At 64.7% G+C, this 222,622-nt stretch carries 220 protein-coding genes, 2 tRNA genes, 2 rRNA genes and 5 pseudogenes (1 of these 229 cut by a window edge); 105 read left to right on the forward strand and 124 right to left on the reverse strand.

The genetic code is table 11. The features are described from left to right. The 4 genes from EJ073_RS26305 to EJ073_RS26320 form a co-directional block, all read left to right on the forward strand. Positions 1-2,439 (forward strand): 23S ribosomal RNA (locus tag EJ073_RS26305); it begins 360 nt to the left of the window's first position. Between the two features lie 187 nt (positions 2,440-2,626). Then, positions 2,627-2,741: ribosomal RNA gene (rrf, locus tag EJ073_RS26310) — 5S ribosomal RNA — on the forward strand. 151 nt (positions 2,742-2,892) lie between these two features. Then, positions 2,893-2,969, forward strand: a tRNA-Met gene (locus tag EJ073_RS26315). A 145-nt stretch (positions 2,970-3,114) separates the two neighbouring features. Beyond that, on the forward strand, positions 3,115-3,756 hold the full coding sequence (locus EJ073_RS26320) for a ThuA domain-containing protein (RefSeq protein ID WP_126058158.1): 642 nt from the start codon (positions 3,115-3,117) through the stop codon (positions 3,754-3,756). A gap of 206 nt (positions 3,757-3,962) precedes the next feature. Here the strand turns inward: EJ073_RS26320 and EJ073_RS26325 are convergent, their stop codons facing one another. From EJ073_RS26325 to EJ073_RS26350, 5 genes are all read right to left on the reverse strand, one after another. Next, positions 3,963-4,313 carry a hypothetical protein gene (locus EJ073_RS26325; protein ID WP_126058159.1) on the reverse strand — a complete coding sequence of 117 codons (351 nt, stop codon included), beginning with the start codon at positions 4,311-4,313 and terminating at the stop codon, positions 3,963-3,965. Positions 4,314-4,770: 457 nt separating this feature from the next. Next, on the reverse strand, positions 4,771-5,241 hold the full coding sequence (locus EJ073_RS26335; RefSeq protein ID WP_126058160.1) for a nucleoside deaminase: 471 nt from the start codon (positions 5,239-5,241) through the stop codon (positions 4,771-4,773). 148 nt (positions 5,242-5,389) lie between these two features. Then, the gene (locus EJ073_RS26340) at positions 5,390-6,745 is read right to left on the reverse strand and encodes a glutamine synthetase family protein (protein ID WP_126058161.1); all 1,356 of its coding nucleotides are present in this window, start codon (positions 6,743-6,745) and stop codon (positions 5,390-5,392) included. Between the two features lie 254 nt (positions 6,746-6,999). Next, complete coding sequence (locus EJ073_RS26345) at positions 7,000-7,698, reverse strand: GntR family transcriptional regulator (protein ID WP_126058162.1); 699 nt, start codon at positions 7,696-7,698, stop codon at positions 7,000-7,002. 159 nt (positions 7,699-7,857) lie between these two features. Then, positions 7,858-8,640: an SDR family oxidoreductase gene (locus EJ073_RS26350; RefSeq protein ID WP_126059350.1), complete on the reverse strand. Its 783-nt coding sequence runs from the start codon at positions 8,638-8,640 to the stop codon at positions 7,858-7,860. A gap of 175 nt (positions 8,641-8,815) precedes the next feature. Between EJ073_RS26350 and uxuA the strand changes: the two genes are divergently transcribed. Next, entirely contained in the window at positions 8,816-10,000 is a 1,185-nt protein-coding gene (gene uxuA / locus EJ073_RS26355) for a mannonate dehydratase (RefSeq protein ID WP_126058163.1), read from the forward strand. A gap of 48 nt (positions 10,001-10,048) precedes the next feature. On the opposite strand, the gene atzF is transcribed toward uxuA, so the two are convergent. Genes atzF through EJ073_RS26395 form a run of 8 tightly spaced genes read right to left on the reverse strand, consistent with a single transcriptional unit; the run spans position 10,049 to position 18,386 of the window. Beyond that, entirely contained in the window at positions 10,049-11,878 is a 1,830-nt protein-coding gene (atzF, locus tag EJ073_RS26360) for an allophanate hydrolase (RefSeq protein WP_126058164.1), read from the reverse strand. Further along, positions 11,875-12,225 (reverse strand): cupin domain-containing protein, encoded by a 351-nt coding sequence (locus tag EJ073_RS26365; RefSeq protein WP_126058165.1) that lies wholly within the window; start codon positions 12,223-12,225, stop codon positions 11,875-11,877. Before EJ073_RS26365 ends, atzF begins: the two co-directional genes overlap by 4 nt. Next, positions 12,218-12,886 carry an isochorismatase family cysteine hydrolase gene (locus tag EJ073_RS26370; RefSeq protein WP_126058166.1) on the reverse strand — a complete coding sequence of 223 codons (669 nt, stop codon included), beginning with the start codon at positions 12,884-12,886 and terminating at the stop codon, positions 12,218-12,220. Before EJ073_RS26370 ends, EJ073_RS26365 begins: the two co-directional genes overlap by 8 nt. Beyond that, positions 12,886-14,418: an ABC transporter ATP-binding protein gene (locus tag EJ073_RS26375; protein WP_126058167.1), complete on the reverse strand. Its 1,533-nt coding sequence runs from the start codon at positions 14,416-14,418 to the stop codon at positions 12,886-12,888. Before EJ073_RS26375 ends, EJ073_RS26370 begins: the two co-directional genes overlap by 1 nt. Positions 14,419-14,428: 10 nt before the next feature. Further along, on the reverse strand, positions 14,429-15,130 hold the full coding sequence (locus EJ073_RS26380; RefSeq protein WP_126058168.1) for an isochorismatase family cysteine hydrolase: 702 nt from the start codon (positions 15,128-15,130) through the stop codon (positions 14,429-14,431). Between the two features lie 37 nt (positions 15,131-15,167). After that, positions 15,168-16,094 (reverse strand): ABC transporter permease, encoded by a 927-nt coding sequence (locus tag EJ073_RS26385; RefSeq protein ID WP_126058169.1) that lies wholly within the window; start codon positions 16,092-16,094, stop codon positions 15,168-15,170. Then, on the reverse strand, positions 16,094-17,209 hold the full coding sequence (locus EJ073_RS26390) for an ABC transporter permease (protein ID WP_245455775.1): 1,116 nt from the start codon (positions 17,207-17,209) through the stop codon (positions 16,094-16,096). The genes EJ073_RS26385 and EJ073_RS26390 overlap by 1 nt, the downstream gene beginning before the upstream one ends. Before the next feature lie 49 nt (positions 17,210-17,258). Continuing rightward, the gene (locus tag EJ073_RS26395) at positions 17,259-18,386 is read right to left on the reverse strand and encodes a BMP family ABC transporter substrate-binding protein (protein ID WP_126058171.1); all 1,128 of its coding nucleotides are present in this window, start codon (positions 18,384-18,386) and stop codon (positions 17,259-17,261) included. A 338-nt stretch (positions 18,387-18,724) separates the two neighbouring features. On the opposite strand from EJ073_RS26395, the gene EJ073_RS26400 reads away from it, so the two are divergent. Beyond that, positions 18,725-19,378: a GntR family transcriptional regulator gene (locus EJ073_RS26400; RefSeq protein WP_245455777.1), complete on the forward strand. Its 654-nt coding sequence runs from the start codon at positions 18,725-18,727 to the stop codon at positions 19,376-19,378. On the opposite strand, the gene EJ073_RS26405 is transcribed toward EJ073_RS26400, so the two are convergent. Continuing rightward, on the reverse strand, positions 19,356-20,168 hold the full coding sequence (locus EJ073_RS26405) for a LuxR C-terminal-related transcriptional regulator (RefSeq protein ID WP_126058172.1): 813 nt from the start codon (positions 20,166-20,168) through the stop codon (positions 19,356-19,358). The genes EJ073_RS26400 and EJ073_RS26405 overlap by 23 nt on opposite strands. A 111-nt stretch (positions 20,169-20,279) precedes the next feature. Here EJ073_RS26405 and EJ073_RS26410 point away from each other — a divergent pair, with 111 nt between their 5' ends. From EJ073_RS26410 to EJ073_RS26430, 5 genes and pseudogenes are all read left to right on the forward strand, one after another. Further along, the gene (locus tag EJ073_RS26410; RefSeq protein ID WP_126058173.1) at positions 20,280-21,416 is read left to right on the forward strand and encodes an ABC transporter ATP-binding protein; all 1,137 of its coding nucleotides are present in this window, start codon (positions 20,280-20,282) and stop codon (positions 21,414-21,416) included. Continuing rightward, complete coding sequence (locus EJ073_RS26415) at positions 21,397-22,560, forward strand: spermidine/putrescine ABC transporter substrate-binding protein (protein WP_126058174.1); 1,164 nt, start codon at positions 21,397-21,399, stop codon at positions 22,558-22,560. The genes EJ073_RS26410 and EJ073_RS26415 overlap by 20 nt, the downstream gene beginning before the upstream one ends. A gap of 77 nt (positions 22,561-22,637) precedes the next feature. Next, positions 22,638-23,501, forward strand: a complete 864-nt coding sequence (locus EJ073_RS26420) for an ABC transporter permease (RefSeq protein ID WP_126058175.1) — start codon at positions 22,638-22,640, stop codon at positions 23,499-23,501. Continuing rightward, positions 23,501-24,307 (forward strand): ABC transporter permease, encoded by an 807-nt coding sequence (locus EJ073_RS26425; RefSeq protein ID WP_126058176.1) that lies wholly within the window; start codon positions 23,501-23,503, stop codon positions 24,305-24,307. Before EJ073_RS26420 ends, EJ073_RS26425 begins: the two co-directional genes overlap by 1 nt. Positions 24,308-24,317: 10 nt before the next feature. Then, positions 24,318-25,078: pseudogene (locus EJ073_RS26430) on the forward strand (glucose 1-dehydrogenase). A 23-nt stretch (positions 25,079-25,101) separates the two neighbouring features. Here the strand turns inward: EJ073_RS26430 and EJ073_RS26435 are convergent. The 9 genes from EJ073_RS26435 to EJ073_RS26475 all read right to left on the reverse strand — a co-directional run bounded on the left by EJ073_RS26435 (position 25,102) and on the right by EJ073_RS26475 (position 33,047). Next, positions 25,102-26,610, reverse strand: coding sequence for an aldehyde dehydrogenase family protein (locus EJ073_RS26435; protein WP_126058177.1), 1,509 nt, complete (start codon positions 26,608-26,610; stop codon positions 25,102-25,104). Between the two features lie 21 nt (positions 26,611-26,631). Then, the gene (locus tag EJ073_RS26440; protein WP_126058178.1) at positions 26,632-26,976 is read right to left on the reverse strand and encodes a cupin domain-containing protein; all 345 of its coding nucleotides are present in this window, start codon (positions 26,974-26,976) and stop codon (positions 26,632-26,634) included. 28 nt (positions 26,977-27,004) lie between these two features. Continuing rightward, positions 27,005-27,346, reverse strand: coding sequence for a cupin domain-containing protein (locus EJ073_RS26445; RefSeq protein ID WP_126058179.1), 342 nt, complete (start codon positions 27,344-27,346; stop codon positions 27,005-27,007). 14 nt (positions 27,347-27,360) lie between these two features. After that, entirely contained in the window at positions 27,361-27,666 is a 306-nt protein-coding gene (locus EJ073_RS33005; RefSeq protein ID WP_348627274.1) for a cupin domain-containing protein, read from the reverse strand. 42 nt (positions 27,667-27,708) lie between these two features. Then, a complete protein-coding gene (locus EJ073_RS26455) occupies positions 27,709-28,983 on the reverse strand; it encodes a glycosyltransferase (protein WP_126058180.1) in 1,275 nt (424 codons plus the stop codon). A gap of 14 nt (positions 28,984-28,997) precedes the next feature. Then, complete coding sequence (locus tag EJ073_RS26460) at positions 28,998-30,071, reverse strand: ABC transporter ATP-binding protein (RefSeq protein WP_126058181.1); 1,074 nt, start codon at positions 30,069-30,071, stop codon at positions 28,998-29,000. Further along, a complete protein-coding gene (locus EJ073_RS26465) occupies positions 30,068-30,859 on the reverse strand; it encodes an ABC transporter permease (protein ID WP_126058182.1) in 792 nt (263 codons plus the stop codon). Before EJ073_RS26465 ends, EJ073_RS26460 begins: the two co-directional genes overlap by 4 nt. Before the next feature lie 182 nt (positions 30,860-31,041). After that, a complete protein-coding gene (locus EJ073_RS26470) occupies positions 31,042-31,884 on the reverse strand; it encodes an ABC transporter permease (RefSeq protein WP_126059352.1) in 843 nt (280 codons plus the stop codon). Positions 31,885-31,985: 101 nt separating this feature from the next. Then, positions 31,986-33,047 carry a spermidine/putrescine ABC transporter substrate-binding protein gene (locus EJ073_RS26475; protein ID WP_126058183.1) on the reverse strand — a complete coding sequence of 354 codons (1,062 nt, stop codon included), beginning with the start codon at positions 33,045-33,047 and terminating at the stop codon, positions 31,986-31,988. A 232-nt stretch (positions 33,048-33,279) separates the two neighbouring features. Between EJ073_RS26475 and EJ073_RS26480 the strand changes: the two genes are divergently transcribed. Genes EJ073_RS26480 through EJ073_RS26495 form a run of 4 tightly spaced genes read left to right on the forward strand, consistent with a single transcriptional unit; the run spans position 33,280 to position 38,207 of the window. After that, a complete protein-coding gene (locus EJ073_RS26480) occupies positions 33,280-34,218 on the forward strand; it encodes a GntR family transcriptional regulator (RefSeq protein ID WP_126058184.1) in 939 nt (312 codons plus the stop codon). Positions 34,219-34,229: 11 nt separating this feature from the next. After that, on the forward strand, positions 34,230-35,513 hold the full coding sequence (locus tag EJ073_RS26485; protein ID WP_126058185.1) for a glycosyltransferase: 1,284 nt from the start codon (positions 34,230-34,232) through the stop codon (positions 35,511-35,513). A gap of 4 nt (positions 35,514-35,517) precedes the next feature. Then, positions 35,518-36,903, forward strand: a complete 1,386-nt coding sequence (locus EJ073_RS26490) for a glutamine synthetase family protein (protein WP_126058186.1) — start codon at positions 35,518-35,520, stop codon at positions 36,901-36,903. 2 nt (positions 36,904-36,905) lie between these two features. Then, a complete protein-coding gene (locus tag EJ073_RS26495) occupies positions 36,906-38,207 on the forward strand; it encodes an FAD-binding oxidoreductase (RefSeq protein WP_126058187.1) in 1,302 nt (433 codons plus the stop codon). 24 nt (positions 38,208-38,231) lie between these two features. On the opposite strand, the gene EJ073_RS26500 is transcribed toward EJ073_RS26495, so the two are convergent. The 6 genes from EJ073_RS26500 to EJ073_RS26530 all read right to left on the reverse strand — a co-directional run bounded on the left by EJ073_RS26500 (position 38,232) and on the right by EJ073_RS26530 (position 44,194). Next, on the reverse strand, positions 38,232-38,738 hold the full coding sequence (locus EJ073_RS26500; RefSeq protein WP_126058188.1) for an L-2-amino-thiazoline-4-carboxylic acid hydrolase: 507 nt from the start codon (positions 38,736-38,738) through the stop codon (positions 38,232-38,234). Beyond that, a complete protein-coding gene (locus EJ073_RS26505; protein ID WP_126058189.1) occupies positions 38,735-39,514 on the reverse strand; it encodes an ATP-binding cassette domain-containing protein in 780 nt (259 codons plus the stop codon). Before EJ073_RS26505 ends, EJ073_RS26500 begins: the two co-directional genes overlap by 4 nt. Then, positions 39,511-40,518 (reverse strand): ABC transporter ATP-binding protein, encoded by a 1,008-nt coding sequence (locus tag EJ073_RS26510; protein ID WP_245455376.1) that lies wholly within the window; start codon positions 40,516-40,518, stop codon positions 39,511-39,513. Before EJ073_RS26510 ends, EJ073_RS26505 begins: the two co-directional genes overlap by 4 nt. Beyond that, a complete protein-coding gene (locus tag EJ073_RS26515) occupies positions 40,515-41,345 on the reverse strand; it encodes an ABC transporter permease (RefSeq protein WP_126058190.1) in 831 nt (276 codons plus the stop codon). The genes EJ073_RS26510 and EJ073_RS26515 overlap by 4 nt, the downstream gene beginning before the upstream one ends. Continuing rightward, positions 41,342-42,328: an ABC transporter permease gene (locus EJ073_RS26520; RefSeq protein ID WP_126058191.1), complete on the reverse strand. Its 987-nt coding sequence runs from the start codon at positions 42,326-42,328 to the stop codon at positions 41,342-41,344. Before EJ073_RS26520 ends, EJ073_RS26515 begins: the two co-directional genes overlap by 4 nt. Before the next feature lie 255 nt (positions 42,329-42,583). Continuing rightward, on the reverse strand, positions 42,584-44,194 hold the full coding sequence (locus EJ073_RS26530; protein WP_126058193.1) for an ABC transporter substrate-binding protein: 1,611 nt from the start codon (positions 44,192-44,194) through the stop codon (positions 42,584-42,586). 384 nt (positions 44,195-44,578) lie between these two features. Here EJ073_RS26530 and EJ073_RS26535 point away from each other — a divergent pair, with 384 nt between their 5' ends. Next, positions 44,579-45,766 (forward strand): Xaa-Pro peptidase family protein, encoded by a 1,188-nt coding sequence (locus EJ073_RS26535; protein WP_126058194.1) that lies wholly within the window; start codon positions 44,579-44,581, stop codon positions 45,764-45,766. 173 nt (positions 45,767-45,939) lie between these two features. Here EJ073_RS26535 and EJ073_RS26540 read toward each other — a convergent pair whose 3' ends face one another. From EJ073_RS26540 to EJ073_RS26550, 3 genes are read right to left on the reverse strand one after another with little or no spacing between them, the layout of a single operon-like run. After that, positions 45,940-46,356 (reverse strand): cupin domain-containing protein, encoded by a 417-nt coding sequence (locus EJ073_RS26540; RefSeq protein WP_126058195.1) that lies wholly within the window; start codon positions 46,354-46,356, stop codon positions 45,940-45,942. Between the two features lie 4 nt (positions 46,357-46,360). Then, positions 46,361-47,227, reverse strand: coding sequence for a phosphoenolpyruvate hydrolase family protein (locus EJ073_RS26545; protein WP_126058196.1), 867 nt, complete (start codon positions 47,225-47,227; stop codon positions 46,361-46,363). Positions 47,228-47,238: 11 nt separating this feature from the next. Further along, positions 47,239-48,435, reverse strand: coding sequence for a Tm-1-like ATP-binding domain-containing protein (locus EJ073_RS26550; protein ID WP_126058197.1), 1,197 nt, complete (start codon positions 48,433-48,435; stop codon positions 47,239-47,241). Positions 48,436-48,538: 103 nt separating this feature from the next. Here EJ073_RS26550 and EJ073_RS26555 point away from each other — a divergent pair, with 103 nt between their 5' ends. The 7 genes and pseudogenes from EJ073_RS26555 to EJ073_RS26585 all read left to right on the forward strand — a co-directional run bounded on the left by EJ073_RS26555 (position 48,539) and on the right by EJ073_RS26585 (position 55,227). Then, complete coding sequence (locus tag EJ073_RS26555) at positions 48,539-49,219, forward strand: TetR/AcrR family transcriptional regulator (protein ID WP_126058198.1); 681 nt, start codon at positions 48,539-48,541, stop codon at positions 49,217-49,219. A 360-nt stretch (positions 49,220-49,579) separates the two neighbouring features. Then, positions 49,580-50,896, forward strand: coding sequence for an extracellular solute-binding protein (locus tag EJ073_RS26560; protein ID WP_126058199.1), 1,317 nt, complete (start codon positions 49,580-49,582; stop codon positions 50,894-50,896). Positions 50,897-50,961: 65 nt separating this feature from the next. Then, positions 50,962-51,867: a sugar ABC transporter permease gene (locus tag EJ073_RS26565; protein ID WP_126058200.1), complete on the forward strand. Its 906-nt coding sequence runs from the start codon at positions 50,962-50,964 to the stop codon at positions 51,865-51,867. A gap of 1 nt (position 51,868) precedes the next feature. Continuing rightward, positions 51,869-52,825 carry a carbohydrate ABC transporter permease gene (locus EJ073_RS26570; protein WP_126058201.1) on the forward strand — a complete coding sequence of 319 codons (957 nt, stop codon included), beginning with the start codon at positions 51,869-51,871 and terminating at the stop codon, positions 52,823-52,825. Beyond that, positions 52,822-53,043, forward strand: a complete 222-nt coding sequence (locus EJ073_RS26575) for a hypothetical protein (protein ID WP_126058202.1) — start codon at positions 52,822-52,824, stop codon at positions 53,041-53,043. The genes EJ073_RS26570 and EJ073_RS26575 overlap by 4 nt, the downstream gene beginning before the upstream one ends. Continuing rightward, positions 53,040-54,146 (forward strand): ABC transporter ATP-binding protein, encoded by a 1,107-nt coding sequence (locus EJ073_RS26580; RefSeq protein ID WP_126058203.1) that lies wholly within the window; start codon positions 53,040-53,042, stop codon positions 54,144-54,146. The genes EJ073_RS26575 and EJ073_RS26580 overlap by 4 nt, the downstream gene beginning before the upstream one ends. Next, a pseudogene (locus EJ073_RS26585) lies at positions 54,146-55,227 on the forward strand (ABC transporter ATP-binding protein). Before EJ073_RS26580 ends, EJ073_RS26585 begins: the two are co-directional and overlap by 1 nt. A gap of 53 nt (positions 55,228-55,280) precedes the next feature. Here EJ073_RS26585 and EJ073_RS26590 read toward each other — a convergent pair. Next, complete coding sequence (locus EJ073_RS26590) at positions 55,281-55,712, reverse strand: DUF4437 domain-containing protein (RefSeq protein WP_126058204.1); 432 nt, start codon at positions 55,710-55,712, stop codon at positions 55,281-55,283. 105 nt (positions 55,713-55,817) lie between these two features. Beyond that, complete coding sequence (locus EJ073_RS26595) at positions 55,818-56,795, reverse strand: AraC family transcriptional regulator (protein WP_126058205.1); 978 nt, start codon at positions 56,793-56,795, stop codon at positions 55,818-55,820. A gap of 172 nt (positions 56,796-56,967) precedes the next feature. Between EJ073_RS26595 and EJ073_RS26600 the strand changes: the two genes are divergently transcribed. Continuing rightward, positions 56,968-58,182, forward strand: a complete 1,215-nt coding sequence (locus EJ073_RS26600) for an MFS transporter (protein ID WP_126058206.1) — start codon at positions 56,968-56,970, stop codon at positions 58,180-58,182. Positions 58,183-58,202: 20 nt separating this feature from the next. Here EJ073_RS26600 and EJ073_RS26605 read toward each other — a convergent pair whose 3' ends face one another. Continuing rightward, entirely contained in the window at positions 58,203-58,793 is a 591-nt protein-coding gene (locus EJ073_RS26605; protein WP_189347911.1) for a helix-turn-helix domain-containing protein, read from the reverse strand. 93 nt (positions 58,794-58,886) lie between these two features. Between EJ073_RS26605 and EJ073_RS26610 the strand changes: the two genes are divergently transcribed. Further along, positions 58,887-59,795: an SDR family oxidoreductase gene (locus tag EJ073_RS26610; RefSeq protein WP_126058208.1), complete on the forward strand. Its 909-nt coding sequence runs from the start codon at positions 58,887-58,889 to the stop codon at positions 59,793-59,795. Positions 59,796-59,802: 7 nt separating this feature from the next. Here EJ073_RS26610 and EJ073_RS26615 read toward each other — a convergent pair whose 3' ends face one another. Then, the gene (locus EJ073_RS26615) at positions 59,803-60,150 is read right to left on the reverse strand and encodes a GFA family protein (RefSeq protein WP_126058209.1); all 348 of its coding nucleotides are present in this window, start codon (positions 60,148-60,150) and stop codon (positions 59,803-59,805) included. A gap of 142 nt (positions 60,151-60,292) precedes the next feature. Here EJ073_RS26615 and EJ073_RS26620 point away from each other — a divergent pair, with 142 nt between their 5' ends. Further along, positions 60,293-61,585: an amidase gene (locus EJ073_RS26620; RefSeq protein WP_126058210.1), complete on the forward strand. Its 1,293-nt coding sequence runs from the start codon at positions 60,293-60,295 to the stop codon at positions 61,583-61,585. A gap of 21 nt (positions 61,586-61,606) precedes the next feature. Here the strand turns inward: EJ073_RS26620 and EJ073_RS26625 are convergent, their stop codons facing one another. The 5 genes from EJ073_RS26625 to EJ073_RS26645 form a co-directional block, all read right to left on the reverse strand. Next, a complete protein-coding gene (locus EJ073_RS26625; protein WP_245455378.1) occupies positions 61,607-62,026 on the reverse strand; it encodes a hypothetical protein in 420 nt (139 codons plus the stop codon). A 1-nt stretch (position 62,027) separates the two neighbouring features. Beyond that, entirely contained in the window at positions 62,028-63,008 is a 981-nt protein-coding gene (locus EJ073_RS26630; protein ID WP_126058211.1) for a hydroxyacid dehydrogenase, read from the reverse strand. A 65-nt stretch (positions 63,009-63,073) separates the two neighbouring features. Further along, on the reverse strand, positions 63,074-63,790 hold the full coding sequence (locus EJ073_RS26635; protein ID WP_126058212.1) for a FadR/GntR family transcriptional regulator: 717 nt from the start codon (positions 63,788-63,790) through the stop codon (positions 63,074-63,076). A 2-nt stretch (positions 63,791-63,792) separates the two neighbouring features. Then, a complete protein-coding gene (locus EJ073_RS26640) occupies positions 63,793-64,962 on the reverse strand; it encodes a mandelate racemase/muconate lactonizing enzyme family protein (RefSeq protein ID WP_126058213.1) in 1,170 nt (389 codons plus the stop codon). A 54-nt stretch (positions 64,963-65,016) separates the two neighbouring features. Further along, entirely contained in the window at positions 65,017-65,904 is an 888-nt protein-coding gene (locus EJ073_RS26645; protein ID WP_126058214.1) for a sugar phosphate isomerase/epimerase, read from the reverse strand. 400 nt (positions 65,905-66,304) lie between these two features. Between EJ073_RS26645 and EJ073_RS26650 the strand changes: the two genes are divergently transcribed. The 3 genes from EJ073_RS26650 to EJ073_RS26660 all read left to right on the forward strand — a co-directional run bounded on the left by EJ073_RS26650 (position 66,305) and on the right by EJ073_RS26660 (position 69,613). Continuing rightward, positions 66,305-67,360, forward strand: coding sequence for a sugar phosphate isomerase/epimerase (locus tag EJ073_RS26650; RefSeq protein ID WP_126058215.1), 1,056 nt, complete (start codon positions 66,305-66,307; stop codon positions 67,358-67,360). 147 nt (positions 67,361-67,507) lie between these two features. Further along, positions 67,508-68,695: a Gfo/Idh/MocA family oxidoreductase gene (locus tag EJ073_RS26655; RefSeq protein WP_126058216.1), complete on the forward strand. Its 1,188-nt coding sequence runs from the start codon at positions 67,508-67,510 to the stop codon at positions 68,693-68,695. Positions 68,696-68,761: 66 nt separating this feature from the next. Continuing rightward, on the forward strand, positions 68,762-69,613 hold the full coding sequence (locus tag EJ073_RS26660; protein ID WP_126058217.1) for a sugar phosphate isomerase/epimerase: 852 nt from the start codon (positions 68,762-68,764) through the stop codon (positions 69,611-69,613). 230 nt (positions 69,614-69,843) lie between these two features. Here EJ073_RS26660 and phnE (EJ073_RS26670) read toward each other — a convergent pair whose 3' ends face one another. From phnE (EJ073_RS26670) to phnG, 14 genes and pseudogenes are all read right to left on the reverse strand, one after another. Continuing rightward, on the reverse strand, positions 69,844-71,211 hold the full coding sequence (gene phnE / locus EJ073_RS26670; RefSeq protein ID WP_126058218.1) for a phosphonate ABC transporter, permease protein PhnE: 1,368 nt from the start codon (positions 71,209-71,211) through the stop codon (positions 69,844-69,846). A 65-nt stretch (positions 71,212-71,276) separates the two neighbouring features. After that, positions 71,277-72,230, reverse strand: a complete 954-nt coding sequence (gene phnE, locus EJ073_RS26675) for a phosphonate ABC transporter, permease protein PhnE (RefSeq protein WP_126058219.1) — start codon at positions 72,228-72,230, stop codon at positions 71,277-71,279. Positions 72,231-72,287: 57 nt separating this feature from the next. After that, positions 72,288-73,196, reverse strand: coding sequence for a phosphonate ABC transporter substrate-binding protein (gene phnD / locus EJ073_RS26680; RefSeq protein WP_126058220.1), 909 nt, complete (start codon positions 73,194-73,196; stop codon positions 72,288-72,290). A gap of 163 nt (positions 73,197-73,359) precedes the next feature. Beyond that, entirely contained in the window at positions 73,360-74,217 is an 858-nt protein-coding gene (gene phnC / locus EJ073_RS26685) for a phosphonate ABC transporter ATP-binding protein (protein WP_126058221.1), read from the reverse strand. A gap of 182 nt (positions 74,218-74,399) precedes the next feature. Beyond that, positions 74,400-75,110, reverse strand: a complete 711-nt coding sequence (locus tag EJ073_RS26690; RefSeq protein WP_126058222.1) for a DUF1868 domain-containing protein — start codon at positions 75,108-75,110, stop codon at positions 74,400-74,402. Between the two features lie 104 nt (positions 75,111-75,214). After that, positions 75,215-75,829, reverse strand: coding sequence for a DapH/DapD/GlmU-related protein (locus tag EJ073_RS26695; RefSeq protein ID WP_126058223.1), 615 nt, complete (start codon positions 75,827-75,829; stop codon positions 75,215-75,217). After that, positions 75,826-76,533, reverse strand: coding sequence for a phosphonate C-P lyase system protein PhnL (gene phnL, locus EJ073_RS26700; RefSeq protein WP_126058224.1), 708 nt, complete (start codon positions 76,531-76,533; stop codon positions 75,826-75,828). Before phnL ends, EJ073_RS26695 begins: the two co-directional genes overlap by 4 nt. Positions 76,534-76,846: 313 nt before the next feature. Next, entirely contained in the window at positions 76,847-77,623 is a 777-nt protein-coding gene (gene phnK / locus EJ073_RS26705) for a phosphonate C-P lyase system protein PhnK (protein WP_126058225.1), read from the reverse strand. Next, on the reverse strand, positions 77,620-78,519 hold the full coding sequence (locus EJ073_RS26710) for an alpha-D-ribose 1-methylphosphonate 5-phosphate C-P-lyase PhnJ (protein WP_126058226.1): 900 nt from the start codon (positions 78,517-78,519) through the stop codon (positions 77,620-77,622). The genes phnK and EJ073_RS26710 overlap by 4 nt, the downstream gene beginning before the upstream one ends. A gap of 2 nt (positions 78,520-78,521) precedes the next feature. Beyond that, entirely contained in the window at positions 78,522-78,797 is a 276-nt protein-coding gene (locus tag EJ073_RS26715; protein ID WP_126058227.1) for a hypothetical protein, read from the reverse strand. Continuing rightward, positions 78,794-79,209: pseudogene (gene fosX / locus EJ073_RS26720) on the reverse strand (FosX/FosE/FosI family fosfomycin resistance hydrolase). Before fosX ends, EJ073_RS26715 begins: the two are co-directional and overlap by 4 nt. After that, positions 79,206-80,318 carry a carbon-phosphorus lyase complex subunit PhnI gene (locus EJ073_RS26725; RefSeq protein WP_126058228.1) on the reverse strand — a complete coding sequence of 371 codons (1,113 nt, stop codon included), beginning with the start codon at positions 80,316-80,318 and terminating at the stop codon, positions 79,206-79,208. Before EJ073_RS26725 ends, fosX begins: the two are co-directional and overlap by 4 nt. Before the next feature lies 1 nt (position 80,319). Continuing rightward, complete coding sequence (phnH, locus tag EJ073_RS26730) at positions 80,320-80,925, reverse strand: phosphonate C-P lyase system protein PhnH (protein ID WP_126058229.1); 606 nt, start codon at positions 80,923-80,925, stop codon at positions 80,320-80,322. Next, entirely contained in the window at positions 80,925-81,386 is a 462-nt protein-coding gene (gene phnG / locus EJ073_RS26735; protein WP_126058230.1) for a phosphonate C-P lyase system protein PhnG, read from the reverse strand. The genes phnH and phnG overlap by 1 nt, the downstream gene beginning before the upstream one ends. Before the next feature lie 139 nt (positions 81,387-81,525). Between phnG and phnF the strand changes: the two genes are divergently transcribed. Continuing rightward, positions 81,526-82,275 carry a phosphonate metabolism transcriptional regulator PhnF gene (phnF, locus tag EJ073_RS26740; protein WP_126058231.1) on the forward strand — a complete coding sequence of 250 codons (750 nt, stop codon included), beginning with the start codon at positions 81,526-81,528 and terminating at the stop codon, positions 82,273-82,275. On the opposite strand, the gene EJ073_RS26745 is transcribed toward phnF, so the two are convergent. The 7 genes from EJ073_RS26745 to EJ073_RS26775 form a co-directional block, all read right to left on the reverse strand. Then, entirely contained in the window at positions 82,272-83,102 is an 831-nt protein-coding gene (locus EJ073_RS26745) for an amidohydrolase family protein (RefSeq protein WP_189347263.1), read from the reverse strand. The two genes, phnF and EJ073_RS26745, sit on opposite strands and share 4 nt — an antisense overlap. Before the next feature lie 4 nt (positions 83,103-83,106). Further along, the gene (locus tag EJ073_RS26750) at positions 83,107-84,123 is read right to left on the reverse strand and encodes a zinc-binding alcohol dehydrogenase family protein (protein ID WP_126058232.1); all 1,017 of its coding nucleotides are present in this window, start codon (positions 84,121-84,123) and stop codon (positions 83,107-83,109) included. Between the two features lie 70 nt (positions 84,124-84,193). Beyond that, positions 84,194-85,159 (reverse strand): ABC transporter permease, encoded by a 966-nt coding sequence (locus tag EJ073_RS26755; protein WP_126058233.1) that lies wholly within the window; start codon positions 85,157-85,159, stop codon positions 84,194-84,196. Continuing rightward, entirely contained in the window at positions 85,156-86,709 is a 1,554-nt protein-coding gene (locus tag EJ073_RS26760) for a sugar ABC transporter ATP-binding protein (RefSeq protein WP_126058234.1), read from the reverse strand. The genes EJ073_RS26755 and EJ073_RS26760 overlap by 4 nt, the downstream gene beginning before the upstream one ends. Before the next feature lie 145 nt (positions 86,710-86,854). Further along, positions 86,855-87,850 carry an ABC transporter substrate-binding protein gene (locus EJ073_RS26765; RefSeq protein WP_126058235.1) on the reverse strand — a complete coding sequence of 332 codons (996 nt, stop codon included), beginning with the start codon at positions 87,848-87,850 and terminating at the stop codon, positions 86,855-86,857. Positions 87,851-88,164: 314 nt separating this feature from the next. Next, positions 88,165-89,163, reverse strand: a complete 999-nt coding sequence (locus EJ073_RS26770; RefSeq protein ID WP_126058236.1) for an aldo/keto reductase — start codon at positions 89,161-89,163, stop codon at positions 88,165-88,167. Between the two features lie 50 nt (positions 89,164-89,213). Next, on the reverse strand, positions 89,214-90,719 hold the full coding sequence (locus tag EJ073_RS26775) for an altronate dehydratase family protein (protein WP_126058237.1): 1,506 nt from the start codon (positions 90,717-90,719) through the stop codon (positions 89,214-89,216). A gap of 246 nt (positions 90,720-90,965) precedes the next feature. Here EJ073_RS26775 and EJ073_RS26780 point away from each other — a divergent pair, with 246 nt between their 5' ends. The 6 genes from EJ073_RS26780 (at position 90,966) to EJ073_RS26805 (ending at position 96,011) form a co-directional block, all read left to right on the forward strand. Continuing rightward, positions 90,966-91,868 (forward strand): GntR family transcriptional regulator, encoded by a 903-nt coding sequence (locus EJ073_RS26780; protein ID WP_126058238.1) that lies wholly within the window; start codon positions 90,966-90,968, stop codon positions 91,866-91,868. 149 nt (positions 91,869-92,017) lie between these two features. Next, complete coding sequence (locus tag EJ073_RS26785; protein ID WP_126059356.1) at positions 92,018-92,368, forward strand: DUF2946 family protein; 351 nt, start codon at positions 92,018-92,020, stop codon at positions 92,366-92,368. A gap of 199 nt (positions 92,369-92,567) precedes the next feature. Further along, on the forward strand, positions 92,568-93,011 hold the full coding sequence (locus EJ073_RS26790; RefSeq protein WP_245455781.1) for a copper chaperone PCu(A)C: 444 nt from the start codon (positions 92,568-92,570) through the stop codon (positions 93,009-93,011). Positions 93,012-93,043: 32 nt separating this feature from the next. Beyond that, entirely contained in the window at positions 93,044-93,565 is a 522-nt protein-coding gene (locus EJ073_RS26795) for a YcnI family protein (protein WP_126058240.1), read from the forward strand. 56 nt (positions 93,566-93,621) lie between these two features. Next, positions 93,622-95,253 carry a copper resistance CopC/CopD family protein gene (locus tag EJ073_RS26800; protein ID WP_126058241.1) on the forward strand — a complete coding sequence of 544 codons (1,632 nt, stop codon included), beginning with the start codon at positions 93,622-93,624 and terminating at the stop codon, positions 95,251-95,253. Positions 95,254-95,333: 80 nt separating this feature from the next. Further along, positions 95,334-96,011 (forward strand): hypothetical protein, encoded by a 678-nt coding sequence (locus EJ073_RS26805; protein ID WP_126058242.1) that lies wholly within the window; start codon positions 95,334-95,336, stop codon positions 96,009-96,011. 66 nt (positions 96,012-96,077) lie between these two features. On the opposite strand, the gene EJ073_RS26810 is transcribed toward EJ073_RS26805, so the two are convergent. After that, on the reverse strand, positions 96,078-96,515 hold the full coding sequence (locus tag EJ073_RS26810; RefSeq protein ID WP_126058243.1) for a VOC family protein: 438 nt from the start codon (positions 96,513-96,515) through the stop codon (positions 96,078-96,080). Positions 96,516-96,705: 190 nt separating this feature from the next. Between EJ073_RS26810 and gndA the strand changes: the two genes are divergently transcribed. After that, positions 96,706-98,130, forward strand: coding sequence for an NADP-dependent phosphogluconate dehydrogenase (gene gndA / locus EJ073_RS26815; protein WP_126058244.1), 1,425 nt, complete (start codon positions 96,706-96,708; stop codon positions 98,128-98,130). A gap of 362 nt (positions 98,131-98,492) precedes the next feature. Here the strand turns inward: gndA and EJ073_RS26820 are convergent, their stop codons facing one another. Continuing rightward, entirely contained in the window at positions 98,493-99,530 is a 1,038-nt protein-coding gene (locus tag EJ073_RS26820; protein WP_126058245.1) for a LacI family transcriptional regulator, read from the reverse strand. 407 nt (positions 99,531-99,937) lie between these two features. Here EJ073_RS26820 and EJ073_RS26825 point away from each other — a divergent pair, with 407 nt between their 5' ends. The 7 genes from EJ073_RS26825 to mgrA all read left to right on the forward strand — a co-directional run bounded on the left by EJ073_RS26825 (position 99,938) and on the right by mgrA (position 107,325). Further along, positions 99,938-101,176 (forward strand): ABC transporter substrate-binding protein, encoded by a 1,239-nt coding sequence (locus EJ073_RS26825; protein ID WP_126058246.1) that lies wholly within the window; start codon positions 99,938-99,940, stop codon positions 101,174-101,176. A gap of 101 nt (positions 101,177-101,277) precedes the next feature. After that, positions 101,278-102,171 (forward strand): sugar ABC transporter permease, encoded by an 894-nt coding sequence (locus EJ073_RS26830; protein ID WP_126058247.1) that lies wholly within the window; start codon positions 101,278-101,280, stop codon positions 102,169-102,171. Between the two features lie 7 nt (positions 102,172-102,178). Beyond that, positions 102,179-103,099 (forward strand): carbohydrate ABC transporter permease, encoded by a 921-nt coding sequence (locus tag EJ073_RS26835; RefSeq protein ID WP_245455782.1) that lies wholly within the window; start codon positions 102,179-102,181, stop codon positions 103,097-103,099. Beyond that, positions 103,099-104,196: an ABC transporter ATP-binding protein gene (locus tag EJ073_RS26840; protein WP_126059357.1), complete on the forward strand. Its 1,098-nt coding sequence runs from the start codon at positions 103,099-103,101 to the stop codon at positions 104,194-104,196. Before EJ073_RS26835 ends, EJ073_RS26840 begins: the two co-directional genes overlap by 1 nt. Before the next feature lie 47 nt (positions 104,197-104,243). Next, positions 104,244-104,990: a sugar phosphate isomerase/epimerase gene (locus EJ073_RS26845; RefSeq protein WP_126058249.1), complete on the forward strand. Its 747-nt coding sequence runs from the start codon at positions 104,244-104,246 to the stop codon at positions 104,988-104,990. 11 nt (positions 104,991-105,001) lie between these two features. Continuing rightward, entirely contained in the window at positions 105,002-106,144 is a 1,143-nt protein-coding gene (locus tag EJ073_RS26850; protein ID WP_126058250.1) for a Gfo/Idh/MocA family oxidoreductase, read from the forward strand. A gap of 134 nt (positions 106,145-106,278) precedes the next feature. Next, positions 106,279-107,325, forward strand: coding sequence for an L-glyceraldehyde 3-phosphate reductase (mgrA, locus tag EJ073_RS26855; protein WP_126058251.1), 1,047 nt, complete (start codon positions 106,279-106,281; stop codon positions 107,323-107,325). A gap of 72 nt (positions 107,326-107,397) precedes the next feature. Here mgrA and EJ073_RS26860 read toward each other — a convergent pair whose 3' ends face one another. Beyond that, positions 107,398-108,489: a trypsin-like serine protease gene (locus EJ073_RS26860; RefSeq protein ID WP_126058252.1), complete on the reverse strand. Its 1,092-nt coding sequence runs from the start codon at positions 108,487-108,489 to the stop codon at positions 107,398-107,400. Positions 108,490-108,875: 386 nt separating this feature from the next. Here EJ073_RS26860 and EJ073_RS26865 point away from each other — a divergent pair, with 386 nt between their 5' ends. Beyond that, on the forward strand, positions 108,876-109,982 hold the full coding sequence (locus EJ073_RS26865; RefSeq protein WP_126058253.1) for a serine protease: 1,107 nt from the start codon (positions 108,876-108,878) through the stop codon (positions 109,980-109,982). A gap of 88 nt (positions 109,983-110,070) precedes the next feature. Here EJ073_RS26865 and EJ073_RS26870 read toward each other — a convergent pair whose 3' ends face one another. From EJ073_RS26870 to EJ073_RS26880, 3 genes are all read right to left on the reverse strand, one after another. Next, complete coding sequence (locus tag EJ073_RS26870) at positions 110,071-110,778, reverse strand: hypothetical protein (RefSeq protein ID WP_126058254.1); 708 nt, start codon at positions 110,776-110,778, stop codon at positions 110,071-110,073. Next, on the reverse strand, positions 110,775-111,149 hold the full coding sequence (locus EJ073_RS26875) for a hypothetical protein (RefSeq protein ID WP_245455380.1): 375 nt from the start codon (positions 111,147-111,149) through the stop codon (positions 110,775-110,777). Before EJ073_RS26875 ends, EJ073_RS26870 begins: the two co-directional genes overlap by 4 nt. Before the next feature lie 103 nt (positions 111,150-111,252). Next, positions 111,253-113,469 (reverse strand): caspase family protein, encoded by a 2,217-nt coding sequence (locus EJ073_RS26880; RefSeq protein ID WP_126058256.1) that lies wholly within the window; start codon positions 113,467-113,469, stop codon positions 111,253-111,255. 231 nt (positions 113,470-113,700) lie between these two features. On the opposite strand from EJ073_RS26880, the gene EJ073_RS26885 reads away from it, so the two are divergent. After that, entirely contained in the window at positions 113,701-114,105 is a 405-nt protein-coding gene (locus EJ073_RS26885) for a Fur family transcriptional regulator (RefSeq protein WP_126058257.1), read from the forward strand. Between the two features lie 149 nt (positions 114,106-114,254). On the opposite strand, the gene EJ073_RS26890 is transcribed toward EJ073_RS26885, so the two are convergent. Beyond that, positions 114,255-114,884, reverse strand: a complete 630-nt coding sequence (locus EJ073_RS26890; protein WP_245455381.1) for a LysE family translocator — start codon at positions 114,882-114,884, stop codon at positions 114,255-114,257. Between the two features lies 1 nt (position 114,885). After that, entirely contained in the window at positions 114,886-117,849 is a 2,964-nt protein-coding gene (gene polA / locus EJ073_RS26895) for a DNA polymerase I (protein WP_189347486.1), read from the reverse strand. A gap of 443 nt (positions 117,850-118,292) precedes the next feature. On the opposite strand from polA, the gene EJ073_RS26900 reads away from it, so the two are divergent. The 12 genes from EJ073_RS26900 (at position 118,293) to EJ073_RS26955 (ending at position 129,077) form a co-directional block, all read left to right on the forward strand. Further along, entirely contained in the window at positions 118,293-119,678 is a 1,386-nt protein-coding gene (locus EJ073_RS26900) for a M20/M25/M40 family metallo-hydrolase (protein ID WP_126058259.1), read from the forward strand. 87 nt (positions 119,679-119,765) lie between these two features. Next, positions 119,766-120,386: a ribonuclease D gene (locus tag EJ073_RS26905; protein ID WP_126058260.1), complete on the forward strand. Its 621-nt coding sequence runs from the start codon at positions 119,766-119,768 to the stop codon at positions 120,384-120,386. Between the two features lie 17 nt (positions 120,387-120,403). Next, positions 120,404-120,604, forward strand: coding sequence for a hypothetical protein (locus tag EJ073_RS26910; protein WP_126058261.1), 201 nt, complete (start codon positions 120,404-120,406; stop codon positions 120,602-120,604). Positions 120,605-120,887: 283 nt separating this feature from the next. After that, positions 120,888-121,142 (forward strand): GlsB/YeaQ/YmgE family stress response membrane protein, encoded by a 255-nt coding sequence (locus EJ073_RS26915; RefSeq protein ID WP_126058262.1) that lies wholly within the window; start codon positions 120,888-120,890, stop codon positions 121,140-121,142. A gap of 132 nt (positions 121,143-121,274) precedes the next feature. Continuing rightward, positions 121,275-121,421, forward strand: a complete 147-nt coding sequence (locus EJ073_RS26920; protein WP_126058263.1) for a hypothetical protein — start codon at positions 121,275-121,277, stop codon at positions 121,419-121,421. A 205-nt stretch (positions 121,422-121,626) separates the two neighbouring features. Continuing rightward, complete coding sequence (locus tag EJ073_RS26925) at positions 121,627-121,947, forward strand: protamine-2 (modular protein) (protein ID WP_126058264.1); 321 nt, start codon at positions 121,627-121,629, stop codon at positions 121,945-121,947. Between the two features lie 304 nt (positions 121,948-122,251). Beyond that, positions 122,252-123,799: an APC family permease gene (locus EJ073_RS26930; protein WP_210211262.1), complete on the forward strand. Its 1,548-nt coding sequence runs from the start codon at positions 122,252-122,254 to the stop codon at positions 123,797-123,799. 2 nt (positions 123,800-123,801) lie between these two features. Beyond that, positions 123,802-124,179 (forward strand): hypothetical protein, encoded by a 378-nt coding sequence (locus tag EJ073_RS26935; RefSeq protein ID WP_126058265.1) that lies wholly within the window; start codon positions 123,802-123,804, stop codon positions 124,177-124,179. Between the two features lie 3 nt (positions 124,180-124,182). Beyond that, a complete protein-coding gene (locus EJ073_RS26940; RefSeq protein ID WP_126058266.1) occupies positions 124,183-125,127 on the forward strand; it encodes a carbon-nitrogen hydrolase family protein in 945 nt (314 codons plus the stop codon). Beyond that, the gene (locus tag EJ073_RS26945; RefSeq protein WP_126058267.1) at positions 125,090-125,779 is read left to right on the forward strand and encodes a TetR/AcrR family transcriptional regulator; all 690 of its coding nucleotides are present in this window, start codon (positions 125,090-125,092) and stop codon (positions 125,777-125,779) included. Before EJ073_RS26940 ends, EJ073_RS26945 begins: the two co-directional genes overlap by 38 nt. 234 nt (positions 125,780-126,013) lie before the next feature. Further along, on the forward strand, positions 126,014-128,263 hold the full coding sequence (locus tag EJ073_RS26950; protein WP_126058268.1) for a transglycosylase domain-containing protein: 2,250 nt from the start codon (positions 126,014-126,016) through the stop codon (positions 128,261-128,263). A 64-nt stretch (positions 128,264-128,327) separates the two neighbouring features. Then, positions 128,328-129,077, forward strand: a complete 750-nt coding sequence (locus tag EJ073_RS26955) for an SDR family oxidoreductase (RefSeq protein ID WP_126058269.1) — start codon at positions 128,328-128,330, stop codon at positions 129,075-129,077. A 24-nt stretch (positions 129,078-129,101) separates the two neighbouring features. Here the strand turns inward: EJ073_RS26955 and EJ073_RS26960 are convergent, their stop codons facing one another. After that, positions 129,102-130,022, reverse strand: a complete 921-nt coding sequence (locus EJ073_RS26960) for a zinc-binding dehydrogenase (RefSeq protein WP_126058270.1) — start codon at positions 130,020-130,022, stop codon at positions 129,102-129,104. Between the two features lie 138 nt (positions 130,023-130,160). Here EJ073_RS26960 and EJ073_RS26965 point away from each other — a divergent pair, with 138 nt between their 5' ends. Then, a complete protein-coding gene (locus EJ073_RS26965) occupies positions 130,161-130,967 on the forward strand; it encodes a helix-turn-helix transcriptional regulator (protein WP_126058271.1) in 807 nt (268 codons plus the stop codon). 28 nt (positions 130,968-130,995) lie between these two features. Here EJ073_RS26965 and EJ073_RS26970 read toward each other — a convergent pair whose 3' ends face one another. The 3 genes from EJ073_RS26970 to EJ073_RS26980 all read right to left on the reverse strand — a co-directional run bounded on the left by EJ073_RS26970 (position 130,996) and on the right by EJ073_RS26980 (position 133,839). Then, on the reverse strand, positions 130,996-132,804 hold the full coding sequence (locus EJ073_RS26970) for a cation:proton antiporter (protein ID WP_126058272.1): 1,809 nt from the start codon (positions 132,802-132,804) through the stop codon (positions 130,996-130,998). A gap of 177 nt (positions 132,805-132,981) precedes the next feature. After that, complete coding sequence (locus EJ073_RS26975) at positions 132,982-133,431, reverse strand: host attachment family protein (protein ID WP_126058273.1); 450 nt, start codon at positions 133,429-133,431, stop codon at positions 132,982-132,984. Positions 133,432-133,644: 213 nt separating this feature from the next. Further along, on the reverse strand, positions 133,645-133,839 hold the full coding sequence (locus tag EJ073_RS26980) for a hypothetical protein (protein ID WP_126058274.1): 195 nt from the start codon (positions 133,837-133,839) through the stop codon (positions 133,645-133,647). Here EJ073_RS26980 and cysG point away from each other — a divergent pair. The 7 genes from cysG to EJ073_RS27015 all read left to right on the forward strand — a co-directional run bounded on the left by cysG (position 133,838) and on the right by EJ073_RS27015 (position 141,226). Then, the gene (gene cysG / locus EJ073_RS26985; RefSeq protein ID WP_126058275.1) at positions 133,838-135,286 is read left to right on the forward strand and encodes a siroheme synthase CysG; all 1,449 of its coding nucleotides are present in this window, start codon (positions 133,838-133,840) and stop codon (positions 135,284-135,286) included. The two genes, EJ073_RS26980 and cysG, sit on opposite strands and share 2 nt — an antisense overlap. Then, positions 135,283-135,588, forward strand: a complete 306-nt coding sequence (locus tag EJ073_RS26990; RefSeq protein WP_126058276.1) for a DUF2849 domain-containing protein — start codon at positions 135,283-135,285, stop codon at positions 135,586-135,588. Before cysG ends, EJ073_RS26990 begins: the two co-directional genes overlap by 4 nt. 43 nt (positions 135,589-135,631) lie before the next feature. Continuing rightward, on the forward strand, positions 135,632-137,302 hold the full coding sequence (locus EJ073_RS26995) for a nitrite/sulfite reductase (protein ID WP_126058277.1): 1,671 nt from the start codon (positions 135,632-135,634) through the stop codon (positions 137,300-137,302). Next, positions 137,277-138,041: a phosphoadenylyl-sulfate reductase gene (locus EJ073_RS27000; RefSeq protein ID WP_126058278.1), complete on the forward strand. Its 765-nt coding sequence runs from the start codon at positions 137,277-137,279 to the stop codon at positions 138,039-138,041. Before EJ073_RS26995 ends, EJ073_RS27000 begins: the two co-directional genes overlap by 26 nt. Before the next feature lie 144 nt (positions 138,042-138,185). Next, complete coding sequence (locus EJ073_RS27005; RefSeq protein WP_126058279.1) at positions 138,186-138,719, forward strand: DUF934 domain-containing protein; 534 nt, start codon at positions 138,186-138,188, stop codon at positions 138,717-138,719. A gap of 88 nt (positions 138,720-138,807) precedes the next feature. Beyond that, positions 138,808-140,415 (forward strand): GMC family oxidoreductase N-terminal domain-containing protein, encoded by a 1,608-nt coding sequence (locus EJ073_RS27010; RefSeq protein ID WP_126058280.1) that lies wholly within the window; start codon positions 138,808-138,810, stop codon positions 140,413-140,415. A 190-nt stretch (positions 140,416-140,605) separates the two neighbouring features. Then, positions 140,606-141,226, forward strand: a complete 621-nt coding sequence (locus EJ073_RS27015; protein WP_126058281.1) for a DJ-1/PfpI family protein — start codon at positions 140,606-140,608, stop codon at positions 141,224-141,226. A 160-nt stretch (positions 141,227-141,386) separates the two neighbouring features. Here EJ073_RS27015 and EJ073_RS27020 read toward each other — a convergent pair whose 3' ends face one another. Then, positions 141,387-141,587, reverse strand: a complete 201-nt coding sequence (locus EJ073_RS27020) for a hypothetical protein (protein ID WP_126058282.1) — start codon at positions 141,585-141,587, stop codon at positions 141,387-141,389. A 228-nt stretch (positions 141,588-141,815) separates the two neighbouring features. On the opposite strand from EJ073_RS27020, the gene grpE reads away from it, so the two are divergent. Next, positions 141,816-142,451, forward strand: a complete 636-nt coding sequence (gene grpE, locus EJ073_RS27025; RefSeq protein ID WP_126058283.1) for a nucleotide exchange factor GrpE — start codon at positions 141,816-141,818, stop codon at positions 142,449-142,451. 104 nt (positions 142,452-142,555) lie between these two features. Continuing rightward, positions 142,556-143,188 carry a trimeric intracellular cation channel family protein gene (locus EJ073_RS27030; RefSeq protein WP_126058284.1) on the forward strand — a complete coding sequence of 211 codons (633 nt, stop codon included), beginning with the start codon at positions 142,556-142,558 and terminating at the stop codon, positions 143,186-143,188. Positions 143,189-143,267: 79 nt separating this feature from the next. Here the strand turns inward: EJ073_RS27030 and EJ073_RS27035 are convergent, their stop codons facing one another. The 6 genes from EJ073_RS27035 to EJ073_RS27060 form a co-directional block, all read right to left on the reverse strand. Then, entirely contained in the window at positions 143,268-144,155 is an 888-nt protein-coding gene (locus tag EJ073_RS27035) for a GNAT family N-acetyltransferase (protein ID WP_126058285.1), read from the reverse strand. A gap of 182 nt (positions 144,156-144,337) precedes the next feature. Next, positions 144,338-146,629, reverse strand: coding sequence for a PAS domain-containing hybrid sensor histidine kinase/response regulator (locus tag EJ073_RS27040; protein ID WP_126058286.1), 2,292 nt, complete (start codon positions 146,627-146,629; stop codon positions 144,338-144,340). A gap of 87 nt (positions 146,630-146,716) precedes the next feature. Further along, positions 146,717-147,706: an MDR family oxidoreductase gene (locus tag EJ073_RS27045; protein ID WP_126058287.1), complete on the reverse strand. Its 990-nt coding sequence runs from the start codon at positions 147,704-147,706 to the stop codon at positions 146,717-146,719. A gap of 54 nt (positions 147,707-147,760) precedes the next feature. Next, positions 147,761-148,243 (reverse strand): signal peptidase II, encoded by a 483-nt coding sequence (gene lspA, locus EJ073_RS27050; RefSeq protein WP_126058288.1) that lies wholly within the window; start codon positions 148,241-148,243, stop codon positions 147,761-147,763. A gap of 68 nt (positions 148,244-148,311) precedes the next feature. Further along, positions 148,312-149,160 carry an RNA methyltransferase gene (locus EJ073_RS27055; protein ID WP_126058289.1) on the reverse strand — a complete coding sequence of 283 codons (849 nt, stop codon included), beginning with the start codon at positions 149,158-149,160 and terminating at the stop codon, positions 148,312-148,314. Next, complete coding sequence (locus tag EJ073_RS27060) at positions 149,161-150,246, reverse strand: class I SAM-dependent rRNA methyltransferase (RefSeq protein ID WP_126058290.1); 1,086 nt, start codon at positions 150,244-150,246, stop codon at positions 149,161-149,163. It lies immediately after the preceding gene. A 282-nt stretch (positions 150,247-150,528) separates the two neighbouring features. Here EJ073_RS27060 and EJ073_RS27065 point away from each other — a divergent pair, with 282 nt between their 5' ends. From EJ073_RS27065 to EJ073_RS27085, 5 genes are all read left to right on the forward strand, one after another. Continuing rightward, on the forward strand, positions 150,529-151,752 hold the full coding sequence (locus EJ073_RS27065) for an RNA ligase RtcB family protein (protein WP_126058291.1): 1,224 nt from the start codon (positions 150,529-150,531) through the stop codon (positions 151,750-151,752). Continuing rightward, positions 151,739-152,356 (forward strand): peptide chain release factor H, encoded by a 618-nt coding sequence (prfH, locus tag EJ073_RS27070; protein ID WP_126058292.1) that lies wholly within the window; start codon positions 151,739-151,741, stop codon positions 152,354-152,356. The genes EJ073_RS27065 and prfH overlap by 14 nt, the downstream gene beginning before the upstream one ends. Positions 152,357-152,469: 113 nt before the next feature. Continuing rightward, a complete protein-coding gene (locus tag EJ073_RS27075; protein ID WP_126058293.1) occupies positions 152,470-153,168 on the forward strand; it encodes a YafY family protein in 699 nt (232 codons plus the stop codon). A gap of 92 nt (positions 153,169-153,260) precedes the next feature. After that, positions 153,261-153,641, forward strand: a complete 381-nt coding sequence (locus EJ073_RS27080; RefSeq protein ID WP_126058294.1) for a VOC family protein — start codon at positions 153,261-153,263, stop codon at positions 153,639-153,641. Further along, a complete protein-coding gene (locus EJ073_RS27085; protein ID WP_126058295.1) occupies positions 153,638-154,078 on the forward strand; it encodes an EVE domain-containing protein in 441 nt (146 codons plus the stop codon). The genes EJ073_RS27080 and EJ073_RS27085 overlap by 4 nt, the downstream gene beginning before the upstream one ends. Here EJ073_RS27085 and EJ073_RS27090 read toward each other — a convergent pair. From EJ073_RS27090 to sppA, 4 genes are all read right to left on the reverse strand, one after another. After that, a complete protein-coding gene (locus EJ073_RS27090) occupies positions 154,068-155,033 on the reverse strand; it encodes an ornithine cyclodeaminase family protein (protein ID WP_126058296.1) in 966 nt (321 codons plus the stop codon). The genes EJ073_RS27085 and EJ073_RS27090 overlap by 11 nt on opposite strands. Positions 155,034-155,102: 69 nt before the next feature. Next, positions 155,103-155,444, reverse strand: a complete 342-nt coding sequence (locus EJ073_RS27095; RefSeq protein WP_126058297.1) for a DUF1049 domain-containing protein — start codon at positions 155,442-155,444, stop codon at positions 155,103-155,105. A 53-nt stretch (positions 155,445-155,497) separates the two neighbouring features. Further along, on the reverse strand, positions 155,498-155,782 hold the full coding sequence (locus tag EJ073_RS27100) for an integration host factor subunit beta (RefSeq protein WP_006200394.1): 285 nt from the start codon (positions 155,780-155,782) through the stop codon (positions 155,498-155,500). Between the two features lie 80 nt (positions 155,783-155,862). Next, positions 155,863-156,819, reverse strand: a complete 957-nt coding sequence (gene sppA / locus EJ073_RS27105) for a signal peptide peptidase SppA (RefSeq protein WP_126058298.1) — start codon at positions 156,817-156,819, stop codon at positions 155,863-155,865. A 300-nt stretch (positions 156,820-157,119) separates the two neighbouring features. On the opposite strand from sppA, the gene lptC reads away from it, so the two are divergent. From lptC to ptsN, 6 genes are all read left to right on the forward strand, one after another. Continuing rightward, a complete protein-coding gene (gene lptC, locus EJ073_RS27110) occupies positions 157,120-157,833 on the forward strand; it encodes an LPS export ABC transporter periplasmic protein LptC (RefSeq protein WP_126058299.1) in 714 nt (237 codons plus the stop codon). Next, on the forward strand, positions 157,820-158,404 hold the full coding sequence (locus EJ073_RS27115) for an LptA/OstA family protein (protein WP_126058300.1): 585 nt from the start codon (positions 157,820-157,822) through the stop codon (positions 158,402-158,404). The genes lptC and EJ073_RS27115 overlap by 14 nt, the downstream gene beginning before the upstream one ends. Beyond that, on the forward strand, positions 158,404-159,222 hold the full coding sequence (lptB, locus tag EJ073_RS27120; protein WP_126058301.1) for an LPS export ABC transporter ATP-binding protein: 819 nt from the start codon (positions 158,404-158,406) through the stop codon (positions 159,220-159,222). Before EJ073_RS27115 ends, lptB begins: the two co-directional genes overlap by 1 nt. A gap of 197 nt (positions 159,223-159,419) precedes the next feature. Then, complete coding sequence (rpoN, locus tag EJ073_RS27125; protein ID WP_126058302.1) at positions 159,420-160,949, forward strand: RNA polymerase factor sigma-54; 1,530 nt, start codon at positions 159,420-159,422, stop codon at positions 160,947-160,949. A 290-nt stretch (positions 160,950-161,239) separates the two neighbouring features. Continuing rightward, positions 161,240-161,824 (forward strand): ribosome-associated translation inhibitor RaiA, encoded by a 585-nt coding sequence (gene raiA / locus EJ073_RS27130; RefSeq protein ID WP_126058303.1) that lies wholly within the window; start codon positions 161,240-161,242, stop codon positions 161,822-161,824. 61 nt (positions 161,825-161,885) lie between these two features. Next, the gene (gene ptsN / locus EJ073_RS27135) at positions 161,886-162,350 is read left to right on the forward strand and encodes a PTS IIA-like nitrogen regulatory protein PtsN (RefSeq protein ID WP_006200387.1); all 465 of its coding nucleotides are present in this window, start codon (positions 161,886-161,888) and stop codon (positions 162,348-162,350) included. A gap of 70 nt (positions 162,351-162,420) precedes the next feature. On the opposite strand, the gene EJ073_RS27140 is transcribed toward ptsN, so the two are convergent. Both EJ073_RS27140 and EJ073_RS27145 read right to left on the reverse strand, forming a co-directional pair. Next, complete coding sequence (locus EJ073_RS27140) at positions 162,421-162,678, reverse strand: DUF1150 family protein (protein WP_124995408.1); 258 nt, start codon at positions 162,676-162,678, stop codon at positions 162,421-162,423. Between the two features lie 64 nt (positions 162,679-162,742). Continuing rightward, on the reverse strand, positions 162,743-163,168 hold the full coding sequence (locus EJ073_RS27145) for an Hsp20 family protein (RefSeq protein ID WP_126058304.1): 426 nt from the start codon (positions 163,166-163,168) through the stop codon (positions 162,743-162,745). Positions 163,169-163,321: 153 nt separating this feature from the next. Between EJ073_RS27145 and EJ073_RS27150 the strand changes: the two genes are divergently transcribed. Next, entirely contained in the window at positions 163,322-164,263 is a 942-nt protein-coding gene (locus EJ073_RS27150; RefSeq protein ID WP_126058305.1) for a nucleoside hydrolase, read from the forward strand. Between the two features lie 154 nt (positions 164,264-164,417). On the opposite strand, the pseudogene EJ073_RS27155 reads toward EJ073_RS27150, so the two are convergent. From EJ073_RS27155 to EJ073_RS27195, 9 genes and pseudogenes are all read right to left on the reverse strand, one after another. Next, positions 164,418-165,033, reverse strand: a pseudogene (locus EJ073_RS27155) (LysE family translocator). 104 nt (positions 165,034-165,137) lie between these two features. Then, on the reverse strand, positions 165,138-166,589 hold the full coding sequence (locus tag EJ073_RS27160; protein ID WP_126058306.1) for an amidase: 1,452 nt from the start codon (positions 166,587-166,589) through the stop codon (positions 165,138-165,140). An 8-nt stretch (positions 166,590-166,597) separates the two neighbouring features. Continuing rightward, on the reverse strand, positions 166,598-167,497 hold the full coding sequence (locus tag EJ073_RS27165) for a ribokinase (RefSeq protein WP_126058307.1): 900 nt from the start codon (positions 167,495-167,497) through the stop codon (positions 166,598-166,600). Positions 167,498-167,587: 90 nt separating this feature from the next. Continuing rightward, positions 167,588-168,070 (reverse strand): hypothetical protein, encoded by a 483-nt coding sequence (locus EJ073_RS27170; protein ID WP_126058308.1) that lies wholly within the window; start codon positions 168,068-168,070, stop codon positions 167,588-167,590. Next, positions 168,045-168,584, reverse strand: a complete 540-nt coding sequence (locus EJ073_RS27175) for a hypothetical protein (protein WP_126058309.1) — start codon at positions 168,582-168,584, stop codon at positions 168,045-168,047. The genes EJ073_RS27170 and EJ073_RS27175 overlap by 26 nt, the downstream gene beginning before the upstream one ends. Further along, complete coding sequence (locus tag EJ073_RS27180; RefSeq protein ID WP_126058310.1) at positions 168,551-168,943, reverse strand: hypothetical protein; 393 nt, start codon at positions 168,941-168,943, stop codon at positions 168,551-168,553. The genes EJ073_RS27175 and EJ073_RS27180 overlap by 34 nt, the downstream gene beginning before the upstream one ends. 23 nt (positions 168,944-168,966) lie before the next feature. Then, on the reverse strand, positions 168,967-169,437 hold the full coding sequence (locus EJ073_RS27185; RefSeq protein WP_126058311.1) for a hypothetical protein: 471 nt from the start codon (positions 169,435-169,437) through the stop codon (positions 168,967-168,969). Positions 169,438-169,678: 241 nt separating this feature from the next. Further along, positions 169,679-170,584 carry a bifunctional helix-turn-helix domain-containing protein/methylated-DNA--[protein]-cysteine S-methyltransferase gene (locus EJ073_RS27190; RefSeq protein WP_245455382.1) on the reverse strand — a complete coding sequence of 302 codons (906 nt, stop codon included), beginning with the start codon at positions 170,582-170,584 and terminating at the stop codon, positions 169,679-169,681. 145 nt (positions 170,585-170,729) lie between these two features. Next, positions 170,730-171,224 (reverse strand): DUF2244 domain-containing protein, encoded by a 495-nt coding sequence (locus EJ073_RS27195; protein ID WP_126058312.1) that lies wholly within the window; start codon positions 171,222-171,224, stop codon positions 170,730-170,732. A gap of 22 nt (positions 171,225-171,246) precedes the next feature. On the opposite strand from EJ073_RS27195, the gene nth reads away from it, so the two are divergent. Further along, positions 171,247-172,053, forward strand: coding sequence for an endonuclease III (gene nth, locus EJ073_RS27200; RefSeq protein WP_126058313.1), 807 nt, complete (start codon positions 171,247-171,249; stop codon positions 172,051-172,053). A 51-nt stretch (positions 172,054-172,104) separates the two neighbouring features. Here nth and EJ073_RS27205 read toward each other — a convergent pair whose 3' ends face one another. Then, entirely contained in the window at positions 172,105-172,560 is a 456-nt protein-coding gene (locus EJ073_RS27205; RefSeq protein ID WP_126058314.1) for a DUF2214 family protein, read from the reverse strand. 210 nt (positions 172,561-172,770) lie between these two features. On the opposite strand from EJ073_RS27205, the gene EJ073_RS27210 reads away from it, so the two are divergent. Further along, positions 172,771-173,307: a GNAT family N-acetyltransferase gene (locus EJ073_RS27210; protein ID WP_126058315.1), complete on the forward strand. Its 537-nt coding sequence runs from the start codon at positions 172,771-172,773 to the stop codon at positions 173,305-173,307. 7 nt (positions 173,308-173,314) lie between these two features. Here the strand turns inward: EJ073_RS27210 and EJ073_RS27215 are convergent, their stop codons facing one another. Then, positions 173,315-175,792 (reverse strand): EAL domain-containing protein, encoded by a 2,478-nt coding sequence (locus EJ073_RS27215; RefSeq protein WP_126058316.1) that lies wholly within the window; start codon positions 175,790-175,792, stop codon positions 173,315-173,317. A 329-nt stretch (positions 175,793-176,121) separates the two neighbouring features. Then, the gene (locus EJ073_RS27220) at positions 176,122-176,874 is read right to left on the reverse strand and encodes an IclR family transcriptional regulator (RefSeq protein ID WP_126058317.1); all 753 of its coding nucleotides are present in this window, start codon (positions 176,872-176,874) and stop codon (positions 176,122-176,124) included. Positions 176,875-177,077: 203 nt separating this feature from the next. Here EJ073_RS27220 and EJ073_RS27225 point away from each other — a divergent pair, with 203 nt between their 5' ends. The 5 genes from EJ073_RS27225 to EJ073_RS27245 all read left to right on the forward strand — a co-directional run bounded on the left by EJ073_RS27225 (position 177,078) and on the right by EJ073_RS27245 (position 182,282). After that, complete coding sequence (locus EJ073_RS27225; protein ID WP_126058318.1) at positions 177,078-178,043, forward strand: tripartite tricarboxylate transporter substrate-binding protein; 966 nt, start codon at positions 177,078-177,080, stop codon at positions 178,041-178,043. Between the two features lie 132 nt (positions 178,044-178,175). Further along, positions 178,176-178,709: a tripartite tricarboxylate transporter TctB family protein gene (locus tag EJ073_RS27230; protein WP_126058319.1), complete on the forward strand. Its 534-nt coding sequence runs from the start codon at positions 178,176-178,178 to the stop codon at positions 178,707-178,709. A 4-nt stretch (positions 178,710-178,713) separates the two neighbouring features. Beyond that, on the forward strand, positions 178,714-180,237 hold the full coding sequence (locus tag EJ073_RS27235) for a tripartite tricarboxylate transporter permease (protein ID WP_126058320.1): 1,524 nt from the start codon (positions 178,714-178,716) through the stop codon (positions 180,235-180,237). A gap of 15 nt (positions 180,238-180,252) precedes the next feature. Next, a complete protein-coding gene (locus EJ073_RS27240) occupies positions 180,253-181,437 on the forward strand; it encodes a CoA transferase (RefSeq protein ID WP_126058321.1) in 1,185 nt (394 codons plus the stop codon). Further along, the gene (locus EJ073_RS27245; protein ID WP_126058322.1) at positions 181,434-182,282 is read left to right on the forward strand and encodes a citryl-CoA lyase; all 849 of its coding nucleotides are present in this window, start codon (positions 181,434-181,436) and stop codon (positions 182,280-182,282) included. The genes EJ073_RS27240 and EJ073_RS27245 overlap by 4 nt, the downstream gene beginning before the upstream one ends. 2 nt (positions 182,283-182,284) lie before the next feature. Here the strand turns inward: EJ073_RS27245 and EJ073_RS27250 are convergent, their stop codons facing one another. Next, positions 182,285-182,761 carry an NUDIX hydrolase gene (locus tag EJ073_RS27250; RefSeq protein WP_126058323.1) on the reverse strand — a complete coding sequence of 159 codons (477 nt, stop codon included), beginning with the start codon at positions 182,759-182,761 and terminating at the stop codon, positions 182,285-182,287. Between the two features lie 134 nt (positions 182,762-182,895). Beyond that, positions 182,896-183,195 carry a hypothetical protein gene (locus tag EJ073_RS27255; RefSeq protein WP_126058324.1) on the reverse strand — a complete coding sequence of 100 codons (300 nt, stop codon included), beginning with the start codon at positions 183,193-183,195 and terminating at the stop codon, positions 182,896-182,898. Between the two features lie 215 nt (positions 183,196-183,410). Between EJ073_RS27255 and EJ073_RS27260 the strand changes: the two genes are divergently transcribed. Together EJ073_RS27260 and EJ073_RS32600 are read left to right on the forward strand one after the other, a co-directional pair. Next, positions 183,411-183,833 (forward strand): invasion associated locus B family protein, encoded by a 423-nt coding sequence (locus EJ073_RS27260; protein WP_245455384.1) that lies wholly within the window; start codon positions 183,411-183,413, stop codon positions 183,831-183,833. Continuing rightward, on the forward strand, positions 183,817-183,981 hold the full coding sequence (locus tag EJ073_RS32600) for a hypothetical protein (RefSeq protein WP_245455386.1): 165 nt from the start codon (positions 183,817-183,819) through the stop codon (positions 183,979-183,981). Before EJ073_RS27260 ends, EJ073_RS32600 begins: the two co-directional genes overlap by 17 nt. A gap of 89 nt (positions 183,982-184,070) precedes the next feature. On the opposite strand, the gene EJ073_RS27265 is transcribed toward EJ073_RS32600, so the two are convergent. The 7 genes from EJ073_RS27265 to EJ073_RS27295 all read right to left on the reverse strand — a co-directional run bounded on the left by EJ073_RS27265 (position 184,071) and on the right by EJ073_RS27295 (position 192,300). Continuing rightward, the gene (locus EJ073_RS27265) at positions 184,071-184,763 is read right to left on the reverse strand and encodes a response regulator transcription factor (protein WP_126058325.1); all 693 of its coding nucleotides are present in this window, start codon (positions 184,761-184,763) and stop codon (positions 184,071-184,073) included. Next, on the reverse strand, positions 184,760-187,492 hold the full coding sequence (locus tag EJ073_RS27270) for a sensor histidine kinase KdpD (RefSeq protein WP_126058326.1): 2,733 nt from the start codon (positions 187,490-187,492) through the stop codon (positions 184,760-184,762). The genes EJ073_RS27265 and EJ073_RS27270 overlap by 4 nt, the downstream gene beginning before the upstream one ends. A gap of 71 nt (positions 187,493-187,563) precedes the next feature. Further along, a complete protein-coding gene (gene kdpC / locus EJ073_RS27275; protein WP_126058327.1) occupies positions 187,564-188,133 on the reverse strand; it encodes a potassium-transporting ATPase subunit KdpC in 570 nt (189 codons plus the stop codon). An 11-nt stretch (positions 188,134-188,144) separates the two neighbouring features. Continuing rightward, the gene (kdpB, locus tag EJ073_RS27280) at positions 188,145-190,238 is read right to left on the reverse strand and encodes a potassium-transporting ATPase subunit KdpB (protein WP_126058328.1); all 2,094 of its coding nucleotides are present in this window, start codon (positions 190,236-190,238) and stop codon (positions 188,145-188,147) included. Beyond that, positions 190,235-190,450, reverse strand: a complete 216-nt coding sequence (locus EJ073_RS27285) for a hypothetical protein (RefSeq protein ID WP_126058329.1) — start codon at positions 190,448-190,450, stop codon at positions 190,235-190,237. The genes kdpB and EJ073_RS27285 overlap by 4 nt, the downstream gene beginning before the upstream one ends. Before the next feature lie 22 nt (positions 190,451-190,472). After that, a complete protein-coding gene (kdpA, locus tag EJ073_RS27290; protein WP_126058330.1) occupies positions 190,473-192,176 on the reverse strand; it encodes a potassium-transporting ATPase subunit KdpA in 1,704 nt (567 codons plus the stop codon). Between the two features lie 34 nt (positions 192,177-192,210). Beyond that, the gene (locus EJ073_RS27295; protein WP_126058331.1) at positions 192,211-192,300 is read right to left on the reverse strand and encodes a K(+)-transporting ATPase subunit F; all 90 of its coding nucleotides are present in this window, start codon (positions 192,298-192,300) and stop codon (positions 192,211-192,213) included. Between the two features lie 424 nt (positions 192,301-192,724). Between EJ073_RS27295 and EJ073_RS27300 the strand changes: the two genes are divergently transcribed. Next, entirely contained in the window at positions 192,725-194,515 is a 1,791-nt protein-coding gene (locus EJ073_RS27300; RefSeq protein WP_126058332.1) for an NAD(P)/FAD-dependent oxidoreductase, read from the forward strand. Between the two features lie 154 nt (positions 194,516-194,669). On the opposite strand, the gene EJ073_RS27305 is transcribed toward EJ073_RS27300, so the two are convergent. Beyond that, entirely contained in the window at positions 194,670-195,896 is a 1,227-nt protein-coding gene (locus tag EJ073_RS27305) for an amidohydrolase/deacetylase family metallohydrolase (protein WP_126058333.1), read from the reverse strand. A gap of 31 nt (positions 195,897-195,927) precedes the next feature. Next, positions 195,928-196,293, reverse strand: coding sequence for a RidA family protein (locus tag EJ073_RS27310; RefSeq protein WP_126058334.1), 366 nt, complete (start codon positions 196,291-196,293; stop codon positions 195,928-195,930). A 188-nt stretch (positions 196,294-196,481) separates the two neighbouring features. Here EJ073_RS27310 and EJ073_RS27315 point away from each other — a divergent pair, with 188 nt between their 5' ends. Then, positions 196,482-196,967 (forward strand): hypothetical protein, encoded by a 486-nt coding sequence (locus EJ073_RS27315; RefSeq protein ID WP_126058335.1) that lies wholly within the window; start codon positions 196,482-196,484, stop codon positions 196,965-196,967. 22 nt (positions 196,968-196,989) lie between these two features. On the opposite strand, the gene EJ073_RS27320 is transcribed toward EJ073_RS27315, so the two are convergent. From EJ073_RS27320 to EJ073_RS27330, 3 genes are all read right to left on the reverse strand, one after another. Beyond that, positions 196,990-197,178, reverse strand: a complete 189-nt coding sequence (locus EJ073_RS27320; protein WP_126058336.1) for a DUF3606 domain-containing protein — start codon at positions 197,176-197,178, stop codon at positions 196,990-196,992. Positions 197,179-197,296: 118 nt separating this feature from the next. Then, positions 197,297-197,527: a hypothetical protein gene (locus tag EJ073_RS27325; RefSeq protein WP_126058337.1), complete on the reverse strand. Its 231-nt coding sequence runs from the start codon at positions 197,525-197,527 to the stop codon at positions 197,297-197,299. Between the two features lie 109 nt (positions 197,528-197,636). Continuing rightward, positions 197,637-197,852 carry a hypothetical protein gene (locus EJ073_RS27330; RefSeq protein ID WP_126058338.1) on the reverse strand — a complete coding sequence of 72 codons (216 nt, stop codon included), beginning with the start codon at positions 197,850-197,852 and terminating at the stop codon, positions 197,637-197,639. Positions 197,853-198,090: 238 nt separating this feature from the next. Here EJ073_RS27330 and EJ073_RS27335 point away from each other — a divergent pair, with 238 nt between their 5' ends. Next, positions 198,091-198,525, forward strand: coding sequence for a hypothetical protein (locus tag EJ073_RS27335; RefSeq protein ID WP_126058339.1), 435 nt, complete (start codon positions 198,091-198,093; stop codon positions 198,523-198,525). Positions 198,526-198,670: 145 nt separating this feature from the next. On the opposite strand, the gene EJ073_RS27340 is transcribed toward EJ073_RS27335, so the two are convergent. Then, complete coding sequence (locus tag EJ073_RS27340; RefSeq protein ID WP_245455388.1) at positions 198,671-199,051, reverse strand: hypothetical protein; 381 nt, start codon at positions 199,049-199,051, stop codon at positions 198,671-198,673. A 213-nt stretch (positions 199,052-199,264) separates the two neighbouring features. Here EJ073_RS27340 and EJ073_RS27345 point away from each other — a divergent pair, with 213 nt between their 5' ends. Beyond that, a complete protein-coding gene (locus tag EJ073_RS27345; RefSeq protein WP_126058341.1) occupies positions 199,265-199,702 on the forward strand; it encodes a CBS domain-containing protein in 438 nt (145 codons plus the stop codon). A gap of 31 nt (positions 199,703-199,733) precedes the next feature. Here EJ073_RS27345 and EJ073_RS27350 read toward each other — a convergent pair whose 3' ends face one another. Both EJ073_RS27350 and EJ073_RS27355 read right to left on the reverse strand, forming a co-directional pair. After that, entirely contained in the window at positions 199,734-200,753 is a 1,020-nt protein-coding gene (locus tag EJ073_RS27350) for an LLM class flavin-dependent oxidoreductase (RefSeq protein WP_126058342.1), read from the reverse strand. Between the two features lie 460 nt (positions 200,754-201,213). Then, positions 201,214-201,672 (reverse strand): cupin domain-containing protein, encoded by a 459-nt coding sequence (locus EJ073_RS27355; protein WP_126058343.1) that lies wholly within the window; start codon positions 201,670-201,672, stop codon positions 201,214-201,216. 116 nt (positions 201,673-201,788) lie between these two features. Between EJ073_RS27355 and EJ073_RS27360 the strand changes: the two genes are divergently transcribed. Further along, positions 201,789-202,718: a LysR family transcriptional regulator gene (locus EJ073_RS27360; protein ID WP_126058344.1), complete on the forward strand. Its 930-nt coding sequence runs from the start codon at positions 201,789-201,791 to the stop codon at positions 202,716-202,718. 303 nt (positions 202,719-203,021) lie between these two features. Here the strand turns inward: EJ073_RS27360 and EJ073_RS27365 are convergent. The 3 genes and pseudogenes from EJ073_RS27365 to EJ073_RS27375 all read right to left on the reverse strand — a co-directional run bounded on the left by EJ073_RS27365 (position 203,022) and on the right by EJ073_RS27375 (position 207,445). After that, positions 203,022-204,739: pseudogene (locus tag EJ073_RS27365) on the reverse strand (adenylate/guanylate cyclase domain-containing protein). A gap of 447 nt (positions 204,740-205,186) precedes the next feature. Beyond that, positions 205,187-206,935 (reverse strand): adenylate/guanylate cyclase domain-containing protein, encoded by a 1,749-nt coding sequence (locus EJ073_RS27370; RefSeq protein ID WP_126058345.1) that lies wholly within the window; start codon positions 206,933-206,935, stop codon positions 205,187-205,189. Positions 206,936-207,355: 420 nt separating this feature from the next. Next, positions 207,356-207,445: transfer RNA gene (locus EJ073_RS27375), tRNA-Ser, on the reverse strand. 370 nt (positions 207,446-207,815) lie between these two features. Between EJ073_RS27375 and EJ073_RS27380 the strand changes: the two genes are divergently transcribed. From EJ073_RS27380 to EJ073_RS27390, 3 genes are all read left to right on the forward strand, one after another. Next, positions 207,816-208,517 (forward strand): DUF2569 family protein, encoded by a 702-nt coding sequence (locus tag EJ073_RS27380; protein ID WP_126058346.1) that lies wholly within the window; start codon positions 207,816-207,818, stop codon positions 208,515-208,517. Between the two features lie 115 nt (positions 208,518-208,632). Further along, complete coding sequence (locus EJ073_RS27385) at positions 208,633-208,956, forward strand: hypothetical protein (RefSeq protein ID WP_126058347.1); 324 nt, start codon at positions 208,633-208,635, stop codon at positions 208,954-208,956. 239 nt (positions 208,957-209,195) lie between these two features. Then, positions 209,196-210,185 carry a BMP family ABC transporter substrate-binding protein gene (locus EJ073_RS27390; RefSeq protein WP_126058348.1) on the forward strand — a complete coding sequence of 330 codons (990 nt, stop codon included), beginning with the start codon at positions 209,196-209,198 and terminating at the stop codon, positions 210,183-210,185. Between the two features lie 72 nt (positions 210,186-210,257). On the opposite strand, the gene EJ073_RS27395 is transcribed toward EJ073_RS27390, so the two are convergent. After that, positions 210,258-210,695, reverse strand: a complete 438-nt coding sequence (locus EJ073_RS27395) for a hypothetical protein (RefSeq protein ID WP_126058349.1) — start codon at positions 210,693-210,695, stop codon at positions 210,258-210,260. 16 nt (positions 210,696-210,711) lie between these two features. Next, entirely contained in the window at positions 210,712-210,918 is a 207-nt protein-coding gene (locus tag EJ073_RS27400; RefSeq protein WP_187331332.1) for a SlyX family protein, read from the reverse strand. A gap of 209 nt (positions 210,919-211,127) precedes the next feature. Here EJ073_RS27400 and EJ073_RS27405 point away from each other — a divergent pair, with 209 nt between their 5' ends. The 6 genes from EJ073_RS27405 to deoA are packed head-to-tail and all read left to right on the forward strand — an operon-like array spanning position 211,128 to position 217,339. Beyond that, positions 211,128-212,660, forward strand: a complete 1,533-nt coding sequence (locus EJ073_RS27405; protein ID WP_126058351.1) for an ABC transporter ATP-binding protein — start codon at positions 211,128-211,130, stop codon at positions 212,658-212,660. Beyond that, positions 212,657-213,796, forward strand: coding sequence for an ABC transporter permease (locus tag EJ073_RS27410; RefSeq protein WP_126058352.1), 1,140 nt, complete (start codon positions 212,657-212,659; stop codon positions 213,794-213,796). Before EJ073_RS27405 ends, EJ073_RS27410 begins: the two co-directional genes overlap by 4 nt. A gap of 1 nt (position 213,797) precedes the next feature. After that, entirely contained in the window at positions 213,798-214,769 is a 972-nt protein-coding gene (locus EJ073_RS27415) for an ABC transporter permease (protein WP_126058353.1), read from the forward strand. 55 nt (positions 214,770-214,824) lie between these two features. Further along, positions 214,825-215,217 carry a cytidine deaminase gene (gene cdd, locus EJ073_RS27420; protein WP_126058354.1) on the forward strand — a complete coding sequence of 131 codons (393 nt, stop codon included), beginning with the start codon at positions 214,825-214,827 and terminating at the stop codon, positions 215,215-215,217. Then, on the forward strand, positions 215,214-216,023 hold the full coding sequence (locus EJ073_RS27425) for a purine-nucleoside phosphorylase (protein WP_126058355.1): 810 nt from the start codon (positions 215,214-215,216) through the stop codon (positions 216,021-216,023). The genes cdd and EJ073_RS27425 overlap by 4 nt, the downstream gene beginning before the upstream one ends. After that, positions 216,023-217,339: a thymidine phosphorylase gene (deoA, locus tag EJ073_RS27430; RefSeq protein WP_126058356.1), complete on the forward strand. Its 1,317-nt coding sequence runs from the start codon at positions 216,023-216,025 to the stop codon at positions 217,337-217,339. The genes EJ073_RS27425 and deoA overlap by 1 nt, the downstream gene beginning before the upstream one ends. 18 nt (positions 217,340-217,357) lie before the next feature. On the opposite strand, the gene EJ073_RS27435 is transcribed toward deoA, so the two are convergent. The 3 genes from EJ073_RS27435 to EJ073_RS27445 all read right to left on the reverse strand — a co-directional run bounded on the left by EJ073_RS27435 (position 217,358) and on the right by EJ073_RS27445 (position 219,767). Next, positions 217,358-217,921: a TIGR02281 family clan AA aspartic protease gene (locus tag EJ073_RS27435; RefSeq protein ID WP_126058357.1), complete on the reverse strand. Its 564-nt coding sequence runs from the start codon at positions 217,919-217,921 to the stop codon at positions 217,358-217,360. A gap of 104 nt (positions 217,922-218,025) precedes the next feature. Next, positions 218,026-218,655 (reverse strand): uracil phosphoribosyltransferase, encoded by a 630-nt coding sequence (upp, locus tag EJ073_RS27440; protein ID WP_126058358.1) that lies wholly within the window; start codon positions 218,653-218,655, stop codon positions 218,026-218,028. Positions 218,656-218,792: 137 nt separating this feature from the next. Then, positions 218,793-219,767, reverse strand: coding sequence for an adenosine deaminase (locus EJ073_RS27445; protein ID WP_126058359.1), 975 nt, complete (start codon positions 219,765-219,767; stop codon positions 218,793-218,795). A 134-nt stretch (positions 219,768-219,901) separates the two neighbouring features. Here EJ073_RS27445 and ubiE point away from each other — a divergent pair, with 134 nt between their 5' ends. Continuing rightward, complete coding sequence (ubiE, locus tag EJ073_RS27450) at positions 219,902-220,678, forward strand: bifunctional demethylmenaquinone methyltransferase/2-methoxy-6-polyprenyl-1,4-benzoquinol methylase UbiE (RefSeq protein ID WP_126058360.1); 777 nt, start codon at positions 219,902-219,904, stop codon at positions 220,676-220,678. Between the two features lie 28 nt (positions 220,679-220,706). Further along, entirely contained in the window at positions 220,707-222,281 is a 1,575-nt protein-coding gene (gene ubiB / locus EJ073_RS27455) for a 2-polyprenylphenol 6-hydroxylase (RefSeq protein WP_126058361.1), read from the forward strand. The last annotated feature ends 341 nt before the right edge of the window (positions 222,282-222,622 follow it).

The following is a 222,622-nucleotide window of genomic DNA, read 5'->3' on the forward strand; positions in this document are numbered from 1 at the left end:
TTGGGCCATAGCGGGTGACAGCCCCGTACGCGTAATGCGATCAATCGTCCTCGAGTAAGGCGGGACACGTGAAATCCTGTCTGAAATTGGGAGGACCACCTTCCAAGCCTAAGTACTCGTGCATGACCGATAGCGAACTAGTACCGTGAGGGAAAGGTGAAAAGCACCCCGACAAGGGGAGTGAAAGAGTACCTGAAACCGATTGCCTACAAACAGTGGGAGCCCGCAAGGGTGACCACGTACCTTTTGTATAATGGGTCAGCGACTTAGTGTGACGAGCAAGCTTAAACCGATAGGTGTAGGCGCAGCGAAAGCGAGTCTGAACAGGGCGTTCAGTTCGTCGCATTAGACCCGAAACCGAGTGATCTAGCCATGAGCAGGTTGAAGGTAAGGTAACACTTACTGGAGGACCGAACCCATAACTGTTGCAATAGTTCGGGATGACTTGTGGCTAGGGGTGAAAGGCCAATCAAACTCGGAAATAGCTGGTTCTCCGCGAAATCTATTTAGGTAGAGCGTCGACCGAATACCCCAGGGGGTAGAGCACTGGATGGGCTAGGGGTCCTCACCGGATTACCAAACCTAACCAAACTCCGAATACCTGGGAGTACTAGTCGGCAGACACACGGCGGGTGCTAACGTCCGTCGTGAAAAGGGAAACAACCCTGACCTACAGCTAAGGTCCCCAAGTTATGGCTAAGTGGGAAAGGATGTGAGGATCCCAAAACAACCAGGATGTTGGCTTAGAAGCAGCCATCATTTAAAGAAAGCGTAACAGCTCACTGGTCTAAATAAGGGTCTTTGCGCCGAAAATGTAACGGGGCTAAAGCCATACACCGAAGCTTAGGGTTCGTGAGCAATCACGAGCGGTAGCGGAGCGTTCTGTAAGCTGATGAAGCCGTACCCGTGAGGGCGGTGGAGGTATCAGAAGTGCGAATGCTGACATGAGTAACGTAAGGGGAGTGAGAGACTCCCCCGCCGAAAGACCAAGGGTTCCTGCTTAAAGTTAATCTGAGCAGGGTTAGCCGGCCCCTAAGACGAGGCGGAAACGCGTAGTCGATGGGAACCACGTTAATATTCGTGGGCCTGGAGGTAGTGACGGATTGCACAAGTTGTTCAACCTTATCGGATTGGTTGGGCAGCGGAGCGGTTCCAGGAAATAGCTCCTCCTTATAGACCGTACCCGAAACCGACACTGGTGGTCTGGTAGAGTATACCAAGGCGCTTGAGAGAACTATGCTGAAGGAACTCGGCAAATTGCACGCGTAACTTCGGAAGAAGCGTGACCCTTTTCTGCGCAAGCAGAGGAGGGTGGCACAGACCAGGGGGTAGCGACTGTTTATCAAAAACACAGGGCTCTGCGAAGCCGCAAGGCGACGTATAGGGTCTGACGCCTGCCCGGTGCTGGAAGGTTAAGAGGAGGGGTGCAAGCTCTGAATCGAAGCCCCAGTAAACGGCGGCCGTAACTATAACGGTCCTAAGGTAGCGAAATTCCTTGTCGGGTAAGTTCCGACCTGCACGAATGGCGTAACGACTTCCCCGCTGTCTCCAGCATAGACTCAGTGAAATTGAATTCCCCGTGAAGATGCGGGGTTCCTGCGGTTAGACGGAAAGACCCCGTGCACCTTTACTATAGCTTTACATTGGCATTCGTAGTGGCATGTGTAGGATAGGTGGTAGGCTTTGAAGCCAGGGCGCCAGCCTTGGTGGAGCCACCCTTGAAATACCACCCTTATCTCTATGGATGTCTAACCGCGGCCCGTTATCCGGGTCCGGGACAATGTATGGTGGGTAGTTTGACTGGGGCGGTCGCCTCCTAAAGAGTAACGGAGGCGCGCGATGGTGGGCTCAGAACGGTCGGAAATCGTTCGCTGAGTGCAATGGCATAAGCCTGCCTGACTGCGAGACTGACAAGTCGAGCAGAGACGAAAGTCGGTCATAGTGATCCGGTGGTCCCGCGTGGAAGGGCCATCGCTCAACGGATAAAAGGTACGCCGGGGATAACAGGCTGATGACCCCCAAGAGTCCATATCGACGGGGTTGTTTGGCACCTCGATGTCGACTCATCGCATCCTGGGGCTGGAGCAGGTCCCAAGGGTATGGCTGTTCGCCATTTAAAGCGGTACGTGAGTTGGGTTCAGAACGTCGTGAGACAGTTCGGTCCCTATCTGCCGTGGGTGTAGGAATATTGAAAGGATCTGTCCCTAGTACGAGAGGACCGGGATGGACGGATCTCTGGTGGACCTGTTGTGGCGCCAGCCGCATAGCAGGGTAGCTATATCCGGACGGGATAACCGCTGAAGGCATCTAAGCGGGAAACCCACCTTGAAACGAGTATTCCCTGAGAACCGTGGAAGACGACCACGTTGATAGGCCGGGTGTGGAAGAGCGGCAACGCTTGAAGCTTACCGGTACTAATAGTTCGATCGGCTTGATCGTTCTCATTCCTAATATCCATCTTTGTTCTCACTCACGCTTGTTCCGCCCTTCGGGCGGCGCTACGTGGGTGCGGCGCATCGGCGCCGACGGCCGGTCGGCCTTGCGAAGCTTCGCTTCGAAAGGTGCCAGGCCAAATGAACATCCAAGGCACAAAAAACAGCTTCTCGAACAACGTGCGTTTCGCCGACCTGGTGGTTATGGCGGAGCGGCTGCACCCGATCCCATTCCGAACTCGGCCGTGAAACGCTCCAGCGCTGATGGTACTTCGTCTCAAGACGCGGGAGAGTAGGTCGCTGCCAGGTCTGCCAAACGCACGTTCATCTTCTCATTACGATAGGCCCGCCAAACGGGATCCCGGGCCGCGCAAGCGGCCCTTTCATTTGGCAGGCCTCTTGATTCCGGTAAGCTCAAACTTACCTCTAAGGACGCAAGCTAACGCTTGCTCGTAGTTGACGCGGGGTGGAGCAGCCCGGTAGCTCGTCAGGCTCATAACCTGAAGGTCACAGGTTCAAATCCTGTCCCCGCAACCAAATACAAAACGGCCCGCCTCGCGCGGGCCGTTTTCGTTTGTCACCCTACGGTCTTTCAGCTCGACTCGGCAGAACTTTGCAGCGATGGTCGGCGGCGTCGCGATGCCGCAGGTCCGGCCGCGCGGCTAAGCATAAGGAGCGGAAGATGCGGCAGGCACTGATCGTATGGGGCGGCTGGGAGGGCCATGAGCCGGAACTCGGCGCGCGCGCCGTCAAGACTATGCTCGAGGAAGAGGGATTTGCCGTTCGCGTCGAGACCTCGACCGCGGCATTCGCCGATCCCGCAATCGCCGATCTCAGCCTGATCGTGCCGATCTACACCATGTCCAAGCTTACCAAGGCCGAGGAGTCCAACCTCACCACCGCAATCGCGGGCGGCGTCGGCCTTGGCGGCTATCATGGCGGCATGGGCGACGCCTTTCGCGAATCGACTGACTACCAGTTCATGTGCGGCGGCCAGTGGGTCGCCCATCCCGGCAACATCATCGACTACCGGGTCGACATCGCCCGCCGCGACGATCCGATCATGAGCGGCATCGACGATTTCCGCTACCGCTCCGAGCAGTACTACATGCATGTCGACCCCTCGAACGAGGTGCTGGCGACCACCACCTTCACCGGCGCGCACGCGCCGTGGATCGACGGCGTCGTCATGCCGGTGGTCTGGAAGCGCCGACACGGCGAGGGTCGGGTGTTCTACTCGTCGTTGGGGCATGTGGCCAAGGAGTTCGAGGTACCGCAGATGCGGACCATCCTGCGCCGCGGGCTGGCCTGGGCGGCACGCTGACGCCCGTGCCGAGCGCTGTGGCAATGCCGGCTTGAGATTCTATCACCGCCGGCCCGTTCGGATGATCGCGATCGAACGTGCCGCGTATCTTGCTTCATGACACGCAGACCAGCGGGACCGGTACGACCGGTCCCGCTTTCTGCCTCTTGCAGGTGCGTGCAGCCAAGGCGTCAGGTTTGGACGGCCTCAGGTGACGCGCAATGACCTCATCTCACTGCAACGCGGACGCCGTCGTCGTCGCGAAGGCGATCCACGCACAGGGCGCGAAGGACGAGCGCGGCATCGGCGTAGGTGATCGACCTTTCGCCGCCGGCGGGCAACATGCCGCCGACGGTGTCCAGGACATCGGCCTCGATGCGCCAAGGCAGGATGTCGGTGCAGGTCCGCATGCGACCGAAGACCGAGCTGATCGGGATCATACGGCCTTCGAACTCGACTTGCGGCTCGTCCGTGCCCGGAGTCCAGGCCTGGTAGGCTTCCAGAGCCTCGTCGAAGGCGCCATGCAACTGGATTGGGGCATGGCCCTCGTGCAGGGCGGGCAGCAGGCGTGTGGTCATCGGTTTCCTCCTCGATCGCGGCAGCAATCCATGCTGTCAACGCCCCCGCGCCCTTGGTGAATTGATTGGTCTATTGCACCGGCCTGATGGTGATGGGATCTGGAACGATCTCCAGAAATGTCTGCGTCATCGTCATCTCCTGATCATTCGAACACGAATGCGAAAAGGCCAGGCACTGGAAGGGCAGTATGACTTGCTCCGACTCAAATGTCTATCAAACTTGTAGACATTCGTTAGGCTAAGCTAAGATGACCTCAATCGCCTCGTCACTGACCTTGTCGAGAGGCCGGCAAGCGTCTGATCACGATGAACCGGTATTTGGCTCCAGACGATAGCTCGCTCCATCGAAAACAAAGGCGTTGCCGCGTAGCCTGCCGCCGAACGGTATCAGCGGAAAGCAAATGGGAATTCGGAGCGACGATCGTCCAGGGAGGACCGTCGCATGGCGTGGTGCTTGTTAGCGATTCCAGAAATCGCGATGTGGTGTGAGCAACTCGTCCGCGATTTCGGGGAAAGGGCCAAAGACCTCGATCTTTTTCTGGCCGGAGCCGAGTACGGTGCGCGAAGAAAGACTCATCGTCGGATTCTCCGGGTGATCCCCGGTGAGCGCCAGGAGGTCGGTCTCCTCGAAGCCGTAGACCAGCCGGCCGATATTCGCCCAGTAGAGCGTGCCTGTGCACATTGCGCAGGGCTCGCCCGTCGTGACCAACGTGCAGGTCCAGAGAAACTCTGGCCGGTAGGCGGTCGCTGCGCGCCGGGCGAGTTCGGTCTCGGCATGGCGCACCGTGTCGAGATTGCCCTGCCGCATCAGCACGCGGTCGTCCGGGCCGACCAGCACCGCACCGAACGGATGATGGCCATGCGCGGCCGTGTCGCGGGCAACGGCGTCAGCGGATCGGAGGTGAGCGAGCATCTGATCGCGGGTCATGGCAAAATCCCCTCACGCCGACACTCACTCCCATGCGCGGCTGTTGAGCTGAGATTGCTGCCAGGGGGCGCGATTGGCAAGAGCCAACCGTCGCTTGAGCGTCCACCTGCTGATGACAATCGCCGCCGAACCGTTTCCCGGAAATGCTCTAGACGCTCTCCAGGTAAGTCTCGATCTCGAAGTCGCTGACGTTGAGCGCGAAGGTGTTCAGTTCCTGGCGCTTGCAGGCGACGAAGGACTGGCGCAGCGTGGCCGGGAAGATCTCCGCCACCAGTGGCCCGCCTTCGAAGCTGGCGATGGCCGAGGCCCAGTCCGGCGGCAGCTTCGCCAGCGTGAGCCCTTGTCCCTCGCCGCCGGTCGGTTCGCCGGGCGACAGTTCTTTCTCGATGCCGATCAGCGCCGCGCCCAGGATTGCCGCCAGCACCAGGTAGGGATTGGCGTCGGCGCCGGAAACGCGATGCTCGATGCGGCGCGCCGCGGAGGGCCCGCCGGGAATGCGGATCGCCACCATGCGGTTCTCGTAGCCCCAGGCAACCGCGGTCGGCGCGTAGGAGCGCGGCCGCAGCCGGCGATAGGAATTGAAGTGCGGGGCGAACACCAGCGTGCTCTCCGCCATCGCCGCAAGCAGCCCGCCGACTGCATGACGCATGGTGTCGGAGCCCTGGTCGCTGCCGTCGTCGAAAATGTTGCGGCCGTCCTTATCGATGACGCTGAAATGGACATGGAAGCCGTTGCCGGCGCGCTCCCCATAAGGCTTGGCCATGAAACAGGCGGCAAAGCCGTGCTTGCGGGCGATGCCCTTGACGGTGCGCTTGAACAGAACGGCGTCGTCGGCGGCGCGCAAGGCGTCCGGCACATGGTTGAGGTTGATCTCGAACTGGCCGACGCCGTTCTCGGCGATCGCGGTGTCGACGGGAATGCCTTGCATGCGGCAGGCCTCGTAGACGTCATGGATGAAGGCCTCGAAATCGTCGATCTCGTCGATCGAGAGCGCGGCATCGGAATCGAGGCGCCGGCCAGTGATCGGTGAAACCGGACCGACGGGGCGCTGCGACGTGGGGTCGACGAGGTAGAATTCGAGCTCGGTCGCGGTGACCGGGGTCAGGCCGAGCGCGGCGTAGCGGTCGAGAATGCGGGCGAGCGCGCGGCGCGGGTCGCCGAGATAGGGCGCGCCGTTTTCATCGGCGAGCCACAGCGGCAGAAGCGCTGTCGGATGCGCCGTCCAGTTGACGGGCAGGATGCCGCGCCCGGTCCACTGGCAAAGCCCGTCGGCGTCGCCGGTCGAGAAGACCTGCGCATTGCCTTCGATATCCTCGCCCCAGATGTCGAGCCCGATCAGCGAGTAGGGCATGCGCAGCTTGCCTTCGAGCGCCTTACGCGCCTGCTCGACGGGAATGCGCTTGCCGCGCATGATCCCGTTCAGATCGCACACCGCGGCCCTCAGGCTCTGGATGTCCTCCCTGCTTTCAAGCCAGTTCAAAACGTCCGCAATTGCATCGCTCAATTTCCAGCCCCTTGGTTCTTTCTGTAGCCATCGCGGCTACGATATCCATTTTTCAGCTTGTGAGTTCATGAAAGGTCGCCATGGATGCTTCCAGGCAATTTTCCTTCATTTTTTCAATTTGCTAGCTGGGATATCGGGGGGCATTTCAGGTCCGTATTGTGCGATCTGCGATCGCAACATAGCTGGATGACGCGGGAAAGCCAAGCCGTGATTTGGCGCCTTCGGCTTGTGCTCGAATGGGCCCTGCAGTCTGCCTAGTGGCGCAGGTCCGGGAATTTCACCTGGCCGAGGATATGTGTCGCACCCTCGTCGATGTCGCGCACGATGGCCGCGCGGGCCCGTTCGCCGTCCTGCGCCTCGATCGCCGCGACGACTTCCTCGTGATAGTCGATGCCGAGAATGCCGGCGAGGCCGTCCTCGAAGCCGATCGCCAGGTTCCTCAGGAACGGACCGACCTGCATCCACACCGTCTCGATCAGGAAGATCATCTGCTCGTTGCCGCAGTGGCGGTAGATCGAGAATTTGAAGTCGTGGTTCTTGCGCAGATAGTCGTCGATGTTTCCGCCGCGCGCGGCCTGGGTGAGCTCGGTGCAATGGCGGCGGATGGCGCGCAGATTGTTGCCGTTGATGCGTTTCGTGGCGAGCTCGGTGGCCGTACCTTCCAGGATGGTGCGCACGGCGGTCAATTGCGAGAAGCGTTCGGCCGAGATCAGCGGCACCTCGACGCTGCCGTTCGGCATCGGGCTCAGTGCCCTCAAGGCCTGCAGCCGGGTGAAGGCGCTGCGCACCGGCATGTCGCTGGTGCCGAGCTCCTTCGCGAGCTTGCGCGAGGTCAGCTTCTGGCCGGGCTGCAACTGGCCCGACATCAGAGCCCGCACGAGCTCCAGATAGACTTTCTCATGCAACGGAACGGTATCGACAGCGGTCAGCCCGAATTGCGATTTGTCGGCCATTGGCGATGCGTTGCTTCACTCGTCCTGAAATCTGCCCGGTCGGCTCTGTCGGCGGCCCGGATGTGTTGCGAGCGGCTTTGGAACCACGATAGACGGTTACAGCGCGCCGCCGCAAGTGCGGGCTTTGGCGGCCATCCGGCCCGTTGCCAGCGATGCCCCCTAACCTACTCCAATGCCGGCCAGGAGGCCGCCATCGATCCTGTAGTCGGCGCCGGTGCAGAAGCTCGCCTTGGAGGAGCACAGGAAGGCGATGAGTTCAGCCACTTCCTCCGGCTCGCCGATGCGGCCGAGCGGATGCGCCTCGCCAAAGCGCTTGAAGGCTGCTTCTATATCGGCGTTCGGGTCGTCGCCGCGCGCGGCCCTTTCGAGGATCGGCGTGCGGATCGAACCCGGGCTGACCGAGTTCACGCGAATGCCCTGGCGGGCATAGTCGAGCGCCAGCGAGCGCGTCAGCGTGTGGATGGCGCCCTTGGTGGTGGCGTAGGCGGCGACATTCTGCTGGCAGGCAGTGCCCTGCACCGAGGCGACGTTGACGATGGCGCCGCCGCCGCGCCTGATCATCTCGGGGATGCCGTAGTGGGCGGTGAGGTAGATGGAACCGACATTGACGGACATCGCCCGGTTCCAGGTCTCGAAGTCGGTGCTGGTCGCGGTGCCATAGGGATGCACCGCGGCGGAATTGACGATGACGTCCAGACCGCCGAAGCGGCCGACACCGGCGGCGATCGCCTGGGCGACCTGGTCCGGCACGGATACATCGACAGTCGCCACCAGCGCGGCGGCGCCGTTGCGGTCGAATTCGTCCTGCATCGCCGCATTGGCGCTCTCGTCGATACCGAGCGCGACGATCGCCGCTCCGCCCGCCGCGAGGCGCCTGGCGCTCGCCAGGCCGATCCCGGTCGTCCCAGTCACCAGGGCGATCTTGCCGTCGAAATCCTTCATTGCCGAAACTCCGTGATTGTCGCCGGGATTTGCAGGCGCGGCGCCGTAGCCGATCCTCATAATGCGCAGGATGACAGGCGACAAGAACGCGTATCCCGTCGGGCGGCGGCTGCCCGATTTGACTCCCTGTCGCGGCCGACAATAAGGTCCCGCCGGAATCACAAAAGAGGGTGTCATGGAACAATGCTGGCGCTGGTACGGCCCTGACGATCCGGTCACGCTCGACCATATCAAGCAGGCCGGAGCGACCGGCATCGTAACGGCACTGCACAACATCTATGACGGCAGCGCCTGGCCCCTGGATACTATCCTCGAGCGCAAGCGCATCATCGAGGCGGCCGGGCTGACCTGGTCGGTGGTGGAAAGCATTCCCGTCCATAACTCGATCAAGATCGGCGCGGCGGAACGGCAGCGTTACGCCGGCTGGTACAAGGACACGATCCGGGCGCTGGCCAAGGCCGGCATTTCCACCATCTGCTACAATTTCATGCCGGTGGTCGACTGGACGCGCACCGATCTCATGTACCGGCTGCCGACCACCGGCTATGCCTTGCGCTTCGACGCGATCGACTTCGCCGCCTACGATGTCTTCGTGCTGAAGCGCAAGAATGCCGAGGCAAGCTACAGCCCGGCGCGTCTCAAGGAGGCGGAAGCGCGGCTGAAATCCCTGAGCGACGAGCAGATCGAAAAGGTCGAGCGCAACCTGATCGCCGGCCTGCCGGCCACCGAGCGCAAGTACAATCGCGACACGATGCGCGACGCGCTCGCCGACTACGACGCCATCGGCCCGGCGGAACTGCGCGCCAACCTTGCCTGGTTCCTGAGCGAGATCATCCCGGTCGCCGAGGAGGTCGGGGCGCGCATGTGCATCCACCCGGACGATCCGCCCTTCTCGCTGTTCGGGCTGCCGCGGGTCGTCTCCACCGCCGCCGACGCGCGCTTCATCCTGGAGACGGTCGACAGCCCGGCCAACGGCCTGACCTTCTGCACCGGCTCCTACGGCGTGCGCGCCGACAACGATCTGGTCGCGATGATCGGGGAATTCGCCTCAAGAATCCATTTCGCGCATCTGCGCAACGTGACGCGCGAGGCGGACGGCTCCTTCTACGAGGCCGAGCACCTGGAAGGCTCGACCGACATGGCGGCGGTCATACTGGCGCTGATGAAGGAAGAGGCGCGCCGGCGCATGGCAGGCCGGTCCGACTGGCGTATCCCGATGCGCCCCGACCATGGCCACCTGCTTGCCGACGACATCGGCAAGACCAGGATCAATCCCGGCTACTCGCTGATCGGGCGGCTGAAAGGCCTCGCCGAACTGCGCGGCATCATGCGCGCGGTGGAGCGGTTCGAATTGGCCTGAGGCGCAACCTCCAGAGGCCCTAAGCCGGGCGGGCGGCGGGGCCCTCGTTCATCTGGAGGGAACGCTTTCCGGTTGCCGGCGCGCCTCGTGGGCCCTGGCGACAAAATTGCGCCAGCCGCCATAGGCCGAGATATCCGTCGCCGCCAGCAGGCCGGCGGTTTCGGCAAGGAACCCTTTCGCCGATGTGCCGTCGTCGAGCTCGATGGTGCCGATTCCGAGCGGCGGCGGGATAGCGGCGACGAAACGGCCGAAGGCATCGGCGCAAAGCCGCCAGACCTCCACCTCGATAGCCGCGCCGCCGCTGCCGACCCGGACCAGCCCGGGCTTGGGTGGGATTTGGCCGGCAAGCTCATAGAGCTTGTAGGAAGGGCTCGTCCGCGTCGCCCGGCAGAAACGCGCTCCGGCATTCTTCAACTGGCCATTGAGCGGCATTCCCGAGAGGTGCGCGCCGACCACCACCAGTTCGATGCTGTCCTCGGCGGGCGCGGCGGCGGGCTGAGCACTTGGCTGCCGCCATCCGGTCGCGCCGAGGGTGAGATCGCTGGCTGAATGAAGGTCGCGCGCGACCGACGCGAGGAGGCCATCCTTTCCTGCCGCGGCCAACAGGGTCACGCTCATCGGCAGGCCGTCGGCGCGTGTGCCGGTCGGCACGGCGATTCCGCACATGTCGAGCAGATTGACGAAATTGGTGTAGGTGCCCAACCGGCTGTTGGTGGCGATCGGATCGGCAAGCACGGCATCGAGCGTGTAGTGGATTGGCGCCGTCGGCAGGCAGAACAGGTCGACGGAGGCGATGACCGGGGCGAGCCGCGCCTTATAAGCCTGCAGGGCATAGAACCCGCGGAAGGCGTCGGCGGCCGATAGGTTTCTGGCGCCGCCGATAATCTTGCGCGTCACGGGATGGAGGGCCGCTTCGTTCACCTCGAAGAAGTCGCGGATCGCGGCATAGCGTTCCGCCACCCAGGCGCCCTCGTAGAGAAGATCGGCGGTGGCGTAGAAGTCGCCGAACGGGATCTCGACCAGGCGGCAGCCGAGCCGCGACAGCAAGGCCAGCGACGCCTCGAAACCAGCCTGCATTGCCGCATCGCCGAAGAATTTCAGGTCGGCTTTTGCCGGGATACCGACGCTCAGCGCCGGCGGGCGCGCCGCGAGCGATTGGACGGCGATGTCACGCGAATAGGGATCGGCCGCGTCGCGCGCGGCGGCGACGGAGAATACCGCATAGGCGTCGTCGACGGTCAGCGCGAAGACCGAGACGCAGTCGAGCGTCCGGCAGGCTGGCACGACGCCAGCCGTCGACAGCGCGCCGACGCTCGGCTTCAGCCCGACGACGCTGTTGAGGCCGGCCGGAACGCGACCCGAGCCGGCGGTATCGGTGCCAAGCGCGAAGGAGACGATGCCGCGCGCCGTCGCCACGGCCGAGCCGGAGGAGGAGCCGCCGGGCACCAGTTTCGGATCGATCGCATTCCTCGGGATCGGCCACGGCGTGCGCACGCCGACCAGACCGGTGGCGAACTGGTCGAGATTGGTCTTGCCGACGACCAGGGCGCCCGCGGCCCTGAGCCTCGCCACCACGGCGGCGTCCCTTGCGGGCGTGTAGGCATATTCGGCGCAGGCGGCCGTGGTCGGCATGCCGGCGACGTCGATATTGTCCTTGACGGCGAAGGGGATGCCCCAGAGCGGCCTGGCCACGGGGTCGAACGGCCCGAGCGCGTCGGCCGCGGCCAGCATCTCGGCTCTCGTCGCAAGGTGGATGAAGATGCCGGGGTCGCCAGCGGCTTCGATGCGGGCCAGCACCGTATCGATCACATCGGCGATGCCGATGCCGCTTTGGTAGGCCGCGTGCAGGCTGCCGATGTCGAAATGGATGTCGCTCATCTCGTGTCCCCCAGAATGGTCACCGGCAAATCCCACTGGATCAGCACGACGCAGCCGTCCTTCGTCCACACCGAATGCTCGGTGCCGACCGGATTGAGGATCACGCTGCCTGCCGGATAGTCGCCGTTCTCGTCGCTCTGCGTGCCTTCCAGCACGACGATGGTTTCCAGCCCGACATGACGGTGGCGCGGCACGCCGGCGCCCGGCTGGTATTTGAGCACCGCGACCGACGGTTCGACCGGACCGCCCTTGAGCAGCCAGTGCACGCCGATGCCGTCGCGGAAAGGCTCGAACACCAGGTCGCGCCAGCCGCCGTCGAGCAGGCCGGCAAAGGCAAGGTTAGGCATTCGCAATTCCCTCGAGAACCTGATCGGTCGTCGCCGTCCAGCCGACGATCGCGCCCTGCGCCCGGATCATCGCCAGGGCGGCCGCCTTGAATTCGGGAAAGTAGCTTTCCGTCGCGTCCTCGGCGACGAGGCACTCGTAGCCGCGGTCGTTGGCCTCGCGCATCGTCGTCTGCACGCAGACCTCGGTCGTCACGCCGGCAAAGATGAGTTGCCGGGCGCCGATCCGCTTCAGGTCTTCGCCGAGGCCGGTCGCGTAGAAGGCGCCCTTGCCGGGCTTCTCGATGACGATCTCGCCGGGCAGGGGCGCGAGCTCGTCGAGGATCGCGGTGCCCGGTTCGCCGGCGATCAGCACGCGCCCCATCGGACCGACATCGCCGATGCGGATCGACGCGTTGCCGCGGTCCCGCTTGGCGGGCGGCAGGTCCGACAGGTCGGGCCGATGGCACTCCATGGTGTGGATCACCGGCAGGCCGGCGGCGCGAAAGCCTTCGATCAGCCGCTTCACCGTGGGAACGATCGCGGTGATCCGGCTGACGTCGTTGCCGAGGCTGGCGCCGAAGCCGCCCGGCTCGGCGAAGTCGCGCTGCATGTCGATGACAATGAGCGCCGTCGCCTCGGGCTTGAAGGCGAAGGCGAAGGGCTGTGCTGCGATTTCCGCCATCAGTGATGCCCCGCCATGTGCTCGCCGATCGTCTGCACGCTCGCCTGCGCGATCGGCGTCTCGTAGACGAGCGCGCCGTCGGACATCACGAGGATGCGGTCGGAGAGTTCCAGGAGTTCATCGAGGTCTTCCGACATCAGCAGCACCGCTGCCCCCGCATTGCGCGCCTTCATGATGCGGGCGCGGATTTCGGCGACGGCGGAGAAGTCGAGGCCGAAGCACGGGTTGGAGACGATCAGCAGGTCGACCTCGCCGGTGAGCTCGCGGGCGAGCACCGCGCGCTGCACGTTGCCGCCCGACAGCGAGGCGATGGGTGAGGAGAGCGAAGCCGTCTTGACCTTGAACTGCTCGACCAGCCGGGCGCTGAAGGATTTGATGGCGCCGGCGCTGATCCAGCTCACCGGCTTGCCGTTGCCGTCCACGTCGAAGGTGCGGAAGGCGATGTTCTCGGCGACTGTCATCCTCGGCGCGCAGGCATTCTTGAGCGGTTCCTCCGGGATCAGCCGCACGTTGAGGGCGCGCGCCTCTGCCCGCGTCGCCGCATAGGCGGAGCCGCGCACCATCACCTCGCCGCCATTGCGCGGGCGCTGCCCGGCCAGCACTTCGAGAAATTCCTTCTGGCCGTTGCCGGAGATGCCTGCGATGCCGACGATCTCCCCGGAGCGAACGCCGAGATCCGCGATGTCGATCGATTTGTGGCCGGTGCGGTCGGGCGCCCTCAGTGCCTTCACCTTGAGCACAATCTCGGCGTCCGGCTTAGGCTCGACGCGGCTGTCCAGGGCGGCGATCGGCTGGTCGCCGATCATCATCGCCGCCATCTCTCGGTGAGAAAGGTCGGCGACCTTGCTGGTCCCGGTGAGCCTGCCCTTGCGCAGCACCGTGATGTCGTCGGCGAATGCCGTGACCTCATGGAATTTGTGGGAGATCATCAGCACGGTGAGATCGCCGGCCATGGTCATGCCGCGCACCAGGCCAAGCACTTCCTGCGCCTCGCCCGGGGTAAGCACGGATGTCGGCTCGTCCAGGACCAGGAAATTGCGGCCGAGGTAGAGCTGCTTGATGATCTCAAGCTTCTGTTTCTCGCCGGCGGCGAGCTCGGCCACCTTGACGTCGAGCGGCAGCTTGAAGGGCATGCGCTCCATGAATTGGGCAAGCGCGCCGCGCTCCTTGCGCCAGTCGATGACACCGGGCACCTTCTCGCGCGAGATGACCAGGTTCTCGGCGCCGGTCAGCGACGGGACGAGCGTGAAATGCTGGTAGACCATGCCGAGACCGAGCGCCGAGGCATCCCTGGGGCTGGCGATCGTCACCTCGCGTCCGTCGACCAGCATGTCGCCCGACGTTGGGTGGTAGAAACCCATCATGCATTTGACCAGCGTCGACTTGCCGGCGCCGTTCTCGCCGAGCAGGGCGTGGAAGGAGCCGGCCAGCACCTTGATCGAGACGTCGTCGAGCGCCGTGAAGGCGCCGAAGCGCATGGTCATGCCGATGGTCTCGACGCCGATCGCCTTGCGATGGGGAGTTCCGCTCATCGCCGGTCCCTCACGGCAATTGGGCGACGAGCGCGGCGGAATTCGACACCGCGCCGAAGACGCCGCCCTGCATCTTGATCATCTTGATCGCCGCCAGATGGTTGCCGTAGTCGGTCGCCCCGCAGCAGTCCTCCAGCATCACGCATTCGAAGCCGCGATCGTTGGCCTCGCGCATGGTGGTGTGCACGCAGACATCGGTGGTGATGCCGGTGAGCACGATGTTTGCGATGCCGCGCTGGTTGAGGATCAGTTCGAGGTCGGTGGCGCAGAACGAACCCTTGCCGGGCTTGTCGATGATCGGCTCGCCCTCGGCCGGATAGAGGTCGGGGATGATGTCCCAGCCCGGCTCGCCGCGCACCAGGATGCGCCCGCAAGGGCCGGGGTCGCCGATGCCGGCATTGATGCGGCGCGAGCGCCAGCGCTTGTTGGCGGGAAGGTCGGCAAGGTCGGGGCGATGGCCCTCGCGCGTGTGGATGATGGTGTAACCCTTGGCCCGCATGGCGGAGAGCACCGACTTGATAGGCTCGATCGGCGCCCTGACCAGCGACAGGTCATAGCCCATATGGTCGACATAGCCCCCCGGTCCGCAGAAATCGGTCTGCATGTCGATGATGATCAGCGCCGTGTTGTCCGGCCCCAGATCGCCATTGTAGGGCCAGGGATAGGGATCGGCGTCGATGTAGCGCTGGGTGATCTCGGCTCTGGCGTTCATGGCAAAACTCCGGTCTCGCGAGCGGTTCCTGGGAGGGTCACTTGGTGATCGACAGTTCGCCCGGCGCGCCGGCGAGCGTGCGGCTCGGCGACGAGGTGGCGATCATGATGATGAGGGTGAGGATGTAGGGCGCGGCGTAGAACAGGTAGTAGCCTTGCGTCACGCCCACCGACTGCAGCGCAGGACCGAGGGCGCCGGCGCCGCCGAACAGCAGCGCGGCGGCGAAGCAGCCGAGCGGGTTCCAGCGCGCGAAGATGACCAGCGCCACCGCCATCAGCCCCTGGCCCGACGAGATGCGCTCCGTCCAGCTGCCGGGATAGTAGAGCGACAGGTAGGCGCCGCCGATGCCGGCCAGCGCGCCGCCGACGCCAGTGGCGAGCAGACGCACCGTGTTCGGGTTGAGGCCCATGGCGCGCGCGGCATCGGCGCTGTCGCCGACCACGCGCACGATCAGGCCGACACGGGTGTTGCGGAAGGCCCACCAGAGGAAGACGGCAAGCGCTGCTCCGATCAGGAACAGCACGTTGACGTTGAGCGCCGCCTGCACCTGCGGGATGTTCGACCAGGCACCGAACGGGATCGCTGGCAGGTCCGGCGCCGAGGGCTGGATGAACGGCTTGCCGAAGAAGAAGGCTAGCCCAGAGCCGAACAGCATCAGGGCGATGCCGATGGCGATGTCGTTGACCTTCGGGAATTTGCAGATCCAGCCATGGAAGAGACCGAAGCAGAGGCCGGCGATTGCCGCCGCAAAAAGGCCGAGCCATGGCGAGCCGGTCATCACGGCGACCGCGTAGGCGCTCATGGCGCCGAACACCAGCGTGCCCTCGAGGCCGAGATTGATGCGGCCGGAGCGCTCGGTGATGGCTTCGCCGAGCGACACGAAGATGAAGGGGGTGGAGACGCGGATGGCGCCGCCCAGTATGGCGAGCGGCACGCCCCAGAGGCCGATGTCGGTCGTTTCCATCAGGCGCTCCCCTTCAGGACATCAGGCCCCTGCCAGAGGTCCGGGTTGAAGGGCTTGAAGCGGCCGTAGAGGGTCTCGCTGAACAGGATGACGATGAAGAGCATGCCCTGCAGCACAAGCACGGTCGCATCGGGTAGGTCCATGCGGCGCTGGATCAGGCCGCCGGAGGCGTCGATGCCGCCGAGCAGGATGGCGACCGGGATGATGGCGAGCGGATTGTGGCGGGCAAGGAAAGCAACGAGGATGCCGGTATAGCCGTAGCCGGCGGCGAGCGAGCCGTTGGCGCTGCCTTGCACGGCGGCGACCTCCAGCATTCCGGCAAGCCCGGCGAAGCCGCCGGCAAGCGCGGTGAAGCCGACGATCAGCGGGCCGACGGCAAGGCCCTGCACCTGCGCCGCCCTGACATTGCCGCCGGCGATGCGAGCGGCGAAGCCCCAGCGGGTCTTCTCGATCAGCAGCCAGGAGAGCACGCAGGCGAGGATGCCGACGACGAGGCCCCAATGCACCTCCATGCCCAGGATGTTGCCGATGCGGTAGATGTCGGCGAGCGGCTGGGTCGAGGGCTTGTTGAGCGAGGCCGGATCGCGCAGCGGGCCTTCAACCAGGTAATTCATCAGCGCGATGGCGATGTAGGCCATCAGCAGGCTGGAGATGGTCTCGTTGACGGCGCGGTAATGGCGGAGCGCGCCGACGGCACCAATCCAGATGCCGCCGGCGGCCACGCCCCCCACGCCCATGAGGAGGATGACGAGAAAGGATGGCGCGCCATTCAGCACCACACCAATGGCGGCGGCGGCGACGCCGCCGAGCACGATCGCGCCCTCGCCGCCGATGACGACCAGCCCAAGGCGCGCGGGCAGCGCCACGCAGAGCGCCGCGAGCAGAAGCGGAGCGCCGCGCGACAGCGAGTTCTGGATCGAGAACCAGGACCCAAAGCCGCCCCGCCACATGGTCTCGTATAGCTGGACCGGCGACTTGCCGACCAGCGCCACGAACAGGCTGAACAGCACCATGCCGACGACCAGCGCCGCGAGCGGAATGACAAACGCCTCAGCTCGCCTGGCGGTCCATTCGAGCGCCGCCCGATATCCCTTGGCACCGAGAATGGCCGGCATGTCCGCGCTGCTCACCGTGTCCGTCATCGTCCCGACTCCCTTAGTCGGCTCAGGCGGTCGAGCCGACGACGCCCTCGACGAGATAGTCCATGCTTTCAAGCTCGATGGCGGTCTCGGCGAAGGCCTGGCCTCCAGTGGCGACGACGACGCCCTTGTTGCTCTTCAGCGGGCCCTTGATGACGGAGAAGCCGCCCTTCATCATGTCGGCTAGCGTGCCGTCGAACTGCTTGCGGGCCACTTCGTTCACGGCGGGCCCGAGCGGGCTCATCTTGACGAAGCCGTCGGCCAGGCCGCCGCGGGTGAAATTGGGCAGCGGCGTGCCGGCGATGAGGTCATCGACGAACATCTTGTAGACCTTGGCCCAGTTCCATTCCGCTCCGGTCAGGTATTTCTCCGGTGCCAGCGGGCTCTGGTTGGCGTGATAGCCGCAGACGAAGGCGCCGCGGCCGGCGGCCGTCTCGACCACCACCTTCGGGCTGTCGACATGGCAGGTGATGACGTCGGCGCCCTGGTCGACCAGCGCGTTGGTGGCCTCGGCCTCCTTGACCGCCAGCGACCATTCGCCGGTGAAGATCACCTGGCAGGTGATCGCCGGATCGACCGAACGGGCGCCGAGCAGGAAGGAATTGATGTTGAGCAGGACCTGCGGGATCGGCTTGGCGGCGACGAAGCCGAGCTTCTTCGATTTGGAGGCGTGACCGGCGACGACGCCGTTCAGATACTGGCCCATGCCGATATAGCCGAAATAGGAACCGGCGTTCATCGGGTGCTTGTCCTTGTTCCACATCCCGCCGCAATGGCGGAACTGCACGTCGGGGAACTTCGCGCACATGGCGAGCATATGCGGATCGAAATAGCCGAAGGAGGTCGGGAAGATCAGCGAGGCGCCGTCGAGGTTGATCATCGATTCCATCGTCTTCTGGACGTCGACCGTCTCGGGAACGTTCTCTTCCTCGACGACGGAAATGCCCTCGATGCTCTTCAGCGTCGCCGCGCCCTCTGCATGCGCCTGGTTGTAGCCGTAGTCGTCCTTCGGGCCGACATAGATGAAGCCGACGGTCGCCGACGCGGCGAACGCCCTGCGGATCGGAAAGGCTGCCGAGGCCAGACCGAGCGCCGCTCCGGCGGCGGAGGTCCTGAGCAGATCGCGGCGGCTAAGTTTGAATCTCGCGGTCATATCGAATGCTCCCCTTTTTGGACCCGATCTCCGGGCCGGTTGCTATCCACTGGAAAAGTGCATGCAATCACTGTGCCAGTTTCAAAGCTTGCTTTTTCGCAATAAAATCAATGTGTGGGTTTAGAGGCTCTGCATAAACGCAAGGCAAGTGCATGCACTTTTTGCCTGATAAATGACCAGTTTGACATTGAGGTTAAAATCTAGGCATACAGGTGCAGCCTTGAGTCGAAATTCAGCCCGGGAGCCGTCCACCTCGCGGGTCTGCCTGCAACAAACTGGACGGAGGAGACGTGTCGGCAAAGCGCAGCTTGGTCAGGTCGGGCACGACCGTGGATCAGATGGTGAGGGCGATCGCGGACCGCATCGTCACCGGCTATCTGCGCCCCGGCGAAAGGCTCGACGAGGTCTCGCTAGCCGCCCGCTTCGACGTTTCGCGCACGCCCGTCCGCGAGGCGCTCGGCCATCTGAGCGCCATGGGGCTGGTCGAGAGGCGGCCCAACCGCGGCGCCATCGTCGCCGTGGTGACGCAGGAGCATCTCGCCTCGATGTTCGAAAGCATGGCCGAGCTGGAAGCGATCTGCGCGCGCTTCTCGGCCGAGCGCATGACCGGTGGCGAGCGCCGAGCGCTCGAGATGGAACATCAGGCCTCGGCGCGCCTGGTGCAGCTCGGCGCCGAGGAGGACTACGAGTATTTCAACACCGAGTTCCACAGCCGGCTTTATCGTGGCGCCCACAACGCGCATATCCAGGACCTGACCGTGACGACGCGCAGCCGGCTGGCGCCGTTCCGGCGGGCGCAGTTCATGCTGCCCGGCCGGCTGGCCAAATCCTGGCAGGAACACGATTTGATCGTCACCGCGATCATGCGCGGCGACGGCGCGGCGGCGGGCAAGGCCGCCAGGGATCATGTCTCGATCGTCAGCGAGGCGAGCGCAGTGTTCGCGGCCGTCGAGCCGATGACCTCCGCGCTCAGCCGATCTGCGCGTCAATGATCTCGACGAAGCGCGCGAAGAGGCCGGCCTGCGACTTGATCTTGAGCTTGCGGTAGATGTTGCGGCGGTGGACCTTGACGGTTCCCGGCACGATCCTGAGCGCCCGCGCGATCGATTCCGTCGAGTGGCCCTGAAGCACCAGGTCGACGACCTGCTTTTCGCGCGAGGTGAGCGACAGGCTCTTCCAGATATGCGCGCGGTCGAATTCGCTAGGAACAGCCGCCGCCTCGCCGCGCGGTGTCGTCGCCGGCTCGTCGGCCGGCAGGTTCGGCCAGCGCAGCCTGACCAGGCCGATCACCGCCGGGGCCATGTCGCGCAGCAGCCTGGCGTCGGCGGTGCCGAACGAACCCGAGGCGCGCAGCCGCATCAGCGACAGCACCAGCGCGTCCTTGCCCGGCAGCGGGACGAAGAAGCCGACCTCCTCGGCGAGCTTGGTCTGGCTGTAGTAGGAGCGGTAATACTCGCTGGCATAGAAGCGGTCCGGCGCCAGTTCGCGCATGCGCCAGAAGCCTTCCTTGCGCTCGACCGCCGCATGGTGGAACGGGTCGAGCAGGTAGGGGCCGTCCTGATAGAGCGCGACGAAGACGTGGCTCTCGGCCGGCGAGAAGGTCTCGAACAGCAGCGGCGGGCGCGCGGCGCCCCTATAGCCGAAGATGACGCAATGATCGAAGCTGACATGGCCGCGCAGCCAGCCGACGATGGCGCGGCCGAAATGATCGCTGCCAGCTTCGCGCGTCGCGGCGATGACGGCGCCGAGCCCGTTGTAGTCATCGCTGCGGGAAACGGCCAATTCATACCCCTTTAAATGATAAAATAGGCTAAATATACCACCGGCGAGGTATATACTAGCCGGCATTGGCTCTGGTAGCGTTTCGAAATCAACTCGCCCTGGAGCCCGCCTTTGACTGCAGCGCCCGATATCGAGTTTCGCGCGGTCACCAAACGCTACGGCGCGGTCATCGCGGTCAGCGGCATTGACCTTGCGATCCCGCCCTCCGCCTTTGTCGCTTTGCTCGGGCCGTCCGGATGCGGCAAGACGACCTGCCTGCGCATGATCGGCGGCTTCGAGCAGCCGAGCGAAGGCCAGGTGCTGATCCGCGGCCGCGACATGGCAGGCACGCCGCCCTACCGGCGGCCGGTCAACATGGTGTTCCAGCAATACGCGCTGTTTCCGCATCTCGATGTCGAGGACAACATCGCCTACGGGCTGCGCCAGGCGAGGCCCAGGCTGTCGTCGCGCGAGATCTCCTTGAGGGCCGGCGAGGCGCTGGCCATGGTGCGGCTCGCCGGCTATGGCCGCCGCAAGATCCACGAGCTTTCCGGCGGCCAGCAGCAGCGTGTCGCGCTGGCCCGCGCGCTGGTCAACAAGCCAGCGGTGCTTCTGCTCGACGAGCCGCTGGCGGCGCTCGACAAGAAGCTGCGCACCGACATGCAGATCGAGCTGCAGAACCTGCAGCGCGAGATCGGCATCACCTTCGTGCTGGTCACGCACGACCAGGAGGAAGCGCTGTCGATGAGCGACCTCGTCTGTGTCATGAATGGCGGCCGCATCGTCCAGCTCGGACAGCCGAACGAGATCTACGACGAGCCGGCCGACCTCTTCGTCGCCGATTTCGTCGGCAAGACCAATCTGTTGAGCGGCACGGTGGCGGGCCTGTCGGGCGACCTCGTCGATGTCGCGCTGGCCGACGGCACGGTGATCGCGGCGCGCAAGCGGGCGCCGCTCAGCCGGGGCGAGCGGGTGTCGGTGTCGCTGCGGCCCGAAACGCTCAGCCTCGGCTTGGCCGGAAACGGCAGCCTGAAGGGCATCGTGCGCAACCGCATCTTCCTGGGCGCGACCGCAGAATACGCCATCGAGGTCCAGGGTATCGGATCACTGCTCGCCAAGGCCGATCACCAGATTGGCCGCGACAACCTCTTCAAGCCGGGCGAACCCGTCGCCATCGGCTTTGCCGCCGGGGCGCCGCTGGCGTTTCCGCAACCCAAGAACAACGGGACCAACCAGAGGGAAAACCACCATGTCGAAATCCTATCGTGACGGACTGCCGATAAGCCCCGAGAAATTCGTCGACCAACTGATGCGCCTGAAGCGCGGCTCGATCGGCCGGCGCGAATTCCTCGGCCTCACCGGCCTTGGCGTCGCCACCGCGGTGATGGCGCGCGAGCTCGGCATCATGCCGACGCCGGCCTACGCCGCCGAAAACCTCGGCGACCGCATGTCGATCGCCACCTGGCCGAACTATCACGACCCCGCGACGTTCGAGAGCTTCAAGGCCGAGACCGGCGTTGCCGTCGAGGTCAACGTCTTCGGCTCGAACGAGGAGATGCTGGCCAAGCTGCAGGCCGGCGGCTCGGGCTGGAGCCTGTTCGTGCCGACCAACTACACGATCTCGACCTACAAGAAGCTCGACATCATCGAAGCGCTCGACATGGCCAAGCTCGGCAATTTCGACGGTTCGCAGGAGGATCCGCGCTTTACCTCGGAAGGCACGATCGACGGGACGATCTACGCCGTGCCGAAGAACTGGGGCACCACCGGCATCGCGATCAACACCAAGAAGCTGACCAAGCCGATGACGAGCTGGAAGGAGTTCTGGGACACAGCCATGGCGGAAGGCGACGGCCGCACCATGGTGCATGACTATCAGCTCACCACGATCGGCAATGCGCTGAAATATTACGGCTATTCCTTCAACTCGCTGAAGCCGGACGAGCTCGCCAAGGCCGAGGAACTGCTGCTCAAGGTCAAGCCGCATCTGTTCGCGGTGTCGAGCGACTATCAGCCGTCGATGCGCGCCGGCGATGCCTGGATGACGATGTGCTGGACCAATGACGGGGCGCAACTCCATCGCGACATCCCGGAGATCGCCTATGTGCTCGGCAAGGAAGGCGGCGAGATCTGGACCGACTTCTACGCCATCCCGAAGGACGCGCCGAACAAGCCGGCCGGCTACGCGCTGCTCAACTACCTGATGAACCCGAAGGTCGCGGTGAAGGAGCACTTGGCCAATGGCGCGCCCTCGATCGATGCGCGCGTCAACGCGCTGCTGCCGAAGGAGGTGATGGACAATCCGATCCTCTACCCGGCGGCGGACCTGTTGAAGCCGCTGGAGTTCGGCGCCGCCGCGACGCTCACCGATCCGGGGCGCGCCGAGCTGATGGCGCGCTTCAAGTCGGCTTGAGCGGAACCGGCCACAAACCCGATCCAGGCAACGCGACCGGCGGGCAATTGCCCGCCGGCACCGAAGCGGCTTTTTCGATGCGCGGCACCCTCCTTCGCAAAAATCTTACGACCGCGCTGCTGCTCGCGCCGGCGACGCTGTGGCTGGTGGTATTCCTGGTCCTGCCGTTCGTCGCCATCGCCATCTTCAGCGTCGGCGAGCGGGCGCCCGAGGGAGGCTACCAGGCAGCTTTCACGCTTGCGCAATACGCCAACCTGCCGGCGCGGGCGACCGCGTTCTGGAACACGATGGTACTGGCGCCGGTCGGCGCCTTCGCCTGCCTGCTCGTCGCCTATCCGGTCGCCTACTATCTGGCGCTGCGCGCGCCGGAGCGCTGGCGGCTGATCCTGCTGGCGCTCGTCGTCATCCCGTTCTGGACCAGCCTTTTGATGCGCACCTATGCCTGGATGTATGTGCTGGGTGGCCGCGGCATTCCGGCCCTGCTCGCCGATGTCGGCATCGAGGACGTCAGGCTGATCAACACGCCGGGCGCGGTGCTGCTCGGCATCGTCTACGGCTATCTGCCGCTGATGATCCTGCCGATCTATGTCAGCCTGGAGCGGCTCGACCGCAGGCTGCTGGAAGCCTCTGCCGATCTCGGCGCGACGCCGCTGTCGACCTTCCTCGGTGTCACGCTCCGGCTTTCGCTGCCGGGCGTGATGACCGGCTTCTCGCTGGTGATGATCCTCCTGCTCGGCGAATATCTGATCCCGACGCTGCTCGGCGGCGGCAAGGTGTTCTTTATCGGCAACGCGCTGGTCGACCTGTTCCTGCAGTCGCGCAACTGGCCGTTCGGTTCGGCCATCGCCATCACGCTGGTGCTGGTCTCGGTGGTGGTGCTGATTGCCGCCAACCGCATCTCGGCCCGGCTGTCGGGCGCGCGCCGGGTGGACCTGATCTGATGCGCGCCTTCGTCGTTGCCGTCTTTGCCTTCCTCTACCTGCCGATCGCGCTGGTGGTGCTGTTCTCCTTCAACGCCGGCCACCATGCCAGCGAGTTCACCGGCTTCTCGACGCAATGGTACGGCAAGACGCTGTCCAACCCGTTCCTGGTCGAGGCGCTGAAGAACAGCTTGTTCATCGCCACCACCAGCGCGCTTTTGGCGGCGGTCGCCGGCACCGCCGCCGCGCTCGGCCTGCAGCGCGTCGGGGCGCGGACACGAGCGGTCTTCGATGGGCTGCTGGGCGCGGCAATCGTCGTTCCGGGCGTCGTCATCGGCATCTCGACGCTGGTCGCGCTCGTGCAGCTGTTCGGCGTCGTCAATCCGTTCGTCGCCGAATTGTGGCCGGGCGACCAGCCGCCGCGCCTGGCACTCGGCTACGGCTCGATCATCGCCGCGCATGGCCTGTTCTCGATGGCGCTGGTGGCGATGATCGTCGGCACGCGCCTTGGCAGTCTCGACCGCAACCTGGTCGAGGCGTCGAGCGATCTCTACGCCACGCCGCTGACGACGTTCCGCTCGATTGTGCTGCCGCAGATCATGCCGGCGGTGATCGCCGGCTTCCTGCTCGCATTCACCTTTTCGTTCGACGACTTCATCATCGCCTTCTTCGTCGCCGGCGCGCAGACGACGCTGCCGATCTATGTCTTCGCCTCGATCCGCCGCGGCGTGACGCCGGAAATCAACGCCGTCGCGACCATCGTGCTCGTCGCCTCGGTGCTGCTCGTGGTGCTTGCCCAGTGGCAGCTGCGCCGAAGAAAACAGTGAAAGACCGATCATGATCCTGAAAGACCGCATCGCCGTGGTGACCGGAGCCGGGTCCGGCATCGGGCGCGCCGGCGCCATGATCATGGGCAGGGAAGGGGCGACAGTGGTGATCGCCGACCGCGATCGGGCCGCCGGCGAGGCCGTTGCCTCCGACATCCGCGAAGCCGGCGGCCGCGCCGAAGCGGTCACGACCGACGTCGGCAACGACACCGCGGTCGAGGCGCTCATCGTCGGCACGCTCGGCAGGCATGGGCGGATCGACATATTGCACAACCATGCCGGCATCCAGGTCGGCGGCACGCTCACCGAAGTTGGCGTCGACGGCATGGATGCGTCGTGGCGGATCAATGTGCGGGCGCAGTTCGTTGGCGCCAAGATCGTGATGCCGGCGATGATCGCGCAGGGCGGCGGCGTCATCCTCAACACCGCCTCGAATTCGGGGTCTTCTACGACCGCGAGATGATCGCCTATGCGACGTCGAAACATGCCGTGGTGGCGATGACCAGGCAGATGTCGCTCGACTACGCCCGCTACAATGTCCGCATCAACGCGCTTTGCCCGGGCTGGGTCGACACGCCGTTCAACGAGCCGTTCATCGCCCAGATGGGCGGGCGCGACGCGATCGAAAACTATGTCCGGACCAAGATCCCGATGGGGCGCTGGGCAAGCGCCGACGAGATCGCCGAAGCGATCCTGTTCCTCGTCTCCGACCGCTCCTCCTTCATGACCGGACAGGCGCTGGTGGTCGACGGTGGCGAAAGCATCGGCTGAGCCAGGGCGTCCCCCGGCTCGCCTTACACGTGCTTGCGGCCACCGGTGTCGCGAAACCAGCTGTCCGGGTAAGGGTACCACCAGCCCTGGATCTCGGGCTTGTGGTCGATGATCACCATCTTCGAGCGGCGGAAGGCGTCGAGCCCCTGGCGGCCGAGCTCGCGGCCGAGGCCGGAAGCCTTCCAGCCGCCGAAAGGCAGCGCGTCGTTGTCGATCAGCGGATTGTTGACCCAGACCATGCCGGCCTCGAGCCGCTCGGCCGCCTCGTGCGCTTCGGCGAGGTCGGTGGTGAACACCGAGGCGCCGAGGCCGAAGGGACTATCGTTGGCGAGCCTGATCGCCTCGTCGAAATCCTTCACGCGACAGATGGCGGCGACCGGCCCGAAACACTCCTCGCGCACGATCGCCATGTCCGGGGTGACGCCGGTGAGGATCGTCGGCTCGTAGAACCAGCCGGTGTTGTGCGCCGGCGGAATGCACCCGCCGGTCACCGCCTTCGCGCCGTTGCGAACCGCGTCGTCGACCAGACGCATCACCTTGGCCCGTGCGGCTTCGCTGACCAGCGGGCCGATCTCGGTCCTGTCCAGGCCGTTACCGATCCTCAGTGCGCGGGTCTTTGCGGCGAAGAGATCGACGAAGCGGTCGTGCACGGCATCGACGACGAAGAAGCGCTCGGCCGAGGTGCAGACCTGGCCGGTGAGGTGGAAGGCGGCGGTGACGGAGCCGGCCGCCGCGACGTCGAGTGGGGCGTGTTGCGAGATGATCAGCGGATCGCTGCCGCCGGCCTCGATGACGCAAGGCTTCATGCGCTCGGCGCACGCCACCGCGACGGCCTTGCCGGCGGCAACCGAGCCGGTGAAGGCGACGGTATGGGTGCGGTCGGACCCGATCAGCGCCTGCGCCGTCGCAGCGCCGCCGGGCAGGCAGGAGACGAGGCCTTCGGGCAGTGAACGGAACACCGTCATGTAGTCGAGCGTCGACAATGTCGTCGCCTCGGCAGGCTTGATGACGCAGGCATTGCCGGCGGCGAGCGAGGCGGCCACCGTCCAGCACATCAGCAGGATCGGGAAGTTATAGGGCATGATGTGGACGGAGACGCCGTAGGGCTCGTAGCGCGCGTACTGGAAGGAACCCGCCTGCGTCATGCCGGCGACCTTGCCGGCCTCGTCGCGCGCCATCTCGGCATAGTAGCGGAAGATCGGTGCGCAATTGGCGATCTCGCCAATCGCTTCCGGATAGGGCTTGCCCATCTCGCGCACCATCAGCTCGGCGCAGCGGGTGAAGTCCGCCGCCTCGATGGCATTGGCCACCGCGTGCAAATGTTTGGCGCGGCTCTTGGCGTCGAGTTTTTTCCATGCCGCCTGCGCTGCGGTCGCGGTGGTCAACGCGGCGTCGATCTCACCATCGCTGGCGGCGGCGATGGTGCCCACCGTTTCGAGCGTCGCCGGATCGATCACCGGCTTTTGCGCACCGGTCGTCGGCCGGTAGTCCGGATTGACGAAGTATACCGGACGGTCGGGCGAGAACTGCATGGAATGATCCTCCCGGTCCGCTCAGCGGATCATGTAGACCTTCTTGATCGTCTCATGCACGGTGCAGACGCCCTTCCAGTCCTGCGGGAAGAACGCCGCCGTGTCGGGTTCGATCTCGATCACCTCGCCGGATTCATGCACATAGGTGCAGCGTCCCTCGAGGAAGTGGCAGAACTCGTCGCGGGTGACGTGGCAGTGCCATTTGCCCGGCGTGCAGATCCAGAGCCCGCATTCCGAGCGGCCTTCCGGCCCCTTGTAGAGGAGCTTGCCAGAGGTGTGGGACTGTCCCTCGATCATGGTCGGGATGACGCCCCAGTCGACGAGGTCGGTGATGGCGAGCGGCGATTGCATGGTCGGCGTGGTCATCGATTTTATCCTGGATTTCGTTGCGTGCTTACCGGCACATGAAGGCCTTGGTCAGCGTTTCTGTGATTTTAGAAGTGCCGGTCCAGCCGGCTGGGAAGAAGACCAGTGTCCCGGCCTCGACCGGGATCGTCTCGCCATTCTCGTGGATGTAGGTGCCGCGCCCCGACAGGAAATGGCAGAATTCGTCAACCGCGAAGGTGATGTGGCGCGTGCCGGGCGTGCACGACCAAAGCCCGCATTCGCTCGATCCGTCCGCGTGCTGGAACAGGACCTTGCCCGACGCACGCGGCGAGCCGGCGATAGGGTCGGCGCCGGCACCCCAGTCGTCCAGTTGCACGGTCGAGGCCTTTGGCCAGTGCGGTGTCGGCATGTCGAGTTCCTCGGTTACGCCAGCATGTAGATGTTGCGCATGGTCTTATGCACGGTGCATTCGCCGCTCCAGCCGGCCGGGAACAGCACCACCGTCCCGGCTGTCACCTCTATCACCTCGCTGTCGTCGGATTTGTAGGTGGCGCGACCTGAGACGAAGTGGCAGAGCTCGTCGCGCGGGATCTTGAGCCGCCAGCGTCCAGGCGTGCAGACCCAGATGCCAGATTCCGGCTGGTTGTTCGGACCCCTTGTGCACCAGCCTGCCGGTCGAGTGCGAAGCGCCCTCCAGCGCGTCAGGCTGCGCGCCCCAGTCGACGAGATCGGCGCGGGTCGAGGCCTGGTGGAGGTGCGGCGCGGAGGAGGTCACAGCAGCTGCTCCAGCAGCCCGGCAGCCTTCTCGGGGCCGTTCTGCGACTGCATCTGCGCCGATGCCCTGGCGAGCTTGGCCTTGATCGCCGGATCGGTGAGGCAGGCCTCGATCTTCGCGATCAGCTCGGCATCGCTCCAGTCATAGCGCGGCATGCCGAAGCCGCAGCCGATCTCGCCGACGCGGGTGGCATTGTCGTGACCGTCCCAGACATAGGGCATGATGATCGCCGGCTTGCCGAAATAGAGGCACTCGGTGAAGGAGTTGTTGCCGCCATGGTGGATCACCGCATCGACCTGCGGGATCACCGAAGGTTGCGGGAACCAGCTGTCGACAATGACGTTGCCGGGCACGTCGGTGTACTGGTCCTTGTAGCCGCCGACATTGACCAGCGCCCGGTAGCGCGTCTTGCCGAGCGCCGCGATGATGCGCTTCAGGAGGTCGACGTCGCCGGCCCCCAGGCTGCCGAAGGAGACGTAGAGCAGCGGCCCGTCATTGTTCTTCGCAAAGGTCGGTATTGCGTAGGGCTTCTCCTGCCGCACGCAGCCCTCGAGATACTGGAATTTCGCCGGGTCGAGCGGATGCCGGCGGTTGAACTTCGCCGCCTGCGGATAGAGCAGCAGGTTGAGGTAGGGCGAGGCCTCGAAGAACTGGCCGATCGGATAGGGCGCCTCGCCATTGGCGGCGAGGAAGGCGTTGAAGTCGTCATGGATCGGCTTGATCACCGCGTTGAAATGGTCGCGGTAGCGCTTGTGGCCGGCGTGGTCGTCCTCGGCGCAGCCGGAAAGATGCGGCGGGATGTCCTCGTCCTCGATCTCGTTTTCCGAGCAGGAGATGACCCGCACCCAGGGCTTGCCATACTGCTTGATAGCGGGAAACAGGATGACGTTGTCGACCGAGATGACGTCGGGCTTGATCTTCGCGAGCACCCCGGCCAGATCCTTCTGTGCCCATTTGGCGCTATCGACGATCGCCGTCCAGCAGTCCTTCACGTAGTTGTCGACCTGGTCGTAGGGCGACTTGCGGAAATTCGGGATGTGGCCGTTGATGAAGTCCTCCCAGAACTTGGCCATCTGCTCCGGCGGCATCGGCTCGGAGAGGTTCACCGGGTGCGCCTCGAAGCCGTAGCCCTTGTAGACGTCGACAAATCCGGGGTCGGACAGGAACACCGCCCTGTGGCCGCGCGCCTCGACCGCCTGGGCGATGCCGACGGAATTGAGCGCCGGCCCGAAGGCCGCTTCCGGGAAAAACGCGATGGTCTTCTGCGCCATGGTTTCAATCTCCATCAATCTGCGAAAATTCTGACATCGGCGGCGTCCCAGCCGAGCTCGATCCGGTCGCCGGCGGCAACCGGCCGGCGGTCGGCGGCATCGGCGGTGACGCGCACCAGGAACGGCTTTTGCGAAAGAGTGGTGCGGACATGCACCTGCAGGTCGAGACCCTGATAGGCGAGCGCCTCGACCGTGCCGGCAACGCGGTTGGCGGTGTCGGGCGACGGAAACAGCCGGATACGTTCGGGCCGCACAGCGGCGACAGCCGAGGCGCCCGACGAAAGTGTCGCCGAAACCTTACCGGTGATCTTCGTGCCATTCGTCGCCTGGACGCCGTTGCCGTCAGCACGACCGGGAACAAAATTCATCACGCCGATAAAGTCGGCGACGAAGCGGTCGGAAGGATGTTCGTAGATCGCGTGCGGCGTATCGCATTGCAACAGCCTGCCATCCTTCAGCACCGCCATGCGGTCGGCCATGACCAGCGATTCCTCCTGGTCGTGGGTGACGATGACGAAGGTGATGCCGACCTCGTGCTGCAGGCGCTTCAATTCGAGCTGCATGGCGCCGCGCAGCTTTTTGTCGAGCGCGCCGAGCGGCTCGTCGAGCAACAGCAGGCGCGGCCGCTTGACCAAGGCCCGGGCGAGCGCGACGCGCTGCTTCTGGCCGCCCGACAATTGCTCAGGCTTGCGATCGGCGAAGGGCACCAGCTCGGTGGTCGCCAGGATGGCGTCGACACGGCTGCGGATTTCGGCCGCCGGTAGGCGCTCCATTTCGAGCCCATAGGAGACATTGGCCCTGACGCTCATATGCGGAAACAGCGCGTAGGACTGGAACATCAGATTGACCGGCCGCTTGTTGGGCGGCGTGCGGGCGATATCGCGCCCGTCGAGCAGGATCTGGCCGTCGCTCGGCGTCTCGAAGCCGGCCAGCATGCGCAACAGCGTGGTCTTGCCGCAGCCGGAGGGGCCGAGCAGGGCGAAGAATTCGTTCTCGCGGATGTCGAGCGAAATGCCGTCGACGGCTCTCACGCGGCCGAAATTCTTCGACACGCGATCGATCCGAAGCAGCGTGCGCGGTTCGCTCATTGGCCGATAACCCCACGATTGAGCCGCTGCGAAAGGGTCAGCGCGGTGATCGAAACCGCCATGACGATGGTCGCCAGCGCGTTGATCTCCGGCGTGATGCCGAAGCGGATCATCGAATAGATCTGCATCGGCAGCGTGGTCGAGGCGCGGCCGGCGCCGGCGGTGAAGAAGGCGATGATGAACTCGTCCACCGAGAGCGTGAAGGCGAGCAGCGCGCCGGCGACGACCGCCGGCAGGATGACCGGCAGCGTCACCCGCCGGAAGGTGGTGAGCGCGGAGGCGCCGAGATCGGCGGAGGCCTCGACGATCGACCAGTCGAAGCTCTTCAGCCGCGCGCGCACTACCGAGCAGACGAAGGCAAGGTTGAAGACGACATGGGCGAGGACGATGGTGTGTAGGCCCATGGTGACATCGAGCAGCGAGAAGAACGACAGCAGCGCGATGGCGAGCACGATGTCTGGAATGATCATCGGCGCGAAGATCAGTGCTTCCAGACCCTTTCCGTATTGCCGGCGCATCTCGATGCCGATCGCCAGCAGCGTGCCGAGCAGCGTGGCGATGGCGGTCGAGACCAGCGCCACGATCAGCGTGTTGAGGGCAGCCTGCAGGATCGCCGCATTGCCGGCGAGCGAAGCGTACCATTTCAGCGAGAAGCCCGACCATGCCGTCGGCAGCCCGCCGGCGTTGAAGGAGAGCGCCACCAGGACGGCGATCGGGATGTAGAGGAAGGCGAAGACCAGGACGAGGATCGTCCGCAAGCCGAGGGTGCGGGCAGGCGACGAAGTCATGGCTGCCCTCCGATGGTCAGGAGGCGAGCGGTCGTACAGCCTCCTTCTCCCCATTCACGGGGAGAAGATGTTGGCAGGCAGATGAGGGGCAACGCTGAGCGTCGCAAAGGCTGGCGCCGCCCCTCATCCGCCCTTCGGGGCACCTTCTCCCCGTGAACGGGGAGAAGGAAGCAAGGGAGCGCTCAGCCATCGGCACCTCCCTCAGCTTCCTTGGCTCGGCCGGCGGCGCGGTCGGCAAGCAGGGCCTGCGCCATCAGGACCGCGAGCATGATGGCGATCAGCGCCATGGCGAGGGCGGCGCCAAACGGCCAGTCATTGGCGGTCAGGAACTGGTCGTAGACCAGGTTGCCGATCATCTGGAAGCGGCCGCCGCCGAGCAGAGCGGGGGTGACGAAATTGCCGATCGACAGCACGAAGACGAAGACCGCGCCGGCGGCGATGCCGGGCACCGTCAGGGGCAGGATGACGCGGCGAAAGGTGGTCAGCGCCGAGGCGCCGAGGTCGCGCGAAGCCTCGGCGAGTTCCGGATTGAGCCGCGACAGCGGCGCGTAACAGGCGAGGATGACGAAGGGCAGGTAGTTGTAGACCAGGCCGGCGATGACGGCGCCCTCGGTGTAGAGCATCGACGGCGGCTCGCCCGTGTAGCCCATCCAGCGCAGCAACTGGGTGACGAGGCCCTCGCGGTTGAGGAGCACGATCCAGGCATAGGTGCGGATCAGATAGTTCGACCAGAACGGCAGCACGGCGAAGAACAGAAATACCGGCTGCAGCCGGCGTGGCGCCGCGGCAATCGCATAGGCAGCGGCGTAGCCGATGATGACCGCGATCAGTGTCGCGGCGCCGGCGATGCGCGCCGAGTTGAGGAAGATGCCGGCATAGAGCGGGTCGAGGACCTGGCCGAAATTCTCCAGCGTGAAAGTGTATTCGATCCCGCCATAGATGCCGCGCCGGAAGAAGGCGAGCGCAAGCACCAGCGCGCATGGCACGACCATGAGCGCGGTCAGCCAGGCCAAAGCCGGCGCCATCAGCAGGTTGGAGCGAAGTCTGGTCTGGGACAATTTTCGATACCGCTCAGCGGCCGACGGCGGCAGCCCGCCATCGGCCATTGTCTCTGGGCTGCAAGCGCCTACTGCGCGGCCTTGATCTCGCTAACGATCTTGGAGTAGTCGCGCTGGGCGTCGCCGACGTCGCGCAACTGCTCGAACTTGACGAGGTCGGCCACCGGCATCGCCATGTTGGGGAACTTGGCCAGGAAGTCGGCCGGCAGGCTCTCCATCGCCGGCTTGTTCGGCACCTTGTAGTCGATGTTCTGCGCCGCCCAGGCGTGGTTCTTGGCGTCGAGCATGAAGTTGATGAACTTGAAGGCGGCGTCCTTGTGCTCGGAAGCCTTCATCACCACCATCGTGTCGACCCAGAGGTCCGAGCCTTCCTTCGGAATGACGTATTTGATCTCGGGCTTCTCGGCGATGCCGTAGTTGCACCAGCCGTCCCAGGCCTGCACCAGCAGCGCCTCGCCGGACACCAGCTTCGAATAGAAGGTGGTGTCGTCATAGGCGAGGAGGGTCTTCTTGGCCGAGATCAGCAGGTCCTTGACCTCGGCCATCTTGGCCGGGTCGGTCTCGTTGACGGAGAAACCCTTGTCGAGCTGGCCCGCGGCCAGCAGCCAGCGGTCGGTGGCCAGCATGGTGGTCTTGCCCTTGAGATCGTCGGAAGGCGCGAGCAGGTCGCTCCAGCTTGTCGGCGCCGTCTTGATCAGGTCCGAACGATAGCAGAGGCCGGTCGTGCCCCAGGTGTAGGGCACCGAGAAGGCGTTGCCGACATCGTGCGGCAGCTTGGTCGCTTCCGGATAGAGATTGGCGAGGTTGGGGACCTGGGCATGGTCGATCGGCTCGGTCAGGCCGAGCTTGTTCAGCACCTCGGCGAAGGGCGAGGAGACGAAGACCACGTCATAGCCCTTGCCGCCGGAGGCGACGAGCTTGCCCATGATCTCCTCATTGGTGGCGTGGACCACGACCTCGCCGGCAACACCGGTCGCGGTCTTGAAGGCGGCCATGGCGTCGGGCGCCATATAGCCGTCCCAGTTGGAGATGACGAGGTCGGCGGCGGCCGCCGGCGCCGAAAGCGTCAGAGCGAAGCCGAGCGCGATTGAAGACGTTCTGAACGAACGGTGCTGCAGGGCGGTGGTCATGGCAGTCTCCCATTACGGTTGATGGTCAAATTCATTGGCAGACCGGCATTCGCGGTTCCCGCCACGGGCTCGATCCTGTTCCCCGGTCTTTTGTTGCCGATTGCAGTGACAGTACTATTGCAGAAAAAAGTACGTCAATCCATAATTTGGCGGGCGGCTCCGGAATCTGGCCGATTGCCTCGGCGGGGACGATCGGCCAAACCGGGGTCGCACCGATCCACGAGAACAAGTCATGCAAGCGGCAGCCAGGCGACCTCGCACCAACCATCTCGATCTTGCGCAGCGCATCCTGGACGTTGCCAGGCAGCGCGGCTTCGCGCCCGGCGCGCACCTTCCCGAGCAACAGATCGCCTCGCTCTGCAGCGTTTCGCGGACTCCGGTGCGGGCGGCGCTGCGCCTGCTCACCGAACAGGGCGTGGTGCGCTGGGAAGCCGCCACAGGCTACCGCCTTGCCATCGACCTCGCGGCGCAAGGGGCTGTCGCCGCCGAATTGCCGAATACGGAGGAAGACGAACTGGCCGAGGCGATCCTGCGCGACCGCTCGGCGCGGCGGCTGGACCAGACGGTGACCGTCAGCGGGCTGATGCGGCGCTACGATGCTGAACGCAAGACGGTACTAAAAGCGCTTCAGAGACTGACGGAAGAGAATCTCGTCGACCGCGCGCCGGGCCAATCCTGGCTGTTTCGCCGGGCGCCCGACGATCCCGAGGCGCAGGGCGAGAGCTACGACTTCCGGCTGTTGCTGGAGCCCGCCGCCATATTGACGCCGGGCTTCAGCCTCGACGGCGCGCGGGCGGCGGCGCTGCGCCAGGGCATGGAGGCGCTGATGGCGCAGCCCGATGCGGCCTTCGACACCAGGGAATTCCAACGGCTGGACATCGAGTTCCACGGCATGATCGCCGACGGCTCGGCCAACCGGTTCGTCACCGACGCGCTGTCCGATCATCTCCGGTTGCGCCGGCTGCCTGGCATCTATGCGGGCGTCAACGTGTTCCGGCTCAAGCAGTCGCTGCGCGAGCACCTCACCATACTCGACCATCTGGAAAGCCGGCAGTATGAGGTTGCCGCTGATCTGCTGCGTGTGCATCTGAGGCTGTCGCGCAGCCAGCGGCCGCGGGCGGCGAGCCGCGGCGCGCCGGCGCTGTTCGGCATGATCAGCCGGCCGGATTGACCGAGGACATCGTGACGCGCAAAGCCAGCCCGACCATCGCGCTGTTTCCCGAAGCGAGCTTCGGCGCGGCGCTCAATTGCGTCGGCATCGCGCAGGCCTTGCGAGCCAGGGGCGCCCGGCCGGTCTTCATCTGCCATGCCGGCTTTTCCGGCGTCTTCGCCGATTACGGCTTTCAGGAATACCAGCTGCCGACCGACGATCCGCTGAGCGACAGCGAGCGGCAGAGCTACTGGCAGGCCTTCGTGCGCCGCCACCTGCCGCATTTCCGGCTGAGCCCGCTCGACCAGCTCGAAACCTATGTCGCGCCGACATGGCAGGCAATCGTCGACACGGCGGCCCACGCCGAGGCGCCGCTCAGGCAATTGCTGGCGCGGCTGAAGCCCGACGCCGTCGTCCTCGACAATGTCATCATGTTTCCGGCGATCGCCGGCGCCGGCTGCCCGTGGGTGCGCGTCGTCTCATGCGCCGAGACGGAATTGCCCGACGCCAAGGTGCCGCCCTATCTTTCCGGCCTTGCCGCCGACGACCCTGGGCGCGCCGCCTTCGAGGCGCGCTACCTCGCGGCGGTCGCCCCGGCGCATGAGCGGTTCAACCGGCTGCGCGCCAATGCAGGTCTCGCGCCGCTGCCGAAGGGCCTGTTCCTGGAGACTTCGCCCGATCTCAACCTGCTGCTGACACCGGCCATCGTGCGCCGCGAACGCGCGGCGCCGCTCGACCCCGTGCGCTTCACCTATCTTGAGGGCTGCGTCCGCTCCGAGGGGCCGTTCGAGGTGCCGGTCTTTCCGCGCAACAGCGGGCCACTGGTCTATCTCAGCTTCGGCAGCCTTGGTGCCATGGATGTCGGGCTGATCCAGCGCATGCTGGCGGTGTTCGACAGGCTGCCCGCCCGCTTCATCGTCAATGTCGGCGGCCTGCGCGACGCCTATCGCGCGGTGCCGGACAATGTCTATCTCGGCGCCTGGTTCCCGCAGCCCTCGGTGGTGGCGAAATCGGATCTCTTCATCCATCACGGCGGCAACAATAGTTTTTGCGAGGCGCTGCGCTTCGGCGTGCCGTCGCTGATCATGCCCTATTGCTGGGACGGACACGACAATGCGCGGCGCGCCGAGGAGACCGGCGTCGGCAACCATATCGGCCGTGATGGCTGGACCGAAGGAGTACTGGAGCGAGCGATCCTCGGCCTGTTGGCCGACGATGCGATGCGCGCCCGCCTGAAGGACAATGCAGCGCAGATGGCGCTGAAGCCCGGAACGGATGTGGCCGCCGAAGCGATCCTCTCTTTGATACGGATGTGACCAAATGCCTGAAAACCACCTGACGACCCTGCCGCCGACGAGCGGCGCCAACGACCCGAAAAGCTGGCTGGCCGCGCACGCGATCAGCGAAGTCGAATGCCTGGTGCCCGACATGAACGGCGTGCTGCGCGGCAAGGCGCTGCCGGCGGCGAAGTTCCTGAAGGCGCTGGAAGACCGCGCGCTCTATCTGCCGAGCAGCGCCTTCCTGGTCAGCATTGACGGCCGCTATTCCGGCTCGATCGACGAAGGCTTCGCCTATTCGGACCCGGACATGCGCATGGTGCCGGATGTCTCGACACTTTGCCTGGCGCCCGGCGGCGGGCCCGGCAAGGCCTATGTCTTTGCCGATGCCTTCCACATGGACGACCGTCCATGGATGGCCTCGCCGCGTCACGTCTTGCGGGCGGTGCTCGATCTCTATCGCCAGCGCGGCTGGCGGGCGGTGGTGGCGCCGGAGCTCGAATTCTATCTCACCGCGCCAAATCCCGATCCGGACCAGCCGCTGACCGCCCCGGCCGGGCGCAACGGCCGCGCCGAAAGCGTGCAGCATCCTTATGACATGGCGGCGCTGGAGGAGTTCGAGCCGGTGATCCAGCGCATCTACGCGCATGCGGCGGCCGCGGGGTTGCCGCTCGATACGCTGATCCATGAGTCGGGCACGGCGCAATTGGAGATCAACTTCCTGCACGGCGATGCGCTGGCGCTGGCCGACAAGGTGCTGTTGTTCAAGCGCCTGACCAGGCAGGCGGCTCAGGCGAGCGGCATGCACGCCACCTTCATGGCCAAGCCGATCGCGGCGCAGGCCGGCTCCTCGATGCATCTGCACATGTCCATTGTCGACGAGGCTGGCAACACGCTGTTTGCCGGCGGCGACGATGCCGACACCGCGATGTTCGGCCACTTCATCGGCGGCTTGCAGAGATATGTTCCGGAAATCATGCCGCTGTTTGCGCCGAACGTGAATTCGTACCGGCGCATTCGTCCTAACCACAGCGCGCCGGCCAATATCGAATGGTCGCACGACAACCGCTCCTGCGGCCTGCGCGTGCCGGCCGGCGGCCGCGCCGCGCGGCGGGTGGAGAACCGGCTGCCGGGAGCCGACGCCAATCCCTATCTGGCGATCGCCGGCTCGCTGCTCGCGGGCTATCTCGGCGTGGAGGAGAAGATCGCGCGCTCGGCGGAAGCGTCTGGCAATGCCTACAAGATCAAGAGCACGCTGCCGAAGACCATGGAGGAGGCGCTCGACCGCTTCACCGCCTGCGCTCCCGTGCGGGCGCTGCTCGGCGAGGATTTCTTCCAGACCTATCTGCGCGTCAAGAGCGTCGAGCTCGACCTGTTCCAGAGCGTGGTGACGTCCTGGGAACGCGACCACCTTTTGCTCAAGGTGTGACCATGGTTTCCAGTTCGACGGGTTTCAATTCCGGTCTCGGTATCGGCAAATCCTACTATGTCGCCACCGCCCATCCGGCGCCGGATCATCCGGCGCTCATCGACGATGCCGAAGCCGACCTTGTGGTCGTCGGCGGCGGCTGCACCGGACTGTCGGCGGCGCTCCACGCCGCCCAACGCGGGCTGAAGGTTGTGCTGCTCGAAGGCGGCAGGATCGGCTGGGGCGCATCGGGCCGCAATGGCGGCCAGATGATCCCAGGCCTGCGCAAGGGCGCCAAGGGCCTGGTCAAGGCCTTCGGGCCGGAACGGGCGAAGGCGCTGTTCGACCTCGCTTTCGAGGCGCGCGGGCTGGTGCTCGACATCATCGAGCGCAATGGCATCGACTGCGACCTCAGGCTCGGCGGCCATCTGGTCGGCGCGGTGAACAGCTCCGACCTCAAGGATCTTGAAGATGAGGCCGAGTGCCTGGCCAGCGTGATGAATTTCCGCGACGTCGAGATCCTGTCGGCGGCGGAAGCGCGCGGCAAGGTCGACACGCCCTATCACGGCGCCATGTACGAGCCGCTCGGCGGCCATATGCATCCGCTGAACTACACGCTGGGGCTTGCCCGCGCGGCGGTCGCGGCCGGCGTCACCATCCACGAGAATTCGGTCGCCGTGCGGCTGGAGCGGGAGCCTTCGATCAAGGTCTCGACGGCAAAGGGATCTGTGCGGGCGAAACATGTCGTGCTGGCCGGCGACGCGTTGCTGCAAGGACTGGAGCCGCGCGTCAACAGTCGCATCATGCCGGTCGGCAACTACATCGTCGCCACCGAGCCGCTGGAGGGCAAGCGCAATGTCATCCCGGCCAATGTCGCGGTGTCGGACACGCGCTTCGTGGTTAACTACTACCGGATGTCGGCGGATGGGCGCCTGTTGTTCGGCGGCGGCGAACGCTACACGCCGTCGCCGCCGGCCGACATCGCCGGCTTCGTGCGGCCGCACATGGAACAGACCTTCCCGCAACTGAAGGGCTGCCGCATCGACCATGCCTGGGGCGGGCTGGTGTCGGTGACGACGTCACGCCTGCCGCATGTCGGGCACTATGGCGAGGTCTATTTCGCGCATGGCTATTCCGGCAAGGGCGTCATCCTGTCGACACTGTCCGGCAAACTGCTGGCCGAGGCGATCACCGGCGATTCCGCGCGGCTCGACCTGTTCTCGACGCTTAGCCCGCTGCCGTTCCCGGGCGGCACGGCGCTGCGCGGTCCGCTCTATGTGCTCGGCATGCTGTGGTATGCGATGCGCGACCGCATCAAGCACTGAGCGCGCGGGAGGACGGTAAGCTGGCTAACCGGCATCCCTGTTGGTAAGCGCGATGTGGCAGCAGCCGGAACCGTGGCCCGGCGTCCAGGTGACGTTTTCGAAGCGCACGCCGGTCGCCTCGAACAGGCCGCGGTCGAAGGCGCCGGCGATGCGGCAGAGCGTGGCGAGCTTCTCCTCGCCGACGCCGGCCTCGACCCAGGCGTCCTTCAGCGGGCAGCGCCTTACCTTGAAGGCGATGTGGGTCGCGTCGCGCTCGACATCGGTCGGGTACATGCGGCCGCCATCGGGGCTGACGGCCAGAAACGCCTCGCCGATCGCCGGCGCGTCGTTGGGTCCGAAATCAGCGAAAGCCGCGGCCGCGACTTCCCTGCCGCGCTGCTCGATGGTGCGGATCATGACCGCCTCGGCCCTTTCGGCGCCGAGTTCCGCGGTCAGTTCATCGAGGAAGAGGCGGTAGAGATCGGCCCGGTTGCGGAAAGCGGAATCGAGCTCGCGCGACAGTTTTTCGGCTCTGGTTTCTGGGTCGGTCATGGTGTTGCGGTCCTGTTCAGTTTCGGCGTTGCCGCCACAAGCGCCTTGCCGATCGCCGATTGCGGGTTGCCGATGACGGCCCGCGCCTCGCCGCTCTCGGCGACCCGTCCGGCATCGAGGATGACGAGGCGGTGGGCGACGGCGCGGACGACGCCGAGATCGTGCGAAATGAAAAGGTAGGCGATCCGTTCCTCGCGCTGCAGGTCAAGCAGCAGGTCCAGGATCTGACCGCGCACCGATACGTCGAGCGCCGACACGGCCTCATCGAGCACGATCAGCGACGGTCTGGTGGCGATGGCGCGGGCAATGGCGACGCGCTGGCGCTGGCCGCCGGAGATCTCGTGGATGGCGCGCGGCGCGAGATCGGCGCCAAGGCCAACCCGTTCCAGCAGGGCGGCGATGCGGCGCGGGCGTTCGGTGCGCGAGGCGATGCCGTGGATACGCAAGGGGTCGTCCAGCACGCGCGCCACCGTGGCGCGCGGATTGAAGGCGGCGAGCGGATCCTGGAACACCATCTGCAGCCGCGCTCGCCTGGCGCGCAGGGCCGCTCCGCCCAGCGAGAGGAAGTCTGCGCCCTCGAACCGGATGGTGCCGGCGTCCGGCTCGATCAGCCTGAGCACCAGCCGGGCGATGGTCGACTTGCCGCTGCCGGACGGGCCGGCAAGCGCCAGCGTCTCGCCGGGCCCGATCGCCAAGGAGACGCCATCGACGGCGGAGACGGTTCTGCCGCCGCGGCGATAGTGCTTGGTGAGACCGGAGACGGTGAGCAGGCTCATGCCGGCGCTCCGGTCTGCCGCAACTGTCCGGCATCGAGGCCGAGATGAGCGTCGAGCAGCGCGCGCGTATAGGCGTGGCGCGGGGCGTTGACGATCTCCGCCGTCGTGCCGAGCTCGAGCAGTTCGCCATGGCGGAACACAGCGATGCGCTCGGCAAGCTCGGCGGCGAGCGCGATGTCGTGGTTGATGAACAGCAGCGTCATGCCGTCCTCGGCCACCAGCCGCCGGATGAGCGACACGATCTCGGCCTGCACGATGGTGTCGAGCGCGCTGGTCGCCTCGTCGGCGATCAGCAGTTTCGGACCGGCGGCTATTGCCGCGGCGATCGCGACGCGCTGCTTCTGGCCGCCGGATAGCTGGTGCGGGTAAGCGCGCATGGACGTGTCCGGATCGGGTAAGCGGACGCGTTCGAGCAGGGTCTTGGCTTTGGCGAAAGCCTGCGCCCAGGTGAGTTTGAGATGGGTGCGTGCGACCTCGGCGATCTGGTTGCCGACCGGCATGACCGGGTCGAGGCTCGAGGAGGGGTCCTGGAAGACGAAGCCGATGTCACGGCCGAGGAGGACAGTTTTCTCACGAACGGGGAGAGGTTGGCGTTCTGTCGCGCCCCCCTCTGTCCTGCCGGACATCTCCCCCACTTGGGGGGAGATTGGCAGCGTCGCCGGCGACTCTCCTTCTCCAGCCTCGGAGATTGGCGAAAGCGGATATGAGGGTCTGATCTCCCCCCTTGTGGGGGAGATGTCCGGCAGGACAGAGGGGGGCGCGAAGGAATGAGACGATGGAGATTCCGGAATTTGCCACTCGATCTCACCGTCAATCCTGGCAGACCTTGGCAGCAACCCAGCGATCGCCAGCGCCAGCGTGCTCTTGCCCGAACCGCTTTCGCCGATGATCGCTAGGCGCTCACCGGCCTCGATCTCCAGGCTGACACCCTTCAGCGCCGGCACCTCGCGGCCGTTGCCGCGGTAGGCGACCGTGAGGTCGCGCATGGAAAGCAGCGCCGTCACGACAGACTTCTCCGCACCGCTGTCGTCTCGACGATGCCTTCGCCGGCGAGGTAGACGCCGAGCACGGTCAGCACCAGCGCGATGCCGGGGATGATCGACAGGAAAGGCGCGGTGCGCAAAACAGCACGGCCTTCGGCGATCATGCCGCCCCAGGTGACGAGGTTGGGGTCGCCTAGGCCGAGAAAGGACAGGGCGGCTTCCGTCAGGATCGCCGCCGCGACGATCACCGAGGACAGTGCCAGCACCGGCGGCAGCGCGTTTGGGAGCACTTCGCGAAAGGCGATCTCGAGCGGATGCATGCCGATGACACGGGCGCCGGCGACATAGTCGCGTTCGCGGATCGACAGCACTTCGGCGCGCGCGACGCGCGCCGGTCCCGTCCAGGCGCCAAGCGCGATGGCCGCAACGACCACACCGAGGGAAGGGCCGACAATGCTGACGAAGGCCAGGGCCAGCAGGAAGCCGGGCACGGTCTGGAAGGCATCGGTAATGCGCATCAGCACCTCGTCGATCAGCCCGCCGGCAAAGCCGGCCAGCGTGCCGACCACCGCGCCAATGACCAGCGCGGCAGCGGCCGCCGCCAGACCGACGGCCAGCGAGGTGCGGGCGCCGTGGAAAAGCTCGGCCAGCACGTCGCGGCCGAGCCGATCGGTGCCGAGCGGCAGCGACCAGTTTTGGAATGGCGACAGCAATGCCGGACCTGCAATGGCTTGCGGATCGCCGGGAAAGAGCAGCGGCGCGGTAAGCGCCATGGCGAAGAGCGTCGCAAAAATGACGGCGCCGGCGACCGCTTCCGGCGTGCAGAAGAAGCGATGCAGCCGGCTCATGCGCCGGCCTCGCTGGCGCCGACGCGGGGGTCGAGCAGGGCGTAGGCGAGGTCAACCAGGAGGTTGATGAGGATGACGAGCACTGCGCTGACCAGGATGATGCCGAGAAGCAGCGGCGTGTCACGTCCCGCGACGGCCTCCTGCGCCAGCCGGCCGAGGCCGGGCACGGCAAAGACGCTTTCGATGACGACGCTGCCGCCGAGCATCTGCGCCGACTGCAGGCCGAGCATAGTGACCAGCGGCAGGAGCGCGTTGCGGGCGACGTGGGCGAGCACGATGCGACGCCGCGACAGCCCCCTGGCGCGGGCGGCGAGGACAAAGTCCTGCCGCCAGGCCTCGGCCATGCCGGCGCGCGTCATGCGCAGGTAAAGCGCGAGATAGATGAAACCGAGCGCGGCGACCGGCAGCACGAGATGGGCGGCAATGTCGGCGGCCCGCGACAGCCCGGTCCTGCCGGAGGCGATGGTCTCGATGCCGCCGATCGGCAGCCAGCGCAGGTCGACGGCGAAGATGACGATCAGCACCAGGCCGAGCCAGAAGCCCGGCACGGCATAGAGCGCCAATGAGCCGATCGACAGGAAACGGTCGCGAAAGCTGCCAGGCCGCGCGCCGGCATAGATGCCGAGCGCCGAACCGAGGCCGAAGGAGAGCGCGGTGGCGCTGCCCATCAGGAGAAGCGTGGTCGGCAAGCGTTCGAGGATGACGTCACGGATCGGCCTGGAGAAGGTGACGGACTGGCCGAGGTCGAGATGCAGCAGCGCCCAGAGATAGTTGGCGAGCCGCGTCATTTCCGACTGGTCCAGGCCCCAGCGATGGCGCAGCACCTCGATCATGCCGGCATCGCCGCCGGTCGAGACGATATAGGCGTCGACCGCGTCGCCGGGGGCTGCCTCGAGCAGGAGGAAGGTGCCGATGACGACGATCAGCAGCACGAAGACGCTGCCGAGGAGACGGCGGCGGATGAGGGTGAGGGCGCGGGTCATGCGCGCCTCGGTGGGTTGGCGATATGCTGGTTATGAGAAATGCCGCGCCTGAGCACCTCCCTCTGTCCTGCCGGACATCTCCCCCTCAAGGGGGGAGATTGGCTGTCGCCTCTGCCTTCGCCAATCTTCAACGTTTCAGAATTGGCGAGACAGACAAGCTGCTGATCTCCGGGGAGATGTCCGGCAGGACAGAGGGGGCCCTCGTAGAACTCAACGCCTACGATAATTTCGCGAATTCTCATCCGCGCAAATGTGTCACGATTCCAGATAAGTGTCCGCCCAGTTCGACACCGCCCAGCGCGGGTTGTTGGCGATGTTGCCGACCGTATCGCGGGCGACGCTGATGAAGCTCCATTCTGCGACGTTGATCAGCGGGAGATCCGCCGCGACCTTCTTCTGGAATTCCTTGTAGAGCTCGGTGCGGGCGGCGGTATCGAGCGTCTCCGACGCCTTGGCGATCAGCGCATCCAGTTCCACGTTCCTGTAGCCGCCCTGGTTGGAGAAGGGCACGCCATCCGGGATGCCGCTCTGTACGAGAATGGTGGTCGAGATCGCCGGGTCGCCGCGGAACACCGGCGGGCCGACGGCGAGGTCGAAGGCATGGTCAGTGTAGACGGCCTTGATGTGGGCGGGAGAGTCGTTGTTGACCAGTTCGGCGTCGATACCGACGGCGGCGAGCGCCTGGCGCAGATAGTCGCCGAACTGCTTGGTCTCGTTGAAGTAAGGCGCCGGCAGGAGCTTCAGCGAGAAGCGGTTGCCGTCGGGGCCTTTCTTGTAGCCGGCCTCGTCGAGAAGCGCATTGGCCTTGGCGACGTCGAATGCATAGGTCGGCACGTCGGCGGTGTAGAACTGCGGATCGTTCTTCGGCACCGGGCCGGTCGCGGTGGCGGCGTAGCCGAGGAAGATCGTCTTGACGACGAAGTCCTTGTCGATGGCATGCGCGATCGCCTGGCGCACTTTCAGATCGGCCAGCTCCTTGCGGCGGTGGTTGATCTCGACGACGAGCTGGTAGGTCAGGCCTTCATAGCCCTTGGTGATCACCTTCAGGCCAGGCACCTTGGAGATGCGGTCGAGGTCGGCGAGCGGCACTGCGGAAAAGGCGGCGAGCTGGATTTCTTCCGCCTCGAGCGCCGCGGCCGCCGACGTGCGGTCCGGCAGCACCTGGTAGACGATCTCATCGAGATAGGGCTCGCCCTTGCCCCAATAGTCGGCGTTCTTCGCCAGCCGGTAGTACTGGCCGGCCTTGTATTCGGCGAATTTGTACGGGCCGGTGCCGACCGGCGCGTTGTTGGCCGGGTTCTCCTCGATCTTGCCGCTCTCATAGACATGCTTCGGCACGACGCTCGAAAGCGCCGGCAGGGCATTGCGGATCAGCTGGAACGGCGTCGGCTTGGCGAATTTGAAGATGGCGGTCAACTCGTCCGGCGTTTCGACCGCCGTCAGGTCCTTGAACACTGTGCGGCCGAGATTCTGCAGCGGCTTCCATACCTGCAGCGCCGAGAAGGCGACGTCGGCGGAGGTGAATGGTTTGCCGTCATGCCACTTGACGCCGTCGCGCAGCTTGAACGTCACCGAGAGGCCATCGGCGGCGCCTTCCCATGAAAGTGCCAGGCGCGGCTGGAGCCCGTCCTTGCCGTCGAAGGAGGATTCGGCCAGCGTTTCCACCACCTTGCTGGAAATGAAGAAAACGCCGTTGGAGGCGACGATCGCCGGGTTGAGGTTGCGCGGCTCGGAGTCGGCGGCTACGACCAGCCGGCCGCCCTTCTTCGGCGTCTGCGCGCGGCCGATCACCGGCAGCGCGGTGGAGGCGAGCAGCGCCGCCGAGCCGGCAAGCACGGTGCGCCTGGAAATGGTGAGAGCTGACATGATCGACCTCCGTCCTCCGCGCCACCCGCTCGGGCGCCAATCCCTTGACGCCAGCTTGTCCACGAGCGTCGTTGCGGCAGCGATTATGAGCCTCGCCAAGGGTTTCGCCAGAGACGGATTTGGCGCATTCTGGCGTGGCTTTGAAATTTCCGTCCGCTGGACCAGTCGTTAGGCAAGCGGTTCAGTCGAACAATCTGGTAGGACCAGATGTTGCTATTGACGCGCGAGAACGCGGCATTGTGACAATCGATGACGGCCGGAAGCTGATTTCTGGCTGGACCAGAGTAGCCAAAGTGATGCAGATTTAGCCGACAGCCAAATGATCAGCCACAAAACCAGCCGGCGAGCCGGCCCGATCGGCCAGCACATTCAGGGAGAGAAAAAATGAACATCGCCCCGGGCAAGAATGCGGTCGCCATTCCATTCGACCAGGCCAGGCTGGACGGGCTGATGGAGGAAGCCGGCATCGACGTGCTGCTCGCCACCTCCAAGCACAACACGCAATATCTGCTCGGCGGCTACAAGTTCATCTTCTTCGCCGCCATGGATGCGATCGGCCACAGCCGCTACCTGCCGATCGTTGTCTACGAGAAGGGTGGGCCAGACCGCGCTGCCTATATCGGCAACCGTATGGAGGGCGCCGAGCACCAGAACAACCCGTTCTGGACACCGACCTTGCACGCCGCCTGCTGGGGCACACTGGATGCCGCCAATCTCGCCGTTGAGCATGTGCAGAAGATCGGCAAGGGCGAGGCGCGCATCGGCATCGAGCCGGCCTTCCTGCCGTCGGATGCCTACACGCTGGTTCGCAAGGCGCTGCCGGATGCGAAGCTGATCGATGCGACCGGCATGCTGGAGCGCATGCGCGCCATCAAGACCGACGCCGAGCTCGAGAGGCTGCGTGTCGCCTCCGAGCTGATCACCGATTCGATGCTGGCGACCATCCAATGGGCGCGCGAAGGCACGACCAAGACCGAGATCATCGAGCAGCTGAGGCGCGAGGAGACCAATCGCGGCGCGCATTTCGAATATTGCCTGCTGACCCTGGGCTCCAGTCACAACCGCGCGGCCTCGCCGCAAGCGTGGAAGCAGGGCGAGGTGTTGTCGATCGATTCCGGCGGCAACTACCACGGCTATATCGGCGACCTCTGCCGCATGGGGATTCTCGGCGAGCCGGACGCAGAGCTGGAGGATCTGCTGGCTGAGGTGGACGTCGTGCAGCAGGCGGCGTTTTCGAAGGTCAGGGCGGGCACGCTCGGTGGCGATATGATCGCCCATGCGGAGGGCGTGCTGAAGGCCTCGAAGGTCTCGCCTTACACGGATTTCTTCGCCCACGGCATGGGGCTCATCACGCATGAAGCGCCCTTCCTGATGACCAACCATCCGGTCACCTATGAAGGCACCTATGCCGGGAAGCCGCTGGAAAAGAACATGGTGCTGTCGGTCGAGACGACCATGCTTCACCCGACACGCGGCTTCATCAAGTTGGAGGATACTGTCGCGGTGACGGATAATGGCTACGCGATGTTCGGCGACCGGGCCAGGGGATGGAACAGGGGCGGGATTTCATAAGGCCGAAAGTCGGCGCCGCCCCTCATCCGCCTGCCGGCACCTTCTCCCCGTAGAACGGGGAGAAGAAGGCAGCTTCGGCGATTTGCGAAATCGTTGATGAAGGCGTCTTTCTCCCCGTTCTACGGGGAGAAATGTCCGGCAGGACAATGAGGGGCGGCGCCAGCCTCGAAGGTTCACTCCCCTGCCGGCAGCACCCTGAAATCCGGCAGGTCGCGCAGCGCCAGTTCCGGGCCGGCCGGCGAATAGACGACGAAGAGCTGCATCGGCTGGTCGCCGGTGTTGAGCGTCGAATGGAAGCGGCTCTCGGGCACATAGACTGTGCAGCCGGGGCCGACTTTCGCGACCACCGGATTGCCGTCCTCGTCCTCGACCATCTGCTCGCCATGGCCGGAGATGACGAAGATGATTTCTTCGGCGCCGGGATGGTTGTGGCGGGTGTGGCCCTTGCCGGAGGGCAGGTCGACGACGCCGCCGGAAAAACGCTCCGCACCATTCACTTCGGGCGCGACCGTCAGGGCCAGCCTGCCCCAGTCGAAGCCAAAGGCGCTGACGTCCTTCGGATACACGAACATCTTGCTCTTGTCGGTCATCGTCTCATCCCTTCTTTTTCTTGATGGTCGCCTTGCCGCGGCCGATCGCGACCGCCTTGAAATCCGCCGTCTGTTTGGCGATTGCGGCCTCCGCCGGCAGCCGTTCCATCGAGCTCGCGCCATAGAAGCCATGCAGCCCTTCGCAGCGCTCGAGGATGTAGCGGGCATCGTCCGGCATCGAGATCGGCCCGCCATGGCAAAGCAGGATGACGTCCTTGCGCACCGAGCGCGCGGCGTCGGCGATAGCGTCGATCTCCTTCACGCAGTGGTCGAGCGACTTCGCCGACGTGGCGCCGATCGAGCCGCCGGTCGTCACGCCCATATGGGCAACAATGATGTCGGCGCCGGCCTTTGTCATGGCGCGCGCCTCGTCGGGGTTGAAGACATAGGGCGTGGTCAGGAGGTCGAGCTTGTGCGCCTCGGCGATCATGTCGACCTCGAGCCCAAAACCCATGCCGGTTTCCTCGAAGCTCTGCCGCATGGTGCCGTCGAACAGGCCGATGGTGGGAAAGTTCTGCACACCGGAAAAGCCCATCGTCTTCAATTCGGCCAGGAACAGCGGCATGATGACGAAGGGATCGGTACCGTTGACGCCGGCCAGAACCGGCGTCTTCTTGACCACGGGCAGCACCTCATAGGCCATCTCCTTGACGATCTCGTTGGCGTTGCCATAGGCGAGCAGGCCGGCCGCCGAGCCGCGCCCGGCCATGCGGTAGCGGCCGGAATTGTAGATGATGATGAGGTCGATGCCGCCGGCTTCCTCGGCCTTGGCCGACAGGCCGGTGCCGGCGCCGCCGCCGACGATCGGCACGCCATCGGCGAGCATCTTGCGGAACTTCTCCAGTATTGTCTTGCGCGAAATTGCGGCCATGCGTCCGGGTCTCACTTCTTGACGATATCGAGGAAGGCCGCGGTCGCGGCCCTGGCGAATTCGGGATCGTTGATGTGCAGCGGCAAGCGCGTCACGATGCGTGTTGCCGTCGGACGGATCGTGCGTTCGATGGCCTCGAACAGCGCGGCATCCGCTTCCGGATCGAAGAAGGCGCCGCCGTCGATGTCGAGCGCCGAGACGCCCTTTTCGGGGATAAGGAAGCGGACCGGACCCTCGCAGCGGCTCAGCTTTTCGCCGATCCATTCGCCGATCTTGCGGCATTCGTCCGGCGTCGTGCGCATCAGCGTCACGTTGGAATTGTGTTCGTAGAGCAGGCGTCCGCGATAATGCTCCGGAATGGTCGGCGGCGCCCAGAAGTTGACCATGTCGAGCGCGCCGGCCGAGCCGACATAGGGAAGTTTCGTGCGAGCGGCGGCGCCGAAGCGATCCTGCGTCGCCGGCAGCACGCCGCCGAACAGCAGGTCGCAGACCTCCGTCGTGGTTATGTCGATGATGCCGGCGAGCAAGCCCGAGTCGGCGAGCTTCTCCATCGTGCGGCCGCCGGTGCCGGTGGCGTGGAAAACCATGCAGTCATAGTTGGCGCGCAGATGGTCGGCGATGGCCGTCACGCATGGGGTGGTGACACCGAACATGGTAAGCCCAAGCGACGGTTTGCCGTCGGCGGATGGGGCCGGGTTCCCCACCATGCCCGAGATCGCCTGGGCGGCATTGTGCAGCACGATGCGCGACAGGCGGTTGAGGCCCGCCATGTCGGTCACCGATGGCATCATGACAATGTCGGAGACGTCGACATAGGGTGCGGTGTCCCCGGAGGCGAGCGTCGAGACCATGACCTTGGGCAGGCCGAGCGGCAGTGTGCGCATGGCCGATGTGACGATCGAGGTGCCGCCGCCGCCGCCGATACCGATCATGCCGGATATGTCGCCGCGCGACTGGACGAAGCGGGCGAGGGCGAAGGCCATCGCTGCGACCGACCTGCCGCGGTCGTCGTTGCCGAGCACGGCGTCGCGGCCCTCGGGGTGATGGGCGGCTACCTCTTCGGCTGACACATCGACCGGCACGGTGGTAGCGCGCGTTCCGACGTCGACGCGGGTCACGGTAGCGCCGGTGGCGGCGATCGCGTCCGCCAGGAAGGCAAGCTCCTCGCCCTTGGTGTCGGCGGTGCCCACCACGTAGATGCGCTTCATCGCGTTCCCCCGTTCCCTGGCATGTCTGGGCGCCGCCCGCCGCCACTCGTTGCCCGGTCACCAAGACCATTGCAATTTTTTGAGACGCGCGTATCGTATTGACATGGATGTCTCACGTCAACAAGCCGCGCCGAACGACGACACCGGTGAGGGCCGAGCGGCCGAGCGTGGCGCGCGCGCCCGCACCAGGCGGCTGATGCTGGAGACGGCCACCAGGCTGATGCAGGGCGGCGCCACACCTTCCGTGAGCGAGGTCGCCGAGGCGGCCGAAGTGTCGCGCGCAACCGCCTATCGATATTTCCCGAGCCAGGCAGCACTGGTGCAGGCAGTGGTCGATGAGGGGCTCGGCCCTATCCTCACCTGGCGCTCGGCGTCGGACGATCCGGAGCGCAGGGTCGCCGAACTCTACGCCACCGCGATGCCGCGTATCGAGGCTTTCGAGGCGACGTTCAAGGCGGCGCTGAAACTGTCGCTGGATCAGTGGGCCAGGCGCCAGGCAGGCACGCTGGGCAATGAGCCGGCCTTCACGCGCGGGCATCGCATCGACCTCCTGAAGGATGCGTTAGCGCCGCTCAAGGGCCGTTTGCCGCCGCGCGAGTTCAAGCGTCTGGCGCAGGCGCTGTCGCTGATGTTCGGCGTCGAGGTGCTGATTGTATTGAAGGACATATGGGGCCTGGACAGTCGTCGCATGATGGCGGTCGCGCAGTGGGCGGCGGGCGCGCTGGTGCGGGCGGCCGTGGCGGAATCGGAAGGCGACGCCACATCGGCGGCAACCGCAAAATAACACAAATCTGGTTGGACCAGATCGCGAAGTCAGTTATGCATAATAGTCCCGATGAGATGATCGAAACAAGGCCCGCGCGTATCAAGGAGTAGGAAAATTAAGGTAAAACAGGCAGATACCGCTGCAAATGGCTTGCCTGACCGTTCCTGATCGCTCAAGAAAGGGCTTGACGTCCCTTTAGAATTGGTAATACCAGATTAAGGCTGACAACGCGGATCGAAAGTGAGGGCTGCGATCCATTTTTCCGCCGGGCGGGGAGGCGCCCAAACCGGAAGAGTGCCATCACTGGAGGAACTACCAGGGCCGGCCTCGCCGCCGGCTCGCATGACACGGTAGAATGCGCACAAGGGAGGAAACATTATGCGCAAGATAGTGACCAGCGTCATTGCTGGTATCGGCTTAGTGCTCGCCTGTGGAACGTCTTCTTACGCGCAGGACAAGGAACTCACCATCTTCTGGGCGGAATGGGATCCGGCAAACTATCTGCAGGAACTCGTCAACGACTACACGGCCGAGACCGGGGTGAAGGTCACCGTACAGACGACGCCATGGCCAGATTTCCAGACCAAGGCCTTTACCGAGTTCAACGCGCATGGCGACGCCTACGACATGGTGGTCGGCGACTCGCAATGGCTTGGTGCCGGTTCGACGCAAGGCCACTATGTCGACCTGACGGACTTCTTCAACAAGCACAAGCTTGGCGATGTGATGGCGCCCGCTACTGTAAAGTATTATGCCGAATACCCTGGCGGTTCCGGAAAATACTGGGCGATCCCGCTTGAAGGCGATGCGATCGGCTGGTCCTATCGCAAGGACTGGTTCGAGGATCCGAAGGAGAAGGAAGCCTTCAAGGCGAAGTACAACTACGACCTCGACGTGCCGAAGACCTATGCGCAGCTGCGCGACATCGCCGAGTTCTTCCACCGTCCGGACCAGAAGCGGTACGGCGTCGCCATCTACACCGACAATTCCTATGACGCGATGGCGATGGGCGTCGAAAGCGCTATCTTCAGCTATGGCGGCGACCTCGGCGACTACGCAACTTACAAGGTCGACGGCATCACCAATTCGAAAGAGGCCGCCGCCGGCCTCGACATGTACAAGGAACTCTACAAGTTCACGCCTCCCGGTTGGGGCAAGACCTTCTTCGTGGAAGACAACCAGGCGATCACCGGCGGCCTCGCCGCGATGAGCATGAATTTCTTCGCCTTCTTCCCGCCGCTGGTAAACAAGGCCACCAACCCGTACGCCGACGTGACCGGCTTCTTCGCCAATCCGGCCGGCCCGGACGGCAAGCGCTTCGCCGCTCTCGGCGGCCAGGGAATTTCCATCGTCTCGTACTCGAAGAACCAGGAAGAGGCGACGAAGTTCCTGGAGTGGTTCATCAAGGACGAGACCCAGAAGAAGTGGGCGGACCTTGGCGGCTACACCTGCAGCCAGGCCGTGCTGAAATCGGAAGCGTTCCAGAACGCTACGCCTTACAACAAGGCGTTCTATGACACGATGTTCATGGTCAAGGACTTCTGGGCGACGCCGGAATACGCCGAGGTGCTAGATCAGCTGAACCAGAACATCTATCCGTTCGTGGTCGGCGGGAAAGGCACCGCCCAGGAAGCGCTCGACAAGACCGCCGCCGAATGGAAGGCGACGTTCACCAAGTACAATCGCTACAAATAAGCATCACATTCAGAATGCCGGAGGAGGGTTTCCCCTCCGGCATTCCTGTTTCAGGGAGACGCTCGTTGGCTTCGGTAGCCCTCACACATCTCGATCCTGCCTCAAGGGCCGCAGCGCGCGGCTGGTCGGATCTGACCATCCGCAACCTGTTCATCATCCCGACGCTGGTGTTCCTGATCGTTTTCAACATCTTCCCGCTGATCTATTCGCTGGGCTATTCCTTCACGAACTTCGCGGCGAACCGGAGCGAGCCTTGGCAGTTCGTCGGCTTGCAGAATTACCGTGAGCTGCTTAGCGACGATCACATCTGGTCGAATTTCATCATCACGGCGAAATACGTCATCGTTTCGGTGGCCGGCCAGATGATCGTTGGCTTCGGCCTCGCGCTGCTGCTCAACCGCAGCTTTCCGATGAAGGGCCTCATCACCACGCTGCTGCTATTGCCGATGATGATGTCGGCAGCTGTCGTCGGCCTGTTCTGGCAACTGCTCTACAGCCCGTCATGGGGCCCGATCAACTACGTCTTCGGCCTGGGCGACTTCGCCTGGCTGTCCAACCCCGACAGCGCGCTCTACGCCGTCGCGATCACCGATATCTGGATGTGGTCGCCCTTCGTCATGCTGCTTTCGCTCGCCGGCCTGTCGGCCGTGCCGCAGCACCTCTACGAGGCCGCGGCGATCGACCGCGCCGGTTGGTGGTACACCTTCACCCGCATCACCTTGCCGCTGGTCTCGCCGATTCTTTTGATCGCGCTGATCTTCCGCACCATGGAAGCCTTCAAGACCTTCGACATCGCCTACACGATGACGACCCAGCCGACCGCCGAACTGATTGCGATCCGGCTCTACAAGCAGGCGTTCCAGCAATGGGATACCGGCAAGTCCTGCGCGCTGGCCTACATCGTGCTGATCATGGTGCTGGCCATCACCAACCTCTACGTGAAGTACCTCAACAAGGTGAAGGAGCGCTGAGATGGCCGCCGTCCGCACTTCTTCCGAGATTGCCCTCAACCGCGCGGCAATCGTTGCGGTGCTTATCGCGACGCTGATCTTCCTCGCGCCGATCTACTGGATCGCCTCCACTGCGTTCAAGCCGAAGGAGTTGGCGGTCAGCGTGCCGCCCACCGTCCTTTTCCAGCCGGAAGTCACCCCCTTCATCCGTCTGTTCACCAAGCGCGTGCAGATGCAGAAGCCTGTCGACCCGCAAGTCTACGAGGCCGCGCCCTGGTGGGAGAAGCGCATCTATGACGGCGGCGAGCGGGTGCTGAAGGTTGGCAAGGACGTGCAGCTTTCGCAGTATCCCAACCGGTTCATGAACAGCCTGATCGTGGCGGTCATCAGCACGGTGCTCGCCGTCGGCATGGGGACCTTCACCGCCTACGGCTTCTCGCGCTTCAAGATCGCAGGCGAGGCGGACCTTCTCTTCTTCATCCTGTCAACACGCATGCTGCCGCCGGTGGTCGTGGCGATCCCGATGTTCCTGATGTACCGGATGGTCGGCCTCAACGACTCGCATATCGGCCTGATCATCCTCTACGTCGCCTTCAACCTGTCCTTCTCAGTCTGGCTGATGAAGGGCTTCATGGACGAGATCCCGAAGGAATACGAGGAGGCGGCGCTGGTCGACGGCTACACCCGCATGCAGGCCTTCTTCAAGATCGTGCTGCCGGAAGCGGCGACCGGTATCGCTGCCACCGCGGTGTTCTGCTTCATCACAGCCTGGAACGAGTACGCCTTTGCGCTGATCATGACCAACCGACGCGCCCAGACGGCGCCGCCCTTCATCCCCAGCCAGATTGGCTCGGGCCTGCCGGACTGGACCACGATCGCCGCGGGCACCTTCCTGTTCCTGCTGCCGGTCGCAATCTTCACCTTCCTGTTGCGCAACCACCTGCTTCGCGGCGTCACCTTCGGAGCGATCCGCAAATGAGTTTTCGCGCGGTCAACCAGAAATACCTGTTGCCGGCCTCGCAGATTCTCATGGTGCTGGGCATCATTGCGCTCTGCCAGCCATGGAGCCTCGGCCTGCATTCCTATGGCGTGACGATCATCCTGATCGGCCTGATCGGCTTCAACATCACGTCAAAGATAGCGCCGGAGCGCCCGGAGGAAACCGGCGCCGCGATGCACGAGGGGGCACGGCAGTGACGCAGATCGAACTTCGCGGCATCGAGAAATTCTTCGGCGCCGTTCAGGTCATCCACAATCTGAACCTCGCCATCGCCGACAACGAGTTTATCGTGCTGCTTGGCCAGTCGGGCTGCGGCAAGACCACGACGCTGCGTGCGATTGCGGGGCTCGAAACGATCGACCAGGGCGACATCCTGATCGACGGCAAGGCCGTGCAGCACCTCAAGGCTGCCGACCGCGACATCGCCATGGTGTTCCAGTCGTTTTCGCTCTACCCGCACATGACGGTGTTCGAGAATATCGCCTTTCCGTTGCGCGCAACGCGCATGGGAAGCGGCGAGGTCGACACGTCGGTTCGCGAGGTCGCCCGGGTTCTGCGGATCACCGACCTGCTCGGCAAGAGGCCGTCGGCGCTATCCGGCGGCGACATGCAGCGCGTGGCGATCGGCCGGGCGCTGGTGCGGCGCCCGAAGGCGATGCTGATGGACGAACCGATCGGCGCGCTCGACGCCAAGCTGCGCGAGGAGATGCGGGCCGAGATCAAGCGGCTGCACATCAAGCAGGGTTCGACCACGATCTACGTCACGCACGACCAGATCGAGGCGATGAGCCTGGCCGACCGCATCGTCATCATGCATGAAGGATTCATCCAGCAGGTTGGCACGCCGGACGAGGTCTATTCGCATCCCGCCAACCTGTTCGTGGCCCAGTTCGTCGGCAGTCCAGTGATGAACGTCGCCGAAGCGTCTGTCTCCGAAAAGGCGTCGGCCGCCTCGGTCACCGTCGGCGATGCGCCCGCGGGTTTCGAGTTCCCGAGCGCGCTCTTGTCGAAGCTCAACGGCCACGCAGCCAATGGCGGCCTGACGCTGGGTATCCGGCCGGAAGGCGTGCTCGTCCGGCGCGATGCTGCGCCGGGCTACATGCCGGTGGAGGCGCATATCATCGAACCGCTTGGCTCCTTCGACATCGTCGATCTCAAGGTCGGCTCCCAGATGCTGCGCGCCCGCACCAAGGCCGGCTACGTCGCCGGACCGGGCGAAAAGGTCCACGCCCGCATCGATCCGGAGCAGGCGCATTTCTTCGATACGGCAAGCGGCAAGTCGCTAGGAGTAAGGCTGTAATGGCCCATATCGAACTCAAGAACATCACCAAGACGTTCGGCAATCACACCGCACTGACGGGCCTCGACCTCGAAATCGCCGACGGCGAGTTCTTCGTGCTGCTCGGCGAGACCGGCGCCGGCAAGACGACGACGCTGCGACTGATTGCCGGGCTCGAGAAGCCGACCGAAGGCCAGGTCTTCATCGACGGCGTCGATGTCGCCGACTGGGGGCGGCCGAGCGCGACGTGGCGCTGGTGCTGCAGCAATATTCGCTCTACCCGCGCTACACGGTGCGCGAGAACCTTGAATTCCCGCTGAAGCCGAAGATCCGCCGTCTGCCGGACGCCGAGATCAAGGATCGCGTCGCGCGCGCCGCCCGCACGCTCCGCATCGAGCATCTGCTCGACCGCAAGACCGACCGGCTGTCAGGCGGCGAGATGCAGCGCGTCTCGATCGGCCGGGCCATCGTGCGCAAGCCGCGCGTGTTCCTGATGGACGAGCCGCTGTCGGCGCTCGACGCCAAATTGCGCGAGGCGCTGCGCACCGAACTGAAGAACCTGCAGATGCAGCTCGGCGCCACCTTCCTCTTCGTCACCCACGACCAGATCGAGGCGATGTCGATGGGTGACAAGGTCGGCGTGCTCAATCATGGCCGCATCGTCCAGACCGGCACGCCGCAGGAGATCTACAACAATCCGCGCGACACCTATGTGGCGAGCTTCGTCGGCTCGCCGCCGATGAACCTTATCGACGGCAAGCTGGTCGACAACCGGGCAGTGATGGCGCCGATGAATTTCGAACTGCCGCTTTCAGGGGGAGGAGCCGGCAATGCGGTCGACGGTCGCCCGCTCGTCTTCGGCATCCGTCCGGAGGACGTCTATCTGGAGAGCGGCGCGCCGGTCGAGGCACGCGTCCACGACGTCGAGAACCACGGCGTCGAAAAGATCGTGACGCTGAGAGTCGGCGACGCGATGCTGAGAGCCACTGTGCCGGCAAGGACTGCCGTCGAGATCGAACAGCCTGTGCGCTTTGCCTGGAATCCGGACAAGGTGGTGATGTTCGACAAGGGCAGCGGCGTGAGTCTGCGGCACGCCAGCTAGGCGGACGGTCCCTTCAAGCTACCGGGGCAGGCAGGCGCGCGGGCCCCTTTGCCCTACCTCGGCAGATAGGTCTCGTACGGCGTGTCGTTGATCAGCAGGATCACGCACTCCGTGTCCGAGAGGCAGGCATCGTCGTGCATCTCATTGGCCTTCTGGGTCCAGTAGGACCCTGGCGGCAACGCGACCTTGGTCGCCTCGCCGCCATCCATCTGCCAGTGCGCCCACAGCCCCTGAATGACCACGGCGCGATAGTCCGCGGTATGCGCGTGAACAGGCGCGCGCCAGTTGCCGGGAACTTTGAGCAAGGTTCCCGCCGGGCCCTTTGCACGCTCGCCCCATAGCGGGCCGAGGCGCTGCGGCTGGTCAGGCGCCTCGACAGCATAAGGGATCTTGCTCGCCGGCAGGTAGCTGTCTTCGAGGGCGAATGCCCGCCCCGGAAAGACGGTGAGCGCGGCGAGCGCAAGCAAGGCTGGGTGATTGACCATGGCGGGTTCCTCCGCCGGCCAGCTTAAGCTGCCCCCGCCGGCAGGGAATGACGCTGCGTCCAAAACACTTGGCAATTCCTCCAGGCGACAGGAACCGACCCGCGTTCAGGCGACCGGGCTGTCGTCGCCGTCGCCGGTGTTGCGCAGATGGCTCGGCGCCACGCCCATGACGCGCTTGAAGGCGCGGCTGAAGGACGCCTCGGAATCATAGCCCAGCCTTGTCGCGGCCACCGAAACCCGCATGCCGTCGCGGGCCAGCCATTGCCGCGCCTGGTGCATGCGAACGCTGAGCACATATTTGGCCGGCGTCTCGCCGACCACGGTGGCGAAGCGCTGGGCGAAGGCGGAACGCGAGGCTCCCATCATCCGCGCCAGCGCCTCGACCGTCCAGTCGCGGTCCGGCTGCAGGTGGATGGCGGCCAGCACCTTGCCGACATCCGGACTGCGGACGGCGGCGATCCATCCGGTGGCATCGCCGCAGCCGTTCTCCACCCAGGAGCGGATGATGGTGGCGGCCAGCACATCGGCAAGGCGCGCCAGGATGCCGCCGGAGCCGACCCGGTCCATCGTCACCTCGCCGGCCATCGCATCGAGCAGGTGCTGGATGCCCGGAGCGTTCGCCATCAGCTTACGTGCCTGCATCAGGTCCGGCATCATGTCGAGCAGCGGATGCGAGCCGTCGAGATTGAAATGCATGCTGCCGCAGAACAGCAGGGTCTTGCAGCCATCGCAGCCATTGGAGACGTCGTAGATGTTCTCGCAAACCGGCTCGATGCTGTAGCGGCCGATCGGCACGGCAGGCACGCCCGGCGCGCTGGCCAGAACGTGCTCGTCGCCGCGCGGGATCAGCAGCGCGTCGCCGACCGACAGCTCGATCCATTCCTTCGCCGGCGAGAACAGCCAGCAGCCTTGCTGGCCGATGAAGTGGAAGCGCGCCGCCTTCTGCGCGGGAAAGGACACCGCCCAGGGTTCCCCCAGCACGCAGCGACCATAGTCGACGCCGTCGAGGCGGAGGCCGCGTAGCATGTCGGTCAAAGGATCGCCGGAAGCCGGCAGTGCGGTTCTGGACGAATTGTAATTCATTTCGGCGTTTCTAGCATGGAAACTCCATCGCGTCACTTCCTATGTTGCATGTCAGCCAAATGTTGCGCCGCAAACAAGTCGGACTGGCAGAGCGCGCCCGCGAAGCATGTAACGGGTGGAGGCCGAGCCGGTCATTTCCTAAGTGGCGCGCAAACAGATCGGAGATTTAGCCATGACCGAACCCACCACGGGCGTCATCGACGCCGCTGTTCTAGACAGCGCCGACTCTCAAGAACGATCAGAGCCTGCTTGGGGCGCGGTGGTGTCGCTGGCGCTCGGGGTGTTCGGCCTTGTGACTGCGGAATTCCTGCCGGCCAGCCTGCTGACGCGGCTGGCGCAGGACCTCGGCGTCAGCGAGGGCGCGGCCGGGCAAGCGGTGACGGCGACGGCGGTGGTCGGCGCGATCGCGGCGCCGACCATGGCCATCGTCACCAAGCGGCTCGACCGCCGGCTGGTGATGTGGATGCTGACGGTTCTGCTCATCGTCTCCAATCTGCTCGCAGCCTTTGCTTCCTCGCTGACCATGCTGCTTCTGGCCCGGGTGGTTCTCGGCGTCGCGCTCGGCGGCTTCTGGTCGATGTCGGCGGCGATGGCGCTGAGGCTCGTGCCGATGCGGCTGATGCCGCGCGCCATGTCGATCATCCTCACCGGCGTTTCGGTCGCCACCGTCACCGCCGCGCCGGTCGGCGCCTATGTCGGCGATGTCTGGGGCTGGCGCACCGCCTTCATGATCGCGGCCGTCGTCGGCGCGCTGGCGCTCTTGGTGCAGCTTGCCACCATCCCGCGGCTGCCGCCGGCCGGCGTGGCCAGCGTGCGCACCTTGCTGGAGGTCTTGAAGCGGCCGATGATCAGGGCGGCGCTGCTGGTCGTGCTGCTGGTCGCCTCGGGTCACTTTGCCGGCTTCACCTATGTGCGCCCGTATCTCGAGGTGGTTCCGGTGCTGCCGATCGAGACGATCTCGCTGGTGCTGCTCGGCTACGGCATCGGCGGCTTCTTCGGCAACTTCGCCGGCGGCTTCATGGCCGAGCGCAACCTGAAGGCCGCGGTCGCCCTGGCGCCGCTGCTGATTGCCGTGTCGGCGCTGGTGCTGCTCACCCTTGGCGCCTCGCCGGTGACGGCGGCGATCGCCGTCGCCGCCTGGGGCTTCGCCTTCGGCGCGGTGCCGGTCGGGCTGCAGACCTGGCTGGTGCGCGCGGCGCCGGACGAGGCCGAAAGCGCCGGCGGGCTGATGGTCGCCACGTTCCAGGTGGCGATCGCGCTCGGCGCCGTCTTCGGCGGCCTGCTGGTCGACCATGCCGGCGTCGCCAGCGCCTTCGCCTATTGCGGCATCGCAACGCTGCTGGCGGCCCTGGTGGCGGTGCTGATGGGGCCGAAGCGCGCGGGCTAGCCAGCCCCCGCGCGATCATCCTACATCGGCCCGGCAGCCGCCCGGGCCGATGTCGCCGTGATCGCCGCCACGAAGCGCTCCAGGCTGTGCTCGACATAGGCGGTCAGGTCCATTTCGGGATCGAAGCTCCACCACAGCAGCGAGCCCTGCCAGTGCGACGCCATCAGCAGGCCGATGTCCTGAGGCATGCCGGGTATACCGGCGAAACAGTCGGCGAGCACCTTGCTTAGCGCCGCTTTCCAGGCGGCGCCACGTGCCCGCAGCACGGGATCGCGCAGGTCCTCGCGCAGCACCAGCAAACCTTCGGCATAGGATTCGATGTCGCCATAGCCGCTGGATAGACCACCCAACAACCGGATGGCCCCGGCCGGGGTCCTCGGCGTCGAGGCGGACAGCGCTTCGGTTTTCCGGTCGAGCCCATCCCAGGCATAAAGCAGCGTGCGTTGCTTCAGCTGCGCCTTGCTCCCGAAGCGCTGCACCAGCGTCGACCCCGATAGGCCGCATGCCCGCGCCAGCCGCTCGAAGGTCAGCGCCTCCGGGCCTTCGGCGTGCATCAGCCGGTAGGCGACCTCCAGCACCTGCTCGTCGGGTTGCGTTTTCGGCCGGGTCATCTTGACATCCATTTATAAACGAATGATCATTTATAAATTAGGAGCGCAGCAGGCGCCAGCCCTCGTTGTGGTGTTTTGGTTCGGGAGGTTTCGATGATGCTTGAAGGGAAGGTCGCCCTTGTCGCCGGCGCAACGCGCGGTGCCGGCCGTGGCATCGCGGTCGAGCTCGGCGCCGCCGGCGCCACCGTCTATGTCACCGGGCGCACGACGCGGACGCAACAGTCGGACTATGGCCGTCCGGAGACGATCGAGGAAACGGCTGAGCTGGTCACGGCGCAAGGCGGCAAGGGCATTGCCGTCCAGGTCGATCATCTGATTGCTGACGATGTGCGCGAACTGGTCGAGCGTATCCGTGCCGAGCAGGGCCGTCTCGATGTCCTGGTCAACGATCTGTGGGGCGGCGAGAAGCTGTTCGAGTGGAACAAGCCGGTCTGGGACCACGATCTCGAGAACGGCTTGCGCCTGCTGCGCCTGGCCATCGACACGCATCTGATCACCGCGCACCACGCGCTGCCGCTGATGATCGAGCGGCCGGGCGGGCTGCATGTCGAAGTCACCGACGGCACGGCCGAATACAATGCAGACCACTACCGGCTGTCGCCATTCTACGACCTCGCCAAGGTGGCGGCGACGCGCATGGCATGGGCGCACGCCAAGGACCTCGCGCCACATGGCGCCACGTCGGTCTCGCTGACGCCCGGCTGGCTGCGTTCCGAAATGATGCTGGAGGCCTTCGGCGTCAGCGAGGCGAACTGGCGCGACGCGACCGCCAAGGTACCGCATTTCGTCATTTCGGAGACGCCGCGCTTCGTCGGCCGCGCCGTCGTGGCGCTGGCCGCGGATCCGGAGCGGTCGCGCTGGAACGGGCAGTCGCTGTCCAGCGGCGGGCTGGCGCAAGTCTATGGCTTCACCGATCTCGATGGTTCGCGCCCGGATGCCTGGCGCTATGTCCCGGAGGTCCAGGATGCCGGCAAGCCGGCCGATGCGACCGGGTATCGCTAGAATTGCGCTAGGCCGAGCGACCGTCGAAGTCGAAGATCTGGACGGAGGCAAGGTCGATCCCGTCGAGGCAATTGATGTTGACATAGGCGCTGCGTTCGCTGCCGTCGCCGACGTCCTCGGCGAAGGGATGGATGCCGCAAAAGCGGCAGAAGCGATGGGCGATGGCGCCCTTGCCAAAGGTGTAACGGCCGAGGTCGTCGCCCCAGGCGAGCAGCCGCAGGTTCCGATGCGGCACCGCCCAGAGCAATGCCGCCTTGCGGGCGCAGATCGAGCAGTTGCAGCGCACGGCCCCGCCGAGCTCGCCTTCGACCTCGAACGCCACCTTGCCGCAGTGGCAGCCGCCTTTGTAGAGCATCGTTCCTTCTCCCCTTCGGCCCGGCAGTGCAAATATGCCTGATCCAACTCATTGTTGGAGCATGATCTTTCCGAAAACCGGTTCCCACTTCTCGGGATCATGCTCTAAAGACGCTGCAGCCTTGCGGAGTCCGACACCGAAAATGCAATCAGTCCGCGATCATCTCGAAATTCTGCTGTCGCGTCTCGCGACCCGCGCGAGCGACGAGTGCGTGTTCGTGCGACTGTACCCGGAGGCAGCGCGAGCAGCCGCCGACGCCAGCGATGCGCGGCGGAAGGCCGGCGTGACGCTCGGACCGCTCGACGGCACGATCGTCTCGATCAAGGACCTGTTCGACGTCGCCGGCGAGGCGACCACGGCCGGATCGCTGATGCTCAAGACCGCCGCGCCCGCCTTGCGCGACGCCGCCGTCGTCAGCCGGCTGCGCCAGGCGGGCGCGGTCATCCTCGGCAAGACCAACATGACCGAGTTCGCCTTCACCGCGATCGGTACCAACCAGCATTACGGCACGCCCGGCAATGCCACCGACGCCAGCCTGATACCGGGCGGTTCGTCCTCGGGCGCCGGCGTCTCGGTCGGCGAAGGTACCTGTGACATCGCCATCGGCTCCGACACCGGCGGTTCGGTGCGCATACCGGCATCGCTGAACGGCGTCATCGGTTTCAAGCCAACGGCGCGTCGGGTGCCGCTGACGGGTGCCTATCCGTTGTCCGCGACGCTGGATTCGATCGGACCGCTGGCGCTGAGCGTCGCCGCCTGTGCCGTCGCCGATGCGGTGATGGCGGCTGAGGAGGTGCCCCCGCTGCATCTGCCGTTGCCACTTGCCGGACTTCGTGTCGGTATCCCGCGCGGCGTTCCTTTCGAGGACACCGAAAGCGAGGTGGCGACCGCGTTCGAAAGATGCCTGGGCCAGGTCGAGCGGGCCGGCGCGCGGGTTGCGGACCTGTCGATCGACGACCTGCTCGCCGAGATGCGGGCGGCGACCAGGCGCGCGACGATCGCGTCAATGGAAGGCGCCGAGGTCCATGCCGACTGGCTGGCGACAGGCGCTTCCGTGCCGGTCGATCCGCATGTCAGCGGGCCGTTGTCGCGCGCGCTGGCCATCCCCGCGTCGGTCTATATCCGGACAATCCGGCGCCGCAAGGCGCTGGCCTCAGCGATGGACGAGCGGCTGGCCGCGGTCGATGTGCTGGCCCTGCCGACGACGCCGGTGGCGGCGCCGACCATCGCCTTGATGGCTAGCGACGCGGCGCTGCGCGAGCGGACCGAAGGCCTGCTGTTGCGCAACACCCAGGTCGCCAACCAGTTCGATCTCTGCGCCATCTCTGTGCCGATGCCTGGAACGGCGCGTCCGGCCGGGTTGATGCTGGTGGCCCGCAACGGCCATGACCGCCATCTGCTGCGCATCGCGGCAGAAATGGAGCGGCTGCTCTGACGAGCAGCGTGCCCACGGCAATCAGTGCGCCGCGCAGCGCCTGCGCTCGGCTTTGCCAGAGGCGCGTTCGATACGCGTAACGACCAGCATGGGCGGCTCGTTCGGCTCACCGCGATGCTGGATCGATCCTCTGACGACGAGCTTTCCCGCGTGGAGCTTGTCTGATGTATCGGGTGCGGCCCTGTCTTGCAGCGGCAATTCGGTGGTGTTGAGTGCCACGCCTTTGACGACCTTGCCGGTGCCCAGATCCAGCGCGTTGCCTGAGGGACAAGGGGCTCTGAAGCAGACGAGTCCATTGCTGCAGTAGACATAGTCGCTGCTCTCTGTCGCAGCGAGTGTGGGCGAGGCCGCGATCGAACATGCGGCGAGAACCAAGGATGCCAAGCGACGATTCAACATGGCTTCAGCGTCACCAAGAATTGAGGCGGAAGCGCGGTGCATTTCACCTGTCGGCCGGAAACCGTCGACGGTAGTGGTCGACCACGTCCGGATTGCGCAGATTTGCCGGCAGCTTGCCGGCCAGCACCAGCAGCGCCTCGCCCGCCGCGCCGACGCCCATGCGCATCATCGACTCCTCGGTGATCCCGGCCATATGCGGGGTGACGATGACATTGTCGAAGCTGAAATAGGGATGGTTCGGCGGCAGCGGCTGCGTCGCAAAGACGTCGAGCGCGGCACCGCCGATGCTGCCCTTGCGCAAGGCTTCGATCAGCGCATCGTCGTCGACCACCGGCCCGCGCGAGACGTTGATCAGCAGTGCGTTCGGCTTCATGCGCGAAATGCGCTCGCGGCTGATCAGGCCGCGCGTCTCCGGCGTCAGCGGACAGCAAAGCACGATGATGTCGCTCTGCTCGACCAGCGCGTCGATCGACAGGAAACCGACCTTGTCGGGCGCCGGGCGCATACTGCGCGTCGTTGCCACGACATTGAGGTCGAAGCCGTGCGCGGCGATATGGCCGACCGCCTGGCCGACCGCTCCGAGGCCGACAATGCCGATGGTCTTACCGGCGAGCTCGGTGTTGGCGTTGGCATGGTCGCGTCCGGCGAGCCAGCCCTTGGCGCGCAGGTCGCGGTCGACCATGCGAAAACGCCGAAGCAAGGCCAGCGTCACGAACATCACGTGCTCGGCGACCGAGCGCGCATTGACCGCCGGCACGTTCGCCACCAGCACGCCGGCTGACGTTGCCGCCTCGACCGGGATCATGTCCAGCCCAGCGCCATGACGGATCGCGGCGCGCAGCTTCGCGGCGCCGCCGAAGAGCTCAGGTGGCAGCGGCGCACGGACGATGACGATATCAGCATCCTTCGCCTCGGCGGCAAGCGTTTTGCCATCGAGGGCGGAAGCGACGACCAGCTTGCCTGCCCCGGCCAGCATGGCGGAGGCGCGCGGATGCAGCGGGTGCGTCGACAGGATTCTGGGCATGTGGCTCCCGTTTGTTTGCCGCATTTCTGCGATGCCAAGCGATGCCGCTTGGGCTGCAAAATGCTCTAGGCCTTTTCGAGCGCCGGGCTTGTCGGCTCCGTCCCACGCCCCTCGATCAGGCCCTTCCAATAGCTTTCGGCGCCTTGCAGATGGGCGTTCATCAGCGCCTGGGCGAGGTTGCCGTCGCGGCGCAGCAGCGCCTCGTAGATCTGGATATGCTCTGCATGCGAGCGCACGCTGCGCTCGGGATCGTTGAAATAGATCGGCAGGCGCTGCTCGCCCATCAGGTAGTAGACGCTGCAGATGTTGTGGAAGATGCCGTTCTTGGTGGCGCGCACGATCTCGAGGTGGAACTCGCGGTCTTCCTTGGCCAGACCCTCGCCGGCGGCGATACGCTCCTCCGAGGCTTTCAGGATCTCGCGCAGCCGCTCGAAATTCTCCTCGGTGGCGCGTGAGCAGGCAAGCTCGGCGGCCTTGATCTCGTGGATCTTGCGCAACTCGACCGTTTCGTAGATCTGGATCGGATCGAGCGGCAGGCCGGCGCGGGCGAAAAGGGCCAACGCCTCGACGCTCGCCTGCTTGGTGTCGACATAGATGCCGGATTTGGCGCGGCGTTCGACGATCCGCATGGCTTCCAGGATGGCCAGCGCTTCGCGGATCTGGCCGCGGCTGACGGCGAAGTGCTCGGCCAGTTCGCGCTCCGACGGCGTGCGACCCGTCTCCTTGTCCGATTTGGAGAACAGATAGGCGGCGAGTTCCGCGAGAAGGTTCTTTTCTTTCATCGTCAGCAGCGTTGCGCGTTCGCCTCCAGGAATCGCTCCGAGATTGTGAATCCCAATCCGGGCTTTTCAGGGATCGCTATCATACCGTCCTTTGCTTCGACAGTCTCTTCGATAAGATCGTGGATCATCGGGTTGGCGCCGAGCGAGTATTCGACGGTGAAGCTCGCCGGCGAGGCGGCGCAGACATGCAGACCGGCAAAGAAGCAGGGCGCGCCGGCCCACAGATGCGGGGCAAAGCGCAGGTTGAAGGCGCTGGCGATGGTGCCGATCTTCATCGCTTCGCTGATGCCGCCGCAGAAGGCGGGGTCCGGCTGGAAAATGTCAGCCGACTTCAGAACGGCGAGGTCGCGGAAGGCATAGCGCGTCGCCTCGCTTTCACCGGTGGCGATCGGGATCGAGCTCGAGGCGCGAACTTCGGCCATGCCCGGCTTGTCGTCGGCGATCACCGGCTCCTCGAACCAGGCGAGGTCGAGGTCGCCGGCAAGCTGGATGAAGCGCTTTGCCTCGGCCACCGTATAAGTGCCATGCGCGTCGACCATCAGCTCGACGTCGGCGCCGAGGGCCTCTCTCGCCGCGCGGACGCGCCCTGCGGAAATATGCGGGGCGCCGTCCATGGCGCCGATACGCATCTTCAGTGCCTTGAAGCCGCCCTTGGCGATGTAGGATTTGAGCTGCTCGCCGATGGTCTCGGCCGGCGCCCAGCCGCCGGAAGCATAGGCTTGCATGCGCTCGACTTTGCGGCCACCAAGCAGCCGCCAGATCGGCTGGCCGAGCGACTTGCCGAGAATGTCCCAGAGCGCGATGTCGACGGCGCTGATGGCGGCCACGCTCATGCCGCGCCGCGCCAGTTGCGGCATGGCATGTCCGCCATGGGCCGCCGTGTGGTGGCGCACGCCGTTGTAGAGCATCTCCCAGATGACGCCGATGTCGGTCGGGTCGCGGCCGATGAGCTGCGGGCCGACTTCATGGTTCAGCATGTGGACCAGGGCACCATAGCTGCCGGCGCTGCCGGCGGCGTTCTTGCCTTCGCCCCAGCCGACCAGGCCGTCATCGGTCTCGATGCGCAGAATGGCGGCGTCGAACGTCGTCACCTGACCGAAGTCGCTGCGATGCTGCTTCGCGGCTTCGATCGGTATGCGAACCCACCAGGCTTGGACCGTCTTGATGCGCATGGTCATCCCCGGCCCCGCCGCAGAAAGGCGGAAGGGCGTCTCTCTTTGGATCGGCTACCTGATCAGCGGCAGCAGCGTTTCGGCGGTGATGCGCATCTGGTCGGTGTAGAACTTCTCCGTCAGCACGCTGGAACCGTGATCCTGGATGAACTTCAGCTGCTCTGGCGAGATGTCGACCGGATGGCGCTCGACCATGTCGGGATAGGGCGCGGCCGGCGTGCGGTCGACAGGGGCGACGAACTCATTGGTCAGCGCGCCGTCATAGCCGATCTCCTTCAGCGTGCCCACGATCCGCGGCCAGTCGATCTGGCCGAGGCCGGCGGCGAAGCGGTTGTTGTCGGCGACGTGGAAGTCGAACAGGCGCTTGCCGACCTGACGGATGGCGTCATAGACGTTAAATTCCTCCATGTGGATGTGATAGGCGTCGAGGCAGACGCCGCATTCCGGGCTGACCGCGTCGGCGAGCGCGAGCGCCTGGGCGCCACGGTTGAACAGATAGGTCTCGAAGCGGTTGAGCGGCTCGACCGCGACCTTGACGCCGACCTTCTTGGCGTGGGCGAAGCACTCGCGGGTGGCGTCGACCACCCAGCCCCATTCCTCCGCCTCGGTGCCGTCGGGCACTACCTTGCCGACGGTGGCGGGAACCAGCGTGATGATCTCACCATCGAGCTCGCTGACCATGGTCAGCACGTCCTTGACGTACTGCACCGAACGCTCGCGCTGGCCCTGGTCCTTGGCGGCGAGGTTGCGTTCGCCCAGCATCAGCGTCACCGAGCCCCAGCAGCGGATGCCGTGCTCCTTCAAGAGCGCGCGCGTCTCCCTGGTCTTGTACTGCTCGGGCTCGCCGGAGATCTCGATCGACTCATAGCCGAATTTCTTGATGCGCTTCAGCGTCACTTCCAACGGCTCCGCCCGCATCCAGTTGTGCGTCGAAAGATGCATGGTCTATCCTTCCCAGAATTCGCCTGTCACGTTTCCCACGACGTGGCTCGAGCAAAGCCCGCCGTGCGATTCCTCCCCAAGGTGCTCCAGTGTCTTTCTGGCAAACTGGTTCGACCAATTGGGCCTGATGCGAGGTCTACCGCAAATTCATCTGCACGGCAAGAAGTCGCGTGCGGCGATGTCATGCTCTGCTTACTTCTTTGAATAATCTAACATATTTTCACAGTTTGTGACGAACGAAAGCGCTTCCGGCGCCTGTTCGGCCGCTTGACCAAATGTTTATATTTGGTCATACCAGAATGACGGCGCGTACTGGCGCCGACAGGAAAACACCAAACGGGCTGGCCCTGCTTTCAATCAGCGCTATGCTTGGTCGTCAAAAGAGAGAGGGAGGATGCCGATGCCGTCGACGATGAAGGGTCCCGGTCTGTTTCTGGCGCAGTTCGCGGGCGATGCCGCGCCGTTCAATTCGCTGCCGTCGATCACCAAATGGGCAGCCGGCCTCGGCTACAAGGGAGTGCAGATACCGACTTGGGACGCGCGGCTGTTCGACCTGGAGAAGGCGGCGACCTCCAAGGCCTATTGCGACGAGGTGAAAGGCATCTGCGCCGATGCCGGCGTCGAGATCACCGAGCTCTCGACGCATCTTCAGGGGCAACTGGTGGCGGTGCATCCGGCCTATGACGCGCAATTCGATGGCTTCGCGCCGGCGGCCGTCCACAACAATCCGAAAGCCCGGCAGCAATGGGCGGTCGAGCAGATGGAATTCGGTGCCAAGGCATCGAAAAATCTGGGGCTCAAGGCCTCGGTCTCCTTCTCCGGAGCGCTGGCCTTCCCCTACCTTTACCCATGGCCGCAGCGGCCAGCCGGCCTGATCGAGGAGGCTTTCGCCGAGCTCGGCAAACGCTGGAAGCCGATCCTCGACGTCTATGACGAGAACGGTGTCGACATCGGCTATGAGATCCATCCGGGCGAGGATGTGTTCGACGGCGCCACTTTCGAGATGTTCCTCGACGCGGTGGGCGGCCACAAGCGCTGCAACATCAATTACGACCCGTCGCACTTCCTCTTGCAGCAGCTCGACTATCTCGAATTCATCGACATCTACCACGAGCGTATCAAGGCGTTTCACGCCAAGGACGCCGAGTTCAACCCGACCGGGCGGCAAGGCGTCTATTCCGGCTATCAGGGCTGGGTAAACCGCGCCGGGCGGTTCCGTTCGCTCGGCGACGGGCAGGTCGATTTCGGCGGCATCTTCTCCAAGCTCACCCAGTACGGTTACGATTCCTGGGCGGTGCTGGAATGGGAATGCTGTCTAAAGCATCCGGAGGATGGTGCTGCCGAAGGCGCGCCCTTCATCCAGCACCACATTATCCGGGTGACGGAGAAGGCCTTCGACGATTTCGCCGGCGGCGCAACCGACAAGAAGGCGCTGCGCGCGATGATGGGAATCTAATACCGCTTTCCCTCCCCCTGGGGGAGGGTGGCCCAAAGCCGGGCGGGGTCGGCTCATGCCGAGCTTCACGCTCGGCAACCCCACCCGATCCGCTGCGCGGATCGACCTCCCCTCAAAGGGAGGCAAGCACCAACGAGGGAGACAGGAATGGTCGGCGCATCGAAGTCGGAAACGGGAGGCGGCCCGATCCGCTACGGTATGGTCGGCGGCGGGCAAGGCGCCTTCATCGGCGCGGTGCACCGGATCGCGGCCAGGCTGGACAACGACTTCGTCCTGGTTGCCGGCGCACTGTCGGCCAACCCGGAGCGCGCCAAGGCTTCGGCCGCCGAGCTCGGCCTCGATCCGGCGCGCAGCTACGGCTCCTACGCCGAGATGGCCAAGGCCGAGGCCAAGCGGCCGGACGGCATCGAGGCGGTGGCGATCGTCACGCCCAACAATGTGCATGTGCCGGCGGCCAAGGCCTTCCTCGAGGCCGGCATCCACGTCATCTGCGACAAGCCGCTGGCAACCACGCTGGCCGAGGCGAAGAAGCTCGCCGCGCTGGTCGAGAAGACCGGCAAGGTGTTCGTGCTCACCCACAATTACACCGCCTATCCGATGATCCGCCAGGCGCGCGAGATGGTGGCCAAGGGCCAGCTCGGCGACATCCGCATCGTGCAGTCGGAATATCCGCAGGACTGGCTGACCGAGGATCTCGCCGCGACCGGCCAGAAGCAGGCTGCGTGGCGCTCCGACCCCAAGCAGGCCGGTGCCGGTGGTGCGCTCGGCGACATCGGCACGCATGCCTACAACCTGGCGCGCTTCGTCTCCGGGCTGGAGCTCGATGCGCTGTCTGCCGATCTCGACGCCTTCGTGCCGGGGCGGCAGCTCGACGACAACATCAATGTGCTGTTGCGCTTCAAGCCGGTCGGCAAGGCGCATCCCGCCAAGGGCATGATCTGGGCCAGCCAGGTGGCGCCCGGCCATGAGAACGGTCTAAAGCTGCGCATCTATGGCTCGAAGGGCGGGCTGGAATGGGTGCAGGCCGATCCGAACTATCTCTGGTATACGCCGTTCGGCCAGCCGAAGCAGCTCCTGACCCGCGCCGGCGCCGGCGCGCTGCCCTCCGCCGGGCGTGTCACCCGTGTTCCCTCGGGCCATCCGGAGGGCTATCTCGAAGGCTTCGCCAATATCTACCAGGAAGCGGCCCGCGCCATCCGCGCGGCGCGCAGGAAGGGCGGCAAGCCGGCAAAGGATGTCGTCTTCCCGACGATTGCCGACGGCGTCGAAGGCATGGCCTTCATCGGGGCCTGCGTGAAGTCGTCGAAGAAGAACGGGGCGTGGACGAAACTCTAATCGGGGCGCCCAGTCGGCAGGGAATGACAGAGCCGGCGTTCAGGCGGCCGTCAGGGGAGGGTGTCGATGAAAATCGGCATGTGCATGTTCTTGTGGACGACCAGCGTCTCAAAGAAGCACGAGGCGCTGCTTCGCGACATCAAGGCGACCGGCTTCGACGGCGTCGAGATCCCGGTGTTTTCCGGCGCGCCCGACGACTACAAGAAACTCGGCGACCTGCTCGACCGCATCGGGCTGCAGCGTACCGCTGTCTCGGCCATGGGTGATCCGGCGATGAGTCTGATCGCGGCCGATGCCGCGACGCGCAAGGCCGGCATCGACTATATGAAATGGGCGATCGACTGCAGCGCCGCGCTCGGCGCCAACAGGCTGAGCGGTCCACTGCATTCGACGCTGGGCGCCTTTTCCGGCAGCGGACCGACGGCGGCAGAGAAGAAGCGCTCGGTCGCCTCCCAGCGCGCCATTGGCGACCATGCCGGCAAGAAGGGCGTCACCATCGGGTTAGAGGCGCTCAACCGCTTCGAATGCTATCTGCTCAACACGATGGACGATTTGTCCGAGCATATCGACGCGATCGACCGGCCGCACGTCAAGGCGATGTACGACACGTTCCACGCCAACATCGAGGAGGCCGATCCGATCGGCGCCTATTTGCGCAACCGCCGGAATGTCGTCCATATCCATATTTCGGAGAATGATCGCGGGGTGCCGGGCCGGGGCAATATTCCCTGGAAGGAGACGTTCTCGGCCATCCGCAAGAGCGGCTATGACGACTGGCTGACCATCGAATCCTTCGGGCGGTCGCTGAAGGACCTGGCTGCGGCGACGAAGGTTTGGCGGGATTTTGCGGAGACGCCGGAGGCCGTGTATCGGGAGGGGTACAAGCATATCAGGGATGGGTGGAAGAAGGCGGCTTAGAATGGCCGTCCGACGAGCGCCGCGATCCTTCGCGCCCCCCTCTGTCCTGCCGGACATCTCCCCCACAAGGGGGGAGATTGGCGGCTGCGGCGCTTAGCTCAATTCGGCAACGTAGGAGATTGGCGAAAGCCATGGGTGGCGGCTGATCTCCCCCCAAGTGGGGGAGATGCCCGGTAGGGCAGAGGGGGGCGCTGTCCCGTCGACCTCTCGCAAGATTCTGCTAGCGAGGACTAACCCCGCGCAGCCTGCAACCTGTTGTAGTCATGCAGCGTGCGGCTGAGCCGGCGACGCAGGAAGTTCGAGATGTTGTCGAAGATGAAGACGACGGCCAGCGTCAGCAGCACCATGTAGAAGACGTTGGCCCAGTTGGAGTTGGTGCGCATCGCTTCCCATAATTTCAGGCCGATACCGCCGGCTCCGACGGCGCCGATGATGGTGGCGCCTCTGGTGTTGGATTCCCACTGGTAGAGCGTCTGGCTGATGAAGACCGGCACCACCTCCGGCAGCACGCCGTAGCGCTGCACAAGCAAGCCGTTGGCGCCGGTCGACTGCACACCCTCGCGCGGCTTGTCGTCGATGTTCTCCAGCGCCTCGGAATAGGTTTTGCCGAGCGTGCCGATCTCGGTGAAGAAGATCGCGGCACTGCCGGCGAGCGGACCGGGGCCGAAGGCGCGGGTGAAGAACAGCGCCCAGATCAGCATGTCGACCGAGCGCATGAAGTCGAAGAAGCGCTTCAGCACCTGGCTGAGCAGCCCGCTCGGCGTGATGTTGCGGGCGGCGAAGAAGGCGAGCGGGAAGGCGACGATGCCGCCGAGCAGCGTGCCGAGGAATGCCATGACGATGGTCTGCAACAGCTTCGTCCAGACATCGCCATGCTGCCACTGGGCGTTGTTCCAGATGTTGTCGGCGGCAAGCGCGAGATTTGATGTGCCGGGTTTCAGCTCTGGACCGGAGAGGATCAGCGCGGCCACTTCGCCGGCCGGTTTCCCGAAGAAGGGCGATCGCGTGTCGAAGACGAAGTTCGCCCAGCCGAGGAAACGCTTGCGCACCTTGACGCGGTCGACTGTGACGCGCACCTCGCCGACGAAGCCCATCCTCGCGACGACTTCGTCGTCATGCGCGGTGATCCAGTCGGGCACCGGGCCTGAGATCACGGGCTTGCCGCTGGCCAGCGACACGGGCACCGTCTGGCCGTTGGCGACAATCACGGCTTTGGTCTTGTCGAAGGTGACGGATTTGGCCAGGCCGTCGATCAGCACGGTGAAGGTGCCGTCCGGGTTCCTGATCACCCAGTCAGGATTGGGGTTCTCGCCAAGCGCGGAGAAGCGCGGGTATTTGGGCGTGATCTCCGGCTGGTCGAGGCGGAACTCCGGCTGCAGGTCGTAGCTGATCCATTGCGAAAGGAAGAGCGGCAGCCGCTCCCAATGCGACTCGCGCAGCACCTGCGGCATGCTGAAGAACCACAGGGCATAGGCGAGGTACAGGACGGTTCCAGCAACCAGGAACAGCGGTCCGAAACGCTTGTAGAGCGGCCGCCGAAATATCTGCGGGTAGCGCGCCTCTATCGCCTGCATATCGTTTGCTGTGATCGTGGCCATGGCTCAACCCTTGGTCCTGACCATGATCTTGTCCGAAAACCGGCGTCCACTTTTCGGGATCATGGTCAGGCGCTCATCAGAAAGGCCTGCTCGCCGACGAGCTTGCGGCGCAGCCAGGCGGAGAACTGGTCGACGATGAAGATGGTGGTGAAGAGCAGCAGCACCAGCGCCAGCGTCTTGGCGCCGAAGCCGCGCGAGATGGAGAGCTTCAGCTCCTCGCCGATGCCGCCGCCGCCGACTGCGCCCATAATCGTCGAGATGCGCACGTTGATCTCGATGCGCAGCAACGTATAGGACATGAAATTGGGCAGCACTTGCGGCAGGGCGGCAAAGCGGATGCGCTCGAACCAGTTGGCGCCGACCGCCCGCAAGCCTTCCTCGGCGCGCATGTCGATGTTCTCGTTGATCTCGTAGAAGAGCTTGCCGAGCGCGCCGATCGAATGCAGGCCGATGGCGATGATGGCGGCGACCGGGCCGATCGAGACGATGGCCGCGAACAGCCCGGCAATGACGATCTCCGGAAAGGCGCGCAGCAGTTCCATGAAGCGCTTGACGACGAGCCTGAGCGCCGGGCTCGGCGTCAGGTTGCGCGCGGCGATGAAGGAGAAGGGCACGGCGAAGACAAAACCGATGAAGGTCGAGACCAGCGCCACGTTGACCGTGGTCAGCATCAGCTCAAAATATTCGGGAATGTAGAAATCGCCCCAGACGTAGACGCGGCCGAGTGGGAAGTTGAATTCCTGCGTGCCGATGTCATGCGGCGAGGCGACGTCGAACAGCGCCCGCCAGACGTCGTTCCAGTCCTTGGGGATCAGCCAGCTCAGGAAATCCAGCAAATGCGGCAGCCGTTCGAAGAAGTGGCCGGCATTGGCCTCGTCGGCGAACCACATGGTCGCGCACATGGCGACGAGAAGCAGGCCGACACCGAGGCCGGTGTAAAGCCGGCGCAACGACGTCTGGCGCCGCCAGGCATCGGCCGCCAGGCGGGTCGCATCGGAATGGATTGTCGCTGAAGTCATGATCGGGAGATGCAAAAAGGGCGGCGTTTTTGACCGCCGCCCTTTTTCCTGATGCCGTCAGCCGCCGATCGCGGCTTTGCGGGCTTCGACGATGACATTGTAGAAGTCCGGCTTGACCGGAACGTAGCCGGTGAAGTCGCCGCCCTCGACGCCCTCGAAGCAGGCCTTGTCCTTGGTCGGCAGCGCGGTGAAGAAGGCGGTGAGTTTGGCGGTCATGTCGTCGCCGAGCGCGGTGCGCACGACCAGCGGGCCGTTCGGGATCAGGCCGGAGCGCCAGACCTCGACGAAGTCGTTCGGATCGACGGCGCCCTTGGCGACTTCCTTGTGGAAGGTGCCGGAGGTATAGCCGTTCTTGAAATCGCCGATGCCGGAGGAATCGTCCACCGCGACGTCGACCTTGCCGTCGCGGACGGCGAGGATGTTGTTCTCATGGCCGCCGTTGAACTGGGTCGAGGCGAAGAAGGCCTCGTTCGACTGGCCGGTGTCCTTCGGAATCTGGGTCAGCGGGATCAGATAGCCGGAGGTCGAGTCCGGGTCGGCATAGCCGAGCTTCTTGCCCTTGGCCGACTTGATGTCGGTGATCCCCGACGACTTCAGCGCCAGGCCGATCGAATAGTAGCCGGTGGCGCCGTCGGTCTGCTGGGTGGTGAGGATCGGGGTGACCGCCTTGGGGTCCTTGATATAGACGCTGGCATAGCCGGAAGCGCCGAGCTCGGCGAAGTCGAGCGTGCCGCCGAGCAGGCCCTGGATGACGCCGTCGTAGTCGGCGGCCGGGAACAGCGAGACCTTCTCGAAGCCGAATTCTGCCTTCAAATGGTCGGCCAGGCACTGGTAGTTGCGCAGCCGGTCCGTCTCGTTTTCGCCGCCAAGGATGCCGACGCGGAATTCCTTGAGGTCAGCGGCATGAGCAGCGCTCGTCGCGATGGCGAGCAGTGATACGGCGCCAAAAACCATCTTCCTAAACATTTGGATCTCTCTCCTGTTGTTCCGGCCTCGCGCCGGCGACGTTCGAATTTTTGACAGCTGCCTTTGACGCGGGCGGGCGATCCGGGTTGCTCGTTTTCTTGGCCATGATCCTTGCCGAACCGGTTGCCGCTCTTCGTCAGCGCGGACGGTTCGCAAACATCGACTAGTAGCCGGGGAATGCGGGCTCGAGCGGTCCGGCGGATGCGGTAATCTTCGGCTTGAAGTTGACGCTGGTCGACGTGATGGCCTCGGAGATATCGGCGCCATTGCTGTCCGCACTATAGACAAGACGCACGGCGTCGCGGTCGAGATCCTCGGGCGCGCCGTCGAACACGACCTTGCCGGCGGCCATGCCGATGATGCGGTTGCAATAGGCCCGCGCCGTGTCCAGCGTGTGCAGATTGGTGATGACGGTGATGCCTTCGCGCAGGTTGATGTCCTGCAGCGAGTCCATCACCACCTTGGCGTTGAGCGGGTCGAGCGAGGCGATCGGCTCGTCGGCGAGCAGCACCCTCGGCTGTTGCATCATGGCGCGCGCGATCGCCACGCGCTGCTGCTGGCCGCCGGACAGCGTGCCAGCCGGCTGCAGCGCGGTGCGGGCGATGTCGAGGCGCTCAAGCGCCGCTACCGCCTCGGCGCATTCGCTGCGCGAGAACATGCCGAACAGGTTGGAGAGCGTCGAGCGGTGGTTTAGCCGGCCGAGCAGCACGTTGGTCAGCACGTCGAGGCGCGGTACCAGGTTGAACTGCTGGAAGATCATGGCGCAGTCGCGCTGCCAGCGCCGCAGCGGCGAACCCTGCAGGCGGGAGACTTCGGCGCCGTCAAAAAAAATCGACCCCTGGCTGGGGTCGATGAGACGGTTGATCATGCGCAGAAGCGTCGATTTGCCGGCGCCGGAGCGGCCGATGATGCCGACCATCTGGCCCTGCGGGATCGACAGGTCGACGGCGCTGACCGCGGTGTTCTTGCCGAATCGTCGGGTGACACCGCGGATTTCGAGCGTGGCGGATGTTGCTGACATGGGCAAAGCTCCAGTCCAGTCGCGCTTTGAAGGTCTGTTGACCTTGGCTAGCGCAACGCCATGAACCTGCCGTGTCGGATTGATGTCAGTTTTGTTACCGCCCACAGGCCAGGGCCCAGAGCCGGAATGCCTGCATGTCGTTGTCCCATACCGCTAGGCACTTTTGGGCGCCATGCATGGGCTCAACCGAGGACCAGGAGCTCCTCGAAATGCTTCATGTCGCGGAAACTGCAAAAGGCCGGCGGATTGAGTTCGATGACCGGCGCTTCGCGGTCGAGGAAGGACAGGCAATCGTCGAACAGGTCCTGCCAGGCCGCCGCGCGCTCGTCGGCAAGGCGGCGGATCTGGTAGGCGAAGGTGATGTGGAAGACGTAGGTGTCATGGTCGGGGTGGCGGTAGCCGAACGGCACCGACAGTGCATCGCGCCAGGCCTGGAGGATGCGCCGGTCTTCGTCCGAGGCGCCGGCAACGGTAAGGCCGTTCGGGGTGACGCCGATGGCTCTTATCCTGAACGCGCCGCTCCCCTGGAAGCCTTCCAGGCGCTCCAGATAAAGGCGGGTCATGTCGTCGATGCCGGTGTCGAGCGCCACATCCCGAGGCCAATAGGGGAGCCGGCGGCGCCGCTCGATGATGCCTTGGAACAACGTCATGTGCAGGCTGGAGACCGGGGTGAAGGCAAGCCGGTTGGCGTCAAGCATGGCGCGCATGCGCTCGCGCACCTCGATGACCGCCGCTTCGGAGGGCGAGCCGTTGACGAGGTGGCTGACGACCGTGTTGCCAGGTTCCAGGAGGAAGTTGCCCGCCGCGTCGTAACGAGTGCCGAGATGCACCGGAGGCGTCGGGTTGGTGCCTTCGAAGAAACCGGCGAGCGAGGGTCTGACCAAATCGAGCATTGCGATCTCCAGAGAAAGACCGCCTCGTGACCTAATCCTGTGTCAGGGATATGAAATTCCAGCGTCCGTCCCTGGCAATGACGCACACGTGAACATCGGTGACGTCAGCTATATTTTTCGAGAAACGCCTCGGCTGAAAGCGCACGGAAATCGTCGAGCGAAGCACGCAACCTTGCATGGTCCCAGTCCCACCAGGCGAGCGCCTGGTAGCGCTCGGCGGTGCGACGGTCGAAACGCTCGCGGATCGGCTTCGCCGGCACGCCGCCGACGATGGTGTAAGGCGCAACATCCTTCGACACCACGGCGCCGGCGCCGACCGCCGCGCCATCGCCGACGGTGACGCCGGGCAGGATGGTCGACCCATGGCCAAGCCAGGTGTCGTGGCCGATGGTGACGCGTTTCGCACGGCGCTCTGCGAAGAATTCGCTTTCGTGCTCGGCGTCGTCCCAATAGTCGGAGGCGCGGTAGGTGAAGTGGTGCAGCGTCGGCCGCCAGGTCGGATGGTTGGTGGCGTTGATGCGCACGCCGGCCGCGATGTTGGAGAACTTGCGAATGGTCGCGCACCAGACGGCGCAATCCTGCATCATGTAGGAATAGTCGCCGAGCTCGCTTTCCGAGACCCGGCTGCGATCGGCGATCTCGGTCCAGCGGCCGAGCGTCGAATTCTCGATCTGCGCGGTCGGATGAACCAGCGGTGTTTCCGACAGCTTCCTTGTCATGCCGCGATCTTTCCGGCGGCGAAGGCGGTGACGTCGATGATGCGGTCGGCGACCGCCTCGCGCACATCCTGGTCGTGGAAAATGCCGAGCAAGGCGACGCCCGCCGCCTTCTTGGCGGCGATCAACTCGACCACCACATCGCGGTTCCTGGCATCGAGCGAGGCGGTCGGCTCGTCGAGCAGCAGGACCGGATGCTCGGTGATGAAGCCGCGCGCGATGTTGACGCGCTGCTGCTCGCCGCCGGAGAAGGTCGCCGGCGGCAACGCCCAGAGCTTTTCCGGCAGGTTGAGCTGCGCCAGCAAGGCGCGCGCCTTGTCGCGCGCTGCCCCGCGCTCCTCGCCACGCTCGACCAGCGGCTCGGCGACGACGTCGAGCGCCGAGACGCGCGGCACGGTGCGCAGGAACTGGCTGACATAGCCGATCGTTTGCCGGCGCACGGCAAGCACCGTGCGCGGGCTGGCGCTGGCGAGATCGATCAGGCTGTTCTGGTGCTGGACGATGATCTGGCCCTCGTCGACGGCGTAGTTGCCGTAAAGCATTTTCAGGATCGAGCTTTTTCCCGCGCCGGACGGGCCGCCAAGCACGGCGCATTCGCCGGCGCGGATCGAGAAGGACACGCCGGCGACCACCGGCAAGCGGATGCCGTCGCGCAGGTGCATGGTGAAGCTTTTGGCGACATCGGAGACAACGAGAGGGGTGGGCATCAGAAGGTCCTCCTATTGTCGCCGATCGGCGGGAGAATATGGCCCTTTCTCCCCGTCACTATACGGGGAGAAATGTCCGGCAGGACAATGAGGGGCAGCGCCGAGGTCCAGCTGAAGTGCTCTGCGCTGGGCGACGCTCCTGGGACGGCATTGGCGTCCGCGCGCATTCCCGCCACGTCAGCGCCGCCCCTCATCGCCCTGCCGGGCACTTCTCCCCGTATAGTGACGGGGAGAAGGGGCGGCCTCGTGCGGTTTCGCCAATCTCCAACATTGCAGATAGCCCGTGACAGAGGGGGGTGACTTGGCGCCATCATCACACCTGCAAAATCGAAGAAACAAGCAACTGCGTATAGGGCGCGCGCGGGTCGTCGAGGACGCGGTCGGTCAGGCCGCTTTCGACGACGTGGCCGTCCTTCATCACCATCATGCGCTGCGACAGTAGCCGCGCCACGGCGAGGTCGTGGGTGACGACGATGGCCGCCAGGCCAAGGTCGGTGACCAGCCCGCGCAGCAGGTCGAGCAGGCGCGCCTGCACCGAGACGTCTAGGCCGCCGGTCGGTTCGTCCATGAACACCAGGCGCGGCCCGGTGACGAGGTTGCGGGCGATCTGCAGGCGCTGGCGCATGCCGCCGGAAAAGGCGCGCGGCTCGTCGTCGATGCGGTCCTCGTCGATCTCGACGCGCGACAGCCAGTCGACGGCGGTGGCGCGGATTTTTCCGTAGTGGCGGTCGCCGACGGCCATCAGCCGCTCGCCGACATTGGCGCCGGCCGACACCGTCATGCGCAGGCCATCGGCTGGGTTCTGGTGGACAAAACCCCAGTCGGTGCGCATCAGGAAGCGACGCTCGGCCTCGCTCATGCGGTAAAGCTCGCGCCATTGGCCGTCGCGCATGCGGTAGCTGGCGGTGCCGGAAGAGGGCAGCAGCCGGGTCGACAGGCAGTTGAGCAGCGTCGTCTTGCCGGAGCCCGATTCACCGACCACCGCCAGCACTTCGCCCGGCCACAGGTCGAAACTGACAGTCTCGCAGCCGACGCGCGAGCCGTAGAATTTGGACAGCGCCGAGACGCGCAGCAGCGGTTCGTCGGTCATTCGGCCGGCTCCGTTTTTTCGAGAGCAAGTTGGGCGTCAGGCGCAAGGTGGCCGCGATGGCCTTCCTCACGCCGCTTCTCGCAGTGGTCGGTGTCGGAGCAGACGAACATGTGGCCGCCATGGTCGTCGAGGATGACCTCGTCGAGATAGACGTTCTCGGCTGCGCAGAGCGCGCAGGGCTGGTCGAAGGTCTGCACCTCGAACGGATGGTCCTCGAAATCGAGGCTGACGACGTCGGTGAAGGGCGGCACGGCATAGATACGCTTTTCGCGGCCGGCGCCGAACAACTGCAAAGCCGGCGAACGATGCATCTTCGGATTGTCGAATTTCGGCGTCGGCGACGGGTCCATCACGTAGCGGCCCTCGACTTTGACCGGATAGGCGTAGGTGGTGGCGATGCGGCCGTGCCTGGCGATGTCCTCGTAGAGTTTGACATGCATCAGGCCGTATTCCTCCAGCGCATGCATCTTGCGCGTTTCGGTCTCGCGCGGCTCGAGGAAGCGCAGCGGCTCGGGGATCGGCACCTGATAGACCAGAATCTGGCCCGCGCTCAGCGGATGCTCGGGGATACGATGGCGGGTCTGGATGATCGAGGCCTCGGCCGTCTCGGTGGTGACGGCGACGTTGGCGACCTTCTTGAAGAAGGCGCGGATCGAGACGGCATTGGTGGTGTCGTCGGCGCCCTGGTCGATGACCTTCAGCACGTCGTCGGGGCCGATGATCGAAGCGGTGACCTGGACGCCGCCGGTACCCCAGCCATAGGGCATCGGCATTTCGCGCGAGGCGAAGGGCACCTGGTAGCCGGGTATGGCGATGCCTTTGAGGATGGCGCGGCGGATCATCCGCTTTGTCTGTTCGTCGAGATAAGCGAAGTTGTAGGTGACGATGTCGCTCATGGCTATACCATCCGCTCCGTGCTACCGAATTGACTTGCAAGGCGTGGAAACCGGACCCGATCGAAATGAATTCTGCCGGATGGATGCACCTCGGGATCGTGTTTCTGGCGTTCGCCGGCGCGGTCGTCTTTTTTCTTCGGCGCACGATTTTTCCGGCGCCAAGGGAAGGTTCCAACAATTCCGAAAGTTGGTACGGCGGCGGTGGTGGCTACGAGGGCCACAGTGGACACGATAGCGGTGGGCACGCCGGTCACGGTGGCGGAGACAGCTGAGCTCATTGCACGACCTCCAATTCCCTGTAGCGCGCCAGCCGCTCGGCCAGCGTGCCGGTGTGCAGCTCGAACAGATGGTGTCGTCGTCGTGGAAGTAGATCGAGCGGCCTTCGCCCTCGACGCGCGGACGCGGCGGGCGCATGTCGAGGCCGAGTTTTCTGACACGCTCGGCGTAGCGGTCGAAATCGGCGTCGTCGATCTTGAAGGCAATGTGATTGTAGCTGGGCTCGGTAAGCGGCTCGCCCTGCATGATCGCGATCCAGAGATCGCCGATCAGGAAGAATTTTTCATGCGACAGCGAGAACTGCCGGGCGCCGCTGTCATAGATCTCGCGCGCGTCGAATACGCCGGTCAGGATCTCGCTCATGCGGTCGAGGTCGCGCACGACGAAGGTTATGTGGGAGAGGCTCTCGATCATTCGGCGGCCTCCCGCTTCTCCTCGCCAGTGCGGTGATTTTCGCGGGCGTCGTGCTCGGCGCGCATACGGCGCACAAGGTCGAGCTCGGCCTGGAAGTCGACATAATGCGGCAGCTTCAGGTGCTCGACGAAGCCGGTCGCCTGGACATTGTCGGAATGCGAGATGACGAACTCCTCGTCCTGCGCGGCGGCGACGACATCCTCGCCCAATTCGCTGGCCCGCAAGGCCCGATCGCAGAGCGCCATCGCCATCGCCTTGCGCTCGCTCTGGCCGAAGACCAGGCCGTAGCCGCGGGTGAATTGCGGCGGCGCCTTGGCCGAGCCCTTGAACTGGTTGACCATCTGGCATTCGGTGACGCGGACCGACCCCAGCGGCACGGCGAAGGGCAGTTCCGGCACCTCCAGTTCCAGCTCGACCGCGCCAATGCGGATTTCGCCGACGAAGGGATGGTTGCGGGCATAACCGCGCTGGGTGGAATAGCCGAGAGCCAGCAGAAACCCCTCGTCGCCGCGCGACAGGGCCTGCAAGCGGATGTCGCGCGCCATCGGGAACTGCAGCGGCTCGCGGGTGATGTCGCCGGGGACGTGGTCGCCGGGCATGTCGCCGTCGGCCTCGATCAGGCCTTCGCGGGCGAGGATCGCCGAAACGCGCGGCATCGGCTCGGCCTCGATGGGGCGTTCCATCGGCTCGGCGACGTCGCCGCCGGCGGCAAGTTCGGGATCGAGCAGCCGGTGGGTGTAGTCGAAGGTTGGGCCGAGCAGCTGACCGCCGGGCAGGTCCTTGTAGGTCGCCGACACGCGGCGCTCGATGAGCATGGCGCCGGTATCGACCGCGCTGGTGTAGCCGAAGCGCGGCAGCGTGGTGCGATAGGCGCGGATGAGGAAGATCGCCTCGATCATGTCGCCGCGTGCCTGGACAATGGCGAGCGCGGCCAGCTCGCGGTCGTAGAGCGAACCCTCGCTCATCACCCGGTCGACGCCGAGCGCCAGCTGCTCGACGATCTGGTCGAGGCGCAACGCCGGCACTGAGCGGTCGCCGCGACGGCGATCGGCAAGCAGGCGGTGCGCATTGGCAATCGCGGCCTCGCCGCCTTTCACCGCGACATACATGTCAGGCCTCCATCGTCTTGATGCGCGTGGTGCGCGGCAGGCAGGCGACCCCGTCCGGTGCTGCCAGGATGATGTCGACGCCGCGCGGAAAGCGCTGGCCGTTCTGCTTCCACTGTTCGATGAAGTGACGCGGCATCTCGGCCGGCGCGAGCATCGCCATCTTCTCGATGCCGGGGCCTTCGAGCAGCAAGGGAACGCCCGAGGCGAGATCGCTGACGATGAGGATCAGCGTCGTCGAGCGGTCGGGATATTCCTGCGTACCTTGCGAAAAGCCATCCAGCGCCATCATCTCCGCGGGCCTGGCTACAATGGCGAAATGCGCGTCGGCCGGCGTGTTGGCGAGCGGCGCGCCGGTGTGGAAGCCGAGCCAGGATCTGACCGACGGCTCGGCTTGCAAGCCCGGATCGAGCCAGAGCGCCGTGTCGTTGTCGCAGAGCGCCAGCGCGACCGCGCCTGAAGTCGCTGACAGTGGCGCCGGCGGACGGGCAAAGGCCGGCAGCGGCTGCACGCTGCCCGGCCGCGCCATCGCATCCATGACGGCGCGGAACACCGTCTGCGCATTGAAGACCGGATCGGCGAAACCGCCTTCGATCGATTGCGTCTCCATCAGTCCTCTCCGCGCACCATGGTGAAGAAATCCACTTTTGTCGCCGCCGTCTCGGCACGGCGTTTTTCGTGCGCCTCGGTGAGCACAGCGCGCAGCGGCGCGATCACCCTGGTCTCGACAACGTCGCGATGGGCCGGGTCCTGCCACAGCGCATCGGCGATCGCGGCCAGCTTCGCCTTCTGCCTGTCGCGGCCGAGCGCATAGCTATGGCCGACCTGGCCGGAGGGCAGGCGCACCGTGGCGCGGGTGACCGTCGCCTCGCCGACATTGAAGGGCGCGCCGCCGCCGCCGATGCGGCCGCGCACCGTCACCAGGCCGGTTTCGGGGCCGCGCAGTAGCTCGGCTTCCAGGGGCAGGCCGGCCTCGCTCCAGAGCCGGGCGATCTCGTCGCCGCCGGACTGCGCCAGCGTCGCCATCGCCGCCTTGCGCCCGGCCTGCTCGCGCGCTTCCTGTCCTCGCATGGCGGCACTCCATCGGTTGCGCAAATTTGTCTATTGATATAGACAATTATACAAATTATACGCATTAGCTAGCGCGAGTCCATGACGGATGGATGACACCGGCGAAAAGTCTGGGCTGGTGAGAGAACCGGGGGCGGGCATGAGTGGGCAGCAGGCAGCCAGCATCGAGCGGCGCAGCGGCGTTTCGCTGTGGCGGCAGATCGCCGATCAGATTTTGCAGGGAATCGCCGCCGGCGACTTTGCCGAGAACGCGGCGCTGCCGCCGGAAATGGCGCTTGCCGAACGCTATGGCGTCAACCGCCATACGGTGCGCAGCGCCATCGCGGCGCTGGTGCAGGAAGGCGTGCTCAGGGCCGAGCAGGGGCGCGGCACCTTCGTTTTGTCGCGCAAGCGGCTCTCCTACCCGATCGGCGCCCGCACGCGCTTTTCGACGGGCCTGCAGGGGCAGACGAGCGAACGGCATATTGCGCTGCTTGCCTCATCGGTTGAGCCGGCCAGCCGGCGCATCGCCGATGCCTTGAAGCTCGCCAGGGGAGCCGCCGTGCTCCGCCTGGAGACGCGCGGCGAAGCCGATGGCCATCCGGTGTCGCGCGCCACCGCCTGGTTCGACGCCAAACGCTTCGCCGGCATCGATGCCGCCATGGCGGAGACGGGATCGGTCACCGCATCGCTGAAGCGCTTCGGCATCAACGACTATCTCAGGCAATCGACGGTGCTGTCGGCGCGCCATGCCGATGCCGCCGATCTTGCCGATCTCGACCTGCAGCCCGGCGCCATCGTGCTGGTGACGGTCGCGGTCAACGTCACACTCGACGGTCAGCCGATCCAGTTTTCCGAGTCGCGGTTTCCGGCGGAGCGGGTCGAGCTGAAACTGTCGGCCAATGACTAGCTGATGCCGTAGAAGCGCGCGGCCGTGCCGCCGAAGACGGCGTCCTGCTCCACCGGCGAAAGGCCTGCCAGGAGTTCCCTCGCGGCGGCCAGCCAATTCTCGTAGGTGGCGGCGAGCTCGCACACCGGCCAGTCGCTGCCGAACATCAGCCGGTCCGGCCCGAAGCAGGCGAGCAGGTGGTCGGCATAGGGCTTGAGGCCGGCGATCGACCAGTTCGGCCCGGCCTCGGTGACCAGGCCGGAGAATTTGCAGACCACCGACGGCCGCTTCGCCAGCGCCGCCATGTCGCTCGCCCAGGGCTCTAGGATGCCCTTGGCGATGAAGGGTTTTGCCGCGTGGTCGACGACGATCGGCAGGTCAGGCATGTGGTCGGCGAGTGCGGCGACCACCGGCAAATGGCGCGGCTGCGCCAGCGCGTCGAAACGCAGGCCGAGTTTCGGCAAAAGCTTCAGCGCGGCGAGCTGCTTCGGCTTCAAAATATCAAAGGTGTCGTCGATGTCCTGCAGCATTGGCCTTATGCCGCGGAACTTCGGCCGCGCCGCCAGCCGGCGCAGCGTCGCCTCGACATCGTCGGCCTCGAGATCGACCCAGCCGACCACGGCCGCGATGCTGTCGTCCTTGTCGGCGAGGTCGAGCATGAATTCGGTTTCGGCGACGGTCGCCGCCGCCTGCACCACGACGGTGCGGGCGATGCCGGCGGCCTGCAGATGCGGCGCGAGGTCGGCCGGGAAGACGTCGCGAACGATCGGCGCGACGTGCGGCCCCATCCAGAAATAGTCGCCGCGCGCGATCTGCCAATAATGCTGGTGCGCGTCGATCCTCAGCATGGTCCTACCCGACTTCGATGACGGCCTTGATCAGGCCTGATTTCTCATGCGCCCACCTTGCGAGGTCGCGAGGCGTGCCGGCAAGGGTCGTGCGATGGGTGACGAGCTTTCCCATCTGCACGGCACCATTGCGGATCGAAGCCGCGACGTGGTCGAAGTCGGCGCTCAGCGCGTTGCGGCTGCCGATCAGTGTCATCTCGCGTTTGTGGAATTCCGGGTCGGAGAAGGTGATGTCGTCCTTGACGACACTGACGAGCACGAGGCTGCCGCCATGCGCGACATGGGCGAAGGCCGACTGCACCGACTGCGTGTTGCCGGTGGCATCGAAGACCATGTCGAAACCTTCGCCGCTGGTCGCTTCGCGCGCCAGATCGGTCGCCTGTGCCTTCGAGCCATCGAGCGTGGCGAAGCCCAGTTCGTTTTCAGCAAAGCCCAGGCGTTCGCTACTCATATCGAGCAGGCTGACATCGAGGCCGGCGATGCGGGCAAACAGGGCGGTGCCGAGCCCAATCGGGCCGGCGCCGATGACCAGCGCGCGGGCGCCAGGCTCGGCCTGCGCGCGGCGCACCGCATGCGCGCCGATGGCCAGGAATTCGACGGCGGCGGCATCGGCAAGAGAGAGACCGTTCGCCGGATAAAGATTTTGCGCCGGCACGAGGATCTCCTCGCACATGGCGCCGTCGCGATGGACGCCGAGCACTTCGATCCTGACACAGCAATTCGGCTTGCCTTTCCGGCAGGCGATGCATTTGCCGCAAGCGAGATAGGGATTGATGATGACCGCCTCGCCGGCGCTCAGCGCAACACCTTCGCCCGTCTCGACAACCGTGCCGGAGACCTCGTGGCCCATGACGCGCGGATAGGCGAGGAACGGGTGCTTGCCTTCGAAGATGTGGTAGTCGGTGCCGCAGATGCCGACATGGCTGACCGCCACCCGCGCCCAGCCGGCAGGCGGCGCCCCCGGCGCCGGGCGGTCCTCGAGGACAAGATCGCCGGGCGAGCGGCAGACGACGGCTTTCATGCTTCAATCCAGTCTGTTGATGGGGCCGCCGGCACTCGGGCTGTAGCGAAGGCCGGCGGTCGAGGTCAGCTTACTTGCCGCGGCGGCGCAGCCCGTCGAAATAGACGATGACGATGATCAGCACGCCGGTGATGATGCGCTGCCAGAAGGCGTTGACATTCAAAAGGTTGGCGCCGTTGTTAATGGTGGCGAGAATGAAGGCGCCAAGCAGCGGGCCGTGCACGGAGCCGACCGCGCCGAACAGCGAGGTGCCGCCGATCACCGATGAGGCGATCGCCTGCAGCTCCCAGCCCTCGGCCTGGGTCGGATTGCCGATGCCGATGCGCGAGGCGAGCAGTACGCCGACAAAGGCGGCGCACAGGCCGGACAGCGTATAGGCCATGTAGATGGTGCGCTGGACATTGACACCCGACAGGCGCGAGGCCTCGGCGTTGGAGCCGACCGAGAACAGGTAGCGGCCCCAGCGGCTGTGGTGCAGGAAGATGTAGGCCGGGATGCCGACCAGGATCACCATCCAGAACAGATTGGGGATGCCGACGAAGGAATTGCGCGAGAATTCCTGGAAGGCATCGTTGTTGATCGAGATCGAATTGCCGTTCGTCATCAGCAGACCAATGCCGCGCAGCGAGGTCAGCGTGGCCAGCGTGATGATGAAGGGCGGCAGGCCCATCCTGACGATGCCGAAGCCGTGGAACAACCCGATGGCGACGCCGACCAGCAGGGTGATCAGGATGGCGGCGAAGACCGGCACGCCGGCATTGATCAGCATCGCCGTGGTGACGGTGGCGAAGCCGACAACGGCGCCGACCGAGAGGTCAATGCCGCCAGTGATGATGACGAACGTCTGGCCGACCGCCAGGATGGCGATCATCGAGCCCTGACGCAGCAGGTTGGAGATGTTGTTGGCGGAGGCGAAGCTCTGGGTCGTCACCGACAGGATGACCCACAACAGAACCAGCAGCGCCAGCAGCGTCAGCCCGAATAGGGCATTGTAGTTGCGCTTCGGCTTTTCGGCCGCGATCGCCTCGGTGCTCATTTCTGTCCTCCCGGTTTTTCTTGTTTCTCGGCGAGCGCCTGAGAGAGAATGTCCTCGTGGTCGGCGGTGCGGAAGCCATGCGTGGCGACCAGCTTGCCGCGCCGGAACACATGCAGCGTGTCGGCGAGTTCATAGACCTCCGGCAGATAGGACGAGATCAGGATGATGCCGGCGCCGTTGGACAGCAGCGTCGAGAACAGGCGGTAGATCTCGGCCTTGGTGCCGACATCGACGCCGACCGTCGGCTCGTCGAAGATGAACAGCTTGGCGCCATGCGCCAGCCATTTGCCGATGACGATCTTCTGCTGGTTGCCGCCGGACAGGCTGGAGGCGAGCGCGTTGCGCGTCGGCGTCTTGATCCTGAGGCCGGCGATCTGGCGATCGGCCTCGGCCTTTTCCTGCGTGTTGGAGATCAGCAGCTTGTTCGAGATGCGCTTGTAGATCGGCAGGTTGAGGTTGAGGCCAACCGGCAAATTGAGACAGAGGCCCTGGTCGCGGCGGCTTTCCGGCGCCAACGCCATGCCGAGCCGGATCGCATCGTGCTCGGAGTTGACCTGCACCTCCTTGCCCTCCCACAGGATCTGGCCGGCCGACTTCTTGTGGCGACCGTAGAGCGTGGTGACAAATTCGCTGCGGCCGGCGCCGATCAGCCCGTAGAGGCCGACGATCTCGCCGGCACGGACGCTCATCGAGACATTCTCGAAGCCTTTCCCGGAGAGGGTCCGAGTCTCGACGATGGTGGCACCCGGCGTGAAATGCTCCTTGTGGTAGATCTGTTCGATCGAGCGGTTGATCATCATCTTGACCAGTTCGGCGTCGTTGGTCTCGGCGATGTTGCGGGTGCCGACCAGCGTGCCGTCGCGCAGCACCGACACGCGGTCGGCGAGCTCGAACACCTCTTCCATGCGATGGCTGATATAGATGATGGTAACGCCTTCGCCCTTCAGCCGGCGGATCAGCGTGAACAACTGATCGGCCTCCTTGCGGGTCAGGTAGGCGGTCGGTTCGTCGAAGATCAGGAATTTGGTACCGCGCACCGTGGCGCGGGCAGCGGCGATCAACTGCTGCTGGCCGATGGTGAGATCGCCGAGCATGACGTGCGCCGGCAGGTCGAAGCCGAGGCCATCGATGATCTTCTGCGCATCCTTGACCATGGCCCGCTGCTGCAGGATGCCGAAGCGCGAATTCTCCTCACCGAGGAACATGTTGGCGGCGACCGTGAGGTGGCGGCAGAGAACGACCTCCTGGTGCACGGCATTGATACCGAGCGCCATCGCCTCATGCGGGGTCGCCAGCGCTTCCGGCTTGCCCTCCCAGATAACGTCGCCGGAGGTGCGCGGCATGACGCCGGTGAGGAGCTTGATGAGAGTGGATTTGCCGGCGCCGTTCTCGCCGACGATGGCGTGGATCTCGCCGGATTTGAAGGCGAGGTTGACGGGCTTGAGCGCGTGCGTGCCGGGATAGCGCTTCTCCAGCCCCCTGAGTTCGAGGATCGTCCTGCCGGGCTCCAGTGTTGGAGCCGGGTGCAGGTCCTGCGCCGTCGACGTCATGACAATCCTCCCAGATCGGCCTTACGATTGGCACGCAACGGTGCGGCGGGCTGCACCGTCAAGGGCACTTCAAGCCACCGGATTCCAGATTTGCTGGTGTTTCCGGGGCAGCGAGGCCCCGGAAACAGTGCGCCTATCGCGATGCTTAGTCGAGCTTCGGATTGAGCAGCGCGTCGATCTTCGGCTCTTTCATGTTGGCCTTGGTGACGAGATTGGCACCGGTGTCGACATTGGCCTCGACTTTCTCGCCCTTCGAGGCGGCAAGCGCGGTCTTGATGCCGTCATAACCCATCCGGTACGGATCCTGCACGACGAGGCCGGAAATGACGCCGTCATTGAGGAACTTGATCAGCTTCTCATCGCTGTCGAAACCGATCAGCCCGACCTTGCCGGCCAGGTTGTTCTCGGCAATCGCCTGGCCGACGCCCTGCGCCATGATCAGGTTGGAGGCGAAGATGCCTTTCAGGTCCGGATTGGCGGTGATCAGGTCGGTGGCGATGTTGAGGCCGGTCGTGGCCTGGCCGTCGGCATATTTGTCGGCGATCAGTTCGAGGCCGGGATATTTGGCCTTGAGCTGTTCCTTGAAGCCCTGGGCGCGCTGCTCGAGCGAGCCGGCGCCCGGCAGCGCGGTGATCAGCGCAACCTTGCCTTCAACCTTGCCGCCATTGGCAGCGCCGATGGCCGCGGCAAGTCCGTCAGCGGCGACGCGGCCGCCCTGGACATTGTCGGTGGTCAGGAACGAAGTGAAGGCCTTGGAGTCGGCTCCGGAGTCGATGCCGATGACCTTGACCTTGGTGGCGGCCTCGTCGATCGGCTTGCCGAGCGCCTTGGCTTCGGTCGGCGCGATGACGACAGCAGCCGGATTGCCGGCGACGGCATTCTCGAGGATCGAGATCTGGCCGTTGACGTCGGTTTCGGCCTGGGCGCCGAGCTCCGGCACATTGATGCCGAGATCCTTGCCGGCCTTGCGGGCGCCGGCCAGCACGATCTGCCAGTAGAACGAGGTGGTGTCCTTGACGATGATCGGGATGGTCACGTCAGCCGCCGAGGCCGGCGCCGAATGCATGGCGCCTGCGAGCATCGAGGCGGCGGCGAGCGCGACGAAGGCGCGGCGGTTGAGAATGCTGGTCACGAATTTCATGAGGGTTCCTCCCTAGATCGCCTGGTGAAGGTTACGGAAGCTCCGTTCGGATAGGCGCTGCCCCAACAGAACTTTATCAATAAAAAACATTTGCCGTTTTTTGATAGTGCATCGATCCGGTCGATGCAAGTGCTGTTTCGTCGCTGCGCAAAGGCCTTTGAGTTTGCCGTCGCTACGTTCGAACGCTTCCGATCCTCTCGAATTGAGATGGAATATTAGTTCCATGCAAGTGTCAATATGGAATATTCATTCTCTCGTGATCGTGAGGCATGCTCGCCCATGCGACGCACCGAGCCGGGCAGGAGCTCCGCCTTTCAGCCGAGTTCCTGAACCACCGTATAAGGATCGTATTTCGCGTATTCCGCCGGCGGCACCTCGATGTCGAGCAGCTCCAGATTGCGCGTCAGGTTGGCCGGCTTGGCCGTGCCGGTCAGCACAGAAGCGACGACCGGCTCATGCAATGGAAACTGGAAGGCAGCGGCCGCGAGCGGATAGCCGCCGTCAGCCGCGATCCGCTCCATCGCGCCGACGCGGTCGAGGATATCCTTGCTCGCCGGCTGGTAGTCGAAATGCGCGCCATGCACCGGACCGGTCGCCAATATGCCCGAGTTGAAGACGCCGCCGATGATCAGGGACGTCCGGCGCTGCCGGCAGAGCGGCAGCAACTCGGCCTCGGCGCTGCGGTCGAGGAGCGAATAGCGGCTGGCGAGCAGGATGCAGTCGAGCGGCGCCCGGCTGAGCACATCGAGACAGATCCGCACCTCGTTGACGCCGAGGCCGTAGGCGGAAATCGTGCCGGACGATTTCAGCTCCTCCAGCGCCTTCAACCCGCCATCCATGAACTGGCGGAAATGCAGCTTCGTCTTCTCGACGCCATGCGTGTAGGTGCCGATGTCGTGGACGAACAGGATGTCGATCTTGTTGAGGCCAAGACGCGCGTAGCTGAACTCGACAGAGCGCATGATGCCATCATAGGAATAGTCGTAGTCGAGCGCGAAGGGCAGCGGATCGACATAGGAATGATCCGGCACCTGGTCTTCCGGCACGGGGCGGAACAGGCGCCCGACCTTGGTCGACAACACATAGGACGAGCGCGGCTTCTCGCGCAGGAAATCGCCTGTTCGCCGCTCCGACAGGCCAAAGCCATAGAAGGGCGCGGTGTCGAAATAGCGCAGGCCGCCATCCCAGGCCGTCTGCAGCGTTTCCATCGCCGGCTCACGTGGGCAGGCGCGGTAGAGCCCGCCGATCGCGGCGCCACCGAAGCTGATTTCGGTGACCTCGAGCGCAGTGGTGCCGATCCGGCGTTTGTTCATAAGGCCTCCCCTTGCGGGCCGTCTGGTCGCCCGCGATCATTTGTCGGTGGTTAGAGCGTCGCGCCGAGGTGCCAGGGCACGAACTCGTTGTCGCCGTAGCCGAACGCCTCGCTCTTGGTCTTACGACCGGACGCCGTCTCAACGATGAGCTCGAAGATCTCGCGGCCCATGCCAGCGATGGTCTTCTCGCCGGAAGCGATGACGCCGCAATTGACGTCCATGTCCTCTTCCATCTGGTGGTACATGGTCGAGTTGGTGGCGACCTTGATCGAGGGCGTCGGACGGCAGCCGAAGCAGGAGCCGCGGCCGGTGGTGAAGACAATGACATTGGCGCCGCCCGCCACCTGGCCGGTGGCGGAGACCGGATCGTAGCCGGGCGTGTCCATGAACACCAGGCCGTGGCCGGTGACCTTCTCGGCATAGCCGAAAACGCCATTGAGCGGCGTCTGGCCACCCTTGGCGACCGCGCCCAGCGACTTCTCCAGGATGGTGGTCAGGCCGCCGCGCTTGTTGCCGGGCGAGGGGTTGTTGTCGATCGAGGCGCCGTGCTTGGCGACATGGTCCTCCCACCACTTCACATAGCCGTCGAGCTTGGCCGCGATATCGGGGCTTGCCGCGCGATAGGCCAACAGATGCTCGGCGCCGTAAATCTCCGTCGTCTCGGACAGGATGCCGATGCCGCCGACGCCGGCGAGGATATCGACGGCCGCGCCCAGCGCCGGATTGGCGGTGATGCCCGACATGCCATCGGAGCCGCCGCATTGCAGGCCAACGACGATCTCGCTGACCGGAATCGGTTCACGCTTGAGGTGACCGACTTCCTCGGCGATCTCGGCGAGCACGCCCATCGCCTTCTCGACCGATTTGCGCGAGCCGCCGGCTTCCTGGATGTTGAAATGGCGCTTGCCCGCGGCGACACCCTTCTGGCCGTAAAGGGTCAACTGATTGACCTCGCAACCCAGCCCGACCATCATCACGCCGCCGAAATTCGGATGACGGGCATAGCCGGCGAGCGTCCGGTGCAGGACCATCATGCCGTCGCCGGTGCCGCTCATGCCGCAGCCCTGGCCATGCACGATCGGCACGAAGCCGTCGATTCCCGGATATTTCGGCAAGAGCGTTCTGTTGGCCTCGTCGGCGATGGCGTGGCAGACGGTGGCCGAGCAGTTGACGCTGGCGATGATGCCGATGAAGTTGCGGGTGCCAGCGCGGCCATCGGCGCGGCGGTAGCCCATGAAGGTGCGGGCACGGTCGGCCTCGGTCGCGTGCTCGGCCTCGCTCGGCGGCACCACCGGCAGGCGGCCGCTCTCGAAAACCAAATTGTGCGAATGGACATGCTCGCCAGGCGCAATGTCCAGCGTGGCACGGCCGATCGCCTGAGCATATTTCACTACCGCCTCGCCGGCCGCGATCGGCTTGACCGCCACCTTGTGGCCAGGGTCGATCACCGCGACGGCGACAGCACCACCCGGCAACGCCGTGCCGATCTCGATGCGGCCATTGGCGACCGCGACATTGTCGGCGGGAGACAGGAGGATGCTGTTTGCGGCGTTCACGGGCGGTTTCCTGGGATGTTCCTGGGTGCGTGGGCGGATTGACACGCGTCAGTTAATGGATAATGTCTTTTATCGTGAAAAAACATTTTTGCGTCAAATGTTTTTTCGCGAGGGCGCCGTCTGTGAGGGCGCAAGGGCCAGTCCGCCGGCGTCCGAAAAGCGATTCAGCTTTCCGGAAGCATGCGTTAGGAACGTATCGCGCTTCAGGCCGGCCACTGCAAGCGCCGGCGCGCAACGGGGCGGGGAATGTCGAAAAGCAACAACGTCTACAAGGATGCCTATAATCGCTGCCTCAGGCTGCTCGACGAGACACAAAGCCTGCCGTCGGAGCCGGAATTGGGCACCCTGCTCGGTGTCAGCCGCACCACAGTGCGCAGCATCCTTGCACGCATGGCGGAAATCGGGCTGATCGCCTGGAACAAGCGCAGCAAGACGGTGCTGCGCGCGCCGCGGCCGGACGACTTCTTCCCCGAGGAGGAGACCGACACGCTGGCCGAGATCATCGAGCGCTCGTTCATGCGCAGGCTACTTGCCGGTGGCGCCGAGGCAGGCATGCAGATCAACGAGCTGGAGCTGGCGCGCGAGATCGGCGTCGGCACCACCAGCGTGCGCGAATTCCTCATCCGCTTTTCCCGCTTCGGCCTGATCGAGAAGCGGCGCAACAGCCACTGGGTGCTGAAGGGCTTTACCCGTGCTTTCGCGCTGGAGCTGACCGAAATCCGCGAAATGTTCGAGCTACGCTCGGCCGCCGCTTTCGCCGCCTTGCCCGAGGAAAGCCCGGTCTGGTCCGATCTCGACCGACTGGAGGATGAGCATCGCCAGTTGGCGCGCGAAATCGCCACGCGCTTCACGGCGTTTTCCGAGTTGGATGAGCGCTTCCACCGGCTGATCCACCGCGCCTCGCACAACCGCTTCATCGTCGACTTCTACGACGTCATCGCCATGATCTTCCACTACCACTACCAGTGGAACAAGGCTCAGGAGCGCGAGCGCAACGAGGTCGCCGTCCAGGAGCATCTGGCCTATATCGCGGCGCTGAAGTCGCGCGATCTCGGCAAAGTCGACGCCGCCTGCCGCAAGCACCTGAAGTCGGCGCGCCAGACGCTGTTGACCTCGATTCCCGAGGGGCGGCAGCCGCAACACGCCTGAGCCGCGCCCGGGTCCCGGCGATACGCACTGGTCGCGCCGCGTTGCCGCAGCCGCGATTTGGCGATTTTCGCTCCGTTGGCCGCATGCTACGTATCTGCCATTGCTGCGTGGAGAGGCAGAGCTTGGACATCCGGCGGAGACAATGGAGCATAAGGGTCGCGTTCGTCGCGATCTTGGTGCTTGTGCTCCAGTCGGCGCTTGGCGCCTTCGCGGCCGGGCCGGCCGCCGCGCAGCTCGACGCCTTCGGCAATGTCATCTGCACGCATGAGGGCGCTACCCAGCTTCCCAGCAGCGATCCGCACCAGCAGCACATGCCGGCCTGCTGCGTGCTTGGTTGCAGCATGGTTTCCGCTACCCACGCGCCGCCGCCCGATGCCAGCGTTCTCGTCCGCAGCCTCGTCCTTGAGGCCGTGGTGTTCGCGCCGCCGGCCTTCACACATGTCGATTTCGCCCGCGATCGCTCTCCATCGAACCCGCGCGCGCCGCCAGCGACGGCCTGATCCGTCTCGGCTCGCCTCGCAGAACCTTTCGCGGGCGCATTCATCCAACATCCGGACCGTCCGCGGCGTCGCGGCGGTGCGATTACCGCATCATGGAGCAACCATGTCTTCTTTTACCGCAACGCAGGCCAGCGCCTCTTGCCGCAGCAACCGATCCCGGCGCTGGCAGCGCCTCGGCATCGTCCTTTCCACCCTCGCCATGCTGTTCGTCGGCGCTCCCGCCGCCTTCGCGCATGAATTCAAGGCCGGCGATCTCGAAATCGAGCATCCCTGGTCGCGGGCCACGCCTGCCGGCGCCAAGGTGGCTGGCGGCTATTTCACCATCGTCAACAAAGGCAGCGCGCCGGACAGGCTGCTGTCGATCGCCTCCGACATTTCGGAGAAGGCGGAACTGCATGAGATGGGCGTCAAGGACGGCGTCATGACCATGCGGCCGGTCGGCGGCGGCCTCGAGATTTCTGCCGGCGGCAAGGTCGAGCTCAAGCCCGGCACCTATCATGTGATGTTCCTCGGGCTGAAGCGGCAGCCCAAACAGGGCGAAAAATTCCCGGCGACGCTCACCTTCGAGAAGGCCGGCAGCGTCACTGTCGAGTTCGAAGTCGAAGGCATGGGGGAAACCGGCGAAATGGACCAGGCCGAGTGACCCGGCAACCACACAAACTCCGAGGGACAATCATGAACAAGTATCTTTTGACGGCCGGGGTGCTTTTCGCGCTCGGGACAAATGCGGCGCTGGCCCATGTTACGCTCGAAACCCAGGAAGCGCCTGTCGGTTCGACCTACAAGGCGGTGCTTCGCGTGCCGCATGGCTGTGAGGGCAAGGCGACGACCGCCGTGCGCGTGCAGATTCCGGAAGGGGTGATCTCGGTGAAGCCGATGCCGAAACCCGGCTGGACGCTGCAGACCAAGAAAGGCAAGTACGAGAAGTCCTACCAGCTCTATGGCGAGACGCTGACCACCGGCGTCAAGGAGGTCGACTGGAGCGGCGGCAATCTGCCGGACGAATTCTATGACGAGTTCGTCTTCAGAGCCAATCTGACGGTGGATCTGCCTGTCGGCCAGATGCTCTACTTCCCCGTCGTGCAGGAATGCGACGGCGGCGCCGCGGCGCGCTGGATCGAGATACCGGCCGCCGGGCAGGAGGAGGACGAACTGGAAAATCCGGCGCCCGGCGTCAAGCTCCTGCCGAAGAAATGATCTGCCGGCGGCGCGCTCCGTTCCAGGGCGCGTGCCGTCTGCCTCGCGATGGTGGCATGAGCGCTTCCCCAAGGACCTGCATCGACGACTGGCGAGCCGTCCGGCTTTTTGCCCGGCTTATGGCTGTCCTGTTGCTGTTTGCGGCTCTGGCGCTGCCGGACCGCGCCTTCGCGCACGCGGCGCTGATCAACGCCGATCCCGTCGACGGCGCGGTGCTGGCGCAAAGCCCGGCAAAATTCTCACTGAGCTTCAGCGAGCCGGTGTCGCCGCTGGTGCTCAACCTGGTGCGGCCGGACGGCACGTCGGTTGCACTGACCGCCTTCCGCCACGACGGCCAGACGATCGACATCGACAATCCCGGGATGCTGAAATCCGGCACGCACGTGCTGAGCTGGCGGGTGATTTCGGAGGACGGCCATCCGGTCGGCGGTTCGGTGCTGTTTTCCATCGGCGCGCCGAGCACGCCGCCGGCGGTCGCCGAGGCGGTGGACGGGAGCCTACGCGCTGCCATGTGGATCGGCAAGATCCTGCTCTATGTCGGGCTGTTTCTCGGCGTCGGCGGAGCCTTCGCGCTTGCCTGGCTGGCCAAGGGCGGGCGCTGCGGCCAGCGCTTCGTCACTGCCGCAATCCTGTGCGGCGTGGCGGTGGCGCCAATCTCGCTCGGGCTGCAAGGGCTGGATGCGCTCGGCGCACCGCTTGGCCGGCTGGTGCAGCCGGTGATCTGGCAGACCGCGTTCGGCACCAGCTTCGGCTGGACCGTCTTGATCGCGCTGATTGCGCTCGGCCTCGGCCTGCTGTCGCTGGCCGGGCCGCGCGGCGGCCGCAAGCCGCTTGCCCTTGCCGGGCTGGCCGGCGTCGGCGCGGCGCTCGCCGCCAGCGGACATGCCAGCGCCGCCGAGCCGCAATGGCTGACACGGCCGATGGTGTTCCTGCACGGTGCGGGCGTCGCCTTCTGGGCCGGCGCCCTGGTGCCGCTCGGGCTTTCGGTGAGGCGGCAGTCAGAAGAGGCCAGGCTCTTCCTGCGCCGGTTTTCGCGCGCGATCCTGCCGGTCGTCGCCATGCTTGCCATGGCCGGCATCGTGCTTGCCGTCATCCAGGTGCAGACGCCGTCGGCGCTGGTTGGCACCGCCTATGGCAGGCTCCTGCTGGTCAAGCTGGTGCTGCTCCTGTTTCTGTTCACGCTCGCAACCGTCAACCGCTGGACGCTGACGGCTCCGGCCGAAGCCGGCGCCACCGAGGTGCAGCGGCGGCTGGCGCGCTCGATCGGCGCCGAGGTGCTGATCGTGGTCGCCATCTTCGCCGTCGCCGCCGGCTGGCGTTTTACTCCACCGCCGCGCGCGTTGGCGATCGCCGCCGCGCAGCCGGTGTCGATCCACATCCACACGCTCAAGGCCATGGCCGATCTCAGCATCACCCCGGGCCATGCCGGGCCGGTCGCCGCATCGATGGTGATCATGACCGGCGATTTCGGGCCGCTCGACGCCAAGGAGGTGACGCTGGTGCTGTCGAAGCCCGATTCCGGCATCGAACCGATCAAACGTCCGGCGACCAAACCCGGCGATGGCAGCTGGCGCGTCGATAATCTGGTCATCCCGGTTCCAGGCCGCTGGACGGCGCGGCTCGATATTCTTATCTCGGACTTCGAGGTGGTGAAGATCGAAGCGCCGATCGATATCCGCGCTGAATAATATACCAGATGGCTATGCTCTCGTTTTCCACTTAAGCTGGTGTTCCGGATCGGAGTGATGCTGTTGACGGAGCGCTTTTCTTGGCAAAAGCAATTGAATCAGTGGTCATGTCGACCCGGTTTATTGTGAAAGTATGTTGCGGTTTTCTGGTCTTTTTTCTTGTTTGCGGATGCGATCTCACAGGTAAAACAAGCTTGATGCAGCCGAGTTTGACCCGTGAGGAGCGTCTGAAGTTTGCCGCAGAATCCTACTTCAAAAACCAATGTAAAAAGCAGTGGGCGCTGCTCTGGCCCATGGCGCGAGAGGGCGATGGCGAAGCCCTTTCAGAGCTCGCCTTTGAACTTGGGGGAAGGCTCGAGATACCTGCCTCGGATTCGGATATGAAAGTCGATCCGGGAGATAAGTCATTTGCCAATGTGCTTGTCATGACGATCTACGGTGCGACAGCGTTAAAACATCCTGACAAGCGCAATCTTCACTACCTCTTTGACCCCGCTAGATGGAGGAAGGGCGATGTAACGGTAGTATCCATTCGCTCTGGCCGGATCAGTTATAGCTCGATCAAGGCTCCCCCTCCAGTTTCAATAACAAAGTTGGAAAATTGCCTGTCTCAGGCAAATTCCCCCGCTGCCGGCGACAGATGTGTCGCTCAGGCCATCGAATTGGGGCTCATTCCAAGCTTTTCCGAATACAGCAAAGCCATGGACGCAGTCCTGCCCACGTACCGCCCGGAGAGCTGCATTCCTCGCCCCTGGTAAGAGGAAAGTAACCTAACGCCGGAACGTGATCTGACTCCCGGGAAGCCGCGCCGAGCTCCCAATGCGCTAGCGGAGTTCCTGGGCCAACCCGATGAGATGTCCTTCCGGACCGCGTATGTAGCAGAGCCGATAGACGTCCTGGTAACGGACGACTTCACCGACCAGCTGCGCGCCGCGCTTGCGCAGCCTTTCCAGCGTGTCGTCGATGTCGTCCACGGTAAACATGACGCGAAGGTAGCCTAGCGCGTTCACTGGGGCGTTACGATGATCGGCGACGACAGGCGGCGCGAGGAAACGGGAGAGCTCGAGCCGGCTGTGGCCGTCCGGCGTGCGCATCATGGCAATCTCGACGCGCTGATCGCCGAGACCGGTGACACGTCCGGACCATTCTCCTTCGATCGTCGCCCGCCCTTCAAGTCCGAGGCCGAGTTCGAGAAAGAAGGCAATCGTCTCTTCGAGGTCCTCGACGACGATTCCTACATTGTCCATCCGTTTGACTGCCATATGTCCAACCTAACGCCGTATGTTCAATCGGCAAGGCGTCACCTGGCCTCCCAACGGACCCTTCTCAACTCGGCCCTGTCCTGAATCTGGACCGACACAATTCGGCGAGGCGGTTGACGCGGCGCGAAAGGCCCGTCAATCATCCCGGCAAAACACGGCCCAACAAAATTCGGAAAGCAGGGAAGAAACGATGGAAAAAGCCGAAATCGGCCTGATCGGCCTTGGCACGATGGGCTCCAACCTGGCGCTCAACATCGCCGAGCATGGGCACCGCATCGCCGTCTTCAACCGCACGCCGTCGCGCACCGACGCCTTCGTCGCGGGCGCCGGGCCGCTGAAGGACATGGTCGTGCCCTGCTACAGCCTGGAGGAACTCGCCGCCGCGATCCGGCCGCCGCGGCCGATCATCATCATGGTGCTGGCCGGCAAGCCGGTCGACGAGCAGATCGCGGCGCTTCGCGGCGTGCTGTCCGACAACGACATCGTCATCGATGCCGGCAACGCCAATTTCCGCGACACGATGCGGCGCTTCTCCGAATTGTCCGGCTCGGGCCTGACCTTCATCGGCATGGGGGTGTCCGGCGGCGAGGAGGGTGCGCGCCATGGCCCGTCGATCATGGTCGGCGGCACGGAAGACTCCTGGAAGCGCGTCGAGAAGGTGCTGACGGCGATCTCCGCCAAGTTCAAGGACGAGCCCTGCGCCGCCTGGCTCGGCAGCGACGGCGCCGGACATTTCGTCAAGACGATCCACAACGGCATCGAATATGCCGACATGCAGATGATCGCCGAGATCTACGGCATATTGCGCGACGGCCTCGGCCTGGGCCCGAAAGAAATCGGCGCCGTCTTCGCCGACTGGAACAAGGGCCGGCTCAATTCGTATCTGATCGAAATTACCGCCAAGGTGCTGGCCGCCGACGATCCGAAGACCGGCAAGCCGGTGGTCGACATCATCCTCGACCGCGCTGGCCAGAAGGGCACCGGCAAATGGTCGGTCATCGAGGCGCAGCAGCTCGGCATTCCGGCGACCGCGATCGAAGCGGCGGTTGCGGCGCGCGTGCTGTCGTCGATCAAGGATGAGCGGCAGGCAGCGGAAAAGGCCTATGGCAATATCGGCGTCGCCAAGATCGCTGGCGACAAGGCCGCCCTGCTCAAGGATCTCGAGCTGGCGCTGTTCGCCGGCAAGATCGCCGCCTACGCGCAGGGTTTCGCGGTGATGAGCGGCGCCTCGAAGGAATTCAACTGGAGCCTGCCGATGCCGACCATCGCCAAGATCTGGCGCGCCGGCTGCATCATCCGCTCGCAGATGCTGGACACGATGGCCGAGGCGTTCGGCTCTGGCAGCGCGTCGACGAACCTGCTGATGGCGCGGGCCTTCATCGCCATGATGCAGGAGGCGCATCCTTCACTGCGCAGGATCGTGGCGCGGGCGTCGGAAGCCGGCTCGCCGGTGCCGGCGCTGTCGTCGGCGCTCGCTTACTTCGACAGCTACCGCCAGGGGCGTGGCACCTCCAATCTGATCCAGGCGCAACGTGATTTCTTCGGCGCGCACGGCTTCGAGCGCATCGGCGAGCAGGGCGCGTTCCATGGACCCTGGGGCAGCGGCGCGGCCTAAGGGCAGGTAAGGCCGGCCTGCAAATGGCGGCCTCCTGCGCTTCTACAGCGCCGCGCGTCCGGACGGGCGCGCAAAGGACGCTGTAGCATTTTGACTTAGAGCGGTTCAGCGTTTCATAGAATCGCCGACCCGCTCTAACTAATTGTTTCTGCGCAATTCCGGACGGAAAACCGTTACACAGTTTTCCTGGAATTGCTCTAGCGCATGATCCTTTCCGAAAATCTTTCTGATTTTCGGGGTCATGCGCGTGCTCACGTACTTCAAGTACGCTCCGCTCCGGTTCCCGGAAGCCACCCAGTTTGATCGCCGCGCGCTCGTCTTCGACTCCGACTCGGCCTGACCTGCCTTTCAAGTCGCGCCAATCAGCTGCGATAGGGCTGAACCTCGCTCGGCGTGCTGAGCGATTGCAGCGAGCCGGGTTCGGCGCCGCCGATCCAGCCGAGCACCGAGCGGGCCAGCTCGGAGCCGGCGAGGCGGAAGTTCTCGTTGACGACCAGCAGTTCCCGCCGGAACAGATGCAGCAGTTCCGACGACTGCTTCGACACCACGTCGACGTCGCGGCCGAGCTTCAGGCCGGCATCCTCGATGCCGGCGACGACGGCGAGCGTCGCCGCGGCGGCGCTGCTGACGAAGCCGTCCGGCCGGTCCCGGCGCCGCATCAGCTGCGCCGTCCGCATCCTGATCTGCTCGATCGACTGGTCGATGGACACGGTGTTGAACGGCACCTCGCTGGCGCCGACTTCACTCAGCGCATCGGCAAAGCCGTTCAGCGTATGGCCATAGTAGGTGAGGCCGACCGGTGGCGTCACCAGGGCGAGCCGGCTGCGGCCGATGCCGGCGAGATAGCGCACCGCCTCGCCTGCGAAGGCGTAGTTGTCGAAATCATGATAGGGGTGCACGAGCCCCATGTCGGTGCGGCCGTGCGTGGCAAAGGGAATGCCGCGCTCCAGCATGTAGCGGGCGCGCGGATCGTCCGGCTGGGTGCGCGAAATGATGATGCCGTCGGCCGAGCCCGTCTCGACCAGATAGCGGATCGGATCCAGCGGATCCTGCGAGCGCGAATAGGGCGTGACGATCAGGTGATAGGGCGTGTCGGCGATCACCTCCGAGACACCGTAGATGATGTCCGAAACAAAGCTCATGATCTCGCGCTCGGTGTTGAGCACGAGGCTGATGACATTGGTCTTGCCGGTCCTGAGGCGCACGCCGGCGCGGTTCGGCCGGTAGCCTATCTGCCTGGCGACGAGTTGCACGCGCCGCCTGGTCTCGGCGCCGATCTCGGGGGCGTCCTTCAAGGCGCGCGACACGGTGGTGACGCCCAGCCCCGTCATGAAGGCAAGCGTCTTTAGCGTCGGCCTGGCCGGCGCTTCGCCATCCCTGTCCGTCTGGTCCCTGTCCATATCGTCCCGCCCGTCAGGCGCATAGCAGTCGCCGGGTCGGCCGGCAATCGCCCGCTATCGTCAGGCGGGTAGCTTCCAGTCCGACAAAACTCCCATACACTGAAACGTTACAGATTGTCACGACCGTTGTCCGTGCCGGCCCCAGGTCTGCTTTTTCCCGGCTTGCTCGCCCGGCTCGGAAAGTCGTTGGGAATCAGCGCGAAAGGCGTTTCGAGCAAGTTTTTTACCAGCTTCTAGCGTTTTGCAGCGCAGCTTTGCGTATTGCGGTGCACAAACTCGTGCCCGGCGGAACTATTTTGTTCGCGCTCCGAAAAATATCGAAGCGGCCTTTGCGTAAGGGGTTGCGCATATCGTGCAATTGCCGTATCGAAAATCTGTAACGTTTCAGATTCTTGGGAGGAACCGAAATGCGATACAAAATCCTGACTGCTGCGCTGGCGGCGACGGCCGCGCTGCAGTTCGCCGGTCCGGCGGCCGCGACCGATCTGGAAGTCACCCATTGGTGGACGTCCGGCGGCGAAGCGGCGGCTGTTGCCGAGCTGGCCAAGGCCTTCGACGCAACGGGCAATCACTGGGTCGACGGCGCCATCGCCGGTTCCGGCGGCACGGCGCGGCCGATCATGATCAGCCGCATCACCGGCGGCGACCCGATGGGCGCCACCCAGTTCAACCACGGCAGGCAGGCGGAAGAGCTGGTGCAGGCCGGCCTGATGCGCGACCTCACCGATATCGCCACCAAGGGCAAATGGACGGAAGTCGTGCGGCCGAAGAGCTTGCTCGACAGCTGCACCATCGACGGCAAGATCTATTGCGTGCCGGTCAACATCCATTCCTGGCAATGGCTGTGGCTGTCCAACGCGGCCTTCGAAAAGGCCGGCGTGCCGGTGCCGAAGAACTGGAATGAATATGTGGCGGCCGCCCCTGCGCTGGAGAAGGCAGGCATCATCCCGCTCGCCGTCGGTGGGCAGCCCTGGCAGGCCTCCGGCGCCTTCGACGTGCTGCTCGCGGCTGTCGGCGGCACCGATACCTTCCTCAAGGTCTACAAGGACAAGGACGCGAAATTCGCCGCCGGGCCCGAGGTCGCCAAGGTATTCAAGGCCGCGGACGATGCCCGCAAGATGGCGAAGAACACCAATGTGCAGGACTGGAACCAGGCAACCAATCTCGTCATCACCGGCAAGGCCGGTGGCCAGATCATGGGCGACTGGGCACAGGGCGAATTCCAGGTCGCCGGCCAGACCGCCGGCAAGGACTATACCTGCCTTCCAGGCCTTGGGCTGAACGAGGTGATTGCCACCGGCGGCGATGCCTTCTACTTCCCGCTGCTGAAGGACGCCGACAAGTCCAAGGCGCAGGAAGTGCTGGCCGAAACGCTGCTCGATCCCAAGACGCAGGTTGCCTTCAACCTGAAGAAGGGCTCGCTGCCGGTGCGCGGCGACGTCGACCTGCAAGCGGCGAATGACTGCATGAAGAAGGGCCTCGACATCCTGGCCAAGGGCAGCGTCATGCCCTGGACCGACCAGTTGATGTCGCAGGACAGCCAGAAGCAGAAGGAGGATCTCTTCTCCGAATTCTTCGCCAAGCCGGACTTGACCGTAGAAGACGCGCAGAAGCGTTTCGCCGACATCATCGCTTCGGCGGACTGATTGCTTTTGCCGACTGATTACGGCGCCCCCGCCAGCTCCTGGCCCCAGCCTATCCGGGGTCAGGAGCGTGATGTCGTCATTGCCCCAGCCCGGCTGTCGAGATGAGCAAGAGCGAACGCCCCAACCAGCTTTTCCGCAACCTCAATGCGAAGGTCGCCTCGATCCCGATGATCCTCACCGCGCTGGTGGTTTTCGTCGGCGGCACCGCATGGACGGTGCTCTATTCCTTCACCAACTCGAAACTGCTGCCGCGGCTAAACTTCGTCGGCCTCGACCAGTATTACCGGTTGTGGGCGACGCCGCGCTGGCTGATCTCGATCGAGAACCTCTTGATCTATGGCGTCATTTCGCTGGTGTTCTCGCTGGCGATCGGCTTCATCCTCGCCGCGTTGCTCGACCAGAAAATCCGCTTCGAAGACACATTCCGCACGATCTTCCTCTATCCCTTCGCGCTCTCGTTCATCGTCACCGGCCTGGTATGGCAGTGGCTGCTCAATCCGGACTTCGGCATTCAGGGCGTGGTGCGAAGCCTCGGCTGGACAAGCTTCAGCTTCGATCCGCTCTACAATTCCAGCATCGTCATCTACGGCATATCGATCGCGGCGCTATGGCAAGGCACCGGGCTCGTCATGTGCCTGATGCTCGCCGGCCTGCGCGGCATCGATGAGGATATCTGGAAGGCAGCGCGGGTGGACGGGATTCCGATGTGGAAGACCTATCTGTTCATCGTCATTCCGATGATGCGGCCGGTCTTCATCACCACGCTGGTCATCATCGCCGCCGGCATCGTCAAGGTCTATGACCTGGTGGTGGCCCAGACCAGCGGCGGGCCCGGCATCGCCTCCGAGGTGCCGGCAAAATACGTCTACGACTACATGTTCTTCGCCCAGAACCTCGGCCAGGGCTTTGCCGCATCGACCATGATGCTGTTGTCGGTGGTGATCGTCATCGTGCCGTGGGCCTATCTCGAATTCGGAGGCAAGAAGCGTGTCTGAGCTTGCCATCCCCCTGCCCAGCACCGCCGATGCTCTCAGGCGCGAAGCCACGGAACCGAGCGGGCCGAAGCCGCGGCACGTGTTCTCGCGCCGCAACATCTTTCTCTATGGCACGCTGATCGTGGTGGCGGTCTACTACCTCCTGCCGCTTTATGTGATGGTCGTCACCTCGCTCAAGGGCATGCCGGAGATCCGCCTCGGCAACATCTTCTCGCCGCCGCTGGAGATCACCTTCGAGCCTTGGGTCAAGGCGTGGTCGCAGGCCTGCACCGGCCTCAATTGCGACGGGCTCTCGCGCGGCTTCTGGAATTCGGTGCGTATCACCGTCCCCTCGGTGATCCTGTCGATCGCGATCGCCTCGGTAAACGGCTACGCGCTCGCCAACTGGCGCTTCAAGGGTGCCGACACGTTTTTCGTCATCCTCATCGTCGGCGCCTTCATCCCCTATCAGGTGATGATCTACCCGATCGTCATCATCCTGCGCGAGATCGGCCTCTATGGCAGCCTGAGCGGCCTGGTGATCGTGCATTCGATCTTCGGCATGCCGATCCTGACGCTTCTGTTCCGCAACTATTTCTCCTCGATGCCGGAAGAGCTGTTCAGGGCGGCGCGCGTCGACGGCGCCGGCTTCTGGGGTATCTATCTGCGCATCATGCTGCCGATGTCGCTGCCGATCTTCGTCGTCGCCGTCATCCTGCAGGTCACCGGCATCTGGAACGACTTCCTGTTCGGCGTCGTCTACACGCGGCCGGACACTTATCCGATGACGGTGCAGCTCAACAATATCGTCAATTCGGTGCAGGGCGTGAAGGAGTACAACGTCAACATGGCCGCCACCATCCTGACCGGCCTCGTGCCGCTCATCGTCTACTTCATTTCCGGCAAGCTTTTCGTGCGCGGCATCGCCGCCGGCGCGGTGAAAGGATGATGATGGACATCGCCAATCCTAGCGTGTCGATCCAGGACCTGTCGCTGAATTTCGGGTCGGTGTCAGTGCTGGAGACTCTCAACCTCGACGTCGCCGAGGGAGAGTTCATCGTGCTGCTCGGGCCGTCGGGCTGCGGCAAGTCCACCCTGCTCAACTGCATCGCCGGCCTGCTCGACATCTCGGACGGTCGCATCTTCATCAAGGGCAAGAACGTCACCTGGGAAGAGCCCAAGGACCGTGGCATCGGCATGGTGTTCCAGTCCTACGCGCTCTATCCGCAGATGACGGTGGAGAAGAACCTCTCGTTCGGACTGCGCGTTGCCGGCGTACCGAAGGAAGAGATCGCCAAACGCATCGCGCGGGCGGCGGAGATCCTGCAGATCGAGCCGCTGTTGCAGCGCAAGCCTTCGGCGCTCTCCGGCGGCCAGCGCCAGCGCGTGGCGATCGGACGGGCGCTGGTGCGCGATGTCGATGTCTTCCTGTTCGACGAGCCGCTTTCCAATCTCGACGCCAAACTGCGCTCGGAACTGCGCGTCGAGATCAAGCTCCTGCACCGCAAGCTCGAGAACACGATGATCTACGTCACCCACGACCAGATCGAGGCGATGACGCTCGCCGACCGCATCGCCGTCATGAGGGGCGGGGTCATCCAGCAGCTCGATGCGCCACAGACGATCTACAACCGGCCAGTCAACCGCTTCGTTGCCGGCTTCCTCGGTTCGCCGGCGATGAACTTCATCGACGGCAGTCTGGAGAAGGACAACGGCAACTGGCATTTCGCCGTCGAGGATGTGCGCATTCCGCTTGGCACCTATGCCTTCGAGAAGGAGCCGGCGCCGGGACCGGCCGTGTTCGGCATCCGGCCCGAGCATGTAGCCTTCAACAGCGGCGCGGGCTGGCCGTTTTCGGCGACGGCGAATGTCGAGGTGGTGGAGCCGATGGGTTCCGACACGCTGGTCTGGCTTAAGCTCGGCGGGCAGAATTTCACCGTCAGGGTGACATCGGAGCGCACGCCAAGCAACGCGGATTCGGTCAGTATCGGTTTCGATCCGATGCGCGCCTCGCTCTTCGACGCCCAATCCGGCAACCGCCTTTAGATACATCCCAACAGATCCATCCCCCAAGTAAAAACGGAATAGAGACGATGAACTGGTCATTCCAACTTTATAGCGCCCGCAATTTCCAGCCGTGGGACGGCGTGCTGCAGACGCTCGGCAAGCTCGGTTACAGCCAGGTCGAAGGATTCGGCAGCGTCTATGATGATCCCAAGGCCTTCCGCGCCGAGCTCGACAAGAACCGGCTGGCCATGCCCACGGGGCATTTCTCGATCGACGCGCTGGAGAAGGACTTCGACGGCGTGCGCAAAATCGCCGATGCGCTCGGCGTCACGCTTTTGATCTGCCCCTATCTGGTCATCGAGCAGAGGCCGGCCGATGCCGCCGGCTGGCGCGGTTTCGGCGAACGGCTGGCCAAGGTGGGCGAGACGGCAAAGAAGGCCGGCTATGGCTTTGCCTGGCACAATCATGATTTCGAGTTCAAGAAGCTTGCCGACGGCTCGGTGCCACAGGACCACATGTTTGCCGTCGCGCCCGACATCGGCTGGGAGATGGACGTCGCGTGGGTGGTGCGTGGCGGCGAGGATCCGCTGCCCTGGATCGAGAAGCACGGCAAGCGCATCAGCGCCGTCCATGTCAAGGACATCGCCAAGCCGGGCGAAGGCCTTGACGAAGACGGCTGGTCGGATGTCGGCCATGGCACGATCGACTGGGCCGGCCTGATCAAGACGTTGCGGGCCAAGAGCGCCGCCAGGTACTTTGTCATGGAGCAGGACAACCCCAACGACATCGAGCGCTTCGCCCGCCGCTCCATTGCATCCGTCAAGGCTTACTAGGAACAATCGACATGGCAAAGAAACTGGGTATCGGCGTTATCGGCTGCGGCAACATCTCGAAAGCGTATTTCTCGCTGGCGCCGCTGTTCCGCGGCATCGAGATGCGCGCCTGCGCCGACATCAACATGGACGCTGCGAAGGCGCGGGCGAAGGAGTTCAAGCTGCGCGCCGAGACGGTCGAGGGGCTGCTCAAGGCGGACGATATCGACATTATCGTCAACCTGACGATTCCCGCGGTGCACTACGAGGTATCGAAAGAGGTGCTCGACGCAGGCAAGCATGTCTATTCGGAAAAGCCGTTCGTGCTGTCGATCAAGGAGGGGCTCGACCTGAAAGGCCGAGCCGAGAAGAAGGGACTGCGCATCGGCTCGGCGCCGGACACCTTCCTTGGCGGCGCGCATCAGCTGGTGCGCAACCTGATCGACACCGGCGCGCTCGGCAAGATCACCAGCGGCACCTGCCATGTGATGGGTCATGGCATGGAGCACTGGCATCCCAATCCGGACTTCTTTTTCCAGCCCGGCGCCGGCCCGGTTCTCGACATCGGGCCATATTACATCACCAATCTGATCCAGTTGGTCGGGCCGGTGAAGCAGGTCGCGGCCTTCGCCTCGACGCCGGCCAAGGAACGGACGATTTCGTCCAAACCGCGCGCGGGCGAGAAAATCCCGGTCAACACGCCGACCACCATCCACGGCTTGCTGGAATTCGAGAACGGTGCGGTGGTGACGCTCAACACCAGTTGGGATGTCTGGAGCCATGGTCATGCGCCGATGGAGCTCTATGGCGAGGCCGGATCAGTGTATGTGCCGGATCCCAATTTCTTCGGTGGCGACGTGCGTTTCACCGAGGCGGCGAAACCGGTCAAGAAGCTGCCGAAATGGAAGCATCCGTTCGGCGTCCCGAACGAAATGCATTCGCAAGGAATGATGGCCAACTACCGCACCGCCGGCCTCGCCGACATGGCGCTGGCGATCGCCGAGGGACGGCCGCATCGCTGTTCGATGGAGCTGGCGCTGCACGCCGTCGATGTGATGACCGGCCTGTTGCGCTCGGGCGAAACGGGCAAGTTCGTTGCCATGCAGACGACCTGCGAGCGGCCAGCCGCACTTGGCGTCAAGGAAGCAAAGGACCTGCTGGTCAAGAAGAAGTAGATCGCTGCGATTATCGATAATTTTTACCAGCCCTCTCCCGCTTCCCTTGGGGAGAGGGTAAAGGGTGGGCCGCAGGGCATGGTCATCGCGTTGCGGTGAACCATGCCCAATCCGTTCAGATGCGAGGATTTCCCATGCCCTACGTCGCCGCCGAAAACCGTTACGAGAAAATGCTCTACAACCGCTGTGGGCGGTCCGGCCTGAAGCTGCCCGCGATCTCGCTCGGGCTGTGGCACAATTTCGGCAACGACACGCCGCACAAGACCAAGCAGGCGATCGTGCGCCGGGCCTTCGATCTCGGCATCACGCATTTCGATCTCGCCAACAACTATGGTCCGCCGCCCGGCTCGGCGGAGACTGCCTTCGGTGAAATCCTGCGCACCGATTTCGCCGCCTATCGCGACGAGCTGATCATCTCGACCAAGGCCGGCTACGAGATGTGGCCGGGGCCATATGGCGAGTGGGGCGGGCGCAAATATGTGCTTGCCAGCCTCGACCAGAGCCTGAAGCGGATGGGCCTCGACTATGTCGACATCTTCTATTCGCACCGTTTCGACCCCGATACGCCGCTGGAAGAGACGATGGGCGCGCTCGACCATGCGGTGCGCTCGGGCAAGGCGCTCTATGCGGGCATCTCGTCCTACAACTCGCAACGCACGCGTGAGGCGGCCGACATATTGAAGCAGCTCGGCACGCCCTGCGTCATCCACCAGCCGAGCTATTCGATGCTCAACCGCTGGGTCGAGGAGGACGGGCTGCTCGACACGCTGGAAGGGCTCGGCGTCGGCTCGATCGTGTTCTCGCCGCTGGCGCAAGGCATGCTGACCGACAAGTATCTGGGCGGCATCCCGGAGGGCAGCCGCGCATCCCAGGGCAAGTCGCTCAGGCCCGCCTTCATCAACGACAAGACGATCACCAACATCAAGGCGCTGAACGCCATTGCCGGGCGTCGCGGCCAGACGCTGGCGCAGATGGCGCTGGCCTGGGTGTTGCGCAGGGGCCGGGTTACCTCGGCGCTGATCGGCGCCAGCCGGCCGGAACAGGTCGAGGATTGCGTCGGCGCGCTGAAGGCGCTCGACTTCAGCGATGCGGAACTGGCCGAGATCGACAGCTACGCGCGCGAGGCCGACATCAATTTGTGGGCAGCCTCGGCGGAACGCAAGGGCCCGCCACGCAAGTAGACGGCGCCGGCATGGCATGAAAGGAAACGGCGGGCTTTGCCCGCCGTTTCTGTTTTGAGAGCGGTGGCAGGCTCAGGGCTTGGCCGGCTTCTGAGCGGTGCCGACGCCCGCCTTGGGCTTTGCGGGCGCCGGCGTGGTCTTCATCTTCTCCTCGATCCAGCCGGAATAATTGGCCAGCCGCGTATAGATGCCGTAGGCGTTCTTGTGGCCGCAGGCCGCACTGCCGTCATTCGGCCCTTCGCCCCAGGAAACGACGCCAATCTGGACCGGGCCGTCGGCGCCGGCCATGAACAGCGGCCCGCCACTGTCGCCATTGCAGGCATCGCGCTCGCCGCTGGCGGTGCCGGCGCAGATCATGTTGCTGGTCAGCGGATCCGACATGTCGGCGGCAATGGCGCTGGCCGCCGCGTCGATGCCCTTTTCCGAATAGCGCATGCGGTGGGAGAGATCGCCAAGTGCCGCCTTCAGGTCGCGGGCGTAGATGTCCTTGATGCCGCTGTTGCAGGTCGCGTTCGGCTGCAGGTCGAGATCGGCGACCATCAGCGCCGTCGGGAAGGTGCCGTCCTGCATCTTGCCCCAACCGATGACCGTGGTCTTGCCGCTGTCTGGCGCTGCCTCATGGGCGACCTTGATCGTCGGCGCGTCCGCCGGCTCGGCCAGCCGGATCAGGCCGAGGTCGTTGTCCATCGTCTGCTCGCTGTAGCTCTCGTTGACGATGACCTCCACCGCCTTGTAGCGCTTGCCTTCGCCGAGATCGGTGGCGCCGGTGAGTACGGTAACCGCGCCGGCCGGGATCGGCCTGCCGTTGTCGACGAGGCAGTGCGCAGCCGTCAGCACCCATTGCGGCGCGATCAGGCTGCCCCCGCAGAATTGCGCGTCCGGCTGCGAGGCCGGGCTGGCGTCCAGCCTGTCGCTTGTCAGCAGCGCCACCTGGAAAGGAAAAGCGCCCTTCTCGGCCTCCTTGCCGCCATAGACGCGATCGGCACCGTCGGGGTTCTCGGCCTTGGCCTTGGCCCGTGCTTCCGCGACGCGCTTCATTGGCGAGACCGCCGCTTCCGGCCGGGCCGGCCCATCGGCAGCGTGGATGGCGTTGAGCGTCGCGAGCGCCGCGATGCCGGTCAGCAATGCTGTGGCGAGCGGCCTGAACCGATGGATGATGTTCACCATGACCTCCTGAGACGAACGTTCCCGAACAGGCCGGCCCGGCGCATGATCCGCTGCCGAGGCACTTCGAACGATCGGCCACGCAGCCCAGATCGGCGCGCGACCGGTCACAATACCGAAGTGCAACTACTGCTAATCGTGCCCGCGAGCAGAACCCGCTCAAAACCCTATAGCCCCCACGGGCTACGTGGAAGCGATTTGTCGTTGCCAATGTTGGAATATTTTAGGCAGTATATCGCGCGGATGTTTTTGGCGGGGGCCTCAACTGACCGCGCGGAGCAATGTTCTGGTCGGCGGTTCCAAAGCTCGGTTTTGGGGCCACCACGATCTCGACAATATTTCTGTATCTTGATCCAGTCCTTGCTGACTTTTGGGAGAGTCTCACCGTGACAAAACTGACAAACACCATCATTGCGTCCGCATTTCTTTCCACCGCGATGTGGCTGGTGCCGGCCTTCGCCGCCGACCCCGGCACCGCGAATGCCGGCAATGGCGAAAGCATGCGCGATGGGGGATCGGGCGACTACACGCCGGGGCGGGCAAAGCCGATCGCGCCGCCGAAACTGACCGAGGACGAGGCCAGCCGCGCCGCGCCGCTCGCCGACGAGGACGCGGCGGTCAAGTCCTATGGCGTCGTGGGGCGTTCCGCCGACGGCAAGGAGATCAAGATCGAGGCGAACGAGGCGCTGAAGGAGCTGATCATTGAGGAGCTGAACGCGCCGGCCGACGGGCAGGGGTCCGACGCTTCCGGTCCACAGAACACCGAAGATCCGGGGCTGACTGAGGGCGAAACCGGTCGCCAGGTCTTCGGCACGGACGATCGCGAGCAGGTCAAGAACACCAAGACCTATCCGTTCTCGGCCATCGGCTACCTCGAAGCCAAGTCGCCCAAGACCGGCAAATACGGCAGCTGCTCGGCGACGCTGATCGGGCCGCGCACCGTGCTCACCGCGGCGCACTGCCTCTATAGCCATGAAGACGGCGCGTGGCTCGATGAATATCTGTTCGTGCCGGGCCTCAACGGCGGCACCGCCGACGACGCGCCGTTCGGCGCCTTCACCTATGAGAGCGCCTATATCCTGCAGGGCTTCATCGACAACTACCAGGGGTTTTACGGCTCGGTCGTGCCGTGGGATCTCGGCATCGTCACCCTGAAGCAGGACATTGGCACCAATCTCGGCTGGCTGGGCTATGCCAATTACGAGGATCTGGGCGATTTCACCGCCAACATCGTCGGTTATCCCGGCGACAAGTCGATGGGCACGATGTGGAAGGCAAGCTGCGAAGTGCACGCCGAGAACATCGGCACGGATTACTTCCAATATGACTGCGATACGTTCCCGGGCTCGAGCGGAAGCTCGGTCTACGCCTATGACAATGCCGCGAAGCAACGCGTCATCACCGGCGTCAACGTGGCCGAGGGCCCGGAAGCGAACACCGCGGTCAGGCTCAACGCCGCTAATGTCGAGTGGATCAACGGCCTCTACAAATAGGCCGGCTCAAATCTGCCTAACGGCTGCGTTGAACAGGCGGCGGGAACTCTCGCCGCCTTTTCGTTTCCGGGCGCCGCTCGACTGGCCGTTACTTGGACTGCGCCTCTGGCTGTCCCTGGCGCACATAGGCCTCGATCGCCGTGGCAAAGTTGGCTGAGCCGGCCTTGCGCTGCTTATCTATATAGCCGGCAAAGTAACTCCAGAAGGAAACGGCGTAGTCGCGAAAGTAGGCGTCCGCCACCTTGCGTGAACACAGGTCGCTCTCGACGCAGATGGAGAGGCGATTGAGGAAATAGACGACGCGGTCGAAATGATCGCTGAAATCGGCGAGCGGCATGGTGCCGCCATCAGTGGTCATCGCCTCGATGCCGATGCGCTGCCTGAACACCTGCTCCTCGGTGGGAGTCGGATTGGCGCTGAGCAGATTGTCGTATTTGGCGTTGAGCCCCGTCAGCCGCTCCTTGAGCGCCCGTTGCGCCTGCTGCAGGTCCTTGCTCTCCCATAGCTCGACCAGCGACATGGTCTGCTCGACACGCTTCTGCTCCTGGTTGGCCAGGAACTGGAAGACGGAGAACAGAAGGGTGAAGATGATCACCAGGCGCACCAGAAGGCCCGACCAGGCATAGGCCAGCATGCGCCAGTCACGATCGGTGAAGGGGTTCGATTCCTTCTTGATCTCGTGGCTGCTCGGCCACGGGAAACCCTCCGTGGTCTCAGGCAGCGCCTCAGCCTTCCTGATCGCCGGCGGCTCCGTAGATGCCGTCGCTGGCGTAACCTTACCCCCCGGTTTTTTCATCGGCAGCTGTCCAGGTCGATAATGGCGGAGGGGTCGAGCACGATGCCCGGCGCCTCGAGCTTTTTCTTCAGGCAGTCGAGCTGCAAACGCGAAATCATGAACTGCACGTCAGGCTCGGCGGGCGCCTTGTTCGGCGAGGGCAGGGCCTCGACCACACCGCGCGAGGCGCAGCCGCTGAGATCGACCACGACGGCCTCATTGCCGGTCTTGGCGATCTGGTCGTACTGGTCGAGAAAGCAACTCGCCAATTCGGAATTGGTCACGATCTGCTTGGCGCAGAGGCCGCAGGTCTCCTCTGCCGAGGCATGGGCGAACGACAGGCCCGCGGCAAGAAGGACCGCTCCGAGCCAGCAAAGAACCTTGGTTTTCACGAGCGTCCTCATCCTTTCCGCGCCGCGCCAGAATGTCCACATACCAAGCCCGTCGCGCAAGAGCCGCTGCGCGATTGCGACAGGCTTTTGCTGCGGCCTGCATTCAGGCGCGCGGCACCGTCTCCATCGGAAAGATCATCACCGCGCCCTTTGGGCCGCTCCTGTCGGTAAGCTTCATCACCGAGCGCGTCGAGGGCGCCATGCCGATATCGGTCAGCATGTCGGAGAAGCCGGAGCCGCCGGCCGCGCGGGTGGCCGAGGGCACGCCGTCCTGCGCCAGGAAGCTCAGGTCCTCCTTCTCGCTCTGCGGCGGCGCCTCGGTCAGCACCGCGATCATCCGCTCCATACCGAAGCTGGTGTCGGTGAAGGCCAGCAGTCCTTCCCGCAAGCCGGCATCCGGCGAGCCGTTGGCGGGCGCCAGCCGCTCGGCGACGATATGGGTGATGGAATAGTCGCTGCCGACATAGAGCACGTTGATGTCGACATATTTGTCGGAATCGTTCCTGGCCTTGATGTGCATCTCGTCACCCGGCGAGACGCGCGGCACGGTCGAGGCCTGCAGCGGCTCCAGCGCGTCGCCGCCTTGGCGCCTGATCTCGAACTCGACACTGACCTCTTCCGGCCGGTAGTCGGACGCTGCGGCCAGCCTGGAGAGGCCGGTGGCGCGGAAGATGGTGGTCAGGTTCCTCGCCGCCGCCTCGGCCAGCTTTGCCCGGTTATCCGGGCGGATGATGATCAGCGGCGGCCTGCCGCCGTCCTTCAGCGTCACGTCGCCGGAAGCCGGCAGGAACCATAGCGCCGGCTTGTCGGTCGCATCGGTGGCCGCGCCGGCAATCGCATTCTCGCGCAGCACCGCCAGCCGTAGGTCGGCTCTCTTGCCGGGCTCGACCAGCTCGACGTGGAATCCGGATTTCTCCCTGGCCGCCAGTTCGTCCAGAACCGAGTTGACCAGCGCGGTCTCCTTGTCGAGGCCGTCGGTCGCCGCCGGGCGCGCCACCACGAGCTTGTAGTCGACGGCGAGTTCGGCGATGCGCGCATAGGCATTGGCCGGGATAGCGGCCAGCGTCAGGGCCGGCTTGCCGTCGAGCTCCACCGGCTTCACCCAAGCCTCGAGGTTCCTGGCCGACTGCACCTCGACATAGCCGAGCGCATCCGACAATTGCGACAGCGCCGATGGCAGGATGGCGAGCTTGCTGCCGGGGGCGAGGCGCTGGAGCAGCCCGGCGCCGATCGTCGCCGCATCGTCCTTGATGACCAGCGGCCATTGCATCACCGCGTCGGTCCTGTCGGTGCCGAAGACGCGGGCGTCAAGCTCGCCTTCGAAGAGCGGCGTCGGCCGCGTGCGGCTGTCGGCCGAATATTGTTGCAGCACCGCCTGGCCGAGCTGGCGGTAGGTGACGTTGGGGTTCTCCGCCAGCTTGGACAGGATGGTGAAGGTGAACAGACCGAAGCGCGGCGCGTCGGCGGTGCCCTTGGGCAGCGGCATCTCCGGCGTCGTCTCGATCGTCTGCGCGGCATAGAAGGCGACCAGCTTGCCCTTCGTGGTCGGTTCGGCGCCGGTTGGCGTCAGGTTGAAGGCGGGCTTGCGCTGGCCGTTCTCGTCGAAGCCGCGCGAGGCCGTCGCCGTGATGTCGTCATAGAGCTTCACCGCAGCCGCCCGCTCGGTCTTGCTGCCGCCGACCAGATCGGCGAACTCGACCTTGCGCTCCAGCTCGTCGTCGACCTCGGCGGCGCGTGTCGCGGTGCCGGAATGGCAGCAGTCGAACACCACCCAGACGAAAGCGCCCTTGTCGCGGATGGTGTCGAGCGCGGCGCCGACCTCATTGTCGACGAGCGCGTTGGGCACGCCGGCCTCACGGTTGACCCATTTCTCGATGTCGACGGGAAGGAAGATCTCGTCGAGGCCGTCGGTCTCGTCGCTGTTGGTCGCCTCGGGCTGCTGCGCGCCATGGCCGGACAGATGCAGATAGACGAAGTCGTCGCACTTGACCCTGGAGGCGAGGCTGGCCAGCGCCGCCTTGATCGCGGCGTGCGTCGGCAGGCCGGCGGCGCCGTCGACATCCTTGGCAAGCAGGGTGACGTTCTCGGGCGCGAACTTCACCGGGGCCGGGGTGTTCCTCAGCAGGTAGTCGCGCACCAGGCCGGCATCGTTCTTCGGCCCGATCAGCCAGTTCTTCTTCGGCAGGTTCGGATAGTCGGTGCAAGCGACCAGCAGCGCGTAATAGGTGCGCTGGGCGGCAAGCGCACGAAACGACAGCGTGCCGACTGCCGTCAGCGCGGAGGCGCCGGCAAGCAGCGTCCGGCGTGTCAATCTGATCATGGATGCCCCCAAGCCCGATCGAATTCGCAAGCAGCCGCAACCCTCATCGATGATTTTGTCAGTATTTTGAAGGCTGGTTGCGCGATGGCGATGACCAACCACTGAGGCGGTGCCGTCGATGGCGACGGAAACAGTGGCAAAAAAGACGGTTCGTCGCTATCTCAGTGGAATTCAGGCCACTTGCATGCGCAAATGGCGTGCGGACGACGCAAGCTGACTGGAAGCAGGACCATGGCGGCAAGGGATGTGCTGACGAAGAACCAGTTGTGTGTGCTCGAAAAGCTCGAGGCCGCCAGCGGACCGCTTAGCGCCTACATGCTGCTCGACCAGCTGCGCGAACGTGGCTTCCGCGCGCCGCTGCAGGTCTATCGCGCGCTTGACACGCTGGTGAAGTCGGGTTTCGTGCACCGGCTGGAGAGCCTCAACTCCTTCGTTGCCTGCGCCGAGCCGCATGATCACAGCCATTCGATGACCGCCTTCGCCATTTGCGACACATGCGGCCAGGTGACCGAGATGTCCGACCATGATGTCGACCACCGGCTCGACGAATGGGTGCGCTCGACGGGCTTTGCCGCCAAGAAGGCGGTGATCGAGTTCCGCGGCGTTTGCGCCAAGTGCCGGGCCGAGGCCGCCTAGGGTCTATTGTTCTTCAGGCGAGGCCGGCCTGCAAATGGCGGGCTCCTGCGCTTCGGTGCTCACGTACTTCAAGTACGCTCCGCTCCGGTTCTCGGACCCCGCCGTTCTCGGCTCGGCCTGAAACTCAACAAACCCGGGAGCGTATCGCTTCAGTGCTTGGTCGACCAGGCGAACCAGAACGCGACCAGCGCCAGCAGCGCTGAAAGCAGCCGTCGGGCAAATCGCTCCCTGCGGGGATCGTTGAGGAACGGTTCCAGCGTCCCCGCCAGAGCGACGATGACGCCGTGAACAGCGGTCGCGATCGCCACATAGACCGCGCTGAGCAGGACTGTCTGGGAGAGGACCGGCCGTCCGGCATCGACGAAGGTCGGCAGCACGGCGACGTAGAAGACCGCCGCCTTGGGGTTCAAGAGATTGGTGACGAGTCCGCGCATGAAATGCTTGCCGCGCGCGCCGCCGGCGCTCGATACGACGTCCGTTCCCGCGGTCCAGCCCTCCCAGGCGAGGTAGAGAAGGAATAGCACCCCGGCCCAGCGAAGTCCCTCGTAGAACGGCCGCGATGCCTGGATCAGTTCGGCGACGCCGAAGGCCGCGACCGCGCCGACGGTCGCCAGTCCCAACGCGATACCCGCCACCGTGGCAAAGCCGGCGCGGCGTCCTTCGCTGGCGGAAATCAGCGCCAGATAGGTCATGTTCGGACCCGGCGTCAGTTCGATCAGCAGGCATGCGAGCGAGAAGGAAAGGACGGTGGCTGTCGAGGGCGGCAGCAACGCGTTCACATCAATGCGCCTCGTCCCAATTGTCGGCGGCCCGCGCATCGACATGCAGCGGCACCGACATCGACACCGCCGGCATCGGCGCGTTCTCCATCACACGGCGCACGACGGGAAGCGTCGCCTCGACCTCGGCTTCCACCGTCTCGAAGATCAGCTCGTCATGCACCTGCAGCAGCATGCGGGCCGACAGGCCGGCCTTCTCCAGCGCCTCCTCCATATGCACCATGGCGCGGCGGATGATGTCGGCGGCGGTGCCCTGCAGCCTGGCGTTTATCGAGGCGCGCTCGTTGAAGGCGCGGATGGAGGGATTGGAGGCTCTTATCTCCGGATAGTGGATGCGGCGGCCGAAGATGGTTTCGACATAGCCATATTCGCGGGCGTAGGCCTTGGTCGCCTCGATATAGTCGCGGATGCCCGGGAAGCGCTCGAAATATTTCTTGATGTAGGCGCCGGCCTCCTCGCGCGGGATCGATAGTTGGTTGGCAAGACCGAAGGCCGAAATGCCGTAGATGATGCCGAAATTGATCGCCTTGGCGCGGCGGCGCACCTCCGAAGGCATGCCTTCGACCGGCACGTTGAACATCTCGGATGCCGTGATGGCGTGGATGTCGGCGCCGTCGGCGAAGGCCTGCTTCAGCTGCGGGATCTCGGCAACATGGGCGAGCACCCGCAATTCGATCTGGCTGTAGTCGGCAGAGACCAGCTTGTGGCCCTTTTCGGCAATGAAGGCGGTCCTGATCTTGCGCCCCTCGGCGGTACGCACCGGGATGTTCTGCAGATTGGGGTCGGAGGACGAGAGACGTCCAGTTGTCGTCGCCGCCAGCGCATAGGAGGTGTGGACGCGCTTCGTGTCGGGGTGGATGAAGCCAGGCAGCGCGTCGGTATAGGTCGATTTCAGTTTGGTGAGCTGGCGCCAGTCAACGATCTTGCGCGGCAGTTCATGGCCTTCGGCGGCAAGGTCCTCCAGGAGCTGCGCCGATGTCGACCATTGGCCGGTCTTGGTCTTGGAGCCGCCCGGCAGGCCCATCTTGCCGAACAAAATGTCGCCGAGCTGTTTCGGCGAGCCGATGTTGATGCGCTCGCCGACGATGCCGTAGATCTCCTCCTCAACGCGGGCGGCACCCTGCGCCAGCTCGCCCGACAGCCGGGAGAGGATCTGTCGGTCGACGGAGATGCCGCGCTGCTCCATCCGCGCCAGCACCGGCACCAGCGGCCGTTCCAGCCGCTCATAGACGGAAACGAGGCCCTTGGCGGCAAGCCTGGGCTTCAGCACCTGCCAGAGCCTCAGCGTGATATCGGCCTGCCCGGCGGCGTAGGCGGTCGCGCGCTCGATATCGACTTGATCGAAGCCGACGGCGCTTTTCCCCGATCCGGCAAGCTCCTTCTTGGAGGCCGGGGCGTGGCCCAGCCATTTTTCCGAGAGGCCGGCCAGGTCGTGGCCGCCGGACGTGCCGGCATCAAGCACATAGGAGATCAGCATCGTGTCGTCGAATGGGCCGATCTCGATGCCGTGGCGGCTCATCACGACGATGTCGTATTTCAGGTCCTGCACGATCTTGAGAACGGACCCGTCCTGCAAGAGAGGCTTCAGCAGCGCCAATGCCTCGCGGACGGGGATCTGGTTCTCCAGCATGCCGCCGCCCAGCAAGTCGCCGGTGCCGCTCTTGTGGACGAGCGGCAGATAGGCGGCGCGGCCGGGCGCGACCGCCATGGACAGGCCGATCAACTCGGCCTGCATCGGGTCGGGCGAGCTGGCCTCGGTGTCGAAGGCGAGGACACCGGCTTCCCGTGCCTCGGCGATCCAGGCCGTCAGCGCCGCCGCATCGCGAATGGCGACATAGGCCGACGTGTCGATCTTGCGCGCCGCCGCCTGTTCCAGGCGAAGCGCCGAGAGCAGGGAAGGGGTGTCGCCCTGCGGCGGCGCGTCTTCTGCCCGGATGGCCGGCGCTGGCTTGTCGGCGTCGTTGCCGGCGGGCGTGGACCGTGCTGCCGGCGGCGCGCCGGCTCCGACATCGGGTCCGTGCGCGGTATCGGCGCGCTCGATGGTGACGGCGGCGGCCTGGACGTCGCCGATCTCGGTTCCGGTCGCTTCGGCGACGCGGCGGGTCAGCGTGGTGAATTCCATGGTTTTGAGGAAGCCGATCAGCTTCGGCCCGTCCGGCGCGTGCAGCTCGAAGTCGCCGAGCCCCTCGGCGACCGGCACGTCGTTCTTCAGCGTCACCAGCTGGCGCGAGATGCGCGCCTTGTCGGCATTGGCGATGATCGATTCCCGCCGCTTCTCCTGCTTGATCTCGGCGGCGCGCGCCAGCAGCGCGTCGAGGTCGCCGAACTGCTCCAGGAGCTGCGCCGCCGTCTTCGGCCCGATGCCGGGCACGCCCGGCACATTGTCGACCGAGTCGCCGGTGAGCGCCTGCAGGTCGATCATCTTCTCCGGCGGCACGCCCCATTTCTCGATCACTTCGGGGATGCCGATCTGGCGATCCTTCATCGGGTCGTACATGCCGACCGTGGGACCGACCAGCTGCATCAGATCCTTGTCGGAGGAGATGATAGTGGTGTCGCCGCCAGCCTCGCAGGCAAGCCGGCAATAAGTGGCGATGAGGTCGTCGGCCTCGAAGCCCTCCATCTCGATGCAGGGAAGATTGAAAGCCGTGGTCGCCTGGCGGATCAGGCCGAACTGCGGGATCAGGTCCTCTGGCGGTGCCGAGCGGTTGGCCTTGTATTCGGGGTAGAGCTCGTTGCGGAAGGTCTTCGAGGAATAGTCGAAGATGACGGCGAAATGCGTCGGCACCACGCCGACATCGGTGTTGCGGGCATCCTGCATCAGCTTCCACACCATGTTGCAGAAGCCGAGCACCGCATTGGTGGGCAAGCCGTCGGATTTGCGATTGAGCGGCGGCAGCGCGTGATAGGCGCGGAAAATGTAGCCGGAGCCGTCGACGAGGAAGAGATGATCGCCTTTTTTCATGCCGGCAGGGATAGCGCGGCCAGACGGCGCGGTCCATGCCAAAGGCGGCTGAAACTACCGGTTCCGGCAACACCCTGACAGAGGCTGCCGCCGAATGATCCGGCCACTCACGGGCATGTTACAAAAGTGTAATACTGGTGCCCTTGAATCGCCACGTTCACAGACCCAAATAAGGTCCATCGGCAGTTTTCGCCGAAGTCCGGAGCAAGGCCCGTCCCCCGCCTATCCCGGACAACTGCGGCAGCCTATCCCCCTCTCCGGGCTGCCGCAACGTTTCGAGTAAGGCCGCCGTGGTTCCCCTCCACCACGGCGGCTTTTTCGTCTTCAGGTCAGACATATCGGTCTGAATGTTTTTCCGCTGCCAAACGCTGGTCCAACGTTCCCGGCTTTTCGTTTTCGGCTCGTCCCTTTAGGGTCGGCGCAAAATCGAAAGGCTTCAGACAATGTCCAGAATCTCCCCCGTCCTCGATCGTCTCGACCAGAATCTCGACCAGAGCCTCGAGCGCCTGTTCGGCCTGCTCGGCATCAAGTCGATCTCCACCGACCCGGCCTTTGCCGAGGATTGCCACAAGGCGGCGGAATGGCTGGTGGCCGAGCTGAAGCTGATCGGCTTCGACGCCAGCGTGCGCGACACGCCCGGCCATCCGATGGTGGTGGCGCATCACGACGGGCCAGCGGGCGCGCCGCATGTGCTGTTCTACGGCCATTACGACGTGCAGCCGGTCGATCCGATCGAATTGTGGGAAAGCGATCCATTCGCGCCGGCGATCAAGGAGATCGAGCCTGGCCGCAAGATAATCACCGGCCGCGGTTCGGCCGACGACAAGGGGCAGTTGATGACCTTCGTCGAGGCCTGCCGCGCCTGGAAGCAGGTGCATGGCGGCCTGCCTTGCCGCATCACCATCCTGTTCGAGGGCGAGGAAGAGTCCGGCTCGCCGTCGTTGAAGCCGTTCCTCGCGGCCAATGCCGCCGAGCTCAAGACCGACTTCGCGCTCGTCTGCGACACCGGCATGTGGGATCGCGAGACGCCCTCCATCTGCGTGTCGCTGCGCGGCATGGTCGGCGAGGAAATCACCGTCAAAGCGGCCGATCGCGACCTGCATTCGGGGCTCTATGGCGGGGCTGCCGCCAATCCGATCCGGATCCTGGCCGGGATCCTGGCCGATATCCACGACAAGGATGGGCGCATCACCATCCCGGGCTTCTATGACGGTGTCGAGGAGACGCCGTCGCAGGTGCTGAAGTCGTGGGAAACGCTCGGCGAGACCGCCGAGAGCTTCCTCGGGCCGATCGGCCTGTCGATCCTCGCCGGCGAAAAGGGCCGCTCGGTGCTCGAACTGACCTGGGCGCGGCCGACGGCGGAGTTCAACGGCATTATCGGCGGCTATACCGGCAAGGGCTTCAAGACGGTGATCGCGGCGGAGGCCTCGGCCAAGGTGTCGTTCCGCCTCGTCCACAAGCAGGACCCCGAGAAGATCCGGGCTGCGTTCCAGGCTTTCGTTCAAGAACGCATCCCGGCTGACTGCTCGGTCGAATTCCATCCGCATGGCGGCTCGCCGGCGATCAAGCTCTCCTACGACTCGCCGTTCCTGGCCAAGGCCAAGGAGGCGCTGTCCGACGAATGGGCGAAACAGGCGGTGATCACCGGCGGCGGCGGCTCGATCCCCGTGGTCGGCGATTTCCAGACCTATCTCGGCCTGGAGTCGCTGCTGGTCGGCTTCGGTCTCGACGATGACCGCATTCACTCGCCCAACGAGAAATACGAGCTCACTTCGTTCCACAAAGGGCAGCGCTCCTGGGCCCGTATTCTCGACGCGCTGACGCGCTGAGGGGTCGAAAGACAAGTTTTTGTTGATTTTTCGTCGGATCGCGGTGAGGACGAAACGAACAGCGCAGGCCGCGATCCGGAGACAATGATGAGCGACATCCGCTTCCACAAGAACGACTTGCCCGACCTGTCCCACTACAATGTCGGGGCAGTGGCCATCGACACCGAGACGTTGGGTTTGAACCCGCATCGCGATCGTCTCTGCGTGGTGCAGATCTCGCCGGGCGACGGCAGCGCCGACGTCATCCAGATCGCGCCCGGCCAGAAGAAGGCGCCGAACCTGGTCAGCCTGCTCCGCAACCGCAGCGTCACCAAGCTGTTCCATTACGGCCGCTTCGACATCGCCGTGCTCTACAACGCCTTCGGCGTCGTGGCGGAACCAGTGTTCTGCACCAAGATAGCCTCGCGCTTGACCCGCACCTATACCGACCGGCATGGGCTGAAGGACATTTGCGGCGAGCTTCTCGGAGTCACCTTGTCGAAGGTACAGCAATCGTCGGACTGGGCGGCGGAGACCCTGTCGCCGGAACAGCTCGAATATGCCGCCTCCGACGTACTCTATCTGCACCGGCTGCGCGAGGTGCTGGCCGCCCGGCTGGCGCGCGAGGGCCGCACGAAGGAGGCCGACGCCTGCTTCCGCTTCCTGCCGACGCGTGCCAAACTAGACCTGATGGGCTGGGGCGAGGAGGATATCTTCGCCCATAGCTGACGGCCTCGGAGGACGACATGGCGGAGAGGAAACCGATAGCAACCGCGCCGACCGACGGCTCCAAGGTCACCGTCTACTGGAAGGACGGCAATGGGGTGATCAACGAGTCGATCGCGCAATTTCGCGACGGCGGCTGGTGGACCTATATCGACAGCACCACGCAGAAAAAGGTCGAGCCGACCAGCTGGCGGCCTGCCGTAAGCGACGATGACGACTAGGGGGCTATTGATATTCAGGTGATGCCGGCCTGCAATGGTGGATTCCTGCGCTTCCGGTACTCACGGACCCAAAAGTCCGCTCCATTGCGGTTATCGGAATCCACCATCTTCGGCTCGGCCTGACCTGAATCTCAACAGCCTCTGGAGCAATTACAGGAAAGGCGGCGCGGATGAGCTGGTCGCTGGCGGGCGGGGTTGCTTTGGCTTAGCCTGAACCCGTTGATATCGAGGCCGATTCGGGGGGCGCGCCCCGGCGTCGCCCTCCTGCTCAGAGGAAAGCTCAATGGGTATCGAAAGCCTTCTCATCTTCATCATCATCGGCGCCATCGCCGGCTGGCTCGCCGGCCTCGTCGTGTCGGGCTTCGGCTTCGGCCTGATCGGTAACATCATCGTCGGCATCATCGGCGCCTTCATCGCCGGCTGGCTGTTCCCGAGGCTCGGCTTTGCCATAGGCGGCGGCATACTCGCCGCCATCATCAATGCCACGCTCGGCGCCATCATCCTGCTGCTGGTGGTCAAGGTGTTGAAGCGAGCGTGAGGCCCGACCGCGAAAGCGCGTCGTGCTGAAACAGAGTCAGGCGACGCGCTTTAGGTCTTTTGTTTTTGTGCATGCCATTATCCCAAAACCGATGCGCACTTTTTGGTCGAGATGCATTAGAAGGGACGCGCCGTGAAGCAGAACATGCTCTATCTGATCATCGGCGCGCTGCTGGTCGTGGTCATCGCGCTCGGCGTCTATGTCTACCGCGAGCAAACCCGGCCGAAGGGCGTCGAGCTCAAGATCGACGACAAGGGCATTTCGATCCAGCAGAATTGACGAAAGGGTCGGCGCCACCGGCCTTGACGGTGGCGGCGACCCGTGAGGATGGCGGGCAAGGCCACCGCAACTTCGCAACAAGGCTGACGCCGCTAGGAACCGCTGCGCTATTCCCGGCGCTGCGCGAACCCCTGGGCTTTTGCAACCGCCGCGCTACTTCCCTTTCGTGGACCCGGTTCACTGATTGGCAGATTGGGAGGTTTTCATGGATCGCCGATTATTCTTGACGGGAATGCTGGGCTTGGCGGGGGCGGCCGCAGTCGTCAGCGCGGTTCGGCCCATCAGCGCCGTGGCCGGCATTCCGGACGCGGGAAGCGGTATCCTCGACGAGCTCGAGGCGCAGGACAGGCAGGCCTGGGAGGACGACGGCACCGAAGCGGATCTGCAAACCGTCTCGCATCGCTATTGGCGCCGGCGCAGGAGACGGCGGCGCGCCTGGAGACGTTACTGCCGCACCTACTGGCGGTACGGCCGCCTGCGCAGGCGCTGCTATCGCCGGCGCGTCTGGATCTGGTTCCGGCTTTAGCCATTAGGCGCTGATCCTGCCCCGGCCGGATGGTCGCGCCGGGGCAGGGTGTTGATCGCCGGTTCAAACATGCAGCGCGCCGCCAACGCGCGGCGGATAACAGGACGAGGCGCCAGAAAGCATGGGCAACAGCGGCCGCGACGAGCACCAAGCCGGTGCCTCGCCAAGCATTTGATTATCAATCCTTTTCAAATTCTACCGACTTGACTCGCCCCTAAGGCCACGACCGCCGCAATAGGTCCTACGGATCCTGGCGTAGTGCGTCGATGGCCAGCGGCGAAAGCGCCCCTGAACCTCATCGGACTTGAGAAGAGCTGCTGCAAGCAAGCATCGCGACGTCGCGAGTCGTGAGCCGATTGACAAAACAATCCAAGCCTATCATATGATAGGTAGACTATCGATTGATAGGGAGGGGATCTTGGATCGAGTGAGCTCGGACGCTTCACGGTTGCAGGAGCTGGGTTATCGACAGCAGCTCCGGCGCGGACTCGGCGTCTTTTCGACATTTTCTATCGGCGTTGCCACCGTCGCACCGGTGGTCGGTCTCTATGCGATCTTCGGACTCGGGATGAACCTGTCCGGGCCGGTGTGGGTGTGGCTGCTGGTACTGTCCCTGGTCGGCCAGGTGCTGGTGGCAGTGGTCTATGCGGAACTCGCATCCGAGTTCCCGATTGCAGGAGGGCCCTATCAATGGGTGCGCCGGCTGATCGGGCCGGACGCGGGCATCTTCACAGGCCTCATATACCTCGTTGCCGTGTCGGCGGCGCTCGCTACCGTGGCGTTCCTTGCGGCGCCGTGGTTCGCGCAGTTGCTCGGTCTTCAGCCCTCGCCGGGCGGGCACATGCTGCTTTCGTTCTGCGTGCTGCTCGCTTCCCTGCTGGTCAATGCCGGCGGCGTCCAGGTCGTTCGCGTGGCGGTAAACTTCGGCATCGCAGCCGAGATAATCGCTTCGATGCTTATCGGCTCGATGCTGCTGGTGTTCTTCCGAACCCACGATGTCACTGTCCTCTTCAGTTCGATGGGGGCTCCGACCTCGCTCGGAGCAGCGCTTGCCACGCTCGCCGTCTGCGGTTGGGCCTTCGTCGGTTTCGATGCGAGCGCGTCGGTCGCCGAAGAGACCACCGGCGCGGGCGCGAACGTCCCACGTGCCATCCTTGCCGCCACGGCGGTCGTTGGCATCGCAGTGGTTTTGGTCGCCGTTGCCGTCATCCTGGCGACCGGCGACCTCCAGGCCGTGATCTCGGGCTCTGAAATGGATCCGGTCACGGCGACGGTGGTCGCCTCGCTGGGTGGTTGGTCGCGGATGCCGTTTCTGGCCGTGGTGGCGATCACCTTTTTTGCCTGCTGCATATCCATGCAAGCCTATCTTGGCCGCGTCATCTTCAGTCTCGCCCGGGATGGCGTGCTTCCGTTCTCCCGGAAGTTGGCTTCGGTCAGCGAAGGCAGAAAGGTTCCGCTGGTCGCCATGACGACCATGACGCTCATCGCCTCGGCCTGCCTGCTTCTCGGCTTCAACGAAGGGGCTGTCGGAACGATGATCAGCTTCGGCACCGCAGGCCTCTATATAACGTTCCTGCTGGTCGTGGCGGCGGCGCTCTACGCCCGCGTCAGCGGCAAGTGGCGCCCCGATGGCTCATTGCGTCTCGGCGCGCTCGGCACGCCGGTCAACGTCGCCGCCTTGGTCTGGCTGGTGTTCGAGACCATCAACATAGCTTGGCCACGCGTCGAACTGGCGCCGCCAAATGCTCCGGTTTGGCAGGTTTGGGCGGCGATCTGGGTCTTTGCGGTCGTTGCCGCGCTGGCTGTGATCTACATCGGCGCGTGGCGTCGCAAGAACCTGGCTGCGGAATAGAAATGGGCATTCTTGGCAAAGGCGGCCTGCTGCTGCTGTCGATGGGAGGCTGCTCCGGTATCCTCATGTATCTGTCGCTCGAGCGCCCGGCAGGCTGGGCATACATCAGAAACTTCGCGCGGCTGCGGCAGGGCCACGTCGACGCTTTGGTGCTCGGCGGCATCTTCCTCGCCGCGGAGGCGACAGGCGTCGTCGACTCTTATGCGTCTTTGGTGTTGCTGGTCACCGGCTTCTATACCGTCATCTCGACGGGTGCGATGGGCTGGTGGCCGGATTTTCCGCAGCGATACAAGGTTGCAAGCGTCGGCGACTTCGCCGCCTTGTCGACTTTCGCTCTTGCCTGGGTCTGGGTCACGGTCCGCGTGCTGACGGGGTGGTAGAATATGACGCGCATCTACATCAGCCAGAGGCCCCCGCACCTTCTCGATCTCGACGCGGGCATCGCCACTGCGAAAGCGGAGATTGAGGCCGCAGCGGCACAAGGCGCCGATCTCGTAGTGTTTCCCGAAACCTGGCTCGGGGGCTATCCGGCCTGGGTTTTCGGGTTAGCCGGCTGGAACGATCCGGAGGCGCGGCACTGGTTCCAGAAGCTGGTGGCCGCAAGCGCCACCGTTCCCGGCCCTCACGTCCAGGCCCTTTGCGACGCCGCGCGTGACAATGGGGTGTGCGTGGTGATCGGCCTCAATGAGCGCGCTCGGCCGAGCGCCGCGCTGCTTTACAACAGCGCGCTTACGATCGACGCAGATGGATCGATCGTATCCGTTCACCGCAAGCTCACTCCAACCCACACCGAACGCCTGGTCTGGACGCCGGGCGATGCGGACGGCCTGCGCGTGAACGAAACGGCGGCCGGGCGGGTCGGCGCGATGGTATGCTGGGAGCATTTCCACCCCATCATCCGCCAGGCCCTGCACGCCGAGGACGAGCAGATTCATGTTGCCCTTTGGCCGGACATGCCGTCGGCGCACCAGCTTGCTTCCCGGCACTACGCTTTCGAGGGGCGCTGCTTCGTCGCAAGCGCCGCGACGTATCTTCCTGTGGAGGCCGTGCTGCCGGACCTGCGGGCGGCCTATGAAAAGGGGACGGGGGGAGACGCTTCGTTTCCCGGAGGATCGGGGGTCATCGGGCCCGATGGCGAATACCTGGTCGGTCCGGTCTTCGGTGACGCGCCCGTCATCTGTGACCTTGACCTTGCGCAGACCATAGCGTTCAAACACGATCTCGACGTAACGGGTCACTACAGCCGATCCGATATCCTGCATTGGGGCGTCGATCGGCCGGGAACGAGGTATGGCGAGCAAGGCAGATCAGACTATCGGAGCAAGTGATCAAAACTGGGATCAGTTCGCGCCAAACGACACCCGGCGACGAATCCTCATGGAAGCCAGCGCGCTCTTCCGCCGCCACGGATATCGGGCCACCTCGACACGACAGATCGCGGCTGCGGTAGGCATCAGGCAGCCATCGCTGTTTCACCATTTCGCAAACAAGCAGGCGATACTCGAGGCGCTGTTTTCTCTCAGCCTCGACAATGCGGTGGTCGTCGCGGAAAGGACAGCGAACGCATCTGGATCGGCGGCAGCGAGACTTCATGACTATCTGGTCTGGGATCTCGAGACGCTACTGAGCCTGCCGCTCTCGCTATCCGAACTCTACAGCAGCGATATATTGCGTGCGCCGGAATTGGCGCACTGGGCCGCCAAGCTCGAATCCCTCTACCTCGCGTTGGAGAAACTTGTCCGCCAGGGCATAGAGGCGGGCGAGTTCGTTGCCACGGATCCGGTGCTCATACGCATCCTGATCGCAAACGTGACGATCGCACACATCCAGTACGCGGACGAACGGCCTGATCGAGATCCCAAGAAGCTGGCGCGCGACGGTGCGCGGTTCGTACTCGCCGGGCTGAGCAACATGCAATCCGCTCATCTTGACGAGTTGATCTCTGGCACACGAAGCCGGACCGTCAGCGGGCAGACGTAGATGTTTCTGCTGGAGCGCTTCGCTGGCGAACGCTCTCCGCCACACATCGGCTACTCGTCGGCGGCAATCGCCAGTTTATGGCTTAGCACTGTCGTCGGTCCCGCAGCGGTAACGGATTTAGAAAATCGTAAGGAATTTCAAAAGCCTGCATAAACCCTGCTTTAACGCGCCCTTAAATCGCCGCATCTAGTCTGCACCCGAGCGCCATTAGCACCGGGATATTAAGCGCAGCGCATGGCGAACCGCAGAGACAGTCGCATCGAACCGAGCTTCGACGGGCCGCCCCAGGCGAAATCCCCGGCCGGGTTCTCGGTGAGCGAGGAGGATCGCGTCGTGCCGGGCAGTCGCAAATCCGCCGCCAGACGCAAACCGGCCAGGAAGTCGTCGCGGCGCGGGCGCGACCGCAGCCGGCGCGGCCTGTTCGGCATTCTCGCCCGGCTGGCCTACTGGTGCTTCGTGCTGGCCATCTGGGGCGGCATCGCGGTGGCCGGCATCGTCGTCTATTACGGCGCCAAGATGCCGGCAGCGACCACCTGGTCGATCCCCGACCGCGCCCCCAACATCAAGATCGTTTCGGTCGACGGACAGCTGATCGCCAATCGCGGCATGAGCGGCGGCGAGGCCGTCGGCCTGCACGAGATGTCGCCCTACATCCCCGAGGCCGTCGTCGCCATCGAGGATCGCCGCTTCTATTCGCATTTCGGCATCGATCCGATCGGGCTGACGCGCGCCATGGTCACCAATGTGCTTGGCGGGCATTTCTCGCAGGGCGGCTCGACGCTGACGCAGCAGCTGGCCAAGAACCTGTTCCTGACGCCCGACCGCACGCTGGAGCGCAAGGTGCAGGAAATACTTTTGGCGCTGTGGCTGGAGCACAAGCACACCAAGGACCAGATTCTCGAAATGTACCTCAACCGGGTCTATTTCGGCTCGGGCGCCTATGGCGTCGAAGCGGCCTCGCGGCGCTATTTCGGCAAGAGCGCGCGTGACGTGACGCTCTCCGAGGCGGCGCTTCTGGCGGGCCTGCTCAAGGCGCCGTCGCGGCTGTCGCCGGCGCGCGACCCGAAGGCGGCCGAGGAGCGTGCGCAGCTGGTGCTCGCCGCCATGCGCGACGAGGGCAAGATCGGCGCCAAGGAACTGACGAGCGCGATGAGCGCGCCGGCGACGCGCGCGCCGTCCTACTGGACCGGATCGGAAAACTACGTCGCCGACACTATCATGGGCGAACTGCCCGACCTGATCGGCGACGTGCGCGGCGATATCGTCGTCGACACGACGGTCGATCTCACCTTGCAGAAGCTTGCCGAACAGTCGATCCGGCGGCTGATCGACGAGAGCGGCAAGAAGCTCAACGTCACGCAGGGCGCGCTGGTATCGATCGACGATTCCGGCGCGGTGCGCGCTATGGTCGGCGGCTATGACTATTCGACCAGCCAGTTCGACCGCGCCTCGGAAGCGCGCCGCCAGCCGGGCTCGGCCTTCAAGCCCTTCGTCTACATGGCAGCGCTCGAGGCCGGTCGCACGCCGGACAGCGTGCGCAACGACGCACCGATCAAGATCGGCAAGTGGACGCCGGACAATTACGGCGGTAAATACTTCGGCAAGGTGACGCTGGCGACGGCGCTGGCGAAATCGCTGAACTCGGTCGCCGCCCAGCTCACCATGGAGGTCGGGCCCGACGCGGTGGTCGAGGCCGCTCACCGCATGGGCATCCAGTCCGATCTGCAGTCGAACACCTCGATCGCGCTCGGCACTTCGGAAGTGACGCCGCTGGAGCTGACCTCGGCCTATGTGCCGTTCGCCAATGGCGGCTACAAGCCGGACATCCATTTCATCCGCCGCGTCACCACGGCTGGCGGCAAGGTGCTCTACGACAACAATGGCGGCAACGCGCCACGCGTCGTCAAGCAAGAGATCGTCGGCATGATGAACTCGATGATGACCGGCACGGTCGAAATCGGCACCGCAAAGAAGGCGGCTTTCGCCTGGCCCTCGGCCGGCAAGACCGGCACCAGCCAGAATTCGCGCGACGCCTGGTTCGTCGGCTACACCGCCAACCTGACCACCGGCGTCTGGTTCGGCAATGACGACGGCAGCGGGATGAAGAAGGTCACCGGCGGCGCGCTGCCGGCGCAGGCCTGGCATGAATTCATGGTCGCCGCGCACGAAGGCGTGCCGGTCCGGCCGCTGCCCGGAACCTGGAAGTCTACCCCTTCGGATACGATCGTGCCGGACGACATCCCCTCGGCCGACGCCGGTCAGCCGGTGCCGGTGCCGCAGGCGGCGATCGGTCAGTCCGCCCAGGCGCCCGCACGCCCGGCGCGTCCGGCCCGGCCGGCCGAGACGGTCGATGCCGACGGGTTCGACATGCCGAGCGATGGCGGGACGACCGCCTCGGTCGGCCATCCGGTGCCGCCTGGCAATGTCGGCGGCCCGACGAAAAAGCGGCAGACCTCGATCCTCGACATCCTCACCGGCGGTTGAGCGGCAACATCGCCTCTCGCCATGGCTTGCGCCTTCGGCTACATGTCCGGCCGGAGACCGCGACATGGCCGAGACCGATACAAGAAAAACCATCGTGCTGACCGGTGCCAGCCGGGGCATCGGCCATGCGACGGTGAAGCGCTTCTCGCGTGAGGGCTGGCGCGTCATCACCTGCTCGCGCCAGGCTTTTGCCGAGGACTGTCCATGGCCAGCCGGGCCGGAGGACCACATCAAGGTCGATCTCGCCGACCAGGAGGATGTCGGCATCGCCGTCTCTGAGATCCGCCACCGGCTGGAGGCGCATGGCGGCCAGCTCAACGCGCTGGTCAACAATGCCGGCATTTCGCCGAAGCTGAAGGACGGCAGCCGGATGAACTCGATCGACACGCCGATGCATGTCTGGCGTGACGTGTTCCAGGTCAATTTCTTCGCGCCGATCATGCTGGCCAGGGGCCTGTTCAAGGAGCTGGCGCAGGCGAAGGGCTCGATCGTCAACGTCACCTCGATCGCCGGCACCCGTGTGCATCCCTTCGCCGGCACGGCTTACGCGACATCGAAGGCGGCACTGGGTTCGCTGACGCGCGAGATGGCGCATGATTTCGGCCCGCACGGCATCCGCGTCAACGCCATCGCGCCGGGCGAGATCGACACCGCTATCCTGTCGCCGGGCACCGACAAGATCGTCGAGACGATCCCGCTCAGACGCCTCGGCGCCACGGCGGAGGTGGCCGACATCATCTTCTTCCTGTGCTCCGGGCAGGCGTCCTATGTCACCGGCTCGGAGATCCACATCAATGGCGGTCAGCACGTCTGACCCTCGATTTCGGGGCAAAATCGCTCATCCGGTCATGGTGAGGACGGCCTTGCCGCTGAAGCTGCGCTGCCGCAGGGCGTCCAGCGCCTGGCCGATGTCTGTCCACGGCACAGTCAAGGCGACGCGGGTTTCCAACCGGCCAGCCGCGACCAGGGCGAGCAGTGAGGCGATATCGGCGCCGATGGCTGGACCGGACGTATAGTAGGCGAAGGTCTGAAGCCTCGCCCCTTCATGGCCCGGAACGAACTGGCGAAATCCGACGGGCGTCAGTTCGCCGCTGCTTGAACCGAACATGACGATGGTGCCGCCCGGCGCGACGCGTTCGATCGCGTGCGCGAGGCTTGCGCCGCCGACCGACTCGGTGATCAGCGAGAACGGCCCCTCGGCCCGCTCGATCGACTCGACGACACGTTCGGCGCCCAGCCCACGCAGGTCCTCTTCATGCCGGGCGGCGGCGATCGCCGTCACCGAAGCGCCTTGCTCGCGGGCGATCTGGATCTGGAAACGACCGACCGCGCCGCTAGCGCCGGTGATCAGGACCCGCTGGCCGGCGAGGTCACCGCCATGGCGCAACGTCCTCAGCGCCGTCGTGCCGGCGACCGGAAGCGTGGCGGCGGAGCCGAAGCCGACGCCGTCCGGCAGGACGGCGAGACGGTCGGTCGGAACCGCGACACGTTCGGCCCAGCCGTGCTCGTCGACCAAAGCTGCGACCCGGGTCCCCACGCCAGGCCCGGAGCCATCGGTTGCTGCCCGTTCGACGACGCCGACGATGTCCTGGCCGGGTATCCAGCCGTCCGGGCGTATGCCGAGCAGGCGCAGCTCACCCCGGTTCAGCGAGGTTACGTGGACCGCAATGAGCGCCTCGTTCGCCAAGGGCCGAGGGTCCTCGACCTCGGCCAGCCTAAGCCCGGTGGCGCTGTCGGAAGCGATGACGAGGGCGAGCATGGGGCTGTACCTTCCTGGACCAAGCCGGCGATGGGCGCGCAGCGTCAACGCGATCGCCATGCGCAAACCGGAGCCTATCGACTTCCATGGTCTAAGAATTTAGCTATAATTGCACACGGTCGCTAAAAACAGTCAATCATGAGACAGCCTCTTCGCTACCCATGGCTCGATTTCGATGTCGACGACGTCCACGCGCCGGCAATCGCCGTGCGCGTCGATGTACCGGAGACCAGGGCCGAGGTGCGCGACCACTGGCATCGCAAGGGGCAGCTCGTCTTCGCGCTGGGCGGCGGCGTCACCTGTCGGGTTCCGAGCGGCCTGTGGATGGTGCCGCCGCATTGCGCCGTGTGGATTCCGGGCGGCATGCAGCACAGCAACATCGCGACCGCCAATGCGCGGATTTTCTTCGTTTATCTCGAACCGGGGGCCGCCGAATTGCCGGACCGGTGCTGCACGCTTTCGATCTCGCCGCTGCTGCGCGAGCTGATCATCGAACTGTCGGATTGCGCGCCGGAGGAGGCACGATGCGGTTTCCTGGGAGGGATCCTGCTTGCCGAACTGCCGCGCATGCCTGTGCAGCAATTGCACCTGCCGATTTCGGCCGAGCCGCGCTTGCGGCGGATCGCCGAGGCGTTAGCGGACGATCCCGCCGACCGCAGCACGCTAGCGGAATGGGCGAACCGCGTGGCGCTCAGCGAGAGCAGTCTGGCACGCCTCGTCGTGAAGGAGACAGGGCTGACCTTCGGGCGCTGGCGCCAGCAGCTGCACCTGATCGTGGCGCTGCGCGAACTCGCCTCAGGCGCCAGCGTGCAGCAGGTCTCGGGCGATCTCGGCTATGAATCCGTCACGGCGTTTATCACCATGTTCAAGAAGGCGCTGGGCAAGCCGCCGGCAAAATATCTCAGCGATATCGCGCAAAACGGCGGCTCCGCATTTGTCGCTTGATCAACCTGGCTGGTGCAGGACGCGCAACTCAAACGGCTTGCGGTTTGATCTCCGGGGCGCGGGCGACCTCTTTCAACCCAGCGGGTGACCTACCCGTCACCACCTCGACGATGCCGCGCGCGATCTCGCGCTCGCCCATGATGACGGTGTCGGCGCCGAGTCCCTTGAGATGCTCGACCTCGGCATCGGAGTGGGCGCGGGCGATGACATTGATGCCGGGGTTGGCGGCGCGGGCGCGCAGCACGATCTGACCCGCCTCGAAGGCATTCGGAATTGCAAGGATCAGCCGCTTGGCGCCTTCCGGATTGGCGGCCGAAAAGACGTCCGCATTGGCGCCATTGCCGGCGATGGTTTCGACGCCATCGGCCTTCAGCTTCGCCAGCGTCTTGTCGGCGTCCTCGATGACCAGGAAGGGCAGGGCGGCTTGCTTCAGCGCCGCGCCGACGAGGCTGCCGACACGGCCGTAGCCGATCAGGATGGAATGGCCGGTAAGCGCGGTTCTTGGCGGCGGGCCGTCTTGCTTTTGCGGCGAAGCCGTCACCGAAGCCACCTGGCCGGGCTCGGTCGCCGGGCCGATCGGCCTTGCCTCTTCCGGCGGCGATGCCTTGGCCGAGCGTGCCTCCAGCCACGGTGTCATCCAGTCGATGGCCAGGAACATCAGCGGGTTGAGCAGGATCGACAGGATGGCGCCGGCAAGGATCAGGTCGCGACCCTGCTCGGGCAGGAGCTTCAGGCCGACACCGAGTTCGGCCAGGATGAAGGAGAATTCGCCGATCTGCGCCAGGCTGGCCGAGATCATCAGCGCCGTCGCGATCGGGTAGCGGAAGGCGACGACGATGACGAACGCGGCCAGCGACTTGCCGAGCAGGATGATGGCCAGCGTCGCCAGGATCGGCCAGCCATTGCTGACCAGGCTGAACGGGTCGAACAGCATGCCGACCGAGACGAAGAACAGCACCGAGAAGGCATCGCGCAGCGGCAGCGATTCCTCGGCCGCCCGGTGGCTGAGCTCGGATTCGCTCATGATCATGCCGGCGAAGAAGGCGCCCAGCGCCAGCGAGACGCCGAACAGCTTTGCTGCCCCGAAGGCGACACCCAACGCAATCGCCAGCACCGCCAGCCGGAACAGCTCGCGCGACCCGGTATGGGCGACATAATGCAGGATCCAGGGAATCACGCGGCGGCCCACCACCAGCATAACGATGACGAAGGCCACCACCTTGGCCAGCGTGACGCCGACGACGCCCCAGATGCCGTAGTTGGCCGGCAGCGCCAGCAGGCTGGCATGGTCGTCGGCCTGCGGCTGGCCGCCCAGCACACCGGCAAGCGCCGGCAAAAGCACCAGCGCCAGCACCATAGCAAGGTCCTCGACGATCAGCCAGCCGACGGCGATGCGGCCGCGCTCGGTCTCGATCAGCCGCCGTTCCTGCAAGGCGCGCAGCAGCACCACCGTCGAGGCGACGGACAATGCCAGGCCGAAGACCAGCCCGGCGCCCATCGACCAGCCGAGCAGCCAGGCAAGGCCGACGCCGAGCAGCGTGGCAAAGCCGATCTGGACGACGGCGCCGGGCACGGCGATGGCGCGGACGGAGAGAAGGTCCTTCAGGGAGAAATGCAGGCCGACGCCGAACATCAAGAGGATGACGCCGATCTCGGCAAGCTCGGTGGCAAGGCTTGCGTCGGCGACGAAGCCCGGCGTGTTCGGCCCGACCAGCACGCCGGCCACGAGATAGCCGACCAGCGGCGGGATGCGGAAACGGTTGGCGAGCGCGCCGAAAACGAAAGCCAGCCCCAGACCGGCGACGATCGTGGCGATAAGGGGCGTGTCATGCGGCATTGTCTATGGAGCGCCTTTCGAAAAAATCACGATGTAGGATAGGGCCGCCCCGCGGCCGCCGCCCTTGCAATATGGGAGGAGGCAGGGCCGCGAGGCAACCCGTAAAGCCGTGAAATCGAAAGGCAAGGGGCACGAATGCCGGGCGAAGGGCGGATTGCGCTTGCGCGGCGGGCGCCGTCAGGCTGCCTGGAGCAGGCTTTCGATCTCAGGGATGGTGTGGTTGGTCAGCGTCTTTGGAATTTCCACCGTCACCTTGTCGCCGACAAGCTTGTGGAGCTTCCGGCGCATTTCGCCCAGCACCAGCGGCGGCGCGATCAGCACGATCTCCTTGAAGGCGCCGCGATTGGCGAGCCCATAAAGCCGTTCGGCGATGTCGTCGGCGAAGCGCTCCTTGCCGATACGATGCCAGTCGGTGTCCTCGACCGCGCTGCGATGGATGGACGGCCCGTCATTGTAGCGGCCGGGGCGGTCGCTGCCTTGCTCGCGCGTGGCGGGGTTCTCCTGCTCCATCTCCTGCACGACCTGCAGGTCCGGATTGCGGGTGTTGCCTTCATTGCGCAGGAACAGCGCCTTCTCGCCATCGGCGACCACGATCCAAAGGCCATGTTTCAGAGTGACGTTGCTCATGCGGGCTCCTCCTGCTTTTGCAGTGTTGCGAACCGTTCGCGGCGGGTGGCCGGCGGGGTTCCGTATGGCAAACGCCCGCTCAAGCTGGAATGTTCCGATATTGGTCAGGCGCTCATTCAGCCACGCGCGCCGGCCGGCGACGGTATTGCGGCTTTAATCTACTAAATTGGTAGGATTTAGAAAAATCAGTTTTGTAGCGTGGAGCATTTGCAGCTAAAAACGCCTGAGATCAGGGCCCGCAATGGCGGCTTCAATCCGATCCTCTCCCGGATGTGGAATTTTTTTCTCCTGCTCTTCGCGCTTGCGAAAAAGCGATTGCCTGCCATCGCGGGATGCGCGAGTGCTTTGCTTCTGGTTTTTCACGCCCGCGCGTAAAACTGCCAAATTGCTCAGGAATCTGCTCGCCATGTCGCAGGCCAATGCCAAGCTCAACGCTTTCCCCGTCTTCATGCGGGTCGAGGGCGAAGCCGTGGCCATTGTCGGCGGCGGCGAGGCGGCACTGGCCAAGGCGCGGCTCGTCGGCCAGTCGAGCGCGGCGCTGCGCATCATAGCGCAAACCGCCGAAGCCGAGCTGCTGTCTTTCATTGCCGCGACCGGTGCTGTCCATGTCGCCGCCGCATATGAGGCTGCGCATCTCGAAGGCGCGGCCATGGTGTTCGCCGCCAGCGGCGACGAGGCGCTCGACCGCCGCGTTGCCGAGGACGCGCGCCGCTTGAGCATTCCGGTCAACGCGGTCGACCGGCCAGAGCTTTGCGATTTCTTCACGCCGGCGCTGGTCAACCGCGCGCCGGTCGCCATCGCCATCGGCACCGAAGGCGCCGGCCCGGTGTTGGCGCAGATGCTGCGCGGCCGCATCGATCGCATGCTGTCGCCGTCGCTCGGCGCGCTGGCCACGCTTGCCGCGTCCTTTCGCGGCGCCGCCGAGCGCTTGCCCAAGGGCACCGGCCGCCGCCGCTTCTGGCGCGACTTCTTCGCCGGCGCTCCGGCGCGGGCCGTGGAGGCGGGCGAACTGTCACGGGCGCATGATGCCGCTGTCGAGCTGCTTGTCTCCGACGCGCCGGCCTCGGGCCACATCGCGCTGGTCGGCGCCGGTCCGGGCGCCGAGGATCTGCTCACGCTCAGGGCGCATCGCCTGCTGCTGGAGGCCGACGTCATCGTCCATGACGCGCTGGTGCCCGACGCGATCGTCGCCATGGGCCGCCGCGACGCCGAGCGCCTGCCGGTCGGCAAGCGCAAGGGCTGCCATTCCAAGAGCCAGCAAGAGATCAACGCGCTGCTCGTCGAGCTCGGCCGCGAGGGCAAGCGCGTCGTGCGGCTGAAGTCTGGCGACCCGCTGGTGTTCGGCCGCGCCGGCGAGGAAATGGCGGCACTTCGCGATGCCGGCATCGCCTATGAGGTGGTTCCCGGTGTCACCGCGGCCTTCGCCGCCGCCGCCGATTTCGAACTGCCGCTGACGCTGCGCGGCGTGTCGTCGTCGCTGGTGTTCACGACGGGCCATGACCTTAAGGGCAATTCGCTGCCCGACTGGGCCAAGCTCGCCATTTCCGGCGCCACCGTCGCCGTCTATATGGGCCGTTCGGTCGCGGCCGAAGTCGCCGGCCGGCTGATCGAGGCGGGCCTGTCGCCCGACACCGCGGTCGCCGTGGTCGAGAACGCCAGCCTCGGCAACCGTCGCCGCTTCCACGGCACGCTGGCCGACCTGCCGTCGCTGGAGGCCCGCGCCGATCTCACCGGCCCGGTCATGACCATCATCGGCGATGCGGTCGCCGGCGCCAATTTCGAACGTTCCGAGCCGCTCGCGGCACACAGGCATGAAGATACGGCCAGCGTAGCGGCCGAAGGAGTTGAACAATGAAAGTTCTGACCGCGAACAGGCTCACCGACGGCATCGCCGTCTGGTACGCCGATGGCGGCTGGGCGGAGACGGTCGGCGGTGCCGACCTCGCCCATGACAAGGCGGCGGAAGACCGGCTGGAAGCGATCGGCGCTGCCGCCTACGCCAACAACGAGGTGGTCGACGTCAACCTGATCGACGTCACGGTGGTCGACGGATTGGTCGAGCCGGTGCGGTTGCGCGAAAAGATCCGCGCCGCCGGGCCGACCATCCGCGAAGATCTCGGCAAGCAGGCGAGCCCGCAACCCGTGCGGGCGGCATAGACCAAACAGGCAATGCGGGCGGACGCGCCCTGAAAGACGAAGCATGTACCGTTACGATGAGTTCGACCACGATTTCGTTCAGGCCCGCGTCGCCGAGTTCAGCGACCAGGTGCAACGCCGGCTTGCCGGTGAGATCACCGAGGACCAGTTCCGGCCGCTCCGGCTGATGAACGGCGTCTATCTGCAGCTGCATGCCTATATGCTGCGCATCGCGGTGCCCTATGGCACGCTGAACAGCAAGCAGCTGCGCATGCTCGGCCACATCGCGCGCAAATACGACAAGGGCTACGGTCATTTCACGACCCGCCAGAACATACAGTTCAACTGGCCGGCGCTCTCCGACATTCCCGCGATCCTGGCCGATCTCGCCAGCGTCGAGATGCACGCCATCCAGACCAGCGGCAATTGCATCCGCAACGTCACCGCCGATCATTTCGCCGGTGCCGCCGCCGACGAGGTTGCCGATCCGCGCCCCTATGCCGAGATCCTGCGGCAATGGTCGTCGGTGCATCCGGAATTCTCGTTCCTGCCGCGTAAGTTCAAGATAGCGGTGACGGGTGCGGAGCGCGACCGCGCCGCCATCCAGACGCATGACATCGGCCTGCACCTGAAGAAGAACGCGGCCGGCGAGCTCGGCTTCGCGGTCTATGTCGGCGGCGGCCAGGGCCGCACGCCGATGGTGGCGCGGAAGATCCGCGACTTCCTGCCGGAAGCCGATCTTCTCTCCTACTGCACGGCGATCCTGCGCGTTTACAACCTCTACGGCCGCCGCGACAACAAGTACAAGGCGCGGATCAAGATCCTTGTCCACGAGACCGGCGTCGAGGAGATCACGCGCCAGGTCGAGGCCGAATGGCAGGAGCTGAAGGACGCCGAGCTGAAGCTGCCGGAAGCCGACATCGGTGCCATCAACGCCTATTTCGCGCCGCCGGCGGTGGTCGAGCGGCCGGAAGGCGACGCGGCTGTGAAGCTGGCGCGGCTCGATTCCAAGAATTTCTCGGAATGGCTCGACCAGAATGTGGTGACGCATCGCCATCCCGACTACGCGGCGGTGACGATCTCGCTGAAGGGCATCGGCGAGGTGCCGGGCGACGCCACCGACAGCCAGATGGAGGCGGTCGCCGACATCGCCGAGAAATACGCCTTCGACGAATTGCGCGTCAGCCACGAGCAGAACCTGATCCTGCCGCATGTGGCGCGCGCCGATCTGAAGGCCGTCTATGACGCGTTGGTCGACATCGGCCTGGCGACGGCCAATTCCAACCTGATCAGCGACATCATCTCATGCCCCGGCCTCGACTATTGCGCGCTGGCCACGGCCCGTTCCATTCCGGTGGCGCAGGAGATCTCGCAGCGCTTCGCTTCGCTCGAACGGCAGCGCGAGATCGGCGAGCTGAAGCTGAAGATCTCCGGCTGCATCAATGCCTGCGGCCATCATCATGTCGGCCACATCGGCATTCTCGGCGTCGAGAAGAAGGGCTCCGAGCTTTACCAGGTCACCCTCGGCGGCTCGGCCGACGAGAACACCTCCGTCGGCGAGATCATCGGCCGCGGCTTCTCGTCGGAAGAGATCACCGACGCCATCGAGCAGATCGTCGATACCTATCTCGGCCTTCGGCTCAGTCCCTCAGAACGTTTTATCGACGCCTACCGCAGAGTCGGTCCCGCGCCGTTCAAGGAGGCGCTCTATGCTGGCGAAACCAAGGCCGCTTGACCGGGTCGTTGATGTCGAGGCCGGCGTCGCCGCCGAGGCGGCGGGGCTCGACGCGCTTTATGGGCACCTCAGCCCGATCGAGGTCATAGAGCGTTCGGCGAACGAGTTGTTTCGCGGCGGTATCGCCGCCGTTTCCTCCTTCGGCGCCGATTCCGCCGTGCTGCTGCACATGATCGCCAAGGTCGACCGCGCGCTGCCGGTGATCTTCCTCGACACCGGCAAGCATTTCGAGGAAACGCTCGGCTATCGCGATGCGCTGGTCGCCGATTTCGGCTTCACCGATGTCAGGGTGATCAAGCCGGAGGAGGCCGCGCTCGAACGCGTCGATCCGACAGGCAGGCTGCACGAAACCAACACCGACGCCTGCTGCAACGTGCGCAAGGTCGAGCCGATGGCGCGCGGCGTCGAGCCGTTCCGCGCCTGGTTCACCGGGCGCAAGCGATTCCAGGCCTCGACGCGCGCGGCGCTTCCGGTCTTCGAGGCGGTCGGCTCGCGCATCCGCATTAATCCGCTGGCGCACTGGACGACTTCGGACCAGGCCGACTACATGCGCCAGCACGCGCTGCGCGAAAATCCGCTGGTCGCCTATGGCTATCTGTCGATCGGGTGCTTCCCGTGCACGCAGCCGGTACAGCCGGGCGAGGACGCGCGCAGCGGCCGCTGGGCCGGGCACGCCAAGACAGAGTGCGGCATCCACCTTTCCGGCCTGGAGAAGTCGCTGACCGACGCATCCCTTTAGGCTATGTTGATATTCAGGTGAGGCCGGCCCGCAATCGTCGGTTTCCAGCGTTTCCGGTGCTCACGCACCATGGGACGCTCCGCTCGGGCTCGGCCTGACCTGAAACGCGACACATCCTTGGATTTTTGGACTTGGGAATTTTTGATGACTGAACCGACCAAATCGGAAACCCGCCTCTGGACCCCGAACGGTTTCCGCGAGGACGAGTGGATCCAGGCCGAGAGCGCCGAGGCGCTGGCCGGCAATGGCCGCTTCATCCTGCCGCTGCAGGCGTTCCTGGGGCTCGACCCGGAGGTGCGCAAGTCGGCCAGGGAACGCATCGGGGTGCTGCTGCAGCCCGGCGACGAGCTCGACAAGATCGTCGGCCTGCTCGACCAGCTGTCGCTGGTGGCGTTGGCCTTCCCGGCGTTCAATGACGGCCGTTCTTTCTCCAAGGGCGAATTGCTGCGCAGCCGCCATCATTTCGAGGGCGCCGTCCGCGCCGCCGGCCAGGTGCTGGTCGACCAGCTGCCGCATATGCTGCGGGTCGGCTTCGACGAGTTCGAAATCTCGAACCCGGTGCTTTTGAAGCGGTTGGGGGAAGGCCGCACCGGCGGGCTGGGGCTCTACTACCAGCCGACCGCCGAGGCGGAGACCAAGGGGCCGAAATATTCCTGGCGGCGCAAACGCGCGGGCTGACCCTGCGGTAACTCGTCGACGTCTTTACAACGCGCGCAAGCAGGCCTTCTCTGACCGTACGGACGGAAATATCCGCCGGGAGGAGACCATGCGCTACGACTATGTCATCGCCGGCGGCGGTTCCGCCGGCTGCACGCTTGCCGCCAGGCTTTCTGAGGATGCATCGAAGACGGTCTGCCTGATCGAAGCGGGCGGCGAAGGCAAGGATCTCCTGATCCGCGCGCCGGCCGGCATCATCGCGCTGCTGCCGGGCAGGCCCAGGATCAACAATTGGGGGTTTGAGACGGTGCCGCAGGAAGGGCTCGGCGGCCGCAAGGGCTACCAGCCGCGCGGCAAGGCCTTGGGCGGCTCCAGCGCCATCAACGCCATGCTTTACACGCGCGGTCACCGCCGCGACTATGACGAATGGGCCGATCTCGGCTGCGACGGCTGGTCGTGGAGCGAGGTGCTGCCCTATTTCCGGCGCGCCGAAGGCAACCAGCGCGGCACTGATGCGCTGCACGGCGGCGACGGACCGCTCAGGGTGGCCGAGCAGCAGGAGCCGCGTTCGATCTCGAAAGCCTTCGTCGAGGCCTGCGGCGAGAACCAGATCCGCCGTAACGACGATTTCAACGGGCCCGAGCAGGAAGGGGCGGGGCTCTACCAGGTCACGCAATTCTGGGGCGAGCGGCGCAATGGCGAGCGCTGCTCGGCCGCGGCAGCCTATCTGCATCCGGCGATGGGCCGGCCGAACCTCACCGTCATCACCGGCGCGCAGGCGACCGGCGTGGTGCTCGACGGCAAGCGCGCGACGGGCGTGCGCTATCGTGCCGGCAAGAGCGAAGCCGTGGCGGAAGCCAGGCGCGAGGTCATCCTGTGCGGTGGCGCGTTCGGCTCGCCGCAAATGCTGCTGCTTTCCGGCATCGGTCCGGCGGCGGAGCTGGCAGTGCACGGCATTCCGATCGTCCATGAACTGCCCGGTGTCGGCAAGAACCTGCAGGACCATCTCGATTTCATCCTGGCCTGGAAGTCGCGCGAGACCGAGCTGATGGGCATCGGCCTCCGCGGCCTGCCCGGACTGCTCAGGCACATGCTGCGCTGGCGCAAGGACGGCACCGGCATGATCGCCACGCCCTATGCGGAGGCCGGCGCCTTCCTCAAATCCGACGCGGCGGCCGAGCGGCCCGACCTGCAACTGCATTTCTGCATCGCCATCGTCGACGATCACGGCCGCAAGCTGCATATGGGCTATGGCTTCTCCTGCCATGTCTGCGTGCTGAGGCCCTATTCGCGCGGCGAGGTTGGGCTGTCCAGTCCAGACTCGCTGGCGCCGCCGCGCATCGACCCGCGCTTCCTCGAGGACGAGCGCGACGCCGAGCTTCTGCTCCGGGGTGTGCGGATGATGCGCGGCATTCTGGAGTCGCCGGCGCTGGCCAGGTATCGCCAGAAGGAAATCTATACCGCTGGCGCTGCCAGCGACGCCGAGCTGATGGCGCATATCAGGGCCCGCGCCGACACGATCTATCACCCGGCCGGCACCTGCAAGATGGGCATCGACGAGATGGCCGTCGTCGATCCGCAGTTAAAGGTGCGCGGGTTGCAAGGGCTGCGCGTCGTCGACGCCTCGGTGATGCCGACACTCGTCGGCGGCAACACCAATGCGCCGACGATCATGATCGCCGAGAAGGCGGCGGATATGATCCGGGCGGCTGCCTGACGCTGTCTTGGTCAGACCAGCCTCTCCGGTTTTGCTCCGGAAGCCTTGCCTTTGTTGCTCACCGGGCGCCACAGAATCAATCTGGTAGGACCAATCGTGCGATTTGCGCTTCCCCTCCGCCCTGCTTGCCCTTACGATAGGGCTATATTTCGCGCCTCGAAATAAATAGCCAGCTAAGGGAGGAACCGGCATGGCAGGCAAAAGGATTCTGATGCTCGTTGGCGAGTTCAGCGAGGAGTATGAGATTTTCGTCTTCGAACAGGCCATGCATGCGGTTGGCCATACGGTGCATGTCGTGTGCCCCGACAAGAAGGCCGGCGACATCTTGAAGACCTCGCTGCACGATTTCGAAGGCCACCAGACCTACACCGAAAAGCTCGGCCACGACTACATCCTCAACAAGACCTTCGCCGAGGTGAACCCGGCCGACTACGACGCCGTCTATGCGGCCGGCGGGCGCGGGCCGGAATACATCCGCATCGACAAGCGCGTGCAGGCGCTAGTCAGGCATTTCCACGAGACCGGCAAGCCGATTTTCACCATCTGCCACGGCGTGCAGATCCTGATCGCCGTCGACGGTGTGGTGCGCGGCCGCGAGGTCGCGGCGCTGCAATACTGCGAGCCGGAAGTGACGCTCGCCGGCGGCATCTACATCGATGTCGCGCCGACCGGCGCCCATGTCGATGGCAATCTGGTATCGGCCAAGGGCTGGCCTGGCCTTGCAGCGTTCATGCGCGAATGCCTGAAGGTGCTCGGCACCGAGATCCGCGACGGCAAGGCGCTGATGCGCGACGAACGCAAGGCGGCTTGAAATATCGGGAAAAGCGCCGCTCGCAGCGGTTCCAGTCCCATGGAACCGCTGATCCTCTAAGCCTCTGATTTCTTGTGCAATTCCAGGCGGAAACCGGGCTGCGCAGCCTTGCTGGAATTGCTTCAGGCGCGGCGGCGCGTCCGGTCTTGCGGATGCGCAGCTACTGGCGGCGTTCGCCGTTGGCCGCCCTGGTTTCGATGTCATCGAGCTGGTCGAGCAGGTCGCGGAAATGCTCGGGCGTGTTCGTTTCCAGGCGGAATGACGGCAGCGTGCGCAGAAAGCGCTTCGTCGCTTCGCTGCCAAGCTGTCGTCTGATATCGGCGGCGAGTTCCGCGCGCCTTTCGCTTTTGTTGCCGCTCATCGTCCCAAATCCTGTGTCGGCTTCGAAACTCCCTCAACCCGGCAATGGTTCCCTCGCCGCCGCTTTCTCGCAAGCGAAGCCGGCGATCAAGGTAAAATTTGATTTAATATCGAACGGTCCCCTGGAGACGCAGCGAAACTGCGTTGGCTCGCTTGCCCCTTGATTTTTGGCCTTCAAACCTCGATATCGGGCGCAAATCCAAACCATTCGGAATGACGGGAAACGGCGATGAGCGACCAGGCAAAAGACGAACGCGCGCCCGAGGATATGGAGCCTACCGAGGCCACCGGCGAACGTGCGGAAGGCAGCGTCGACGGCGACTACGAGGCGCTGGTGCGGCTGCTGAAGGAAAACGAGGAATTGAAGGACCGAGCGCTTCGCGTCGCGGCAGAGATGGAGAACCTGCGCCGTCGCACCGTGCGCGACGTGCACGACGCGCGCGCCTATGCGGTGGCCAATTTCGCGCGCGACATGCTGTCGGTGTCGGACAATCTGCGCCGCGCGCTGGACGCCATTCCGGCCGAAGCCAAGGCGTCGGGCGATGCCGGCTTCAAGGCCCTGATCGAGGGCGTCGACCTTACCGAGCGCGCCATGCTTGCGGCGCTGGAGCGGCATGGGGTGAAGAAGCTCGCGCCGGAAGGCGAGAAGTTCGACCCGAACTTCCACCAGGCGATGTTCGAGGTGCCCAATCCCGATGTTCCCTCAGGCACCGTCGTCCAGGTCGTCCAGCCCGGCTATTCGATCGGCGACCGCGTGCTGAGGCCAGCCATGGTCGGCGTCGCCAAGGGCGGCCCGAAGGCCGCTGTCGCCGAGGCGCCGGTCGAGCCGGGGCCGGTGAACGAGCAGGCCGAGAAGGATGCCTGATAGTGAGTAGCGAATAGGGAGCAGTGAGTAGGGGGACAGATACTAATCTGCGGCTTCGTGCTATTGCCCTACTCCCTATTCGCTATTCACTACTCGCTCAGCCCATGAACCTCATCGAGCTTCTCGACTATGCCGGCGTCGCCGTCTTCGCGGCGACAGGCGCGCTTGCCGCTTCGCGCAAGCAACTCGACATCATCGGCTTTCTGTTCCTGGCCTGCGTCACCGGTATCGGCGGCGGCACGTTGCGCGACGTCATCCTCAACCTGCCGGTGTTCTGGGTCGCCAACCGCGACTATGTGCTGATCTGCGTGGTGGTCGCGGTGCTAGTCTTCTTCAGCGCCCACCTGGTCGAATCCCGCTACAAATTGCTGCTCTGGCTCGACGCCATCGGCCTCGCCGCCTTCTCGGTGATGGGCGCCGCCAAGGGCCTCGCCATCACTGGCTCACCGGTCGTCGCCACCATCATGGGCGTGCTGACCGCCACCTTCGGCGGCATCCTGCGCGATCTTCTGGCGGGGGAGCCGTCGGTGCTTCTGCGGCCCGAGATCTACGTCACGGCGGCTCTTGCGGGTGCGGCCCTTTTCACCGTCGGTGACCTTGCCGGCCTGCCGCCGTTGGCGGCGGGTCTGCTGGGTTTCGCCGCGGCATTCATTGTGCGCGGCGGCGCGCTCAAATTCGGCTGGGCCTTTGCGTCTTACAAAAGCAGGCCCGGACGGCGGCCGGAGGATATTCCATGAGAGAGAGCGAATAGCGAATAGGGAGTAGCGAATAGGGGCTGACGCAGCTCCCGCTGGTCAGTATTCGCTGTTCGCTGAGTTATGCCGCGAAGCGCTGGGCTTCCCCGCCATAATAGTTGACGTAGCGCGCACCGATCTCCTTGACCGGCATGACGACAAAGACGTCGACGGTCGAGAATTCATGATCGATGACGCAGCCGTCGCCGATGCGGGCGCCGACGCGCAGGTAACCCTTGACCAGCGGCGGCATCGCCGCGATCGCGGCCTTGGCGTTGACCGCCTCGATCGGCATCAGGTCCATGGGGCAGTAACGGCCCGCGACCGCCTTGACGTCCCAAGCCGAATTGGTGCGGCAGTGATGGGCGAGATAGGTCAAGGCCTCGGCATGCGCTGCCGGCACGATGCCGTGGAAGGAGGCGCAGCCGGTCATCACGCCGATGCCGTAGTGGTTGATGTAGGCCCAGATGCCTTGCCACAGCGCCTCGATGGTGCGCTTGGAACGGTATTCCGGCAGGACACAGGAGCGGCCGAGCTCGAGGAAACGCTGACCGGGATGACGGGCGATCAGCTTGGTCAGCTCGAACTCGCCCTCGGAATAGAAACCGCCAGCCGTCGCCGCGATTTCCTGCCGCAGCAGCCGGTAGGTGCCGACGATGCGGCGGTGCTCAGGGCCGGGGAGCGAGGTGTCGAACACCAAAAGGTGATCGCAGAGCGGGTCGAAACGGTCGGCGTCGCGACGGTTCTGCGCCTGGAACAGGTCCTTCCTGGCACCGAGCTCGTCATAGAATACCCGGTAGCGCACTTCCTGGGCGGCCGCGATCTCGGCCTCGTTGCGGGCAAGCCGCACTTCGAGATTGCCGATGCGGCCGAGAGGGGTGCCTGTTGCAACGGCATCGCCGGTCCGCGCGGCGAGCAGGGCGCCGCCGGCATTCGGCCGAGTGTCACATTCCGGCATAACTGTATGCACGAGTGATTCTCCTTCGAGCCATCCCTCTTGGCACGGGGATACGGTGTAGGTGCAACAGGATTGTGACAGTACCGTGATACGCAGCGGCGGGCAATACTTCGTCGGCTGGCGAATGCCTTCATCCGGCTACCTTTAGCTGGGCAAAGCCAGGCAATCCAAGGCGTGTGCCGGGGGCAAAAAATTCAGGCCGCGACCTGCGCCTCGACAGCGCTGACCAGGGCGTCCGGGTCGAGCGGCTTGGTGACGAAGCCGCTGGCGCCGTGCGCCAGTACCGTGTGGCGGGTCTTTTCCTGGCTGTCCGCCGACAGCACCATGATCGGGACGGGCGGCACCGCCAGCGCCTCCTCGTGGCGGCGAATGGCGGCGATGGCATCCAGCCCGTCCATGACCGGCATGTGCAGGTCCATCAGCACCACGTCGAAGCGGTGCTTCAGGCCGGCATCAGTGACAGCCTCGACGGCGGCCTTGCCGTTGCCGACCACCTTGACGCGATGCCCGGCCTTCAGGAGCGTGGCGCGGGCGAGCATGGCGTTGATGTCGTTGTCCTCGGCGATCAGCACCGACAGGCCCTGCTCGCCACGGCGGCCGCCGGCGCGCACGGGCTGCGCGCCGCGCTTGTCGGCTTGCGGCAGGGGCAGGGCTGGCGCGTGGCTGGTCAAGAGCACGCGCAGCAGCGTCTCGCCGCGCACCGGCCGCGCCAGGAAGGTGGCGTAGCCGTTGGCGCGGAATTCGCCGAGCATGCCGCGGTCGGTCGGCGCGATTAACGTGATCGCCTCACAGTCGGCAAAACCGTTCTGGCGCAAGCGCTTGAGCAAGCGCCCGTCGCTGTTTTCCATGGCGGCATCGACCAGTAGAACGTCGCAGCCGGTGGCGAAAGGCGTTGCCTGGGCAAGCGTCGTCGCCAGGTCGACGGCGCCGCCATGGGCGCGGATGGTGCGCGCGATGGCGTCGGCCTCGACCGCGTTCTTCGACACGATCACGGCGCGCCGGCCGGAGAGGATGTCCTGCCGGTTCTGCGGCGGCTCGGTTGCGGCCACGGCCGGAAGCTCGAAGACGAATTCGGATCCCTCGCCGAGCCGGCTCGACACTGAAATCGAACCGCCCATGGCGGTGACGAGGCGCCTGGATATGGCAAGGCCGAGGCCTGCACCGCCATGCACCCGGGTTGAGGTGCCGTCCGACTGTTCGAACTCCTCGAAGATGCGTTCCATGTCCTCTTCGCGCAGCCCCGGACCAGTGTCGGTAATGGTGAAGCAGATGCGGTCGGTGGTCTCGGTGCGCGCCCGCGCGACACCGAGCAGCACGCCACCGGTGTCGGTGAATTTGATGGCGTTGCCGATGAGGTTGAGCAGCACCTGACGCACCCGGCCTGGATCGGCGGTGATCATCTGCGGGACGTCCGGCTCGACATGGCAGCCGAGGCCGATGTTCTTGGCGAAGGCCTTCGCTGCCATCAGTTCGATGATGTTGTTGGCGATTTCGCGCACCGACGTCGGCTGCGGCTCGGGGTCGAAGCGGCCGGCCTCGATCTTGGAGTAGTCGAGCAAATCCTCGATCAGCGCCAGCAGCGCGCTGGCCGAAGTCGAGACGGCTCCGACATAGGTGCGCTGCTCGGGCGACAGATCGGTGTCGACCAGCAGCTTGGCCATCCCCATGATGCCGTTCATCGGCGTGCGGATTTCGTGGCTGACGGTGGCGAGGAAGCGCGACTTGGCCTGGCTGGCATATTCGGCGCGCTCGCGGGCGGTGATCAGCGAGGATTCGGCGCGCTTACGGGCGGTGATGTCGCGCGCGATAGCCCGGTGCGAGACGGCGCCATTGTCCTTGTCGCGCACCGACAGCTCGATCCAGGAAAACCAGCGCGGGCCGTTCGGCGTGCGGACGGCGACGTCGGTGGAGCTCAGGCATTCATGATCAGAGAAGGCGGCGTCGGGAACGATTCCGACGTCGATGCCGAGCTCCGACAGCGTCTTGCTGGCAAGATCGCGCTGGTCGACCTCGACGAGGTCGGCGAAAACCTTGTTGGCATAGACGATATGGCCGTCGCGATCGCGATGGACGACGAGATCGCCGAGCGCGTCAATCAGCCCGCGAAACCGCTCCTCGCTTTCCTGCATCTCCCACATGCGGTCGGCGAGGGTCTCGATCTCGGCGCGGCTGCGGGCGGCGGTCTCGTCGAGCAAGTCCGAGGCCAGGCGTTCGTTGCGTTTGTTGCGCAGATGCATGCCCAGGCCGGCGAGGCCGGTCACCAGCAGACCGAGAGTGACGAAGATCGGCGCGCCGGTGAGATGAGCCAGACCCGCCAGCACGGCGATGGCGACGACGGTGAGGAAAGGCAGGCCTTCGGGATTGGCAGGCGGCAGTACGGGCGCCAGCGGCGGCGCGGTGACAAGCTGACGCTTCGGCGTAGCAGGGTTCGGCCCGTCCACGCCATCGGCACTCTCCGCCGCCTTGATGCCGGATTCCGCGATCATGCGGAAAGCCATGCCACAGAGACATTATGGAAGATTGCGGCGGATCGCTCGAATTTTAACGGTCGCGCGGTTTTTGCCCGTCAGCGCTCACATATCGACAACGACGCGACCCCTGATCCTGCCATCGACGATATCACGCGCGGCGTCGATTATATCGTCAAAACCGATGGTCCTGGACAGCGTCGCGAGCTTGCCATGGTCGAGGTCGGCGCCGATGCGGCGCCACGCCTCCAGGCGGACCGCCTTCGGCGCCATCACCGAATCGATGCCGAGCAGTGAGACGCCGCGCAGAATGAAGGGAGCAACGCTCGCCGGCAGGTCCATGCCGCCGGCAAGCCCGCAGGCGGCAACCGCGCCGCCGTAGGCGGTCATCGACAGAACATTGGCCAGTGTGTGGCTGCCGACCGCATCGACGCCGCCGGCCCAGCGCTCCTTGGCGAGCGGCTTTGCCGGCTGGGTGAGTTCATCGCGCGAGATCACCTCGGCGGCGCCGAGGTCGATCAGATAGGGGCTTTCGGCATTGCGGCCAGTCGAGGCGATGACATGGTAGCCGAGGCTGGAGAGGATCGAGACCGCGACTGAGCCGACGCCGCCGGCCGCGCCCGTCACCACCACCGGGCCGCGATCCGGGACGATGCCGTGCCGCTCGAGCGCCATGACGCTGAGCATGGCCGTGTAGCCGGCAGTGCCGACCGCCATCGCATCATGCGGGCTCATGCCTTCGGGCAGCGGCACCAGCCAGTCGCCGTTGACGCGGGCGCGACCGGCAAAGGCGCCGAAATGCGTTTCGCCGACGCCCCAGCCATTGAGGATCACCCTGTCGCCCTTGCGCCAGTCGGCATGCGAGGAGGAGATCACCGTACCAGCGAAATCGATGCCCGGCACCAGCGGCCAGCGGCGGATGACCGGCGCCTTGCCGGTGATGGCCAGCCCATCCTTGTAGTTGACCGTCGTCGCCTCGACGGCGACGGTGACGTCGCCCTCCATCAGTTCGGCTTCGGTGAGGTTGATGACCGCGACCGACTGCTTCTTGTCGGCGTCGCGCGAAACGAGGATGGCTTTGAAGGTTTCGGACACTTTTTTCTCCCCGGTTGTGCGGTGCCTGGACTGTGCGGCGGCGGCTGCGCGCGGTCAATCTTGCGAGGGCTTGGGCTCGCGCCGCCAGCCGACAAATTCGTCGAAGAGGACAAGCGCGGCACCGACCGAGATGAAGGCGTCCGCTAGGTTGAATACGGCGAAGGACCAAACCGGCGTGTGGAACAATATGTAGTCGATGACGTGGCCGTAGACGGCGCGGTCGATCAGGTTGCCGAGAGCGCCGCCGATGATCAGTGCAAAGCCAATCCTGGCAAGCACATGGCCCGCCGGCGTGCGCGTTGCGAGGTAGAGCACGAAGGCGACGACGAGGACGGCGATCACCACCAGGCCGGTATCGCCGAAAGACTGGAACATCGAGAAGGCGATGCCCGTGTTGTAGGTGCGGAACAGCGCCAGGAAAGGCAAAAGATCGACCTTCTCCTGAAAGGCGAGGCCGCCCTCCACCAACTGCTTGATCCACTGGTCGAGCGCAATGGCGACGACGACCAGCAGGCAATAGGGGGACCAGAACCTCACGATTTGATGCCCTCTTGTTTGACCATGATCTTGTCCGAAAACCGGACGCCGCCATTTGGGATCATGGTCTAGTCCGGCCCCAGCTTCAGCGCGCCGCGGCGGATCTCGAACAGCATGATGCCGGTGGCGACCGCCAGGTTGAGCGAATCGGCGCGGCCGGCCTGCGGAATCCTGAGCAGCCGGTCGCAGCTTTCGGCAAGGCTGTCGGGCAGGCCCTGCTGCTCGTTGCCCATCAAAAGCAGCACCGGTCCCCTGGTGAAATCGACTGAGCGATAGTCAACCGCGCCCTTCAGATGCGTGCCGGCGACGAGGCCCGGAAACCCCTTGCGCCAGGCAAGGAAAGCCTCCGGCGTCGCCCTGGCGACCGGCACGGCGAAGATCGAGCCCATGGTGGCGCGCACGGTCTCGACGGCAAAGGGGTCGGTGGTGTCGCCGACCAGGATGACGCCCTTGGCGCCGACCGCATCGACGGTGCGGATGACGGTGCCGAGATTGCCGGGGTCGCGCACCCGGTCGAGCGCCACCCAGACGTCGCCGTCCGAAGCGCGGATATCCTTCAGCGGCAGGACCCTCTGGGCAAAGACCCCAACCACCATTTGCGGGTTGTCGCGGCGGGTGATCGCCGCCAGCACCTTCTCCGAGACTTCGAGCACGGTGCCGCCAGCGGCGACGGTGCGCGCCGCGACCTTCTCCACCGCCGCGTTGCCGCGTCCGGCCTTGGCAAAGACCAGCGTCTTGATCGACCAGCCGAGGTCGAGCGCGTCGATGACCAGCTTCAGGCCTTCGGCCATGAAGGCGTTCTGCTGTTCGCGGAATTTTTTCAGCGCCAGCGCCTTGATGTCCTTGACCAGCGGGTTGGCGAGGCTGGTGACTTCCTTCACCTGGCCGACGGCGCGCGAGCTCTCATAAGCGTTCATTCAAGCCACCCAGCGCGAGAACAGCGAGGTCGACAGCGCGCGGCCGGCGGATTTTTCGCGGATGATCAACTCGCCCGATTCGACCGTGCCACCCATGCCGGCGAAAGTATCGCGCATCAGGGCATGGATGGCGAAGAAGGAGGCGCGGATCGAATAGGCGGTCAGCACGACGGCAAGCGGCTTCGGCGTCAGGATCGAGCGGCAGAGGTCGGTCAGGCCGGGCAGGTCGTCGAACAATTGCCAGACCTCGCCCTTCGGTCCGCGCCCATAGGCCGGCGGATCGAACAGCACGATGTCGTAGCGGCTGCCGCGGCGCTCCTCGCGCTCGGCGAATTTCACGGCGTCCTCGACGATCCAGCGGATCGGCTTGCTGCCGAGCCCCGCCATCTCCTGGTTTTCCCGGGCCCAGCCTATGGCCTTCTTGGACGCATCGACATGGGTGACCTCGGCGCCGGCGCGCGCCGCGACCAGCGAGGCGAGGCCGGTATAACCGAACAAGTTCAGTACCTTGACCGGCCGTTTGGCCGCCATGATCAGCCCAGCCATGTGATCCCAGTGGGAGGCCTGTTCGGGAAACACGCCGACATGGCGAAACGAGGTGAAGCGGCCAAGATAGTCGATGCCGTCATGCTTCATCGGCCAGGTTTCGCCGAGCGGCGTTTTTGGGAAGCGCCAGCGGCCGATGCCTTCCTCGTCGGTGTCGCCAGTGAAGATGGCATCGGCGCGCTCCCAGTCCCTGGCCGGCAGCGCCCTTTGCCAGATCGCCTGACCCTCCGGCCGCACGATGCGGTAGGGGCCATACTGCTCGAGTTTTTGGCCCGAGCCGCTATCCAGCAGGGCGTAGTCGGCATTGGGCGCCACTTCGAGGATCAGCGGCAGCCGCTCTGCAGGCAGCAAGCCATCGCGGCGCGAAAGGATGCGCGGCGCAGATTTGGGCTCGGATCGCTCCTGCGTCTTTGCCTCATGCCGTTCGCCCGACCTTATCTGTGGTCGCGATGCCGTGTGCTCCTGGCGCGGCCGCGCGTGTTCGGCCCCGCCCTTTGCGGGCGGACGGTTGTCGCGGCGTTTGTCGCGAAAAGACTTCAAGCAGGAGGGTCTCCGGGCTGAGTGGCCGCTTTTTGGCATGAGGGGCGCGGCGGTGCAACAAGCGATGACGGTCATGCTGTGGCTGCCACGGACTTGTGTTTTTGCGCGTTTCGTCTATGAGGGCCGCCTTGTTGTTTCTGGAATGGGAGCGAAAGATGACGAACATCTTCACAGCGCACCCCGCAGGGGTTCCGGCGTAAGCCAGCGTCTTGGTGGCTGCCGCCGGTCGAACGGATGCCTGAAGGCGTCCGACTCCGGACCTGTATCCAGAAGTGTTCCATCATGGGCAATCTTATCGGGGGCCTTAGCCCCTCTACGTCGCGCGCCGTGCCGGCTGCGCATATCCAGCATTGTTTTTCGCCGCAGACATGGATCGAGGGCGCGGCGCTCGAGCAACTCAGGAACGTCGCGGCCTTGCCCGGCGTCACCTCGGTTGCGGCCTTTCCAGACCTGCACCCCGGCAAATACGGCCCGACCGGTATCGCCGTGTTGTCGCAGCGCTTGCACCCGCAACTGATCGGCAACGACATCGGCTGCGGCATGTCGCTGTTTGAACTCGACCTGCCGCTGCGCAAGCTCAGGATCGACAAGGCTGCCGAGCGTCTGCGCCGGATCGAAGCCGAGGATGTCTTCGATCCGGCCGAGGCACTTGGCCGTTCGGATCTGCCGCCGGATCTCTATCCCGGGGCTCTGGGCACGATCGGCGGCGGCAACCATTTTTGCGAGCTGCAGGCGGTCGATGAGACAATCGACGCCGCTGGCGAAAGCCTGTTCGACCGCCAGAAACTCTATCTGCTGGTGCATTCCGGCTCGCGCGGCCTCGGCGCGGTTGTCTTCGGGCAGATGCTCGATCGCCAATCCGCGATCACCGCCGGGCTCGATCCCGACAGCGCGGACGGCATTCACTGGCGCCGCCAGCATGATGTCTGCGTCGCCTGGGCCTCGCTCAACCGCAGCCTGATCGCGGAGCGCGCGGCAAGCGTGCTGAAAAGCGATGTTCGGCTGGTCGCTGACATCCCGCACAACCTTGTGCGCGAACGGGTTGGCGGCTTTGTGCACCACAAGGGTTCGGCTGCGGTTGCTGCCGGAGACATCGCGCCGATCGCCGGGTCGCGGGCAAGCCTAAGCTATGTCGTGCAGGTCCTCGACGCCACCGGTTCGTCGCTGGGCGGAATTTCGCACGGCGCCGGCCGCAAATACGACCGCGCCACGATGCATGGCCGCGCCGGCCGCAACAGGTCGGAGCGCGACGCGCTGTTGCGAAACGGCTGGGGCGGGCAACTGATCTGCGATGACCGCAATTTGGTTATCGAGGAAGCAGCGTCCGCCTACAAGGATGCCGGCCAGGTGGTGCGGGACCTCGCCGAGGCAGGCCTGGTGCTGGCGCTGGCAGCGATGAAGCCGCTGGTCACCTACAAGAAGGCCTTCGAAGGCCCCTCCGACCGCACGCGCAGCAAACCGATCCGCAACCGCCAGGGAAGGAGGGACCGCCATGCCCGCGATTGATCTTCTGGTCACCTCGGGCAGCGGTCCGGCGGAATGCCGCGTCGCGCTGATGGCGCTGATTGGCATCATCGAAGCCGAGGCCGACAGGCGCGGCTGCACGACCGATGTCACCTTCGGCCACAGGCCGGATCGGCACGGCGCCAAATCCGCGCTGCTCGGTCTCGAAGGCGCGAACGCCGCCGCGCTGGCGGCGGAATATTGCGGCACCGTCAAATTCGTCTTCAAGAGCCCGGTGCGCTCGGGACACAAACGCCAGAACTGGTTTGTCGGCGTGAAGGCGGTGGATCTGGCGGCGGCAGTGCCAGCCGAGGCTTCGATCGCACCCTGCGACGTGCGCATCGAAACGCTGCGCGCCGGCGGTCCTGGCGGCCAACATCAGAACACCACCGACAGTGCGGTGCGCGCCGTCCATCTGCCAACAGGCATCGTGGTGACGGCACGCAACGAGCGCTCGCAACACCGCAACAAGGCAATCGCGCTGCGACGGCTGGAAGCGATGCTGCGGGTTCTCGCCGATCGCGATGCCGAACAGTCGAAGGCTGAAATCTTCATCGCCAACAAGGCGCTGGAGCGCGGCAACGAGGTCAAGGTGTTTCGCCTCTGACCGAACATCTCCGAGCGAAGTGGGCGCGGCCGAGTCGCCGGATGTGGATCGTCCCGGCTTCCTGCCGCGCCCATGCGGTTCTATCGTGGATTTGGCCCCAAGTCCCGAGAATCATGTCCCGTTCCGAACGCCTGCTCGACCTGGTCCAGATCCTGCGCCGTCATCGTCGGCCGGTCAGTGGCCGCACGCTTGCCGGTGAAATGGGTGTCTCCATCCGAACGCTGTATCGCGACATCGCGACGCTGCAGGGGCAGGGCGCGCCGATCGAGGGCGAGGCGGGGCTGGGCTATGTGCTGAAACCTGGATTCATGCTGCCGCCGCTGATGTTCACCGATGAGGAGATCGAGGCGATCGTGCTCGGGTCGCGCTGGGTCGCCAAGCAGCCGGATGCGAGGCTTTCGGCGGCGGCGACCGATGCGCTTGCCAAGATCGCGGCCGTGCTGCCGGCCGATCTGCGCGAGGATCTCGATGCCACCACGCTGCTCGTCGGTCCGAGCGCCGAGGCCACCGAGGGCATCGACCTCAGCCTGGTGCGCCAAGCCATCCGCGACGAACGCAAGCTCGGTTTCCTCTATCGCGATGCGGCAGGGGTCCAGTCCCGGCGCATGGTCTGGCCCTTCGCGCTCGGCTTCTTCGACAAGGTGAGGATTGTGGTCGCCTGGTGCGAGACGCGGCAGGATTTCCGCCATTTCCGCGCCGATCGCATCTCCGCCCTCAGCGCCACCGAAATTCGCTACCCGCGCCGTCGCCAGGCTCTCCTCAAGGCGTGGCGAGCGTCGCTGGACGCACCAAAGCGTGGGCCAGAGGCCTGACGTTTCGTTACGCGCTCTTGCAAAATGCCTGCTGCCAGAATCTGACAGTGGGGCGGCCTATGCTCCTCCAATCGAAACCCTGGAGAGCAGACATGAACACCTCAAATTTCGTTATCCTCTACGTCGACAGTCCGGAGCGGAGCGGCGCCTTCTACGGCGCGCTGCTCGGGCGGCAACCGGTCGAGGCGTCGCCGACCTTCGTGCTGTTTGTGCTCGACAACGGCTTCAAGCTTGGGCTGTGGTCGCGCCACACGGTGGAGCCGGCGGCGGCCGCCGCGGGCGGCGGAGCCGAGCTCGTCTTTGCGCAGGACACGCCGGCGGCGGTCGACGCTGCCCATGGGGACTGGGCCGGGCGCGGCCTGAAGATCCTGCAGGCGCCGACGGACATGGATTTCGGCCGCACCTTCGTTGCGCTCGATCCCGACAACCACCGGCTGCGCGTCTATTGGCTGAACGAGGGAGACCAGGGATGAGTGCGCACTGGATCGCGGTCGCCTCGGCGGCGCATGTCAGGATCGGCCGCGAAGGCGGCTTCATGCAGGTCAATCATGGCAAGGCGGCGCCGCTGCGCCGCGTCAAGCCAGGCGACCGCATCGTCTACTATTCGCCGAGCACGGTCCTAGGCGAAAAGGACGGCCTGCAATCTTTCACCGCCATCGGCACGGTGCGCGACGGCGAGCCCTACCGGGGCTACATGGGCGCAGGCTTCACGCCGTTCCGGCGTGATGTCGACTGGGCGAAGGCTGGGGAAGCGCCGATCAAGCCGTTGCTCGACCGGCTCGACTTGACGGCTGGCCGGCCGAACTGGGGCTACCAGTTCCGTTTTGGGCTGCTTGCCATCGGCGCGCATGATTTTGCGCTGATCGCGCAAGCGATGGGCATGGTGCCGGCAAGCGAAGCTATCGCTTGAGCGCCTTGTAGACGGCGATGCCGGCGGCGAGGTCCTCAAGCGCGGCGCCGACCGACTTGAACAATGTGATCTCGCCGTCGCCTTGCCGGCCCGCCTTCTCGCCGCGCGCCAGTTCATGCAAGTCAGCGATGATGGCGTCCGGTTTCAGGACGCCGGAGGCCAGCGGCTGGACGATGTCGCCCGCTTCCTTGGTGGCACCGGAGCGAGTGTCGACATAGACGCGGGCGCGCCGGATCGCGTCGTCGTCGCTTTCGCGCATCGTCGGCGTGAAGCCGCCGACAAGGTCGACATGCGCGCCCGGCTTCAACAGCGCACCCCTGATCAGCGGCTCGGTGGAAATGGTCGCCGAGGAGACGATGTCGGCCTCGGCGAGCTCGGCGCCGAGATCGCCGGCTGCGCTGGCCGGGAGCCCTTCGGCGCGCAAGCCGGCGGCGACCTTTTCGGCATTAACCGGCGTTCGGTTCCAGATGCGGATGCTCTTGATCGGCCTCACCGCCGAATGCGCCTTGGCGAGGAAGGTCGACAGCGCGCCGGCGCCGACGACCAACAGGCGCGAGGCATCCTTGCGGGCGAGGTAGGAGGCGGCAAGCGCCGAGGCGCACGCGGTGCGCCATTGCGTCAGTCGCTGGCCGTCGATCAGCGCTTCCGGTTCGCCGGTCGTGCCGTCGAGCAGCAGGTAAAGGCCCATCACGGCGGGTTTGCCGATGGCGTTGTTGTCGGGCGAGACGGTGACGATTTTGACACCGATATGGCCGCCCGCCGAGGCGCCGGGGGCGTTGAAATCGGTCCAGGCAGGCATCAACAGCAGCGTCGAGGCGGCGCCATCAGGACGGTCGACCGTGTGATGGTGACGGACCGGCTGCACGGCGCCGTCGCGGAAGGCGGTGCGCAGCGTCTCGACCAGCCCGGGAAAGGTCAGCGCCTGGTCGACCTCGGCGGCCGAAATGGTCAGCATGGAAGACTCCGTGGAGTGAAGGCGCCCGCGAAGCCGCAATTCTTACGGCATCTGCTGCGCCCAAAGGCTTCAGGCGGTCGGCTTCGGCAGGGCCGGGCCCTGCGGCGCCTGAGCCGCCTGAGGCGCGCGGCTGACCGCCTGGCGCAGGTTCTCGGCCTCGACGCCGCGCTGGCGCGCCAGCTTGCGGTAGCGGCCCTGCTTCACCCAGGTCGCCATGCTGCCGACGATCATGCCGATGGCGAGAGCCAGGAACAGGAAGACGAAAAGCGGGAGCTTCAGCGTCAGCGCGGGATTGCCGGGATTGAACGGGTCGAGCGTGAAGGCGATCGGCTCGCGGTTGGCGACGGCGAGCGCGATCAGGACGACGGCCAGCGGCACGAAGACAACGACGAGCATGAAGCGGTTGAACATTTGTTTTCCTGTCGAAAGCAGGGCTGGCGGAGGGCCGGCGCGTGAACTCGCGTCTATTTGCCTCCGTTCAGCCTTTCGCGCAATTCCTTGCCGGTCTTGAAGAACGGCACCCACTTCTCCTCGACCTCGACGGATTCGCCGGTGCGCGGGTTGCGGCCGGTGCGAGCGGGACGGTTTTTCACCGAGAAGGCGCCGAAACCGCGGAGTTCGACCCGGTTACCCTCGGCAAGCGCGTCGGTGATCTCGTCGAAGATCGCGCCGACGATGTTTTCGACGTCGCGCAGGAAAAGATGCGGATTGCGCGTGGCAATGATTTGCACAAGCTCGGATTTGATCATGAGAACGGCTCCCCGGAAAGCACTTCGGTCAAATTATGCAGATGATTTTATTTGCTTTTTCGCTCGCCTCGAGCGGCGCGTCAAGGGTGCCAGACCGAAACGAGACCGTCAAGAAACAAGCGGTCGGCTCCAATTTCGTGAATGACGTCGCCGCCGGCGTCGGGCAGGCCGAGCGCGCTGGCGACGGTTTTCGCCATCGTCTTGGAGAACAGGAAGCCGCCGCGCCTCTCGGTGTCCTTCCATTCCACCACCTTGAGCTTGGCGTCGACGCCCTTTGTCGACAGCCAGTCGATCGCCTCGGTCTCGCCGCCGACAGCGTCGATCAGATGGTTGGCGAGGGCCTGGCGGCCGGTGAAAATCGAGCCGTCGGCAAGCGCCAGCGCTTGCTCGCGGGTCATCTTGCGGCGTTCGGCGACGATGCCGACGAACCAGTCATAGCTGTCGAGGATGAGCTTGCGGACCATGGCGCGCTCGTCCTCATTGGTCGGCTTGAAGGGCGAGGGCGAGGCCTTCAGCGGCGAGGATTTCACCTCCTCGAGCTTGATGCCGAGCTTGTCCATCAGCCCGCTGACGTCCGGATACTGGATCAGCACGCCGATCGAGCCGACGATCGAGGATTTGCGCGCGACGATATGATCGGCGGCGCTGGCGATCATATAGCCGGCGGACGCGGCGAGCGTGCCGACTTCCGCCACGACCGGCTTATCGGCGGCGAGCTTGCGCACCTCCTCGAAGATCGATTCACCGCCGACCGTCGTGCCGCCGGGCGAATCGATCGACAGGATGACGCCCTTCACCTTCGAGGACTCACGGATGGTTTCCAGCCGCTTGATCAACTCCTCGTCTTCGGTGATGGTGCCTTCGATCCTGACCTTGGCAATGTGGTCGACAGCCTGGCCGGTGAAGTCGTCGCGATAGACCCAGCTCGACAGGGCGATCAACGCGACGGCCGCGACGGCGAGCGCAGCAACACGCCAGAACGTCAATTTGCGGCGCAAGCGGCGGCGGTCGATCAGGTCGTCGGCTCTCATTGCCATGGTCAGCCTCTCGGTCGGTGGGAAGAGATGTTTTTAAAGCAAGCATCGGCGCCCCGCTACCGTTTCCTGGTGGGGTTGCGTCAAAGCGCCTGCGCGATGCGGGCCGGCGTTTCATGAAATTTTAACGCTGCCCGTCCGTATCTGCTATGAAGTGCGTAGATTGTGTCGACTTCACTTCCGTTTGTACAACGGCAGCTGTCACATTTTTGCGGTTTTCCTCCGCTTGTGCTTGCTTACGGGGGCCGGCATCCCACCTATAGGCGGTGATTTGGCGGGGCAAGGGTTTATTAGAATTTAGTCATGCTAGCGCGATCGAACGAAACGACCAATGCCGAGACGGCTTTGGCGCCAGCAGCGCCAGCCGGTACGCGGGGTGATGCGTTCGACCTCGCGCAGCGGCATTCGCGCCGCGTGCGCGTGCTCAAATTCGCGGTGCCGCTGCTTGCGGCCGTCATCGCCATTGCCTTTCCCGTCTACTCCTATCTTGCGGCCCCGGTGTCGATTTCGGTGCAGGCCGAAGGCAGCGCCTTTGCCGACGGCAAGCTGGTGATGGCCAACCCCAAGCTCAACGGTTTCACCAAGCAGAAGCTGCCCTATTCGCTGACGGCGCTGCGCGCCATTCAGGACGTCGGCAAGCAAGGCATCATCGATCTGGAAGGGATCAATGCCAAATTGCCGTTGACGTCCGACAATGTGGCGACCGTCAACGCCACGCGCGGCGTCTACGACCGCGACGGCAACACAATGAGCCTGACCAGCGACATAATGGTGACGACGACCGACGGCATCGAAGCCAAGCTCAAATCAGTCTTCCTCGACATGGGCAAAGGCACTATGAAGACGGATGATCCGGTCGATGTCAGCCGTGGCGGCTCGCGGATCACGGCGGATTCGATGGCGGTCCAGGACAACGGCAAGGTTCTGGTTTTCGAGAACAAGGTGCGCGTCAACATCGATCCCGCCAGCTTGAGGGCGGCAGAGCAACAGAGCGGAGAATCGAATGCGTCGCAGTAGTTTGGCAGGGCTTTTGGGCGCGGCCTCGGTGCTGTTGTTGCTTGGCGTGGCGCCGTCGCTCGCCCAGTCCGGCGCGAGCAGCCAGGTCTCAGGCCTCAAACTTTCCGGCGACCAGCCGATCCAGATCGAGAGCGACAAGCTGGAGGTCCGCCAGGCGGACAGCGTCGCCGTGTTCAGCGGCAACGTCACCGTGACGCAAGGCCCGACCACGCTCAAGGCCGGCAAGATGACGGTCTACTATGTCAAGGATCCCAATGCCGCCAAGGGCGCGGCCGCCGGCGCATCGGCGATGACCGGCTCGGCCAACATCGATCACCTGGTTGTCGACAACAAGGTCTACATCAAATCGAACGACCAGATCGCCACCGGCGACAACGGCACTTTCGACATGAAGACGCAGGTGCTCGTGCTTTCCGGCAAGGAAGTGGTGCTGTCGCAGGGCCCCAATGTGCTCAAGGGCTGCAAGCTCACCGTTCAGATGAAGAGCGGCCTCGCCCAGGTCGACGGCTGTGGCGGGCGCGTCATCATGTCGATGACGCCGCCGCCTAAGTCTGGAGCGCCGAAGCAATAATGGCCGGCGTATCGTCGCTGCTGGCTCGCCTTCCGGGGCGGGCCGCCGGCAAACCAGCGGCGCCGGCGACGGTTTCCGTCGATTCCGCGAAGTTCAAGGGCACCTTGATCGCCAAGGGCCTGACCAAGAGCTACAAGGGCCGCAAGGTCGTCAGCGGCGTGACGCTTGGCGTGCGCGCCGGCGAGGCGGTCGGACTGCTCGGCCCCAACGGCGCCGGCAAGACGACCTGTTTCTATATGGTCACCGGACTGGTGCCGGTGGACGAAGGCACGATCGAGATCGATGGCTTCGATGTCACCTCGATGCCGATGTACCGCCGCGCCCGGCTCGGCATCGGCTACCTGCCGCAGGAGGCCTCGATCTTTCGCGGTCTCAGCGTCGAGCAGAACATCCGCGCCGTGCTCGAAATGGTCGAAAAGAGCCGCAAGGCGCGCGAGCGCAGCCTCGATGAACTGCTCGAGGAATTCCACATCAGCCATCTGCGCAAGGCGCCCTCGCTGTCGCTGTCCGGCGGCGAAAGGCGGCGCCTGGAGATCGCGCGCGCGCTCGCCACGCGCCCGGCCTACATGCTGCTCGACGAGCCTTTCGCCGGCATCGATCCGATCGCGGTGGCCGACATCCAGCAATTGGTGCGGCATCTCACGGCGCGCGGCATCGGCGTGCTGATCACCGATCACAATGTGCGCGAGACGCTAGGCCTCATCGACCGCGCCTATATTATCCACGCCGGCCAGGTGCTCACGCATGGCCGCGCCGACGAGATTGTCGCCAATGCTGATGTGCGGCGCCTCTATCTCGGCGAGGGTTTTACCCTCTAAACAAGAAATCCAGGGTTCGGCGCAATTTTTCGGTGATTTTCGGGATTCCTGTCCGATTTTTGCCTGAGATAACGCTCCGGTAAGCGAGTTTTGCTACCGTTTCGCTTGACAAGCAAAAGCTGGGCCACTTTGTTGGTTTGGTCGGAAAATCTGTTCCGGCAGGTCCTGTGCGTAGACGAGGCGTTTGATAACCAACCATGGCGCTGGCGGCGAAACTACAGCTACGGCAGTCCCAGTCGCTGGTGATGACGCCGCAACTGATGCAGTCGATCCGGCTGCTGCAACTCACCCATGTCGAGCTTGAACGCTTCATCGAAGACGAGATCGAGCGCAACCCGCTGCTGGAGCGCGCCGAGCCGCAGGACGACGCGGCTAGCGACCAGGCGCAGAAGAGCGATGCCGCGCCGGAGTCCGCCGCCGACGGCGATTGGTTCGAAGCCGAGACGGAATGGAGCGCCGAAGCGATCTCGGACAAGCTCGACTCCTCGCTGGAAAACCTGTTTCCCGACGATCCCGGCACCAGCGAACGGCTCGGGCCGGATCTCACCGCGCAATGGAAGTCGGCTTCCGGCAGCGGCATGGGAGCGTCCTCGTCCGAAGGTTTCGATGTCGGTGACATGGCTGCCACGGCGATTACGTTGCGTGAGCATGTCGGCGAACAGATCGCGCTCGCCTTTGCCGATCCGGCGGCGCGGCTGATCGCCGGCGAGCTTGGCGACGGTCTCGATGAGGCCGGCTATCTAAGCGCCGACATGGCCGAGATCGCGGCCCGCCTCGGCACCAGCGAAGCGGCGGTGGCCAAGGTGCTCGGCATCTGCCAGACGTTCGAGCCGGCCGGCCTGTTTGCCCGCGACCTTGCCGAATGCCTGTCGCTGCAGCTTGCGGTGCGCGACCGGCTCGATCCGGCGATGCAGGCGCTGGTCGCCAATCTCGAACTGCTGGCGCGGCGCGATTTCCAGGCGCTGAAGCGCATTTGCGGGGTCGACGAGGAGGATCTCCTGGATATGCTGGCCGAGATCCGCGCGCTCGATCCGCGGCCCGGAATGGCGTTTTCGGGCGGCGCCAGCGACGCCATCGTTGCCGATGTCGAGGTGCGCGCTGCCAATGACGGAAGCTGGACGGTCGAGCTCAATGCCGAGACGCTGCCGCGCGTCCTGGTCGACAATGTCTATTTCGCCAGAGTTTCGGGCCACGCGAAGAACCAGGTTGAGAAGGATTTCCTGGCCGAATGCCTGCAGAACGCCAACTGGCTGACGCGCAGCCTCGACCAGCGGGCAAAGACCATCCTCAAAGTCGCGTCGGAGATCGTGCGCCAGCAGGACGCGTTCCTCGTCCATGGCGTGCGCCACCTCAAGCCGCTCAATCTGCGCACGGTGGCCGATGCCATCGGCATGCACGAATCGACTGTGAGCCGGGTCACGGCGAACAAATACATGCTGACGCCGCGGGGCGTCTTCGAACTGCGGTATTTCTTCACTGCCTCGATCGCTTCGGCGGGCGGTGGCGACGCGCATTCCTCTGAAGCGGTGCGCGACCGCATCAAGCAGCTGATCGACGAGGAAAAGCCCGTCGACGTGCTCTCCGACGACGCCATCGTCGATATGCTCAAGGAAAGTGGCGTGGACATCGCCCGGCGCACCGTCGCCAAGTACCGGGAGGGCATGAACATTCCCTCCTCCGTGCAGCGGCGGCGTGAAAAACGCGCGCTCGCCAGCGCCGGGCGCTGACCGCAGCTCTGAAAACGGCCGCGGCGCGGCCGGATTTCCACAGTTTTCAAGCTTCATTGACAAGCTGCAATGAAGTGTCTAGAAGCCCGCCCGCATGAGGCGGGTCTGATGCCCGCAGCGGATGGGACCGTCACGGCGAAGGCTTCGCGACGGCCAAGAAGGCAACTTGTGATCAACCGGAAAGTTCGGATTTAAAATCGGCGCGAGCGCCGCCGCAAAGCTTGTGCGCGCGGACCACGAGTATAAACTCGGGACAGTTTGAAGCCTGAGCAAGGAAGGTCAGTTTTCAGATGAAACTGCGCATTTCGGGAAAACACATGGATATCGGCGATGCGTTCCGTACGCGCATCAACGACCGTGTCGGCGAAGCGATCGGAAAATATTTCGATCGCGGTTTTTCAGGGCATGTCACGGTCATCAAATCGGGGTCGCGCTTTTCGGCCGACTGCATGATCCGGCTCGATTCCGGGGCCTCATTGCAGGCGACGGGCGACGCACAGGATCCCACGCTTGCCTTCGAGGCGGCGGCTGATCGCCTCGAAACCCGCCTTCGGCGCTACAAGCGCCGTCTGAAATCGCACAATTCCGGCAACGGCAATGGCGAGCCGACCGACATCGCCTATACGGTGATGGCCCCGCTTGCCGACGACGACGAGGAGATGCCGGAGAATTTCGCTCCGGCGGTCGTTGCCGAATCGACGATGACGCTGCGCACCATGTCGGTGGCGTCCGCGGTCATCGAGCTCGACACCAAGGATAGCCCGGTCTTCGTGTTCCGCAACGCCGGGAACGAGCATCTCAACATCGTCTACCGCCGGCCGGATGGGAACATCGGCTGGATCGACCCGTCCACGACCAAAGTCGCACAGGGATAGCAGCCAGCCGCGCGAGGGGGCGAGGACTGGCTGCGGCGGGCGAACAAGGGATTTTTCAAGCATGGATCTTAGCGATCTGATCAACGTTCCGGCGATCATGCCGGCGTTGAAGGCGAACTCCAAGAAACAACTGCTGCAATTGCTGTCCGAGAGGGCGGCAGCGATTTCGGGCATTCCGGAGCGGGAAGTGTTCGACACCATCCTGCAGCGCGAGCGGCTTGGCTCCACCGGCGTCGGCAACGGCATTGCCATACCGCATGGCAAGCTCGCCGGGGTGAAGCGCATTGCCGGCGTCTTCGCCCGGCTGGAGACGCCGGTCGATTTCGAGGCGCTGGATGACCAGCCGGTTGATCTGGTGTTTCTGCTGCTGGCGCCCGAGGGGGCGGGTGCAGACCACCTCAAGGCGCTGTCGCGCATCGCGCGCGTGCTGCGCGACGCCGACACCGTGGCCAAGATCAGGGGCACGCGCGACGCGGTGGCGATCCACGCACTGCTGTCGGACACGCAGGCCTCGCACGCGGCCTGAAGTTTTCGGATTGAAGGTTTCAGAGGGCCGCCTTGGGCGGCCCTTGCCATTTCGGACGGCCAGCGGTCGCTCAGTGAATGGCGACAGTGGTCAGGTCGTTCTCCAGCGCGCCCGCCAGCGCCCGGTCGCGGGCGTCCGAAAGCAGGATCGGCTGGCCATTGGCGGCAAACAGCGCCCACAGTTCCAGGCCGGGCGCGATTTCCCCGAGGCCGGGGAAGCGGCCGCGCAGATCGTCGCTCGAGACTTTCCTGAGATAGGCGACTGAGCCTTCGCCGAGATGGGCGAATTCGCCACTGGTCATGGTCAAGGTTTCGTCGGTTCTGGTCATTTCAAGCCTCCTTGGCGCGAGGACGCCGTCCAAGGCCGCCCCGCATGAGAGCCATCGGTAAAGATCAGTCTTTCACCGATATGTTTATTTTCCGTACCAGCCGCTCGACCTCCGGCCGGTCGAGATCAATCGATAGCAGGCCGTTCTTCAGCTCCGCCGCGATCACCCGCATGCCATCGGCCAGCACGAAGCAGCGCTGGAACTGGCGCGCGGCGATGCCGCGGTGAAGGAATTCGCGCTCGGTGTCGTCGGTCTGACGGCCGCGCACGATCAACTGGTTCTCCTCCGTCGTGACATCGAGGTCGCTTTCGGCGAAGCCGGCGACGGCGAGCGTGATGCGCAGCCTTTCGGCCATGCCGTCGGCACCGCTGAGGCGCTCGATGTTGTAAGGAGGATAGCTGTCACCGGACTTCGCCAGGCGCTCGAGCGTCTTTTCCATGGTGTCGAAGCCCAGGAGAAGCGGGCTCGAAAAGGGCGTCATTCGGCTCATGTTACAGTGTCCTCTAGAGAGCGACATAAACTGGAAAAACCCGGATGGCATTTTTCCCGATTGTCTTGATATGGTCCGCCGCGCGGACAAGTTCAAGCCATCATAAACCCCGCCCAAAAACCCCGCCCAAAAAGACTCCCAGAAGGAATTGAAATGCCGCAGTCACGCAAGATCATCATCGATACGGATCCCGGCCAGGACGATGCCGTTGCCATATTGCTGGCGCTCGGCAGCGCCGAGTTGGAGGTCGTCGGCATCACCGCCGTTGCCGGCAACGTGCCGCTGAAGCTGACCGAAAGGAATGCACGCAAGATCTGCGAGTTGGCCGGTCGGCCCGATATCAAGGTCTATGCCGGCGCCATCCGGCCGCTGGCGCGCGAACTCGTCACCGCCGAGGAAGTGCATGGCAAGACCGGCCTCAACGGGCCGCAATTGCCCGAGCCGACGATGCCACTGCAGGATCAGTACGCTGTCGACTTCATCGTCGAGACGCTGATGCGCGAAGAGAGCGGCACGATCACGCTCTGCCCGCTCGGACCGCTCACCAACATCGCGCTGGCGCTGATTCGCGAGCCGCGGATCGCGCCGCGCATCAAGGAAATCGTGTTGATGGGCGGCGGCTTCTTCGAGGGTGGCAACGTCACCCCGTCCGCCGAATTCAATATCTATGTCGACCCGCAGGCCGCCGATGTGGTGTTCAAGTCCGGGATTCCGATCGTGATGATGCCACTCGACGTCACACATAAGGCGCTGACCACCGCCAAGCGCACGCAGGCTTTCCGCGATCTCGGCACCAAGGTGGGCATCGCCACGTCGGAGATGCTGGAGTTCTTCGAGCGTTTCGACGAGGAGAAATACGGCACCGACGGCGGGCCGCTGCACGATCCGTGCGTGATCGCCTATCTCATCAAGCCCGAGCTGTTCAAGGGCCGCAACTGCAACGTCAGCGTCGAGACCTCTTCCGAGCTCACCATGGGCATGACGGTGATCGACTGGTGGGGCGTGACCAAGCGGGAAAAGAACGCCATGGTGATGCGCGACATCGACCACGACGCGTTTTTCGCGCTGCTGGTCGAGCGGCTAGGGCGGCTCTGAAGCTCCCTTCTCCCCGTTTACGGGGAGAAGGTGCCGGCAGGCGGATGAGGGGCGGCGCGAATGTCGGTGTTTTGCCTGCAATCCTGGCGCTGCCCCTCACCCGGTCGCTTCGCGACCACCCTCTCCCCGTAAACGGGGCGAGGGAAGGTAGGCGCTACTTCGCCTTCGAGAAGGCCAGCCAGAGGCCGCCACCGACCAGGAAGCTGCCGCTGATGCGGGACATCAGCTTGACGCGGCTGGCCGACAGCAGCCGACCGGCGCGGCTTGCGGCAAGCGCGTAGGTCGAATCCGACATGGCGGCAAAGATCATCGCGGTCAGGCCCATGACCACGATCTGCAGCGTGTAGTTGCCCTGCGGCGCGATGAACTGCGGAAAGAAGGCGCCGAAGAACACCAATGTCTTCGGATTGCTGATCGCCACCAGGAAACCCTGCAGGAAGAAGCCGCCGCGCGGCTTTCCTGGCCGATCCGTCGGGGTTCAGCGTGCCTTTCGAACGGAACATCTGCACGCCCATCCAGATCAGATAGGCGGCGCCGATCAGCCTGACCCATTCGAACCAGTGGCCCATGCCTGATATCAGCGTGTTGAGGCCGATGCCGACGATGGCGATCATGATGGCGAGGCCGGCCTGGGTGCCGGCGACGTTGGCAAGGCCGGCGCGCGCGCCGTGGCGGATGCTGTTGGCGATGATCAGCGTGACGGTCGGACCGGGCACCAGGATGATGACGATGCAGGCGACGACATAGGTGGCGTAAAGTTCCAGCGACATGGTCTTTCCTCAAGCAAGATGGCACCGATCCGGTGGCGGCCGGGCCCGATCAATGCACGGCGCCGGTGTGGGCGCAAGCGCCAGCCTGCCGCCGATAGCCGGCCTCAGCTTGCGCCTGCCTGCCAGGGCAGTGTCGCCTCGTAGGCCGCGCCGGCCCGCAGCACGGCGAGATCGCCGCGTGGCGGCCCGATCAGCTGCATGCCCATCGGCCGGCTCTTGCCGTCGAAACCGACGGGTACGTTGAGCGCCGGACAGCCGCCCAGCGTGGCGAAGGCGGAGACCTGCATCCAGCGATGGTAGCTGTCCATGGCTCGACCGGCCACCTCACGCAGCCAGTCGGTGGCGACTTCGAAAGGGAAGACCTGCGCGGTGGGCAACGCGACCAGGTCGAACCGGTCGAAGATCGACAGCAGCTTTCGGTGCCAGGCCGAGCGCCTCACCGTTGCGGCATGGACTTGCGGCGCGGTGAGGCGCATCGCCTGCTCCACCTCCCACACGGCTTCGGGTTTCAGCAGCCTGCGCTTGGCCGGATCGTCGTAGTGGACCTTGAGCGCGCAGCCGCTGCTCGCCTGGCGCAGCGTGACGAAGGCCTGCCACAGCGCCTCGAAATCGACATCCGGCACCTGCGCCTCGCTGTGGAAGGAGGCATCGGCGAAACGGGCGAGCGCGGCGTGGCAAAGATCGACTATGCCCGGCTCGACAGGCAGGTGGCCGCCGAGATCGCCGAGCCAGGCGATGCGGCCACCAGTTGCCTTCGTCGACAATCCGTCGAGGAAGGAACCCTGCTTGTCGTGCGACAACGGGGCGCGCGGATGATAGCCGGCCTGCTCGTCGAGCAGCAGCGCGATGTCGCGCACGCTGCGGCCCATCGGCCCTTCCACGCCCATCTGCGCGTGGAAGACATCGATGTCCGGCCCGGCGGGAACCAGCCCCTGCGAGGGGCGGAAGCCATAGACGTTGTTGTAGGCTGCGGGATTGCGCAGCGAGCCGCCGAAGTCGCTGCCGTCGGCGATCGGCACCATGTCGAGCGCAAGCGCCACCGCCGCGCCGCCGCTCGATCCGCCGGCGGTCAAGGCCGGATCGAAGGCGTTGAGCGTCGGGCCGAACACATTGTTGTAGGTGTTGGAGCCAAGCCCGAATTCGGGGACATTGGTCTTGCCGATAATGATGGCGCCGGCCTTGCGGACGCGCTCGACAAAGAAGTCGTCCTCCCCGGGGACGAAGTCGGCGAAGATCGGCGAGCCGAAGGTGGTTTTCAGGCCCTTGGTCAGGGCCAGGTCCTTGATCGCAATCGGCAGGCCGAACAATGCTCCCGTCTCACCGCCGCGCGCCAGATGGGCATCCGCGCTGTCGGCCTCAGCGAGGATGCCGGCGCGATCGCGCAGCGACACGATGGCGTTGACCTGCGGGTTCACCGCCTCGATGCGGTCGAGAAAAGCTGCGACCACCTCGCGCACCGACAGGCGGCGCTGCCCGATCGCGCCGGCTAGCTCCACGGCGGACAGACGGCAGATGTCGCCGGCCGGCGGAACGGCATGCTTTGTCTTGGGACGCATGGCCGTCGTCACGCGCCTGGGAGGGCTGCGTCGACATCTTTTGCCAACGGAATGGCCGGCTGCGCGCCCGGCTTCAGGCAAGCGAGCGAGCCGGCGGTGGCGGCGCGTGCGAGCGCCTGTTCGAGCGGCAGGCCCGACGACAGGCCGGCACCGAAATAACCGCAAAACGTGTCGCCGGCGCCGACCGTGTCGACCGGGGTTATCTCCAGCGCCGGCACGGTCAGGAACGTGTCGGGCGTCGCGGCCAACACGCCATCGCCGCCGAGGGTGACGACGATAGTACGCCCGGTCTTGCCGGCATAGTCGCGCATCCGCGCGGGGCGATCACGGCCGCTGAGCGACAGCGCCTCGCCATAGAGATCGAATTCAGTCTCGTTGGCGACGGCATAGTCGGCCTTGCTTAGCAGGTTGGATGCCTCGGCGCGAAACGGCGCGGTGTTGAGCACGCTGATGGCGCCGGCCGCCCGCGCCGCCTCCAGCGTGGCGTCAACGGTCTGCAAGGGGATCTCGTGCTGCAGCAGCACGACGTCGCCCTTCTTGAGCTGTGCCTTGGCGATATCGCCGGGCAGCACCGAATCATTGGCGCCCGGGACCACGGCGATGACGTTTTCACCGTCGGCGCCGACCAGGATCAGCGCCGTGCCGGTCGAAGCGAAGCTCTCGCCTATGCCGGAGAGATCGACCTTGCCAGTGAGCAAAGCCAGCGCCTCGGCGGCGAAGCTATCCTTGCCGACGGCGCCGACCATGCGCACCTTGGCGCCGGCGCGCGCGGCGGCCAGCGCCTGGTTGGCACCCTTGCCGCCGGGCGCGGTGGCGAAAGTGGAGCCACGCACCGTCTCGCCGGGCGCCGGCAAGCGGTCGACATTGGCGATGAGGTCGAGGTTGATGGAGCCGACAACGATAATCAAGAAGAGCCTCCTGCTGACTGCGCGGGAAGCTAGCCTGTAAGAGCGCCGCTTGCCAGCCCACAATAGGGTTCCGCGCCGGCTGCCACTTGCTCATTCGCAGCGCACGGTGACCGTGCCCTGATAGGTGCCGGCCGGAAAGATGCCCGGCGACTTGGTGGCGGTGAGGTCGACCAGCATGGTGTGTGTGCCGTTGATCACCCGCTGCGGCGAACTGCCCGGAATGTCCGTGCCCGAGCCGTCGAGCCGGAAGACGGTGGCGAAGGTGACGTTGGTGTCGCCGCCGCTTGGAGCCGAAGTGAAGGCGATCGGCGCCGGCGCGGAAACCGAAAAGCAGTCGAGCAGGTTGAGGATCGAGCACAGCAGCGAGCTTGCGGTGATCGTGGCGCCGGCGCTCGACCCGCCCGCCTGCTTGGAGCCGAGGATGTTGATGGCGGGGTTCGACGTCATCGTTCCCGAGGCGCCGATCACGATCGTGCAGGTGCCGACGATCGCCGCCTGCGCGGGAAAGCAGAGGCCGGCAAGTGCTGCCACCGCAAGCAGGGCGCGGCTATTTCTTCTTCTTTTTCCTGCCATCGCCGTTCGTACCTCTGATGCTCCAGCCTTCGTTGGCCCATCCGGCCGAAGCGGTTGCGGGAGCGGGAGCGGCCGTGGGACCGGCGGCAGCCACGCTGCCCGTCGTCTGGCCGTCGGCGCCGAGGCCCATCTTGAGCAGCTTCAGTTCCATCTGCAGGCGCTCGACCTCAAGCTCGTAGAGGCGGCTGCAATCGACACGCTTCGGCGTCCGACCGATCGGGACCACCACGCGGCCATAGGTGGCGATGTCGCTGTTCGACTGGCTGCTGTTGTTGCCTCTGATGACGCCGACGTCGAGATAGGCGCCACTGCCTGAAACCGAGGAGCGGCAGGTGGTGCCGTCGGAAGCATGCACCTCGTCCTGGCCCTGGGGAAGGGTGACACCGGGCAGGGTGAAACCCGTCTGGTTCTGGTTCAGGTTCAGTATGTCCTCGGCAAACCCCGAACTCACGACCGCCAAAGCGGACAGCAAGGAGAGGGTCAGGACCTGCGATGTCCGAAGAACTTTCCGCATATCTGTGCCCTTATCTGCGTCTGCTCGCTTGGAAAGGGGATACTCTCGGTACAGATACGCACTTTACGCTCGGTCGCGCCGTCGAACGGCACGACCACCAGAACCGGACGCGATGCCTGGCCGGCCAGAAGAAAGGCGCTGGGCGTGATCCTGGCGGCTATCGGCTGGAAATCCTGGTCGTAGACATGAACCTCGACGCGAATTCGCTGGTCGTACGGGTTGCCCGGAAAGACGCGGACGGCGAAAGCATCGGTGAACGACCTCACCTCGCCGCGCATCGGCGTCATCGACTGGCCCGTCGCGGCAAGGGGAGACAACACGACGGCCAGCGCCGCCGTCAGAATTCCAACCTTTTTCAAAGACCGCTCCTTTCGCGAGAAGGCTATTCGCAGCGCAGTGTGACGGTTGCCTGGTAGTTGCCGGCGGAGAAGCGGTTCGAGCCGCTCTTGGTGCCGGCAAGATTGACCGCGACCGTCGATGTGCCCGGTACCGTCAGCGCGGTCGCGGTGCCGGTCTCGGCAATGGTCTGCGCGCCGGAGGTGGCGAAGGTCGGGGTCCATGTGGTGGCCGTGACATCTGAGGCCGGCACGGTGGTGGTCGTGACCGGGTCGACGCTGAGCGTGACGCCGCCGGTGGTATCCACCTGGGCGCTGCCGGCCGAACCGCCTGCATTGTGGGAGCTCAGCGACTGAAGATTGGTGCTGACGGTCATCGTGCCGTTGGAGTTGATCGTGATCGTGCAGGTCGCGGTGATCGTGCCGTCGAACAGCACGTTTCCGGTGGCTGCGGATGCGGTCTGGTCGATGCAGGCGACCAGCAGTGCCGCACCGATGACGGCGCGAAAGAACTTCATCGAAACCCTCCTATCAAGCCGGATGGTCCGACTTAATACAAAGGCATCTTCGCTTTATCGTAGTTAATTTAGGGTAAAATGAAATGTCTTCACTTGCCTAAAAAGAGTAAAACCGGCGAAACCACAGGTTGTCGCCGGTTGTAATGCCTATAAATTTGGGGGCAAAGGCGATAAATGTAGGAATACTTGTTTATACTTTGATCCACGGTTTTGTGCAACAAAACTCGAAAATATCGACGTTTCAGGACGAGACCTGTCCCGCCTCCCAGCCGAGGATGGCACGCTTGCGGGTCAGGCCCCAGTGGTATCCGGTGAGGGCGCCGGACTTGCCGAGCGCGCGGTGACAAGGCACGACGAACGACATCGGATTGGCGCCGACCGCGGCACCCACCGCGCGGCTGGCGCTCGGCGCGCCGATGCTGGCGGCGATCGAGGAGTAGGTGCAGGCCTTGCCCATCGGGATGCGCAAGAGGGTTTCCCAGACGCGCAACTGGAAGTCGGTGCCGATCATCACCACGCGCAGCGGCTGGTCGGCGCGCCACAGTCTTGGATCGAAGATGCGCGCGGCGTAGGGCGCTGTAGAGCTCATGTCCTCGACATAGGCCGCGTTCGGCCAGCGGCCGGACATGTCGGCGAAGGCCGCGCGCTCGCCGCCGGGATCGTTGAAGGCGAGGCCGGCAAGCCCGCGGTCGGTGACCATGATCAGGGCGATGCCGAAAGGCGAGATGTGATAGCCGTAGCGGATGGTGAGGCCGGCGCCGCGCGTCTTGTAGTCGCCCGGCGACATCGCTTCATGGGTGACGAAGAGGTCATGCAGCCGTCCCGGGCCCGACATGCCGAGCTCGAACGAGGTTTCGAGCAGCGGCATGCCGGAATCGAGCAGCCGGCGCGCATGGTCGAGCGTGACCGCCTGCAGAAAGGCCTTGGGCGACAGGCCGGCCCAGCGGGTGAACAGCTTCTGCAGACCCGTCGGCGTCTCGCCGACCTCCTCGGCCAGATCCTCGAGCGAAGGTTGGTCGCGATAGTCGAGACTGATCTTCTCGATGGCGCGGCGCACGACCTCGTAGTCGCTGCCCTTGGGAGTAATTTCGTTCTCAAGGATCGCGGTCGGTTTCATCTGCGTATTCATGGTCATCTGGGCGTTCATGGCAATATCTCCTTGACCGCGAATATCGGTCTTCCCGCCCTTTGCCACCACCCGAAACTTGCCCTGCTGCCGCCCGCCCGCGACGTGCTTGAATTCCTACGGCAAGGCGTGGAAAGCCGGCCGCCGGATAACGCAAATTCGACAGTCAGCGCGCCCTGGCGGTCGCGAGCGCGCGCGAAAAAGCGGTGGCAAAGCTCTCGCGGGAGACGGGGTCGAGGAAGGACCCGATCGACACGATCTGTCCCTGTGCCTCTACCGCCATCCTGGTGATGCCGATCTCGGCATGGCGGGCGATTGAGAAGCGCGCCCAGAACGGATTGAAGCGGTGCGCCTCCGACCTGCCCGATGGCGCGGTCTTGCGAATGTCGAGGCTGGTGCGCGACACCGAGACTTCCTCGCGAGCGCGGGCGGCACGGTAATTGACGCGGAAGGCGATGTAGACGGCGATCACGTCGAGCCCGAAGAAGCCGAACACCGGCCAGGCGCCGCGCGACAGGAAGAAGGCGCCGGTGGCCAGCCAGCCGAAGGACAGCGCGCCCATAAGGACGATGAAGCCGGTGCGGCCGAGCGAGCGGTGCGGTGTCAGCAAGGCATGGAAGAAGGGCTCGTCAGCCTGGAAAGAGGCGTTTGTGTCGCTCATGCCTGGATATTATAGGAAGGGAATGGCAAGCCCCAAGACGAAAAAATCCCCGATGGCCAAAAATGCATTGCCGCCCGGCCGGCGCGACGGCTCGAACGCCAAACCGCGGCCGAGGCCGACGCGATCACGGCCCCTCTACAGCTCGGCCGAGGTGCGCGAGATTTTCCGGCGGTTTTCGGTGCAGCGACCGGAGCCGAAGGGCGAGCTCGAGCATGTCAACGCCTTCACGCTGCTGGTGGCGGTGGTGTTGTCGGCGCAGGCCACCGATGCCGGCGTCAACAAGGCGACGCGGGCGCTGTTTGCGGTCGCCGACACGCCGCAGAAGATGCTGGCGCTCGGCGAAGCGAAAGTCGGCGACTACATCCGCACCATCGGCCTCTGGCGCAACAAGGCCAAGAGCGTGATCGCGCTGTCCAAGGCGCTGATCGACGAGCATGGCGGCGAGGTGCCCGCCGACCGCGACCAGCTGATCAAGCTGCCGGGCGTCGGGCGCAAGACCGCTAATGTCGTGCTCAACATGGCCTTCGGCCAGCACACGATGGCGGTCGACACGCATATATTCCGCATCGGCAACCGCCTCGGGTTGGCGCCCGGCAAGACGCCGGAACAGGTCGAGCAGGGGCTGCTGAAGATCATCCCGGCCGAGTATATGCGCCATGCGCATCACTGGCTGATCCTGCATGGCCGCTATGTCTGCAAGGCGCGCAAGCTGGATTGTCCGGCCTGCGTCATCGCCGACATCTGCAAGGCGGCGGAGAAGACGGCCGAGATGCCGGCGCCGCTGGTGCCGATCGCGCCGCTTTCGGAGACGGTTGCCGCCGAGGCTTGAAGCGGTGCGCAACCCGGACGGAGACCGCGCCGCGCAGTTTCCCGGAATTGCTCAGGAGCCGTAGCCGCGCGCCATAGCCGCCGCGAAGACCGGGATCAGCAGGAAGATGAAGGCTTCGGCGCGGACATAGGTCTTGACCGAGGCGAGCTCCGCCGCCGGCACCTGGAAGCCGGGAGTGGCGCCGGTCTGCCGGTTCCAGGAGATGAAGCGGACGGTCGGGATGATCGACAAAAGGCCGACGATGACGAAGGCCGTCATCTTTGCCCAGAACATCCAGTTGTAGATGTAGAACTCCCAGCCCTTCAGGCCGTAGAAGACACGGCCGGCGCCGACGATGACGATCAGCGCGGCGATGATGCCGTAATGGCGGTCGATGCCGACAAGGCGCTTCAGCGTCGCGGCGGGCAGATCGCCGCGGAGCAGCACGAATTCGGCGCCGATGATGCCGGCCAGCGAAAACACCAGCAGATGATGGATGATGGCCAGCACGAGGTCGGTGGTATCCATGCATTTTCCTCTGGTTGGATGATATGCGGGCTGAATCAGATTTCCGCTAAGACTAGCATCGCCGGACAGAATTCCCAGACACGGCGGGCAGCTAGCTGCCCTGGCGTGATGGGACGTTCTGGTCTGGAGGATGATCCGGACCGCCGTGGCCCTTGTTCGGTGCGGGAGGTTTGCTAGGCGCCTTCTTGACGTTCAAGCGAGGCAAGTTCCATGGGCAGTCCAAAGGCAACCGGCGTGCCGGTCATCGAAACGGCGCGGACCATCCTGCGGGCGCACCGGCTGGACGATTTCGACGCCTACGTCGCCATGTGGGCCGATCCCGCCGTCACCCGCTTCATCGGCGGCAAGCCGCGCACGCGCGAGGAGAGCTGGATGCGCTTCCTGCGCCATGCCGGGCTGTGGTCGCTGATTGGCTATGGGTTCTGGGCGATCGAGGAGAAGGCGAGCGGCCGCTTCATCGGCGAGGCTGGCTTCCACGATTTGAAGCGCGATATCGAGCCATCGATCGATGGCGTGCCGGAGGCCGGCTGGGCGCTGGCCTCGGAAGCGCATGGCCGGGGACTGGCGAGCGAAGTGGTCCAGCGCGCTCTCGCCTGGGGAGACGTGACGTTCTCACCGGCCAGAACCGTCTGCATCGTCGATCCGGAAAACACAGCGTCGCTCAATGTTGCGGCCAAGTGCGGCTACAGGGAAATCCTGCGCACCACCTATCACGACAATCCGACGATCCTGCTGGAGCGGCGGTAGAGCCCCGTCATCCAGCCTTGAGCAGCTTTCGCGCCACGGCGTTCTGCGTATCAGCGTGCGGCGCGGCGCCGGGGTCTAGCAATTTCGTGCGTAGATCGAACGGTTGCGGCCTGGCGATCGCATAGCCCTGGGCATAGTCGACGCCGATCGATTTCAAGGCCGTGACGATGCTCTCGCTTTCAACGAACTCGGCAATGGTGCGCTTGCCCATCACCTTGCCGATATGATGGATCATCTCGACCATGGCACGGTCGATGCGATCCTCCAGCATGTCCTTGACGAAGCTGCCATCGATTTTCAGATAGTCGACGGGCAAGTGCTTCAGATAGGCGAAGGACGACATGCCGGAGCCGAAATCGTCGAGAGCGAAGCGGCAGCCCAGCTCGCGCAACTGGGCGATGAAGCGCATGGCGTTGGCGAGGTCGGCGATGGCGCTGGTCTCGGTGATCTCGAGGCAGATGAGCTTCGGCGGGATGCCGCTGATCTCGAACTGCTCGCGCAGGAAGTCGAGAAACGTCTCGTCGCCGAAGCTCGCCCCGGACAGATTGATGGCGCAGGTGGCGATCGGAGCGGCCGCTGGATCGCCAAGGCGCGCGGCCAGAACGGCGAAGGTGCCGCGCACGACCCAGCGGTCGATCGACGGCATCAGCCCGTAGCGCTCGGCTGCCGGAATGAAGCTGGCCGGCGAGACAATGGAACCATCCTCGTCCGTCAGCCGCAGCAGGATTTCGAGATGCGCCCCGCCTTCCGCCGCGGCGGCGCTGAGCGGCCATATCTCCTGGCAATAGAGCCTGAAGCGGTTTTCCTCCAGCGCGGCGTGCAGACGCTGCACCCAGGCCATTTCCGTGAACCGTTCCCGCAGGGCCGTGTCGCTGTCGCTATGCAGCTGAACCCGATTGCGGCCCTTTTCCTTGGCCATGTAGCAGGCGACATCGGCGGCCTGCAGGGTTTCTTCAAGCGTGACTTTGGCATCCACAATCTGGACCATGCCGATGCTGACGCTGATGGCGAACGGTCTTCCGGTCCATGAGAAATGCAGGTCTTGAACGGTCGCGCGCATCCGTTCGGCAATGTCGGCGGCGAGATCCAGGCTGCAATCGAGGAGGAGGACGCCGAATTCGTCGCCGCCCAGTCGCGCCAGAATGTCGCCCGGCCGAAGATCATTGCCGAGCAATATGGAGACCTGACGCAGCAGCTGGTCGCCGGCGGCGTGGCCGCATGTGTCGTTGACCAGCTTGAACTGGTCGAGATCCAGATACATCAGGGCGTGCTGCCCGGGTCGATGGTGCAAATCCTGGATGGCCTTCTGCAGGCGGCTCTCGAAGTCGCGGCGATTTGCAAGCCCCGTCAGTTCGTCGTGCGATGCTTGCCATGAAAGGCGCTCGATGTAGTCCTGTTCGCGCGTCATGTCGTGGAAGGCGAGCACGGCGCCGACGACTTCGCCGGACACCAAAAGCGGTGCGCCAGTCAGGGCAATGGGAACGACCGAACCGTCGGCGCGCTGCAGCAGTCGCGGGCGGGCATTGGAACGCCTCGGCTCGCCGGCCAGCAAGCGCTGGATCCATTGCGTCTCCTCGACGCCGCTGTCCTTGTCGACGAGCTTGAACAGTGATGCGATCGGTTTGCCTCTCGCCAGCTCGAACGTGTGCGCCAGCAGGCGTTCGGCGACAGCGTTCATGTAATCCAGCCGCCCATCGGAATTTGTGCTGATGACGGCCTGGCCGATCGAAGCAAGCGTGATCTGGGCCCGTTCGCGCTCGGCATTGAGCGCGTTCTGGAAAGCCTGGCGTTGCGCCAGGAGTTTGCGCGTGCGCCACACTGCTAGCAGGATGAGCAGAGCGGCTGTGGCGAGATTGGCCAGCGTCAATGCAATGTTGATGAAACGCGAACCCTCTCCCAGGCTGTCAGAGAACGCCTTGGACAGAGGGCCGATCTCATCGTTGAGCCGGTGGATCTCTGCCTTCCAGGCGCCGACCTGGTCCGACGATACCCGTCCTTCCGCGACCTTCCGGTGGATTGTCTCGCCCAACTCGTCGAGCGCCAGGATCATGTCGTCTGCAGCCGCCCAGCGCTGAATGGCGACGTCGAGGTAGCTGAACCAGCGAAAATTTCGGAACAACCAGATCATTCCCGCGACGTCGTCGGCGTGATTTCCACCCTGCACGAAACCGGCGCGCGCCGCCTCGGTGTCGGGCTCGGCCTGCTCAAGTGCCAGCCGCGCCGCATGATCGGCCAGCGGAACGGCAATTGCGGTGCGATACTCGTTGAAGAAATCCGTCTTGCCGGTATCGGCATAGAGGCTGAGGAAATAGATGGCCTCTTTCTGTCCTTTCGACCAATGGCTTTCGCCGCCGACGTAGGCGCGAACCGCCGAAAGCGTATAGAGGCTGCCGCCGGCGACCAGAGCCTGGACAAGGACCACGAGGATGAATGGCCAGACCAACCCGACAAGACGTGGGCTAGAAAGCGCCGGTGACAGCCTCATCAAGCTTCCATGGAAATTGCCATGGCCCCCGTGAACCCGCTGGGCCTGACCGAGGCAATTGCAGGCCAGGCGAAACCTCTCTCCCTCATGTCGCTGCTCGTCATGCGACAACAGCCCGAGTAGCATGTCGGCCTTAACAGCCAATAAACTTGCCGAGTATTTTTACTCGAGACAGCCTGTCTTCTTCCACAGGTTGCTTTCGCAAGGGTATAGGATAGGATTTTAGGCAAATACTATTGCAGTTCGACTGCTTCCAATTTGCCGGCGCTCGAAAGCCCGACAAATCGGGACCAAGTCATGGAAACAAAGTTCAAAGAGTTTCCAGTGCCTTATCGGCGATGAACGGCTTTCAAACTTGCTCGTTCGAGCATCGAGGCGTCTTCGCCGAAGGCGCGGGTGGCGCGAGCCGCCGCCTCGAGCAAGGGCGCGGTCATGCGGCGCAGAAAGGCTGCGTCCACGCGCGTTCTTGGGCCGGCAAGGGTGAGTGCGCCGAGAAGAGTCCGGCCGGGTCCAAAAACAGGCGCCGAGACGCCAGCCGTCTCGGGATCGCGGTCGCCCACCGACAAATGGTGATAGTCCGCGCGGATGGTATCGTAGGGCTCGCCCTGCTCGCCGGAGAACGCGGCGAGTACACGGCCGCCGGAACCCGCCAGCAAGGGCAGCACGTCGCCCTCGTGGATGGTGTAGCGGATCGGATGCTTGGATTCGACGCGGTAAAGGCAGGTGCGGACATCGCCGGAGCGGACATAGAAGGCGACGCTTTCCCAACTCCGCTCCGACAGATCTCGCATGATCGGCAGCAGGACATCCATCGCCACCACCGAGCGCTGGTAGAGCGCGCCAAGCCTGAAGGTGGCCGGTCCGATGCGATAACGCCCGTCGTCAAGCCGTTCCAGCAATTGGCCGCGCATCAGCGAGTTGGCCAGCCTCAGTATCGTGCTCTTGTAAAGGCCGGTGCGGGTCGCGATCTCGGCCAGGCCGAGCGAGCGATCGGCGGGCGTGAATGCGTCGAGAATGGCGATGGCGCGGTCGAGAGCGGCAACGCCTTCGGTGGAAGTCGGGCTGGCAGGTGTATTTTTCATCCCGATGATGATTTCATGTTGGTCGCCCCGTCCAGGCCAAGCCTGGATGATGCGATTTTGTCGTGGCAAAATCGTTCTGTCTAGTAGAATGCCATTCCCGTTGACAGAACGCAGTCACAAATGCTTGAACTCGAAGGCGGGTCTGAATTCAGGCCACGTCTTTGGCAGGCACCGGAGGAGGTGTCGTGATTTGGAGGAGTCCCATGCTGAACAGACGCAGATTCTTGACGAGCACCGCGGCCGGCATCGCGGCATTGCACTTCACACCCGCCTTCGCACAGGACGCGCCGCAACTCCAGATCTTCGTTCCCGCCGCGCCTGGAGGCGGCTGGGACCAGACGGCCCGCACGATCGACCAGGTGCTGCGTTCTGAAAAGCTGATCTCCGGCTCGCAGATCACCAATGTCGGCGGTGCCGGCGGCACGGTCGGCCTGCCGCAATTCGTCAATCAGTGGAAGGGCAAGGGCAATTCACTGATGGTGGCCGGCATGGTCATGGTCGGCGCCATCATCGCCAACAAGTCCGCGAACAACCTGACCGAAGTGACGCCGATCGCCCGCCTGACCGGCGAGTTCGAGGCGCTGGTGGTGCCTGCGGCATCGCCGTTCAAGACCGCCGCCGATTTCGTCGCCGCGCTCAAGGCCGATCCGACCCAGGTTCCGGTGGCGGGCGGCTCCGCCGGCGGTTCGGACCATATTCTGTTCGGGCTGATCGCCAAATCCGCCGGTGTGCCCGCGACCAACCTCTCCTATGTGCCATTCGCCGGTGGCGGCGAGGCGCTGTCGGCGCTGCTTGGCAACCAGGTGGCAGCCGGCATTTCCGGCTATGGCGAATTCTCCGAGCAGGTCAAGGCAGGTGCGCTCAGGCTGCTCGCCATCTCCGCCGATAAGCGCCAGGAAGGTATCGACGCGCCGACGCTGAAGGAGGCCGGCATCGATGTCGAATTGTTCAACTGGCGCGGCGTTTTCGCTCCACCAGGCGTCTCCGACGACGACAAGGCGGCGATGATCAAGCTGGTCGAGACCATGGCCAAGAGCGAGGCCTGGGCGACCGAGTGCAAGAATCGCAACTGGACACCAATCCTGCTCACCGGCGACGATTATGCCAAGTTCGTCACCGAGGACACCGCCCGCATCGGCGCCATCCTCAAGGATCTCGGCCTCGCCTGATGCCTTCCCCAGGCGGGTCGGCCGGCGCCGCTCCGCCTGGACCTTCGCCAGGCGCATGGACATGACATCCATCGCGGGCGAGACTGCGGTCAGGGCCGGCCGTGGGATGCCGGCCATCGAGGGAGGACATTCATGAGCACCAGCGACCAGCAGGCGCCGCCGCGCTTTGCCATACCCGAATTGTTGATCGGCGTCGGGCTTCTGGCCTGCGCCGCCGCCGTGGCCTGGCAGACGCTGGCGATCCCGGTGTCGCCGCTCTATTCCAAGGTCGGCCCGAGGGTCTTCCCCTACATCACGATGGCCGGCATGGTGATCCTGTCGCTGCTGCTCATCGTCGCGGCGCTTCGGGGCGGCTGGCAGCCCGACGAGGAAAAGGAGACGCCGACCGACTGGAAGTCGATGGGCTTCGTGGTTGCCGGCCTCGTCGCCAACCTTTCGCTCATCCATCCGCTCGGCTTCACCGCCGCCTCGGTGATCATGTTCGTTCTGGTCTGCTACGGTTTCGGCAGCCGGAGCCCGCTGCGCGACGCGCTGCTGGGCCTGATCCTGGCGCTCGCGGCCTATTTCGGTTTCGCCAGGGCGCTCGGCGTCAACATCGGCGCCGGTTTCGTCGAGAACCAGCTGAACACGGCGATCAACGCCGTCGTCGCCATGGTGAGGCGCTGACGCCATGGACACGCTCAACCAACTCGCGCACGGCTTCTCGGTCGCCTTCACGCCGGCCAACCTTTTGTGGTGCCTGGTCGGCACTACATTGGGAACGGCGATCGGTGTGCTGCCCGGCCTCGGGCCGGCGCTGACCATCGCGCTGCTTCTGCCGATCACCTACCAGGTGGCGCCGGAAGCCTCCTTCATCCTGTTCGCCGGCATCTATTACGGCGCTATGTATGGCGGCTCGACGACGTCGATCCTGCTCAACACCCCCGGCGAGAGCGCCACCATCGTCACCGCGCTCGAGGGCAACCGCATGGCCCGGTCCGGCCGCGGCGGCGCGGCGCTCGCCACCTCGGCGATCGGCTCCTTCGTCGCCGGCACCATCGGGACGCTGGGCGTCGCCTTCCTGGCGCCGATCGTGGTCAAGTTCGCATTGGCCTTCGGCCCGGCCGAGTATTTCTCGCTGATGGTGCTGGCCTTCATAACCGTCTCGGCGGTGCTCGGCTCGTCGTCGGTGCGGGGTCTCACCAGCCTGTTCGTCGGCTTCGTCATCGGCATGATCGGCGTCGACCTGCAGACCGGACAGCCGCGTTTCACCTTCGGCACGGGCGAGCTGCTCGACGGCGTCGATGTGATCATCGTCGCCGTCGGCCTGTTCGCCGTCGGCGAGACGCTCTACATGGCCTCGCGCCGCTATGCCGGCAAGGACGAGATCGTGCCGCTCAGGGGCTCGCTCTACATGACCGCCGCCGAATGGGCGCGCTCGTGGAAGGCGTGGCTGCGCGGTGCCCTGATCGGCTTCCCGATCGGTGCGATGCCGGCCGGCGGCGCCGAGATCCCGACCTTCCTGTCCTATGCGATCGAGAAGAAGCTGTCGAAGCACAAGGAGGAGTTCGGCACGGTCGGCGCCATCGAGGGCGTCGCCGGCCCGGAAGCCGCCAACAATGCGTCCGCCGCCGGCGTGCTGGTGCCGATGCTCACGCTTGGCCTGCCGACCTCGGCGACCGCCGCGATCATGCTGTCGGCCTTCCAGAGCTACGGCATCAATCCCGGACCGCTGCTTCTGACGACGCAGGCCAACCTCGTCTGGGGCCTGATCGCCAGCCTGTTCATCGCCAACGTCATCCTCGTCATCCTCAACCTGCCGCTGATCGGCCTGTGGGTGCGGCTGTTGAAGATCCCGGCGCCGCAGCTCTATGCCGGCATCCTGGTGTTCGCCACCGTCGGCACCTACGGCATCTCGCAGTCGCCGATCGATCTCGTCATCCTTTATCTCCTGGGAGCGGCCGGTTTCCTGATGCGGCGCTTCGATTTCCCGACCGCGCCCGTCATCATCGGCATGATCCTCGGGCCGCTCGCCGAAACGCAGTTCCGCCGCGCGATGACCATCGCCAATGGCGACTGGACGGTGTTCTACCGGCATCCGCTGTCGCTGACGCTGCTGACGCTGGCCTTCATCGGTCTCGTCGGGCCGCATATCTGGGCCTGGATCGAGCACCGGCGCCGGCGCGGACCGGAGCATGTGCCTGGCGATGCCTGATCGAACTGGAGCATCATGACAGACCTGCTTTCGGGCATCCGCGTCCTCGACCTGACCAATGTTCTGGCCGGCCCTTACTGCGCCTACCAGCTGGCGCTGCTCGGCGCCGACGTGATCAAGGTCGAGGCGCCGAATGGCGGGGATCTGGCGCGCCAGCTCGGCGCTTCGGCAAAACTCAACCAGGCTGGCATGGGCGCCTCGTTCCTGGCGCAGAACGCCGGCAAACGATCGGTCGTGCTCGATCTCAAGAAGGAGGCCGATCGCGACCGCTTCCTCGACCTGGTCGCCTCGTCCGATGCGCTGGTGGAGAACTTCCGGCCGGGCGTGATGGATCGGCTCGGTCTCGGCCATGCCAGCCTGAAGGCGGTCCGTCCCGGCCTCGTCTACTGCGCCATATCGGGGTTCGGCCAGAGCGGGCCGATGCGCGACAATCCGGCCTACGACCAAATCATCCAGGGGCTGTCGGGCATCATGAGCATCACCGGCACCCCGGAGACGGCGCCGCTGCGTGTCGGCTATCCGGTCGCCGACACGCTGGGCGGGCTGGTCGGCGCCTTCGCCATCGCCGCCGCGCTGGTCAAGCAGAAGACGACCGGCGAGGGGGCGTTCCTCGACGTGTCGATGCTCGAATGCACACTCTCTGCACTTGGCTGGCCGGTGTCCAACTATCTGACTGCCGGCGTCGAGCCGCGGCCGATGGGCAATGAGAACATGACGGCAGCACCGTCCGGCGCGTTCCGCACCGGCGAGGGGCTGCTCAACATCGCCGCCAACAAGCAGGAGCAGTTCGTCACGCTCTGCCAATTGATCGGCCGGCCGGAGCTGGCGTCCGATCCGCGCTTTGCCGAACGCGAGACGCGCAAGCAGAACCGCGCGGCGCTGAAGGTGCTGATCGAGGATGCGTTGGCGGATGCCTCGGCGGCCGCCTGGGAGGAAAAGCTCAACCGCGCCGGCGTGCCGGCCGGACGGGTGCTGACCATCCCGCAAGTGCTCGGCGAGCGCCAAGTGACAGAGCGCGGCATGACGACCCGCTTCGAAGGCATGCCCGGCATGGATCAGGCACTGACCGTGGTGCGCGGCGGCTTCATGGTCGACGGCGCAGCGCCATTGCCGGCCGGGCCGCCGCCGGCGCTGGGCGAACATATGGATGATGTCTTTGCGACGCTGCCGGCGCGCGGCAAGACAAGAGCGCAGGCATGAGCCAGGAGAAAAAGGCCGGCCGCCTGCGCGGCGAGGACTGGTGGCGGACCGGCATCATCGAGATGAGCCCAGGCGTGATCCGGCTGCGCGGCTACGAGATCCAGGACCTTATCGGCCGCGTCAGTTTTCCGGCCATGATCTGGCTGATGCTGCGCGGCGAATTGCCCAGCGAGGACCAGGCGGCGCTGCTTGGCATCGCGCTGGGTGCGGCCGTCGACCACGGGCCGCAGGCGCCGTCGATCGCCATCGCCCGCATGGCGGCGACCTGCGGCGTCGGTATCAACAATGCGATGGCTTCGGCCATTAACGTGCTGGGCGACGTGCATGGCGGCGCCGGCGAGCAGGCGCTTTCCTTCTACGGCGACATCGCCGCGGCGATGGACCAGGGCACGACGCTGGCCGATGCGGTGGCGGCGCGGCTCGATCGTTTCTTCGCCGAAGACAGGGGCTATGTGCCGGGTCTCGGCCATCGCTTCCATCCGGTTGATCCGCGCGCGCCGCGGCTCATCGAACTGACCCGCGATTTCGCGGCGCGCGGCGTGGTCGGTGGCCGCTTCGCCGACATCGCAGAGGCCATCGAGGCCGAGGTGGCGCGGCGCAAGGGCAAGCGCATCCCGCTCAACATCGACGGCGCGACGGCGGTGATCTATGGCGAACTCGGCTTCCCGCCGCCGCTGACGCGCGGCCTGTTCGTGCTGTCGCGCTCGGTCGGCATCCTGGCGCATGCCTGGGAGCAGTCGCAGGAAACCGAGCGCAACAAGGGACCGCTGCCGCGGGAATGGCTGTGGGCCTATACGGGTACTCCGGTACGACCGTTTCCCGGGCGCGAGGATGAGAGCCGCTGATCTCAAATCGCGTCGGGAGGCTCGGTCTGGGGGACAGTCAAATCCCTCAGCAACGTCGACAGATCCGGCTCGTCGATAAGCAGCGCCGCATCGGCCGGGGCAAGCCATGCCCGCTGCCGCGTGCCCGCTTCCATCCAGCGGGGCAGCTCCTCCGTCACGTTCAGCAGGTAGACGATGACGTCGACGCGGACGAAGCGGCTTGCCAGGCGTTTCCAGTAGGAATAGGTGCCGGCCGGCTGTTTCAGGATGTCGCCGAGGACGCCGGCTTCTTCCCGCGCCTCGATCATGGCCGCCTTGCGCCCGCTCTTGCCCTTCATCGGCCAGCCCTTGGGCACGATGAAGCGTCTGGTCGTGCGCGACGTCACCAGCATCACCTCGATGCCACCATCAGGGCCCAGCCGAAAGGGTATCGCCGCCACCTGGCGAATCCGTTCGCCCCTCTTTGCCTTGCGCACGGCTGTCTTCTTGGTCGCTGCCATTCCCAGAAACCCAGTCGGATCGCTCCTTCCCGAGCAAGGAGGGCGCCATCCCGCAAAACCCCAAACCGCCGCCGATGCAACAGTGCATTTTTCCGGCAGGTAAGTCGGCTAAATAAATCGAAAATGCCGGCTTGTCAGCGGCACGACGTCAAAATCGCATTGCCCAGCACCTGGCAGCTCGGCTTGACCACCGGTACCTGCAGTCGAGGCTGCGGCACGATCTGGCGATCCTGCTCGCGATTCAGCTGCTGCTGTTGCTGGAATTGCTGCCGCAGCATCCTGTTCTGCAGCTGCAGCAGTTCGTTCTGCTGGACCAGAACATTGCGATTTGTTGGGATAATCACCTGCGCCAAGGCATGCGGAGCCACGGCCACCACCATCGCCGTCGCCAGCATTGCCGATATGAGAACCGTCGTTGGACGAAGCTGCCGCATCGATCCGCTCCCGCGTTAAACCTACCACCCATATAGGGCATTTGACCGGCGGTGCCATGGTCGATGGGCAGCCACGCCAAATTGATTGGTTCATCGGCCAGGAATGTGCCCTCCAACCTGGCATTGCACTTGACGGGGGCGGTTGTTTCGCCGCTCTGTCGGCCGGTGCCAGGCCGAGCCAGTGGCTGGAGCCGAGCCTTCCAAGAAGGATCCCCATGAGAAGCAGGTATCTCGCGGCGATGGTTGGCGCTGTCTGCATCCTCGGCGTGCCGGTTTGGGCAATCGCTGCGCAGACCAAGGGCGACAAGGTGGCGCCGGCCGCCGACGCGGCCAAGCCGCAACTGCCAGGCGGGGCCTCGGCGCTCTCGGAGACCCATGGCGACTGGGTGGTCAATTGCCAGGTCAACGGCGCGGCCAAGGCCTGCAGCCTCTCGCACCAGCAGTTCAGCAAGCAGACCAACCAGCGTCTGCTGGCGATCGAATTGTCGACCAAGACCGGCGAGGATGCCGCTGGCACCCTGGCGCTGCCGTTCGGCCTGGCGCTGGCCAAGGGCATCACGCTGGAGATCGACGACAAGAACTGGAAGGCATCTTGCAGTTCAACACCTGCCAGGCTGTCGTGTGCCGGTTGCCTTTGACGCCGACACCACGCCGCTGCTCCAGAACGGCACCAGCCTGAAGGTCAATGCGGTCGCCGCCGACACGGCGCAGCCGATCAGCTTCTCCATTTCGCTCAACGGCTTGGGCGGCGCGCTGGCAAGGACGGCGGAGCTGTCGGCGGACTGAACTCGATTGCTGTTCCGACAGACCGGGACGATCGACGAAGCCGATCGCCCTTGGGGATCGAGACGGATCGGGGAAGCCGATCGCCCTTGTCACTCCACCTCGCGCAGACGGTAGCCAACACCGGTCTCGGTGGTGATGTAGCGCGGCTGGTCGGGAGTCTTCTCGATCTTCTGCCGGAGCTGGCGAACGTAGACCCTCAGATACTGCACGTCGGTGGAATCGCCCCAGACCTGTTTCAGCAGGAAATGGTGGGTGAGCACCTTGCCGGCGTGCTGCACCAGGATGCGCAAAATGTCGTATTCCTTGGGCGAGAGCTTCACCTCCTTGCCCGCGACCGTGACGATGCGCTTGACCAGGTCGACAGTCAGCTCGCCGGTGTGGAACACCGGCTTTTCGCCCTGCCGCTGGAATTTGTGGCGCAGCGCCACGCGGATGCGCGCGACAAGCTCGTTCATGCCGAACGGCTTGGTGACGTAGTCGTCGGCCCCGAGCTCCAATGCCGAGACGATGCCGGCTTCGTCGGTGCGGCTGGAAAGGATGACGACGGGAATGTCGAGGCCGTCGCCCCGCCATTTGCCGAGCAATTCATGACCGGTCATGCCGGGCAGGCCGAGATCAAGCAGGATCAGGTCCGGCTTCTCCGTCCCCACCAGCTCGATTGCTACCTTCGCGTTGGGCGCTTCGGAGACCGCATAGCCCTGGCTGCCAAGGCCGACGCGCAGCAATTTGCGGATCGGCGGTTCATCGTCCACGACCAATATGGTGACGTTCTGATTGGTCATGCCGCATCACCGTTGGTCTGATCGTCCGCCCTGGCTCGGTGCATGCCGGGCAATTCAGGCGGCACCGGCATGCGGATGGTGAAGATCGCGCCGCTTCGGTCGGTGCGGTTTGCCGCGGTGATCGTGCCGCCCATCGCCTCGATGAAGCCGCGGCTGATCGACAGGCCGAGCCCCGTGCCGGCGCGCACCTGGTCGCGCTTGCGCACCCGGTAGAAGGTGTCGAAGATCCGCTCCAGATCATCGGGCGGGATGCCCGGCCCCTCATCCATGATCTGCAGGATGATGGAGCCGCTGTCGACCCAGCCCTGCAGCCGGATCGTCGAGCCGGGTGGGGCGTATTTCGCGGCATTGTCGAGGAGGTTGAACAGCGCCTGTTCGAACAGCACCGGGTCAAGCCTGAGCATCGGCAGGTCGGCGGGGATGTCGATCTCGGTCTTGTGCTCCTCGACGATCCTGCGCGCCCTGAGCAGGGCCGAGCCGACAATGTCGCCAACATAGTGGAGGGCGCAGTTCGGCTCCATCGCGCCGGATTCGATCTTGGTCATGTCGAGCAGGTTGGCGATGAAGCGGTTCAACCGCTCCGACTCGTCGAGCACGGTCGACAAGAGCTCGGCGCGGTCGGTTTCGGGCAGTGCAGCCGAGAATTCCCTCAGCGTGCCGGCCGCACCCATGATGGCGGCGAGCGGGGTCTTGAGGTCGTGCGAGATCGAAGTGAGCAGCGCCGAGCGCAAGCGGTCGGCCTCTGCTGCGAGCTTGGCGCGGTCGACGTCGGCGACGAGCTGGATGCGCTCGATGGCGACCGCCGCCTGGTCGGCGAGCGCGTCGAGCAGGCGCTTCTGCTCGGGCGTCAGCAGCGGCCCCTGCCTGTCGTCGTCGAGGCCGACGACGCCGATCGGCGTGCGGCCGGTCCTGAGCGGAAGATAGAGGCGTTTCGCGCCGGGCAGCGTGTCGGCGCCGCGGCCGGCGGCGCGGTTATGCTCCCAGGCCCAGCGGGCAGCGGCGATGTCGGCCTCGGCCAGCGTGTCGTCGGGAGGATAGCCTGCCTTGACGGTGATGGTGCCGTTCTCCGGCAGGAGCAGCACGACGCGCAGCTTCAGCATCAGGGCGATCTGGAAGGCGGTGGCCCACAGCACGTCGTCCAGCGTGCCGGCGCCGGCGAGCTTCCTCGAGAACTGATAGAGGTCTTCAGTGGCGCGCGCCCGCGAGCGGGCGGCGATCGCCTGGCGCTGCACGCGCGCCGTCAGATTGCTGGCGATGACGGCGACGACGAGAAAAATGGCGAGCGCGACAATGCTCTCCGGATCCCGGATCGTCAGCGTGTAGCGCGGTTCGAGGAAAAAGAAGTTGAACGCCAGGGCGCTGACCATGCAGGCGTACAAGGCCGGCCAGAAGCCGCCGGTCACCGCCGATGCCAGCACTGCCACGAGAAATACGATAGCGAGGTTGCGGACGTCGAGAAACTGGTCGAGGACCGCGCTGAAGGCGAGAGAGCCCGCGACATAGGCCGTGGCAAGCAGATAGGCCCAGATTTCGAAGGGCCTCTGCTCGGCTGCCGTCCCGACAGTCTTCGCCTCGGTGCCCTGTTCGGTCCCCGAGATGACATGGACGCTGATGTCGCCGGCATCGCGGATGAGATCATAGGTGAGCGAGCCTTCGATCAATTCCCGCCAGCGCGACCGGGTCGGTCTGCCGATAACGATATGGGTGAAGTTGTTCGCCTTGGCATGGCGGACGATGTCCTGCGCCACATACTGGCCAGGAATGGTGGTCACCTCGGCGCCGAGCTGTTCGGCCAGCCGCAGATTCGCCGCCAGCCGATCCTTGTCTTTCTCGGGCATGGCGGCCGAGCGCGGCGTGTCAACATGCAGCGCTGTCCATGGCGCGCGCAGCCGTTCGGCCAGTCGGCGCGCATAGCGGATGCGGGCAGCCCCGCCCGGACGGGCGTCGACGCAGACAAGCACCCTTTCCCCCGCCGCCCATGGCCCCGGTATGGCGTGCGACTGCATGTGGTTCAGCAATTGCTCGTCGACGCGCTGGGCGGTGCGTCTCAGCGCCAGCTCCCTCAGCGCCGTCAGATTGCCGGGCGAGAAGTAGTTCTCGATGGCGCGCTGCGCAGTGTTGGGGAAATAGACCTTGCCTTCCTCAAGCCGCTTTATCAGGTCGTCTGGCGTGAGGTCGATGATCTCGATGTCGTCGGCCTGGTCGATTATGGAATCGGGAACCGTCTCGCGCACCCTCACACGGGTGATTTGCGCCACGACATCGTTCAGGCTTTCGACATGCTGGATGTTGAGCGTGGTGTAGACATCGATGCCGTGCGTCAGGATCTCGTGGACGTCGAGATAGCGCTTGGGATGACGACTGCCGGGAGCGTTGGTGTGGGCGAGTTCGTCGACGAGCACCAGCGCCGGGCGGCGGGAAAGGATGGCGTCGATGTCCATCTCGTCGAGGACGCGGCCCTTGTAGTCGACCTGGCGGCGCGGGATCACCTCATAGCCTTCGACCAGCGCCTGGGTTTCCTTGCGGCCATGCGTCTCGACGACGCCGATCACCGCGTCCATGCCGTCGGCCAGCCGGGCGCGGCCGGCCATCAGCATTTCGTAGGTCTTGCCGACGCCGGGCGCTGCACCGAGGAAAATCCGCAGGCGGCCGCGCCCTTCCCGCTCGGCATGCTCGAGCAGCGCGTCCGGCGAGGGCCTTTTTTCGGCGTTGCTTCTGTCGTCCGGCATCTGATCCTGCGTCTGGCACCAATCCTAAACATGGATGGCGCCGGGTAGGCTGTCGATCCCCGGCGCTACCATTACTGTTTCGTGGAGTCGTCCAGCGCAAGGTTGAGCGCCAGCACGTTTACCACCGGCTCACCCAGAACACCGAGTTCGCGAGCCTCGACATGGCTGTCGACAAGCGTCTTGACCTTGGCCTCGTCGAGACCCCTGGCCTTGGCCACGCGGGGAACCTGGAAATAGGCGGCCTCGGGGCTGATATGCGGGTCAAGCCCGCTGCCGGAGGTCGTGACCAGATCCATCGGCACCGGGTGACCCGGGTTTTCCGCCTTCAGCTTCTCGGCGTCGCCCTTGATGCGGTCGATCAGCTTGGGATTGGTTGGACCGAGGTTGGAGCCGCTCGGGGCGGCGGCGTTGTAACCGTCGCCGGCGGCCGAGGGGCGGCCGTGAAAGTAGCGGTCGCTGGCAAAGGCCTGGCCGATCAGCTCGGAGCCGATTACCTTGCCGTCCTTCTCGATCAGGCTGCCATTGGCCTGGCGCGGAAACAGCACCTGGGCGATCCCGGTCATGCCGATCGGGTAGACCAGGCCGGTGAGGATGGTGAAGAAGACTATCATGACGATCGCGGGTCTGATTTGCTTGAGCATGGAGATGGTCCTTATGCGAGGCCGAGCGCGGTGACGGCCATGTCGATCGCCTTGATGCCGACGAAGGGGACTATGACGCCGCCAAGGCCGTAGACGAGGAGATTGCGGCTGAGCAGCGCGCCGGCGCCGATGGCGCGGTATTTGACGCCTTTCAGGGACAGCGGGATCAGAGCGATGATAATCAGCGCGTTGAAGATGATGGCCGACAGGATGGCGCTCTGCGGCGTCGCCAGATGCATGATGTTGAGCGCCTGCAGCGGGCCGGCGGTCTGGCCCGGCGCCACGTAGAAGACGGCGAACATCGCTGGAATAATGGCGAAGTACTTGGCGACGTCGTTGGCGATGGAGAAGGTGGTCAGCGAGCCGCGCGTCATCAACAGCGCCTTGCCGATCTCGACGATCTCGATGAGCTTGGTCGGGTCGGAATCCAGGTCCACCATGTTGCCCGCTTCACGCGCGGCCACCGTGCCGGTGTTCATGGCGACGCCGACATCGGCCTGGGCGAGCGCCGGCGCATCGTTGGTGCCGTCGCCGCACATGGCGACCAACTTACCCTTGGCCTGCTCGTCGCGGATCAGCTTCAGCTTGTCCTCGGGCGTCGCCTGGGCGAGGAAGTCGTCGACGCCTGCCTCCGCGGCGATCGCCGCCGCCGTCATCGGGTTGTCGCCGGTGATCATCACGGTGCGAATGCCCATCTTGCGCAGTTCGGCAAAACGCTCGCGGATGCCGCCCTTGACGATGTCCTTCAGGTGGACGATGCCGAGCAGGCGGCCGTCGCGCTCGACCGCCAGCGGCGTGCCGCCGGACTTGGCGACCTCGTCGGCGATCGCTTGCAGATCCCGGATCGTTTCGGTGCTCGGCCGCGTCGCATGGCTGGCTGATGTCAACTGGTTGGCATGGGCGAGCACGGAATCGACGGCGCCCTTGCGCACCGACGAGCCGTCGATGTCGACGCCGCTCATCCGGGTCTGCGCTGTGAACGGCACGAAGGTCGCGTGCAGCGTTGCCATGTCGCGGGCGCGGATGGCGTATTTCTCCTTGGCCAGCACGACGATCGAGCGGCCCTCCGGCGTCTCGTCGGCCAAAGAGGCGAGCTGCGCGGCGTCCGCCAGTTCCTGCTCGCTGACGCCCTTGACCGGACGGAACTCCGTCGCCTGGCGGTTGCCGAGCGTGATGGTGCCGGTCTTGTCGAGCAGCAGCGTGTCGACGTCGCCAGCCGCCTCGACGGCGCGGCCGGACATGGCAAGCACATTGAAGCGCACCAGGCGGTCCATGCCGGCGATGCCGATGGCCGAGAGCAACGCGCCGATGGTCGTCGGAATCAGCGTGACGAAGAGCGCGACCAGCACCGTCACCGAGATGTAGCCGCCCGAATAGGAGGCGAAGCTCGGGATGGTGGCGGTGGCCAGCACGAAGATCAGCGTCATGCCGACGAGCAGGATGTTGAGCGCGATCTCGTTCGGCGTCTTCTGACGTTCCGCGCCCTCGACCAGCGAGATCATGCGGTCGAGGAAGGTGTGGCCGGAAGCGGCGGTGATGCGCACGCGGATCCAGTCGGACAACACCTGCGTGCCGCCGGTGACGGCCGAGCGGTCGCCGCCGGATTCGCGGATGACCGGGGCGGATTCGCCGGTGATCGCCGCCTCGTTGACGGAGGCGACGCCCTCGACCACCTCGCCGTCGGAGGGGATGATGTCGCCGGCCTCGACCAGCACGACGTCGCCGACCTTGAGGCTGGTGCCGGGCACCAGCTTGAACCTGGCGCGGTCCTCTCCGGCGAGAAGCTTGGCTTGCGTCTCGGTGCGCGCCTTGCGCAGCGAGTCGGCCTGCGCCTTGCCGCGGCCTTCGGCGACGGCTTCGGCGAAGTTGGCGAACAGCACGGTGAACCACAGCCAGATGATGATCTGCAGCGTGAAGCCGCGATCGCCGCCGCCGGCGAGGAGATCCCTTACGAACAGCACGGTGGTGAGCAGCGAGACGACGGCGACGACGAACATCACCGGGTTCCTGACCAGCGTGCGCGGGTCGAGTTTCCTGAAGGCGCCGCCGATGGCGGGCCACAGGATGCGGGCATCGATGATGCTCGCGGATTTGGACTGGCTCATCTGGAGGCTCCAGTATCGATGGTGTTGGACGGCACCGAGTGGTCGGGTGCCGAGAAGAAGTGCGGCGGCCCGTAGACCAGCAGCCAGATCACGATCATGACCACTGCCAGGCCGAGGAAGGTGGATATGGTCGGGAAGGGAGGGGGAGTTGCCTCCCCCTCATTCTCAGCTCGAGGCTGAGCCTTGCGACGCATGATGTGGAACCAGGACATGGTTGCCTCGGAAGGGACGGCTTCAGAATGTTTGCCCGTGGATCATCGCCAGGTGCTCGACGATCGGTCCGATCGCCAGCGCCGGGAAGAAGGTGAGGCCGGCGACGATCAGGATGACGCCGACCAGCAGGCCGACGAACAGCGGACCGTCGGTGGGGAAAGTGCCGGCGGAAGCGGGAACCGTCTTCTTCGCCACCAGCGAGCCGGCGATGGCCAGCGCCGGGATGATGACCAGGAAGCGGCCCATCAGCATGCCGATGCCGAGCGTGATGTTGTACCAAGGCGTGTTGCCGGTGAGGCCGCCAAAGGCCGAGCCGTTGTTGGCGGCGGCGGACGTGTAGGCGTAGAGGACCTCGGAGAAGCCGTGCGGACCGCCATTGCCCATCGAGGCGACGGCTCTCGGCAGCACGACCGCTATGGCCGTGAAGATCAGCATCGCCAGCGGCAGGCAGAGAATGGCCAGCATCGCCATCTTGACCTCCTTGGCCTCGATCTTCTTGCCGAGATATTCGGGCGTGCGGCCGACCATCAGGCCGGCGACGAAGACGGCGACGACGATGAACATCAGGATACCGTAGAAGCCGGCGCCGACGCCGCCGACGATGACCTCGCCGAGTTGCATGTTGAGGATGGGGACCAGGCCGCCGATGGCGGTGAAGGAGTCATGCATGGCGTTCACCGCGCCGCAGGAGGCGGCCGTGGTGATGACAGCAAACAGCGCCGATGCGGGGATGCCGAAGCGCGTCTCCTTGCCTTCCATATTGCCGCCGTCAATGCCGAGCGCATGGACCAGCGGATTGCCCGATGCTTCCGCCCAGTAGCAGACGGCGACTCCGGCGACGAACAGCCCGCCCATGGCGGCGAGGATCGCCCAGCCCTGGCGCTGGTTGCCGACCATGCGGCCGAAGACGTTGGTCAGCGCCGCGCCCAACGCGAAGATCGTCACCATCTGGATCAGGTTGGAGATCGCGTTCGGGTTCTCGAAAGGATGCGCGGCATTGGCGTTGAAGAAGCCGCCGCCATTGGTGCCGAGCATCTTGATGGCGACCTGCGAGGCGACGGGTCCGAGGGCGAGCGTCTGCCTGGCGCCCTCGAGCGTGGTGGCGTCGACATAGGGGCCAAGCGTCTGCGGCATGCCCAGCCAGACATAGACGAGGGTGAGTGGGACGCAGAGCGGCAGCAGGATGTAGAGGGTGCAGCGGGTCACATCGACCCAGAAATTGCCGATCGACTTCGACGAGGCGCGGGCGAAGCCGCGGATCAGCGCCACCGCGATGGCAATACCGACGGCCGCCGAGACGAAGTTCTGCACGGTAAGGCCGGCCATCTGCACCAGGTAGGACATGGTGCTTTCGCCGCCATAGTTCTGCCAGTTGGTGTTGGTGACGAAGCTGGCGGCGGTGTTGAAGGCGAGGTTCTGCTCGACGGCCGTCATGCCCGCGGGGTTGTAGGGCAGCACGCCCTGCAGCCGCTGAAGGGCATAAAGCAGCAGGAAGCTCGCCAGGCTGAAGACCATGATGCCGGCCGCATAGATGGTCCAGTGCTGCTCCTCGCGGTCGCTGGTTCCCGAAATGCGATAGAGCCCGCGTTCGACCGGGCCGAGGATCGGCGACAGCAAGGTGCGCTCGCCGTTGAAGACCCGGTACAGGTAGCCGCCGAGCGGCTTCACCAGCAAAACGACGATCCCGCAATAGACGAGGATCTGTATCCATCCGTTGAGAGTCATGAGAATAGCTTTCCGTGCCTTGCGCCAGATGCGGTCAGAAGCGTTCCGGGCGAACGAGGGCGTATGTCAGGTAGACGAGCAGGAACAAGGTCACGCCACCACCGAGGAAATAATCGAGAAGCATTTTTCGGACCTTCCGCTCAGAGAATGTCGCAGGCTTTGATGTAGGCGAAGGATAGGGCGAAGAACAAAACCCCTATCCCGATAACGATGACGTCCATCGCGCGTGGTCCTTATTTCCGGTTGGCTTCGGCCTGGCAGGGTCAGAGCGGCACAAGACACCGCCGCGACTGCAATGCTGCAGCCGTTACGGGGTGCTTGCCTCCGGGAATATGGATCGGAAGGCCATAAAGGTTCGAGACGGGGCGGACAGGAAAGAAATAGGAATCCCATAAAGATTTCGGCTCGCCTGACCGGCGCCGCCGCCTCTCACTGTCCCGTGGGGCACTTGCAGGCTGGCCTCACCGGATTATCAATAGTCTCGAGGCACATTCTGCGTGGCGCCAGGTTTGGCGACGCGCGGTCGATATTCCGAGGAAGGACAAAAAATGCTCGACATCGCACCATCGCAGCAGGCGGCCACCTGGCTCGGTTCCTTCGCCCGCGCGCTCGAAGCCGGCGACATCGAGGCAGTGGCCAATCTTTTCGTCGAGGACTGCTACTGGCGCGACCTGCTCACCTTCACATGGAACATCAAGACGATGGAGGGCCGGGCGGCGATCCGCGGCATGCTGGAGGCGACGCTCGCGACGGCACAGCCGTCGCGATGGAGCCTTACCGGCGAAGCGAGCGTCGACGATGGCCTCATCGAGGCCTGGTTCAGCTTCGAGACAGTCGTTGCCAGGGGCGAGGGGATCCTGCGCCTCAAGGACGGTCGCTGTCGGAGCCTGTTCACGGCAATGAGCGAGCTCAAGGGGTTCGAGGAGCAAAAGGGTCCGGCGCGGCCGCTCGGCATCCGCCACAAGGCCGATCCCGATCGCGAGACCTGGGCGGAGGCGCGGGCGCGCGAGGCACGCGACCTTGGTGTAAGGGAGCAGCCCTACTGCCTGGTGATCGGCGGCGGCCAGGGCGGCATCATGCTCGGCGCCAGGCTGAGGCAGCTTGGCGTTCCGGCGCTCATCATCGAGAAGAATGCGCGCGCCGGTGATTCCTGGCGCAACCGCTATCGCTCGCTCGTGCTGCACGATCCGGTCTGGTACGACCATCTGCCCTACATTCCGTTCCCGGAGAACTGGCCGGTGTTCACGCCCAAGGACAAGATGGGCGACTGGCTGGAAATGTATGCACGGGTGATGGAGCTGAACTATTGGGTCGCCACCAAATGCGTCAGCGCCGCCTATGACGAAGCCGAAAAGGCCTGGACCGTCATCGTTGACCGAGTCGGCCAGCGCATCACCCTGAAGCCGAAGCACATCGTTTTCGCGACCGGTGCCTACGGACCGCCGCGGCAGATCAGTCTGCCCGGCGCCGAGGCCTTCAAGGGCGAGATCCTGCATTCCAGCCAGTATTCCAGCGGCGAGAAGTTCCGCGGCAAGCGCGTCGCGGTCATCGGCGCGGCAAGCTCGGGGCATGACGTCAGCGTCGACCTCTGGGAGGCGGGCGCCATGGTCACCATGGTCCAGCGCTCGCCGACGACGGTGGTGAAGTCCGACACGCTGATGGAAGTCGGCTTCGAGATATTCTCGGAAAAGGCGCTAGCCCGCGGCATCACCACGGACAAGGCCGACATGATCGTCGCCTCGACGCCTTTTGCGCTGGTGCCGAAGGGGCAGCGCGCGCTCTACGACATTATCCGCGAGCGAGATGCTGATTTCTACAAGCGCCTCAGCGACAGCGGCTTTGCCCTCGATTTCGGCGAGGATGAGACCGGGCTGCTGATGAAGGCCTACCGCACCGGCTCGGGCTTCTACATCGACGTCGGCGCCTGCGAGCTGATCATCAACGGACAGATCGCGGTGCGGAGCGGTGTCGGCATCAAGTCGCTGACACCGAGCGGCATCCTTTTCGACGACAGCAGCGAACTCGCGGTCGATGCGATCATCTCCTGCACCGGCTATCGGTCGATGAACGAGACGGTGGCTGCGATCGTCTCGCGCGAGGTCGCCGACAGGGTCGGTCCATGCTGGGGCCTGGGCTCGGGCGTGAGAGGCGATCCCGGTCCCTGGCAGGGCGAGTTGCGCAACATGTGGAAGCCGACGGCGCAGGAGGCGCTGTGGTTCCATGGCGGCAACCTCGCGCTGTCGCGCTTCTATTCGAAGTTCGTGGCGCTGCAGCTCAAGGCGCGCATGGAAGGGATCGCGACACCGGTCTATGGCGAGCCGAGCAACGCGGGGCGCTGAAGCTACCGATCTCCCCCCTTGTGGGGGAGATGGCGGCAGGCCAGAGGGGGTCGGTTCGACTGGGCTCGACCTCCTGCGACAGATGAAGGCTGGCGCTTCACGCGCGGCGACCCCCTCTGTCGCCTTCGGCGACATCTCCCCTCAAGGGGGGAGATCACCCATGCCCGAAATGCCTGGCCGCAACCTCGACATGCGTGTGACCCGCATGCGCCTCGAAGCGCTCGGTCTCGTTGTGGTCGGCGGCCTCGTTTGGCCACCATTTGCCGCCGAGGACGATGCCCTCTGAAACGAGCCGCTGATCGGCGACCAGCGAGGCGCCGACCGCGTCGACAAAGGTGAAGCGGCCCGGTTGCTGCCTGAGCACCGCGACGTCGCCGATGCCGCCGACCTTCAGCGCGCCAAGATCGGGCCGCGCGATCGCCTCGGCCGGGCGCTGCGTCGCCGCGCGCAGCACCTCGACCAGCGGCATGCCGAGCGCCAAAAGCTTCGACATGCAGACGAGGATGTCGAAGGCTGGGCCGTCGACGCAGTAGAGATGCACGTCGCTCGAGATGACGTCGGGCGCGAGCCCCTCGGCCAGCATTGCCTTCGCGACCTCGAAGTCGAAAGAGCCCATGCCGTGGCCGATGTCGAAGATGACGCCGCGCTCTCGCGCCAGCCGCATGTCGGGGCGCACCGCGCCCGAGGCGAAGACCGGCGCGTTGGGGAAGGGGCGGAAGCAGTGAGTGAGGATGTCGCCGCGGCGCAGCCGCGGCAGCACTTCCGAGCGTCCGGGCGGCGGCTCGTCTATATGCGCCATCAGCGGCAGGCCGGCCTGGTCGGCGGCCTCCAGCGCCAGGTCGACCGGGGCGATGCCGCTGGTGCCGCCGGCGTGACGGCCGGAGCGGACCTTGACGCCGACGACGACATCGGCGTGCTCGCGAACGGCAGCCACCGTTTCGCGCGGCTCGCAGAGCCTCAGATCGCTGCATTCGCCGACAGAGACCGTTTGCGAGAAACCGAAAATGCCGGCGAAGGAGATGTTGACGTAGGCGAGGATGCGGACCTTCGAACGCTCGATGACGTGGCGGCGAAAGCCGAGGAAATTGCCCGCGCCGGCGCTGCCGGCGTCGATGAAGGTAGTGGTGCCGCTCTTCGCCGCGAGCCGGTCGGCGTCGACACCGAGCGAGGTGCCGCCCCAGTAGACGTGGCTGTGCAGGTCGATGAGGCCGGGCGTGACGAGGCAATCCCTCGCGTCGATCACTTGTTTCGCGTGTTCGGCGTCGATCGCCGCTTCGATCGCGGCGACATGGCCGTTGGCGAAGGCGAGGTCACGTGGCGCATCGAGCCCGGAAGCCGGATCGATAAGGCGGCCGCCCTTTATCAGGAGATCGAATTGCATCGGGCAGCCTCCGGTTGTTCTGGTCTCTCTGTCAGAGCGGCCGATAGGCGACGGCCTCGACCTCGATCTTGATGTCGATCATCAGCCGCGACTCGACCGTCGTGCGGGCCGGCGGATGCTTCGGGAAATGCCTGGCATAGACGGTGTTGAAGGTGCCGAAGTCGCGCGCGTCCTCCAGCCAGACCGTCGTCTTGACCACATCGTCCATGGTGCAGCCGGCAAGCGCCAGGGCCGCATTGATGTTCTGAAGCACCTGCTCGGTCTGCTCGACGATGCCACCCTGGACGACCATACCGTCGCTTCCGACCGGCACCTGGCCAGAGACATAGACGAAGTCGCCCGCACGGACCGCGGGGGATAGCGGCACATGCGATGTTCCGAAACACTGCTTGGGCAAGAAATAGCCTCCTGTTCAGACATGGCAGGACTGTTCGGAGTCTGCCGTTGCCGACCCTCTATCCCTATTGGCGCGATCCTCCTAGTGCCGCTGGCTGGAGAGCAATATTTTTCGAGATGGATGTTGCTTTGCTAGAAGTGGATCAGCATGTTGCGCCGCCATGCCGGTCGCGATCCGGGAGAAAGAAAATGACCTTCGACAAGAACCCGTTTCCGGCCGGCGACGCCGATCGTCATGCGCTGTGGGACATGCTGGTGCGGCGCGACATCGACGCCTTTCTCTCGCAGGACTGGTCGATGGTCGAGGACGATTTCGTCGCCGAAAGCTTCTTCGGCATGCATGCGCATTTCCTCAACGACGCGGATGCCTGGCGGCTGCAGTTTCCGACGCTCGCCGCCTATCGCGACGAATGGCTGCGCCAGGCCAAGGAAACCGCAGCGACGAAATTCGCCGAGCCGCTGCGCGAGGCGCTTTTTCGGGTCACCAACATGCGCGACATCGATGTCGACGGCGACCGGGCGGTGCTGCACAAGAAGTTCAACGGTTCCATCGCGAAGGCGGACGGCAGCGTCGACAGGCTGAAGTGGCAAACGCTCTATTTCTGCTCGAAGGTCGGTGGCCGCTGGAAGATAGCGGGCTTCGTCGGCTACATGCCCCACCCGCTGGGGAGCTAGGCTCGCGTCGGAAGCCCTCGACCTACTGCCCTTTGATGCTCTCGGCGATCTCGTGCAGCACCTTGCGGTCGGTCCCGTGCCGCTTGATGAGCGTGCGGGCCTGTTCCGGCGTGATGCCTGCTTCCTCGGCGAAATGCCTGACCTCGTAGTCCTCGTCGCCGGCCACTTGCGAACGGTCGCGGTTGTCGGTCTTCGTCTTGTCGTCGGCCATGACTGCGTTCCTCGTTCAACACGAGATAACGAAAAGGGTCCGGTGGGGTTCCCCGGAACCTCGATTGGGCGCGACCTTCCTGGGCGCCGAGAGTTTCGAGAGTTTTAGGTACGAGTTCCTAGTGGGTCCGATGATCGAAAACCACCGCCATGGTCTTACCAATTGCCGCCATGACAATCAGCTCTACCAGATGGTCGTCGCTGTCGTCGCAAGCCGGGCCGATGCGGCGGATGGCGTCGATCGCCGCCTTGGTCGATATGGTGTCGCCGGCACGGAATCTTGAAAGCGTAGATGAAACAAGTTCTTCGGCCGTCGAGTCGATAGCCGGCACTTTTGGCACGACGCTCATAGGCCTCCTCCTGCCATGAACCTTCACCCAAAAGGATGATACGCCGAATGCTGGTTTCTGCTAGCGAAATGGTGGTCCGACCAGTCACTGGAGACAGCCTGCCGCTATTTCAACCGACCTGTCCTCGATGATCCTCAGATAGGAACGTCATGGACAGGTCGATCCCGATCGCGTGCTTGGGCGGCGCGTCGTTCTCGTCGGGGTTGGGAACCGGGTCCTCGTCCGGAAGCCGCTGCGGCTCCGGCTCTCGCATGGGCTTCGGTTCGGGTAGCGGCGGTGGGGTTGGCATGGGTGTGGGGTCGGGATTGGGAAGAATTGCCGTCATGTGATGTCCCTGCGCTCGGCCTCTCAGGCGCTATCATTCAGGCTCGACGTTAATGGGCGATACAGGCGGAACGGTCGCGCTCGCGTATGGTTCCGATCCGGCCCTACGCGCCGGCCGCGGCATGGGCCGAGCCATGCTCGAAAATGATTCACGACGCAGCCCGTTCGGGGCTTGCCGACCTCCAGCGGCGCCATAATTCCACAAGGGGGTGGGTCATCTGCTGAAACAGGAGGCGGCCGTGAAACACCAGACCGTAGACCAACTCAATGCCGTTGCCGACGTCCATGCCGAGGCGACGTATCTCTTCGCAACCCGCGGCCAGCGCCTCGAACGCTGGGCGCAACTTCTGGAGCAGGATCCCGACCGGCGCCTCGGGGCGCTCGCCGGCACCGAATACACGGCTCCCGACCTGCGCGACAGGATGCGCGCTTCGGGATCGCCGATCACGGTCGCCTTCGAGGATCCGGTCTTTCGCGCTCAGGGCCTGGCCGATGACAGCTACGGCGAAGCCAGGCGCTTCTTCGAGCTGAGCGACTGGCAGTTGCATGAGATCGTCTGCCATTGCCATGTCGGCGCGACGCTGCCGGCCAGATGGGCGGCCTCTCGCGTACGCGCGGCGAACTCGCCGGGATCCGGCTTCTTCGCCTGGCTGCGCGGCGTGTTCATGCACTGACGTAGCAGGCGAGCAGCGCGTCGATGCCGGCTCTGGTTAGACCTCGACCGGAGCCACTCGATCGAGTTAGCGAGATCGCGGCCAATATGGTTCCGCAGTTGATTGCGGTCGTCGGTCGGGTCGGCGCCTTCCCCCGGGGCGCTTGTCATGTTGTGGTTTGGATGATCAGCGTCAGCGTGCCATCATAATCGATGTTGGCAGCGACGACCTGCGAGGAGCTGAGCCCGTTGGCCTGCAAGACCGACAGTGCCTGCGGCGAGGCGTCGACTGAACGTTGCAGTTTCAAGAGATCCTCGGCGCTGGTCTCGGTGATCACGGCCTCCGCCTGCGCCTTGATTTCCGCCGGCAGGTCCTCGACCGCCACCAGGGCGATATTGGTGAAATCCTGTGCGGAGAGATCCTGATCGGGCGCCGTCTGGTCCGGCAGCGGCTCTTGCGCAGGGGGCAGGTTCTGGGGCCGCTGCGGCTCCGCGATCTGCGCCGAGACCGGTAGCGCCAGGGCGAGCGCCGAGAGCGTGACGATCATCGTCAACATCCGCATTGTCTTTCCTTCCATTCTCTCGGGGTGGGTTCCTTGCGTCACAACACTTCGACCGACCGATGGTTCCCGATGATGAAGGCTTCAGCGCGGAGCCGCCACCCGACAGCGTCATCTGGTTGAAGATGGAACGTTTCGGACAGGCGTTCATTCTTCCTGATCACCGCATTGGCGAGGGCGCTGCAACGCGAGGAGAGAATCATGAAAATCAGGGATTGCATGACGCAGGCCGTTCGGGTCGCCAGTCCGGACCAGACCTTGCGCGACGCGGCTCGGGCCATGGCCGATCTTGACGCCGGTGTTTTGCCCGTCGGCGAGAATGACCGGCTGGTCGGAATGATCACCGATCGCGACATTGCCGTTCGCGGCGTGGCGGAAGGCAAGGGGCCCGATACGAAGATCAGGGAAGTGATGAGCGCGGAGGTGAAATACTGCTTCGACGACCAGGAAGTGGACGATATCCTGCGCAACATGGGCGACCTCAAGCTGCGGCGGATGCCGGTCATCAGTCGCGAGCACCGGCTGGTCGGCATCATTTCGCTCGGCGATCTCGCCACCGCCGGCAATACTGAATGGGCTGGCGAGGCGCTTGGCGGCATTTCGCAGCCGGGCGGCGAGCATTCGCAGACCGCGCACTGACGGACCACGCCGGCGGCTCGAAATCGACCCGTCAGCGCCAGCCGAGGGCCGGCGCGACGAATTTGAGGATCGCCTCGATCACATGCGTATTGTAGGCGACGCCAAGCTGGTTGGGCACGGTGAGAAGCAGCGTGTCGGCCTCGGCGATCGCTTCGTCCGCCCTCAGCTGTTCTATGAGCACATCCGGCTCGGCCGCATAGGTGCGGCCGAAGACGGCACGCTTCTCGGGTTCGATATAGCCGAAATGATCCTCGTCCTCGCTGCCGCCGAAATAGGCGCGGTCCATGTCGTTGACCAGCGCGAAGATGCTGCGGCTCACCGAGACGCGCGGCTCGCGGCTGTGGCCGGCCTCCGCCCACGCCTTGCGGAAGGCGCGGATTTGCTCGGCCTGCTGGATATGGAGCGGCTGGCCGCTTTCGTCGAATTTGAGCGTCGAGCTCTGCAGGTTCATGCCCAACTTTGCCGCCCATTCCGCCGTGGCGTTGGTGGCCGCGCCCCACCAGATCCTGTCGCGCAGGCCCTCTGACAAAGGCTCCAGGCGCAGCAGGCCCGGCGGATTGGGGAACATCGGCCGCGGATTGGGTTGGGCAAAGCCATGGCCGCGCAGCACCTCGAGGAAGACCTCGGCGTGGCGCCTGGCCATGTCGGCATCGCTCTTGCCCTCCTCGGGCACGTAACCGAAATAGCGCCAGCCATCGATCACCTGCTCCGGCGAGCCGCGGCTGATGCCAAGCTGCAGCCGGCCGCCGGCGATGAGGTCGGCGGCGCCGGCGTCCTCGACCATGTAGAGCGGGTTCTCGTAGCGCATATCGATGACGGCGGTGCCGAGCTCGATGCGGCGCGTCCTGGCGCCGGCGGCGGCCAGCAGCGGAAAGGGCGAGGCGAGCTGGCGGGCGAAATGGTGGACGCGGAAATAGGCGCCGTCGGCGCCCAGCTCCTCGGCGGCGACGGCAAGGTCGATCGACTGGAGCAGCGCGTCGGCCGCCGAGCGCGTCCCCGACTGCGGCGACGGCGACCAATGTCCGAACGACAGAAAGCCAATTTTCTTCATGGGATTACCGGATGCGGGGTGGGCGGATTATGCGGGGTATGATGGCACATAGGCCTTCTGGCGGAGAGAGCGTCTTTCGATCATAGGCCTATAACATTGAAAATATTCATCTTTTTGCTGCGCAATTAGTTACACGGCCGGGCGACAGAGGTCACGGCTTCTATAAGCTCGCTGCTCCGAGTCCGTCCACCCGTTTTGAGCGGTATCCGAGGGTCGCGCGCGCAAGGAATGTCAGCATCGCCATTTCCTGCAAGCAGACATTGCGGGCACGAAGTTGGAGGTCGAGGTTGCGCGTATCCATTCCTATTTGCGTACGATCATATCATCCGGTTGATCCAGAAGCGGGCGCCCCTTCGCTGGATTTCCAGCCTAGGCCAGGTCATCTGTCCTGAACGGTCATGACGAGGCGACGCGGGACACCGCGCCACCTCGTCATTGCGACTCTCGCTGACGGTTCGAACTAGTCAACCCACTTGGCCGGTCCACGGAACTCGATCCCATAGCGGCTCGCGAGTTCCGCCACTTCGGTCATCTGATCAGGAATGGCCAGTTCGCGTGCGGCCGCCTCGACGAAGAACTCCTCCAGCCCGCCGGGCGTCAAAATCGTAAGGTTGCGGCCTGGCTCGGCACTCGCAACGCGGAACGTGTGTGGTACGCCGCAGGGTAGGAAGATCGACGCGCCCGCGGGCACCATCATGAACTGACCGTCGAGCCAGAATTCGTAGGTGCCCTCGATCACGTGGATCACTTCGTCCTCATTGTGGTGCACATGCACGGGCGGGCCGCCGCGCGAGGGCACGGTGGATTCGAAGACGCTGACTATGCCGCCGCTTTGGTATCTGCCGACATTGATCCTGTAGACCGTGTCCATCCATTTGACGGTGCGCGCTGCGCGCACCGAGCCTGGGGCGATGTCCATCGCGTTTCCCTTTCCATGTTCGGTCAACTAGGGTCGGTGCTGCAGCAACGTTTGCATTGTTAGAACAATGATCCGACTGGCGGAAATCGAATGATCGTATTCGGGATATTGGCGCCGTGAATTTGGCCGCGTTCGATCTCAATCTGTTGCGCGTTTTCGACGCCATGATGCTGGAGCGAAGTACGGTACGCGCCGGGGAACGGGTCGGCCTGTCGCAGCCGGCGGTCAGCTCGGCGCTCGGGCGCCTGCGCTCCATCCTCGGCGACGAGCTTTTCGTGCGCGACGGCAACCGCATGATGCCAACACCGCGCGCACTCCAGCTGAAGGAGCCGGTGCGCCAGGCATTGGTGCAAATCGAATTGGCTCTAACGGCAAACGCAACGTTCGATCCTCGGACGTCGACCCGGTCCTTCATGCTGATCGGATCGGACTATTTCTCGGCTTTGCTCATGCCGAAGCTGGCGGCAAAGGTGGCGCCCGTTGCGCCGTCGATCACCCTCCAGATGATAGATCACCCTTCGACAGACGTTTTCGGCCTGCTGAGCGACGACAGGGCCGACATCGCGTTGGACCGGGCACTGGAGACGCCGGAGTGGATCGTCAGCCACAAGCTGTTCCGTTCCTGGCTTGTTTGCATCGCCCGCCGTGGGCATCCGTTGCTGGGGCCAAAGGGCATCAAGCCTGGAGAGACCATTCCTGCCGACGTTTTCTGCGCCATCCCGCAGGTGTTGCGTTCGGCCGACGGGGCCAAGACTGGAACCATAGATCCTGCGCTCGAAAGGCTCGGCCTGTCACGCAAGGTCGCCATGACCGTTCCGCATTTCCAGGCCGTGGCGCTCGCCGTAGCAACGAGCGAGCTGCTCGGCAGCATCCCGGCTCACTTTGCGCGTCTGGTGGCCGAACGTCTCGATTTGGATATTTTCATACCACCGATGGAACCGCCGGCTATGGACGTCACAATGTACTGGCACCGCCGATTTGATCGCGACGCCGGGAACGCTTGGCTTCGTGAGCAACTGGTGGCTGTTGCTTCGTTTGATCCGTAGGCTTTTGTGCATTGGCATCTCAACGTCCGCCATCGTTGTTCCCTCAACCACAAGCGGACCTACTGCTCTCAGCCCAAACAGGACGCTGACCACCTCGACGTTAAGCGACGCGATGGCGGACCAAGCGGTCCTGACAGTTCGTTACACAGATCAACACTTTGACCTTGAAGTGCTTCTATGGCGAAGGTTCAAAGCAATCCGCTTTGCGCAGCATCTCGATCGTCGCGTGGCATTGCCCTCATAGTCAAAAGACGAGCCTATACCCTGACTAGAGCAAGGCGGCGATCCAAAGCAATGCGCTCTTCAGTCGGGAAGGCCAGCCTTGCGATAGCCTTCGACGAAGCGCTGGAGCACTTCCTCGTCGTCGAATGGCTGCGATGTTGCCCAATGCCTGATGCTGAAATGGGGATTGCTCATCATGAAGAATTCCGCTTCCTGACGGGCTTCATCCAGGCGCCCGACCTGCGTGAGGGCTGCCGCCAGCATGCGCCGCGACGTGGTGCGGTAGGTTTCCGGTTTGCGTAAAGCCTCGACCGCGGATTGATAGTCGCCGAGCGCATAATAGGCTTGGCCTGCCATCCAATAGTACCACCCCGGTGGGTGCGGATTGAGCCGCAAAGCCCGCTTCACGAATTCGACGCCCTTGACCGCGTCGCCCCTCAAGGTGATGAGATCCGAGCGCATCGCCCATGCATCGGCATGATTGGGATCGAGCCTGAAGGTCGCCTCGAATTCGGCATCCGATTCCGCGTATCGCCGTTCGTGACCAAGTATGATGCCCAGCCCCAGCGGTTCCCGGCATCGTTAGGGTCGAGCGCCACAGCCCGCTGCGCTTCAGCCAGCGCGCGAGGCTGGTTGGTTTCCTTCGGCTCGTTCCAGAACAGCCAGCCAAGCCAAAGATTGAGGGCCAGCAAGCTATGTGCCTCGGCATAGTCGGGATCGAGTCCGATCGCCCTTTCCAGGAGCATGCGCGCTTCCCGCGCGCCTAACCCGGTCTGAAAACTGACGCCGCGGGCTCGCACGCAGAGGTCATAAGCTTCGAGACTTGACGGCCGTTTGCGCGCCGGCTGTCCGGCCAATCGGCCGACAAGGGCTTCGACGATCTTGGCCGTGACCTCGTCCTGCACTGCAAAGATATCCTCGAGGCTGCTGTCGTAGCGCTCGGCCCAGATATGATCGCCGCCGATCGCGTCGATCAACTGCGCATTGATGCGCACGCGCGCTGCAGCGCGCCGGGCGCTGCCTTCAACCACATAGCGCACCCCAAGATCACGTGCGGCCAAACGCACATCGACCGACCGCCCCTTGTAAGCAAAGGTCGAGTTGCGCGCGATGACGAAGAGGCCGGCTGAGCGAGACAGGTCGGTGATCAGGTCTTCGGTCAAGCCGTCGACAAAGGTTTCCTGCTCCGGATCGTTGCTCATGTTGGTGAAAGGCAAAACCGCGATTGAGGGCTTGTCGGGCAATTCCAGCGATGCCAGTCGCCCGACCGGAGCCGCTCTCGGAAGCTGCAGGTTCACGCGATAGCAGTATATCGGCTCGGCTATGTTCTTCACCCGCTGCTCGCCCATGGGCTCGAATGCAAACGCCAGCTTCTGCCTGACCTCCTTGGACACCTTCTCCGAAACGCAGATGCCACCGGGCTCGGCGAGTTGTTGGAGGCGCGACGCCACATTCACGCCCTCGCCATAGCGATCGTCCCCTTCGACGATCACTTCCCCAAGGTTGATCCCGATCCGGACTTCGAAGCGCTGGTCTTCGGCGACACTCGCGTTACGTTCCGCCATGCCGCGCTGAAGCGTGACCGCGCATTCGACCGCATCTACCACGCTGCCGAACTCCGCCAGCAGGCCGTCTCCCATCAGCTTGAAGATTCGCCCGTGTCGCGTCTCGATTTCCGGCTCGAACAGCTCTTTGCGGCCACGTTTCAGCCGATCGAATGTGCCCGCTTCATCCGCCTCCATGAGCGCCGAGTACCCTACGACATCGATGGCAAGGATGGCAGCGAGCTTCCGCTCCATGTTGGGCCCCAGTCAAGATTCGCGACACGCAAGCCGCAGGCCCGAGGCAGTTAGGGACCGGCGCTTCCAGCGTGCCCTCACCGGCCTATCATACCACAGATCACGCTTCTTGAGGCTATGCTCGCGCGACGCCTTGGCGACCCTACCGCAGCGCCACCGACGAGCGAGTCCCACCTTCCCTACCGCTTGTTCGCGGCAGTTGCCTCGCAATCGGACCGTGACGGCTTCGGGTCCAATCCAGGGCCTCAGTTCCATCGGTTTAAGTGTCCGCTACTCGCTTCGCGTACGCCAGAAGCGGTCGGTCCGCCCTGAGCGACGCCATGGATGACGCGGGATCGCTTGTACGGCGCCCTACGGCGAGTTGTGCCGGGCCGACGCCACCCACGGTGCGGTCTTTGCGATCTCGGTGCGTTCCCAACTCGTGATCGATGCGCCAGCCTGGCAGCGCTATTCCGGCAGCCCCGCCTTTCGCAAACCTTCTGCAAGCAGAGCCATATGGGCTGGGACGGCTGAAACGAAGTCGGCGAGATTGGAAATTCGTTGGCCCGGATCGAGGGCGAGAATTCGGCTCACGACCTTTTGCGCATCCTCGGTTCGGCCGGCGTGAGCATAGCTTGCAGCGGCAAAGCGCAACGACGGCAAAAAGTCCGGCTTTTCCCGCAACGACCTTTCAGCCCAAGATGATGCCTCCTCAAATCGACCAGCGAAGAGATGAGCCACTGCAACCGCATTCTGCATGTCGAACATGAGCGGGTCGACTGGGCTCATGCGTATCGCAGTCGCCAGGTGCCGAAGTGAGGTTTCCGTATCGCCGAGGTCGGCTCTGATCCAGCCGCTGAATAGCCACGCGGTAGCCAGGTTCGGATTGAGCGCAAGCGCGCGATCAATGAACGCTGCCCCGCTATTGTTGTCGCCCACGACGTAGGCGAGCGCGGTCCCGCCGCGGGAAAGAGCGATCGCGTCATCCCTGCCCAAATCCACGGCCTTCAGAGCCAGGCGCTCGGTTTCGGCGGTTTCTTGCTTGCGATCCGTCATCCAACCGTTCGCCTTGCGAATGACGGCACACCAGGCGGCCATGCCGTATGCCGAGGCAAATTCAGGGTCGAGTTCGATGGCCTTGTAAAACAACTGGAGGGCGTTTGCGGTGGATTTCCTGGTCAACTGGTGGAGGCTTGCTATCCCGCGCAGATAGTAGTCGTAAGCGTCAAGGTGCTCGGTCGGCTTGCGCTTGGCCCGCTCGATCTCTGCCTGTTCCAGCTTCGGAGCGATCGCTCCGACGACGCTCCTGGTCACTTCCTCCTGCAGCTCAAAAACGTCCTCCAGCTCGCCGTCGAAATGGTCGGCCCATAGATGTGCTCCCGTTGTCGCGTCGATAAGCTGCCCGGTGATGCGAACCCTGCTCGCCGCCTTGCGCACGCTCCCTTCAAGCACGTAGCGCACACCAAGCTCGCGTCCGACCTGCTTAATGTCCACTGCCCGTCCCTTGTAGGTAAAGCTCGAGTTGCGCGCGATGACGAACAGCCAGCGCGTCCGGGACAGCGCGGTGATGATCTCCTCCACCATGCCGTCTGCGAAGTAGCCCTGCTCGGGGTCGCCACTCATGTTGTCGAATGGCAAGACCGCGATGGACGGTTTTTCGGGAAGCATCAGCCTCTCCCTTGTCGAGAATACCGGAGTTGGTTTTGCTCGACTGACCTGATAGGCGCGCACCGCCTCCACGATGTTGTGGACCTGATGGCTACCGAGGTCGGTGTAGGCATAGTCTAGTTTACCCTTTACCTGCTCGTAGACGTTGCTCGCGACGCAGACGCCGCCAGCCTCTGCAAGCTTCTCGATCCGCGCGGCGATGTTCACACCATCACCGTAGATTGTGTCGTCCTCTGCAATCACGTCGCCCAAATTCACGCCCATGCGGAAAGTCATGCGCTTGTCTTCGGGCAAACTTGCATTGTGAGCGGCCAATCCCTCCTGGGCTTCGACCGCGCACTGTACCGCGTCGACCGCGCTGGCAAATTCGACAAGCAGACTGTCGCCGGCGGAACCAACGATGCGTCCATGGGCCTGCGCGATCCTAGGCTCGATCACCTCGGCGCGAAGGTGCTTCAACTGCGTGAGTGTGCCAACCTCGTCGGCTCCCATGAGGCGGCTGTAGCCGACGACGTCGGCAGCAAGGATTGCGGTGAGGCGTCGCTCCATACTTGTGTCCTGCCTCTTCCGTAGGTCGAAGCTTCGGGCGGCGAGCGTATTCTAGTCCTACCTCGAATGCGAGCGTCCAGTGCCGGCGCCGACAGCGATCAACTCACCACGTTTCTTGGGCCATTCCTCACACGGCGTCGTTTATGGTCCGATCGCGGGTGCTGCCGACGGGCTACTTTGGGTCAGGTCACGACTATGTCCCCGTTCAACCGAACGTCCGCTTTTGAACAACCGCAGCCTGAACCTGCCAGTCCGCCCTCGGCCCCAAAACAGGGCGCTGACCTCCTCGAGGTTGAGCGACGCCATGGCGGACTATGCGGATTCCTGACCGTAGGTTACACAGACTAACGACGCTTCGACCTTGAAGCGCTTCTATGAGTTAACTAACTATTTGAAATAATTAACTTATTAGAAAAATTCTGGCGGAGAGAGCGGGATTCGAACCCGCGTTACGGTTTCCCGTAAACACACTTTCCAGGCGTGCGCCTTCAACCACTCGGCCACCTCTCCGTCCTTGCACGAGCGCACCGGCCGGTTTTGCCGCGCGGGTTGGGGATATGCAGTCCCTTGGGAATTTCGCGCGGTATTTCCGCACCTCGAGCGCCCTCAACCGGCGGACACTCAATCCCGGCGCCCATAGCCGTCGAAGCAAGAGGCGCGGGGCTCATCTAGTCGATCCCGCGGCGAATGCCAAGCCATAATGGCGCTTTGTCGGCTTTGCCGCATAAGGGACCGTTCGCGCGGCCGCCGCCACGGCTTGGCCACGCACCCGCGGCCGAATGATGTGCACAGACCGGGCGGCACAGCCTGTCATTGCTTGACTTCGCCATCCGTCCGCTGTCCTTGTGGACACAAGGCTTTGCGGGGGCACAGTCCGGAGATGACTTCGACCAACCAGGGGCCGGCGGCGCGGCCGGAGAGCGGGCTGTCCTACGTGCCCGTGGCGTGGCTCGTCATCGTCATGGCCAGGTCGGTCTATGGCCTGATGTCGACATGGCGGTTGGTCGGCGATTCCAGCCTGCCGGAAAGCGTCTTCTTCCTTATCTATGGCGGCCTTGTCGCGGGCATCGTCACCATCCTTTGGGGGCTTTACCTGCTCGGCCTCGCCTTCAATCGCTCGGCGCGCTTCCCGCGCCATTTCACCATCTGGCAGGTCGCGACCATCCTTTGGCTGCTGGCGCAGCAGGCCTATGTGCTTCTGACGCCCGACTTCGTCTTCTCGGCGAGGAGCCTTGTCTTTACCGGCGGCGAGATCGCGATTGGCCTGCTTTGCCTCTACCTGCTGCGCCGCGGTGCCGGTGCCGATGCGGTCTATGCCAATGCGGAAACCGAGAGCCCGCCGGTGCTGGTTTCGGTGGTGGCGGCCTTGCTCGGCATCATCCTTGGCGCGGCGATCGGCGCCTGCGCCGGCTTTGCCGCGGGCTCGCTGATCGCGGATGCCAGCGACATGAGTTGCTTCGAGGGCGCCTGCGGCTATTTCGCCGTGTTCATCGGCCTCGCCGGGCTGATCATCGGCGCCATCGCTGGCGGGGTGTTCGCGGTCTGGCGCGTCAACCGACGCAAACGCAAGCCGGCGGTATAGCTCAAATTCGTGTGTGACGATTGCCGGCGGCGCGCGCTCGCTCTATTTCTCTGACGGGGAAGGGACGAAACCCGGGTCTGTGACGGCCCGGTTTCGTCTTGGGGAGGAAGTCTCGATGCTACGTTTCATCTTTCGTCTCGCGGCGATGGTCGCGCTTTCGGTTTCCGTCATCATGGCGGTGGTCGACGTGACGCGCTCGGTGGCGGCCTCGGCGCTGGTCATGACCCCGCTCAATACGAGTTGGTTGGCGGTATCACCCGACACCCGCGCAGCCTTCGAGACCTACGTGCGCGACAAGGCCAGCCCGCTTCTCTGGGACGGCGTCATTGCCTGGGTGCTCGGCCAGCCCGGTTTCGCGGTGTTCGCGGTGGTGGCCTTCCTGTTTTATGCCATCGGTTACCGGCGGCAGCGGCGGGGCGGCGCGTTCGCTCCGACCTGATGGTCCGCGGTGTGCCATCCGACGCCCAAGCCGGCCGGCGAACCGAATGATGCGCCGCGCCGCATGCCGGCGCGATGCTTTTCCAAAAGGTCAAAATTCCACGTGAATTTTGTTTCGGGCCGTGCCAGATTGGCCGCGAGCGGGAGGGGCATACTTCCTGCCAGACGTCGTCTGCCCGCCGGAGAACCGGGCTGGCAGGCGGTGCGTAACGGAAAAATAACCGACAGGGTGTGGATCACATGAAACGTATCGTTCTTGGCCTTCTGGCCGCAACCGCAATGGTTCTTCCGGGTTTCGCCGCGGATATCCAGCCGGCGATTCTCTACGATCTCGGCGGCAAGTTCGACAAATCGTTCAACGAGGCATCCTATAACGGCGCTGAGAAGTTCAAGACCGAGACCGGCATCGCCTATGTCGAATTCGAAGTCTCCAACGCCACCCAGCGCGAGCAGGCGCTGCGCCGCTTCGCCGAGGACGGCCGCAATCCGATCGTCATGGCCGGCTTCTCCTGGGCGGACGCACTGGACAAGATTGCCACCGAATTCCCCGACACCAAGTTCGCCATCATCGACATGGTCGTCGACAAGCCTAACGTCCGCTCCGTCGTCTACAAGGAGCAGGAAGGCTCCTATCTCGTCGGCGTGATGGCGGCGATGGCCTCGAAGTCCAAGAAGGTCGGCTTCATCGGCGGCATGGACATCCCGCTGATCCGCAAGTTCGGCTGCGGCTATGTCGGCGGTGCCAAGTCGGCCGGCGCCACCGAGGTGATCCAGAACATGACTGGCGACACGCCGGCCGCCTGGAACGATCCGGCCAAGGGCGGTGAGATCGCCAAGACGCAGATCGACCAGGGCGCCGACGTGATCTACGCGGCGGCCGGCGGAACCGGCGTCGGCGTGCTGCAGGCGGCGGCCGATTCCGGCAAGCTCGGCATCGGCGTCGATTCCAACCAGAACGGGCTGCAGCCCGGCAAGGTGCTGACCTCGATGGTCAAGCGCGTCGACGTCGCCGTCTACAACACCTTCATGGATGCCAAGAACGACAAGTTCACCGCCGGCATCAACGACCTCGGCCTCAAGGAAGGCGGCGTCGACTACGCCATGGACGACAACAACAAGGCGCTCGTCGACGATGCCATGAAGACAGCAGTCGAAAAGGCAAAGGCCGACATCATCGCCGGCACCGTCAAGGTGCACGACTACATGTCGGACAATGCCTGCCCGTATTGATCGGCGCTGATCTTCAGCAATGCGGACCGCCGGGTGCAAATCCGGCGGTCTTGTTTTTCGCGGAATGCATAGTCATGGCAGAAGCGTGCCCTCGGCTGACCAAGCGCCGGTCAGGTAGCCGAGCGCGAAGGCGGCCACCAGCGCCATGGCAACGACAAACCCGCGCCGGCCGCCAAGGGCGTGCAGGCCGACGTCGTAGGGCGGACGCTCCAGCCTGCGAATGACGGGTGGCCGCGCTTCCGCGCGGCTGTCGCCGCTGCCAACGCCGGCAAGCCGCATCTGCGGCAATTCGGCGATGCGCTGGGTGACCAGATTCCAGCGTTTGTCGGTCGCCCCGTCCACCGGCGCGGCGGGGTCGAAGGCGCGCATGCGCTCGGCCAGGTGCTGCACCGCGTCGCGGAAGGCGGGGTCGATTTCGAGGTCGCGTTCGGCGCGCCGGCGCTCGATGTCGTTCATCAGGCCGAACACATAGTCGCCGGCGCGGGCGATGCGGTCGCTTTCACTGGCCATCACGCTTCTCCCTCCCTCACCAATGCGGCGGCTTGGTGACCGGCACGTCGGACGCGGCTTGCTCCTCCAGGGCCAGGAAGCGGTCGGTGAGCGCGCTGAGCTTACGTTCCATTCGCTCGATCACCTTCCACTGCTCGGCGATCTGGCCTGACAGTTCCTCGATGGTCTTTTCCTGCTCGGCGGCGCGGATTTCCAGCGTCGTCAGCCGGTCGGCAGGCATGATCATTTCAAAACCCCGGTCAGTTGCGCTCACAGGCGACGTATCCGTCGCGTTCCCCACATTAGCGAATGTGAAGGTCCCGGCCACGTTCGAAATTGACAAGCGCGCGGGGATTTGTCGAGAGTGGACAACCCTCCGGCCAATTGGCACGGGCGGGGCAGCATGCTAGGCGTTTTGACCAAGCGATAAAAAAACTGAGTGGGACAGGCTGCATGGCGCAAGCCGCAATCGAGCTGATCGGCATCAACAAGAGTTTTGGCGCCGTGCGCGCCAACCGCGATATCAATCTGGAGGTCGCGCGCGGCACCATCCACGGCATTGTCGGCGAGAACGGCGCCGGCAAGTCGACGCTGATGTCGATTCTGTACGGCTTCTACCAGGCCGACAGCGGCGAGATCCGCGTCGGCGGCCAGCCGGCGTCGATCAAGACGCCGAATGACGCCATCGCGCTCGGCATCGGCATGGTGCACCAGCATTTCATGCTGGTCGACAATTTCTCGGTGCTGGAAAACGTCATCCTCGGCGCCGAGAGCGACGCATTGCTGAAGAGCAGCATCGCCAAGGCGCGCTCGGAGCTGGAGCGGCTGGAACGCGAATACGGGCTGGAAGTCGATCCCGACGCGATCATCGAGGAACTGCCCGTCGGCCTGCAGCAGCGCGTCGAAATCCTCAAGGCGCTCTATCGCGGCGCCGAGATCCTGATCCTCGACGAGCCGACCGGCGTCTTGACGCCGGCCGAGGCAGACCATCTGTTCCGCATCCTCGAACAGCTGAAGGATCAGGGCAAGACGGTGGTGCTGATCACCCACAAGCTGCGCGAGATCATGGCCATCACCGACACGGTCTCGGTGATGCGCCAGGGCACGATGGTGGCAACCAGGGTGACAAAGGAGACCACGGTCGGGGAACTGGCCGAGCTGATGGTCGGACGGCGTGTGCTGCTCAGGGTGGAGAAGGGCGAGGCGGAAGCCGGCGCCGTCAAGCTCGCGGTCAAGAACCTGACGGTCAAGGATTCGCGCGGCGTCACCATGGTCGACGACGTCTCCTTCGACCTGCGCGCCGGCGAGATCGTCGGCATCGCCGGCGTCGCCGGCAACGGGCAGTCCGAACTGCTCGAGGCGATTTCCGGCATCCGCCATGCCGTCTCCGGCTCGGTCATGCTCGACGGCAAGCCGATCGACCTGACCGGCAAGGCCGATCCCGGCGAACTGCGCGACCGCGGGCTCGCCCATGTGCCGGAGGACCGGCACCATGTCGGCCTGGTGCTGGCCTTCGAGGAGAACGAGAACTCGATCCTCGGCTATCACGATGACGAGCGCTATCTGAAGGGGCCGCTGCTCGACATCGACGCCATCCGCAACAACGCCAAGGACAAGATCGCCAAATACGACATCCGCCCCGCCGACTGCCGGCTGAAAACGGCCAATTTCTCCGGCGGCAACCAGCAGAAGATCGTGCTGGCGCGGGAAATGGAGCAGGATCCGGGCGTGCTGATCGTCGGCCAGCCGACGCGCGGCGTCGATGTCGGCGCAATCGAATTCATCCACAAGCGGCTGATCGCCATGCGCGACCAGGGCAAGGCGGTGCTGGTGGTGTCGGTCGAGCTGGACGAGATCCGCTCGCTCTCCGACCGCATCCTGGTGATGTTCGCCGGCCGCATTGTCGGCGAGCGCGGTCCGGAAGCGACAGAAGGCGAGCTCGGCCTGCTGATGGCCGGCGTCGAGCAGCGGGAGGCCGCGGAATGAGCACGCCCTACGCCAAGCTTCCGGCCTGGGCCGATTACGGCCTGATCCCGGTGATCAACCTGTTCGTCGCCTTCGTCGTCGCCGGCTTCGTGGTGGTCCTGGTCGGAGAAAACCCGTTCCGCGCCGCGGTCATCCTGGTCCAGGGCGCCTTCGGCAAGGGGACGGGCATCGCGTTCACGCTCTTCTACGCCACCACCTTCATCTTCAGCGGGCTGTCGGTGGCGGTCGCGGCGCATTGCGGCCTGTTCAACATCGGCGGTGAGGGCCAGGGCTACATAGCCGGGCTCGGCATCGGCGTCGTCTGCCTCGCCTTCGACAGCATTCTGCCATGGTGGCTGACCTTTCCGCTGGCAATCGTCGCCGCCGCGGCGATGGGGGCGCTGTGGGCGCTGATCCCGGCCTATCTGCAGGCCCGGCGCGGCTCGCACATCGTCATCACCACCATCATGTTCAACTTCATCGCCGCCAGCGTCATGGTCTACGCGCTGGTCGGCTTCCTGAAGCCGCTCGGGTCGATGGCGCCGCAGACGCGCACCTTCCTCGACGGCGCGCAATTGCCGAAGCTCAACTGGGTGATCGAACTGTTCGGCGCCAAGATTCGCTCGGCGCCGCTCAACGTCTGCTTCCTGCTTGCGCTGCTGATGGCGTTCCTGGTCTGGCTGCTGATCTGGCGCACCAGGCTGGGCTACGAGATGCGCACCTATGGCCACAGCCCGAAGGCGGCGCGCTATGCCGGCATTTCGGAAACGCGAATCGTCATTGTCGCGATGATGATCTCGGGCGCGCTGGCCGGCATGATGGCGCTGAACCCGACCATGGGCGACCAGCACAATGTCGCGCTCGATTTCGTCTCCGGCGCCGGTTTCGTCGGCATCGCGGTGGCGCTGATGGGACGTCTGCATCCGGTCGGCATCGTGCTGGCGGCGATCCTGTTCGGCATGCTCTACCAGGGTGGCGCCGAGCTTGCCTTCGAGATGCCGGCGATTTCGCGCGACATGATCGTCATCATCCAGGGCCTGGTCATCCTGTTCGCCGGCGCGCTCGAACATATGTTCCGGCCCTATGTCCAGGCGCTGTTCGCTTCGGTCAGCCCAAAAGCGGTCGGCATCGAAGCGGTCAAGGGGAAGGGCGCCTGAGATGGATTTCTTCATCGCCATTGTGCAGATACTCGACTCGACCATCCGCCTGTCGGTGCCGCTGCTCCTGGCATGCCTCGCCGGCCTCTATTCGGAGCGCGCGGGCGTCTTCGATATCGGGCTCGAGGGCAAGATGCTTGTCGGCGCCTTCGCCGGCGCCGCCGCCGCCTCGGTGCTGCACTCGGCCCTGCTCGGCCTCGGCACGGCCATCCTGATCTCGGTCGCCTTCGCCATGGTGCACGGCTTCGCCTCCATCACCCATCGCGGCAACCAGATCGTATCCGGCGTGGCGATCAACTTCATCGCCGCCGGCTCGACCATCATGCTCGGCCAGCACTGGTTCCAGCAGGGCGGCCGCACGCCGGCGCTGGCGCCGGGCGAGCGCTTCGAGGCGATCATCTGGCCCGGCGCAGACGCGGTCCGCGACGTGCCGATCATCGGACCGATCTATTCGGAGCTGATCTCCGGCCACTCGATACTGGTCTATTTCGCCTTCCTGATGGTGCCGTTCGCCTGGTGGGTGCTCTACCGCACCCGCTTCGGCCTCAGGCTGCGCGCCGTCGGCGAAAACCCAGCCGCCGTCGACACGGCCGGCATCTCGGTCGCCTGGCTGCGCTACCGGGCCCTGATCTGCACCGGCATCCTAACCGGGGTTGCCGGCGCCTATCTGTCGATGGTGCAGAATGGCGGCTTCGTGAAGGACATGACCGCCGGCAAGGGCTACATCGCGCTGGCGGCACTCATCTTCGCCAAATGGAAGCCGGTCAACGCCATGTTCGCCTGCCTTTTGTTCGGCTTCCTCGACGCGCTGTCGATCCGCCTGCAAGGCACGCCGTTGCCAATCATCGGCAAGGTGCCGGTGCAGTTCATGCAGGCGCTGCCCTATGTGCTCACCGTGATCCTGCTTGCCGGCTTCATCGGCAAGGCGATCCCGCCGCGCGCCGGCGGCGTGCCCTATGTCAAGGAACGCTGAGGCAAACGCGGAAGCGAACCGGCTTTTGGACAAGATCGTGGGAGAGAACAACTGAATGTCGCATGATCTGTTCGAGGCGGCCAAGGCTGCGATGGCCAAGGCCTATGCGCCCTATTCGAAATTTCCGGTGGGCGCGGCATTGCGCACCGAGGATGGGCGCGTCTTTGCCGGCGCCAACATCGAGGTGGCCTCCTATCCCGAGGGCTGGTGCGCCGAAACCACCGCGCTTGGCCACTACATCATGGGCGGCGGCGGCAAGATCACCGAGATCGCGGTCATTGCCGAGCGCATGGCCAAATGCTCGCCCTGCGGTGGCTGCCGGCAGCGTCTGGCGGAGTTCTGCCGGCCGGAGACGAAACTCTATCTGTGCGACAATGGCGGCGTGGTCGAGACCGTGACCATGGGCGACATGCTGCCTTACGGCTTCAGGGGCGACATACTGAAATGATGGAAAAGGCGCTCGATCATCTCGTCGAAAGGCTGGACGGGCTGGCGCCCGCGGTCGCGCTGGTGCTGGGTTCGGGCCTGGGCGGCCTCGTCAGCAAGGTCGAGGATGCCAGGCGCATTTCCTATGCCGAACTGCCGGGCTTCCCAAGAAGCGGCGTCAGCGGCCACGCGGGCGAGGTTGTGGCGGGGTATTTCGCCGGCTCCCCGGTGCTGATGCTGTCCGGCCGCGCGCACTATTACGAGCACGGCAACGCTGGGGCGATGCGTCCGGCGCTCGAGGTGCTGGCCGGCATCGGCATTTCGCAGCTCATCCTCACCAATGCCGCCGGCTCGGTCGATCCGGAAATGGGGCCGGGCTCGGTGATGCAGGTTACCGACCACATCAATTTCTCGGGCTCCAACCCGCTGATCGGCGAGCCCAGCGACCGCCGCTTCGTCGGCCTCACCGAGGCCTATGATGCGGGCCTGCGCAAGGCGATCGAGAAGGCGGCCAAGGCGACCGGCACCACGCTCCATAAGGGCGTCTATATGTGGTTCTCCGGCCCGTGCTTCGAGACGCCGGCCGAGATCCGCATGGCGCGCATCATGGGCGCCAACGCCGTCGGCATGTCGACGGTGCCGGAGGTCATTCTCGCCCGCTTCCTGGGCTTGCGCGTCGCCGCCTGTTCGGTCATCACCAACCTCGCTGCCGGGATGACCGGAGCGGAGCTTTCGCACCAGGAGACCAAGGACATGGCGCCCATCGGCGGCGCGCGGCTGGCGACGATCCTCGAGCGCCTGTTCCGCGACGGGTTGCCAGAGAGCTGATGCTGCCGCAGGAAATTATCCGCCGCAAGCGCGATGGCCACAGGCTGTCGGCGCCGGAGATCGCGGCTTTCATCGAAGGGCTGAGCGCCGGCACCGTCACGGAAGGCCAGGTCGGCGCTTTCGCCATGGCGGTGTTCTTCAACGGCATGAGCCGCGAGGAGGCGGTGGCATTGACCATCGCCATGCGCGATTCCGGCGGCGTGCTCGACTGGTCCGATCTGCCGGGCCCGGTCACCGACAAGCATTCGACGGGCGGTGTCGGCGACAATGTCTCGCTGATGCTGGCGCCGATCGTCGCCGCCTGCGGCGCCTATGTGCCGATGATCTCCGGCCGTGGCCTTGGCCATACCGGCGGCACGCTGGACAAGATGGATGCGATCCCCGGCTACATCAGCCAACCGGACGTGGCGCGCTTGCGCAAGACGGTGCTCGAAACCGGCTGCGCCATAATTGGCCAGACCGCCGACCTGGCGCCCGCCGACCGTCGCTTCTACGCGATCCGCGACGTGACGGGCACGGTGGAATCGGTACCGCTGATCACCGCCTCGATCCTGTCGAAGAAGCTCGCCGCCGGGCTCGGATCGCTTGTACTCGACGTCAAGGTTGGCAATGGCGCCTTTATGGAGAAGTCGCGTGATGCAACAGCACTTGCCAGCAGCCTGGTCGGGGTCGCCAACGGCGCGGGTCTGAAGACTTCGGCGCTGGTTACCGGTATGAACGAACCGCTGGCGTCGGCTGCCGGCAACGCCGTCGAGGTGCGCAACGCCGTCGACTTCCTCACCGGGCGCCTGCGAGATCGGCGGCTGGAGGATGTGACGTTGGCGCTCGCCGCCGACATGCTGCAATCGGCCGGGCTGGCCGCGTCGAACCAGGACGGCATCCGACGCGCCACCGAGACGCTCGCCGGCGGCCGCGCGGCGGCCGTCTTCCAGCGCATGGTGGCGGCGCTTGGCGGCCCTGCCGATTTCATCGACAAGCCTGGGAAGTATTTGCCGAAGGCGCCGGTGGAGCTTGCCGTGAAGGCGCTCGAAAACGGCTTCGTCAGCGGCATCGCGACGCGTGAGATCGGGCTTGCCGTGGTCGGACTTGGCGGCGGGCGCACGCGGCCCGACGACAGGATCGATCACGCGGTCGGCATCACCAGGCTGTCGCCGGTCGGCGCGGAAGTGCATGCCGGCGAGCCGCTGGCGCTGGTCCATGCGCGCAACGACGCTGATGCCGAGGCGGCGGCGGCAGCCGTGCTTGCCTGCTACACGATCGGGGCGTCGAAACCGCCGGCGGAAAAGACCGTCATCCGGCGCGTCCTGCCGCGCTGACAGTCCGGTCCAGCGGCTCTACTGGACCAGGAGCAGCGAGCCGTTCTCGACCTGGTATTTCTGCAGCCGCTGCAGGAAGCTCATGCCGATCAGGTTGGTCTGCAGCGCCCGGTCGTCGATCACCACCGCCTGGACGTTCTCGACCGAGATCTTGCCGATCTGCAAGCGCTCGACCGTCACCACCGCGGCCTTGATGGCGCCATTGGCGGTGTTGACCTCGTGGATGAAATCCGAGGGGTTGAGCGAGATGCCGGCGCGGCGCGCCGTCGAGGTGTTGATGGCGACCAGCGTGGCGCCGGTGTCGATCAGGCCGTCAATCTGGCGGCCGTTGAGCTTGAAGCCGGAGGTGAAGTGTCCGCGCGCGTCGGCGCTGACCACGACCTTGCGGCCGAGCGGCAGTGCTGTCGCCGGCTTGTCGGGAACCGAGGCAAGGTTCAGGGCGGGCTGGGGCTCGGTGACTGGCTTGGAGGCGACTGCCGGTTTCAACAGGCCGTCGAGCATGTGCGGGTTCGACTGATAAAGGATCGGGATCGATGCCGATGTTCCGGCAAAGACGCCAAGGATGAGAAGCTTGCGCAGCATGGGACCGGCCTGTTTGAAGGCCGATCCTTAATCCCGACATGGTGTTTTCGTCTATAACGTGGGCCGAAACCGCGGCTTTGCGTAAACGGGCGGTAAACGGCGCGCTACTTGGTGCCGTACATGCGGTCGCCGGCATCGCCGAGGCCGGGCATGATGTAGCCCTTGTCGTTCAACTGGCGATCGATGGAGGCGGTGAAGACGGGAACGTCGGGATGCGCCTTGGTGAAGCGCTCGATGCCCTCGGGCGCTGCCAGCAGGCACAGGAAGCGGATGTTGGTGGCGCCGCGTCCCTTCAGCTTGTCGATCGCCGCGATCGCCGAATTTGCGGTGGCGAGCATCGGATCGACGACGATCACCAGCCGGTCGGCGAGATCGCTCGGCGCCTTGAAGAAATATTCGACAGCCTCCAGTGTGTCGTGGTCGCGGTAAAGCCCGATATGGGCGACGCGCGCCGCCGGAACCAGGTCGAGCAGGCCTTCGAGCAGGCCGTTGCCGGCGCGCAGCACCGAGGCGAAGACCAGTTTCTTGCCCTCGAGCGTCGGCGCCTCCATCGTTTCGATGGGCGTCTCGATCTCGGTCGTCGTCAGCTCGAGATTGCGCGTGACCTCATAGCCCAGAAGCAGCGAGATCTCGCGCAACAGCCGCCGGAAGCCGGCTGTCGAGGTCTCCTTCTTGCGCATGATGGTCAGCTTGTGCTGGACAAGCGGGTGGTCGACGACGGTGACGCCCTGCATGGTGCTGCTCCGGTGAGTGGTGAGTGGCGAATAGTGAATAGTGAATAGTGAGTGGGTTTGCGAGTCCTGATGGTTCGATGATTGCCTTGACGCGCCGAAGCGCGCGGGCAAACCATTCACCATTCACCATTCACCATTCACCGGCCTTTGGCGTCCAGCCGGCCCAGCAATATTGCCTTGGTCTTCCTGTCGACGAAGGCCGCCTCGATCGCCGTCCTGGTAATGGCGGTAAGCGCCTTGTCTTTTATCCCGAAATGCTCGGTGGCGATGTCGTATTCGCGCTTCAGCGAAGTCCAGAAATAGGGCGGATCGTCGGAGTTGAGTGTCACCCTGCAGCCCGCCGCCAATAGTTCCGGAAACGGATGGTCGGCGAAGCTGTCGAACACCTTGAGCGCGATGTTGGAACCCGGGCAGCATTCTAGCACCACGCCTTCGTCGGCGATGCGCCGGACAAGGTCGGGGTTCTCGATGGCGCGCACGCCATGGCCGATGCGGGAGGGCCGGATGTGGTCGAGCGCCGCCTGGACGCTCTCCCAGCCCATCAGCTCGCCGGCGTGGATGGTGATGCCGAGTCCGGCCTCGCGCGCGATCTCGAAAGCGCGGACATAGTCCTCGAACTCGCCGATGCGCTCGTCGCCGGCGACGCCGAAGCCCGTCACCAGCGGGTGGTCGCAGCGCGCGGCGAAGCGTGCCGCCTGCTCGATCGATTCGACGCCGACATGGCGCACGCCGGTGACGATCATGCGGGCCTCGATGCCGGTCTTGGCCTTGGCGCGCGCCATGCCCTCGCCAAGCGCGTCGGTATAGGCCTTGGGCGACAGGCCGGCCTTCTTCGCATGGTCCGGTGAGGTGAAGACTTCGGAATAGATGGCGCCGTCGCGGGCGAGGCTGGTCAGGTAATGGTCGGCCAGCCGCGCATAATCCTCCTCGGTGCGGAACAGGTCGGACGAGAAATCGTAGGCTGCCAGGAAAGAGGTGAAGTCATGCCAGACGAAGGAGCCGTCCTTGATATAGGGCGCGGTGTCCTTGCCGTATTTGCGGGCCTGGCTGATGACGAGCTCGGGCGCCGCTGCCCCTTCGATGTGGCAGTGCAGTTCCGCTTTCAAAGGCATTCAATCATCCCGTCGATTCGGTCCAGGTCGATAAGCCCGCCACCTGGAAGCGCGGCCGAACACCGCGCCTTAAACAATAGCGCCCGCACCATCGATCGGCTATGGTCCCGCCGGTTTTATGACGGATCAAAATAATGTCAGTTGAGAGAACCACGGCCGCGGGCGGTATGGAAACCTCCTATGGTTTCAAGCGGGTAGGGGCAGGCGATAAGCAGTCCCTGGTCAACGACGTTTTCCATAAGGTCGCCAATCGCTATGACCTGATGAACGATCTGATGTCGGGCGGACTGCACCGGCTGTGGAAGGACGCCATGGTGACGTGGCTCAATCCGCCGAAACGACCGGGCTGGAAGGTGCTCGACGTTGCCGGCGGCACCGGCGACATAGCTTTCCGCATCGTCGAGGCCAGCGATCGCCACGCGCATGCCACCGTGCTCGACATCAACGGATCGATGCTCGACGTCGGCCGCGAGCGCGCCGAGAAGAAAGGCCTGAGCGAAAGCACCGATTTCGTCGAGGCCAATGCCGAGGAACTGCCATTCGCCGACAACACGTTCGACGCCTATACGATCGCCTTCGGCATCCGCAACGTGCCGCGCATCGAGGTGGCGCTCGGCGAAGCCTATCGGGTGCTGAAGCGCGGCGGACGCTTGCTGTGCCTCGAATTCTCCGAAGTCGAGATGCCGCTGCTCGACAAGGTCTACGAGGCCTGGTCGTTCAACGCCATACCCCGGATCGGCAAGGCGGTCACTGGCGAAGGCGAACCCTACTCCTATCTCGTCGAATCGATCCGCAAATTCCCCAACCAGCAGAATTTCGCGGCGATGATTTCGCGCGCGGGCTTCGATCGCGTCTCCTTCCGCAACTATTCGGGCGGCATCGCCGCGCTTCATTCGGGCTGGAAGCTTTGAGGCGGGAGACTTTGAAGCAGGCTGGGCGATGAGCAGCGTCGGCGCCGCCTTTCGGCTCGCACGGGCCGGCTGGGTGCTGGTCCGCGAGGGCGTCGTCTCGGCGTTGCCGGGCGAGGAGCTCGACGGCCTGCCGAAGTTCGGCTGGCGGCTGGCCCGCCTGTTCACTCGCCGCCGCGCGCTGGCCTACAAGCGTGGCGACCGGCTGGCCAAGGCAGTGGTGCGGCTCGGACCCTCCTACGTCAAGCTCGGCCAGTTCCTGGCGACACGGCCCGATGTCGTCGGCAATGACATGGCGCTCGACCTCGCTTTGCTGCAGGACAAGATGCATACGTTCCCGCAGGCCGAGGCGATCGCCGCCATCGAGGCCTCGCTCGGGCGCAAGGTCGGCGATCTCTACGCCAGCTTCGACGGCGCCGTCGCGGCCGCCTCGATCGCCCAGGTGCACAGTGCCGAGACCGTGAACGATGGGATTGCCTCCCGGGTGGCGGTGAAGGTAATCCGGCCGGGCGTGCGCCGCCGCTTCTTCCACGACCTCGAAAGCTATTTCCTGGCCGCCCGTTTGCAGGAAAAATACATCCCCTCGTCGCGCCGGTTGCGGCCGGTCCAAGTGACCGAGACGCTGGCGCAGACAACCAAGATCGAGATGGATCTGAGGCTCGAGGCAGCGGCGCTCTCCGAGCTCGGCGAGAATACCAAGGACGATCCGGGCTTCCGCGTGCCCTCGGTCGACTGGGAGCGGACCGGGCGCGACGTGCTGACCATGGAATGGGTCGACGGCGTCAAGATGAACGACATTGCCGGTCTTGTGGAGGCAGGCCACGACCTCAGGGCGATCGCCGCCAACCTCATCCAGTCGTTCCTGCGCCATACTTTGCGCGATGGCTTCTTCCATGCCGACATGCATCCGGGCAATCTGTTCGTCGAGGCTAACGGCACCATCGTCGCCGTCGATCTCGGCATTGCCGGCCGGCTAGGCAAAAAGGAGCGCCGGTTCCTGGCCGAAATCCTCTACGGCTTCATCGTGCGCGATTACCAGCGCGTCGCCGAGGTGCATTTCGAGGCCGGCTATGTGCCGCGCCAGCACAATGTCTCGGCCTTCGCGCAGGCGATCCGCGCCATCGGCGAGCCGATCCACGGCCAGCCGGCGGAAACCATCTCGATGGCCAAGCTTTTGACGCTGCTGTTCGAGGTCACCGAATTGTTCGACATGGCGACCCGTCCAGAACTGATCCTGCTGCAGAAGACCATGGTGGTGGTCGAAGGCGTTGCCCGCACGCTCGATCCGGCCTTCAACATGTGGAAGACGTCCGAGCCGGTGGTCGGCGACTGGATCGCCGGCAATCTCGGCCCACGCGGTCTTCTGGTCGATGCGCGCGACGGCACCAGGGCCTTGCTGGCGTTGGCCCGCCAGGCGCCGGACATCGCCGCCCGCACCGAGCGGCTGTCGCGCGAGATCGACCTGATGGCCGAGCACGGGCTGCGCTTCGACGAGGCGACGGCACGCGCCATCGGCAAGGCCGAGGCGCGCCATACCCGCTCCGGTCGCGTGGCCCTGTGGGTGATCGCACTGACGCTGGTTTATATCATGTGGAAAATCTTGTGATTGCCGAGTGGTCGGTCAAACAGGAACGGACTACGTTGGCGGCATGGACACTTTGCCGATCGTAGAGGTGAGGCCAAACTATGGCTATGGGTATTGAAGGCGAGGCTCGCCGCGAGGTGCCTGCCGCTTTCAAGATGAAGCTTGAGCACTCACAGCCAAAGCTTTGGACAGGGATCGTGATCACCGAGGGTCACGAATTTGAGGGTCGCCGCGTTACCCTAACCCAACGACATCTCGAGTGGTCAGGTTTCGTCAACATTGTAGTTGAGGCGAGTCGACCGACGAGCGGCTCTGGGCAGTTAGCAGGCCTTCCTCCGGCTCAAGAAACCTGAACCGACTCG

This window comes from Mesorhizobium sp. M4B.F.Ca.ET.058.02.1.1 (assembly GCF_003952505.1).
Classification (GTDB): domain Bacteria; phylum Pseudomonadota; class Alphaproteobacteria; order Rhizobiales; family Rhizobiaceae; genus Mesorhizobium.

What these genes read in the sequence shown, in the direction of transcription:
- EJ073_RS26320 (WP_126058158.1), top strand. Translation starts at nt 3,115, where the DNA reads ATGCGGCAGGCACTGATCGTATGGGGCGGCTGGGAGGGCCATGAGCCG.
- EJ073_RS26325 (WP_126058159.1), bottom strand. Translation starts at nt 4,313, where the DNA reads ATGACCACACGCCTGCTGCCCGCCCTGCACGAGGGCCATGCCCCAATC.
- EJ073_RS26335 (WP_126058160.1), bottom strand. Translation starts at nt 5,241, where the DNA reads ATGACCCGCGATCAGATGCTCGCTCACCTCCGATCCGCTGACGCCGTT.
- EJ073_RS26345 (WP_126058162.1), bottom strand. Translation starts at nt 7,698, where the DNA reads ATGGCCGACAAATCGCAATTCGGGCTGACCGCTGTCGATACCGTTCCG.
- EJ073_RS26350 (WP_126059350.1), bottom strand. Translation starts at nt 8,640, where the DNA reads ATGAAGGATTTCGACGGCAAGATCGCCCTGGTGACTGGGACGACCGGG.
- uxuA (WP_126058163.1), top strand. Translation starts at nt 8,816, where the DNA reads ATGGAACAATGCTGGCGCTGGTACGGCCCTGACGATCCGGTCACGCTC.
- atzF (WP_126058164.1), bottom strand. Translation starts at nt 11,878, where the DNA reads ATGAGCGACATCCATTTCGACATCGGCAGCCTGCACGCGGCCTACCAA.
- EJ073_RS26365 (WP_126058165.1), bottom strand. Translation starts at nt 12,225, where the DNA reads ATGCCTAACCTTGCCTTTGCCGGCCTGCTCGACGGCGGCTGGCGCGAC.
- EJ073_RS26370 (WP_126058166.1), bottom strand. Translation starts at nt 12,886, where the DNA reads ATGGCGGAAATCGCAGCACAGCCCTTCGCCTTCGCCTTCAAGCCCGAG.
- EJ073_RS26375 (WP_126058167.1), bottom strand. Translation starts at nt 14,418, where the DNA reads ATGAGCGGAACTCCCCATCGCAAGGCGATCGGCGTCGAGACCATCGGC.
- EJ073_RS26380 (WP_126058168.1), bottom strand. Translation starts at nt 15,130, where the DNA reads ATGAACGCCAGAGCCGAGATCACCCAGCGCTACATCGACGCCGATCCC.
- EJ073_RS26385 (WP_126058169.1), bottom strand. Translation starts at nt 16,094, where the DNA reads ATGGAAACGACCGACATCGGCCTCTGGGGCGTGCCGCTCGCCATACTG.
- EJ073_RS26390 (WP_245455775.1), bottom strand. Translation starts at nt 17,209, where the DNA reads ATGCCGGCCATTCTCGGTGCCAAGGGATATCGGGCGGCGCTCGAATGG.
- EJ073_RS26395 (WP_126058171.1), bottom strand. Translation starts at nt 18,386, where the DNA reads ATGACCGCGAGATTCAAACTTAGCCGCCGCGATCTGCTCAGGACCTCC.
- EJ073_RS26400 (WP_245455777.1), top strand. Translation starts at nt 18,725, where the DNA reads ATGGTGAGGGCGATCGCGGACCGCATCGTCACCGGCTATCTGCGCCCC.
- EJ073_RS26415 (WP_126058174.1), top strand. Translation starts at nt 21,397, where the DNA reads ATGTCGAAATCCTATCGTGACGGACTGCCGATAAGCCCCGAGAAATTC.
- EJ073_RS26420 (WP_126058175.1), top strand. Translation starts at nt 22,638, where the DNA reads ATGCGCGGCACCCTCCTTCGCAAAAATCTTACGACCGCGCTGCTGCTC.
- EJ073_RS26425 (WP_126058176.1), top strand. Translation starts at nt 23,501, where the DNA reads ATGCGCGCCTTCGTCGTTGCCGTCTTTGCCTTCCTCTACCTGCCGATC.
- EJ073_RS26435 (WP_126058177.1), bottom strand. Translation starts at nt 26,610, where the DNA reads ATGCAGTTCTCGCCCGACCGTCCGGTATACTTCGTCAATCCGGACTAC.
- EJ073_RS26440 (WP_126058178.1), bottom strand. Translation starts at nt 26,976, where the DNA reads ATGACCACGCCGACCATGCAATCGCCGCTCGCCATCACCGACCTCGTC.
- EJ073_RS26445 (WP_126058179.1), bottom strand. Translation starts at nt 27,346, where the DNA reads ATGCCGACACCGCACTGGCCAAAGGCCTCGACCGTGCAACTGGACGAC.
- EJ073_RS26455 (WP_126058180.1), bottom strand. Translation starts at nt 28,983, where the DNA reads ATGGCGCAGAAGACCATCGCGTTTTTCCCGGAAGCGGCCTTCGGGCCG.
- EJ073_RS26460 (WP_126058181.1), bottom strand. Translation starts at nt 30,071, where the DNA reads ATGAGCGAACCGCGCACGCTGCTTCGGATCGATCGCGTGTCGAAGAAT.
- EJ073_RS26465 (WP_126058182.1), bottom strand. Translation starts at nt 30,859, where the DNA reads ATGACTTCGTCGCCTGCCCGCACCCTCGGCTTGCGGACGATCCTCGTC.
- EJ073_RS26470 (WP_126059352.1), bottom strand. Translation starts at nt 31,884, where the DNA reads ATGGCGCCGGCTTTGGCCTGGCTGACCGCGCTCATGGTCGTGCCATGC.
- EJ073_RS26475 (WP_126058183.1), bottom strand. Translation starts at nt 33,047, where the DNA reads ATGACCACCGCCCTGCAGCACCGTTCGTTCAGAACGTCTTCAATCGCG.
- EJ073_RS26480 (WP_126058184.1), top strand. Translation starts at nt 33,280, where the DNA reads ATGCAAGCGGCAGCCAGGCGACCTCGCACCAACCATCTCGATCTTGCG.
- EJ073_RS26490 (WP_126058186.1), top strand. Translation starts at nt 35,518, where the DNA reads ATGCCTGAAAACCACCTGACGACCCTGCCGCCGACGAGCGGCGCCAAC.
- EJ073_RS26495 (WP_126058187.1), top strand. Translation starts at nt 36,906, where the DNA reads ATGGTTTCCAGTTCGACGGGTTTCAATTCCGGTCTCGGTATCGGCAAA.
- EJ073_RS26500 (WP_126058188.1), bottom strand. Translation starts at nt 38,738, where the DNA reads ATGACCGACCCAGAAACCAGAGCCGAAAAACTGTCGCGCGAGCTCGAT.
- EJ073_RS26505 (WP_126058189.1), bottom strand. Translation starts at nt 39,514, where the DNA reads ATGAGCCTGCTCACCGTCTCCGGTCTCACCAAGCACTATCGCCGCGGC.
- EJ073_RS26515 (WP_126058190.1), bottom strand. Translation starts at nt 41,345, where the DNA reads ATGAGCCGGCTGCATCGCTTCTTCTGCACGCCGGAAGCGGTCGCCGGC.
- EJ073_RS26520 (WP_126058191.1), bottom strand. Translation starts at nt 42,328, where the DNA reads ATGACCCGCGCCCTCACCCTCATCCGCCGCCGTCTCCTCGGCAGCGTC.
- EJ073_RS26530 (WP_126058193.1), bottom strand. Translation starts at nt 44,194, where the DNA reads ATGTCAGCTCTCACCATTTCCAGGCGCACCGTGCTTGCCGGCTCGGCG.
- EJ073_RS26535 (WP_126058194.1), top strand. Translation starts at nt 44,579, where the DNA reads ATGAACATCGCCCCGGGCAAGAATGCGGTCGCCATTCCATTCGACCAG.
- EJ073_RS26540 (WP_126058195.1), bottom strand. Translation starts at nt 46,356, where the DNA reads ATGACCGACAAGAGCAAGATGTTCGTGTATCCGAAGGACGTCAGCGCC.
- EJ073_RS26545 (WP_126058196.1), bottom strand. Translation starts at nt 47,227, where the DNA reads ATGGCCGCAATTTCGCGCAAGACAATACTGGAGAAGTTCCGCAAGATG.
- EJ073_RS26550 (WP_126058197.1), bottom strand. Translation starts at nt 48,435, where the DNA reads ATGAAGCGCATCTACGTGGTGGGCACCGCCGACACCAAGGGCGAGGAG.
- EJ073_RS26555 (WP_126058198.1), top strand. Translation starts at nt 48,539, where the DNA reads ATGGATGTCTCACGTCAACAAGCCGCGCCGAACGACGACACCGGTGAG.
- EJ073_RS26560 (WP_126058199.1), top strand. Translation starts at nt 49,580, where the DNA reads ATGCGCAAGATAGTGACCAGCGTCATTGCTGGTATCGGCTTAGTGCTC.
- EJ073_RS26570 (WP_126058201.1), top strand. Translation starts at nt 51,869, where the DNA reads ATGGCCGCCGTCCGCACTTCTTCCGAGATTGCCCTCAACCGCGCGGCA.
- EJ073_RS26575 (WP_126058202.1), top strand. Translation starts at nt 52,822, where the DNA reads ATGAGTTTTCGCGCGGTCAACCAGAAATACCTGTTGCCGGCCTCGCAG.
- EJ073_RS26590 (WP_126058204.1), bottom strand. Translation starts at nt 55,712, where the DNA reads ATGGTCAATCACCCAGCCTTGCTTGCGCTCGCCGCGCTCACCGTCTTT.
- EJ073_RS26595 (WP_126058205.1), bottom strand. Translation starts at nt 56,795, where the DNA reads ATGAATTACAATTCGTCCAGAACCGCACTGCCGGCTTCCGGCGATCCT.
- EJ073_RS26600 (WP_126058206.1), top strand. Translation starts at nt 56,968, where the DNA reads ATGACCGAACCCACCACGGGCGTCATCGACGCCGCTGTTCTAGACAGC.
- EJ073_RS26605 (WP_189347911.1), bottom strand. Translation starts at nt 58,793, where the DNA reads ATGACCCGGCCGAAAACGCAACCCGACGAGCAGGTGCTGGAGGTCGCC.
- EJ073_RS26610 (WP_126058208.1), top strand. Translation starts at nt 58,887, where the DNA reads ATGATGCTTGAAGGGAAGGTCGCCCTTGTCGCCGGCGCAACGCGCGGT.
- EJ073_RS26615 (WP_126058209.1), bottom strand. Translation starts at nt 60,150, where the DNA reads ATGCTCTACAAAGGCGGCTGCCACTGCGGCAAGGTGGCGTTCGAGGTC.
- EJ073_RS26620 (WP_126058210.1), top strand. Translation starts at nt 60,293, where the DNA reads ATGCAATCAGTCCGCGATCATCTCGAAATTCTGCTGTCGCGTCTCGCG.
- EJ073_RS26625 (WP_245455378.1), bottom strand. Translation starts at nt 62,026, where the DNA reads ATGCACCGCGCTTCCGCCTCAATTCTTGGTGACGCTGAAGCCATGTTG.
- EJ073_RS26630 (WP_126058211.1), bottom strand. Translation starts at nt 63,008, where the DNA reads ATGCCCAGAATCCTGTCGACGCACCCGCTGCATCCGCGCGCCTCCGCC.
- EJ073_RS26635 (WP_126058212.1), bottom strand. Translation starts at nt 63,790, where the DNA reads ATGAAAGAAAAGAACCTTCTCGCGGAACTCGCCGCCTATCTGTTCTCC.
- EJ073_RS26640 (WP_126058213.1), bottom strand. Translation starts at nt 64,962, where the DNA reads ATGCGCATCAAGACGGTCCAAGCCTGGTGGGTTCGCATACCGATCGAA.
- EJ073_RS26645 (WP_126058214.1), bottom strand. Translation starts at nt 65,904, where the DNA reads ATGCATCTTTCGACGCACAACTGGATGCGGGCGGAGCCGTTGGAAGTG.
- EJ073_RS26650 (WP_126058215.1), top strand. Translation starts at nt 66,305, where the DNA reads ATGCCGTCGACGATGAAGGGTCCCGGTCTGTTTCTGGCGCAGTTCGCG.
- EJ073_RS26655 (WP_126058216.1), top strand. Translation starts at nt 67,508, where the DNA reads ATGGTCGGCGCATCGAAGTCGGAAACGGGAGGCGGCCCGATCCGCTAC.
- EJ073_RS26660 (WP_126058217.1), top strand. Translation starts at nt 68,762, where the DNA reads ATGAAAATCGGCATGTGCATGTTCTTGTGGACGACCAGCGTCTCAAAG.
- phnE (WP_126058218.1), bottom strand. Translation starts at nt 71,211, where the DNA reads ATGGCCACGATCACAGCAAACGATATGCAGGCGATAGAGGCGCGCTAC.
- phnE (WP_126058219.1), bottom strand. Translation starts at nt 72,230, where the DNA reads ATGACTTCAGCGACAATCCATTCCGATGCGACCCGCCTGGCGGCCGAT.
- phnD (WP_126058220.1), bottom strand. Translation starts at nt 73,196, where the DNA reads ATGTTTAGGAAGATGGTTTTTGGCGCCGTATCACTGCTCGCCATCGCG.
- phnC (WP_126058221.1), bottom strand. Translation starts at nt 74,217, where the DNA reads ATGTCAGCAACATCCGCCACGCTCGAAATCCGCGGTGTCACCCGACGA.
- EJ073_RS26690 (WP_126058222.1), bottom strand. Translation starts at nt 75,110, where the DNA reads ATGCTCGATTTGGTCAGACCCTCGCTCGCCGGTTTCTTCGAAGGCACC.
- EJ073_RS26695 (WP_126058223.1), bottom strand. Translation starts at nt 75,829, where the DNA reads ATGACAAGGAAGCTGTCGGAAACACCGCTGGTTCATCCGACCGCGCAG.
- phnL (WP_126058224.1), bottom strand. Translation starts at nt 76,533, where the DNA reads ATGCCCACCCCTCTCGTTGTCTCCGATGTCGCCAAAAGCTTCACCATG.
- phnK (WP_126058225.1), bottom strand. Translation starts at nt 77,623, where the DNA reads ATGACCGACGAACCGCTGCTGCGCGTCTCGGCGCTGTCCAAATTCTAC.
- EJ073_RS26710 (WP_126058226.1), bottom strand. Translation starts at nt 78,519, where the DNA reads ATGAGCGACATCGTCACCTACAACTTCGCTTATCTCGACGAACAGACA.
- EJ073_RS26715 (WP_126058227.1), bottom strand. Translation starts at nt 78,797, where the DNA reads ATGAGCTCAGCTGTCTCCGCCACCGTGACCGGCGTGCCCACCGCTATC.
- EJ073_RS26725 (WP_126058228.1), bottom strand. Translation starts at nt 80,318, where the DNA reads ATGTATGTCGCGGTGAAAGGCGGCGAGGCCGCGATTGCCAATGCGCAC.
- phnH (WP_126058229.1), bottom strand. Translation starts at nt 80,925, where the DNA reads ATGGAGACGCAATCGATCGAAGGCGGTTTCGCCGATCCGGTCTTCAAT.
- phnG (WP_126058230.1), bottom strand. Translation starts at nt 81,386, where the DNA reads ATGCGAGGACAGGAAGCGCGCGAGCAGGCCGGGCGCAAGGCGGCGATG.
- phnF (WP_126058231.1), top strand. Translation starts at nt 81,526, where the DNA reads ATGAGTGGGCAGCAGGCAGCCAGCATCGAGCGGCGCAGCGGCGTTTCG.
- EJ073_RS26745 (WP_189347263.1), bottom strand. Translation starts at nt 83,102, where the DNA reads ATGCTGAGGATCGACGCGCACCAGCATTATTGGCAGATCGCGCGCGGC.
- EJ073_RS26750 (WP_126058232.1), bottom strand. Translation starts at nt 84,123, where the DNA reads ATGAAAGCCGTCGTCTGCCGCTCGCCCGGCGATCTTGTCCTCGAGGAC.
- EJ073_RS26755 (WP_126058233.1), bottom strand. Translation starts at nt 85,159, where the DNA reads ATGAGCACCGAGGCGATCGCGGCCGAAAAGCCGAAGCGCAACTACAAT.
- EJ073_RS26760 (WP_126058234.1), bottom strand. Translation starts at nt 86,709, where the DNA reads ATGACGTCGACGGCGCAGGACCTGCACCCGGCTCCAACACTGGAGCCC.
- EJ073_RS26765 (WP_126058235.1), bottom strand. Translation starts at nt 87,850, where the DNA reads ATGAAATTCGTGACCAGCATTCTCAACCGCCGCGCCTTCGTCGCGCTC.
- EJ073_RS26770 (WP_126058236.1), bottom strand. Translation starts at nt 89,163, where the DNA reads ATGAACAAACGCCGGATCGGCACCACTGCGCTCGAGGTCACCGAAATC.
- EJ073_RS26780 (WP_126058238.1), top strand. Translation starts at nt 90,966, where the DNA reads ATGTCGAAAAGCAACAACGTCTACAAGGATGCCTATAATCGCTGCCTC.
- EJ073_RS26790 (WP_245455781.1), top strand. Translation starts at nt 92,568, where the DNA reads ATGCTGTTCGTCGGCGCTCCCGCCGCCTTCGCGCATGAATTCAAGGCC.
- EJ073_RS26795 (WP_126058240.1), top strand. Translation starts at nt 93,044, where the DNA reads ATGAACAAGTATCTTTTGACGGCCGGGGTGCTTTTCGCGCTCGGGACA.
- EJ073_RS26800 (WP_126058241.1), top strand. Translation starts at nt 93,622, where the DNA reads ATGAGCGCTTCCCCAAGGACCTGCATCGACGACTGGCGAGCCGTCCGG.
- EJ073_RS26810 (WP_126058243.1), bottom strand. Translation starts at nt 96,515, where the DNA reads ATGGCAGTCAAACGGATGGACAATGTAGGAATCGTCGTCGAGGACCTC.
- gndA (WP_126058244.1), top strand. Translation starts at nt 96,706, where the DNA reads ATGGAAAAAGCCGAAATCGGCCTGATCGGCCTTGGCACGATGGGCTCC.
- EJ073_RS26820 (WP_126058245.1), bottom strand. Translation starts at nt 99,530, where the DNA reads ATGGACAGGGACCAGACGGACAGGGATGGCGAAGCGCCGGCCAGGCCG.
- EJ073_RS26825 (WP_126058246.1), top strand. Translation starts at nt 99,938, where the DNA reads ATGCGATACAAAATCCTGACTGCTGCGCTGGCGGCGACGGCCGCGCTG.
- EJ073_RS26830 (WP_126058247.1), top strand. Translation starts at nt 101,278, where the DNA reads ATGAGCAAGAGCGAACGCCCCAACCAGCTTTTCCGCAACCTCAATGCG.
- EJ073_RS26840 (WP_126059357.1), top strand. Translation starts at nt 103,099, where the DNA reads ATGATGGACATCGCCAATCCTAGCGTGTCGATCCAGGACCTGTCGCTG.
- EJ073_RS26845 (WP_126058249.1), top strand. Translation starts at nt 104,244, where the DNA reads ATGAACTGGTCATTCCAACTTTATAGCGCCCGCAATTTCCAGCCGTGG.
- EJ073_RS26850 (WP_126058250.1), top strand. Translation starts at nt 105,002, where the DNA reads ATGGCAAAGAAACTGGGTATCGGCGTTATCGGCTGCGGCAACATCTCG.
- mgrA (WP_126058251.1), top strand. Translation starts at nt 106,279, where the DNA reads ATGCCCTACGTCGCCGCCGAAAACCGTTACGAGAAAATGCTCTACAAC.
- EJ073_RS26870 (WP_126058254.1), bottom strand. Translation starts at nt 110,778, where the DNA reads ATGAAAAAACCGGGGGGTAAGGTTACGCCAGCGACGGCATCTACGGAG.
- EJ073_RS26880 (WP_126058256.1), bottom strand. Translation starts at nt 113,469, where the DNA reads ATGATCAGATTGACACGCCGGACGCTGCTTGCCGGCGCCTCCGCGCTG.
- EJ073_RS26885 (WP_126058257.1), top strand. Translation starts at nt 113,701, where the DNA reads ATGGCGGCAAGGGATGTGCTGACGAAGAACCAGTTGTGTGTGCTCGAA.
- polA (WP_189347486.1), bottom strand. Translation starts at nt 117,849, where the DNA reads ATGAAAAAAGGCGATCATCTCTTCCTCGTCGACGGCTCCGGCTACATT.
- EJ073_RS26900 (WP_126058259.1), top strand. Translation starts at nt 118,293, where the DNA reads ATGTCCAGAATCTCCCCCGTCCTCGATCGTCTCGACCAGAATCTCGAC.
- EJ073_RS26905 (WP_126058260.1), top strand. Translation starts at nt 119,766, where the DNA reads ATGAGCGACATCCGCTTCCACAAGAACGACTTGCCCGACCTGTCCCAC.
- EJ073_RS26910 (WP_126058261.1), top strand. Translation starts at nt 120,404, where the DNA reads ATGGCGGAGAGGAAACCGATAGCAACCGCGCCGACCGACGGCTCCAAG.
- EJ073_RS26915 (WP_126058262.1), top strand. Translation starts at nt 120,888, where the DNA reads ATGGGTATCGAAAGCCTTCTCATCTTCATCATCATCGGCGCCATCGCC.
- EJ073_RS26925 (WP_126058264.1), top strand. Translation starts at nt 121,627, where the DNA reads ATGGATCGCCGATTATTCTTGACGGGAATGCTGGGCTTGGCGGGGGCG.
- EJ073_RS26935 (WP_126058265.1), top strand. Translation starts at nt 123,802, where the DNA reads ATGGGCATTCTTGGCAAAGGCGGCCTGCTGCTGCTGTCGATGGGAGGC.
- EJ073_RS26940 (WP_126058266.1), top strand. Translation starts at nt 124,183, where the DNA reads ATGACGCGCATCTACATCAGCCAGAGGCCCCCGCACCTTCTCGATCTC.
- EJ073_RS26945 (WP_126058267.1), top strand. Translation starts at nt 125,090, where the DNA reads ATGGCGAGCAAGGCAGATCAGACTATCGGAGCAAGTGATCAAAACTGG.
- EJ073_RS26950 (WP_126058268.1), top strand. Translation starts at nt 126,014, where the DNA reads ATGGCGAACCGCAGAGACAGTCGCATCGAACCGAGCTTCGACGGGCCG.
- EJ073_RS26955 (WP_126058269.1), top strand. Translation starts at nt 128,328, where the DNA reads ATGGCCGAGACCGATACAAGAAAAACCATCGTGCTGACCGGTGCCAGC.
- EJ073_RS26960 (WP_126058270.1), bottom strand. Translation starts at nt 130,022, where the DNA reads ATGCTCGCCCTCGTCATCGCTTCCGACAGCGCCACCGGGCTTAGGCTG.
- EJ073_RS26965 (WP_126058271.1), top strand. Translation starts at nt 130,161, where the DNA reads ATGAGACAGCCTCTTCGCTACCCATGGCTCGATTTCGATGTCGACGAC.
- EJ073_RS26970 (WP_126058272.1), bottom strand. Translation starts at nt 132,804, where the DNA reads ATGCCGCATGACACGCCCCTTATCGCCACGATCGTCGCCGGTCTGGGG.
- EJ073_RS26975 (WP_126058273.1), bottom strand. Translation starts at nt 133,431, where the DNA reads ATGAGCAACGTCACTCTGAAACATGGCCTTTGGATCGTGGTCGCCGAT.
- cysG (WP_126058275.1), top strand. Translation starts at nt 133,838, where the DNA reads ATGTCGCAGGCCAATGCCAAGCTCAACGCTTTCCCCGTCTTCATGCGG.
- EJ073_RS26980 (WP_126058274.1), bottom strand. Translation starts at nt 133,839, where the DNA reads ATGGCGAGCAGATTCCTGAGCAATTTGGCAGTTTTACGCGCGGGCGTG.
- EJ073_RS26990 (WP_126058276.1), top strand. Translation starts at nt 135,283, where the DNA reads ATGAAAGTTCTGACCGCGAACAGGCTCACCGACGGCATCGCCGTCTGG.
- EJ073_RS26995 (WP_126058277.1), top strand. Translation starts at nt 135,632, where the DNA reads ATGTACCGTTACGATGAGTTCGACCACGATTTCGTTCAGGCCCGCGTC.
- EJ073_RS27000 (WP_126058278.1), top strand. Translation starts at nt 137,277, where the DNA reads ATGCTGGCGAAACCAAGGCCGCTTGACCGGGTCGTTGATGTCGAGGCC.
- EJ073_RS27005 (WP_126058279.1), top strand. Translation starts at nt 138,186, where the DNA reads ATGACTGAACCGACCAAATCGGAAACCCGCCTCTGGACCCCGAACGGT.
- EJ073_RS27010 (WP_126058280.1), top strand. Translation starts at nt 138,808, where the DNA reads ATGCGCTACGACTATGTCATCGCCGGCGGCGGTTCCGCCGGCTGCACG.
- EJ073_RS27015 (WP_126058281.1), top strand. Translation starts at nt 140,606, where the DNA reads ATGGCAGGCAAAAGGATTCTGATGCTCGTTGGCGAGTTCAGCGAGGAG.
- EJ073_RS27020 (WP_126058282.1), bottom strand. Translation starts at nt 141,587, where the DNA reads ATGAGCGGCAACAAAAGCGAAAGGCGCGCGGAACTCGCCGCCGATATC.
- grpE (WP_126058283.1), top strand. Translation starts at nt 141,816, where the DNA reads ATGAGCGACCAGGCAAAAGACGAACGCGCGCCCGAGGATATGGAGCCT.
- EJ073_RS27030 (WP_126058284.1), top strand. Translation starts at nt 142,556, where the DNA reads ATGAACCTCATCGAGCTTCTCGACTATGCCGGCGTCGCCGTCTTCGCG.
- EJ073_RS27040 (WP_126058286.1), bottom strand. Translation starts at nt 146,629, where the DNA reads ATGATCGCGGAATCCGGCATCAAGGCGGCGGAGAGTGCCGATGGCGTG.
- EJ073_RS27055 (WP_126058289.1), bottom strand. Translation starts at nt 149,160, where the DNA reads ATGAACGCTTATGAGAGCTCGCGCGCCGTCGGCCAGGTGAAGGAAGTC.
- EJ073_RS27065 (WP_126058291.1), top strand. Translation starts at nt 150,529, where the DNA reads ATGGGCAATCTTATCGGGGGCCTTAGCCCCTCTACGTCGCGCGCCGTG.
- prfH (WP_126058292.1), top strand. Translation starts at nt 151,739, where the DNA reads ATGCCCGCGATTGATCTTCTGGTCACCTCGGGCAGCGGTCCGGCGGAA.
- EJ073_RS27075 (WP_126058293.1), top strand. Translation starts at nt 152,470, where the DNA reads ATGTCCCGTTCCGAACGCCTGCTCGACCTGGTCCAGATCCTGCGCCGT.
- EJ073_RS27080 (WP_126058294.1), top strand. Translation starts at nt 153,261, where the DNA reads ATGAACACCTCAAATTTCGTTATCCTCTACGTCGACAGTCCGGAGCGG.
- EJ073_RS27085 (WP_126058295.1), top strand. Translation starts at nt 153,638, where the DNA reads ATGAGTGCGCACTGGATCGCGGTCGCCTCGGCGGCGCATGTCAGGATC.
- EJ073_RS27090 (WP_126058296.1), bottom strand. Translation starts at nt 155,033, where the DNA reads ATGCTGACCATTTCGGCCGCCGAGGTCGACCAGGCGCTGACCTTTCCC.
- EJ073_RS27095 (WP_126058297.1), bottom strand. Translation starts at nt 155,444, where the DNA reads ATGTTCAACCGCTTCATGCTCGTCGTTGTCTTCGTGCCGCTGGCCGTC.
- EJ073_RS27100 (WP_006200394.1), bottom strand. Translation starts at nt 155,782, where the DNA reads ATGATCAAATCCGAGCTTGTGCAAATCATTGCCACGCGCAATCCGCAT.
- sppA (WP_126058298.1), bottom strand. Translation starts at nt 156,819, where the DNA reads ATGGCAATGAGAGCCGACGACCTGATCGACCGCCGCCGCTTGCGCCGC.
- lptC (WP_126058299.1), top strand. Translation starts at nt 157,120, where the DNA reads ATGCTAGCGCGATCGAACGAAACGACCAATGCCGAGACGGCTTTGGCG.
- EJ073_RS27115 (WP_126058300.1), top strand. Translation starts at nt 157,820, where the DNA reads ATGCGTCGCAGTAGTTTGGCAGGGCTTTTGGGCGCGGCCTCGGTGCTG.
- lptB (WP_126058301.1), top strand. Translation starts at nt 158,404, where the DNA reads ATGGCCGGCGTATCGTCGCTGCTGGCTCGCCTTCCGGGGCGGGCCGCC.
- rpoN (WP_126058302.1), top strand. Translation starts at nt 159,420, where the DNA reads ATGGCGCTGGCGGCGAAACTACAGCTACGGCAGTCCCAGTCGCTGGTG.
- raiA (WP_126058303.1), top strand. Translation starts at nt 161,240, where the DNA reads ATGAAACTGCGCATTTCGGGAAAACACATGGATATCGGCGATGCGTTC.
- ptsN (WP_006200387.1), top strand. Translation starts at nt 161,886, where the DNA reads ATGGATCTTAGCGATCTGATCAACGTTCCGGCGATCATGCCGGCGTTG.
- EJ073_RS27140 (WP_124995408.1), bottom strand. Translation starts at nt 162,678, where the DNA reads ATGACCAGAACCGACGAAACCTTGACCATGACCAGTGGCGAATTCGCC.
- EJ073_RS27145 (WP_126058304.1), bottom strand. Translation starts at nt 163,168, where the DNA reads ATGAGCCGAATGACGCCCTTTTCGAGCCCGCTTCTCCTGGGCTTCGAC.
- EJ073_RS27150 (WP_126058305.1), top strand. Translation starts at nt 163,322, where the DNA reads ATGCCGCAGTCACGCAAGATCATCATCGATACGGATCCCGGCCAGGAC.
- EJ073_RS27160 (WP_126058306.1), bottom strand. Translation starts at nt 166,589, where the DNA reads ATGCGTCCCAAGACAAAGCATGCCGTTCCGCCGGCCGGCGACATCTGC.
- EJ073_RS27170 (WP_126058308.1), bottom strand. Translation starts at nt 168,070, where the DNA reads ATGGCAGGAAAAAGAAGAAGAAATAGCCGCGCCCTGCTTGCGGTGGCA.
- EJ073_RS27175 (WP_126058309.1), bottom strand. Translation starts at nt 168,584, where the DNA reads ATGCGGAAAGTTCTTCGGACATCGCAGGTCCTGACCCTCTCCTTGCTG.
- EJ073_RS27185 (WP_126058311.1), bottom strand. Translation starts at nt 169,437, where the DNA reads ATGAAGTTCTTTCGCGCCGTCATCGGTGCGGCACTGCTGGTCGCCTGC.
- EJ073_RS27190 (WP_245455382.1), bottom strand. Translation starts at nt 170,584, where the DNA reads ATGAACGCCCAGATGACCATGAATACGCAGATGAAACCGACCGCGATC.
- EJ073_RS27195 (WP_126058312.1), bottom strand. Translation starts at nt 171,224, where the DNA reads ATGAGCGACACAAACGCCTCTTTCCAGGCTGACGAGCCCTTCTTCCAT.
- nth (WP_126058313.1), top strand. Translation starts at nt 171,247, where the DNA reads ATGGCAAGCCCCAAGACGAAAAAATCCCCGATGGCCAAAAATGCATTG.
- EJ073_RS27205 (WP_126058314.1), bottom strand. Translation starts at nt 172,560, where the DNA reads ATGGATACCACCGACCTCGTGCTGGCCATCATCCATCATCTGCTGGTG.
- EJ073_RS27210 (WP_126058315.1), top strand. Translation starts at nt 172,771, where the DNA reads ATGGGCAGTCCAAAGGCAACCGGCGTGCCGGTCATCGAAACGGCGCGG.
- EJ073_RS27215 (WP_126058316.1), bottom strand. Translation starts at nt 175,792, where the DNA reads ATGAGGCTGTCACCGGCGCTTTCTAGCCCACGTCTTGTCGGGTTGGTC.
- EJ073_RS27220 (WP_126058317.1), bottom strand. Translation starts at nt 176,874, where the DNA reads ATGAAAAATACACCTGCCAGCCCGACTTCCACCGAAGGCGTTGCCGCT.
- EJ073_RS27225 (WP_126058318.1), top strand. Translation starts at nt 177,078, where the DNA reads ATGCTGAACAGACGCAGATTCTTGACGAGCACCGCGGCCGGCATCGCG.
- EJ073_RS27230 (WP_126058319.1), top strand. Translation starts at nt 178,176, where the DNA reads ATGAGCACCAGCGACCAGCAGGCGCCGCCGCGCTTTGCCATACCCGAA.
- EJ073_RS27235 (WP_126058320.1), top strand. Translation starts at nt 178,714, where the DNA reads ATGGACACGCTCAACCAACTCGCGCACGGCTTCTCGGTCGCCTTCACG.
- EJ073_RS27240 (WP_126058321.1), top strand. Translation starts at nt 180,253, where the DNA reads ATGACAGACCTGCTTTCGGGCATCCGCGTCCTCGACCTGACCAATGTT.
- EJ073_RS27245 (WP_126058322.1), top strand. Translation starts at nt 181,434, where the DNA reads ATGAGCCAGGAGAAAAAGGCCGGCCGCCTGCGCGGCGAGGACTGGTGG.
- EJ073_RS27250 (WP_126058323.1), bottom strand. Translation starts at nt 182,761, where the DNA reads ATGGCAGCGACCAAGAAGACAGCCGTGCGCAAGGCAAAGAGGGGCGAA.
- EJ073_RS27255 (WP_126058324.1), bottom strand. Translation starts at nt 183,195, where the DNA reads ATGCGGCAGCTTCGTCCAACGACGGTTCTCATATCGGCAATGCTGGCG.
- EJ073_RS27260 (WP_245455384.1), top strand. Translation starts at nt 183,411, where the DNA reads ATGAGAAGCAGGTATCTCGCGGCGATGGTTGGCGCTGTCTGCATCCTC.
- EJ073_RS27265 (WP_126058325.1), bottom strand. Translation starts at nt 184,763, where the DNA reads ATGACCAATCAGAACGTCACCATATTGGTCGTGGACGATGAACCGCCG.
- EJ073_RS27270 (WP_126058326.1), bottom strand. Translation starts at nt 187,492, where the DNA reads ATGCCGGACGACAGAAGCAACGCCGAAAAAAGGCCCTCGCCGGACGCG.
- kdpC (WP_126058327.1), bottom strand. Translation starts at nt 188,133, where the DNA reads ATGCTCAAGCAAATCAGACCCGCGATCGTCATGATAGTCTTCTTCACC.
- kdpB (WP_126058328.1), bottom strand. Translation starts at nt 190,238, where the DNA reads ATGAGCCAGTCCAAATCCGCGAGCATCATCGATGCCCGCATCCTGTGG.
- EJ073_RS27285 (WP_126058329.1), bottom strand. Translation starts at nt 190,450, where the DNA reads ATGTCCTGGTTCCACATCATGCGTCGCAAGGCTCAGCCTCGAGCTGAG.
- kdpA (WP_126058330.1), bottom strand. Translation starts at nt 192,176, where the DNA reads ATGACTCTCAACGGATGGATACAGATCCTCGTCTATTGCGGGATCGTC.
- EJ073_RS27295 (WP_126058331.1), bottom strand. Translation starts at nt 192,300, where the DNA reads ATGCTTCTCGATTATTTCCTCGGTGGTGGCGTGACCTTGTTCCTGCTC.
- EJ073_RS27300 (WP_126058332.1), top strand. Translation starts at nt 192,725, where the DNA reads ATGCTCGACATCGCACCATCGCAGCAGGCGGCCACCTGGCTCGGTTCC.
- EJ073_RS27305 (WP_126058333.1), bottom strand. Translation starts at nt 195,896, where the DNA reads ATGCAATTCGATCTCCTGATAAAGGGCGGCCGCCTTATCGATCCGGCT.
- EJ073_RS27315 (WP_126058335.1), top strand. Translation starts at nt 196,482, where the DNA reads ATGACCTTCGACAAGAACCCGTTTCCGGCCGGCGACGCCGATCGTCAT.
- EJ073_RS27320 (WP_126058336.1), bottom strand. Translation starts at nt 197,178, where the DNA reads ATGGCCGACGACAAGACGAAGACCGACAACCGCGACCGTTCGCAAGTG.
- EJ073_RS27325 (WP_126058337.1), bottom strand. Translation starts at nt 197,527, where the DNA reads ATGAGCGTCGTGCCAAAAGTGCCGGCTATCGACTCGACGGCCGAAGAA.
- EJ073_RS27330 (WP_126058338.1), bottom strand. Translation starts at nt 197,852, where the DNA reads ATGACGGCAATTCTTCCCAATCCCGACCCCACACCCATGCCAACCCCA.
- EJ073_RS27340 (WP_245455388.1), bottom strand. Translation starts at nt 199,051, where the DNA reads ATGATCGTCACGCTCTCGGCGCTCGCCCTGGCGCTACCGGTCTCGGCG.
- EJ073_RS27345 (WP_126058341.1), top strand. Translation starts at nt 199,265, where the DNA reads ATGAAAATCAGGGATTGCATGACGCAGGCCGTTCGGGTCGCCAGTCCG.
- EJ073_RS27350 (WP_126058342.1), bottom strand. Translation starts at nt 200,753, where the DNA reads ATGAAGAAAATTGGCTTTCTGTCGTTCGGACATTGGTCGCCGTCGCCG.
- EJ073_RS27355 (WP_126058343.1), bottom strand. Translation starts at nt 201,672, where the DNA reads ATGGACATCGCCCCAGGCTCGGTGCGCGCAGCGCGCACCGTCAAATGG.
- EJ073_RS27370 (WP_126058345.1), bottom strand. Translation starts at nt 206,935, where the DNA reads ATGGAGCGACGCCTCACCGCAATCCTTGCTGCCGACGTCGTCGGCTAC.
- EJ073_RS27380 (WP_126058346.1), top strand. Translation starts at nt 207,816, where the DNA reads ATGACTTCGACCAACCAGGGGCCGGCGGCGCGGCCGGAGAGCGGGCTG.
- EJ073_RS27385 (WP_126058347.1), top strand. Translation starts at nt 208,633, where the DNA reads ATGCTACGTTTCATCTTTCGTCTCGCGGCGATGGTCGCGCTTTCGGTT.
- EJ073_RS27390 (WP_126058348.1), top strand. Translation starts at nt 209,196, where the DNA reads ATGAAACGTATCGTTCTTGGCCTTCTGGCCGCAACCGCAATGGTTCTT.
- EJ073_RS27395 (WP_126058349.1), bottom strand. Translation starts at nt 210,695, where the DNA reads ATGGCCAGTGAAAGCGACCGCATCGCCCGCGCCGGCGACTATGTGTTC.
- EJ073_RS27405 (WP_126058351.1), top strand. Translation starts at nt 211,128, where the DNA reads ATGGCGCAAGCCGCAATCGAGCTGATCGGCATCAACAAGAGTTTTGGC.
- EJ073_RS27410 (WP_126058352.1), top strand. Translation starts at nt 212,657, where the DNA reads ATGAGCACGCCCTACGCCAAGCTTCCGGCCTGGGCCGATTACGGCCTG.
- EJ073_RS27415 (WP_126058353.1), top strand. Translation starts at nt 213,798, where the DNA reads ATGGATTTCTTCATCGCCATTGTGCAGATACTCGACTCGACCATCCGC.
- cdd (WP_126058354.1), top strand. Translation starts at nt 214,825, where the DNA reads ATGTCGCATGATCTGTTCGAGGCGGCCAAGGCTGCGATGGCCAAGGCC.
- EJ073_RS27425 (WP_126058355.1), top strand. Translation starts at nt 215,214, where the DNA reads ATGATGGAAAAGGCGCTCGATCATCTCGTCGAAAGGCTGGACGGGCTG.
- deoA (WP_126058356.1), top strand. Translation starts at nt 216,023, where the DNA reads ATGCTGCCGCAGGAAATTATCCGCCGCAAGCGCGATGGCCACAGGCTG.
- EJ073_RS27435 (WP_126058357.1), bottom strand. Translation starts at nt 217,921, where the DNA reads ATGCTGCGCAAGCTTCTCATCCTTGGCGTCTTTGCCGGAACATCGGCA.
- upp (WP_126058358.1), bottom strand. Translation starts at nt 218,655, where the DNA reads ATGCAGGGCGTCACCGTCGTCGACCACCCGCTTGTCCAGCACAAGCTG.
- EJ073_RS27445 (WP_126058359.1), bottom strand. Translation starts at nt 219,767, where the DNA reads ATGCCTTTGAAAGCGGAACTGCACTGCCACATCGAAGGGGCAGCGGCG.
- ubiE (WP_126058360.1), top strand. Translation starts at nt 219,902, where the DNA reads ATGTCAGTTGAGAGAACCACGGCCGCGGGCGGTATGGAAACCTCCTAT.
- ubiB (WP_126058361.1), top strand. Translation starts at nt 220,707, where the DNA reads ATGAGCAGCGTCGGCGCCGCCTTTCGGCTCGCACGGGCCGGCTGGGTG.